The 230686-nt window shown below is 40.7% G+C and carries 195 protein-coding genes and 8 pseudogenes (1 of these 203 running past the window's edge); 81 read left to right on the top strand and 122 right to left on the bottom strand.

What is annotated here, in order from left to right; translation table 11 throughout:
• The 5 genes in view from MTF68_RS04770 to MTF68_RS04750 are tightly spaced (at most 14 nt apart) and all read left to right on the top strand, a layout consistent with a single transcriptional unit that may run on beyond the window.
• Positions 1 to 446, top strand: the 3' portion of a protein-coding gene (locus MTF68_RS04770) for an amidase family protein (RefSeq protein WP_154944856.1). The gene continues 763 nt to the left of window position 1, outside the view; 446 of the gene's 1209 nt are visible here — the last part of the coding sequence; its start codon lies off the left edge, out of view; it ends in the stop codon at positions 444 to 446.
• Positions 443 to 2017 carry a gamma-glutamyltransferase gene (locus MTF68_RS04765; RefSeq protein ID WP_248461828.1) on the top strand — a complete coding sequence of 525 codons (1575 nt, stop codon included), beginning with the start codon at positions 443 to 445 and terminating at the stop codon, positions 2015 to 2017. Before MTF68_RS04770 ends, MTF68_RS04765 begins: the two co-directional genes overlap by 4 nt.
• Complete coding sequence (locus MTF68_RS04760; RefSeq protein ID WP_004587085.1) at positions 2014 to 2838, top strand: sulfite exporter TauE/SafE family protein; 825 nt, start codon at positions 2014 to 2016, stop codon at positions 2836 to 2838. Before MTF68_RS04765 ends, MTF68_RS04760 begins: the two co-directional genes overlap by 4 nt.
• A 3-nt stretch (positions 2839 to 2841) precedes the next feature.
• The gene (locus tag MTF68_RS04755) at positions 2842 to 4071 is read left to right on the top strand and encodes an alanine--glyoxylate aminotransferase family protein (protein ID WP_248461827.1); all 1230 of its coding nucleotides are present in this window, start codon (positions 2842 to 2844) and stop codon (positions 4069 to 4071) included.
• A 14-nt stretch (positions 4072 to 4085) separates the two neighbouring features.
• A complete protein-coding gene (locus MTF68_RS04750; RefSeq protein WP_248461826.1) occupies positions 4086 to 5372 on the top strand; it encodes an allantoate amidohydrolase in 1287 nt (428 codons plus the stop codon).
• Between the two features lie 111 nt (positions 5373 to 5483).
• On the opposite strand, the gene MTF68_RS04745 is transcribed toward MTF68_RS04750, so the two are convergent.
• Entirely contained in the window at positions 5484 to 6044 is a 561-nt protein-coding gene (locus MTF68_RS04745; protein WP_164834669.1) for a YrbL family protein, read from the bottom strand.
• Positions 6045 to 6461: 417 nt separating this feature from the next.
• The gene (locus MTF68_RS04740) at positions 6462 to 6773 is read right to left on the bottom strand and encodes a hypothetical protein (protein WP_004587081.1); all 312 of its coding nucleotides are present in this window, start codon (positions 6771 to 6773) and stop codon (positions 6462 to 6464) included.
• A 288-nt stretch (positions 6774 to 7061) separates the two neighbouring features.
• Here MTF68_RS04740 and MTF68_RS04735 point away from each other — a divergent pair, with 288 nt between their 5' ends.
• On the top strand, positions 7062 to 7799 hold the full coding sequence (locus MTF68_RS04735; protein ID WP_248461825.1) for an endonuclease: 738 nt from the start codon (positions 7062 to 7064) through the stop codon (positions 7797 to 7799).
• Positions 7800 to 7993: 194 nt separating this feature from the next.
• Here MTF68_RS04735 and MTF68_RS04730 read toward each other — a convergent pair whose 3' ends face one another.
• The 9 genes from MTF68_RS04730 to MTF68_RS04690 all read right to left on the bottom strand — a co-directional run bounded on the left by MTF68_RS04730 (position 7994) and on the right by MTF68_RS04690 (position 18272).
• Positions 7994 to 8914 carry a hypothetical protein gene (locus tag MTF68_RS04730; protein ID WP_248461824.1) on the bottom strand — a complete coding sequence of 307 codons (921 nt, stop codon included), beginning with the start codon at positions 8912 to 8914 and terminating at the stop codon, positions 7994 to 7996.
• Positions 8915 to 9021: 107 nt separating this feature from the next.
• Positions 9022 to 9588, bottom strand: coding sequence for a recombinase family protein (locus tag MTF68_RS04725; protein WP_197181573.1), 567 nt, complete (start codon positions 9586 to 9588; stop codon positions 9022 to 9024).
• Between the two features lie 484 nt (positions 9589 to 10072).
• Positions 10073 to 10714 (bottom strand): hypothetical protein, encoded by a 642-nt coding sequence (locus MTF68_RS04720; protein WP_248461823.1) that lies wholly within the window; start codon positions 10712 to 10714, stop codon positions 10073 to 10075.
• A 259-nt stretch (positions 10715 to 10973) separates the two neighbouring features.
• Positions 10974 to 12506 carry a recombinase family protein gene (locus MTF68_RS04715; protein WP_248461822.1) on the bottom strand — a complete coding sequence of 511 codons (1533 nt, stop codon included), beginning with the start codon at positions 12504 to 12506 and terminating at the stop codon, positions 10974 to 10976.
• A 100-nt stretch (positions 12507 to 12606) separates the two neighbouring features.
• The gene (locus MTF68_RS04710; protein WP_248461821.1) at positions 12607 to 14145 is read right to left on the bottom strand and encodes a glucan biosynthesis protein; all 1539 of its coding nucleotides are present in this window, start codon (positions 14143 to 14145) and stop codon (positions 12607 to 12609) included.
• Positions 14146 to 14581: 436 nt separating this feature from the next.
• Positions 14582 to 15334 carry an SDR family oxidoreductase gene (locus tag MTF68_RS04705; RefSeq protein WP_248461820.1) on the bottom strand — a complete coding sequence of 251 codons (753 nt, stop codon included), beginning with the start codon at positions 15332 to 15334 and terminating at the stop codon, positions 14582 to 14584.
• Positions 15335 to 16211: 877 nt separating this feature from the next.
• Positions 16212 to 16859, bottom strand: coding sequence for a hypothetical protein (locus MTF68_RS04700; protein WP_029774362.1), 648 nt, complete (start codon positions 16857 to 16859; stop codon positions 16212 to 16214).
• 304 nt (positions 16860 to 17163) lie between these two features.
• Positions 17164 to 17415 (bottom strand): Rho-binding antiterminator, encoded by a 252-nt coding sequence (locus MTF68_RS04695; protein ID WP_248461819.1) that lies wholly within the window; start codon positions 17413 to 17415, stop codon positions 17164 to 17166.
• Positions 17416 to 17432: 17 nt separating this feature from the next.
• A complete protein-coding gene (locus MTF68_RS04690; RefSeq protein WP_248461818.1) occupies positions 17433 to 18272 on the bottom strand; it encodes a DUF417 family protein in 840 nt (279 codons plus the stop codon).
• A 358-nt stretch (positions 18273 to 18630) separates the two neighbouring features.
• Between MTF68_RS04690 and MTF68_RS04685 the strand changes: the two genes are divergently transcribed.
• Positions 18631 to 19011, top strand: coding sequence for a GNAT family N-acetyltransferase (locus MTF68_RS04685; protein ID WP_248461817.1), 381 nt, complete (start codon positions 18631 to 18633; stop codon positions 19009 to 19011).
• On the opposite strand, the gene MTF68_RS04680 is transcribed toward MTF68_RS04685, so the two are convergent.
• From MTF68_RS04680 to MTF68_RS04665, 4 genes are all read right to left on the bottom strand, one after another.
• Positions 19008 to 19643: a trimeric intracellular cation channel family protein gene (locus tag MTF68_RS04680; protein WP_055255484.1), complete on the bottom strand. Its 636-nt coding sequence runs from the start codon at positions 19641 to 19643 to the stop codon at positions 19008 to 19010. The genes MTF68_RS04685 and MTF68_RS04680 overlap by 4 nt on opposite strands.
• A 363-nt stretch (positions 19644 to 20006) precedes the next feature.
• Entirely contained in the window at positions 20007 to 20270 is a 264-nt protein-coding gene (locus tag MTF68_RS04675; protein ID WP_248461816.1) for a hypothetical protein, read from the bottom strand.
• Positions 20271 to 20312: 42 nt separating this feature from the next.
• Positions 20313 to 20906, bottom strand: coding sequence for an RDD family protein (locus MTF68_RS04670; RefSeq protein WP_248461815.1), 594 nt, complete (start codon positions 20904 to 20906; stop codon positions 20313 to 20315).
• Positions 20907 to 21193: 287 nt separating this feature from the next.
• Positions 21194 to 22348 carry an iron-containing alcohol dehydrogenase gene (locus MTF68_RS04665; RefSeq protein ID WP_004587069.1) on the bottom strand — a complete coding sequence of 385 codons (1155 nt, stop codon included), beginning with the start codon at positions 22346 to 22348 and terminating at the stop codon, positions 21194 to 21196.
• Between the two features lie 221 nt (positions 22349 to 22569).
• Here MTF68_RS04665 and MTF68_RS04660 point away from each other — a divergent pair, with 221 nt between their 5' ends.
• Entirely contained in the window at positions 22570 to 23469 is a 900-nt protein-coding gene (locus tag MTF68_RS04660; RefSeq protein ID WP_248461814.1) for a LysR family transcriptional regulator, read from the top strand.
• Between the two features lie 183 nt (positions 23470 to 23652).
• On the opposite strand, the gene MTF68_RS04655 is transcribed toward MTF68_RS04660, so the two are convergent.
• From MTF68_RS04655 to MTF68_RS04615, 9 genes and pseudogenes are all read right to left on the bottom strand, one after another.
• The gene (locus tag MTF68_RS04655; protein ID WP_248443452.1) at positions 23653 to 24048 is read right to left on the bottom strand and encodes a DUF4019 domain-containing protein; all 396 of its coding nucleotides are present in this window, start codon (positions 24046 to 24048) and stop codon (positions 23653 to 23655) included.
• 105 nt (positions 24049 to 24153) lie between these two features.
• Positions 24154 to 25167, bottom strand: coding sequence for an MBL fold metallo-hydrolase (locus MTF68_RS04650; protein WP_248461813.1), 1014 nt, complete (start codon positions 25165 to 25167; stop codon positions 24154 to 24156).
• 9 nt (positions 25168 to 25176) lie between these two features.
• Positions 25177 to 27075: a TonB-dependent receptor gene (locus MTF68_RS04645; protein ID WP_248461812.1), complete on the bottom strand. Its 1899-nt coding sequence runs from the start codon at positions 27073 to 27075 to the stop codon at positions 25177 to 25179.
• Between the two features lie 211 nt (positions 27076 to 27286).
• Positions 27287 to 28021 (bottom strand): DUF5020 family protein, encoded by a 735-nt coding sequence (locus MTF68_RS04640; RefSeq protein ID WP_248461811.1) that lies wholly within the window; start codon positions 28019 to 28021, stop codon positions 27287 to 27289.
• A gap of 30 nt (positions 28022 to 28051) precedes the next feature.
• Entirely contained in the window at positions 28052 to 29428 is a 1377-nt protein-coding gene (locus MTF68_RS04635; RefSeq protein ID WP_248461810.1) for a nucleobase:cation symporter-2 family protein, read from the bottom strand.
• A gap of 78 nt (positions 29429 to 29506) precedes the next feature.
• Positions 29507 to 30514, bottom strand: a pseudogene (locus MTF68_RS04630) (BMP family ABC transporter substrate-binding protein).
• A gap of 127 nt (positions 30515 to 30641) precedes the next feature.
• Entirely contained in the window at positions 30642 to 31568 is a 927-nt protein-coding gene (locus tag MTF68_RS04625; RefSeq protein ID WP_248461809.1) for an ABC transporter permease, read from the bottom strand.
• 11 nt (positions 31569 to 31579) lie between these two features.
• On the bottom strand, positions 31580 to 32674 hold the full coding sequence (locus MTF68_RS04620; RefSeq protein WP_248461808.1) for an ABC transporter permease: 1095 nt from the start codon (positions 32672 to 32674) through the stop codon (positions 31580 to 31582).
• Positions 32671 to 34230: an ABC transporter ATP-binding protein gene (locus MTF68_RS04615; RefSeq protein ID WP_248461807.1), complete on the bottom strand. Its 1560-nt coding sequence runs from the start codon at positions 34228 to 34230 to the stop codon at positions 32671 to 32673. Before MTF68_RS04615 ends, MTF68_RS04620 begins: the two co-directional genes overlap by 4 nt.
• Positions 34231 to 34430: 200 nt before the next feature.
• Here MTF68_RS04615 and xdhA point away from each other — a divergent pair, with 200 nt between their 5' ends.
• The 8 genes from xdhA to puuE are packed head-to-tail and all read left to right on the top strand — an operon-like array spanning position 34431 to position 43488.
• Positions 34431 to 35930, top strand: coding sequence for a xanthine dehydrogenase small subunit (xdhA, locus tag MTF68_RS04610; RefSeq protein ID WP_248461806.1), 1500 nt, complete (start codon positions 34431 to 34433; stop codon positions 35928 to 35930).
• Positions 35917 to 38256, top strand: a complete 2340-nt coding sequence (gene xdhB, locus MTF68_RS04605) for a xanthine dehydrogenase molybdopterin binding subunit (RefSeq protein ID WP_248461805.1) — start codon at positions 35917 to 35919, stop codon at positions 38254 to 38256. The genes xdhA and xdhB overlap by 14 nt, the downstream gene beginning before the upstream one ends.
• A complete protein-coding gene (gene xdhC / locus MTF68_RS04600; RefSeq protein ID WP_248461804.1) occupies positions 38249 to 39139 on the top strand; it encodes a xanthine dehydrogenase accessory protein XdhC in 891 nt (296 codons plus the stop codon). The genes xdhB and xdhC overlap by 8 nt, the downstream gene beginning before the upstream one ends.
• Positions 39136 to 39636 (top strand): 2-oxo-4-hydroxy-4-carboxy-5-ureidoimidazoline decarboxylase, encoded by a 501-nt coding sequence (uraD, locus tag MTF68_RS04595; RefSeq protein WP_024032836.1) that lies wholly within the window; start codon positions 39136 to 39138, stop codon positions 39634 to 39636. Before xdhC ends, uraD begins: the two co-directional genes overlap by 4 nt.
• Positions 39633 to 39971 (top strand): hydroxyisourate hydrolase, encoded by a 339-nt coding sequence (gene uraH, locus MTF68_RS04590; RefSeq protein ID WP_248461803.1) that lies wholly within the window; start codon positions 39633 to 39635, stop codon positions 39969 to 39971. Before uraD ends, uraH begins: the two co-directional genes overlap by 4 nt.
• A 2-nt stretch (positions 39972 to 39973) precedes the next feature.
• A complete protein-coding gene (guaD, locus tag MTF68_RS04585) occupies positions 39974 to 41338 on the top strand; it encodes a guanine deaminase (protein WP_248461802.1) in 1365 nt (454 codons plus the stop codon).
• A 4-nt stretch (positions 41339 to 41342) separates the two neighbouring features.
• Positions 41343 to 42548, top strand: a complete 1206-nt coding sequence (locus MTF68_RS04580; protein ID WP_248461801.1) for a urate hydroxylase PuuD — start codon at positions 41343 to 41345, stop codon at positions 42546 to 42548.
• Between the two features lies 1 nt (position 42549).
• Complete coding sequence (gene puuE / locus MTF68_RS04575; protein WP_248461800.1) at positions 42550 to 43488, top strand: allantoinase PuuE; 939 nt, start codon at positions 42550 to 42552, stop codon at positions 43486 to 43488.
• Between the two features lie 144 nt (positions 43489 to 43632).
• Here the strand turns inward: puuE and MTF68_RS04570 are convergent, their stop codons facing one another.
• From MTF68_RS04570 to MTF68_RS04555, 4 genes and pseudogenes are all read right to left on the bottom strand, one after another.
• A complete protein-coding gene (locus tag MTF68_RS04570; RefSeq protein ID WP_248461799.1) occupies positions 43633 to 44322 on the bottom strand; it encodes a response regulator transcription factor in 690 nt (229 codons plus the stop codon).
• A gap of 237 nt (positions 44323 to 44559) precedes the next feature.
• The gene (locus MTF68_RS04565; RefSeq protein WP_248461798.1) at positions 44560 to 46062 is read right to left on the bottom strand and encodes a trehalase family glycosidase; all 1503 of its coding nucleotides are present in this window, start codon (positions 46060 to 46062) and stop codon (positions 44560 to 44562) included.
• A 16-nt stretch (positions 46063 to 46078) separates the two neighbouring features.
• A complete protein-coding gene (locus MTF68_RS04560; protein ID WP_138576559.1) occupies positions 46079 to 47317 on the bottom strand; it encodes an MFS transporter in 1239 nt (412 codons plus the stop codon).
• Between the two features lie 164 nt (positions 47318 to 47481).
• A pseudogene (locus tag MTF68_RS04555) lies at positions 47482 to 48492 on the bottom strand (LacI family DNA-binding transcriptional regulator); the annotation flags it as partial.
• A 279-nt stretch (positions 48493 to 48771) separates the two neighbouring features.
• Between MTF68_RS04555 and MTF68_RS04550 the strand changes: the two are divergent.
• Entirely contained in the window at positions 48772 to 51021 is a 2250-nt protein-coding gene (locus tag MTF68_RS04550; protein WP_248451942.1) for a TonB-dependent receptor, read from the top strand.
• A gap of 33 nt (positions 51022 to 51054) precedes the next feature.
• On the opposite strand, the gene MTF68_RS04545 is transcribed toward MTF68_RS04550, so the two are convergent.
• From MTF68_RS04545 to MTF68_RS04525, 5 genes are all read right to left on the bottom strand, one after another.
• Positions 51055 to 51576, bottom strand: coding sequence for a hypothetical protein (locus MTF68_RS04545; protein WP_248451941.1), 522 nt, complete (start codon positions 51574 to 51576; stop codon positions 51055 to 51057).
• Positions 51577 to 51634: 58 nt separating this feature from the next.
• The gene (locus MTF68_RS04540; RefSeq protein ID WP_248451940.1) at positions 51635 to 53185 is read right to left on the bottom strand and encodes an EAL domain-containing protein; all 1551 of its coding nucleotides are present in this window, start codon (positions 53183 to 53185) and stop codon (positions 51635 to 51637) included.
• A 126-nt stretch (positions 53186 to 53311) separates the two neighbouring features.
• Positions 53312 to 53935: a GDSL-type esterase/lipase family protein gene (locus MTF68_RS04535; RefSeq protein ID WP_248451939.1), complete on the bottom strand. Its 624-nt coding sequence runs from the start codon at positions 53933 to 53935 to the stop codon at positions 53312 to 53314.
• A complete protein-coding gene (locus MTF68_RS04530; protein ID WP_248461797.1) occupies positions 53935 to 54447 on the bottom strand; it encodes a DsrE family protein in 513 nt (170 codons plus the stop codon). Before MTF68_RS04530 ends, MTF68_RS04535 begins: the two co-directional genes overlap by 1 nt.
• 64 nt (positions 54448 to 54511) lie before the next feature.
• Positions 54512 to 54985: a flavodoxin family protein gene (locus MTF68_RS04525; protein ID WP_138576565.1), complete on the bottom strand. Its 474-nt coding sequence runs from the start codon at positions 54983 to 54985 to the stop codon at positions 54512 to 54514.
• Positions 54986 to 55062: 77 nt separating this feature from the next.
• On the opposite strand from MTF68_RS04525, the gene soxR reads away from it, so the two are divergent.
• On the top strand, positions 55063 to 55524 hold the full coding sequence (gene soxR / locus MTF68_RS04520) for a redox-sensitive transcriptional activator SoxR (RefSeq protein WP_248461796.1): 462 nt from the start codon (positions 55063 to 55065) through the stop codon (positions 55522 to 55524).
• 14 nt (positions 55525 to 55538) lie between these two features.
• Here soxR and MTF68_RS04515 read toward each other — a convergent pair whose 3' ends face one another.
• The 12 genes and pseudogenes from MTF68_RS04515 to MTF68_RS19755 all read right to left on the bottom strand — a co-directional run.
• Complete coding sequence (locus MTF68_RS04515; RefSeq protein ID WP_248461795.1) at positions 55539 to 56705, bottom strand: lipase family protein; 1167 nt, start codon at positions 56703 to 56705, stop codon at positions 55539 to 55541.
• A 23-nt stretch (positions 56706 to 56728) separates the two neighbouring features.
• On the bottom strand, positions 56729 to 57247 hold the full coding sequence (locus tag MTF68_RS04510; RefSeq protein WP_024032856.1) for a DUF6795 domain-containing protein: 519 nt from the start codon (positions 57245 to 57247) through the stop codon (positions 56729 to 56731).
• A 145-nt stretch (positions 57248 to 57392) separates the two neighbouring features.
• Positions 57393 to 58172, bottom strand: a complete 780-nt coding sequence (locus tag MTF68_RS04505; protein ID WP_248461794.1) for a hypothetical protein — start codon at positions 58170 to 58172, stop codon at positions 57393 to 57395.
• Between the two features lie 88 nt (positions 58173 to 58260).
• On the bottom strand, positions 58261 to 58527 hold the full coding sequence (locus MTF68_RS04500) for a hypothetical protein (RefSeq protein ID WP_096042758.1): 267 nt from the start codon (positions 58525 to 58527) through the stop codon (positions 58261 to 58263).
• 95 nt (positions 58528 to 58622) lie between these two features.
• Positions 58623 to 59102, bottom strand: coding sequence for a hypothetical protein (locus tag MTF68_RS04495; RefSeq protein ID WP_248461793.1), 480 nt, complete (start codon positions 59100 to 59102; stop codon positions 58623 to 58625).
• Between the two features lie 229 nt (positions 59103 to 59331).
• A pseudogene (locus MTF68_RS04490) lies at positions 59332 to 59629 on the bottom strand (hypothetical protein); the annotation flags it as partial.
• A 111-nt stretch (positions 59630 to 59740) separates the two neighbouring features.
• Positions 59741 to 60175, bottom strand: coding sequence for a hypothetical protein (locus tag MTF68_RS04485; RefSeq protein WP_096042756.1), 435 nt, complete (start codon positions 60173 to 60175; stop codon positions 59741 to 59743).
• On the bottom strand, positions 60162 to 61052 hold the full coding sequence (locus tag MTF68_RS04480; protein ID WP_096042755.1) for an N-acetylmuramidase domain-containing protein: 891 nt from the start codon (positions 61050 to 61052) through the stop codon (positions 60162 to 60164). Before MTF68_RS04480 ends, MTF68_RS04485 begins: the two co-directional genes overlap by 14 nt.
• An 82-nt stretch (positions 61053 to 61134) precedes the next feature.
• Positions 61135 to 61281: a hypothetical protein gene (locus MTF68_RS04475; protein WP_248461792.1), complete on the bottom strand. Its 147-nt coding sequence runs from the start codon at positions 61279 to 61281 to the stop codon at positions 61135 to 61137.
• Between the two features lie 32 nt (positions 61282 to 61313).
• The gene (locus tag MTF68_RS04470; RefSeq protein WP_248461791.1) at positions 61314 to 62027 is read right to left on the bottom strand and encodes an immunity 49 family protein; all 714 of its coding nucleotides are present in this window, start codon (positions 62025 to 62027) and stop codon (positions 61314 to 61316) included.
• Positions 62028 to 62186: 159 nt separating this feature from the next.
• Complete coding sequence (locus tag MTF68_RS19685; RefSeq protein WP_348983609.1) at positions 62187 to 63419, bottom strand: RHS repeat-associated core domain-containing protein; 1233 nt, start codon at positions 63417 to 63419, stop codon at positions 62187 to 62189.
• Between the two features lie 198 nt (positions 63420 to 63617).
• A pseudogene (locus MTF68_RS19755) lies at positions 63618 to 63749 on the bottom strand (hypothetical protein); the annotation flags it as partial.
• A gap of 64 nt (positions 63750 to 63813) precedes the next feature.
• Here MTF68_RS19755 and MTF68_RS19675 point away from each other — a divergent pair.
• Complete coding sequence (locus tag MTF68_RS19675; RefSeq protein WP_282448192.1) at positions 63814 to 64047, top strand: hypothetical protein; 234 nt, start codon at positions 63814 to 63816, stop codon at positions 64045 to 64047.
• Positions 64048 to 64436: 389 nt separating this feature from the next.
• Here the strand turns inward: MTF68_RS19675 and MTF68_RS04460 are convergent, their stop codons facing one another.
• From MTF68_RS04460 to tagH, 24 genes are all read right to left on the bottom strand, one after another.
• Positions 64437 to 65099 (bottom strand): GAD-like domain-containing protein, encoded by a 663-nt coding sequence (locus tag MTF68_RS04460; RefSeq protein WP_248461790.1) that lies wholly within the window; start codon positions 65097 to 65099, stop codon positions 64437 to 64439.
• 9 nt (positions 65100 to 65108) lie between these two features.
• A complete protein-coding gene (locus tag MTF68_RS04455; RefSeq protein ID WP_248461789.1) occupies positions 65109 to 69803 on the bottom strand; it encodes an RHS repeat-associated core domain-containing protein in 4695 nt (1564 codons plus the stop codon).
• Positions 69803 to 70654 (bottom strand): hypothetical protein, encoded by an 852-nt coding sequence (locus tag MTF68_RS04450; RefSeq protein ID WP_248461788.1) that lies wholly within the window; start codon positions 70652 to 70654, stop codon positions 69803 to 69805. The genes MTF68_RS04455 and MTF68_RS04450 overlap by 1 nt, the downstream gene beginning before the upstream one ends.
• The gene (locus MTF68_RS04445; protein ID WP_248461787.1) at positions 70641 to 71675 is read right to left on the bottom strand and encodes a hypothetical protein; all 1035 of its coding nucleotides are present in this window, start codon (positions 71673 to 71675) and stop codon (positions 70641 to 70643) included. The genes MTF68_RS04450 and MTF68_RS04445 overlap by 14 nt, the downstream gene beginning before the upstream one ends.
• 2 nt (positions 71676 to 71677) lie before the next feature.
• On the bottom strand, positions 71678 to 71968 hold the full coding sequence (locus tag MTF68_RS04440) for a PAAR domain-containing protein (RefSeq protein ID WP_024032867.1): 291 nt from the start codon (positions 71966 to 71968) through the stop codon (positions 71678 to 71680).
• A 37-nt stretch (positions 71969 to 72005) separates the two neighbouring features.
• Positions 72006 to 72362: a hypothetical protein gene (locus MTF68_RS04435; protein WP_024032868.1), complete on the bottom strand. Its 357-nt coding sequence runs from the start codon at positions 72360 to 72362 to the stop codon at positions 72006 to 72008.
• A 7-nt stretch (positions 72363 to 72369) separates the two neighbouring features.
• Positions 72370 to 74247: a type VI secretion system tip protein TssI/VgrG gene (tssI, locus tag MTF68_RS04430; protein WP_248461786.1), complete on the bottom strand. Its 1878-nt coding sequence runs from the start codon at positions 74245 to 74247 to the stop codon at positions 72370 to 72372.
• A 72-nt stretch (positions 74248 to 74319) separates the two neighbouring features.
• A complete protein-coding gene (locus tag MTF68_RS04425; RefSeq protein WP_248461785.1) occupies positions 74320 to 74799 on the bottom strand; it encodes a type VI secretion system tube protein Hcp in 480 nt (159 codons plus the stop codon).
• Positions 74800 to 75049: 250 nt separating this feature from the next.
• Positions 75050 to 77653, bottom strand: coding sequence for a type VI secretion system ATPase TssH (tssH, locus tag MTF68_RS04420; protein WP_248461784.1), 2604 nt, complete (start codon positions 77651 to 77653; stop codon positions 75050 to 75052).
• Between the two features lie 22 nt (positions 77654 to 77675).
• Positions 77676 to 78665, bottom strand: coding sequence for a type VI secretion system baseplate subunit TssG (tssG, locus tag MTF68_RS04415; RefSeq protein ID WP_248461783.1), 990 nt, complete (start codon positions 78663 to 78665; stop codon positions 77676 to 77678).
• Positions 78662 to 80488, bottom strand: coding sequence for a type VI secretion system baseplate subunit TssF (tssF, locus tag MTF68_RS04410; RefSeq protein ID WP_248461782.1), 1827 nt, complete (start codon positions 80486 to 80488; stop codon positions 78662 to 78664). The genes tssG and tssF overlap by 4 nt, the downstream gene beginning before the upstream one ends.
• Positions 80485 to 80970: a type VI secretion system baseplate subunit TssE gene (gene tssE / locus MTF68_RS04405; RefSeq protein WP_248461781.1), complete on the bottom strand. Its 486-nt coding sequence runs from the start codon at positions 80968 to 80970 to the stop codon at positions 80485 to 80487. The genes tssF and tssE overlap by 4 nt, the downstream gene beginning before the upstream one ends.
• 17 nt (positions 80971 to 80987) lie before the next feature.
• Positions 80988 to 81755, bottom strand: a complete 768-nt coding sequence (locus MTF68_RS04400) for a type VI secretion system accessory protein TagJ (RefSeq protein WP_248461780.1) — start codon at positions 81753 to 81755, stop codon at positions 80988 to 80990.
• Positions 81756 to 81760: 5 nt separating this feature from the next.
• Complete coding sequence (gene tssC / locus MTF68_RS04395) at positions 81761 to 83287, bottom strand: type VI secretion system contractile sheath large subunit (protein ID WP_248461779.1); 1527 nt, start codon at positions 83285 to 83287, stop codon at positions 81761 to 81763.
• A 36-nt stretch (positions 83288 to 83323) separates the two neighbouring features.
• A complete protein-coding gene (tssC, locus tag MTF68_RS04390) occupies positions 83324 to 84814 on the bottom strand; it encodes a type VI secretion system contractile sheath large subunit (RefSeq protein ID WP_248461778.1) in 1491 nt (496 codons plus the stop codon).
• Positions 84811 to 85314, bottom strand: coding sequence for a type VI secretion system contractile sheath small subunit (tssB, locus tag MTF68_RS04385; protein WP_248461777.1), 504 nt, complete (start codon positions 85312 to 85314; stop codon positions 84811 to 84813). The genes tssC (MTF68_RS04390) and tssB overlap by 4 nt, the downstream gene beginning before the upstream one ends.
• 16 nt (positions 85315 to 85330) lie before the next feature.
• A complete protein-coding gene (tssA, locus tag MTF68_RS04380; protein WP_248461776.1) occupies positions 85331 to 86461 on the bottom strand; it encodes a type VI secretion system protein TssA in 1131 nt (376 codons plus the stop codon).
• 220 nt (positions 86462 to 86681) lie between these two features.
• The gene (locus tag MTF68_RS04375; protein ID WP_024032880.1) at positions 86682 to 87479 is read right to left on the bottom strand and encodes a protein phosphatase 2C domain-containing protein; all 798 of its coding nucleotides are present in this window, start codon (positions 87477 to 87479) and stop codon (positions 86682 to 86684) included.
• Positions 87472 to 88200, bottom strand: a complete 729-nt coding sequence (gene tagF, locus MTF68_RS04370) for a type VI secretion system-associated protein TagF (RefSeq protein ID WP_248461775.1) — start codon at positions 88198 to 88200, stop codon at positions 87472 to 87474. Before tagF ends, MTF68_RS04375 begins: the two co-directional genes overlap by 8 nt.
• Positions 88182 to 91691, bottom strand: a complete 3510-nt coding sequence (gene tssM, locus MTF68_RS04365; RefSeq protein ID WP_248461774.1) for a type VI secretion system membrane subunit TssM — start codon at positions 91689 to 91691, stop codon at positions 88182 to 88184. Before tssM ends, tagF begins: the two co-directional genes overlap by 19 nt.
• Positions 91692 to 91701: 10 nt before the next feature.
• Positions 91702 to 92982 carry a type VI secretion system protein TssL, long form gene (tssL, locus tag MTF68_RS04360; protein ID WP_138576602.1) on the bottom strand — a complete coding sequence of 427 codons (1281 nt, stop codon included), beginning with the start codon at positions 92980 to 92982 and terminating at the stop codon, positions 91702 to 91704.
• 20 nt (positions 92983 to 93002) lie between these two features.
• Entirely contained in the window at positions 93003 to 94331 is a 1329-nt protein-coding gene (gene tssK, locus MTF68_RS04355) for a type VI secretion system baseplate subunit TssK (protein WP_248443407.1), read from the bottom strand.
• 14 nt (positions 94332 to 94345) lie between these two features.
• Positions 94346 to 94810, bottom strand: a complete 465-nt coding sequence (tssJ, locus tag MTF68_RS04350) for a type VI secretion system lipoprotein TssJ (RefSeq protein ID WP_024032885.1) — start codon at positions 94808 to 94810, stop codon at positions 94346 to 94348.
• A gap of 15 nt (positions 94811 to 94825) precedes the next feature.
• A complete protein-coding gene (gene tagH, locus MTF68_RS04345) occupies positions 94826 to 96100 on the bottom strand; it encodes a type VI secretion system-associated FHA domain protein TagH (RefSeq protein ID WP_248443405.1) in 1275 nt (424 codons plus the stop codon).
• 484 nt (positions 96101 to 96584) lie between these two features.
• On the opposite strand from tagH, the gene MTF68_RS04340 reads away from it, so the two are divergent.
• Both MTF68_RS04340 and MTF68_RS04335 read left to right on the top strand, forming a co-directional pair.
• Positions 96585 to 98558: a serine/threonine-protein kinase gene (locus MTF68_RS04340; RefSeq protein WP_248461773.1), complete on the top strand. Its 1974-nt coding sequence runs from the start codon at positions 96585 to 96587 to the stop codon at positions 98556 to 98558.
• 134 nt (positions 98559 to 98692) lie between these two features.
• On the top strand, positions 98693 to 99049 hold the full coding sequence (locus MTF68_RS04335; protein ID WP_024032889.1) for a PEGA domain-containing protein: 357 nt from the start codon (positions 98693 to 98695) through the stop codon (positions 99047 to 99049).
• A 38-nt stretch (positions 99050 to 99087) separates the two neighbouring features.
• On the opposite strand, the gene MTF68_RS04330 is transcribed toward MTF68_RS04335, so the two are convergent.
• Positions 99088 to 99471, bottom strand: coding sequence for a DUF1294 domain-containing protein (locus MTF68_RS04330; protein WP_024032890.1), 384 nt, complete (start codon positions 99469 to 99471; stop codon positions 99088 to 99090).
• Between the two features lie 53 nt (positions 99472 to 99524).
• On the opposite strand from MTF68_RS04330, the gene MTF68_RS04325 reads away from it, so the two are divergent.
• Entirely contained in the window at positions 99525 to 100055 is a 531-nt protein-coding gene (locus MTF68_RS04325; RefSeq protein WP_024032891.1) for a hypothetical protein, read from the top strand.
• A gap of 63 nt (positions 100056 to 100118) precedes the next feature.
• Here MTF68_RS04325 and MTF68_RS04320 read toward each other — a convergent pair whose 3' ends face one another.
• Complete coding sequence (locus MTF68_RS04320; RefSeq protein ID WP_024032892.1) at positions 100119 to 100661, bottom strand: carboxymuconolactone decarboxylase family protein; 543 nt, start codon at positions 100659 to 100661, stop codon at positions 100119 to 100121.
• Between the two features lie 132 nt (positions 100662 to 100793).
• Here MTF68_RS04320 and MTF68_RS04315 point away from each other — a divergent pair, with 132 nt between their 5' ends.
• Complete coding sequence (locus tag MTF68_RS04315) at positions 100794 to 101381, top strand: TetR/AcrR family transcriptional regulator (RefSeq protein ID WP_024032893.1); 588 nt, start codon at positions 100794 to 100796, stop codon at positions 101379 to 101381.
• Positions 101382 to 101478: 97 nt separating this feature from the next.
• Here MTF68_RS04315 and MTF68_RS04310 read toward each other — a convergent pair whose 3' ends face one another.
• The 5 genes from MTF68_RS04310 to MTF68_RS04290 all read right to left on the bottom strand — a co-directional run bounded on the left by MTF68_RS04310 (position 101479) and on the right by MTF68_RS04290 (position 107597).
• The gene (locus MTF68_RS04310) at positions 101479 to 103599 is read right to left on the bottom strand and encodes a methyl-accepting chemotaxis protein (RefSeq protein ID WP_248461772.1); all 2121 of its coding nucleotides are present in this window, start codon (positions 103597 to 103599) and stop codon (positions 101479 to 101481) included.
• Between the two features lie 93 nt (positions 103600 to 103692).
• Complete coding sequence (arsJ, locus tag MTF68_RS04305; protein WP_248461771.1) at positions 103693 to 104916, bottom strand: organoarsenical effux MFS transporter ArsJ; 1224 nt, start codon at positions 104914 to 104916, stop codon at positions 103693 to 103695.
• A gap of 31 nt (positions 104917 to 104947) precedes the next feature.
• Entirely contained in the window at positions 104948 to 105958 is a 1011-nt protein-coding gene (locus MTF68_RS04300; RefSeq protein ID WP_054981676.1) for an ArsJ-associated glyceraldehyde-3-phosphate dehydrogenase, read from the bottom strand.
• Between the two features lie 38 nt (positions 105959 to 105996).
• A complete protein-coding gene (locus MTF68_RS04295; RefSeq protein WP_004587025.1) occupies positions 105997 to 106350 on the bottom strand; it encodes a metalloregulator ArsR/SmtB family transcription factor in 354 nt (117 codons plus the stop codon).
• Between the two features lie 362 nt (positions 106351 to 106712).
• Complete coding sequence (locus MTF68_RS04290) at positions 106713 to 107597, bottom strand: LysR family transcriptional regulator (protein ID WP_248461770.1); 885 nt, start codon at positions 107595 to 107597, stop codon at positions 106713 to 106715.
• 181 nt (positions 107598 to 107778) lie between these two features.
• On the opposite strand from MTF68_RS04290, the gene MTF68_RS04285 reads away from it, so the two are divergent.
• The 3 genes from MTF68_RS04285 (at position 107779) to MTF68_RS04275 (ending at position 111211) form a co-directional block, all read left to right on the top strand.
• Positions 107779 to 108399 (top strand): glutathione S-transferase, encoded by a 621-nt coding sequence (locus MTF68_RS04285; RefSeq protein ID WP_248461769.1) that lies wholly within the window; start codon positions 107779 to 107781, stop codon positions 108397 to 108399.
• A 119-nt stretch (positions 108400 to 108518) separates the two neighbouring features.
• Positions 108519 to 110654: a pyridoxamine 5'-phosphate oxidase family protein gene (locus MTF68_RS04280; protein ID WP_248461768.1), complete on the top strand. Its 2136-nt coding sequence runs from the start codon at positions 108519 to 108521 to the stop codon at positions 110652 to 110654.
• An 89-nt stretch (positions 110655 to 110743) separates the two neighbouring features.
• A complete protein-coding gene (locus tag MTF68_RS04275) occupies positions 110744 to 111211 on the top strand; it encodes a nuclear transport factor 2 family protein (protein ID WP_248461767.1) in 468 nt (155 codons plus the stop codon).
• A 278-nt stretch (positions 111212 to 111489) separates the two neighbouring features.
• Here the strand turns inward: MTF68_RS04275 and MTF68_RS04270 are convergent, their stop codons facing one another.
• Complete coding sequence (locus MTF68_RS04270; protein WP_004587024.1) at positions 111490 to 111918, bottom strand: organic hydroperoxide resistance protein; 429 nt, start codon at positions 111916 to 111918, stop codon at positions 111490 to 111492.
• 135 nt (positions 111919 to 112053) lie between these two features.
• Between MTF68_RS04270 and MTF68_RS04265 the strand changes: the two genes are divergently transcribed.
• A complete protein-coding gene (locus MTF68_RS04265; RefSeq protein ID WP_248461766.1) occupies positions 112054 to 112512 on the top strand; it encodes a MarR family transcriptional regulator in 459 nt (152 codons plus the stop codon).
• On the opposite strand, the gene MTF68_RS04260 is transcribed toward MTF68_RS04265, so the two are convergent.
• Positions 112501 to 113400: a LysR family transcriptional regulator gene (locus MTF68_RS04260; protein ID WP_248461765.1), complete on the bottom strand. Its 900-nt coding sequence runs from the start codon at positions 113398 to 113400 to the stop codon at positions 112501 to 112503. The two genes, MTF68_RS04265 and MTF68_RS04260, sit on opposite strands and share 12 nt — an antisense overlap.
• Before the next feature lie 113 nt (positions 113401 to 113513).
• On the opposite strand from MTF68_RS04260, the gene MTF68_RS04255 reads away from it, so the two are divergent.
• From MTF68_RS04255 to astB, 3 genes are all read left to right on the top strand, one after another.
• The gene (locus MTF68_RS04255) at positions 113514 to 114530 is read left to right on the top strand and encodes a zinc-binding alcohol dehydrogenase family protein (protein WP_248461764.1); all 1017 of its coding nucleotides are present in this window, start codon (positions 113514 to 113516) and stop codon (positions 114528 to 114530) included.
• A complete protein-coding gene (locus MTF68_RS04250; RefSeq protein WP_248461763.1) occupies positions 114527 to 115630 on the top strand; it encodes a major royal jelly family protein in 1104 nt (367 codons plus the stop codon). The genes MTF68_RS04255 and MTF68_RS04250 overlap by 4 nt, the downstream gene beginning before the upstream one ends.
• A 412-nt stretch (positions 115631 to 116042) precedes the next feature.
• Positions 116043 to 117389, top strand: coding sequence for an N-succinylarginine dihydrolase (astB, locus tag MTF68_RS04245; protein ID WP_029773659.1), 1347 nt, complete (start codon positions 116043 to 116045; stop codon positions 117387 to 117389).
• 86 nt (positions 117390 to 117475) lie between these two features.
• Here the strand turns inward: astB and MTF68_RS04240 are convergent, their stop codons facing one another.
• Positions 117476 to 118330, bottom strand: coding sequence for a mechanosensitive ion channel domain-containing protein (locus MTF68_RS04240; protein WP_248461762.1), 855 nt, complete (start codon positions 118328 to 118330; stop codon positions 117476 to 117478).
• A gap of 346 nt (positions 118331 to 118676) precedes the next feature.
• On the opposite strand from MTF68_RS04240, the gene MTF68_RS04235 reads away from it, so the two are divergent.
• Positions 118677 to 119675: a DUF4382 domain-containing protein gene (locus tag MTF68_RS04235; protein WP_248461761.1), complete on the top strand. Its 999-nt coding sequence runs from the start codon at positions 118677 to 118679 to the stop codon at positions 119673 to 119675.
• A gap of 229 nt (positions 119676 to 119904) precedes the next feature.
• Complete coding sequence (locus MTF68_RS04230) at positions 119905 to 120585, top strand: SDR family oxidoreductase (protein WP_248461760.1); 681 nt, start codon at positions 119905 to 119907, stop codon at positions 120583 to 120585.
• Between the two features lie 129 nt (positions 120586 to 120714).
• Here the strand turns inward: MTF68_RS04230 and MTF68_RS04225 are convergent, their stop codons facing one another.
• Together MTF68_RS04225 and MTF68_RS04220 are read right to left on the bottom strand one after the other, a co-directional pair.
• On the bottom strand, positions 120715 to 120978 hold the full coding sequence (locus MTF68_RS04225) for a Txe/YoeB family addiction module toxin (RefSeq protein ID WP_248461759.1): 264 nt from the start codon (positions 120976 to 120978) through the stop codon (positions 120715 to 120717).
• On the bottom strand, positions 120971 to 121225 hold the full coding sequence (locus tag MTF68_RS04220) for a type II toxin-antitoxin system prevent-host-death family antitoxin (protein WP_055016076.1): 255 nt from the start codon (positions 121223 to 121225) through the stop codon (positions 120971 to 120973). The genes MTF68_RS04225 and MTF68_RS04220 overlap by 8 nt, the downstream gene beginning before the upstream one ends.
• A 132-nt stretch (positions 121226 to 121357) precedes the next feature.
• Between MTF68_RS04220 and MTF68_RS04215 the strand changes: the two are divergent.
• Positions 121358 to 121577 (top strand): annotated as a pseudogene (locus tag MTF68_RS04215) (short-chain dehydrogenase); the annotation flags it as partial.
• 123 nt (positions 121578 to 121700) lie between these two features.
• Here MTF68_RS04215 and MTF68_RS04210 read toward each other — a convergent pair.
• The 4 genes from MTF68_RS04210 to MTF68_RS04195 all read right to left on the bottom strand — a co-directional run bounded on the left by MTF68_RS04210 (position 121701) and on the right by MTF68_RS04195 (position 126054).
• Positions 121701 to 122081 carry a VOC family protein gene (locus MTF68_RS04210; protein ID WP_248461758.1) on the bottom strand — a complete coding sequence of 127 codons (381 nt, stop codon included), beginning with the start codon at positions 122079 to 122081 and terminating at the stop codon, positions 121701 to 121703.
• A gap of 231 nt (positions 122082 to 122312) precedes the next feature.
• The gene (locus tag MTF68_RS04205; protein ID WP_126009457.1) at positions 122313 to 122843 is read right to left on the bottom strand and encodes a GNAT family N-acetyltransferase; all 531 of its coding nucleotides are present in this window, start codon (positions 122841 to 122843) and stop codon (positions 122313 to 122315) included.
• Between the two features lie 553 nt (positions 122844 to 123396).
• Complete coding sequence (locus MTF68_RS04200; RefSeq protein ID WP_248461757.1) at positions 123397 to 124599, bottom strand: MFS transporter; 1203 nt, start codon at positions 124597 to 124599, stop codon at positions 123397 to 123399.
• Positions 124600 to 124734: 135 nt separating this feature from the next.
• Positions 124735 to 126054: an alpha-amylase family glycosyl hydrolase gene (locus MTF68_RS04195; RefSeq protein ID WP_248461756.1), complete on the bottom strand. Its 1320-nt coding sequence runs from the start codon at positions 126052 to 126054 to the stop codon at positions 124735 to 124737.
• A gap of 190 nt (positions 126055 to 126244) precedes the next feature.
• On the opposite strand from MTF68_RS04195, the gene MTF68_RS04190 reads away from it, so the two are divergent.
• On the top strand, positions 126245 to 127153 hold the full coding sequence (locus tag MTF68_RS04190; protein WP_248461755.1) for a LysR family transcriptional regulator: 909 nt from the start codon (positions 126245 to 126247) through the stop codon (positions 127151 to 127153).
• Between the two features lie 365 nt (positions 127154 to 127518).
• Positions 127519 to 128199 (top strand): annotated as a pseudogene (locus MTF68_RS04185) (SDR family oxidoreductase).
• A gap of 95 nt (positions 128200 to 128294) precedes the next feature.
• On the opposite strand, the gene MTF68_RS04180 reads toward MTF68_RS04185, so the two are convergent.
• Complete coding sequence (locus tag MTF68_RS04180; protein ID WP_248461754.1) at positions 128295 to 129437, bottom strand: hypothetical protein; 1143 nt, start codon at positions 129435 to 129437, stop codon at positions 128295 to 128297.
• A 94-nt stretch (positions 129438 to 129531) separates the two neighbouring features.
• On the opposite strand from MTF68_RS04180, the gene MTF68_RS04175 reads away from it, so the two are divergent.
• On the top strand, positions 129532 to 130845 hold the full coding sequence (locus tag MTF68_RS04175) for a M20/M25/M40 family metallo-hydrolase (RefSeq protein ID WP_248461753.1): 1314 nt from the start codon (positions 129532 to 129534) through the stop codon (positions 130843 to 130845).
• A gap of 15 nt (positions 130846 to 130860) precedes the next feature.
• Here MTF68_RS04175 and MTF68_RS04170 read toward each other — a convergent pair whose 3' ends face one another.
• Positions 130861 to 131793 carry a LysR family transcriptional regulator ArgP gene (locus MTF68_RS04170; protein ID WP_248461752.1) on the bottom strand — a complete coding sequence of 311 codons (933 nt, stop codon included), beginning with the start codon at positions 131791 to 131793 and terminating at the stop codon, positions 130861 to 130863.
• 72 nt (positions 131794 to 131865) lie between these two features.
• On the opposite strand from MTF68_RS04170, the gene MTF68_RS04165 reads away from it, so the two are divergent.
• Positions 131866 to 132468 (top strand): LysE family transporter, encoded by a 603-nt coding sequence (locus MTF68_RS04165; RefSeq protein WP_024032917.1) that lies wholly within the window; start codon positions 131866 to 131868, stop codon positions 132466 to 132468.
• Positions 132469 to 132527: 59 nt separating this feature from the next.
• Here the strand turns inward: MTF68_RS04165 and MTF68_RS04160 are convergent, their stop codons facing one another.
• The 3 genes from MTF68_RS04160 to MTF68_RS04150 form a co-directional block, all read right to left on the bottom strand.
• A complete protein-coding gene (locus MTF68_RS04160) occupies positions 132528 to 133325 on the bottom strand; it encodes a response regulator (protein ID WP_004587007.1) in 798 nt (265 codons plus the stop codon).
• 121 nt (positions 133326 to 133446) lie between these two features.
• The gene (locus tag MTF68_RS04155; RefSeq protein ID WP_248461751.1) at positions 133447 to 134163 is read right to left on the bottom strand and encodes a Sir2 family NAD-dependent protein deacetylase; all 717 of its coding nucleotides are present in this window, start codon (positions 134161 to 134163) and stop codon (positions 133447 to 133449) included.
• Positions 134160 to 135176, bottom strand: coding sequence for a kelch repeat-containing protein (locus MTF68_RS04150; protein WP_248461750.1), 1017 nt, complete (start codon positions 135174 to 135176; stop codon positions 134160 to 134162). Before MTF68_RS04150 ends, MTF68_RS04155 begins: the two co-directional genes overlap by 4 nt.
• A gap of 426 nt (positions 135177 to 135602) precedes the next feature.
• On the opposite strand from MTF68_RS04150, the gene MTF68_RS04145 reads away from it, so the two are divergent.
• From MTF68_RS04145 to MTF68_RS04135, 3 genes are read left to right on the top strand one after another with little or no spacing between them, the layout of a single operon-like run.
• Positions 135603 to 137663, top strand: coding sequence for a TonB-dependent receptor (locus tag MTF68_RS04145; protein WP_248461749.1), 2061 nt, complete (start codon positions 135603 to 135605; stop codon positions 137661 to 137663).
• Positions 137664 to 137671: 8 nt separating this feature from the next.
• Complete coding sequence (locus tag MTF68_RS04140) at positions 137672 to 138205, top strand: YfiR family protein (protein WP_248461748.1); 534 nt, start codon at positions 137672 to 137674, stop codon at positions 138203 to 138205.
• A 3-nt stretch (positions 138206 to 138208) separates the two neighbouring features.
• Complete coding sequence (locus MTF68_RS04135) at positions 138209 to 140242, top strand: EAL domain-containing protein (RefSeq protein ID WP_248461747.1); 2034 nt, start codon at positions 138209 to 138211, stop codon at positions 140240 to 140242.
• A gap of 1 nt (position 140243) precedes the next feature.
• Here MTF68_RS04135 and MTF68_RS04130 read toward each other — a convergent pair whose 3' ends face one another.
• From MTF68_RS04130 to yegQ, 5 genes are all read right to left on the bottom strand, one after another.
• Positions 140244 to 140879 (bottom strand): isoprenylcysteine carboxylmethyltransferase family protein, encoded by a 636-nt coding sequence (locus tag MTF68_RS04130; protein ID WP_055255594.1) that lies wholly within the window; start codon positions 140877 to 140879, stop codon positions 140244 to 140246.
• 98 nt (positions 140880 to 140977) lie between these two features.
• Positions 140978 to 143905, bottom strand: coding sequence for a TonB-dependent receptor (locus MTF68_RS04125; protein WP_248461746.1), 2928 nt, complete (start codon positions 143903 to 143905; stop codon positions 140978 to 140980).
• Positions 143906 to 144375: 470 nt separating this feature from the next.
• A complete protein-coding gene (locus MTF68_RS04120) occupies positions 144376 to 145701 on the bottom strand; it encodes a PAS domain-containing methyl-accepting chemotaxis protein (protein WP_248461745.1) in 1326 nt (441 codons plus the stop codon).
• Positions 145702 to 145833: 132 nt separating this feature from the next.
• Positions 145834 to 146088 (bottom strand): YfhL family 4Fe-4S dicluster ferredoxin, encoded by a 255-nt coding sequence (locus MTF68_RS04115; RefSeq protein ID WP_055255597.1) that lies wholly within the window; start codon positions 146086 to 146088, stop codon positions 145834 to 145836.
• A gap of 8 nt (positions 146089 to 146096) precedes the next feature.
• Entirely contained in the window at positions 146097 to 147488 is a 1392-nt protein-coding gene (gene yegQ, locus MTF68_RS04110; protein WP_248461744.1) for a tRNA 5-hydroxyuridine modification protein YegQ, read from the bottom strand.
• A 217-nt stretch (positions 147489 to 147705) separates the two neighbouring features.
• Between yegQ and ndk the strand changes: the two genes are divergently transcribed.
• From ndk to der, 9 genes are all read left to right on the top strand, one after another.
• Positions 147706 to 148137 carry a nucleoside-diphosphate kinase gene (gene ndk, locus MTF68_RS04105; protein ID WP_004586996.1) on the top strand — a complete coding sequence of 144 codons (432 nt, stop codon included), beginning with the start codon at positions 147706 to 147708 and terminating at the stop codon, positions 148135 to 148137.
• Positions 148138 to 148321: 184 nt separating this feature from the next.
• Complete coding sequence (locus tag MTF68_RS04100; protein ID WP_248461743.1) at positions 148322 to 149452, top strand: bifunctional tRNA (adenosine(37)-C2)-methyltransferase TrmG/ribosomal RNA large subunit methyltransferase RlmN; 1131 nt, start codon at positions 148322 to 148324, stop codon at positions 149450 to 149452.
• Between the two features lie 126 nt (positions 149453 to 149578).
• Positions 149579 to 151444: a type IV pilus biogenesis/stability protein PilW gene (gene pilW, locus MTF68_RS04095; protein ID WP_248461742.1), complete on the top strand. Its 1866-nt coding sequence runs from the start codon at positions 149579 to 149581 to the stop codon at positions 151442 to 151444.
• Entirely contained in the window at positions 151441 to 152337 is an 897-nt protein-coding gene (locus tag MTF68_RS04090) for a RodZ domain-containing protein (protein ID WP_248461741.1), read from the top strand. Before pilW ends, MTF68_RS04090 begins: the two co-directional genes overlap by 4 nt.
• 5 nt (positions 152338 to 152342) lie before the next feature.
• Positions 152343 to 153461, top strand: a complete 1119-nt coding sequence (gene ispG, locus MTF68_RS04085; RefSeq protein WP_004586992.1) for a flavodoxin-dependent (E)-4-hydroxy-3-methylbut-2-enyl-diphosphate synthase — start codon at positions 152343 to 152345, stop codon at positions 153459 to 153461.
• 280 nt (positions 153462 to 153741) lie between these two features.
• Positions 153742 to 155022 (top strand): histidine--tRNA ligase, encoded by a 1281-nt coding sequence (gene hisS / locus MTF68_RS04080; protein ID WP_004586991.1) that lies wholly within the window; start codon positions 153742 to 153744, stop codon positions 155020 to 155022.
• A 19-nt stretch (positions 155023 to 155041) separates the two neighbouring features.
• Positions 155042 to 155662: a tetratricopeptide repeat protein gene (locus tag MTF68_RS04075; protein WP_004586990.1), complete on the top strand. Its 621-nt coding sequence runs from the start codon at positions 155042 to 155044 to the stop codon at positions 155660 to 155662.
• A gap of 10 nt (positions 155663 to 155672) precedes the next feature.
• A complete protein-coding gene (gene bamB, locus MTF68_RS04070) occupies positions 155673 to 156851 on the top strand; it encodes an outer membrane protein assembly factor BamB (protein WP_004586989.1) in 1179 nt (392 codons plus the stop codon).
• Between the two features lie 74 nt (positions 156852 to 156925).
• A complete protein-coding gene (der, locus tag MTF68_RS04065; RefSeq protein ID WP_004586988.1) occupies positions 156926 to 158392 on the top strand; it encodes a ribosome biogenesis GTPase Der in 1467 nt (488 codons plus the stop codon).
• Between the two features lie 109 nt (positions 158393 to 158501).
• Here der and MTF68_RS04060 read toward each other — a convergent pair whose 3' ends face one another.
• Positions 158502 to 159002, bottom strand: coding sequence for a zf-TFIIB domain-containing protein (locus tag MTF68_RS04060; RefSeq protein WP_248461740.1), 501 nt, complete (start codon positions 159000 to 159002; stop codon positions 158502 to 158504).
• 31 nt (positions 159003 to 159033) lie between these two features.
• Complete coding sequence (locus MTF68_RS04055; protein WP_248461739.1) at positions 159034 to 159621, bottom strand: DUF4202 domain-containing protein; 588 nt, start codon at positions 159619 to 159621, stop codon at positions 159034 to 159036.
• A 218-nt stretch (positions 159622 to 159839) separates the two neighbouring features.
• Between MTF68_RS04055 and MTF68_RS04050 the strand changes: the two genes are divergently transcribed.
• From MTF68_RS04050 to MTF68_RS04035, 4 genes are all read left to right on the top strand, one after another.
• Complete coding sequence (locus MTF68_RS04050; RefSeq protein ID WP_248461738.1) at positions 159840 to 161567, top strand: DUF885 domain-containing protein; 1728 nt, start codon at positions 159840 to 159842, stop codon at positions 161565 to 161567.
• 50 nt (positions 161568 to 161617) lie between these two features.
• Positions 161618 to 162325: a winged helix-turn-helix domain-containing protein gene (locus tag MTF68_RS04045; protein WP_248461737.1), complete on the top strand. Its 708-nt coding sequence runs from the start codon at positions 161618 to 161620 to the stop codon at positions 162323 to 162325.
• Positions 162326 to 162480: 155 nt separating this feature from the next.
• Positions 162481 to 162819, top strand: coding sequence for a hypothetical protein (locus tag MTF68_RS04040; RefSeq protein ID WP_054981643.1), 339 nt, complete (start codon positions 162481 to 162483; stop codon positions 162817 to 162819).
• Between the two features lie 115 nt (positions 162820 to 162934).
• Complete coding sequence (locus tag MTF68_RS04035; protein ID WP_248461736.1) at positions 162935 to 164242, top strand: DASH family cryptochrome; 1308 nt, start codon at positions 162935 to 162937, stop codon at positions 164240 to 164242.
• A gap of 26 nt (positions 164243 to 164268) precedes the next feature.
• Here MTF68_RS04035 and MTF68_RS04030 read toward each other — a convergent pair whose 3' ends face one another.
• Positions 164269 to 165345: a YeiH family protein gene (locus MTF68_RS04030; RefSeq protein WP_248461735.1), complete on the bottom strand. Its 1077-nt coding sequence runs from the start codon at positions 165343 to 165345 to the stop codon at positions 164269 to 164271.
• A gap of 137 nt (positions 165346 to 165482) precedes the next feature.
• Between MTF68_RS04030 and MTF68_RS04025 the strand changes: the two genes are divergently transcribed.
• The gene (locus MTF68_RS04025; protein WP_248461734.1) at positions 165483 to 166361 is read left to right on the top strand and encodes a LysR substrate-binding domain-containing protein; all 879 of its coding nucleotides are present in this window, start codon (positions 165483 to 165485) and stop codon (positions 166359 to 166361) included.
• Positions 166362 to 166508: 147 nt separating this feature from the next.
• Here the strand turns inward: MTF68_RS04025 and MTF68_RS04020 are convergent, their stop codons facing one another.
• Both MTF68_RS04020 and MTF68_RS04015 read right to left on the bottom strand, forming a co-directional pair.
• On the bottom strand, positions 166509 to 167639 hold the full coding sequence (locus tag MTF68_RS04020) for a DUF2971 domain-containing protein (RefSeq protein ID WP_248461733.1): 1131 nt from the start codon (positions 167637 to 167639) through the stop codon (positions 166509 to 166511).
• Between the two features lie 182 nt (positions 167640 to 167821).
• The gene (locus MTF68_RS04015; RefSeq protein ID WP_348983615.1) at positions 167822 to 168280 is read right to left on the bottom strand and encodes a thioredoxin family protein; all 459 of its coding nucleotides are present in this window, start codon (positions 168278 to 168280) and stop codon (positions 167822 to 167824) included.
• 128 nt (positions 168281 to 168408) lie between these two features.
• Between MTF68_RS04015 and MTF68_RS04010 the strand changes: the two genes are divergently transcribed.
• The 4 genes from MTF68_RS04010 (at position 168409) to MTF68_RS03995 (ending at position 173640) form a co-directional block, all read left to right on the top strand.
• Positions 168409 to 170964 carry a CotH kinase family protein gene (locus MTF68_RS04010; protein ID WP_248461731.1) on the top strand — a complete coding sequence of 852 codons (2556 nt, stop codon included), beginning with the start codon at positions 168409 to 168411 and terminating at the stop codon, positions 170962 to 170964.
• 77 nt (positions 170965 to 171041) lie between these two features.
• On the top strand, positions 171042 to 171959 hold the full coding sequence (locus MTF68_RS04005) for a polyphosphate polymerase domain-containing protein (protein WP_248461730.1): 918 nt from the start codon (positions 171042 to 171044) through the stop codon (positions 171957 to 171959).
• Complete coding sequence (locus tag MTF68_RS04000) at positions 171960 to 172547, top strand: DUF4956 domain-containing protein (protein WP_096042696.1); 588 nt, start codon at positions 171960 to 171962, stop codon at positions 172545 to 172547.
• 1 nt (position 172548) lies between these two features.
• Positions 172549 to 173640, top strand: a complete 1092-nt coding sequence (locus MTF68_RS03995) for a porin (protein ID WP_248461729.1) — start codon at positions 172549 to 172551, stop codon at positions 173638 to 173640.
• A gap of 113 nt (positions 173641 to 173753) precedes the next feature.
• Here MTF68_RS03995 and MTF68_RS03990 read toward each other — a convergent pair whose 3' ends face one another.
• Together MTF68_RS03990 and MTF68_RS03985 are read right to left on the bottom strand one after the other, a co-directional pair.
• Positions 173754 to 174239, bottom strand: a complete 486-nt coding sequence (locus MTF68_RS03990; protein ID WP_248461728.1) for a hypothetical protein — start codon at positions 174237 to 174239, stop codon at positions 173754 to 173756.
• Positions 174229 to 174960 carry a hypothetical protein gene (locus tag MTF68_RS03985; RefSeq protein ID WP_064385789.1) on the bottom strand — a complete coding sequence of 244 codons (732 nt, stop codon included), beginning with the start codon at positions 174958 to 174960 and terminating at the stop codon, positions 174229 to 174231. The genes MTF68_RS03990 and MTF68_RS03985 overlap by 11 nt, the downstream gene beginning before the upstream one ends.
• 358 nt (positions 174961 to 175318) lie before the next feature.
• Between MTF68_RS03985 and MTF68_RS03980 the strand changes: the two genes are divergently transcribed.
• On the top strand, positions 175319 to 175804 hold the full coding sequence (locus MTF68_RS03980; RefSeq protein WP_024032946.1) for a hypothetical protein: 486 nt from the start codon (positions 175319 to 175321) through the stop codon (positions 175802 to 175804).
• Positions 175805 to 175831: 27 nt separating this feature from the next.
• Here MTF68_RS03980 and MTF68_RS03975 read toward each other — a convergent pair whose 3' ends face one another.
• Complete coding sequence (locus tag MTF68_RS03975) at positions 175832 to 177037, bottom strand: anhydro-N-acetylmuramic acid kinase (RefSeq protein ID WP_248461727.1); 1206 nt, start codon at positions 177035 to 177037, stop codon at positions 175832 to 175834.
• Between the two features lie 147 nt (positions 177038 to 177184).
• Here MTF68_RS03975 and MTF68_RS03970 point away from each other — a divergent pair, with 147 nt between their 5' ends.
• From MTF68_RS03970 to MTF68_RS03960, 3 genes are all read left to right on the top strand, one after another.
• A complete protein-coding gene (locus tag MTF68_RS03970; RefSeq protein WP_248461726.1) occupies positions 177185 to 177673 on the top strand; it encodes a GNAT family protein in 489 nt (162 codons plus the stop codon).
• A gap of 177 nt (positions 177674 to 177850) precedes the next feature.
• On the top strand, positions 177851 to 178879 hold the full coding sequence (locus MTF68_RS03965; RefSeq protein ID WP_004586964.1) for an NADP-dependent oxidoreductase: 1029 nt from the start codon (positions 177851 to 177853) through the stop codon (positions 178877 to 178879).
• A gap of 48 nt (positions 178880 to 178927) precedes the next feature.
• Positions 178928 to 179545, top strand: a complete 618-nt coding sequence (locus MTF68_RS03960) for a glutathione S-transferase (RefSeq protein ID WP_004586963.1) — start codon at positions 178928 to 178930, stop codon at positions 179543 to 179545.
• 67 nt (positions 179546 to 179612) lie between these two features.
• Here the strand turns inward: MTF68_RS03960 and MTF68_RS03955 are convergent, their stop codons facing one another.
• Positions 179613 to 179921 carry a YkgJ family cysteine cluster protein gene (locus MTF68_RS03955; RefSeq protein ID WP_052242878.1) on the bottom strand — a complete coding sequence of 103 codons (309 nt, stop codon included), beginning with the start codon at positions 179919 to 179921 and terminating at the stop codon, positions 179613 to 179615.
• Positions 179922 to 179981: 60 nt separating this feature from the next.
• Complete coding sequence (locus tag MTF68_RS03950; RefSeq protein ID WP_248461725.1) at positions 179982 to 181910, bottom strand: RecQ family ATP-dependent DNA helicase; 1929 nt, start codon at positions 181908 to 181910, stop codon at positions 179982 to 179984.
• Between the two features lie 503 nt (positions 181911 to 182413).
• Here MTF68_RS03950 and MTF68_RS03945 point away from each other — a divergent pair.
• The 3 genes from MTF68_RS03945 to MTF68_RS03935 all read left to right on the top strand — a co-directional run bounded on the left by MTF68_RS03945 (position 182414) and on the right by MTF68_RS03935 (position 187555).
• The gene (locus tag MTF68_RS03945) at positions 182414 to 183718 is read left to right on the top strand and encodes an NAD(P)/FAD-dependent oxidoreductase (RefSeq protein WP_054981625.1); all 1305 of its coding nucleotides are present in this window, start codon (positions 182414 to 182416) and stop codon (positions 183716 to 183718) included.
• A 135-nt stretch (positions 183719 to 183853) separates the two neighbouring features.
• On the top strand, positions 183854 to 185944 hold the full coding sequence (locus MTF68_RS03940; protein ID WP_248461724.1) for a cupric reductase: 2091 nt from the start codon (positions 183854 to 183856) through the stop codon (positions 185942 to 185944).
• A 111-nt stretch (positions 185945 to 186055) separates the two neighbouring features.
• On the top strand, positions 186056 to 187555 hold the full coding sequence (locus tag MTF68_RS03935) for a DUF2235 domain-containing protein (protein ID WP_248461723.1): 1500 nt from the start codon (positions 186056 to 186058) through the stop codon (positions 187553 to 187555).
• 138 nt (positions 187556 to 187693) lie between these two features.
• On the opposite strand, the gene eat is transcribed toward MTF68_RS03935, so the two are convergent.
• Genes eat through MTF68_RS03920 form a run of 3 tightly spaced genes read right to left on the bottom strand, consistent with a single transcriptional unit; the run spans position 187694 to position 191399 of the window.
• Positions 187694 to 189097, bottom strand: a complete 1404-nt coding sequence (gene eat / locus MTF68_RS03930) for an ethanolamine permease (RefSeq protein ID WP_096042685.1) — start codon at positions 189095 to 189097, stop codon at positions 187694 to 187696.
• 20 nt (positions 189098 to 189117) lie between these two features.
• Positions 189118 to 189996, bottom strand: a complete 879-nt coding sequence (gene eutC, locus MTF68_RS03925; protein WP_248461722.1) for an ethanolamine ammonia-lyase subunit EutC — start codon at positions 189994 to 189996, stop codon at positions 189118 to 189120.
• A complete protein-coding gene (locus tag MTF68_RS03920; protein WP_248461721.1) occupies positions 189996 to 191399 on the bottom strand; it encodes an ethanolamine ammonia-lyase subunit EutB in 1404 nt (467 codons plus the stop codon). Before MTF68_RS03920 ends, eutC begins: the two co-directional genes overlap by 1 nt.
• Before the next feature lie 219 nt (positions 191400 to 191618).
• Here MTF68_RS03920 and MTF68_RS03915 point away from each other — a divergent pair, with 219 nt between their 5' ends.
• Together MTF68_RS03915 and MTF68_RS03910 are read left to right on the top strand one after the other, a co-directional pair.
• Positions 191619 to 192587, top strand: coding sequence for a helix-turn-helix domain-containing protein (locus MTF68_RS03915; protein ID WP_055255626.1), 969 nt, complete (start codon positions 191619 to 191621; stop codon positions 192585 to 192587).
• 902 nt (positions 192588 to 193489) lie between these two features.
• On the top strand, positions 193490 to 194053 hold the full coding sequence (locus MTF68_RS03910) for a cytochrome b (RefSeq protein WP_054982087.1): 564 nt from the start codon (positions 193490 to 193492) through the stop codon (positions 194051 to 194053).
• A 31-nt stretch (positions 194054 to 194084) separates the two neighbouring features.
• Here MTF68_RS03910 and arfA read toward each other — a convergent pair whose 3' ends face one another.
• The 3 genes from arfA to MTF68_RS03895 form a co-directional block, all read right to left on the bottom strand.
• The gene (gene arfA, locus MTF68_RS03905) at positions 194085 to 194285 is read right to left on the bottom strand and encodes an alternative ribosome rescue factor ArfA (protein ID WP_248461720.1); all 201 of its coding nucleotides are present in this window, start codon (positions 194283 to 194285) and stop codon (positions 194085 to 194087) included.
• 217 nt (positions 194286 to 194502) lie between these two features.
• A complete protein-coding gene (locus tag MTF68_RS03900) occupies positions 194503 to 197043 on the bottom strand; it encodes a TonB-dependent receptor (protein WP_248461719.1) in 2541 nt (846 codons plus the stop codon).
• A 227-nt stretch (positions 197044 to 197270) separates the two neighbouring features.
• A complete protein-coding gene (locus MTF68_RS03895; RefSeq protein WP_248461718.1) occupies positions 197271 to 198248 on the bottom strand; it encodes an ATP-binding protein in 978 nt (325 codons plus the stop codon).
• Positions 198249 to 198359: 111 nt separating this feature from the next.
• Here MTF68_RS03895 and MTF68_RS03890 point away from each other — a divergent pair, with 111 nt between their 5' ends.
• Positions 198360 to 199691: an HD domain-containing phosphohydrolase gene (locus tag MTF68_RS03890; protein WP_054982127.1), complete on the top strand. Its 1332-nt coding sequence runs from the start codon at positions 198360 to 198362 to the stop codon at positions 199689 to 199691.
• A gap of 285 nt (positions 199692 to 199976) precedes the next feature.
• Positions 199977 to 200996 carry a ferrochelatase gene (hemH, locus tag MTF68_RS03885; protein ID WP_004589664.1) on the top strand — a complete coding sequence of 340 codons (1020 nt, stop codon included), beginning with the start codon at positions 199977 to 199979 and terminating at the stop codon, positions 200994 to 200996.
• A gap of 227 nt (positions 200997 to 201223) precedes the next feature.
• Here the strand turns inward: hemH and MTF68_RS03880 are convergent, their stop codons facing one another.
• Positions 201224 to 202381: a benzoate/H(+) symporter BenE family transporter gene (locus MTF68_RS03880; protein ID WP_248461717.1), complete on the bottom strand. Its 1158-nt coding sequence runs from the start codon at positions 202379 to 202381 to the stop codon at positions 201224 to 201226.
• Positions 202382 to 202758: 377 nt separating this feature from the next.
• Between MTF68_RS03880 and MTF68_RS03875 the strand changes: the two genes are divergently transcribed.
• Together MTF68_RS03875 and MTF68_RS03870 are read left to right on the top strand one after the other, a co-directional pair.
• Complete coding sequence (locus MTF68_RS03875) at positions 202759 to 203475, top strand: hypothetical protein (protein ID WP_248461716.1); 717 nt, start codon at positions 202759 to 202761, stop codon at positions 203473 to 203475.
• A 60-nt stretch (positions 203476 to 203535) separates the two neighbouring features.
• Entirely contained in the window at positions 203536 to 204279 is a 744-nt protein-coding gene (locus tag MTF68_RS03870) for a zinc-dependent metalloprotease family protein (RefSeq protein ID WP_004589607.1), read from the top strand.
• A gap of 136 nt (positions 204280 to 204415) precedes the next feature.
• Here MTF68_RS03870 and MTF68_RS03865 read toward each other — a convergent pair whose 3' ends face one another.
• Positions 204416 to 205639: an ectonucleotide pyrophosphatase/phosphodiesterase gene (locus MTF68_RS03865; RefSeq protein ID WP_248461715.1), complete on the bottom strand. Its 1224-nt coding sequence runs from the start codon at positions 205637 to 205639 to the stop codon at positions 204416 to 204418.
• 191 nt (positions 205640 to 205830) lie between these two features.
• On the opposite strand from MTF68_RS03865, the gene dgt reads away from it, so the two are divergent.
• Positions 205831 to 207297 carry a dGTPase gene (gene dgt, locus MTF68_RS03860; RefSeq protein WP_248461714.1) on the top strand — a complete coding sequence of 489 codons (1467 nt, stop codon included), beginning with the start codon at positions 205831 to 205833 and terminating at the stop codon, positions 207295 to 207297.
• Positions 207298 to 207460: 163 nt separating this feature from the next.
• Positions 207461 to 209146, top strand: coding sequence for a cell surface protein (locus MTF68_RS03855; protein ID WP_248461713.1), 1686 nt, complete (start codon positions 207461 to 207463; stop codon positions 209144 to 209146).
• Positions 209147 to 209493: 347 nt separating this feature from the next.
• Here the strand turns inward: MTF68_RS03855 and MTF68_RS03850 are convergent, their stop codons facing one another.
• The 5 genes and pseudogenes from MTF68_RS03850 to MTF68_RS03830 all read right to left on the bottom strand — a co-directional run bounded on the left by MTF68_RS03850 (position 209494) and on the right by MTF68_RS03830 (position 213125).
• Entirely contained in the window at positions 209494 to 210057 is a 564-nt protein-coding gene (locus MTF68_RS03850; protein ID WP_248461712.1) for a hypothetical protein, read from the bottom strand.
• Between the two features lie 569 nt (positions 210058 to 210626).
• A pseudogene (locus MTF68_RS19750) lies at positions 210627 to 210767 on the bottom strand (type II toxin-antitoxin system HipA family toxin); the annotation flags it as partial.
• Positions 210757 to 211056, bottom strand: a complete 300-nt coding sequence (locus MTF68_RS03840) for a helix-turn-helix transcriptional regulator (protein WP_004589614.1) — start codon at positions 211054 to 211056, stop codon at positions 210757 to 210759. The pseudogene MTF68_RS19750 and the gene MTF68_RS03840, both read right to left, overlap by 11 nt.
• Positions 211057 to 211701: 645 nt before the next feature.
• Positions 211702 to 211911 carry a hypothetical protein gene (locus tag MTF68_RS03835; RefSeq protein ID WP_154945711.1) on the bottom strand — a complete coding sequence of 70 codons (210 nt, stop codon included), beginning with the start codon at positions 211909 to 211911 and terminating at the stop codon, positions 211702 to 211704.
• A 194-nt stretch (positions 211912 to 212105) separates the two neighbouring features.
• Positions 212106 to 213125, bottom strand: a complete 1020-nt coding sequence (locus tag MTF68_RS03830; RefSeq protein ID WP_248461711.1) for a WYL domain-containing protein — start codon at positions 213123 to 213125, stop codon at positions 212106 to 212108.
• Between the two features lie 252 nt (positions 213126 to 213377).
• On the opposite strand from MTF68_RS03830, the gene MTF68_RS03825 reads away from it, so the two are divergent.
• The 4 genes and pseudogenes from MTF68_RS03825 to MTF68_RS03810 all read left to right on the top strand — a co-directional run bounded on the left by MTF68_RS03825 (position 213378) and on the right by MTF68_RS03810 (position 218725).
• A complete protein-coding gene (locus MTF68_RS03825; protein WP_154945709.1) occupies positions 213378 to 213770 on the top strand; it encodes a DNA recombination/repair protein RecA in 393 nt (130 codons plus the stop codon).
• Positions 213771 to 213969: 199 nt separating this feature from the next.
• Positions 213970 to 214290, top strand: coding sequence for a hypothetical protein (locus MTF68_RS03820; protein WP_248461710.1), 321 nt, complete (start codon positions 213970 to 213972; stop codon positions 214288 to 214290).
• Positions 214291 to 214440: 150 nt separating this feature from the next.
• Positions 214441 to 214953, top strand: coding sequence for an HD domain-containing protein (locus tag MTF68_RS03815; RefSeq protein WP_248461709.1), 513 nt, complete (start codon positions 214441 to 214443; stop codon positions 214951 to 214953).
• A 605-nt stretch (positions 214954 to 215558) separates the two neighbouring features.
• A pseudogene (locus MTF68_RS03810) lies at positions 215559 to 218725 on the top strand (DUF3427 domain-containing protein).
• Here the strand turns inward: MTF68_RS03810 and MTF68_RS03805 are convergent.
• The 4 genes from MTF68_RS03805 to MTF68_RS03790 form a co-directional block, all read right to left on the bottom strand.
• Positions 218716 to 220362, bottom strand: a complete 1647-nt coding sequence (locus MTF68_RS03805; protein ID WP_248461708.1) for a hypothetical protein — start codon at positions 220360 to 220362, stop codon at positions 218716 to 218718. The pseudogene MTF68_RS03810 and the gene MTF68_RS03805 overlap by 10 nt on opposite strands.
• A 623-nt stretch (positions 220363 to 220985) precedes the next feature.
• Positions 220986 to 222830 (bottom strand): hypothetical protein, encoded by a 1845-nt coding sequence (locus MTF68_RS03800; RefSeq protein ID WP_055254370.1) that lies wholly within the window; start codon positions 222828 to 222830, stop codon positions 220986 to 220988.
• Positions 222831 to 223326: 496 nt separating this feature from the next.
• Positions 223327 to 224862, bottom strand: coding sequence for an HNH endonuclease (locus MTF68_RS03795; RefSeq protein WP_248461707.1), 1536 nt, complete (start codon positions 224860 to 224862; stop codon positions 223327 to 223329).
• Positions 224859 to 225458: a class I SAM-dependent methyltransferase gene (locus tag MTF68_RS03790; protein WP_248461706.1), complete on the bottom strand. Its 600-nt coding sequence runs from the start codon at positions 225456 to 225458 to the stop codon at positions 224859 to 224861. The genes MTF68_RS03795 and MTF68_RS03790 overlap by 4 nt, the downstream gene beginning before the upstream one ends.
• Positions 225459 to 225743: 285 nt before the next feature.
• Here MTF68_RS03790 and MTF68_RS03785 point away from each other — a divergent pair, with 285 nt between their 5' ends.
• The 4 genes from MTF68_RS03785 (at position 225744) to MTF68_RS03770 (ending at position 229930) form a co-directional block, all read left to right on the top strand.
• Complete coding sequence (locus tag MTF68_RS03785; protein WP_248461705.1) at positions 225744 to 226481, top strand: transporter substrate-binding domain-containing protein; 738 nt, start codon at positions 225744 to 225746, stop codon at positions 226479 to 226481.
• A complete protein-coding gene (locus tag MTF68_RS03780) occupies positions 226478 to 227230 on the top strand; it encodes a transporter substrate-binding domain-containing protein (RefSeq protein WP_248461704.1) in 753 nt (250 codons plus the stop codon). The genes MTF68_RS03785 and MTF68_RS03780 overlap by 4 nt, the downstream gene beginning before the upstream one ends.
• A 177-nt stretch (positions 227231 to 227407) precedes the next feature.
• Complete coding sequence (locus tag MTF68_RS03775; protein ID WP_248461703.1) at positions 227408 to 228142, top strand: transporter substrate-binding domain-containing protein; 735 nt, start codon at positions 227408 to 227410, stop codon at positions 228140 to 228142.
• 186 nt (positions 228143 to 228328) lie between these two features.
• A complete protein-coding gene (locus MTF68_RS03770) occupies positions 228329 to 229930 on the top strand; it encodes an ABC-F family ATPase (protein WP_282448191.1) in 1602 nt (533 codons plus the stop codon).
• The last annotated feature ends 756 nt before the right edge of the window (positions 229931 to 230686 follow it).

Here is a 230686-nt window from a genome sequence, read left to right as displayed (position 1 = left end):
TGCAAGGGCGAGCAATCGCAAAAACGCATAAAGATTGGCTTCAATTGCCTGGGCAACTACCCCAGTTTGCTCCGGCAATTGCGGCACGTTTTAACATGGCGCTTGCTCTAACCGCCCAAGAAGAACAAGAAGCACTAAATGTACAAACCCAATGGCAAACACTAATCGCTAAAAACCTAAACACAAACAGTTGTTTATTTTTGCCAACCACACCCACAACTGCACCTAAATTGGGCGCCGACACAAGCGCCTTACGCATGCAAATAATCACCTTATCGGCCATTGCGGGCTTGAGCCGCTCGGCGCAAGTACACTTACCATTGGCTAATTTAGAAAATGGCCACCCGTATGGGTTTTCATTAATGATGAGCCACGGCAACGATAAAAGCCTACTTGCCTGCGTACAACAATTAGCTGCCCACTTTAAACAGGACACACTTGCATGAGCACACACAACATTGCCTTTACTGCCCCGCATTTTGCAGCAACCGAGGCAGGCACCTTAATACTAAAACAAGGCGGTACAGCCACCGAAGCCATGGTAGCGGCAGCGGCTGCGATTAGCGTGGTATATCCGCATATGAACTCAATTGGCGGCGACAGTTTTTGGCTTATTGATAACCCAAACCAAAGTATACCCACTGCCATTGATGCCTGCGGGCGCGCACCAAACGATATAAGCGCCTATAGCAATGAGCCACACATACCAGAGCGCGGCGGTTTAAGCGCGCTTACTCAGGCTGCAACACTTCGCGGCTGGCAAAAAGCCCTTGCGGTAGATGAGCACGCTGCTCTTTCGCTAAGTACTATTTTAGCCCCAGCCATAAAGCTCGCGCGCGATGGCTTTACAGTATCTAAAAGCTTGCAAGCAGGCTGCGAAAAGCTTGCCACCGCTTCAAACACTAACGCTGCCTTTAAAGAACTTTACATACCTAATGGTAAACCGTTGCAAGCGGGCCAACATTTTAAAAACCCAAAACTTGCCAGTACCTTTGAGCACTTAGCCGAGCATGGCTTAAACGCCTTTTACCAAGGCCCTTTAGCAGAGTCGTTTGCAAACGATTTAGCTGCCGCAGGCAGTGCAATTACACGCGCTGATATTGCCAATACGCAGGCCGATTTAGTAACGCCGCTCAGTGCTAATTTATCGGGCATACAGTGTTATAACTTACCCGCCCCCACGCAAGGCGTGCATTCTCTGCAAATAATTGGCGCTGTTAATAAACTAAAACATTTAGCCAAAACAGAGGCCGATTGGATGCACTTAATTGTTGAGGCAACCAAACAAAGCTTTACGCACCGCCCTACACTTTGGGCCGACCCAGACGCGCTTGGCGATGATTATAAAAACGCACTAACTGATGAGTGCTTAAATGCGCTTGCCGGCAATATAGATATGAGCCAAGCCAAGCAATGGCCATTTAATGCAGAGCCAGGCGATACCGTTTGGATGGCCGCACGGGATAAAAACGGCCAACTAGTAAGCTTTATTCAAAGTGTTTACTGGGAATTTGGCAGCGGCATTTTGATGAGCGAAGGCGGCTTTGTGTGGAATAACCGCGGTTTAAGTTTTAGTTTAAATAGCAACGATGCCAATGCCTTAAAAGCGCATAAAAAACCGGCTCATACACTCAACCCTGCTTTAGCAAAATTTGACGATGGTAGGCGCCTTGCCTACGGCACCATGGGCGGCGAAGGCCAGCCACAAACACAAGCTGCTGTATTTAGTGGTTACGCATGGCGTAATAAATCAATTACCCAAGCAGTAAGCGATCCGCGTTGGTTATTAGGGCGCACCTGGGGCGATACAAGCACAAATTTAAAGGTAGAGCAAAGCTTAGTAATTCAAGTTAAACATGAATTAAATCAACGTGACCACGACTGGGTAAGCGTTGATAATAACAATGAAATGATGGGTCATGCAGGTGCCATTTTAGATACGCCTACCAGCCTTGAAGCAGCCACCGATCCTCGTTCAGATGGTCGCGCAACAGTAACTACAGCAGGAACACAATGACAGAAATAATAAATCAATGGCCGATTATAGCGGCCTTAATAGCAACCGGTATTTTTGCAGGTATTTTAGCAGGCCTATTTGGTGTAGGCGGCGGCATAGTAATTGTGCCTGTGCTGTACTTTTTACTGCAAGGCTTTGGCGTAAGCCCTGAGTCGGCCATGATGATAGCCACAGCGACATCGCTTGCCACCATAGTGCCTACTTCTATTTCGTCTATTCGCTCGCACCATGCCAAGGGCAATATCGACCTTGCTTTAATTAAATACTGGGCCCCGTTTATTTTGGTAATGGCCGTGATATGTAGCTACCTAGCTCATTCTATACGCGGTAATGCATTGGTACTTATGTTTGCCTGTATTGCCATTTTAGTAAGTTTAAACATGTTATTTAGAGCCGGCGCGCCTGCCCTTGTTAGTAAATTACCAGGTAAATTTGGCCAAGGCATTATGGCAAGTATTGTCGGTGGTTTATCGGTAATGATTGGCATAGGTGGCGGCACTATTGGCGTACCCATGCTAAACGCGTTTAACGTACGTGCTCATGTTGCCGTTGGCACCGCTGCTGTATTTGGCTTATTAATCGCGTTACCGGGTGTTATTACTTTATTAAGTATTGGTACTACACCCACCGATGCGCCGCTTGGCACGTGGGGCCTTGTAAACCTACCTGCTTTTATACTTATTATTCCGCTTACTATTTTGTTTGCCCCTATTGGCGTAAAAATTGGTAGCAAGCTAGATCAAAAACAATTAAAACGCGCCTTTGCCGTTGTATTAATGATAACGGGCATTCGTATGCTTATTCAGACTCTGGGAGCCTAAAACATGTTTAGCGACACGCAAATTCAAACTTTAAATCCGCCACAGCGATTACTCATGGGCCCAGGCCCAATAAATGCAGATCCACGCGTGCTACGTGCTATGTCGGCGCAGCTAATTGGCCAATACGACCCAGTAATGACCGCTTTTATGAACGAAACCATGGGCCGCTATCGCGAAATTTTTAAAACCAAAAACGAATGGACCATGTTAGTTGATGGCACATCACGCGCAGGCATAGAAGCCGTTTTATGCTCTATTTTACGCCCAGGCGATAAAGTACTGGTGCCCATTATGGGGCGCTTTGGCCACTTGCTTGCTGAAATAGCCGAGCGCGTAGGCGCAAAAGTACACACCATAGAAGTCCCGTGGGGCGAGGTATTTACCCCCGAACAAATAGAAAAAGCCATTGTTGATGTAAAACCCCATGTACTTGCTATGGTACAGGGCGATACCTCAACAACCATGAACCAACCCCTTGAACACATTGGCGATATTTGCCAAAAGCACGACGTATTATTTTACTGCGATGCCACCGCTTCGATTGTAGGTAACGATTTACCCGCCGATGAGTGGAAACTCGATGCGCTTTCGGTTGGTTTGCAAAAATGTTTAGGTGGCCCGTCTGGCTCTGCCCCTTTAACACTGAGCGATAAATGCGCCGATTGGATCCAAAAACGCAAAAAAGTAGAAGCGGGTATTCGTACCGCGCAGCATACCGACGGCACCGAGCCATTTGTACGCTCAAACTATTTTGATTTAGGCATGATCATGAATTACTGGGGCGAAGAGCGCCTTAACCACCACACCGAAGCCACCAGCATGCTGTATTGCGCATCAGAATGTGCTCGCATTGTTATTGAAGAAGGCGTAGATAACTGCGTTGCCCGCCACAAGTTACACGGCGATGCCATGCTAACGGGTATTCAAGCGCTGGGCTTAAACGTATTTGGCGACTTAAACCATAAAATGAACAACGTAGTGGGTGTTTATATACCCGAGGGCATTAATGCTGACCACGTACGCGGACAAATGCTAACCGACTTTGGTATTGAAATTGGCACCTCGTTTGGGCCGCTGCATGGCAAAATTTGGCGTATTGGCACCATGGGTTACAACGCCCGTAAAGATGCCGTATTACAAACATTGGCAAGCCTAGATGCCTGCTTACACGCCAACGGCTATAAAGGCCCTAAAGGCGAAGCCGCTATTGCCGCCCTTGCCCATTATAAATAAAAAAAGGATTTAGCATGACGATTGCAAGCCCCCTCCATGAGCCATTATTAAACAGTGAGCTGGCTAATAAATTTGCCGCGCGCGCGTTATTACGCTGTAAAACGCTAAGTGGCCTATCGCAAATGCAAGGTGGCATTCACCGTGTGTATTTATCTAAAGAGCACAAAGAGTGTAACCGTGTAACTGCCGCGTGGATGGCTGAGGCGGGCATGCAATCGTGGCAAGACGAAGTCGGCAATTTATGGGGGCGCTTAGCATCATCTAATCCAAACGCTAAACGTTTAATTATTGGCTCACACCTAGACACCGTACCAAACGCCGGTGCATTTGATGGTATTTTAGGTGTGCTACTCGGTATTGAAATAGCCGCCCTTGCACACACGCTTAGGCTTGATTTACCATTTCATTTAGATGTAGTGGGCTTTTGTGATGAAGAAGGCACTCGCTTTGCCACCACATTAATTGGCTCAAAAGCACTGGCGAACGAGTTTGACCCCCAGTGGTTAAATATACAAGATACAAACGGCATTAGTATGCGCCAAGCCATGCTTGATTTTGGCCTAACCCCTGATGATTACGCTAAAGCCGCCCTTAACAAAAACGAATTACTCGGTTATTGGGAAACCCACATAGAGCAAGGCCCAGTGCTTGAATCGGTAAACCAGGCGCTAGGGGTAGTAACCGCTATTGCTGGCGCCAAACGCGCTATGATCACCCTAAAAGGCCAAAGCGGCCATGCAGGCACTACACCAATGAACTTACGCCAAGATTCGTTAGTTGGCTGCGCCGAGCTTACCCTTGCCATAGAGCAGCTAGCAAAAAACGCGAGTAATGGTGAAGTAGCCACCGTAGGGCAAATTCATGCTCGCCCAGGCGCTACAAATGTTATTGCCGGTAAAACGACTATAAGCCTAGATGCACGCGCACAAAATGATGCCGACCTAGCAGTATTACTTAATGCAATACATACCCGCGCCAATCAAATTGCTACATCGCGTAATTTAACGCTTGATTGGCAATGGACACATGCGGCCGACGCCGTAGCGTGCGACACTCAAATTCAACAATTGTTTAGCAGTGCCTGTAAATTGAATAACCAAGCCTCGCCTTCACTTGCCTCTGGCGCTGGGCACGATGCCATGGCTATTGCCCCTATTTGCCCTGTGGGCATGCTATTTATACGCAGCCCTGGCGGGATAAGCCATCACCCCGCAGAAGCTGTTATTGATGAGGATGTAACAAAAGCCCTTAGCGTAATGTACAGCGCACTCATGCTGTATGTAAAAGAGTTAGAAAAGTAACTAACGGTTGTGTATCCGCAGGGTAGGCTATGTGCTGTTAGCTTAGCCCTGCGTATTAAACGGGGCTGTGGTTATTAATTAAAGCCAGTATTTAAAGTCGGTGTTTAAAACTTAATTAAGGCTTAAGCCAAGCTCATTTAAACTCGCTTCAAAGCGCTGCCATTTTCTATTTATTTTACGCTTAGCCGATGAGCTTACGTAATTACTAATAGGAAAAAACTCAGTATTACCAATATCATCAACAACAACACACCGCTCAATGGTGCCGTTATTATTAACACACGCTATATTGCGTGGTTTTATTTCTTTGGTGATCACTAAATTGTGCAATAAATAATCTTTTAAATTTAATAGTGGCTCGGCTAATGCTTCACTATTTGGCTGATTTAAATAATATTCTAGCGTTTTAGCCGGCTGATTATTTGCATCAATCACTAAGTCAAACACGTACCCTGTGCCAATATTGGTGTGTACCGTACCATGGTATCGCGCTAACAACTGCCACTGAATATTTCGGTTACTAAGTCGCTTATAATAAGCCAGCTCTTGGTCTTGCTCCTGCGAAAACCCTTCATGGCTTACTTTTATACATAAATTATGTGCCTCAGGGTGCCTGTAACACGTTCTATGCGCCCCTTTACCCACAATTAAATCGTCATTCAATGAGATCAAACCAATTTTCGTCCTAACGTAAATTTACAAATACCAATTCGCTTAATTAAGTAACCTGTTTTGAGGATTGGTATAAAACGAGGTAAATAACACGCCATAATATTGCACGCTTAGTATTTACATCAATTAATGCAGCTTTTAATACTATGTCAGTAATAAAGTAGGTACATTCGTTAAATAAGCCGGCCATTTTAACTATAAATCAGGGTTTATCAAGGTAAATTAGCTACAGTTTGGATGTATTAAAGGCTAAGGTAGATTTGCTTTTGTATTATTATTAAAACGAATACCAGGCTATTGAGATAAGGAAGAAGAACAAAAAATTTAGATTTATTCGCGGTAGCTAACCTAGTCTTACAAATAAATATTTAGATAGTAGAAGCCCCGTTTTTACTTTCTAAATACTCTGGTATATAGCTAAACCGACTTTGTATATTTGTATTCGCATGATACAACAGCTGCACATAAGCCACTAAAAGCTAAAATACAAACTGCAGAAACGGCACCCCAAATTGACATTATCATCACAGGTAAACCGGCATTTGGTGCAGACATAACTATTCCATTCCCTAAATCTTTAGGTGCGCCAAGGTTAGAAAAAACACCAAATAAACCAATGCAAATAGCTATAAAAAACAGTATATAACTCAAAAACCCAAGCACTCTAGAGGCGATAAGCAGGCCCTTAAGGTTTTCTGTTTTAATTGTTGAGTATGGGTAAAGTTTCATATATATCCTTAATTTAATTACTTTTATTATTTTTCCTGATCGAATGTTTATTATTCACACAAGCAAACATAAAAACAAGTAGGGGCAACTTAAAATAGCTAAATTCACCAAGTAGTTAGCCAAGCATATTAAATTTATAACTAAGTATTAGATGTATATTGAAATAAGAGAATTGCTTTAGCTAACCTTCGCTAAAAACATTTATTTTGCAGTTATTCGGGTGGCTACATAAAACTGCTTAAATGTCCTAATGGACCCGTAATTAATTTCATCCCTTAAAGGTCAGCAATGAAGTCTTTTTGTCTTTTATTCTTTACGTTAGCCACCAGCTTAGCCCATGGCGCGTATATTCCTACGTCTTGGTCTAAAGCTAAGGAAGTCGCTAGGGATGAGGTTTATTCTGGATATACGGTTACAAAATATTGTGGTTGTTCGTATAAGCCCAAGGGTGATAGTGGGGGTGTCATAGATACAGCTTCATGTGGTTATGATGGTTCTAAAGCAAAGTATAAAAACGCAATAACAGTGTTAGATTGGGAGCATGTTGTACCAGCTTCTTTAACACCAGCAAGGCACATGAATTGTTGGGTTAATGGTAGCCGTCACGAGTGTGAGAGAACTTCCAAAGAGGCTCAAGCCATTATATTTGATTTGCATAATCTTGTTCCCTCAGTAGGGCAGGCTAACCGTATAAGGTCTGACTCTAGGTATGGGATTATCGAAGGGGAAGCCAGAGAACTTGGGCAATGTGATTTTGAGTGGACTAAAGATATCGTAGAGCCTTCTGAGCGGATTCGAGGTGAATTGGCTAGGATATGGCTTTATATGAGTTATAAACATGGTGTGAATCTGTCTGAGGAAGAACGCTTAATGTTCCTTAGGTGGTCTCTTAACGATCCTCCTGATGACTGGGAGTTCATTAGGAATGCTAGGATAAAGGAGCTTCAGGGTAACTCTAACGCCTATGTCGATATGTTTATCAAAGCACCAATAGAAGTACATAATGAACCTAAAGGTGAGCATTAGGTACTTAATGTTTATTCTTATTAATGGTTTCCACCCAAAGAGCTTTCGTATAACTCACTATACGGGCTCATGACGTTAAACTTATAGTATACAACATGAGGTATATAGTGGTTTACTGCATGGTGCTAATTCCCCTGTAGGCCTTATATATAAAGACTCTCAAGGGAATTACATAGGATAACTATAGGATAGGCTTAAAAGCCAATATCTTCCCACAGGTCCCTTTGTTTTTTCTTTTCTTTCGACAACCTTATTTTCTCTGAAGGTAATGTGTAGTCATATTTAATTTTATCCATGATATCGCTACTTGAAAGTTCATCTTCTGGGTTTTCTTCTTTGTATTGTTTTAAGTGTGCTAAAGCAAGGGTCCCACCAACTTTAAAAAACGTATCAAAGACATCAATCGCAAGGGCTTTAGTCGTTTCGTTATATCCATCAAAAAAGCTTTCATCAATAAAATGCTCTACAGGGAAGCCAAGGCGTTTTAATTCTTTAGATAAAGTAGTTGGTATATCTACACCTCTTGACTCAAAAACTGGCAATGCTTTGTCTTTTTTCTGAGGTATTAAACAGAACTCTGCTGCTAGCAATGGTAGATTGTACCTTTCTCGACATACCTGCTTAAAGTTGTCATCAGTTATCTCATCGCCTCTTTGAACTGACTGTTGAGCATTGTAAGGGAAGGGGATGTTTGAATGCTCTCTATTAAGTGTCGCAGGTGCAATCATAAGGTTAGAGGGGGTAAGCTTACCTACGAGGTCTCCTTTTCCCTTAAGTGGGTCTATGTGACACAAGTGGTATTCATAAGTTTTGGTAACTGTTTCACCATCGCTTTGAAATCCACACGCTTTACGATAGAACTTCCACAGGTGAATTAGACCTCTTAACTCATTGGTATCAGCAGGTATTGAGTTTGTACACTGACGTTGGAAGGCCCTACGTAACCATTGACCAAATGAGCTACTAAAGAACTTATAGTCAATGGTCTTAGTGTGGCAGTCTTGGCATATGCTTATCGTAGAGCGGCGCTGCTTACCTGTAATTGGATTAGTTGTTAATGCTTTTACTCTACGCTTACCGCACTCTCTACAGGTTACAGGGCGTTGTTTTGCCATTGAGGGGCTCCTTAATTCTCTCTATATTTTATGCACTAATATAATTAGCGAACGAATCTAAGTGCCGTGTCGCTCGTGCGGGGATTCTGGTGTTTTGGGAAGGTATATTACTTTTCTTGCTTCGATTCTTTCACTATGCGGCTTACTGAACTTACAGCAATATTATGTTTAGCTGATGTTTTACGTACAGAGAGACCACTATTTATATCTTTCATGACTTCTTCTCTGTTTATGGTAGCGCTACGACCTTTATAAAGCCCTTTCTTCTTTGCTGCTTCAATGCCTTCACGTTGACGCTCTAATATGAGTTCACGTTCAAATTGAGCCACTGCACCAAGCATTGTAAGCATTAGGTTGTTCATTGAGTTTTCACCACCAGCGGTAAAGGTTAAATTTTCTTTTATAAACCTTATTGTGACTCCTTTGGCTTTTAGGCTTTCAACTATCTCTAGCAAGTCTTTGGTGTTGCGGGCTAGCCTATCCATAGAGTGAACCACTACTTCATCACCTTCACGAACATGGTTCATCATAGCGTTTAGCTGTGGGCGTTCAGTGCTTTTAGCTGAGGCCTTTTCAATGAACTTCTTATCGTAAGCCACATCAACCAATTGTCTATCAGTGGACTGTTGAGAGGATGAAACTCGAATATATGCGATAGTTTGATGGTTACTCATCTATGAAGTGTTCCTTTATAAATCTAAGACCCATAAATATTACTGTGCCGTTAATTTAAAATCAACCCTAATGAGAACGGTTTTAAGCACTTTTGTAGTGTTCTCATTTAGCATACTTAATTGAGAGTATTAAATGGAATTTATACTTTGGATTAGAGCAAGGAATTGAGTGAGTTTTGTTGTTGCTAGCCTCTCGCTAGGTAACTACCAAGTATGGATGAAAAGGCTTCTTAAGATAGTACCTAACAGAAAAATGAAACTTCCATCCACCCATCTTTTTGAGACGTAAGGGTACGACGCAATCGCTAAGCCTATCTAGTACCCCAAACTCCCCCCCCTCTATGGGTATTAATTATTGGAATAAATTTCAATTTGAACTATCAAGCTTGATGAATTTGACTCAGCTAAACCTGATAGGCAGTGTCATATTAGTTTCGAGTATTGAATACCCCAAAAGAGGGAGCGATTAATGATATCCAGTTTCTTATGTCGTTAGCATTTTTGCCATGCGCTCTAAATCACTAGCCACATCATTAAATCCAAAATAGTTTGTTGGATGCTCATACATCATATCGAGATGCCTCTCTGAAGGCTCATAATTAGGTAATCTTGAGCGTAGTTCATCGCGAAGCAACATAGTATCGACTCTAAATCTGCGGTCATACTCAGCGTTTCTTTCACTACTTAAGCGCATCATGTTATTTGTCTCCTCATGCCAATCAGCTTGTCGTTGCTTCTCTGACTGTGACGAACTAGCAGGAGAACGCCTCCTCATCATGTTTAGATCATCTTCCCGCTTATACCTTTCTATAAACTCTCTAAGATTTTTTACAACTTCGAGGGTTTTATCTTTTAGTGCAAGCTCGTCAGAGTCGACCACAGACTGTACCTTCTCATCATATTTAAGAGCCCTATCTTTATAAGATTCTGCTTGCTCAGTTTTTAATAATAAACGCTCTTTTAAAGTATCATTTGCAGATTTTATCTGCTCTATTACTGCTGTGTATCGCCACTTTACACAAAAGTAAGCTAACCCAACCATAAGGGCAGCAATTATTAAGAAGGAGAACGGGGCTTCAGAAACAACATCCCATTCCTTTGCAATGTATTCTAATAATTTATCCACTCAGGTTCCTTAGGGAGTTGATGATTTAATTGTGCGTAAATATCTTACTTCTCACTATTAGCACGTCCATATGTAGTTTTAACAGATTACTTAACGTATTGCTATTATTAAGCTTTATATTGCTTGATGGCTAATAATAGGCGAACTGATGGTGTTTCGAGTTCTCTGAGTTCTGTTTAACTAATAATTTTGTCGCTAGGTTTGTTATAGTAGCGTTTGCTTTTTTAATAAGTAGGTGTAGGGCTAAGCTTGCTAATTATTAAGCATCCACCTTGAAGCTCATCCCATCACCTGAGGTCCATACCTCAGTATCCTCATCATAGCTTAAATGTATATCGTCACCTTCATTCACTAAGATATCAATAGATTTCTTGCTAGGGTAAAGCACGATAGTCTTCAGTTGCCGCTTAAGGTGCTGGTGGAGTTTAAGTCGCTCAGATTGCTTATTGATATTCGCTGTGAGTTCCGTAATGTCTATAGACTCATTGTTAACAGCCTTGGCTGCTTGTATGTCAGCTAGCTCTCTATTTATCTCGTTGATGCGACTCTCTTTGTCACGGATAGCCTTACTGATGTATGTACTGAAGCCATTCTCATCAATGTCTTTAATAAGCTTATCTATTTGCTTCTGTATTGTGACCAACTCACCTTCAAGACTCAGTGTCTTAGCGGTATCTTCAGGCTTTTTAGCATAGGTTTTTAGCAGCTTTTGTAGAGCTATTAAGATAACCCATTGGGTATAGTAGTAACGGTGACTCACATACTTACAACCACCACCATATCTAGCTAAGCTGCACACTAAATAATACCCACCTTTTGGTGAGCTCCCCTTATTAACGAATTGCACTGAGGAGCCACATTCGCATGATATAAAACCAGAGAATATGTTCTTAGTGGAACCCTTCTTGATGGAGCCTGTACTCCCAACGCGTCTGCTTTTTATGGCTGCCTGTGATTTGTACCATAAATCTTCTTCTATTACTTGTGGGTAATAGTCTTTAATGACCACACCTGTAGCCTCACGTTTACCTTTTGAATTGGTGACGTGCGGGTGATATTCACCAAGGACCATTCTCCCATTTAGAAGCTTAGTGATAGTAGATGTATGCCACTGAGTTGCCCTTGAGCTAATAGGGGGGATGCCCTCATTGTTTAATCTTCTAATAATAGCTGCTCTACCATAGCCCTCAGCAGAAAGTAGAAATATGTATCTAACTATAATGGCTTTTACTTCTGAGACTAATATCTCTTTTTTATCGTCACTGTAGTGTAACCATGATGGTAGAGGGGATCCCATGGGCTCTGAAGCAGCTCTGCTCTGTTTTTTATGCCATGCATCGCCTACACGTTTGCTCTTTGTTGCAGACTCCTCATGAGCTCGACTCATAGACACTAAGGAAAGCATTAGGGCGTTCATATTCATTTCACCCTTTTTATAAACCTGTCTATCCATGAGGGTGACGACTGTTATCCCTAGGTCTACGATATTCATCAGGAGCATGAGGGAAGTCTCAACGGGCTGTCTACTCATGCGGTCAAAGCTCTCAATGAGTAAGTAGCTACCTTCCTCTATGACACCTTCTTTAACTGCTTCTATAAACTTACCAAGCTCACCATCAGTGGAGTTTTTACCCTTATAGCCACTAACCCCTAGGTCTCTAAATGATAAGCTCTGAAGCTCTAATCCGTTGCTATTTGCGTATTCTTGAGCGCTTTCTAATTGACGTTTGAGGCTTCTGCCTTCGATTTGACCTTTTGTACTGAAGCGGATGTAACTGTATGCCTTGTTCATAACTCTTATGTAAAACTCGATATAAATGTAGTGAAAAATATATAGGGTCCATTAGGGTATTATAAACTAATTATAGGGCCACCCGTTTTAATTTTTATAGTTACTCAATCGTTACCTTTGCATCACTTACCCATGTTTCGGTTATCGCCTCTTCGTTTTTATCAACCAAATACGCGCGTATGCTTACGGGGTCGTTATTGCTCTGTTTGTAGTCAAATGCTAATCGCCATTGGTTGGTACCCACTATTGGGTAAGCACCAATTGGCTCAAGTATTTCGCCGTTACTGGCTTCAACAATAGGCTTTATGCCACTTTCTCTATCTAGGCCTTTAAATACTGGGCCTTCAAAATCAATCACCATTTTGTTTACGCCCTCAGGAATAGGCTGGCCAGGAATTCCGCCCTGCCCTTGGCGAGTATTAACAACACTTGCTAGTTTTTTTGATTTTGGATCGAGTGGACGCCACTCAATATCATAAGAAAAGGTAAACTCATCGCCTTTACGTACCTCTTTTTCAGGCACCCAATAAGCAACAATGTTATCAAACGTTTCATCTTTAGTTGGGATTTCGATTAGCTGCACAGCGCCTCTCCCCCAATCGCCCGTAGGCTTGATCCACGCTGATGAGCGCTTATTGTAAAACACGCCGTCGTCTTGGTAGTTATTAAAGTCACGATCTCTTTGGATTAAACCAAAGCCTTTAGGGTTCTCATCAATAAAGCTATTGGTCGACACCGACTGCGGATTATTTAACGGTCGCCAAATATACTGGCCCGACCCAGTATGAATCGCTAAGCCATCGCTGTCGTGAATTTCTGGGCGCCAGTCTTTCGCTACCGTTTTATCTTTTTCTGAGTACCAGTACATGCTGGTTAGCGGCGCTATACCTAAGCGCTCTACATCGGCGCGCATATACAAATTAGCACTTACAGAGGTAACATGCCCTTTGGCCTCTTTGTTGTCTTTACTTAAACCAAACCGATAAGCACCTGTAACAGAGGGCCCCTCAAGCAATGCCCACACAGACATGCTCTCACCTTTATTTTCTGCAGGACCTAACCAAAATGCCGAAAAGCGTGGAAATTCTTCTGGCTCACTCATACCGGTATTAATTGCAATACCGCGAGCCGACAACCCATATTGTCCCTGAGGGCCATCAGTTCTAAAATAAGACGCCCCTAAAAACGATATCCAATCTGGTTTTATATCAGGGCGCATAATTCTAAAGCCTGCAAACCCAAATCCTTCTGGCAGATCGTGGGCAGGGCTATCTTCAGGCATATCAAAAAGCGCATTACTAAAAGGCAGTTCTTTAACGTTGTTTTTATCATCTCTGATGAAAATACTTACCGGCTCAGGAAAATATCGCCCAGGGTAAAATAATTGTACCGGTGCCTTTTTGCCATTTGGGTAGAGGGTTTCATCTTCTTTAAAGCGTATTTTCCAATGTTCGTCATAGGTAATTTTATCAATAAGCTCAGGTGCTGGCACTTCCACAGGCGTATAAGGCTTTTTGGCAGAGGCTTTTGCCATTGCTTTTAAATCTTCAAAAGTAAACTTAGCACTTGCTTGTGCTTGCGCCGCGTGTAACGACACAGAGGAGGCAATAATAGCGGCAATAAATAACTTTAACTTCATAAAAAGTATCTCTAATAAAGGGAGTCTAAAAATAAGCGCCCATTACGAACGCCTAACTTAAAATGCTTGTAAAGATATTACACACCGCAATATGAACTCGCGTTTACTAAAATAACGTTATTTGGCGAAGCTTTTATGCTTAGCTGTGTTTAGGGGAGATTGTATTTGAGTAGTTGCGTTTGAATAGTTGCGTTTGAATAGCTGTATTAAATAAATGCGGCTGATATAACTTTTACTTAGTTAAAGCCAGTTAGTACTTTAAAATCGAAATACTGATCTGTGCGTCGCTGCTACGCTTAGTATAAATACCTGATTAATGCAGGCTTGTGAACAAGAACTGAGAAGTCGAGTAGCATATTCAATCCTTTTTTAGCTTATAACACCCACTTAAAAGTGTTAAGCGTGAGGAATTGCCATTACATTGGTTTGCTATGTATTAAAGGCCACCACATAAGTCTAAAAAATTCCCTGTCGAAAACGATGACTTTGCTGATGAAAGCCAATAAATAGCTTCAGCTACCTCCTCAGGTTCACCTCCACGCTTAAGAGGAATAAGCTCCTTTAACCTTTCTACTCTTTCAGGTTCACCACCATCAGCGTGCATTTGCGTATTAATTAGCCCAGGACGCACACAATTAACTCTAATTCCTTCACAGGCAACCTCTAGTGATAAACCTTTAGTGAGTGTATCTATAGCCCCTTTTGAGGCAGCATAATCAATATATTCATTCGGTGAACCTGAACGAGATGCCCCCGATGAAACATTTACAATAACACCACCTTTTCCGCCATGGCGTGTAGACATACGCTTTATGGCCTCTCGACAGCACAAGAAGTAACTAGTCACGTTGTTTGCTAAAATAGTATTAATTCTTTCAGCCGTTAAATCCTCCAAACGCGACTGCTTACGTAAAATACCAGCGTTATTAACAAGTACTGATAAAGGACCTAGCTCGGCATCAATTTTTTTAAACAGTCTTAGCACATCTTTCTCAACCGAAACATCTGCTTGGACTGTAATACAACGATTACCCGCAGCCCTAATATCGCTTGCGACAGCTTCGGCCGAAGCTAGATTAGACTTGTAATTGATACAAACGGCATACCCTTTTGATGCAAATAATTTAGATGTAGCAGCACCAATACCTCGACCTCCGCCCGTTATTAAAACCACTTTTGTGTTATTCATAAGTCATCCTTAAATAATGATGATGGAGGAATATGGAATGCATTACTAAACAATAAGTAGTTGGCATAAATTAGCAATACTTAGCAAGAAGCTGCATTTTGTGCACAAGTTTTCTTTATCCCTAACTCTTCGTGAAAATTCATTGTGACATTAAAAGTCAGTACAAAAATAATAAAACCTAACAACCAGAAATTAAGCTCTTTTAATTTAAACCTTCCACGCCAAAACGCTGTTACAAAAATGAAAAAATATCTTATAGTGAAAAGAAACGTGATAAAGAGAAACACAAAAATAATAATTCCAGCTGTACTCATAAGTCTCCAGAGCAACTAACGAGCTTGTAAATTAACTCGTTTTAAATTTATTTTTATTAATGAATCAACCATAGCCGAGTTCCTATTTTGGTTCAATCAGTTATAGATATTGCACATAAAATATAAGAAGAGAATTTGCGGCTGTTTTAATGGACGTTTTAGAGGGAATTATAGGTGCTTGATTGGCGTATTTTGGTATAAAGGGCTCCCCCTTTTTTTAATGCATCATGTTTTTCAGCTTTCTCATTTATGAACAAGGCAATACAGTTGTGGCAGCAGAAAATAAAGGCGTTCATATTCGTTTTATCCTGTAAGGCCAACTTTTTCATGTCTCTCTGACCGTATTATTCCGCTTTTTATTTAAATGAAAACAGACTTAATAAACCCGAGCCGTTTACTTTTTTATAAAGTTTTTTGTCGCCTATCGGGCTATCTATTATTACTTTTATATCGTCAGTTTAGTTCAGCTTTTTACGTGATTCATTTTCATGAATTTAACCTAACTTAATGTTATAAATAATAATTTACGTAAAAGTTAGAATGGGTATCATCCTAACTCTTCTTTATATTTCATTGATACTCATTAATGTTTCTCTGAAATCTTTGGTACTTTCCCAACCAAGTATACCAATAAAGCTCGTTGTTAAGTTTCTAGGTAATTCATTATATGTGTCAAAGTCGAATACAATATTTGGTTTATATTGTTGGGAATTTACGTTGAGTAAATTAATTATTTCTTTCGTCGGCTTTCTAAGTCTTTCTCCATCCTCTAGATGGTTATAGTGATTTCTGCCTGCATAAATAATTAAGCCCGCAGGTATTTCTCTAATTATTTCACCAACAGAAAATTTACACGCCTTCTCTGAAAGGTTAGGAAGTGGCGAGGTGTTTTGGTTGTTTTCTGAATACAGCTCAATTCCTTTACAAGCTATCTGCAAAAGAGAACCATCAATAATTGATAAAGCGAATTGTTCATTAGTTAGGTTTTCAATTGCAGCATCCGATTTTTCTTTCTTTAGTTTTATTTGTTTTTGTTCAAGCCATGCTGCGTGGTCTCGAGCGATTACTTCTTTCGGATTGTTTCGGTTATGGACAAAAATTGGAGGCATAGAGTCTTTAAACAGATCGTTTATAATTACATGATAATCAGCTCTCGCTTCAAACAACCTTTTAACTACACTTTCGACCGCTTCTAAATAATTGTGAATCAAACTCTATCCTTGATTTGAAATATAACAACTTATTGAACACCACTCAGGGGATTTATAACACCCCAAAACGGCGTATATTACAGTATTCAATAATTCCACTTAATAACTTTAATGTAAACAAGTAATTAGCCCTATTATAAAAGTGATATGTGATAAGGAACTAAAACCGTGTTAATTAAGGTTATTTGTATCAGTAAGTGTTGAGAATGAGGGTTAACACCACGGGGCAAGTACATAGAGCATTTTAAAAGGAGTTTACAGCGCTGTCTTTGCACCATAGTAAATAAAGCTATTGCGAGGGTGTTTACTTAGCCTCAAAATTTACATTATTAAAATACGGGTTTTGTGTGAGGGCTTTAATTACGCTAATGCTGGTAAGTTCTATAAGCTTTAGCTCGCCGCTTACATTAATGGCAATGCACTCTTGTTTGAGTGCATTGCGTTTTGTATCAGTTGCTACACCACATACACTATCACCATTTTTTAAAATAAGCTCAACGCTTAAATGGTGCATACAGGCAATTTCGATGTAATCGTAATGGTGGCAACTGATCATAACGTCCTCTTTATATATTATTTAGCAGGTTTAAGTAGCATTAAAGTGGCAATAACAATTAAGTTACCTACATACCATAAATCTTTAATTACAAATTGCCCTAAACGCTCTAATAACGTGCTTGAGCTAAACGCGCCGTTTGCGGTAATTAAAAATGTTTGGGTCATTAAAAATACGCTTAAACACGCTAAGCCACTAACAATAATAAGCTTTTTATTATTAAGTAAAATGCCTATGCCAAGTAACACTGCAAATAATACATCAAACCCACCAATGATATTTGATGCGCCTTGTACGCTAAATACCGTGTATAACCACGACATAAACGGTGAGGTTTCTATAAGTCCTACAATGGCTTTGGCTTCAAACTCATAAAATTTCATGCCGCCAATCCACAGTAAAACCATAGCAACCGGTATAAAGTTTAAAAGTACGTGTTGTTTGTCTGTTAGTTTATTTTTATAAAACAAAAATAAATACAAAGGGATGATAGCAAAGTATTTAATTATGCCTTGCCCACTGCCAATAATTGGAAAGCCGCCTAACTGTGCCATCCAGCGGTTACTAGCAAATAAGGTAAGTAAAGGCACTATGCTAACAACTAACACGAGTATAAGTGCAGGCATCGGCTTTATTAATTTTAAATGCGCAGCTAAGGTGGTGACTGCCAACGCAATCATAGCGGTGCCTGTGAGCAAACCTAATGTATTGTTACTTAGTAAGGTATCAAGTTCATAAAAACTAAAGGTAGCTGAGAGTGTGTTTGGGTTTGCACCTAAAGCAAACGATACACCAAGTAATGCAAAGCTGAGTGTAAGTAAAAAGGTGAGTGCGTTATTTGTGTGTGTTAAGTTCATTGTGTGCCCATTAAATCTGTAATGGCTAATAAAGACCTAATTTTTACAAAAAGTGATTCAACTAAAATTAAATTTTTAAATACAAGGAAGGACATTTTGGTTTTTACGTTTACAAAAGCCACGCCCGAAAAGAGGTTTAACCTGAGCTTTGGTTAAGAGATTTAGATATAGTTGGTTAGTAATGTTACTGGGTCTGTTTTCTCTAGCTAGAAATTTTAAGTGAAAACAAGGCGTATTTGCGCGTCAATAGCTAGCCTATTGCAAGTAAATTCAACGCAGTTAGCGCTAAAAAATAGCTGCTTGAGATAGATTTATTAGCCAAGGCTCAGGTTATTAATTATGTCTTAGAAAACTTACTATGGTAGAGCACCTTGAGGTGGCCGGCTTATTTTTAACTGAGCAACAGCATAATGAAAGGGTTGACGAGCAATACGATTGCTCTCATCTCATACAGTTTAATGGTGATACTATAGGTACGCTAAAGTACAAAATATGGGGTAGCCACATTGAAATAATGCAATTGCAAATACACCCCAACCATCAAAATAAAGGCTACGGCAGAGGCGTTATTGAGCAAGTAATTAAAACTGCAAAGTTAAAGCCTATCAAACTAACAGTACTTAAAAACAACCCTGCTAAAGCACTTTATACTCGACTAGGCTTTAAGATCACTGGGGAAGATAACTATGAGTACCATATGCAAACTCAGCCAATTAATAACTCCCGCCTTAAAACCTAATCACTTTGATTTTTAAAATCTTTTTTTCTGAAAATGGTTAGGTGCCAGCCCCATTTAAGCGAGCCTAGCCTTAAAAATACCGTAGAAAACAATGAGCCTAAAATACACCAAATATAATCAATACTTAAAGTAAACAACGCTGCATATACAAGTCCGCCAATTAAACAGGCAGAGGCATAAGGTTCGTTTCGCATAACCGAGGGCAACTCACGACAAATTACATCGCGTATAAGCCCACCAAAAATACCGGTTGTTACACCCATAGTAATGGCGATTAACATACCTGTGCCGCTAATCAGCGCTTTTTCGATCCCCATAATATTAAACAGACCCATGCCTATGGCATCGACGAATAAAAAATAAGAGTTATTTACATGAGGCAAGTAACGTACAAATAATATTGTGGCCACAATGGCGGCGTAAGTTGAGTATAAATATTCGGGCGTAGCAATCCAAAATACAGGCTTATTTAGCAAAATGTCTCTGAGAGTACCGCCGCCAAGCGCTGTGACAGTAGCCACCACTACCACCCCAAAACCACTTATGTTTTTTTCGTAGCCTAGCAGTGCTCCTGCAACCGAAAAAAAAGCCACTCCAAGCAGCCCCAGCACCATAAAGTATTCAGCAGTCATGTGCATTCCCTTTTAAATTTTATACATTGGTGTATCAATTTATATGCCAGATGTAATTAGCAAAAGCCAAAAGCGAGGATTAAAAGTACATTTAAAAACAATGGGTTAATAAATTTTTGATAAAATTAATGATGGGTTATTGTGATATGCGATATTTAAAAAGGTAATTATTTTAAAAGTGAGTAGTTTTTACACATTTTTTATTTTTAGCTGAGTCGCCTTTTTTAGTGCCCACCAGCACTAGGGTCTGTTGACCTTTCGAGGTTAAATTTGCAGCTGCCCTTCGGGTTCTGCCTAGGGACAATTTACTCTTTGTTGCTCAGTTTTTACTTAGCCCACTAGGTTACAAACCTCGCGCCGCGATTAAATTGCCCCTAGTTTGAACAAATTTAATCGGCAAAGGTCAACAATTTCAACCGCATGGCATTGTTCTTTTTTCATATAATGCCATTGTAAAAATACCCTCAATAGGACAAATGCAAATAAGTATAAAAATTGATGCAGCAAAGGCTGTTCAATAAATACCTCTACCCAAAATAAAACTATAACTGCGATAAATGTGTTGAAACCAAGCGTCCAAAGTAGTTTTGCGCTGGGTGTTTTTTTGTACCTTGTTAGTTTTTTCATAAATCCCTTTAAAGTATTATCCTTCGCTGAGTATTACTATTGCTAAATATTACTCACTTTTGTTCCCGCTAAATGATCATGTAAACAGCGTTTATCTTTTCCAAATATAAATGATGGATTAACAAAACCAGCAATGAACTGACCTACCGAAGGGACCAGTGATAACAGCTGCATAGGTAACATGCGTTTAAAGTAAATAGTTATAAAACTTGCTTTTGTGCCGTCTAGGTTTTCTATACGAATAGACATACAGTATTTACCAATAGTTTGTCCGCATTGATACATAAGGTAGGCATGAAGCACTAACGTAGAAAACACACCGTAAACAAATAAAAATGCAGATAAACCCAGATTTGGTTGGCTTAAGTTATCAAAACCGATATACATTATTACAGGTATAAAAAATGCTATACCTAATAGGCCGTCAATAATAGCAGCAACAAGCCTGTCCCCGCGTGATGCTTTTTCTCCCACTATTTTTAGGTCGGCATTGTGTGCGGGATCTTGCGCTTCTCGGGTTTTTATAAGCTCGTCTATTTCTTTTGCGCGCTCAGGAAAACGTTCTCGGTCAATGACTTTTGCGCTGGAGTAAAGTTCATCTAATGTGTAGGTAGAAAAGTCTATTGGGGTGTCCATGCTTGGGGTATTCCTTTACGTAATTTATCTCAAAGTAGCATAGCTTTAGTAATTTATTCAATATCTTAAATTAAAGACTGGCGTAGCTTTTAGCCTTTAGTTTTTAGCCTTTAGTTTTTAACTTTTAACTTTTAGCTTTTAGCTTTTAGCTTTTAGCTTTTAACTTTTAGCTTTAGCTTTAGCTTTAGCTTTAGCTTTAGCTTTAGCTTTTAGCTTTTAGCTTTTAGCTTTTAGCTTTTTGAGCATAAAAAATGGCGCTAAAAAGCGCCATTCAAAAAACAATTAAATTAAAGCGCTAGGCTTAAAATTTTCTTCGCTTTAGCTATGTCAATATCGCCATGTTCGCCAAGGGCTGTCATTCCGTTACGCTCAAGGTTGTTGGCAACGGCTTCAACCGCGTCTTCACCTAGGTCGTAATCGCCAAGTTTTGTTTTAATGCCCATTTGCTCAAAAAAGTCTTGAGTATGTTTAATGGTTGCATCAATCAGCTCGTTTTTGTCTTGCATATCAAGGCCAAATACACGCTCGCCTAACTGAATAATTTTAGCGCGTTTTTGCTCTTGCTGAACAAACATTAGCGGCGGTAATACAATCGCAAGTGTTACAGCGTGATCTAAGCTATAAAGCGCTGTTAGCTCGTGGCCAATCATATGCGTAGACCAATCTTGCGGTACGCCTTGGCCAATTAAGCCATTTAGTGCCATCGTTGCCGACCACATTACGTTTGCACGAACATCGTAATCTTCTGGGTTTTCAAGGGCTTTAGGGCCTTGCTCAATTAGCGTAGATAAAATTCCTTCTGCAAAACGGTCTTGCAGTGGCGCATTAACTGGATACGTTAAGTATTGCTCAATAACATGTACAAACGCATCAACTACACCGTTAGAAATTTGGCGAGTTGGCAGTGAGAATGTATACGTAGGATCAAGCACAGCAAATTGCGGTTGCACTATTGGCGTACCAAAGGCACGTTTTTGCTGGGTTTCTTTACGGGTAACAACCGAGTTACCGTTGCTTTCTGAGCCAGTAGCCGGAAGCGTTAATACCGCGCCAATAGGTAATGCACTTTTTACTTCTGCGCCATTAACTAAAATATCCCAGCCGTCGCCTTCGTATTTTGCTGCTGCCGCTACGTATTTAGCGCCGTCGATAACACTACCGCCGCCTACAGCTAATATAAAGCTAACGTTTTGCTCTTTCACAATTTCTACAGCTTTTGAAAGTGTTTCGTAAGTTGGGTTTGGCTCAACTCCCGAAAACTCCACAAAGTCCACACCTTCAAGTGCATTTACTACATCGTCATATACGCCGTTCTTTTTGATCGAACCGCCACCGTATAAAAACATGACCTTGCCTTGGCTTGGTACGCGGCTTGCGATCTCATTAATTTGATCTTTGCCGAATAAAATCTCGGTGCGGTTTTTAAATGCAAAATTTAACATATTTGTACTCTACTTGGTTACGGGGCTCAGCCCCTGGTGCTCATTGCTTTATAAAATGGGAATTAATAGTTAACTTTCAAGTAATTAATTACCTATTTTATAAATTAAATATGAAAACGGTTAATGTCTAACTGAACGAGCGCAAGTGTACGCGCACTTTACAATAACTAGAATTCAGTTAATCTTGCTTTACCCATCGGATTTCTGATACCTAATGTTTTATGTCTTATTTTGTACAATTACGCACCTTTGTTGAGGTATATCGTTGTAAAAACATCTCTCGGGCTGCTAAAAATTTGGGGCTGTCGCAACCAGCTGCAACCGCGCATATACAAACAATGGAGTCGGTGGTAGGTAAATCGTTATTTGAGCGGCGTCACCGAGGCGTAGAACCAAGTAATGCCGCCCACGATTTAGCAGGCCAAGTGGCAAATCACCTTGATGCTATAGAGCAAAAAGTCGCCTCTGTACGCACCCGTTCAAACGATGTGAGCGGAACGATTACACTAGCCGGGCCCGCCGAATATATTAGTTATGTTGCCTCTGCACAGCTGGCAAATTTGTTACAAGCAGGCAATGTTGATGTGGTCGTGCTGCCTGGTAATCGTGAGCAAATTTATTCAGCGCTCGACACCGGCGTTGCCGATATGGCTATTACAGCCTCCCTGCCCGATAACAAAATTTACGACTTTGAAGTGCTCGACAGCGAAGAGCTAGTACTGGTGGCGCACCGTTTATTAGCGCAAAGCTTAGAGGGGAAAACCATTACGCCAGCACTTTTAAATACGCTGCCGGTGGTCAGTTACGACAGTCAATTACCGCTTATACGCCAGTATTTTGATACTGTATTTAAACAAAGCTGTACGTCAAAAATAATTGCTCGCTGCCCCGACATACGCGCGCTCGCCGGCATAGTAAGAACCGGTGTAGGCTATACCGTGCTGCCTGATTATATATGTCATGACGATATTCAATCGGGTAGATTAATTAAACTTGGTCCGCAAGGGCCGGAAAACAATTTGTACTTAGCGTGGCGTAAAGGGGCGCTTGCTCACCCGCGGCTTAATTATGCCCGCGATGTGTTAATGGCTTTTTCTAATATTAATAAATACGCAAAATAGTTTTTTGACTTATACCAATCCGCATAATTAAGTGATCTATTTTGAGGATGGGTAAACGTGATGATAGCAAGGCAAAAAATTCGCTATTTAGTTGTTCTAAATGAGAATTTTTTAACGCAGATAGCGACACGTTTAGCCCCTGAAAATGATTATGTATTATTACGGATTGGTATTGAACGCTGGTTATTTAATAAAATAGCCAACCGCGCGCCATTGCCCACTGCTTTTACTTAATGTAAGGGTTTCAACCGCAAGCCTTGCTGAAAATTGCGTTTTAAATTGCACAATAAGGTATTTACCTTGCGGGGCACCAGGTAAAGATGAGTAAGCATTAGCACTTATTTGTTCTCGCGTAGCCACTTTACCTAGTGGCGCACGCACTGTGTTTAGGGCGCTTTTCCAGTTTGCTTTACTTAATTGCGATTTAAATAACGCATCGGCTTGTTGCCAACTTTTTGTGTATTCACCCGCATCAATTAACTGTAACCAGTTTATTGCTACGGGCATATTTTTAGTGGTTTCGGCCCACACTGAGCAGCTTATAAACAAGCATAAAATTAAAATGAGGGGTTTCATCATTCTTCCTTTTAATCTGGCGTTAAAAGTAAATATAGATACTCCAAATTACAACACATTGGTTAAATGGTTAACCCCTAATATTAAAAACTTTTGCAAATAAGTGCCTTACTCTCCTTTAATTTTTAAAACCTGCGCGTAAGTGCAATCGCTTAACATAGAAAAACCATGCGAGGCTTGCTCTTGGCCTATTACAAATGGATGCGCTGCCTCGGGGGCTCTATTTTTAAGTTGCTTTATGCGCTCAAACGAACCATCGCGTTTAGGGTGATTTGATATAAACACATCTACACCGGCTTGCATTGCCAGATTGCCAAAACGTTTAGCGGCGACACTGTAAGCGCTAATTCGCTCAATATCAGGCCCATAGTTTAGCCCAGTCCCTCCCCACAGGCTTAGCATATGTTTTTTGCCGTTATCGTATACTGGGAACAACAACGAAATAGTGCCAGGGGTGTGTCCAGGCGTTAAATGAACGCCAATGCTAGTATCGCCAAGCGTAATTGTATCAGCCACTTTTGTGCTTATATCTCTTGTTGGCCGTTTGCCCCAACGTGGGCTTTCAAAATCAAGCTTTGGTTGTTCTAAGCGTCGCCACTCAACCTCACTCATAACAACACGCGGTTTGTATTTATTAACTAAGTACTCTTGCCCACCGTAATGATCACCATGCCCATGGCTAATAATTAAATACTTAATATCTTCGGGGTTTAAGCCTAGTGTGAGCAAACCTTTTTCAATGTAATTTTTAGCTTGTTCGTTGTTATTTAGCGCATCAATAACAATAAGCCCTTGTGATGTTTTAACTACCCAACTTGCCACTCCACCAGTACCTACATAATAAAGGTTGTCAAACACTTGTGTAGGTTCAATCGTTGATGAGCGCCGTTTACTACCTAACTTTTTACTGCGCTTTTTACCTTCATTATTAGTGCGAACACGCTTTGTTAAATCACGTAACGGGTTTTGTATATCGCATAAGCTTGTTAACCCCGGAAACTCATCAGCGTACTGCATGCCTTTTTCGACATAATCTTGCGCTGTTAATTGTGTATTTTGCGCAATAGCTGGGTGCGTAGCTAAAAAGCTGAGTACCACAGCAGAGAATATAAATTTTGGCATAAACACCCCTTATAGTTTTGTATCTATAGCTAGCCAGTAGCGTCGGCCATCTTCTACATAGCCGTATTCATCGTAGCTGGTTGCTTTATCAAATATATTGTAAATACCAAACATAACTTTAACGTGACCGTTTACTTGCCACGCACTGCCTATATCTGCTGTTGCAATAGAAGGGGCTGAGGTTAAACGGCTAGTTATAGAGGCTGCTTCGGTTTCTTTACCGCGGTAATTAGCACGTGCCCACGTATTAATATTATCGCTTACATCCCAGTTAATATTTAGCGTTGCTAAATGTTTAGGTATTTGCGTAAGTGGCTGGCCTTTATTGTCGCCACTGCGTTGCTCAGAAAACGTATAGCTGTAGCTAGTTGCAAGGGTAATATCTGCACTTAACATTGTTTCTATATTTAGCTCAGCCCCATAAGTCACCGCTTTATCAATATTGATGTTATAGCGGTCAGTTTCATCACCACACACTGTGATAGGACATAAAACGGTGTTAATTTTGTCTTCAAAGCTATTATGAAAAACCGTGATATTAGTTTGAAAATCACTGTTAGCATAATACACAGCCGCTTCTTTACTGACGGATGTTTCGGGCTCTAGGTCAGCATTTCCATATAAATCGCCACCGCGGCTGCTTTGGATCCAATTAGGGCTAAGCTCGCGTAAATCTGGCGCTCTGTAACCGGTAGCTACGCCCGATTTAAAGGTCCATGCCTCATTAATATTCCAAACTCCGTACAGGCGTGGACTCAAGTGCGAATCAAACTGCTCGTTATCATCAACTCGTAAACCCGTGGTAAGGGTAAAATCGGGGTGTAAGCTCCACTCATCTTCAGCAAATAGCGACCATTGTTTGTTATCTATTTTAGTAATAGTGGCTGCGTTTGTTGTTTTGTCATCAAGCTTTTCTTGTTCAAATGCGCCGCCTAATGTTACATGGTGGTTTTCAAGTGCAATTGACCACTGCGTATTTGCTAAGGTATTTTCGATGGTTATTTCACGGCCTTCGTTTTCAACCGACTCTTGTTGAATATACGAATGCGCAGCGCCCCAACTATAGCTACCTTTATGTGCTAACGACCACGTGCTGCGGTTATTGTTCGTTTCGCTAGAGCTATTTCGACTAGGTAACGATAGCCCCGAGGTAGAAATACGTTTTTGATCGTGTTCGCTGTATTCAAGCGATATCACATCGTGCTGGGTGGCTGTTAAATGCAGTGTACCACTGTAACTTGTCAGCTCTTTTTCACCGTAACCGCGCTCAATTTCATCTTCTTCACGCTCTTGGTAAAGAGCCGAAAGGTTAACGCTTAATAAATCTTTTATTAATGGCCCCGCTGCATATATTTGCCCTTGGTATTCATCACCCGAATTACTGTTTTCTTGCTGTGTGGTTTCTAGGCGAACATTAGCATGCCAATTGTCGTAATTTTTACGGGTTATAACATTAATAACGCCGCCAATTGCATCCGACCCATACAACGTAGACATAGGCCCACGCACAACTTCAATACGTTCAATAGCATCTAGTGGTGGCAGCCAATCTTGCTCAAAGCCACCGCTGCCGCTTGGTTGTGATTCACGCCCTGACTGCTTTTTACCGTCTACCAAAATAGCAGTGTACTGCGCTGGCATGCCACGCACGCTTATATCTTGTCGCGAGCCACCACCGGTAACCGTAACCCCTGCAACATCGTTAAGTGCATCGGTTAAGTCTTTATAAGCGCGGTTTTCTAGCTGCTTTTTGCTAATTAAAGTAATAGAAGCTGGCGCTTGCGCTAAGGTTTGTTCAAAGCCAGAGGCGGTCACTACTATTGTTTCTATATCATTGTTAGCGTTAGCCAAAGTGTAAAATGGCGCGACAGCAATTAGAGGCAGAGCTAAAGTGTTTTTCAGAGTCATTACGTGGTATTTAATTAGTCATTTTACGTAATGATAACAATTATCAATAACCTCAGCAATTAACATTTCATTAATTTACAATAAAACTTAATCAATTAAGCTGCAGTTACTCCAGTGCCATTATTAACAATAAGCCAATTTTATTGCGTTTATTGTACAAAAAAGGCTGCATTAACTAGCAGCCTTTTTGTATTCTGTATCGCTTAAGGTTTTAAAAATGCCATTTAACCATTAGGTTTGGGTTGTGCTCTGTTTGACCATCTACACCAAACTTATTTTTCCAATATACGTATTCTATGCCTACATCAAGGCGACCTGTGTCTAGGCCAAGCATAGGAGCAATGTTGTATTTAAGTTGTGAGGTAAAGTTAAAACCGCCTTCGCTTTTACCAAACATAGTGTCGGTACTGTCAACAATATCTAAAAAGCCATCGTATCTAAAGTTACCCTTGTTAAAGCCCCACGTTACGGTTATTTGGTTGTTATCTTCGCGCTCTATGCCAATATCGTCCTGAAAACGACGGTAATAAGCCACATTAAAATATTGAAACCCTGGTACATCTAACGATACGCCGCCACCTAATAAGTAGTTATTTTGATCGGTATCGCCCGAGCCATATTCTGTTTGTAGGCCTAAAAACACCTCTTTAACAAAGCTGTTTTGTGGCTTGTACAGCGTTGGGTTTATGTTTAGCTCTCCGTATACTTCATCGGGGTTACTTAATCTATCCATAAAAAAGAAGGTACCGCCCCATGTATGCCCCGATGCATGCTCAATGGTTACTACGCTTCTGTCGTCTTCCTCCCCCGAGAACGGCTCGAGGTAATCGGCGCCGGTCATGGCGGTTATACTAAAATCTGACCACAGCTCTTTTGCCGACACACTACTTGAACACACCGCGATAGCACTTACTAAGGCTAATTTTTTAATTGTTGTAATTTTCATTGTTAATCCCTTTGTTATAATTTTATTAGTCTAGTTAAGATGATCTGTACTTGCTGAATAATTTTCTGGTAAAAGAAGCGTCATAACGATGGCGGTTAAACCCGATACCGTTACAGCGCTGCCAAAAATAGCGGTTACCAGCTTAGGCGCATTTATAAACATTTCGGGCACAAAGCTAACCCCTAGCCCCATACCTAAGCTCACCGCAATAATAAGTAAGCTACGACGATTTATTTTTTCGCTTGCAAGAATTTTTACCCCTGCGGCTGCCACTGTGCCAAACATAACAAGCGTTGCACCGCCTAGCACTGGTTTAGGAATATTTTGTAGCACAGCACCAATCACCGGAAATAACCCTAAAATAATCAAAATTACACCAATCCACAGGCCAATGTATCTACTTGCTACACCGGTTAATTGAATAACGCCGTTATTTTGGCTAAAAGTGGTATTAGGAAACGTATTAAATGCGGCAGCAATCATTGAGTTAACCCCATCGCCTAAAATACCTCCGCGTATACGCGCTAAATAGCTTGCGCCTTTTACCGGTAATTTAGACACCGCGCAATTTGCGGTTATATCGCCTGTGGATTCAATGGCGGTAATTAGGTATAAAAAGCTAAAGGCAATCATGGCGCCAAAATCAATATTAAAACCATATTTGAATGGTAATGGCATGGCGATTAAATCAAATTCGCCCATTTGAAATTTGGCTATACCTAAAATAAGAGCAAGTAACCACCCTACTAACATGGCAACTACTACAGCGGTAAGCCTTACCCACTGATTTTTGCTAGCATTTAGTAATACCACCAGCGCCACCACCGAAAAACCCACAATTAAGTTGCTTGGTGAGGCAAACTTTTCAGGCATATTAGTTAACAACCATTGCCCGCCGCCTATGTCGGTCATACCTACTTTAATGAGGTAAACCCCAATGGTGGTGATCACCACACCAGTCACTACAGGCTTAATTACTTTGCCAAGCTTTTCTATAAAAAAGCTAATAAATATCTCTACAAAGGCTGCTAAAAAACACACAGCAAAAATGGTGGCAAGTACTTCATCGATTCCGCCTCCAGTGGCTTTTACGGTAAAACCTGTTGCCAAAATAGTGCCTAAAAACGCAAAGCTGGTGCCTTGTACGCATATAAGCCCTGAGCCAATTGGCCCCAAACGGCGAGCCTGAATAAATGTACCAACCCCCGATACAAACAACGCCATACTAATTAAATACGGTATTTCGCTACCAAGCCCCAACACGCCACCAATAATAAGCGTGGGCGTAATAATACCTACAAAACTTGCCAGTACATGTTGCAGGGCAGCGAAAAAGGATTCGGTCAGCCCTGGTTTATCATCTACTGCGTAAATTATGTCTTCTGAGATTGCTTCTTGGTTTGACATAGTCAACATCCTTTTAGCGCTTTAATATGGGCAAGGTATAAATGCCTTGCCCAGGTTTTAATTTAAATACAGTGGCGCTTATTTAAGCTGCCCTTCAACACCCTCTACATAAAAGTCCATACCCAGTAAGGTTTTATCATCAATTGTTTGCCCCGCTTTAGTTACCAGCTCACCTTGCTGATTGTTAATTGGGCCACTAAATGGATGAAACTCGCCGTTGGCAATTTTAGTTTTAATCGCCTCTACCTCGGCAACAACATTGGCTGGAATGTCTTTACTCAGCGGCGCTAAGCGGGTCATACCGGCATCTATGCCTTTCCATACATTTTGCGATTGCCATTTATCGTCAAGCACTTGCTGCACACGCTCGGCGTAAAACTCATCCCAATGATGCACTGGCGCCGTAAGGTGCGCTTTTTTACCATAGCCGCTCATATCTGAGTGGTAACCAATGGCGTATATTCCAGCGGCTTCTGCGGCTTAAAGTGGGGCGGGTGAGTCGGTGTGCTGGGTAATAATATCAACACCTTGGTCGATTAAACTGTCGGCAGCTTCGCGCTCTTTACCAGGATCAAACCAGCTATTAACCCACACTACTTTTACTTTTGCGTTAGGTTTTACTGAGCGCAGGCCTAAAGTAAACGCGTTAATACCGCGTATTACCTCAGGAATAGGAAACGCGGCAATATAACCAATACTGTCAGATTTACTCATGTGCCCAGCAATAACACCGGTTAAGTAGCGCCCTTCGTAAATACGATCAAAATAAGTGCCCACATTTTTAGCGCGTTTATAACCTGTTGCATGCTCAAACTTTACGTTAGGAAAACGTTTAGCCACTTTAATGGTCGGGTTCATGTAGCCAAACGAGGTGGTAAATATTAAATCGTGCCCGCTTTTGGCTAGTTGTGTAATAACTCGCTCTGCATCGGCGCCCTCTGGCACGCTTTCTACAAAGGTGGTTTTTATTTTTTCGCCAAATTTATCCTCTAGGTAGCGGCGGCTTACATCGTGGGTGTAAGTCCAACCAGCTTCGCCAATCGGGCTTACATATACAAACCCTACTTTTACGCTGTCTTTTGCCATTGCACTCGCGCTTAACCCTAAGCTAAGTGCTACGCCAAGCGCTGTTATTAGTTTTTTCATTGTTATTCTCCGTGTTGTATTTTTAATATCCTGTTGAAGGCTTATTGTTACTCTTTGTATAAAATTTTTAATGGCCCTTATGCCAAGGCTTACCTAGCCACATGGGTTCGTACATTTTTAGTTTTTGTTTATTTTTACTTAGCATAATCAGTACTATAAGCGTTGCACCATAAGGCAGCATGGCCAGTAAATTAGAATCCACCGCTAAGCCAAGCGCCTGTGCCACTAAGTGCATAATGCTGGCAAAACCAAATAAATAAGCGCCTAGCATTACCCGCTCAATTCGCCAACTTGCAAATACCACTAAAGCCAGTGCTATCCAGCCACGTCCCGAGGTCATGTTTTGTGTCCAAAGGGGTGTGTAAGCAAGCGACAAGTACGCCCCTGCAATACCCGCCATTGCGCCGCCAAACATCACCGCTAAATAGCGAGTACGCATTACAGGCAAGCCTAAGTTATTACCAACGCCTGGGTTTTCACCAATAGCGCGTACCGCAAGCCCTGCCCTGTGGTATTTAAAAAATAAATAAGCGCCAAGTACTAATGCCCAACTTAAATACACAATGGCATCTTGCGAAAACAGCGCTTTGCCCAGTAGCGGAATATGCTCAAATCCTGCAATTGCTAAAGTAGGTAAGGCATTAATGGTTTTACCCTCGTAATCAACGCCTAAAAATGCCGACAAGCCCGTGCCAAAAATAGTTAGCGCTAACCCAGCAGCCACTTGGCTTGCATTTAAATGAAGTGCTACAAACGCAAATACTAACGACGCCATAACCCCCACAAGCGCAGCCACGCTAAAGCCTATAAATAGGTTGTCGCATTGGTACATGGTTATAAACCCTGCCACCGCGCCTAATAACATCATGCCCTCTTGCCCAAGGTTAAGTGTGCCGCTTTTCTCGCATACCAATTCACCTAGAGCCACCAGCAATAAAGGCGTGCCGGTGCGAATAGTGGCGTATAAAATATTTGTGAATACCTCTAAATCCATGTTTAAGATTCCTATGCGATGGGTGTTAGCTGCGTTTTTTGTTGTTTAAATGGCAGTAACAATTTAATGCGATAACCAATAAGCACATCGCACGAGAGTAAATAAAACAGCATTAAGCCCTGAAAAATGCCGGTAATGGCATTGGGTAGGCCAATTTCTATTTGCGCCATTTCGCCGCCCATATAAATAAGCCCCATTAACAGCCCTGCTAAGGTGATCCCAAGCGGATGTAAGCGCCCTAAAAAGGCCACAATAATTGCGGCGTAACCATAACCGGGGGATATTTGCGGCACTAATTGCCCTATAGGCCCAGCCACCTCGCCAGCCCCTACAAGCCCAGCTAACCCGCCACTTATTACCAATACACCAGCAATTAAAAGCGCACGTTTATAGCCCGCCATTTTGGCAGCCGATGCATCAAGCCCAAGTACTTGTATTTGAAAACCCACAAAGGTTTTACTAATAAATACCCATGTGGCACACAGCGCTAATAGCGCAAATGCAAGCCCTAAATGAAGGCGAGTACCCTCAAATAAAACTGGTAGTAAAGTGCTATCGCCAAATAAGGCGCTTTCAGGAAAGTTATAACCGTATGGGTCTTTTAATGGCCCGTGTACTGACCACAGCAACACATTAACGGCAATGTAATTGAGCATAATGGTGACTAAAATTTCGTTGGTGTTTAAACGTAATTTCATAAAGGCGGCTAAGCCTGCCCACAGCATGCCGCCTGCAATACCTGCAAGTAATGTAAGCCCTAATGCAAAAGAACTTGTAGAGTCAACAAAGTTAACAGCTACGGCACTGGCGCATACGCCGCCAATCAGTAGCTGCCCTTCAGCACCTATATTCCACACCGCCGCCCTGTAACACAGCGCTAAACCATAGGCACATAATAAAATTGGAATGGTCATTACTAATAGCTCGGTAACGCCGTACCAGTCAGAAATAGGCGCTATGAGTAAGGTATATAAGGCATTAATCGGGTCGTGCCCTAGTAAGGCAAACACCACATAACCTGTTATTAAAGTGAGTAAAATGGCTAAAACAGGAGAGAGATAACTCCATTTGTTTGAGCGCTCTACGCGGGGTTCAAGCTTTATCATGCCGGCGCTCCTTGCGGTGTTATTTTTGCTGTGTTGTTTTTAAGGTCGTGATTAAAATCGCCCGCCATCCACTGTCCTAATTGCACAAGTGGTACACAGTCGGTATTTAAAATAGGCGAGAGTTTGCCATCGCAAATTGCGCCAGTACGGTCACAAATTTTATAGAGCTCGTCTAAATCTTCTGAAATAACCAGTACTGCACAGCCTTCGTCGCGCAGCGTTAAAATTGCCTCGTGAATGGCAACTTGCGCGCCAATATCTACCCCCCACGTTGGGTGTGACATAACCAGTAATTGTGGGTTTTGCTCAACCTCTCGGCCAATAATAAACTTTTGCAAATTACCGCCCGAAAGGCTTGCTGCGTGAGTACGGTTGCTGGGGGTTTTTACGTTGTATTTATTAATGATTTTGTCGGCGAGTTGGCTAATTTTTTGTTTTACTAAAAAGCCTTTTTTAACTAAACCACTATCAAAACTGGTAAGGAGTGCATTGTGCGCTAAATCCATATTGGGTACTGCGCCGCGCCCTAGCCTGTCCTCGGGTACGCATGCAAGCCCAAGCCTGCGTCTTTTTAGAGGGCATAACGCATCAACAGCGGTATTTTTAAATTTTATTGCGTTGCTATTTTTTTGCGGCTCCTCTCCCGAAAGCGCTTTTAATAGCTCCTCTTGCCCATTACCGGCAACCCCTGCAATACCGACTATTTCGCCTTGTTGTACGGCAAAGTTAATATTTTTAAGCGCAATATCAAATAACGCCTGCGCACTGGTTGATAAGTTATCGACTGTTAAAAAATCACCTGTGCCAGTCGCTCTGCGCGTTTGGTTACTTATTGGTGTGCTGTCGCCTACCATTAAGCGAGCTATTGATTCGCTGGTTTCGTTTTTAGGAATGCAATGCCCACTTACTTTGCCGGCGCGCAAAATAGTGGCGCTGTCGCAAAGCGCAATAACTTCATGCAACTTATGGCTAATAAACAACACCGAGCAGCCTTCTTTTTTAAGCGAATGCAGGGTTCTAAACAGTGCATCTACTTCTTGCGGAGTGAGTACCGAGGTGGGTTCATCTAAAATAAGCAGTTGAATATCTAATAATAAACACCTGACTATTTCTACTCGTTGGCGCTCGCCCGTTGAAAGCGTAGAGACCAACCTATGCGGGTCCAGCGGCATGCCGTACCTAGCCGATGTTTTACTAATTCTGCTGGCAAGTGTGCTGCTATGCCCTGCTAAATCGCCCAGCGCTAACGCGATATTTTGAGCAACTGTTAGGGTTTCAAATAACGAAAAATGCTGAAACACCATACCTATGCCTAATTCGCGGGCATCGGCGGGTTCTTTTATGTCCATTTTACGACCATTAAAAAACATGTCCCCTTGGTCAGGTTTAACTACACCGTAAAGCATTTTCATTAACGTGCTTTTACCCGCGCCGTTTTCACCTAGCAGGGCATGTACCTCACCATGTTTTATTTTTATTGTTACGCCGTCGTTGGCTATACATCCGGGGTAGTGCTTTGTCATTCCCTGCATAGTAAGGCGGTATTTATTGTCCATTATTTAAACCTTTCTTTGTGCTTGTTGGTTAAATAAGCTAGCCTAGAAACTTAACTGACCAAGCGGTCAACAATGGCATGGTATCTGCAATTAACTTACCAAGATGAAAAAGTTTTTTTCTTACCTGCTTAAAAACAACAAGAAAAAATATACGCCAAGCCTTTACATATCAGGGCTTTATAAAAGTTAAGGGAGTCTGTGTGATTACGTTTTTATTAAATGACACGCCAATAGAAGTAGAAGAATGCGCGCCAAATCTCACCATTTTGGACTGGCTTCGCACCAAAAAAGGGAAAATGGGCACCAAAGAAGGGTGTGCAACAGGCGATTGTGGCGCATGCACAATTTTAGTTGGCGAAGAAAAACTAAATTCAAACGGTGAGCCAGTTTGGCACTATAAAACCATGAATAGCTGCCTGCTTTTATTAGGTAATGCACACGCAAAACACATAGTAACCGTAGAGGCTGTAACAACAGGGCTTTACCCTACACTTAACGATTTACATCCGGTGCAACGCGCATTGGTTGAGTGCCATGGTTCGCAATGTGGTTTTTGTACCCCTGGCATAATAATGAGCATGTTGGCGCTTTATATTAATAACCCGAGTTACCCAGGTAAAAAAGCCGCTATTCATGCGCTAGGGGGTAATTTATGTCGTTGTACGGGTTACAGCCCTATTTTACTTGCAGTTGAAAAAGCTTATAGCTACGAGCGTAAAAATGAGCCTTACTCTGCCATGGCGGCACAATTTAAGGCATCACTAAATATAGGTGATGACATTCCTTGTTTAAAAAATGGCCCTCGTACGTTTTATTTACCACAAAGTGCAGCGCAACTTGTTGAGCTTAAAGCGCGTTACCCGCAGGCACACTTGGTTGCTGGTGGCACCGACTTTGCCATTGAGCTTAGCCAAAACATGCTATTGCCCGATATTATTATATCGCTTAGCCAAACCAGTGAACTGTGCACTTTAACCGATAACAGCGGCGAGCTACATATTGGTGCAGCACTACCTTACAGCCAATTTGTTGAAGCGTTTTACACTTACTACCCTGAGTCTAAAGAGCTGTTTGAACGCCTTGGCTCTAACCAAGTACGTAACAGTGGCACCTTAGGTGGCAGCATAGGAAATGCCTCTCCAATTGGCGACCCAGCCCCTTTACTCATTGCACTTAATGCCACCTTAGATTTATTAAGCACTGCAGGCACACGCACAATAAACGTGGCCGACTACTTTGTTGATTACAAAAAAACAGTCATTAAAAGCGATGAAGTCATTAGCAAAATTACCGTACCTAAACGCCTAGACTCGTTAAAGCTTGCGTGTCATAAAATTTCAAAACGCTTTGAAGATGATATATCTACTGTGTGTTTAGTGCTGGCTATAGAGCAAACACAAGGCGTAATTAACAATGCCCGCTGCGCCATGGGCGGTATGGCTGCCATACCAAAACGCGCCACGCATATAGAGCAAAAACTTAATGCTCAGCCTTTGCAAGTAAGCACGTTTATAGATGCCGCTAGTGCTATAAATGATGACTTTGCTCCCATGAGCGATGTACGCAGCAGCGCGCATTACCGCACTACGGTAAGCAAAAACTTGCTACAGCGTATTGGTATTGAGTTTTGCGGTGCACAACCAAGTAGTAAAAATAATAACAACATTGCCATTACGAGGATTTCACATGCGTCACTTTGAAATGGATAAACTAAAAGCCCAAGGCGGAAGTGTTGGCCAATCTAAGTATCACGAAAGCGCAATAAAACAAGTATGTGGCAATGCAAACTACGCCGACGATAACCCAGAGCCTCATGGCTGCTTACACGCCTACCCTGTACTTGCGCCCATTACCAGCGGCTTTATTAAATCAATTGATACAAGTAAAGCGCTTGAAGTGGCAGGCGTTAAACGTATTTTATCGGCTGATGATGTACCCGGTAAGCTTGATATTGGCCCAGTATTTCCTGGGGATGTGCTATTAACCAATCACGAAATTCAATATCACGGGCAACCTGTGCTGGTAGTGGTTGCCAAAAGCTACGAAATTGCGCGCCGCGCTGCTCGCTTGGTGGTTATAGAATGCGAGCAAACCACCCCCATACTTGATATTAAAGAAGCGATTAAAAAAGAGCACTGGGTAAGGCCGCCACATTCACTTAACCGCGGTAATAGCGAGCAAACCATTAATAATGCAGCCCACCAGCTTACAGGCGAAATAAACATAGGCGGGCAAGAACACTTTTACCTTGAGGGGCAAATAGCACTTGCTCAGCCCGACAACGATGGCGGGATCCATGTTCAATGTTCTACACAGCACCCAACAGAGGTGCAGCACTTAGTTGCTAAAATTTTAAAAAAGCCATTTAGCTTTGTAAACGTAGAAACCCGCCGCATGGGCGGAGCCTTTGGTGGTAAAGAAACCCAAGGCGCGCCGTGGGCTTGCCTTGCAGCACTTGCAGTTTACTACCTTGGCTGCGCCGTTAAAATGCGCCTAGCCCGCAGCGACGACTTTAAACTTACCGGTAAACGCCATCCATTTTATAATCAATACCATGTAGGGTTTGACGAAAATGGCCTAATTGAAGGCGCTGATGTAACCGTAAATGGGTTTTGTGGTTATTCACCTGATTTATCTGATGCTATTGTCGACCGCGCAATGTTTCATGCCGATAACGCTTATTACTACCCAGCTGCCACCATTAAAGGGAATCGCTGCAAAGTAAACACCGTAAGCCATACCGCCTTTAGAGGATTTGGTGGCCCGCAAGGCATGATCATGGGCGAGCTGATAATGGACGATATAGCCGCTAAATTAGGTAAAGATCCGCTTGAGATCCGAAAGCTTAATTTATACAAAAAAGGCCGCGACACTACGCCGTACCATCAAACAGTAGAGCAGCATATTTTAAAAGATATGATAAGCCAGCTTGAGGAGTCAGGTGATTACTGGGCGCGAAAAAAGGCAATTAAAGCCTTTAACGCATCATCCCCTATTATCAAAAAAGGCCTTGCGATGACGCCGGTTAAATACGGTATATCGTTTACCGTACAGCACTTAAACCAAGCGGGTGCATTAGTGCATGTATATAGTGATGGATCAATTCATTTAAACCATGGCGGCACCGAAATGGGCCAAGGGCTTAATACAAAAATAGCGCAAATAGTAGCCCATGGCTTTGGCGTTGATTTTGACGCAGTAAGCATAAGCGCTACTCGTACCGACAAAGTACCCAACACCTCGCCAACTGCTGCATCAAGCGGGACTGACCTAAACGGCATGGCGGCGCTAAACGCGGTAAACACCATAAAAGAGCGTTTAATAAACTTTATAAGTGAGCACTTTGAAGTAGACAGCCAAAGTATTGTATTTAAAGATAACCTCATTACCTTTAGTAACGGCGAAATTAGCTTTAGCGAACTTGCAAACCTTGCTTATATGAATCGTATATCGCTTTCATCAACCGGTTATTACGCAACGCCTAAAATTCATTACGATAGAGCGAAAGGCGAAGGCCGGCCATTTTTTTACTACGCTCACGGCGTAGCACTCAGTGAAGTAGAAGTAGATACGCTGACAGGTGAAAACACCGTAACGCGTGTTGATATACTGCACGATGTGGGCAGCTCAATTAACCCTGCACTTGATATAGGCCAAATTGAAGGGGCTTTTGTGCAAGGTATGGGCTGGCTTACCACCGAAGACTTACAATGGAATGATAAAGGCCAGCTTGCAAGCTTTGGCCCAGCTAACTATAAAATTCCTGCAATTGGCGATACCCCAGCCGAATTTAATGTAAATTTATATAACTCGGCCAATCCAGAAACCACCGTATTTAGATCAAAAGCAGTGGGCGAGCCACCGTTTATGTTGGCCTTTAGTGTGTGGAGCGCTATTCGAAATGCCATAAGCAGTGTGGCCGATTACAAATACACCGCCCCACTTGATACACCTGCCACACCTGAGCGTGTATTAAATGCAATTGAGCAAACCGCTAGCTGGTTTAAGGAGCAGCAACATGGCTAATTTAAATGAGTCGTTTCAGGGTTTTCATACGCAAAATTGGGCACAAGCTATCAACGAGCACGAACAAAGCGGCATTAATTATGTTATTGCCACTGTACTTGGCACCAATGGCTCAACCCCACGCGGCACAGGCTCTAAAATGGTAATAAGCGGCGAGCACATTTACGACACCCTTGGCGGTGGACACCTTGAATACGTAGTAATAGAAAAAGCCCGCGAGCTACTTGCCAAAGGCGAGGCAGCGCAAGTGATAGAGCAATTTAACCTAGGCGCAAATTTAGGCCAATGTTGCGGGGGAGCTGCCACCGTTATGCTTGAGTGCATGCAATGCGAACGCTTTACCCTCGACATATACGGCGCAGGCCATGTAGCACAGGCGCTTATTGGTATATTGGCGCAATTACCTATGCGTATACGCTGGATAGATAGCCGCGCCGATGTATTCCCGCAAGTTATTCCTAATAACGTAATAAAAGTGGTTGATGAAGAGCCAACAGAGCAAGTAAAACGTGCGCCAAAGGATAATAATTACTTAATATTAACCCATAACCACCAGCTCGACTTTGCACTTACACAAGCCATTATTAAACGCGCTGATGCTAATTGGCTTGGTGTAATTGGCTCAGATACTAAAGCAAAACGCTTTAAACAGCGCTTAGCCCATCGCGATTTTACCACCGAGCAAATAAAGCAAATGACCTGCCCTGTAGGGCTTGAAAATGTAACGGGCAAGCTCCCTATGGAAGTAGCAATATCAATTAGCGGGCAGTTAATTGGCCTTTATCAGGCTATGCAAACCCATGCGCCCAAACGCCAAGGCTTGCAATGGCGTGCACTTAAAAATGCCTTAATTAGCACCACGCACGAGGAAGAAAACGCATGAGTAGCTTAAAAATTAACGACCTAAATGCAGCGCAAGCGCATCAAGCATTAGAGCATTGCTGCGCAGCTCCTAACTGGGTAAGCGGTATGCTAAATATCATGCCATTTGAAAATAAAGAGCACTTATTTAACAGCGCACAAAGCGTATGGGATAGCCTGGGTGAGAGCGATTATTTAGCCGCTTTTGAAGGCCACCCGCAAATAGGCGATTTATCAACATTAAGTAAAAAGTACGCCGCTACAGCACAAAAAGCGGGGCACGAACAATCAGGAATGAGTAAAGCAAACGAGCAAACCCTTAAAAAAATGATTGCGCTAAATAAAGAATACCTCAGTAAATTTGGCTTTATATTTATTGTGTGTGCCAGTGGTAAAAGTGCTGAGCAAATGCTTGAACTTATTGAGCAGCGCATACACAACACCCGCAGCACAGAACTTAATATAGCCGCGGGCGAACAAGCCAAAATAACAAAAATAAGATTGGAGTCATTGCTATGAATAAAAGCCCTATCACTACCCATATTCTCGATACAAGCACAGGTAAACCGGCTGAAAATGTAGCTGTACAATTATTTTTACTCACTAATAACGAGTGGCAATTAATTGCTCAAGGTAAAACAAATAGCGACGGGCGAATTACCGACTGGCTCAACACAGACGTAGAATTTGCCACCTATAAACTGGTTTTTGACTTAGACAGCTATTATGAAAACCAAGAAACACCTGCGTTTTACCCAGAGGCGCAAATTACCTTTAGATTACAAGATGAAAAACACCATCATATTCCGTTATTGCTTAGCCCATTTGGCTACTCAACGTACAGAGGCAGCTAATTATGAGCACCCACAACAATAATAAAATGACCGTAATGTGTGCCAACATACTCGATTTTGTTGATGACCCAGCTATAGCCGGCGAAAGCGCCCATCGCTATTTTGAAAAAGGCGCGTTAGTTATTCAAAACGGCAAAGTGGTTAACCTTGGTTACGAGCAAGACATACTGCCAAGCATTGATAAGTCAGCCACTATTATTCGCCACGATGGCAAACTGGTAATGCCCGGCATGATAGACACGCACATACATTTACCACAAACCGAAATGGTTGGTGCGTATGGCGAGCAGCTTTTAAGCTGGCTTACCGAATACGCCTTCCCCACTGAAAAAAAGTTTACCTGTGAGCATTATTCAAAAGACATATCTAATCGCTTTTTAGATGAGCTACTGCGTAATGGCACCACTACCGCATTGGTATTTGGTACTGTGCACCCGCAATCGGTAGATGCGTTTTTTAACGAATCTCAAAAACGTAATTTACGTATGATTGCCGGTAAGGTAATGATGGACAGAAACTGCCCAGATGATTTATCAGATTGCGCGCAAACCAGTTACGATCAATCAAAAGCACTGATAGAAAAATGGCATAATGTGGATAGATTAAGCTATGCAGTAACGCCACGTTTTGCACCCACATCTACCCCTGAGCAACTACAAAAATGTACTCAATTATTAGAAGAATACCCCGACACCTACCTGCATACCCACTTATCTGAAAACAAAGACGAGTGCGAATGGGTAAAAGGGTTATTCCCAGAGGCTGATGATTACCTAGGCGTGTACGAGCAAGCTAAAATGGTGCGTAAACGCTCGGTATTTGCCCATAGTATTCATTTATCTGAGCGCGAGCTGTGCTGCCTTGCCGATAACAACGCGGCTATATCGCACTGCCCTACCTCTAACTTATTTTTAGGCTCGGGCCTTTTAAATTTAAAGAGATGTGAAGAGCATGGAATAAATGTGGGTATGGGTACCGATGTTGGCGCAGGCACAAGTTTTTCTATGCTACAAACAGGTAACGAAGCGTACAAAATTCAGCAGCTACAGGGTCAAAAATTCTCAGCATTTAAAGGGTTTTATTTAGCCACCCTAGGCGGCGCGCGTGCCCTTGATTTAGAAGGCACCATAGGTAACTTTAATGAAGGCTGCGAGGCCGACTTTATTGTAATGGATTACGCGGCCACCTCGTTTTTAAAGTTCAGAATTGGCCATGCCAAAACCCTTCACGAACAGCTTTTTGCCATGATGATGCTAGGCGACGACCGCTGTATTGAACAAACCTACATTATGGGTAAAAGCGTGTATAAACGCGACGAACAAACCCAGTTTGCAGCCACACCTACACCCGATTTAGAAGAGGCATAACCCGATGGAAAACTATTTATTTGAGCTTGCTCATTTGGTGTTTAGATACTTTCACGTGGTAGCAGGTATAGCGTGGATAGGCGCCTCATTTTATTTTGTGTGGCTTGATAATAACTTACAAACACCGCCACAATGGAAACAAGATAAAGGCATAAAAGGCGATTTATGGGCTATTCATGGCGGCGGCTTTTACGAAGTGGCTAAGTATCAAAATGGCCCAGAACAAATGCCCTCTACCCTACATTGGTTTAAATGGGAGGCCTACACAACCTGGATCAGCGGCGCGCTGTTATTTACGCTGTTATATTATGTGGGCGCAGATGTGTATTTACTTGATGCCAGTAAAAGTGAGCTCAGTAAGTTTGCAGCTATTGGTGCATCACTTGGTTTTATAGGCTTAGGCTATGGTGTTTATCGGTTATTGTGTAAAAGCCCGCTTGTTGAAAACGGCAAAGCATTTATTGCCCTAGGGGTAGGCTTTTTAGCGTTATGGACGTATGGGGTTGATCAGCTATTTAGTGACCGCGCGGTATATATTCATGTTGGTGCATTAATTGGTACCTGTATGGCCGGTAATGTATATCACATTATTATGCCTGCACAGCGCTACATGGTAAGCGAAGTAGAAGCTGGGCGCATTCCTGATTCAGCGCCGGGCTTAAAAGCAAAGCAGTGTTCGGTCCATAATAACTACGCCACCCTACCAGTTATTTTTATTATGCTAAGTAACCATTTTTCGTATACCTATAGCCATGAGTTTGGTTGGTTAGTGCTTATTGGCTTTTTTATTATTGGTATGTGGATACGCCACTTTTTTAACTTAAAGCACCAAGGTGTTAATAAGCCTTCAGTACTAATAAGCGGTATTGCCGCGTTTTTTGCGTTAATGCTAGCCATAGCACCGTGGCCAAGTAGTTCTGTAAACGCGAATGATGAGCTACAAGCAAGCATAAGTGATGCGCAAGCGTGGGATATTATTAATAAACACTGTACACAGTGCCACAGTGAAACCCCTACATCGAAGCTTTTTCAAACCGCGCCGCTCGGCTTTAAGCTCGACTCACTTGCTGATGTAAGAAAAGCCAGTGCACTTATTCATACTCGCGCCGTTATTACCAAAGATATGCCATTGGCAAATATGACCAAAATGACTGATGCAGAGCGCGAATTGCTTGGCACTTGGCTTAGCGCAGTAAAAAAGGAGCAGTAATATGAGCGAGCAATTTAAACATTACCCGCGCGATTTAATTGGTTATGGTGCACACACTCCGCATGCCAATTGGCCTAATAAAGCCCGTATAGCCGTGCAAGTAGTGTTAAATTACGAAGAAGGCGGTGAAAACTGTGTACTGCATGGTGATGCAGCGGCCGAAACATTTTTATCTGAAATAGTCAGCGCCCCGCATGTAGAAGACCGCCACATAAGCATGGAGTCTATTTACGAATATGGCTCGCGAGCGGGTGTGTGGCGCTTACTTAAACTCTTTAAAAAATACGATATACCGGTCACCATTTTTGCTGTGGCAATGGCCCTTGAGCGCCACCCCGATATAGCTAAAGCCTTTGTTGAGGCTGGGCACGAAATTGCAAGCCACGGCCTGCGCTGGATTAATTATCAACATATAGATAAACAAACCGAGCGCGAGCACATGCAAAAAGCCATTGAAATTATTCAAACGCTTACTGGTAAAAAGCCCACAGGCTGGTACACCGGGCGCACAAGCCCTAACACAGCAGCCCTTGTGGTAGAAAATGGCTCGTTTTTATATGATGCCGACGATTACAGCGACGACTTACCCTTTTACAGTATTAAAGAAGGTAAGCCACAGCTAATAGTGCCCTACACGCTTGATGTAAACGACATGCGCTTTGCCGCTGTGCAAGGCTTTAATGCCGGCGATCAGTTTTATAATTATTTAAAAGATGCGTTTGATACGCTTTATGAAGAAGGCGACCCACAAGGTGAAAACGCCCCTAAAATGATGTCGATAGGGCTGCATTGTCGCTTAATTGGCCGCCCTGGCCGCATTAAAGCCCTTGCACGGTTTTTAGAATATGCTAAATCGCATCAGCAAGTGTGGTTTGCCACGCGCGAGCAAATCGCCGAGCACTGGCTTAAAACTCATCCGTATAATACCAATCCGCAATAGTACTTAATCATTTAGTTATGCGCATTGGTATTATAAAGCCTAGATGTGAGCCGTTAAAACTAAACTCTAAGAGCTTATTAGATTTATCGTAAAACAAAAAAAGCCCAGCAGTGCTGGGCTTAAGGTCACTTTAGGAGTAGTGGTTTACTTAGCCATAGGTAATAACACCGATATGTAACGCTGAGCCCAATTTGCTAATTCAACACGGTTACGAGAATTGGTTTTTTTAAAGGCACTGTACAAATGCGTTTTAACGGTGTGGTCACTTATATTAAGTTTATCGGCAATGGCGTTATTGCTCGCCCCTTGAGCAATTAAGTGAATAACCGATTTTTCACGTTTAGTAAGGTGCGCATAATCCCCTTTTTTAAGGGTGATATCTTCTTGTAGGCTATTAAACGAAGAGGCAACCGAGAGAATATCTGAAAACGCTTTTGATATAACCTCTCGCGTAAACCATAACTCGCCTGAGGTTATTCTAACTAGCCCTTTAAAAATAGTTTCTGGTGCATCTGATTTATAAAACACACCATTGAAATGATTTAACAGTAGATTTTTTTCGCACACGGCATTGGGCTCTACATTAAATAAGACAACTTTGTACTTTTTAGCGAGGCAAATTAAGTCGGCAGGCAGCAAATCTAACCAGTTATTTTTATCGCCATCAATTAAAAATAAATCAAACTTATCCCTTTTCTCGTTTTTAGGGATCACGTCGTCCATTTTAATATCGCCAAAAATGGCTTGCATGGTTTTTAATATAGTTGTGTAGCTTTCACTGTGAAAAGAAGATTGAAACATGGTTTTTACAAAAACGGCGTGTGGTTGTAGCATAGATTTCTTCCTTGAAATGTTTACACCACACTACCGAATTTATTAATCACTTACAATGCACCTGGGCATTATTCATACACGGCATAAAACAATCACCAATAATATTTAGTTAATAGTTACAATGCACCTGGGCATTATTCATACACGGCATAAAACAATCACCAATTATATTTAGTTAATAGTTACAATAACTTAATGAAAATTAGTGAATTATTTTCATATAAAACACTGCTCTGATCAGTCCTCACACAAGGCATAAAAGCGTGAGGTAACCCCATTAGTCCAGCCAAAACCTTGCTGTACTACGTATTCTCCGCCCCCTGCTTTTAATTGAGGCACGCACACATTGTATTTTTCTAGTAGGCACTGATTAGCAGAAAAGTCGTTTTCTACCATTGTTAGCCAGTTTTGCATTATACGTTTACTAAGATCACTAAAACCGTAATTATCAAGCCCTTTAACAGCAAACCACTGCAGCGGAGCCCACCCATTAGGGCTATCCCATTGCTGTGATGTAGAGGTAACGGTAGTAACTATGCCACCAGCCTTTAAAAAGTCGCGGCTTAGTCGCTCGGCAATATGTTGAGCTTGTTGCTCAGACGCTAAGTTAAAAAATAATGCAGTACTTGCGGCAGCGCTTAACACCTTAGATTGACTCGCTTTGTGATGATTATAATCAACAAAAAAGTGTTGTTGCTCACTCCACATGTATTTATTAATCAGTGTGCGGCGAGCTGCTGCGTAGTCGCTAAATAAATCGGCTTGTTGGTTATTACCTAGCAGCTTATTAAACTTACTAAGCTGTTTTTCTAGGTTATAAAGCAAACAATTAAGATCAATGGGTAATATATCGGTCGTTTGTATAGAGCTAAGTGAATTAGGCTCAGCTAGCCAGCGAGAACTAAAGTCCCAGCCAGATTCACATGCAGCACGTATATGTCGATAAAAGTCGGGCTTTTTATGCTCAGCTAAGCCCTCTGCGAGTGCCAGATCTTCTCTCAGGGATTCTGCCCTAGGGGCTGCTTCATCGTCCCAATAACGATTTAACTTGCCACCGCATGGCATTTTTACAACTCGCCTTAGTGCCGTTTTCTCGTTCGTAAGCTCTTCTGCGCCTTGCATCCAAAACGCATACTCTTTTTCAAGCGCATTAACACATTTTTCAAGCCATGCTACATTATTGGTTTTACTGTGCTCGTGCTGCCATAGCAATTCAACCATAAGCGCTAAAATAGGTGGCTGTGAACGCGATAAGTAGTAACTGCGATTGCCATTTGGAATACACCCATAATCGTTTATAAGGTCGATAAAGTTTTGCAGCATATCTTCAACAATTTCAGGTTTATTAGCATCCATTAAGCCGAGCGCTGTAAAGTAGCTATCCCAGTAGTATATTTCCTGAAAACGCCCACCAGGCACAATGTAGCTTTGCTTTAATGCTAATAAAGAATCGGCTTTAGGTGTATCAGCCGCCCGTCTCAAACCATGCCACAAAGAGTTAATATAGTGCTTAACGCTTGCGGTATCTGGCTCACTTTGCATACGGAGTAAGGGGGTCGTAATAAAGTGAGCATTTACAAACTCTTTTAATTTGGCTTGATTAAGTGGTGCTACTTGCTCGTAGTGTTTACACGCACTTTGCCAGCTGGTTCGTGCAGTTGCATCTGCAAATGTTTTACAGTCATCAAAAATATGTTGGGTCTGTACATCTTTAAATAACTGGCTCTCAAAAAAATTCATAACAATCCTAAATCAATTATATGCTGGCAGCGTGCTGAGAAATGGCGCGGGTGCGCTGTTTAAAAATAATCACGCTTATAAAAATTAAGCTAATGGGAATTAACGACAGGTAAAATGCGTGCTGACCACTAAAATGCTCAAATACGTAGCCTGTGATCATTGAACCAGTTGTGCCTCCAAGTGCTGAAAACACAACGATTAACCCTGTCATGGCTGCATGCTGGTGCTTTTCTAATGCGCTGAGCATTACCGAATTTAACACTGGATAAATTGGCGCCATAAAAAAGCCAATGAGGGGCAAAACAAATGCAGCTAGTGGTGCATCAAATAGGCTAGTGATTGCTGTATTAGGTAGGTTTTCAGTTAGGGGTAACGTTATAATAATAAGTAATGCCATGGCGACTAAGCATCCGCACAGAACAAAAAACCAATTAATGTGCTTAAGCACCTGCCCCGCAACTAAACGGCCAAACGCTAACGCCGCTGCAAAAATACTCGCTAACTGAATACTTATAGCCACAGGCAATTGCAAAACTTGGTTATTAAAGGTTGGCAGCCAAGTGCCTACGCCTTGTTCAATAAGAACATATAAAAATGCACTTATAATAAAAATAAGCACCAAGGGCTGATACGTTAATTTAAGCATGGCTATAAAGTCACTCAAACTAGAGTCAGTTTTATTTTTATCAATTGCAGGCGCAATCGGTGCAATAACAACACTTAGCAATACAATTAAAGTAAGCGCGGCCAACGCGTAATAAACATTGAGCCACGCATTGCTTTGGCTTGGGTCTATAAAGGCGGTAAAAATCCAATAACCACTTAATACACCCACCATAAAAATGCCTTCAATGGTGTTTAAAAGTGACGAGTGACTATTCGCATCTTCGGTTACTTGGCCAATAATCGAATAAACAGAAACTTTGACTACCGCAAAGCCACAGCCTATCACTGCAAATAGCACTTTAAACATATAAAATTCGCTGATCAATGCGGTGCTTAAGCACGCTAATGCAACGACCGCTAAAGCCCCTAACATTGCGAGCTTATACCCTAATCTAGGAATGAACGAGGCAACAACAAAAGACATTATCGCAATTGATAAGTCTTTAAAGCCTTCCAAAACAGACGCCTCAGTTTTGCTAACGCCCAGTGTGTTTATTGCCTGCAAAATGACTGTTCCTACGCTATTTAATAATATTGCGAAAATAAAATAGCTTGCAGCAATTGCTAGTGTGATTTTTGTTTTACTCATAGCTTGCCTTACTTATAACGCAGTGCGCCATAACGATTAAAGCTAACACCTTTGGGTAATTAGCGTGTGTGTTTGTGTCAGTGAACGTTGAGTTTAGTGTAGAATAAAAATCAATGCAATCGTTTGCATTTTAAGTTTTAAAATTTGTATCTACCATTCATAAATCAGCGTTTACTCGATTGGCGAGTTATTAATTCTATATCAATAACTTGAGATTCAACTTTTTGACCCATAAATTGTTGCATAAGCTTTTTAACTAAAAGTTCAGCCGCTAATTGAGTATTTTGTTTAATTGTTGAAAGCGACGGATGGCTAATATCTGCCATTGCTATATCGTCAAAGCCCACCAATGCAACATCGTTAGGGATACTGACATAGCGCTCTTTTAACGCCTTCATTGCACCTAAGGCAACCATGTCGCTACAAGCCATTATTGCATCAAAGTAGAGCCCTTTTTCGCGTAATAGACTATTAATTTCTTGATACGCCGAACTACTCGTAATATCAATAGAAACAACGTGCTGCTCTAGTTTATGCGTAGATAGCGCAGCCGCATAACCACGGTGTCTTTCGCTAATTTCACCGTGCTCTGGGTCGCCTAAAAATAAAATATTTTTTGCACCATGTTCGATTAAGTGCGCAGTGGCTTGCATTCCACCTAGGTAGTTATCACTGCCTACAATAGGGTAATTACTGGGTGTTTTAGGGTCTCCCCACACAACCAAAGGGATCCCCGCTTTAGCAGCCGCCTCTATATTGCGCTGATCTTTACCCTGCCCAACCACAATAATACCATCGGCTCTTCGGCCATTAATAAAATAATTGGCCCAATCGTGCTGTGCCATTATTGAATTAGACAATAAAAGCTCTAGCCCTTGTTGATTAAGTGCAAGATTAATTTCGCTAACCACTTTAAGTAAAAATGGATCGCTAATCGATTGTTCGGTTTGTTCATCTAAGTTAATGATAACAGCAACAACATTTGTTTTTTGCGTTCGTAAGCGGCTTGCAGCGGTGTTTAAACTAAAATTATGCTCTTTAGCGAGTTGTTTTAATTTATCGCGTGTTTCTTGTTTTATTAACGGGTTGTCATTTAAAGCACGCGAAACCGTAGAGGTAGACACCCCTGCCAGCTTTGCTAAATCAGCTAATTTTATTTTTTTGTTATCCATGAAAACCCTGAGCCGCGTTGTATTAACTAATGTTTAATGTAACTAGCTGACAATATAGCATTATTAATTTTTTCTGGCTTGCCTCACAGGCTAAAAAAGCCATACCTAGGCTTTTACGCTCAATATTTCTACAAATATAATTCATAAATAATTTACAAATAAATATTGCAAACGTTTGCATTAATCTTTAAGGTTTCATCATATACAGCCTGTTTACATAAAAAATTTGTATACAGCGCAGTAAAAAACACACTGTTTAACACACTAAAAACGGGATCACACATGACATTCAATAAAGCAAAAAGTACATTAGCGTGCGCTATAACTTTAGCCTTGAGCTCACACGCCACCTTTGCACAAGAGCAAGCACAAGAAACCAAGGTAGAGCGAATTGTTGTTTCGGGCACACCTACTGGGGTCGGCATCAGAAAAATAGATGCAGGCTACGCTGTTACAAATATTGATAGCCAGCAAATTATTAAACTTTCACCTAAAAGCACTGCCGATCTGTTTAAAGCCGTACCTGGGGTTTGGGTAGAAAGCTCAGGGGGTGAATCTGGTGCCAATGTATTTGTACGTGGTTTTCCTGGCGGCGGTGACGCCCCATTTTTAACCCTGAGTATTGAAGGGTCACCCGTTTACCCAGCCCCTACATTATCGTTTTTAGAAAACTCTTCACTTTTTAGAATTGATGAAACGATTGAGACCATGGAGGCTTTACGCGGTGGGCCAAACCCTGTTTTATCAAACGGCCAACCAGGTTTAACAACTAACTTTAGGCTAAAGCGCGGTGGAGAAGACACCGAAGGCTTATTTAAATACACAACATCTGATTACGACCTACAACGAGTAGATGCTGTTATTAGTGGTGAAATTACTGACGATTTATACTTTATGGTTGGCGGCTATGTAAAAAGCTCTCCGGGTATTCGTGATGCAGGTTTTACCTCTGAGAAAGGCAGCCAATTTACCATTAATATCACTAAAGATTTAGATAACGGCGAGCTTAATTTTTATACCCGTCAAACAGATGACCATGGTGCATGGTACTTACCTACCCCACTTAATATTGAAGGGATTGACGCAGAATATACCCAACTTGGCACGTTAAACCGCCAAGCAACCATTTTTACTGGCCCCGATGCACAAGCACACGATATTGACTTAGGGGATGGCCGAGGTTGGGACGGCCACGTAACAGGCGGTAGCATTAAACTAGATCTTGATAATGGTTGGCAATTTTCTGACCGCTTTAATATAACTAAAGGGGATGCTAATACATACGGGTTGGTGCCAAGTGGCTCAGCAACCACGGTTGGTGCAGTTGCCGATAATGGGCAAACCGCATTTGGTGCAGTAACCAATACAGAATACGCAAGCGACACCCCAATACAACAACTTGGCCGCTGGGTTGTTTTAAAAGAAATTAGCTCATTTACAAACGATTTAGCGTTTTCAAAGCAATTTGATGATTTATCAGCCACGTTTGGTTACTACACAGCCAGTACATCGGCAAACGATTGGTGGAGTTTAGGTAATACGGCTTACCACGTACTAGAAGCAGGCGGCGAGTCGCTAACTGGCATTGAGTGTAATCAAAGCACTGATGGCTGCGATTTTAACCACGATATTAGCTCAACAGGTGATGCGCGCACCAATGCGTTTTATGTAACAGCTCAATACAAATTTGCCGAGGACTTTACCTTAGATGCAGGCGTGCGCCACGAAAGTCATGAAGTAGAATACAGTGTTGATGAAGGCCTTGATGGAATTATTACCAAAACAGTTAACTATGATGAAAGTAAAACATCGTGGACCACGGGGATTAACTATTCAATAAACGATGACATGGGTGTATTTGCACGCGTAAACCGTGGTTATAAAATGCCTTACTTTGACGACTTTAGAGATAACTTTAGCGCTTATGAAGGCGGCGAAAAGCTAATTAAAGAAGTAACCCAAGGCGAATTTGGCTACAAGCTAATTTCTGACTCTACAGACTTTTACGCTACCTTGTTTGTTAACGAAGTAAAGGGCGATACATTTGTACGCCGCCCAGGTGTACCTGCAGAAATTTTAACAAACGAAGCGTACGGTGTTGAGCTTGATTATAACTTTAATCATCAGTCGGGTTTTTCGGTTAATTTAAATACCACACTACAAGAAACCGAAATAACGCAAAGCCCAACCAATGAAGGAAATGAATCTCAGCGTCAGCCAAAGTGGCAAGTGCGTATCACACCTAGCTACGACTTTGAGCTACAAGGTATGTATGCCACGTTATATGGCACACTGTCGGCTGTTGATGACCGCTTTGGTAACAACGAAAACACGGTGACTCTTGATGGCTACGAAAAAGTAGACTTAGGTTTAATTTTAGAACCTATGGAAGGCATAAAACTACAACTGGCCATTGATAACTTAACGGATGAGCAAGGTATAACAGAGGGCGACCCACGTAATGCCGATGCCCCAAATGGCCGCTATATTATGCCACGCACTACGCGCTTTAGTGTAAGTTATGCGTTTTAAACACACTTAATACTAAAGGGAGCTTGGCTCCCTTTATTTTATTTTTTCTTTAAGTGTATTAAGCGCCTCTACCGAAAAGCCCCTATCGTAAAAATGTAAAATTTTACCTTTGCTATCTATTAAAACAACGCGAGTATTGTTTGGGTTTTTATTACCTGTAAATTTTTGCACAGCTTCACCATCTTCATAAATAGTGATTACCCCGCCCCACAGCTCTTTTGGAATGCCCTTGCGCATACCGCTGTCTATAAATGTACTAAACATACGCGGGGCCATACCTGCTATGGTAGGCAGTTCGTAAGTGGGTAATGTAACCCCTGTCATGTCTAAGCCAATTAACCAACGGTCTATGTCAAATTGGCTATCTTGTTTATAGCCAATGAGTAACAAGGTTTTATCGGCTTTAAAATCACTCGGTATGGTTACGCTTTTCTCATCTAGGCTTTGGCCGCTAATGGTTGGAAACTGCTTACCGGTAATTTGCTGATTTGGGTATTGAGCTGAGCACGCACTAAGCATTAACACCATAAATGCGCTGGCTATTATTTTAATCATTTTAAAACCTTACACTGTTATAAATATCATACTCATACGTGTATGAGGTAAAACACGTTTAAACCGTTTGCAATTTTAAATACGCTTTAAACTCTCGAAGTGCCATGGGCTTGGCATATTTCCAGCCTTGGCCATAATGTACGCCAGCTTGTTTTAGTATGGCTTCTTGCTCATTTGTTTCTATGCCTTCTGCTACACAGGTGTAGTTAAACTTACGTACCAACGCCATAATATTGGGGATCATTGAGGCCTTTAAGCCTTGTGTTGTTATGTCTTGTACAAAGGTGCGGTCAATTTTAAGTTGATGAAAGCTCAAGTTTTGTAGATTTTTTAAGTTAGAGTAACCCGTACCAAAATCATCTATCGATAAATTAAAGCCCGCCTCAACCAGCCTTTTAAAGTGGGCATGGGCAACTGTTGAGTCTAAGTATTCGTCTTCTGTTATTTCTAAACAAATAATAAAGCGCGAATCGGTGAGTGCCGGTATGTCTTTTAAAAGCGCAATATTGCCTGTTTCTACATCGTAGGGAAAAATATTAATAGAAATTTTAAAATTGCGCGGTAATGCCTCAACGGTGGTTAGCTCATGTAGTACTTTTTCAATCATGGCTTGGGTAAAGCGCCACGTTAAATTGGTTTTTCTGATAATAGGAATAAATTGATCAGGAAATAAAACCCCGTATTTATCTTCAAAACGGGCCAATGCCTCACAGCCAACCACTTTACCCGTTTGCAAACAAATAATGGGTTGGTAGGTCCAATAAAATGAGCCCTTTTTAAGGCCTTTGCGCACACGCGTGATAGTTGAGCGCCTAGCCGCTAAGCTATAGTCAATTAACAGTCCACTTGATACACCCGCTAACGAAATTAAAATAAGCGAAATAATCAATAAAAATTGATTATCAGCAAAAAATTGGCTCCACGGAAGTTGTGCGGCTGCGCAGTACCCGGGGTTATTAGTACTGCATTTAATAATTGATTCATAAGATAAAAATGAGTGATTTTTTACCTGCTCATAAACCCCTTTAGCCCCCGCTAAATGAAACGTCTCGCGCGTATTTTTATAAAGTACTTCCCACTGAGGAGAAACAATTACTTTATCATTAAAAGCGCGCGTATCGACTATTAAATTGTAATTACCTTGCCTTACAATTATCACTTCCATTGCACGGCCACTAAACAAAAGTAAATACAATTGTGGTTCGTACCTTACGCGCACAGGTTTATTATCGTATTTATCAATTCGAATGTAGTCGGGAGGATTATCGGTAATTGTAGCTGCCAGCTTTCCTGCCCCGGTGGTGCAAACCAGCTCATTATTTGTAAAAAAGCCAATATCTATCACGTATTGTGCATCAAACAACGCGCGGCGCATTTCTATCAATGTATTGTTATTACATTGTTTAGCGTTTGCGTTATTTAGGCGGGTTAAAATTTTTCTACGTTCTGTTGCGGCAGCATCTATGTGTTGAACAATATAATTTGAATCTCGCGCTAACTGCCTACTTAGCTTTTGTGCAGCAAAGTACATCAGTGTGCTAGCACATATAATAAAAACCACGACACCGCTTAATACTGCAATTAAAGACCTACGTTGATATTGTTTCATAACACCTTTTTAAAGAAGCTGTGTGTGAGTCAGGTGCAATAATAATTGCATATCTGGGCATAAAAGCAATCAAGCTTGTAAAATAATTAAAGCAAATTACGTTTTTAATTTATTGATTTGTTTGCATTATAATTGCAAAACCAGGTGGCTGAGTATACCGCTAAGCTGCTTATGGCCTTGGCTATTTAAATGTATACCATCGCTCCCTAGGGGGGCGTTAAGGTGTGATATATCAACGTAATTAAGCGCGTGCTCGTGTGCTACACGTTTAAAGAGAGTGTTTAAGGATTGTAACTTTTGATCACAGTTTAAATAAATATGGCTTAATCCATGCTGAGGGTTAATAAATAAAGGACCAATAACAATTATGTTTGGTAAGTTAGCAGGCGAGTAAAATTGTTTAATAGAGCCAATAAAATGCGTAAGGCCGGTGGCTATATCTGTTGGGGCTAAGTTAAAACGCTTTTTTAAATCGTTAGTGCCAAGTGCAATAATGAGCGTGTGTAAAGCGTGTTGCTGCAAATCGGGTTTTAAATAGCGAATACCATTAAGCTCCCCCGCAAAAGGCGGGTTATTCACAAGCGTACGGTTTGGCTGCCCCGACTCTATTACGCTAAAGCCGCTGCCTAGCTGTTGCTGTAACCGCGCGGTCCAACGGGTCTTTTCATCATAGCGCTTACCTGTTTCGGGATTTAAACCCCACGTATTAGAGTCGCCAAAGCAGAGTATATTTTTTGTTATTTGCGTCATTAAAATGGATTGAGCGTATAGCCTTGTTGTTGAAGTTGTGCGTGCGCGGTCATCGCAGAAAGCGACATTTTCACGCCATCAATGAGCAATTCAGGCGTTACTTTAAAGTGAGTTGCCGATTGCCCGCACACATACACCTGAGTGTTATTAGCAAGTAGCTGCTCAATTAACGCTTGGTTTTTATTGTCATCACTAAAGCGTTTTTTATATTCGCTGTTAGCTAACACATCAACGCTTGCGCTGCCGTGCACAACTAATGCAAGTTGAATGTTTTCAGGCTTTACACCATGCGCTACATGCATGTTAATAAAACGCGCTAACGAATTTATTGAATTATTTTGCTCGCCTTTTTTAGCACCATCGGCAACATCAAATGCTATTTTAAATACCGTAGCGTCATTAATTTTGTCATGCTTTGGTATATTATAATAATTACCAAACCCGTTAATTGATTGCTCATTAGCATTAATAAACGGGCTAAAAAGCAGCACTAACCCTAGTAAATATTTCATAAAACAATCCTGTGTTTTTAAGCGTATTACTAAACTACCAGAGACAACCAAAAAAGGCTGCAATTTAAGCAACCTTTTGGGTACTTTTATGGTGATGATTAATAAACTGCATACCTAAATAACTAAACGTATTTTTAAATTGCTCTACAAAACACGCCGGCGCTTCAGTTGATGACGCATTAGAAAGCACTGAAAAATGCTTACTACGCAGCGTTCGTAACTTTGGTTTTAATGCTTCATCGTCCATGTAGTCGGTTATTCTATCAATAAATAACTTCATTTGTACCGTGGTGCTGTACCAATAAACGGGTGAGGCAAACACCCAGTGGTCATACTTTAATAGTGCTTCAAATACAGCGTAAAAGTCATCGCTTTTATAGTTTTTGTTATAACAGTACGGCGCTATTTTATAATCATCTAAACATATTATCCTTACATCGTTTTGCTCAGCAAAGCTGTTAACGTGTGCCTGCGTATTACCATTTTTACGTGCGCTTGAGTAAATAATAACAGTGCTGCGTTTAAGTTTTTGTTGCATTTAGTTAGCTCCTTTTTTAATGTTGAAAGAAGCTTAAAACCTCAACTTATATTGAGGTCAACCGGAAATTTAAAACAATGCCAATAGATCAAAAAAAACTAACCGAGGCTAACCTAACCGTAGGTTATGTCGCTAAGCGCAGCGGCGTAAAAGTATCAACCCTACACTTTTACGAAACAAAAGGACTCATACGTAGTTGGCGAAATAGCGGCAACCAACGCCGCTATAAAAAAGATGTGCTGCGCCGTATAGCGGTAATAAAAGCCGCACAAGCCATGGGAATAACGCTTGATGAAATTAAACACACCCTGGCCACATTACCAGAGCAGCGCACTCCCACACAAAAAGACTGGTCAGCCCTTTCAAAGCAATGGCAAGCACAGCTTGATGAGCGCATAGCGTATATGCAGCGCCTACGCGACCGCGTAGATGGCTGTATTGGTTGTGGATGTTTATCTATGAGTAAGTGCCCTATTTATAACAAAAACGACCACTTAGGCGAAAACCAAAGTGGTGCTATTTTGTTAGAGCGAGATTAAGATTTAAATTAAGGTTAGTCTAGGCCGCTAAGCCCTTCTCTTGCAGCTCTGTATAAAGCGCCTAGGGTTGAGTCGAATACAGATTTTATAAAGCTATAAGTCAGCTCCACCGCTTTACTAATTACTTTGCCTGCAAACACTAACATATGCCCTAGTAAACCTAAGGTTTGTGTTGCAAACGAGGTTGACGCTTTAGCTATTTTATCAAGCGTTCGCGCCAACATATCGTAAAAAGTGAGCCCGGTTCCAATGGCTGCTTGGGCAGCAACTGCGCTGTAATAGCCCGCATCTTTTAAAAGGGTAATTAATGCAGCACCTAGTTTATCTGCCCAATGTGAGGTAAATGATGCTTGATTTCTGTCTTCAAATTTTAAACGCACAGGCATGTTTAAAAAGTGATTAGCTTGTATAGTTAAGTTGTTCCAATTATTGCTATTGGCAGTGTTTAAGTAGCCAGGCGTACCAGCAAGAGTATGAGCTGCACCCTTTAAACCTTGTCCACTATCTAAACGTATTTCTTGGCCATTGTGCGGAGCATGCGAAAAAGGCCATAAAGGCACTTTAGCCACTGGGTCAGCCCCATGTGTACAGCGATAAATTTTATCGATTCTGGATGTTGCTGCGCGAGAAAAGCTTTCAAGCCCAACACGTGGCGAACCAAACGTATATAATTTTACAGGAAGTGAATACTCAGCTTTGATCCAATCAGCAGAAAGCGTCGCTAACGCACCACCCAAGCTGTGGCCAACTAAATGAACGCAACCCGTTACTTTATCTTGAATATTCGCTGCTATAAACTCTTGCAGCGCAGGCTTCATACTATAAAAAGTCTTATTAAAACCAGCATGCACCATACTGCCATTTGACCCACCACTCACACCAAAGTGCCCATCGGTTAATCCATCTCTTAGCGAGTTAGTCCCCCGAATAGTTATAACCGAATCGCCCTCATACGCGCCAAGCCCATGCCCTACTAAAGCAAAGCCCGTGCTTAAATTAAATAAATGAGAAAAAAAGCTGCCCGTTACGCCTTGTACTGCGCCAGGGTTAACAGAAAAGTTAAAATTGTCGCGCAAAGAGGCATGAAGTGTGCGATTAAGTAAATTAGTGGTTTTAATACTTTTTGCTTTATAAGCAAGGTTTGCTAATTGTACGGCTTGAGTGGGTGTCAAAGTATTCATATAAGTTCCCTTTAAATAAATAGTTAAAGTTTACATGATGTGTATATCGCAAAAGTGTGGCTTGTATCTTCTTTAATTGGAATATCGTATGTTTGTGGCTCTTGGCCAATATCACACTCTAAGTGTGCAAGAAGCGCTTTGAGTGTATCGCTATCTTCATGAATTGAAACAAGTGTGTACCACAAAACAATCCCTTCTGGCGTGCCGTTTTCTAAATAAATATGTTGAACCAACGAGTCGTTATCAAACATATTAGAAGGTTTACCTGTTTTTATTGTTTTTTCTGTGAAGGTAAAATAACCCTGTTCATCTGTTGTGGTTTCATCAACGTATTCATCGCCATAGGTAAGTGAGCGCATCACTTTAGTGTTTGCAACTGGCTGCCCATTATCTAATAACTGCCCTTTTACTGGAGCCGATAAATAAAATTCTTGTTTATTAAAAAAGCCAAACATATCTGCACAAGCCTGTGATGTAGTAAAAAAAACAACGGCAATAGAGACTATTACCAATACAAAAATTTTTAAGCGCGATAAAAACAAAGCAAACTCTCTCCCAAGGCCTAGCTATAAACTACTTAATATATATGGCTAATTAATTACACCAGCCATATTTATGCTGAAAAAGTAGGGGTCTAATTAGGTACAATTATACTGCATGTTTTTTAATCAAGAAACAATCACTAATCTAATTATAAAATAGTGTATAAATTAATTTACCAATGCCACTAAACATGATGCCGCTCATAAGCAAAAAAGCATACATAATACTAATAGCACCGGCTGAAGGGTCGCTCTTTTTATCAATTTCTATGCATGCCGTACACACAACAAAAAATATAAAAAAGTTAGCTATCACACCTAAAATAAAAGCATTGCCAAATAACGGTGATACGCCAGCTAAAACTGCACCCAAAATTAACAGCGAGCCTGAAATTGAATGTTTATCAAACCGGCTTTCAATTATTTTTATAGCTAAAGTGATTAACATAGATAGTAAAAAGTATAGCGTTGGCCAAAACTGATAATATAAATACCCCCAGTTTAAAAGCTCACCTGAAGTTGATGAATAAGCTTGCTGGCCTATGTCGGCCGCGGAACCATTCGCGGCATTTTCGCTAAAAAGATACCCTATCCCACCAATAATTAATTTTATAAGCCAAAAAAATAAAAAACTGGCAATAGTAAACCCGATAGCGTCATCCCTTGTTAATCGTTTTTTAGCTTTGCTTTTTACAATAATGGCGAGCATTAAACCTAGTAGGCATACACTTCCTAAATAAAGTATCGCCTGCCAAAAGTCCTCAGAATAAAATACAGCCAACCCTGGTGCTATAAATAGATACATAGCATCTTCGTTATCTAGTGAACGATTTCGGGCACTTTGCTCAGACTCTTTAAAAAGAGCTAAATATACAAATAAAGGCTGCAAAAACAGCATTAAAATACTCGTAGTAATAAGGCTCATACATCATCCTTAATGAGAAAAACAAATGCAGCACACGTGCTGCATTAAAATTAAAAATGTGGTGCTCAATAAAAAAGAGAGGTAGGTATTAAAGGTTTATTTTTTGAAAGTATGTTTTAAGTTTTAAAAGCCCTGACTCAAGTTCAAATTTTTGTATTTTAGGATTTTTGAATTTAAACCCATTAGAAATATGGGTATTAATCATCGTCGCCATGCCCTCAAAGCCAGCTGGTGCTGTGGCAACTAAATCGCTCAACAAGGGCATGATAAGCACTTGATGCTCTTCTATTAAAGTTGGGTTTTCGTATATATCGTAAACAAGGTTAGTTAATGTTTGTTGGTTTTGTTGTTCCATAGCATTTCTATAGCGCCTTAGCTTAGGCGTTCATAGCTCCCTAGAGTTCTAAATTGAATAAAGGTAAAAAAAATTATTACTTTTTGTTCCTTCGGTTACTTTTTGTTCCTTCGGTTACTTTTTGCCATTTCTTTTTCGACAGCAGCACGAGCGTCTTTTATATCTTTAAAAAAATCATACTGATATTTAATAAGACCTTGGTATTTTTCTCCTTTAATTAAATAAAAAGAGAGCAACATAAAGGCTACATTGATAGCTGTTGCAATATAATACCCATTACCTTCTAAAATTATAAAAGTCGGTAAGCAAATCACAGCTAAAAATAAAGCATAGAATTTTAATATATTTGCGCAAAAAAAAGAGCCTTGGCTTACTTTAAAATTTATAAGGCAAAATGCTACCCCTGTAGAAAATAAAATGCCTAACAGCCACTCAGGTTCTGTATCAAAGTATTGCGTTAACACAGTCATTCCGGAGTATACAGTACCCAAAAGTAAGAGCACTGTTACTAATAGAAACCTTCGTAAAAGCTTCCATGGTGGAAATAATAGAAATACCTCATCGTTTTTAGACACTACTTACTCAACTCCTCATATACTTCAGTTGCAAGTAAAAGCTAAACTGTGCCATAAAAATTTTTAGATTAAGAACCTATCTTTCCTAATAAATTTATTTTATTTAACCCATAAAATAGAATTTTACTGCTGTTAAATTTAAATTAAACGCATAAAAATCGCTGCATGATGCAGTTGTGATTTATTACTAAAATTTCACTATAATTGATTTAGTTTTATGCGAGTAGCTTTCGCCCTGTATATATTTCTGTGTAAGTACAGTACCTCTACACAGTTTATGCCAACGAATAATGGTCACTTTATCATTCAGCTTTTTTGTCATCTACATACAGAACCAAGTGAGTATTGTTACTAATAACAGCATAAGGACACACATCAATACAAAATATCTCGGCTAACTCAAGCAGCTTATCTTCAACCCAGCCTCGTCGATATTCATAAGATTGACCTGTAAAATGCTCTTCACCGCACAAAAAAGCACGCCGAACACAACGCGAGATACAGTGGTAATATTTTGTATAAGCCAAACTTCAAAATTAAGATGAGTGTCTAGTTTATTCTGCCAATTAACACCCACTATTTAAAGTGGGTATCATGTTATTTATTCTAAAGGTGGGGCTGAATAGTTACGATGCACTTTAAAAATCATCAATAGCAGATAGCTTGCTAAAACTTGAATCATCACAAGTCCAATATTCTTTTTTGCCATTTTTTTGTATGGTGACTGATTTTTCCTCTGTAACCGTATCAAACTCTTCACTGTAGTAATCACTTACTACGACGTCACCATTAGCTTGCGTAAAAGTCATACTATGCTCTGTAACTAAAGAGCGGTGATAACTGGACTTACTTATATCACTGAGTGAAATGGAATTGATGAGGTTGCTTCCATCAACATTAAACGCCTCCAATTTAAATGTTCCATTCACTTCACTAACAACAATTTCGACTGGCTTAGGTGCATCAGCTTGACACTTAAATATAATCTCAGCCTCACTTTGAGTCGCATTACATGATGCAACAAAAAATAGCGGAAGAATAAATAAAGCCTGAAAACGGTTATTTTTTATCATATTTTTCAAATGCCTTTTGCAGTTTAATATCGTATTGGTTCTCCGCATATTTTGACCCATTATAGCCTTTGGCAAATGCAGCCCAATTTAGCGTGAGCAGGTGTTTCTCTAGGCCTTTATGTTTAACAAAATTAACAAACGCATCAAGTTGCTTTCTTTCAGAGCTAAACATTGTTCGTACAAACTCCTCAACATTAGAAAACCCTGATGCACGATAGTTAAAGCCCATAATTTGAAAACGCCCCCAAGAAGCTGATTTTAATGCCTCTGTTGAATTTAGAGTCATAGCCTCTTCTAGTCTTGTGTATTCTCTTGTACCACCTATGTATAAACTACGATTCCAGTGTCTGCTAGATATAGATGGATGACTCTGATCATATATATGATTTGTATAGCGAGAAAATATATGTGCTTCATATAAGATCTTTGGTTTACCATTGGAAAAAAATGCATCACCAGATGATTCAACATCGGCGACAGCTTTAATAGCTGCAACTTTACATCCTAGTTCCTTTGCAATATCTTGATAATCCGATTCTGATAGCTTTTTAACATCTGTAGAGGCAACTGGTAGCTTAAAGTTATTTTTAACTACAAGGGTTATAAGCTTTTCGTTAATTTTTCTATGGGTGCGTCCATTTGGATCTATTTTTCCATCTGGGCGTACCATGTTTACCACTTTGCTTTGAAACAACTTAATAGCCGCTACTGTTTTAGAGTTTTCAGGGCGTGAGCCTAAACGACCGTCTACGGTAAGTTTTCTAGTGGGCGCTATGAGGGAAAGAAGTGAATTTAAAGCGGTTTGTACGGTTTTTACATCGTTTAAATTGTTAGCGCCGCCCAATCCAACAGATTGAGTTATTCTGATTACTGCCATCGAAGCATCCTTTTCTTTAATGTTATATTTTTAATTACAATGTATTAGTAGTAAATTAACACCCACTATTTAAAGTGGGTGTCTAGTTTATTCCCGCTTTTTCAATTTTATGTGCAAATTTAAGGCTGCGATTAATTAAAACACCTTCAACAGGGTTGCCGTTTAAAGTAATAATCCCTTTAACTTCAGAGCACATGTGTACGTCATATTTTTTTATTAAACCAAACATAGTGGTTTGAGCCTCCTTACCTATATTTCTAATTATTTAAAATAAGTTCCATTAATTAAAAAACGAGGAAGTGAATCACTTTCAACCGTTACCTCATTACCCATATCGTGCCACATGCATGCCATACCTAGTAACTGTATGGGTAAGAATGATTCAACCGGAACAGTGTCTGGTTCACTTGCATTCATCCAGTATTTCTCTTGCAACTGCACATTTTTTGCAAGGGTTTCATTAAAATCAAAGCCAATATCTGTAGAAAGTGCGGCAAAGGTTTCTAAATACCCCATCGCTATACCTAATGCCCAGTCATTACCTTGCTCTACCGCCATTTTCATGCCCTCATTAAGTAGCGATGGATAATTCTCTTGTCTGTGATGATAAGCTTGAAACACCTCTACTAATTTATAAGAGACAGGGCCAGACTTAGTGGCACTTTGTTTCATAACTTCAACAGGGAAGCTCGCCAAGCTATTCATACTTTCAGAATCGCGAGTGACCATAGCTAAAAAATAGGCGTCAACCCACTCTGCAGGATTTGCATAACCTGCCTCTAACATTCCCTTACCATTCCAAGTTACTTCAGGTAAATCGAATATTTTAAAGGTAAGGTCTTGCTCTGGATGCTCTGTAAGCTTCAAAAATGCAGCATACATTTTTGACGCATAACGTAAACCCATTGCAGATTCACTTTCGATTTCGGGTGTTTGAACTTCCCAAGTAAGCCAGCGAGAAAAATCAATATACAAACTTGAAAACCTTAATAGACTATCTCTTTTTTTTGATATATTAACAGGAATTTTCTTTATTCTTCTCTTTGGAGACTCTAGCCACTCATCCAACGACACATTTTCAAATTTAGGTTTATATATTCTTTCAACTTTCATTTGCTATCCTACAACTATTGATTAATCGATATCAAATTCTGAAATATTGACTTCACTAATAGTAGAGCCAGTACTTGTATTAATAATTGGGGTTTCAATATGTAAATATTTAACTTCATTCCCATCGTCCATAGCTTCCATGATGGCTGATGCTGCTTCCCTATCTGTTTTGCCATTTACCTTACCATTTTTCTTCATATTCTCGGTAATAGCTTGCGCATACTTCTTCGTGCCTTGCTGGTAATCCTGATCACCAATTTGCTTTTTACCCAGTGGGCTCTTACCGCCTTTGGCTTCAACAATTATCACATCACCATCAGAGTTTTGATAAACCATATCAAAGTTACCTGATACCGATGTCGAATGATCTAAACTATCTGGATGTATTCTCTTATAATCTGGGTAATTGGCTTTTACAGCCATATCGGCCGCCTTTTCTCCAATTTTAGCCGATTGCTCATTCACTTTAGGAATTTGGTTGTTGTATCCATCTGTTTGCCGTGCAAATTCATCACGATTTTTCATTGCCTTGTCACGTGCGACGCAATGAACTTGTAGTTCTTCTTTTTCTTCAGGCTTCAATATATATATATTTTCTGAATTATCTTTCTTTTTAGCCGTAACCAATGTTCTCGCTGTATTTTCTTTAATCCGCCCTTTGGTAGCCCATTCTTCATTAACTGCTTTACCATCAAATTCATGCATACCTGCAAATTCCTCAATAGTAAGCTCCATTTCTTTAGTTTCTCCCCCAATATGACGATGAATAATTATGGTATTGTCCACCTCATTCATACTCTCTAATGTATAGGCATAATTTAACTTATTCACACCCTCTGGTTTTTGAACCTTTAACTTACCTTCTGGATCTGTGATTGTGGCACTATCTATCGCACTTTTTAATATTTTATCCTTCGCTGCTTGATCAATACCATTACCAACTAATGTACCTAGCATTGCAGATAATTTTTCTTGCCCCTCTTTACACAATAACCCAAACGGATCAACCCAATTAACCGGATTTGGCGCATATTGATAATGGTTTATTCCACCCACTAAACCAATCGGATCTTGGTTTATAAAGCGCTGTTGTTTGGGGCTGTAGTAGCGATAACGGTTGTAATGTAGGCCGCTTTCCTCGTCTAAATATTGTCCTTGAAAACGAATTGGCTGAGTGAAGGTGTTTTCTTTATTAGTGTCAGGCTCGGCTTCTGGCTCTTCATAGCCATACACATCGGCTTGGTTTTCCCACACCACTTCTGCTTTGTTGTTTGTTACAAAACGTGGGGTATTCAGTTGGTCTAGGTGGTAGTAGTACACCTCACCTTGTTTAATTAGTGCTACTGGATGAAATTGATTTGGCAGGTTGATATACCAGGTATATTCACCGTGTTGGCATTCGCCGATTAACTGGTCGTTATCCCAAATGTAGTCAATTTTACCGTGCTCGGTGTGCTTGGCGATACGACGACCTAATGGGTCGTAGTCGTATTGCGTGAGCGTGCCGTTGTTGTTAAAACAGCTTAACTGGTTAAACGCGTTGTATTCACGGCGGGTTTTTACGCCTTTGCCGGTTTCGCGTATTTGGTTACCAAACTCGTCGTAGTAAAAGTCGCTGTCGCCAAAGTGTGTTAGGCGGTCTGCGTCGGTGGCACTGTTTATTATGGTGTTGTTAGTACTTTCATTGTTTGCTACTGAGTCAGCGTTGCTACTATTTTTACTACTACTTTCATTACTGTTTGGTGCTAACTCATTGTATTCACTATGGGTGGCGTGTGTTAAATCAATAGAAGAGCTGGCTGTATGCTCGTTACTGGCTGCATCATGTTCTATACCCTGCTCGCCTGTATCTCTAAGGTCTGCATCGCTTGAGTTTGATTGAACAGTCTGACTTTGCGGGTTACCAAAGCTATCCCACTGGTAGTGTGTGGTTGTATCAGCACGCGAGCTTGCCAGTGTTTGTTGTATTAACTGCCCTAGGCTGTTGTATTCAAAATTGATGTTTTGGCTGCTTACGCCTTCGTTTTTACGGGCTATAAGCTGATTTACACTGTCGTAATTGTACGTACAGGTATCGAATATTGCTTGCGCTGGATGGGTTAACTGCTGCTTTAAGATGTATTGTGCATTATGCGCACGGGTAATTTTACCTTGCAGATTATAGCTGTAGTAATTGGCGTTATAAGCGATAACAGGTAAGGACTTAGGCTAAAAACCTAAGCCCTTACAACATCCATGTTGTTAAAGAGCAAATTTAAATGGTAGTTATAATTATGAAAAAGCTTTTCGGATCAGCGCATCATGGTCAAGCACTTCGATTTGTCCAAATTGTGCCAAAATGGAAAGGTGAACAAAAATATTAACTTTGTTAATATTTTCAAAAATAGTTTCCCCACCGATAATTAAGCTAGGCTCAAAACCAAACATTTCGTCTGCTTCTAATTCGCCAAGTTTTTTGATACAAGATTCAAATAAAACATTACCCGCTTCATCCTTAAAGTCATGTGATTTTGTATCTAGAAAACCAAAAAAGTACTCAATCGCATTATTATGGCCTTTTTTTACTTTACCTTTTTTTTCTATCACCCAACCACTTGCTGTTATTATCTTATATTTATAACCAGTTTCCTCGCCCCAAATAAATAAATCACCAAATGCACTTCTAGCAAAAACATGATAGACATCATTATCGGGAATATCCGTATGCTCTAACCATTCATCTAAAATATCTTCATAATCATCGGGATTAACAATCCAAAATAACCCACTTTTAAAACCACAAAACCCATACTCTTGCCAATATTCTAATAAACGATCTGGGAGCTTATTTTTAAATTTCTCTAACGTCTCTACAGTGCAACTTTCTTGTTTTTCTGGCTTCCCAAATTTCTCTAAAAAATATTCAAAACCTTCATCCAACTTAAACTCACTCATGTGTTCCCCTTATTTACAACGTGATAATTCGACATTCATTTTTGCATCTGGCCCGTGCAAGTCCATTGCTTCTTTAGCTGCTTTATCCATTCCCGCAACACGATCCGCTTTAGCCCACTGTGAGCCGAGGGATGAATTAACATTAGAGTTTCCTAGCCGTGATATTTTATCATGCCCACCCGCAATCATATCAGGATCATGAAGGGCTGCCAGCTCTTCCAAAGTACTACTTGCTTTTTGTATCGCTAATTCATCAGCTTTTTTAAAAGAAATGTTACCTTGCTTCATAAAACTCTCTGCTGCCGACTCTTTAATTTCATCAAATAACTCATCTCGAGCTTTTTGTTGCGCAGCACCATTATTCGTCAATATTTTTCTAGCTTTTGCATGCCCATGCTCTTTAACTAAATCAGTCAGTGTTTCTCTATTTTTTAAATAGTCACCCACCGACATTTTATTAATACCCTCTTGTTGAGCTTTTAATTGTTTATAAAACTCTTTCTCTAGTTTCTCTTTATTACCACCAAAAGTTTTAGCTTTAAGTAATGTATTACTTGGTTTAAAACACGGAGGGTTATATTTTTTCATAATTGGTGCTTTCAATACTTTTTTCTTAGCATTTTCAAGCGGCTTGGTAGCTGAATCGGGTACTTTATCTAAAACCTTATCAATCACTTTAAATGGCTTCACAACAGTAAGTGCAATACTTGCTAATGCGGCTGTGTAGTCACCTGAAATTACTTGATTTGTTGCATTTATACTATCTTCAGCAAGTAAACTCCAAACCTCGGCTTCCCAGCCTCCCTCTTCACTTATTTGTTTATTTGCATCATTTAAAAGCCAAACCCCAAAGCTTTTATCACTACTCTCCTTACAACTCAACCCAAACGGATCAACCCAATTAACCGGATTTGGCGCATATTGATAATGGTTTATTCCACCCACTAAACCAATCGGATCTTGGTTTATAAAGCGCTGTTGTTTGGGGCTGTAGTAGCGGTAGCGATTGTAATGTAGGCCGCTTTCTTCATCTAAATATTGCCCTTGAAAACGGATTGGCTGAGTGAAACTGCTTTTTGTATTAAAGTCGGCTTCTGGCTCTTCATAGCCATACACATCGGCTTGATTTTCCCATACGACTTCTGCTTTGTTGCTGGTAACAAAACGTGGGGTGTTAAGTTGGTCTAGGTGGTAGAAGTACACTTCACCTTTTTTAATCAACGCGACAGGGTGAAATTGATTTGGCAGGTTAATATACCAAGTATATTCACCGTGTTGGCACTCGCCAATTAACTGGTCATTATCCCAAATGTAGTCAATTTTACCGTGCTCGGTGTGCTTGGCGATACGACGACCTAATGGGTCGTAGTCGTATTGCGTGAGCGTGCCGTTGTTGTTAAAACAGCTTAACTGGTTAAACGCGTTGTATTCACGGCGGGTTTTTATGCCTTTGCCGGTTTCACGTATTTGGTTACCAAACTCGTCGTAGTAAAAGTCGCTGTCGCCAAATTGTGTTAGGCGGTCGGCGTCGGTGGCACTGTTTATTGTGGTGTTGTTAATGCCTTTATTGTTTATTACTGAGTCAGCGTTGATACTACTTTCACTACTATTTGGTACTAACTCATTGTATTCGCTATGCGTGGCGCGTGTTAAATCAATAGAAGAGCTGGCTATATGCTCGTTATTGGCAACCTTATGTTTTGCACCTTGCTCGCCTTTAGCTGTATTACTAGTGTCTGTTCCGCTATTGTCTGCATCGCTTGTGTTTGATTTAACTGTTTGGCTTTGCGGGTTACCAAAGCTATCCCACTGGTAGTGTGTGGTTGTATCAGTACGTGAGCCTGCCAATGTTTGTTTTATTAACTGGCCGAGGCTGTTGTATTCAAAATTGATGTTTTGGCTGCTTACGCCTTCGTTTTTACGGGCAATCAGCTGGTTTACGCTGTCGTAGTTGTACGTACAGGTATCGAATAATGCTTGCGCTGGATGTGTAAGCTGTTGCTGCGTTAAACGGTTGAATACATCAAACTGTTGGGTAAGGGTTATGCTGTTACCAAACTGCTGGGCTTTAATATTACCTTGGCTGTCGTAACTTAATGTTACAAGCGGCTTTGCAAGTTCTACCTCTTTGCTGTTGGTTTGCTGTAAGTGAATATTACTTAGCTGGCCAAACTGGTTGTAGCTGTATTTAAGCGTGGTTGAATCTGGCAGGGTAAGAGTTTGTCTTCTGCCGTATTCATCGTAGCTGTACTCTAGGGTATGCGCTTGTTGCTGGTTATTAACTTGCTCGGCGCACAATAGCCTGCCGCCTTTATCAAACTGCTGCTTAAGTGTTGATTGCGCATTATGTGCACGAGTAATTTTACCTTGCAGGTTATAGCTGTAGTAATTGGCGTTATTAATGATATGTGAGTCGCTTGCAAGGCTTGCATGCTGCGCAGTTACACGGCCAAGGCTGTCGCGCTCTATTTTTACATGGCGTTTGTTGCTTTGTGTTACTGAGGCTAAGCGGTTACAGGCATCGTATTTATATTGCTGTAGCGTGCCATCAAACCCGGTTATTTGTGTTGGGTTTTCGTTCGCGTCGTAACTTATGCGGTATACGTAGCCGTCGCTTCGCTCTATGGCTGTTAAGTTTCGCTCTTTGTCGTACGTTAAATGCAGTGCGCTGCCATCGGGCTGAATAACACAGTGCGGTTGGCTTAGCCCTTCAAAGTGTTGTTCGGTGGTGTCGCCTTTGCTGTTTTGCGAGCTAATTAACCGCCCTGCTTCGTCGTAGCTAAAGTATTGATGCTGCTTATTTTCAGGCTCGTTTTCATCAAAGGCAATTGTTTGTGTAAGCTGGCCATGCTCATTGTATTTATATTGGGTGAGTAAGCCTGCGTTATTAAGTGTGGCATTTACGCGGCCTAGGCTGTCGTAGCTGTAACGTATTAACTCATCGTTATGGTGTTTTGCTAAAAGCTCGCCTTGCTCGTTCCAAATAAATTTAGTGATTTGACCATTTTTATTAATATGCTGGGTTAACTGGCCGAGCTTATCGTAGCTGTATAACGTGGTACGGCCATCGCCAAAGGTTTCGCTTTGTAATAAGCCAGCCACACTGTATTTACGCGTAATGGTTTGGCCATCAGGTAAGGTAGTTAATACACGTTGCCCAAGTTGGTTGTAAGCAAAATGGGTTTGGCTACCATCTGGCTGCGTTATTGTTTCTAATTGGCCGAAAGGTGTGTAGCTATAGCGCGTTGTGCTGCTATCGGGCTTTATTTCACTGAGTTTTTGGCCTTGTGCATTGTATGTATATTGCCAAACATTGCCGTTAGGGTCGGTATGTTTTACCAATTTACCTTGTGCGTTATGTACAAAGTGTTCTTTGTGGCCGCGAGAGTCTACACTGGTTGTTTCACCGCGCTCAAGGTTGTATTCAAACTGGTAAGTATAGGTATTGTTATCGCCCCACTGCTTTATACATTTAGCGCTGGGTGAGTAGCTATCCCACTCAAAATGATGGCTAAAGCCACTGGCTCGGGTACGCTTTGTTAATAAATTAGCGGCGTTATACGCGTAGCGCTCAGTTTCGTTTTGCTGATTAGTAGACTGAACAAGGTTTTTGTTTTCGTCGTACTCGTAGCTTGCTAGTAATGGCGATAGCAATTGTTGTTTGTTGTTTTTATCGGTGTAGTACGCTGCTATTTTGCTTAACAAACCTTGCGCGTTGTAGCTAATAATACAGCCGCGCACTTTGTTTACTTCTATACGGTGTAGGCGCTCTTTAGCATCGTAATAAAACGCGATGCTTTGGCCTTTTTCGTTAATTATTTTTTCAAGCAGCCACGCGCTTTCGCCTGGTTTAAACGTAAGGTGTTGGTCATCTGGTGTTACAAGTACTTGCTTACCATTTGTTTGGTAATGTAGCGCAAGGTTACTACTTAACTGATAGCTTGATTGGCCAGGTTTCACCTTTTCAAATTTATGTTTAGCGCCGTGCTCGTCTTGGTACTCTAGCCAGTAAGTGCCTTTTTGCTTAGGGCCCACTTTTGGCGGCGGCAAATAATGCTCGGTAAGGCTTGCCATAAAGTCGTGGCGCCAACCATTACCCATTGTTGTGCACACATCAGCATGAGATGAGCGATACAAACGTCGCCACACTAATTGGCGGCTGCCTGCTAGGGTAAAGTCGATAAGCGGGAGAATTTCTTCGCCAGAGAGCATTGAAACTGGATCTGATCGGCACTCTTGATTTGTAATGGGCTCTTCACTTGCGGTGTTATTACTTGCACCACCCGTATTTTTAGCGGGTGCTTGCGATGCGCTTTTACCTGATGCGGTTGAGCTTGATTTTTTGTTCGACTTTTTGCCCGCTGAGCTACTATTAGTATTATCGCTTACTTGAATGGCCGACTTTGCTTTTTGGTGGAAACACGTTACTGCGTCACTTACTAAGGCCTGGGTAAGTACGCTTGCGGTTTCGCGAGCTGATGCGCTGCGTGGGCAGTTAACGCCAGCACTATTTAATAAATTAATTACATCAAGACGTTTTGCAGCGTCACCTGTTAACGCACCACCAATTTGAGCTATTTGTTGTTTAGCCGTTTCAGGGGTGTTTGCCACAGTTGGCGCATAACCTGACGGCGTTTGGCCTTTGCCAGCAACTAGGCAAATGGGGTAACTCGTTCCTTGTAAAACAACCGTATTACTTTGCATTAGTTGTGTACTTCCTCACTTATCCATAAGTATGATGCTGCGGCCTGATATTTTGATTGTTCTTGAGAAATCACTAAAGCGTGTTTAAAGTGATTTACAATAGCCGGGCTTGAGGTCAATTGATATAAATTGACGAGTCCTTCAAGCGCACCAATTTTACCTAATTTGTAATTAGGTAATTCATAATGTGTATGCTCATTAATTAAATTACTGAGCAATTGTAAATTAGTCAGCCAAACATCACTTTGCTGATGTATGCCGTTGCCAGGTGCAAATATAAGATCTATATGGTCTTTATTATCCTGTGCAATTTTTGAAAATATACCGCCTAGTTGGTCGTGCTTTATAAAATCTATTGAAGGAGCAAATTCATGACTAGTTTGCATCCAGCCAATTTGAACCGTTTCAATAGTCGCGAGTGCACCACCTACTCCTAAGTATACCCACTCATTGTTTTTATCGGCTTTATAGGTAGCATCAATGGCAATCACGTTTGCCTTATCCCATTTTTTTTGCACCGCCAACTGCACTAACGTATTAGCACCAACAGCGCCATAAAATAATAAGTGCTCTACATGCTCAGGGAACAACTGTTTAAAACTTTTTGCTAAAAGCTGCTTTAGCTCATCTTGGTACGCAAGTGCTGGCAATAACCATACAAGTGGCAAGTTTGAGTCTTCTACTTTAGCAAAAAGCTCTTTCGCTTTTACTATGCAATCATAAATACAGGCATTCCATGATTGCCAAGTAATACCGTTAGGTGGAGTTGGGGTATCTGCATATAGCAGTGTATCTATGTCTTGCGACAAAGGCGTAGAAAAACAGCTTACGTTTACATTAAACGCCTTCATGCTGCGCCTCTGCTTTTACATTTTTAGCCATCGATTTGTAGTAGGTATACAAATTAAATATTGCTTGGCTATAACAGTCCATTGCCGACATTTCTATTGCGTTTAACCTTTTATTAAGAGATTTGCCAGCTACAAACCTCTGCAAGCAAAGCTCCTCCTCGTATTTAGGCCAGTTTTGATGTAACTGCTGTTTAAAAGCCACTAGTGCTTGTTGTTCAGCATTAAACGCACTTACTTGAATGTCATAGCTTACGAGTAAATCGAGCTTATCACCGAGCATTCGCCTTATTAAGGCAATAATAGCTGATGGGTTTTCTACTTGGTTTAACGACATACACGCTAAGGGCACTAGCTTTACATAGCCACTTTGTAATAGCACATGTAACGTGTCATCTACTGTTAAAACATTGCTTGCGTAATTACTTAATGCGTTTACTTGTTCCCAACTTAGTGACAATAAAAAAAGCGACATTAACGGTGAATTAACAAGCTTACTTTTACATAGCTCATCAAACACATGTTTTAGCACTTGTATGTTTGCACTAGGGTTGAATGCGCTGATGAGCGCCACTGTTTCGGCTGATGTTGCCTCTTGTTCGGTGCTATTAGCCAATGCAAAATAAATAGTGTTTAAGTCAATTAATGCAATTAAATTAAAGCTGTGTTGCTGTAATAAAACTTTATAAATAACAGCCTTTGCTAAGTTATGCAGGGATGGGCTGTTGAGCAACGAGTTTATAAAAGCCAGGTTAATTGTTTGCGGTAAATTAGCCATAACCTCTATACATGCCTGCGCAGTCACATCAAGGCTTTGCTCACTCGTTACTAACGTATTAATTAAAGTTAAATCGGGTTGTGTAAAGTGTTGAGGAGTATTATTTTTTTTAGCGGTTAGCCACGTTGTTTCTAACAGCTTTTTTTTAAGTGTTTTTACATAACCTACAGAAGTAAACGGGCAGCACTGCGCCTTACTAATACTGAGCAATTGTGCTTGATGATTACTTATGTAAGTAGACAGCAAGGTTAGCCACCTATTAATACAGTAGGGTTACCAACAACAATTTTTCCGCCGTGGGAGCTATCATCACCCATTCGAGCTGCGGGTTTACCGTTAATTTTTACGCTACCAGAGCCTGACTTTATGCTGTCGGGTGGGCCAACACACACTAACATATCGCCTTTACGTGCTGCAGGCATGCTACCTATTAATACATTAGTTGAGCCTACCACAACAGGGCCGCCAACATGCGGGACTGTACCTGTAGTTTTAGGGCATACATGCATATGACCAATTGTAGCTGCGGGCTTACCCATAAAGACTCCTTGTCTTATTTACTTTTTGACAATAAAACTAATCAAATAAAGGAATAATTAATAATTTACTTTGAGAAACTAAACCCGATAAGGTATCAACTAATTCTGCCTTACTATAATCCGAAATTGATACCGGGCTTTGTAATGCGTACTGATACAAAGCGGCTATGGTATCTTCACTATTTAAAGCATTATGTAAATTACTTAAAAACTGATTAGCATAATAACCATCCATAGCTTTTAAATGCGTTAATGCAGGATTTAGCAATGGATCATCTGGCCTATTTATTGGCAAACAAATTAAATACGGCAAACCGTAACGGCAATATACAACGTAACCATTATTATTAATGCCATTTCTATGCCCTGTATAAAAGCTATTTATTATTTCCATAACTGCACTAATTTAATTTAATCATGCCGGCAGATAAAGTAATGGCGCTACCATCAACTTTAACGTTACTGCCTTTAATGTCTATATTAGTGCCTTCTATAGTTATATTACCGCTGCTGCTCATTTTAATTTGTGCAGAGCCTGTTTTAATTACTATTTCGTCACCGGCTTCAATATTAAGTGTTTTACCCACTTTTAACGTGTCGTTTTCACCTATATCGTCACTGCGATTTTTAGCCACTTTTAGTGTTTCATTATTGCCAATATCAACTTTTCGATCGTTGCCAATTTCAATATTATGGTCGTGATCTGTTTTGTCGTTTTGGTCATTTTTTACGTAAAGCTGCTTATCTTTTTCTGCTTGAATATAAACCAGCTCGCTGCCTTTTTTATCTTCAAACCTTAGCTCATTAAAGTTATCGGCTCCGCCTTCTTTAGTAGAGCGTGTTTTAATACCACTTTGTGTTTTTTCGCCAGGTAATGCATACGGAGGCATTAAATCTGCGTTGTACACTGCTCCGCTAATAATTGGTTGGTCTGGGTCGCCATTTATAAAGTCTACAAGTACTTCTTGGCCTACCCGAGGGAAGAAAAATGCCCCCCACTTTTTACCTGCCCAATTTTGCGCAACACGGATCCAACATGAACTTTTTGAATCTTTTTTACCTTCTCGGTCCCAGTCAAATTGCACTTTTACGCGACCATATTGGTCAATCATTATTTCATCGGCGCTGTCGCCAGTTACGATTGCCGTTTGCACACCGTTTATAACTGGTTTTTTCTTATTTATTTGCGCTCTGTAGGGTATATCTTTGGGTACGCATTCAAAATGGTTCGAGTACACTTCTTCAGCACTTGATTGCAATGCACCCGATTGATTAGGTATTGTTATTGACGTCATCATAGAGGTAATAACAAATGTTTTACCTTCAAGACGTGGGTCTTCGTGCTTTTTAAAGCTAAAGAGTTTACCCACTGTAAATGAACGGCAATCACTACGACCACTAGAAAGCTTCATGTCTCGCTGTAATGACTCAAGCTGCACAGATGCTAAATTAGCTGCGCGCGGGTGGCATTCTTGCTCGCCCGTGTATTCAAAAATTTCTGATACTGATTGAGTCGGTAACTCTGGATTAGCTTGCTCACCATCTGGGTAGCGTGATGGCTGTTTAAAATCGTAACCAACGCGTTTAAAGCTGCCTGGCGCAATACTTAAACCGCCCTGCCAACGTGATACGTGTGATTCGCTTAAATGGCCAGTTGAATAAACAACCTTTGCTTCGTCACACACTTCGTAAGCAGTTATATCATCTGCAAGTACGAGTGTATGGTTGCTATTAGTATGTTCAAAAAAGTAAAAAATACCTTCTTGTTGAAGTAATCGTTGAATAAAGTCAAAGTCTGACTCTTGGTACTGAACACAGTACTCGTATTTAGGGTATGTCTTGCTGGTTTTATCGCTAAAGGCAACATTGTGTTGGCCAAATAGGTCAGTAAATATTTCTTTAATTGTTTTCTTTTGGAATATTCGGCTGTTTTTACGATTGCGCATAGATGCTGCAAACGGGACTATCGTTGCTTGGTAATCTATATAGTTTTTTTGTTCTTCTACATCAGCTGTACGGCTGCCGTTTGAAACTAAATGGCTCACTATACCGTGATAGTACCGCTCGCCGCCCCCATCCGCATTTTTTACTTTTATAGATACAGGCTTACCTACTAAATCTTCGTGCGCTATTTGCTTCCCAATAGTATACATATTGGCAGACATAACAAATAAGTCAGACATAGCCTCTTGGGCAACAAAACGAGTTAAATAGAGGGCATCTTTACCAGCAGGGGTGCTAATCTGAATTACGTTATTGTCTTGTGTTTCTTTTTGCATTCCTTGCTATTCCCTTCCTAAAGATCTAAAAAGCTCTGAGCAAAGCTCAGAGCTATTAAAAGGTAAAATATATTACATTCTTTTACCAGTAACGCCGCTGTAACCATAGCGAAGAGTTGGTTTAGTCATGTTTGTGTCATCTGTCGGAGTAACAGCCATTAACATTTCTGTATAGCTAATAGTAATAGTTTCAATTGGACGATCACCTTGTACTGAAAGAGAGTAGCTAGAAATCATAGCGTCTGTAAGTGTGATATTTACAATTTCTTCAATCACATCACCTTGCTTAGTGATTTGAAATACAGCTGGCTGACCTTTTCCGATTGTCGCTTCTTCAAGCAAATACGAAGATGCATTATCCTGAAGTTTAGTAATTGTAAGGTCGCCAAGACGTGCTGAACTAGACTCACGGTCCATAGCTGTTCCTGTATATGAACTGATTTCGCGACTTACGTTAAAATCAAGAGATAAAACAGTGATTGTACCCTCAAAGCCAGCAGCTGTAGTTTCACCTTCGATTTTACCGTATTTTAAATATGTATTTGCTTGCATTTGATAATGCTCCTTTTAATTAAACTTATGTTATCCATTTGTATTGGATTATTTACTTTGGTTGACCCAAAATTCCTTCGAAATCATTATCTTTAATACAGCAATGAAAAGGCCTTCTGATTCCTTTCCTTAGATGAAGACAATGTCTCAAAAATTCCATGTAGTGATATCAGGCACCAAAATTATAATGCCCTAAAACTAAAGAAACAACCTTAATAACAAGTTATTTTAATTTAATTTTAAACTAAATTTAATTCAGTTCTAATTCAAATTCATCATTTTTAACAAACAGGGATATACTCTTGATTTCTTTATCGCAGATCATGCTAGATAATAAAACTTCCGAAAGTAATGGCAGCACTCTATTTTGTAAAATAGTATGTATATTACGTGCGCCTGAGCCAGCATTTTGACAATTTGCGATAATATATTCAATCACACTGTCATTATAAACCAATTCAGCATTGTAATGTTTTTTAACGCGTTTGATTATTTTATTTATTTGAATAGCGGCAATTTCAGTAAGAATATCGTCACTTAATGGAATGTAAGGTATTACATTAATACGCCCTAAAAAAGCAGGTTTAAATGATGCGAGTAAATCATCTTGTAATGCTTTTAATAAACCTTTGATACTAGGTTTACTTTCTTCGTCTTCAAATAAACTCATGGTGGTATCAGTTCCCACATTAGAGGTCATAATAATGATTGTATTTTTGAAGTCGATATCACGGCCTTCACCGTCTTTAATTGTACCTTTATCAAACACTTGATAGAAAATATCTTGTACACCAGGGTGAGCTTTTTCCATTTCATCGAGCAATACTACGCTGTACGGTTTTCTTCTTACGGCTTCGGTTAATATGCCACCTTCGCCATAACCTACATACCCAGGAGGTGAACCAAGCAGTAGTGATACTTTGTGCTCTTCTTTGAACTCAGACATATTAATAATGGTGACATTTTCTTCACTGCCATACACTTCTTGTGCAAGCGAAAGTGCAGTCTCGGTTTTACCTACACCACTTGGACCTGCCAACATAAAAATGCCGTTAGGTCGGCTTTCATCTGCTAGTTGGGCGCGAGATGTTTGCACTACCTTAGCGATTAAATCTAACCCATGGTCTTGCCCTACAACACGTTTTTTCATTTGCTGTGCAAGGTTTAAAATGCCATGTATTTCATCTTCGTGCATTTTACCTACAGGTATGCCAGTCCAATCTGATATAACCTGTGCAATAAGCTCTTCATCTACTTGCCAATGAACCATATTATGTTCAAAAGCAGTTAACTTTTCTTTACTCTGCTTAAGATTGGCTAAAATTTCATCTGATGAATTTTCTTGTTCTGAGTTAATAGACTCGAGTGCCTGATTAAGCTCAGCTACAATTTCTTTTTCTACTTTAAACTGCTCAGTTAACGGCGCTAACTGCTCTTCAATAGTTACAAGTTCAGTTTTAAGTGTATCTAGTTGCACTGAATGATCTAAACCTGTTTTTTGTTCACGGTGTAGCATCTGCACTTGTGTTTCTATTTCGCTTAATCGATTTACAAGTTGCTCTATAGTGTTTGGTGTAGATGCTTGGCTCATTGCCACCCGCGCACAGGCAGTATCTAATAATGCCACCGCTTTATCGGGTAGTTGCCTTGCCGTAATATAGCGATGAGATAAGTGCACTGCACTTTCGAGTGCTTGTTCAGAAATAAATACTTTGTGGTGTTTTTCCATAACGGGCACTAAACCGCGTAACATAGCCACTGCTTTTTCTGGCGTTGGCTCTTCTACTTTTACCACTTGGAATCGACGTGTTAGAGCAGCATCTTTTTCAAAAAACTTTTTATATTCAGCCCACGTTGTAGCAGCAATGGTTCTAAGCTCGCCACGGGCAAGTGCTGGTTTTAATAAGTTAGCAGCATCGTTTTGGCCTGCGGCTCCACCGCTACCAATCATCGTATGGGCTTCATCAATAAATAAAATAACCGGGTTAACTGCATTTTTTACTTCATTGATTAATGATTTAAGACGATTTTCAAACTCGCCTTTCATGCCTGCGCCAGCTTGTAATAGTGCTAAATCTAAGCTGTGGATTTTCACGTTCTGCAGCACGGCTGGAACATCTTTTTGTGCAATTCTTAAAGCTAAGCCTTCAACTACGGCGGTTTTACCTACACCCGCTTCACCGGTTAAAATTGGGTTGTTTTGACGGCGCCTTGTTAAAATATCTACCATTTGGCGAATTTCGAAATCGCGTCCTAAAATAGGGTCTATTTTCCCGGCTTTTGCTTGAGCAGTTAAATCAACAGTAAATTGGTCAAGGCTCGGGGTTTTAGAGTTTGTAGCCGATTGGCTAGCCGTGTTTTGTAATGAGTGATTACGTTCTTGCGATTGAGCAACAATTTCCGGCCAAGCATGAAGTAACTGCCCCGGCTCTATTTTATTAAATAACTTACTGCAACGGGTTACTAAGCTCGATAAGGTATCGTCTTTTACAAGCGTATAAATAACGTAGGCACTGCGAATTTGATTATCTGTAAATTCAATACTGGTACTTAACCAAGATTGCTTTAATAAGCTAGTAACATGTACAGATAAGCTAGGAGATGACTCACTACCGGTTTTAAACGCTTCTAAAGATTGATTTAAGTCTTGCTTTACTTTTTCAATATCAATGTCAAAAGAGCCAAAAATAAGCCTAACATCATCTAGTTGCTGCTCGATCATGGCAAGTAACCAGTGTTCAAGCTCCACTGTAAAGTGGCTTCTACTATTACAAATTGCAACTGCGCCTTCTAGACTTTTTTTACAATCAGGGCTTAGCTTTTCAACTAGTTTATTCAGTGTCATCGAAGACATACTTTGTTCCTTTTAATTTTAATTATCCTTTAAACGATAACTGAGTGGGGGAAAACGTAGATGGATCTTTATTGGATACTAAAAAGCTGCTATTGCCAAGTTGGTAGTCATTTCCTCCAAGCTGTATGGCTTTGAGCTTATGAAAATTAGACTTAACTTCTAAACGGAACTGCACTGCTCGGCCTAGATAATCCTTAGTAATATTTTTTGCTAATATAAATAAAGTACCATTTGGTAATAATGCCCTAGCTTTATCAACATTTTCAGTGAAAATGTGGACTTCTACTAAAGAAGAGATATCCCAAACTTGCTTACCTAGGACAGTATCAACACCTAGCCTGGCATGACGCCCTTCAAATTCTAACCGGCTGGGCAGACTAGTCTGTTCTTGTATTTTTAGAGTTTTCCATTGGCCTATCATTTGCTGTATTTTTACATCACAATCTAAGTAATAAGTTAATATGCTTTGAAGATCACTGGCGTTACGTACTTTTCTGCTATACATACCTGAAAAATGGAGTTGACTTTCTCTATAACCTCCACTCAACAAACCTAATATTTTTGTATATGGATCTTTAGATTTATTGTTATTGATATGATTAAGCGAAGGTTTATACTTTTTCCAAGCTCGATAATATAATGATACTAATCTATGATTAAACATGTCATAAAAATCCCTCATGGTGGTATCTTTAAACCTTAATCGCTGTAAAACTAGTTCACTATAGAATTGAGGTAGTGCTCCTGCACAACCTGTTAAACCCATAAACGAAACTTCTATATTTACTTTCGCTAAATTGTCTTCATATCCGATATTTTCTATTTTACTTATGGCATTTCCTGGGAAACCCAATTTCTGAGTTGCTGTAAATTTAATGAGCTCTAGTTTAGGGCTGCTGTCATAACCGACATGTCTATATTCTAAGCCATTCTTTTTTAACTGACTTTCTATTATGAAGACAGCTTTATAAAAATCGACTTGTGAGGTCTGAGATATTAAAGTTTCAATCATAGCAATGGGGTTTCCCCAACTCTTGCTGGCCATTGATAATAAATTTCATCTTGCTCTTTTAATTTCAAAGTTAAACGAGTGTAGCTATTGACAGCTGTAAATTGAGCAAAAAAATGGTCGAGTATAGAAGAAAAGAAAAACATGCCACTACCGGAAAAGTCATCATTGGCAAAAGTTAATTCAATTTCACTCCCAGATGCAAAGCTTACACGCCCTTTCTGTAGAACTCTAACAGTTGACGGTTCAACTTTTACTCTATAGATATTATCTATCATCGCTTTGGTTTGAGGTGATGCCTTAAAGTCGTATAAACGAAGCACTTCTTTTAATTTATGGCATGCATTCTCACCACTAAACGTATCTAGGGTAAGATGATTGATTAATTGCCACCTTGTCGAGTCTGCAATTACAGGCCTAACAGCGTGAGTAAAAGGCACAAGACAACGAATTTTTTTAATTACATCACCTCGTTCAGGCATTAATAAACCAAGCTCTTCATCGCCAAAAGGCATACTTACGGGTAAGTTTCTATTACTACATGTCCCTCTTACCGTTAGTACTGTATTACCACTACTATATTCCATAGCGGAGTTTTCAAAAGCTGCATCAACCAATGATAAATATGTTTCCGTACCAGATTCTACATAACCGCCTGCCCATGCGGCAGCTTCTCTTCTGAGGTGCCAAAATAAGTCATCATGGCCATAATATCGGGGATGAGTTTGTCCGTAAAAAGGAGTAACTACTTGTTTATTCCCTTTTTGATCAAAGGCTAAAACCTCTTTAATTTCTATAACCTCAGAAATTTCTGCATCCATGTACCTAGGTGATAGCTTATATTCGTACTCACTTAATTCTGGGCGTATAGGCTCTAGTTCTTGCTCAAATAAATTAATAATTGGTGTACAACCTAATAGAAATACACTTTTGTCAATTTGCTTCTCAAGTTCTGAGGACTCTGTATCAAAGTAAAAATAAATTTCGCAAGAGTTGGAGTTTTTAGGCAATGAGCTTAAAATATTTTGTAATTCAAAAAAGCGAAATTTTTCTGGAAAAGTGAAATTTTCTACAAGTAATCTATATCCGCTAGATGAACGCTGTGAATAAGGAATAACAGCTTCTTTATTTTTAAACCCTACCGGCTGTAGCTGAGTTTTAGATATGTACTTAACTCCCTCCTCACCGTTGTCAATCGCGACCCCTATGCAGTGTTTAAAAAGAAGCTCGTACACTTTTAAAGTGTGGTGCCACTGCCCATTGATGTATATTCTTAAAGTATCTAAGCCTGTTTCATGTAATGAGACACCCTTATATTCGCCTGCTAACTCTATTTTAAATATTGACTTAGCTTTTTTGTTCCATTTAGGTGTTGGTGCTACAAAAGGACTGTTATCAAATTGGGCCGAGGTAATTTCTACCGGCCACAAGTAAGTCTCATAACATGTTTGAAATTTACATTGCTTCATTTCATCTACATTTGTTTCTACTTCACTATCTCTAGGAATAACGACTCCAGTTGTTGATAGATTTTCAGCTTCAAGTTTAACAACTGACATAGATGGTATAGGAGCTTGGTAATCAGGAAACAATTGACCTAATAAAGCATCTGTTAGCTCAGGAAAACTATCATCAAGCTTTTGTCTGATATTAGCTGTTAAAAAAGCAAAAGACTCTATAAGTCTGGATACATGTGGGTCTTCTATATTATCTTCACTAAGCTTTAATCTACCTGCAACTTTTGGATATTTTTCAGCGAAATCTTTTCCTAAATGACGCACGTACGCTAATTCACGATTGTAATATTTCAATAGTTCATCGTTCATAATGAAGCCTCGATTATTCTCATGCCTAAATTAACAGGCTCTACCTCTGAGTCAAAGCTAATAAACTCAGGCTCAGGATCTGCGTATAGCAATGCATTAATTCTTAAGTTAAGTACTCTATTTAAAGGAGCTTCTTCATCTGTAAAAACCTCAACTTCTAAAAAGCGCGGTTCGAACCTTTGTATTGTACTTTTAACTATTTCACATAATAATGCGCGCCCTTCATGAGATCCTACCGACATACTTGAAAAATCAGGCAACCCATATGAAAGGCATGAAGTTTTAAGCTCACTATATTGACTCGGCCATGTATGCCATTGAATTCGAGCATTTAACAAAGCTTCTATATCTCTGCGCACGTTTTTTCTAAGCTCACTAATAATGATCCCCTCGGTGCGTGAAGGCGCATCCCGAAGTTCTGGTTCATCATCTATAAGCTTATCGAGAATAGACGATTGTAGCTGTTGCTTGAGTTCTATCATTTCTAGCTAAACTTGAGTTATACAGATTCAAGCGTATTAATCTTTAAGTTTGAAATTGTGATTGCTTCATCATCAACAAAAAGCATTTTCATCCCTTTACCTGTAATAAATTCACCTTTAAGCTCAATCCAATCAGATACTTGACCTAGCTTTTCAAGTTCAGATTCAGAATTAATATAAACAAGTGGTAAGTGAGCTGTACCTGATGGACCATCCTTGATAGAAATTTCTACACGTAACCAAATACTCTCTAGTAAGGATTCAGCAGGCTCTATTTTCAATGATTCAATTTCGTTAAAATTTGCTAAATAAAACTCACCATTAGTACCTAAAACCTCTAGGTATGGATTTAAGCAATCATCAAGATCTCTTGGTGATGTTTCGTTTGTTGTAACTCTTATAGATTCCATCTCTCGAGCTAACTGCGAGGCTTCATCGGTAGCACCTTCTAAAAGAGCAACGTGCATTTTCAAAAATAGTGTGTCTAACTCACTCGCATCATGAAATAACTTAGGAATTCCCTTACCTTGATAAAAGTCAACTCGCGATTGTTGTGCACGAATTAAGTGCCTTAAATTTACAGCACCAACTGCAAACTCCGGATTCTTTTGAACCATAAAGTCGAGTTGTTTATCAGCTTTTTCAAGCTCACCATTTATGCAAAGTAGCTCAGCGTAAATACTTCTGATATCAAAATTTAATGGCTCATCTTGAAGTTCTTCCGCACAGTTAGCTAATGCTTCTATAAGTTTTCCTTCACGAATTAAAGCGTGTATTTTTCTCATATATATTATTCCTTTATTTGATGGTGAGGGCTTAGCTCAGTAATTAGTTTAATGCTGGACACCATTTGGTCTAGCTGAAAATGGGGTTGAAGCTGAAGTACCGAAAAGTAATGTCCTGGGTTAGCTTTATTTTCACTTACTTTTATTTTAGCGTTACTAAGAGGGTATTTACTTCTCATGTACTCAGATGAAGAGTCTGGGGCAGCAGTATAGTTGTTTATCCATTTTTGCAAGTCTTGCTCGCACTCTCTAGAGTTATAATAAGAGCCGACCTTATCTCTTGCCATTAACTTCAAATAATGTGCAAAACGTGAAACGCACAATATATATTGCAGCATAGCTGACAGACGGGCATTTATAGTCGCTGCACTAGAATCATAATATTTCGCTTTTTGAGCGCTTGCATTACTATAAAAAACAATGTGCTCAGTATTAGTAACTGAAGAAGCTGGAATAAAACCTAATTCAGAAAATTGCTTCTCTAGCTTACTTGTTACTAATAAATCTAAAGGTGGTTTCGCTTCTTTTTGGTAGGTATCGTTTGCAAAGCTATCTTTTGCAAGCCCTGTAACAAGTCCTTTAGATACTTTGCCAGGTTCTATTCCTCGGATTTGTCCAAACCATCCACTATCACAGTAAGCCCTAATTATTGTTGATACAAACTGGAATGCTGCATTACCCCATAACATATCTGTTTCGGGGTCTTTAATGTGCTCTTTGAAATAAAAATCTTCATGGCGTTTACCATCATTACTATATGGCGGCCTGACTAATACATGAGGGAGTGTTAAACCAATAAAACGAGACTCTTCCATCTCTCTAAAGCTTTGCCATTTTACATATTCTTTTTGCTCAAATTGATTAAATAAATCAGAATAATAGCCTAAATCTGAGAAGCTATCAGCACCAAAAAAGCTCGCTGATACAGAACAAATAAAAGGTGAAAAAGCTGCAGCTGCTGTACGCGAGATTTCCTTTATAGTATCAATATCATTATAAAATGCCCCACCAGAGGCTGAGTTACTTACTTCATAATCTCCAATTATTACACCAAAAGGCTCTCCACCCGCACGATCGAATTCACTTTGGTAAATTAACTGAAAAAAACTACTTTGATCAAAGTCAATTGCCTTATTAACATCCTTAGAAAGGGTGCCCCAATCACAATTCAATACCTTTATTTTGACTTTATTTTCTTTATCTTGCTGTTCTGTTTGTACAAGTAGCCACTTTAAATTGCGCCAGCTAGCTTCTAACTTTTGAAAGTCTGTGTTATGAATAATAGTATTTATTTGCTCAGTGATCAGTCGATCAAGTTCTACTACTACTCTTTGAAAGTATGGAGCCAATGACTCTTTGGCCCACGAGATTGGAGAATCAGAAGAGCCTTCAAGCCAGAGTAATAAAGCTTTATTTAGATTTTTTTCATTTAAAAATCGATCTAGTAAAGCCTCATTATCACTTATTCTAGAGTGTCCTTCATTATGAAAAGCAGCTCCTTGACTTATAAATGAAAACTCTTCGTGATTCATTCTAATGCATTATCCTTAACGCCAGAGACTAATAAATTAACCAATCTCTGGAATTTTAGCTACAAGACGTAATGAAGACGTTAATTCTTCCATTTGTAACCAAGGTTTTAACCATGCAATTGCATTGTAAGCACCTGGTTGACCAGGGATCTCTTTAACAGACACTTTTGCATCAGCTAGAGGATAACGAGCCCTAACATCTTGCCCACCACCTTCAGCAGCATTTACGAAAGTTAAAATCCAGCGATTTAGCCAAGTTTCGACGTCTTCTGCTTCCATAAAGCTACCAATTTTATCGCGTGCCATCACTTTTAAATAATGTGCAAAGCGAGAGGTAGCCATCAAATATGGTAATCGAGCTGAAATCGCTGCATTAGCAGTTGCATCAGGTGTAGTATATATTTGTGGTTTTTGACAACTTTGACCACCAAAGAAAACAGCGTAATCGGTATTTTTGTAATGGCACAGAGGTAAGAAGCCTAGTTTACTTAGCTCAGCTTCTCTACGGTCTGTAATGCCTATTTCAGTAGGACACTGTAAGTCAGGGTCACCGTCATCACTTGTGAAAATATGAGTTGGTAGACCTTCTACTTTACCCCCGCCTTCAGCACCTCGTATTGCTGTACAAAAGCCATACTCCGCAAAAGCCTTACTCATATTTGTTGCCATTGCGTAAGCTGCATTACTCCAACAGTAATCTTCATTTGAAGCACTCAGCGCTCTTCCATCCTTTTCTCCTATTTCAAACTCTTCGAAGTTAAACTCTTCAACAGGTTTTGACGCAGCACCGTATGGTAAACGCGATAAGAATCTAGGCATAGTTAAAGACACAAATCGAGAATCATCACTTTCCCTAAATGAGCGCCATTTTGTGTATTCTATTGATTCAAATACTTTTTCAAGATCTCGTGGTTTTGTTAACTCTTCCCAGTCATCAAATCCAAAAAGTGAAGGTGCTGAGGCTGATATAAATGGGCAAAAACCTGCAGCAGATACATTTGACATTAAACTCAATGTTTCAATATCTTCAGGGTGATTTGTAAACTCAAAATCACCTACAATTGTACCGTATGGTTCGCCACCTGGAGTACCAAACTCAGACTCATAAATTTTCTTAAAAGTTTGGCTTTGGTCAAACTCAACTGCTTTACTTAAATCTTTATGTAGTTCTTTTTTCTTCATGTTTAAAACACGAATTTTTAGTGTTGAGCTTGTTTCAGTATTAGAAACCATATGATGCAGGCCACGCCAAGAGCCTTCTAACTTTTGAAAAGCGTCAGTATGTATAACAGCATTTAACTGCTTTGATATTTTTTCATCGATTAATTTAATAGCTTCGTTAAACGTAACAGTTAGGTTCTTGTTCCACTGAACTGTGCCATTTAATGCTTCTTCAGTAAGCGTTTTAAGAAGCTCTTCTGCGCGGTTAGCATCTGTTTGCTTAGTAGCACCAATTGCTTGCTCAAGTAAAGACGTACTAGTTTCTGTATTGGACTCTAATTCTGTACTTAATTGTTCAGTACTCATTTTTCAGTCTCCTCTATCTTTAATTCTTTTGCCATAGAATCTAAGCTTTCAGTATTACTTAATACTTCTTCAAGTACATTTTCTAATTCTTCTGAACGGTCAATTTTAGTCATTAAGTCACGTAATTTATTACGCGTTTCCATTAATTTTCTTAATGGTTCAACTTGATTCACAACAGCTGCAGGCTCAAAGTCATCCATAGACTTAAAGTTAAGCTCTACATTAAATTGTGAGCCATCATCGTTAAGCGTATTGTCTACAACTAAATTTAAAGAGGGGCTCATACGTTTTAGAACGTCATTGAAGTTATCGCGATCAATTTGTATAAAGCGCCTATCTTTAAGTGGCTTAATATTTTCAGTACTATCACCGGAAAAATCGCCCATTACGCCAATAACAAAAGGTAACTCTTTTTTTACTGCTGCGCCTTCTGTTTCAACATCATATGTTATGTGAACGCGAGGTTTACGTACTCGTTTTAATTTATCATGGATACTCATAGAGAACTCCTTTTACTTATGTTTCAGTTTCGCTGATCTTAATGCCAGACAACTTAAAGTACCCGGTCCTAGCATCACTATCTGTTATTAATTCATTTAATAATTCAGGCAGCGATAATTCGCTCCATCGAATCACTTGTTCTATTGTGTATGACATTGGAGAATGTGGTTCAGTTTTTCTAAAAAAAGCGGCTATTTCTTTAAGTTTATTTATCGCACTCTCACGAGAGTCTATTTCTAAGCTACCTTGCTTTTTAGCTGCTATTGTAGTACCTAATTCACCATCACTCTTTATCAATTCAGCTTCAAGTAATACTTCAGCTTCAGCTTCAGCTTCAAGTTTAGCTTGCTCCAATGCAGCAAATTTATCAGCTGCAATATGATTAACTGCAGATAGACTTACTTCCAGAGCCTTTTTAATATTGGACGTAGGTTGGGGTTGCCCAGTGACTTGATCAAGCACTTCACTTAAAAGCGAAAATTGCTGCATGGCCTCTTCAATATCTTGCTTTAAGGTTACAAAAAACTCAGTGCTTGTTTCAGCTGCACTTCTTTCAATGAGTTCATAGTCAACAGCACCTGAGCTGAGTTTTTTCTCTCTTTTTTCATCATTTAGACGCGAAATATCATAGCCTTGCTGATATTCCCAAAAAGAATATGACTCCATGCTGGCACTATCCGTAAGGTAGATACTTTTAATTGGAATTATTAATGTGCCTTCGCCTGCGGAACCATTGAGACCAACCAATGCAGATACTTTATCTGATACTTCATCATCGTCATCAAGTGACGGGTATAATTCATTAAAATATTTATTGAGTAAGTTGTGAGCAATTTTAAAACCAAAAGCTAAACCTTTAAAGCTATAAACTCGGCACAGCCCTTCAATAAACCACGCTAAATACTCTATATCTTTGCTTTCAGTCTTTATTGCATTACTACATTGTTCTAATAGAGGAAGCCAGTCTCTTGATAATGAAGAAATACCTTCTTCATCAACTAATGCATTTCTCTCTGCGGCACGCAGCTGATTTCTTAAATCTTTTAAAGCATAATAAGTAGACGTTGGGGAGACATCAGACCGAGGGTCTAAACCTGCGATCTCAGTTTCAGAAATAGGGGAAATATACTCTTCAAATACAAACATTCCATCGTCCTAAAATTATCCATAAAACTCCAATAAAGCGGAGCGGATTTCATATTACATTCTTTATAATAAATTACAAGCTTAGTTACAATTGAGTTTAAATCTTAATTGTTGTTTTTATATAAATAATTAAAATTTAATATATTTGCTTAATCCATGCCAAAAATTAAAGTAAAAACTCTAAAATAAAAAAGATAACATTCTTTATATTTAAGAATAACTACTTGGTAAAAAGTGGAATTGTAGCTTCATCTTGAATTTTGTATGTTTCCGATTTGCTACTAAAATTTTCATGGCCATATTTAATTATAATACAGGTAACATTATCGCGTGCACCTCTTACTAAAGAAGAATGCATTAGCGCCATACCTGAATCAATAATACTATTAGGTTCTAATGACAAACATATTTCTTCATCAGACAATTCGCCTGTTAAGCCATCTGAACAAAGTAAGAAAATATCATTAGTATTTACTTCACCTTGTACTACATCTACTTTAACTTCGTCTGTAACGCCCACTGCACGGGTAATCACATTCGAAAGAGGGTGCGTTTTTGCTTCCTCGACTGAAATTACGCCCTCATCGATAAGGTCATTTACTTGGCTATGGTCCCGCGATACTTGCTGTAATTGGCCATTTCGCAACATGTATGCCCGGCTGTCACCTACCCACAAAACGTAATATTGATTATCTTTTATAAATAAGGCGGTTACTGTGCTGCCCGCCGTTTTACTTCCTAAGTACTGAGCGCTGTAATCATTTAATTGGCGATTAGCATCTTCAATAGCTGAAACAATATGAGCAACGCTAAGCGTAGCTAGTGTCTTTTCTTCAACTTTTGCTCTAATAACATCTACGACTAGTTGGCTTGCAACTTCACCCGCTTCATGTCCACCCATTCCATCAGCTACTACCCATAAGTTATGGCTATTAATTTCAACATGAGAGTCTTCATTTAATTGCCTAACTGCACCGCGATGAGTTATTGCGTAACTTGTACTTAAATTGCTAATCACTATTTTTTACCTGTGTGTAATTCCATTCCCAATGTTTCCATCGGCCATCTAACATAGCAGCAACTTGGTTAACAGGCGGTAGTCCTGAAGTAACAAGCATCATAGGCTTTATATTGCATGAACCGTGTGTCCACCAAACACTATAATCACCATGCTTTTTATATAAAAGTGCATGTAGGGCGTCTTTTAAAACATCACTTGATAGCTCATCACCTGAGAACTCAAATGCTTCACCTTCTTTATTTTTGTCGCTAGAGGGAGAAATACTAAGCTGCTTTTTAGGCGCTATAAGGGTGCTTATCGATTTAGCAACGTCTTTTCGCCAAGTAAAAAGGTCAACAGAGTTATCGAGCACTTTAAGTACTGTGTCTTCGTACTCTAAGGAGAAAACGCCCGAATTTAATACTTCTATCGGCGCAACTTCTAATGTACTGGCCACTGTAAATGGGTAATGGCGCCCTACTGCATCCATACTCGGTAATAGGGTTCCCATTACGCCTTTATCGCCAACAATATTTGGCGATAAAGCAAAATGCCATACAGGACCTGTTAGGTAGTTATCTTGCCAATTGTCGCCTAACTGTTCCTTGCTTACAGCAATAGCTGCTTGCAGCCATTGCTCCCAGTGCTCTGAAAATTCTTTCGAAACGCTGTCTTGAACAAAGTCTCCCAAGCTAGGGACTTTGCCGAGGTAGCCTATATTTATAATCGGGTCGGACATGAAAACTTCTCTACACTTTTATTCCAAAATGGATGCCTAATTGATTTTGGCAATAGCTCAACTTTTGCGTTGTTACCCATGAGAGAAAAATGTAACTCTAAATCCTCACGTGTTTTAGCTCTTTTAGCGCTAAGCTCATCTAGCATGCGATAAAGCGACCATTCACCTTGGTAAGTCGTATTTACTGAGCGGCCTCCATTAGGTGGAGTGAATACAACTCGCGTTTTACTTTGTCCACTTGCGCCTGGCCAAACAAAGTTAGTAACTCTTAAAGGGCCATGTCGGTAAATCATTGATTGACCGTCAATTTCAATCATTAAGCTCGATGTAGTTTTATCCAACGATAGCGGACGTAAGCCAAACTCAATTCTAGGTGTTGCACTTCCACCATCGAAGAACACCGTTTGAATTTGATGGGCTAGTTCAAACATGGCTAGAGTATCAGCGCTTATGCCAATGTCTTTTTCAAACTTCCACGGACTCGAACTCATATCCACACTTGGTGCTACATAGTTAGTGAAGAAGCTATCAATAGTGCCATCTGGTCCAAAGAAGCGTGTAAAGTCTTTCATATTCACTTCTTTTTGTGCATAAGGAGAGAAAGGGTATCGGCCCACAATAGCTGCGTTGTACTCACGTAAAACTTGGCTTTTCCAAATCTCATTTAAGTGTCTGTTAGCGCTATTTTTAGTGATATTACTGGTATCTCTGCTTATATCTAATAACCAGCTATTAAATGGGTAAGGTAGATCACGGCTTTGGAACTCAAGTTGGCGAATGAAACTTGGTTTACTTTTTCCACTGATTTGATCTTTTATTGATGACTTTAACTGATCACCTCTATCAAGCTTAGTTAGATATACGTTAAGCTCTCTGAGGTTTTTCTGAATGTTATCTAATTGCTGAGCATCAATATTTATAACATCTTCAAACGCTTCTTCAACCTGATAACCTGGCAGTTTAATGTCAAACTTAGGCGCTTCGTCAGGTAAAAAACGTTTAATTCTGTTAGCTTTAGTTTGCATTGCAATTTCAGCGGCATTAGCGGCAACTTTACCCGCTGCTTTTTGATTCTCTGACACCGGCAATTTGGTTAGTTGCACATTTTTTTGCACAGCCATAATAATGTTTTTAATCGGTGCTTCTGAGCCAGCAAGTACATCAGTAATATTCACACCCTCAGCAGGTGAGCTGTACTGATTCAGGCTTAAATCGTCGATAAATGATTGCCAAAAGAAGACATAATCTTGGAAATAACGCTGCTCTAATTTCTTTTCAATCTCTTCTTTAGAAATATCATAAGTGCCCGATGCTTCCTCGCCATATACCCAGCTGCTTGCCATCAAATTTCCAAGCATTTTACTTTTTTCAACATTAAAAATGCCGTGAAAACCGTTAAAGGTATATAAACCAGGGATACTTCGAGTCAGCTCGCCATTGTTTCTGAATGTGAATTTTTGCGCACTTTCAAAACTAATAATGTCTGTTAATCTAAACGGCGGAATGCTGCTATCAAGAAAATCAGCTTGTAGGCGTTGGTATGCTCTTTCGGCTATTGGTAACTTAGTTAATTCAGCTCTAGCTATACGCACTGCTTGATTATCTATTTTGGTTTGACTAACACCAAGCTCTAGTAAGGCAGCAATGTGGTTCATTAACTGGCCGCGAGTTAGCGCATTTTTATCACCCGGTAGATTTCTTTCTAGATATGCATTAAACCAAGCCGAAATATCTTCACTTTCAAAGTACTCAGGTTGGAATAGCATTAAATAGCACTTTAGCGTCTCGTATAAATAGCTAAGGTGCTCTGGGTGCGCTTCCATTTCTTTAATTAACGTATTTGCGATATAGGGTTCTAAATACGTTTGTAGAGACCTGTTATAGGCTTGTGTAGATGACTGTTTAATTTCATTAAGCTTATTAAAACCTATTGACTGAGATTCATCGTCATCAACTAACGCAGGGTTGTTAGCTGGTAAGTTTCTTAGCGCATTGAGCCTGTCGTTTAATACTAATAAGTTGCTTCTATCAAACGAGGCGGCATCTAGCTCCTGATAAGTTTCAATGGCTTCATCTGTAGCAGCCATTAAATTATTATTCCATGCAAAGCTAAAGTACCACGAAATAGAAAAACCAATTACCGCAATACTGGCTAAAGAAATACTACCTACTCTGAGCCATTTGTTTTGCTTATCGTGATGTTTGTTAGTGCTGGCTAGGTTTTGCTCAGGGAAAATTACACCTTCTAAAACATTTTTAATAAAGAAGCTTTTCGATTGATTTATATAACTAGAATCTGCTGAGTTTACGTCATTTAAAAAGCTAGCTGGCTTCCCTTCTTGAGTTGCACTGGTCAAATACACGCCCCTAAACATAGGGAGTTCTTCATAAGCGTTAGGGGTAAAAATTTCTTTTAAAAACGCATCGCCCACACCTTGCAGCACACGAAGCTGTCTCGGAAATTCAAAAATTTTGGCTCGTATTTCTTCATTACGCTCGTTAATCAGCCTACGATTAAGCATTTCTGTCAGTTTTGAAATTAATGCGTGAAACTCTTTGTTAAATGCTTCAACTTGAGTGTCTTTATCTAGGTCTAACTCAAAAGTAACACCCCAAACTTGCTCGCATTCCTCTTCTGTAAGCTCGCCAAAAAACTCTCTAAAACCTTCAATTAAATCAACTTTAGAAAGAATGACGTACACCGGAAAAGTCATACCCAACTGATTTTGTAACTCTTGTAAGCGCTGTTTAATTGCGCGGGCATGTAGGTTACGCTCTGTTTTAGTTTGACTCATGAGCTCAGAAATACCCATGCTGATCATTACACCGTTAATGGGGCGTAGAGGGCGGTACTTGCGTAAAAGCCCTAAAAAGCCCTCCCATGCGCGTGAGTCATGTTTTGCGTGGCTACTTTGTGTAGTGTATCGTCCTGCGGTATCGATAAGTACAGCTTTATTAGTGAACCACCAATCACAGTTTCGTGTACCACCAACACCGTGGACTAAATCCACACCTAACTTATCTTTTAACGGATAGTCTAAGCCGGAGTTATTAATAACCGTTGTTTTACCGGCCCCAGGCGGGCCAATCATAATATACCAAGGTAATTGATATATATTTTTACCTTTAAATAGCTTTACATCTTTGAGTAAGTTGATGGCTTCATTCATGCGATTTTTTAACGTAGTGATCTCTTCATTCACCTCGTTACTGTTCGACTCATCGCTTTCAATTAGTTCATCGGCCATTTTCTCATCGCGTTTGCTTTGTTGCGTTAAGCTATAAATTTTGGTGATAGCAAACACTAAAATAACAAACAAAATAGTTAATAGCCGTGCTGCTACGCTCTCTAAAGGTATATAGTCGGCAATCGCGATAAGCGGACCACCAAACCAAATTAATAAAGATAACGCCAAAAAGCCGATAATTAACATGGCTGTTTTAGAAGTGAGTACGTAAGTAATTTTTTTTATTTTGTGTGAAAAACTCATGTCAGCCTCATTAAAATAATAAATCGATTTCAATTCGTCGGTTTAGTGACCGAGAAGCTGAATCTGAATTGCTGGCGATAGGCTCTGCTGCACCTTTACCCTCAGGCCATAAACGGCCACTTAGGTTTGTACTTTTAGCCATAGAATTGGCAACTTGCGTTGCACGCGCTAATGATAGATGCCAATTTGATGGATATTTATCGGTACGGATAGGCGTATCATCGGTATGTCCAGTAATTAAAATACGGCCTTTTGTCCCTTCTAAACTACGTGCTAGCTTTTCTAAAATAGGTTGAATGGACGGTAATAATTTCGCATCGCCTTGATTAAATAGACTTTCATTATTTATTGAAATTCGTATACGGTCTAGATTTTTCTTTACTGTAACTATCCCCATCTGAATTTCTGTTTGCAGTAACTGCTCAAGTACTAATAACTGCTTATCTTTTTTATCTACACTTTCGTTTTGCGCTATAGGATGAATAACAGCCAGCTTATCGTTAAGTGAAGTAACGCCATCGTTGAGTTTCATGTTGATAAATAAGTAAACCATTAACAGCACTAAGCCCAGCACTGAAAAAATCACCCAAAGCGGAACTTGATTTCTAAGCTCTACGCCAGCGGCAACACGCTGCTTCCAATTAGGTGAAAGTTTATTGTTCAATGGGCCATCTAATTGATTTAAAAGGTGATACATTTGAGAGCGATATTCTTCTATTTTGGTATCGCCACCGTTGTCTAGCCTGTATTTACCTTTAAAGCCTAAGTTTAAGCAATGGTACTGCAACTCAATAAATTGTTTGTGCTGTTCAGGTTGAGCCAGTGCATTATCAAGCAGGGTGTAAAAGTATTCACCGCCAAACGTTTCTTTATGAAACGTCGATAGTAAACTCTCATCAGCCCACTCCATTGAGCTCCATTTAGAATTTAAAACTGATTCATCTAAAATCGCACACAAGCAGTAACGCGAGTTAGTGATTACATCTTTAGAAAGCCCCTGGTTGCGCACTTCAACTTCAAAGCGCTTTACAGCCTCAACACAGCGATGCTTTAAAGCAGCAATATTTGTCATCTCTTTAGCTTGGCTAATCGAAATTACTATTGAAAAACAATCTGTAGCCGCTTCTAAAAGTGGGTTTTTAAAAATTGAAACTTTAGACGTATTAGCAACACTGCTGGCAACTGGCTCAACAGACATCACTGTTTTATCAGCATCGTTATCAACATTCGGAGTGTTTGAAGTGTCACGCCCTAGTCTACCAGGGCGAGGTTTTATAATGGTTTCATCCATTGAAACTCTTCCTTTAAAAGTTAGGTTCTAATTGCCCAAAGGCTTATTTGTAGCTCTGGGTAATTGCCCGATAAGTGGATAGCGATACCACCACTTGAACGAAGTTTTTCCCAATGTTCCCCCTGCTTGTTTAACTCAAAGTAATGAAAACCCGCATGGTATGGGATTTGGCGCGGTGCCGTTGGTAAGTTACTAATGGTAATACCAGGAATTTGGTTATTAACTAAGTCACGTATGGTTTCTACACTACCAATCTTAATTTGTGAGGGCAGTATTTTGCGCAGCTCTTCGTGCGGTACACTTGCTTTGATCGCTAAAACAAATTGTGCCGAGTTAAGTACAGATTTATCTTTTAGTGCGCCAAACGAAATACCAAACTTGCTTTGTTCTAATTTAATTTCTGTCGCAGTTTGTTCAATAACATGACTTAAAGATTGATATAAAAAATTAACTACTTCAGAAAATACTTTGCCCAAATTTTCATGATCGTACTTAGGCAGCTTTGGTACTCTTTTATTCGCAGTACTAAAAGTAGATAGCTCGCCAGCAAGCTCAATAAGGCGGGTATAAAATACATTTGGGTGGAGGTTATTCACGCTAAGTAGATTGTCAAAAACAGCATCGTATTTATTAAGGGTTTGCAGCATGATAAAGTCGGCAACAGAGGTACTCCCTGCATAACCTTGGCATAAACGCACAGAAATACTCTCTGCACGCTGTTTTATCATAGAGCCTATTTCTCTTACTAAACCGAGTAACGGCTTGCATTGACCTACTTTTAAAGAGGCAGGTATGTATTTAGTGTCAAGCTTAATGCTTCCTTCATTGCTTACTTCAATAATGCGCGCCACAGGTAGCAAAATATACCCAGCGAGATCATCAGATGAAAGTACAAGCTTGCTATAAATTTTAGCAACCTGAATTACCTCTTGAGATTGAGCTCCCAAAGAGTCGTCACTAACCGCTAAGTCATTTAGTTTATAGCGCGTAACAATATTCTCATCCAGCGCTGAAATATTAATACCACTGTTTTTGATTGCCGGGATAGCAAGGTATACCACCTCATCATACACGTCTTTACTAACCACTAATGGCTCAGGTAAAGGAGTAGACTGTGGCATTTCAATTGGCAGTAAATCAGGCGTAATAGCACTTAAAGACTCAAGGGCAAACTGTCCTGAGTTCAATAATTGTGTGTCTATACTTATATCAATTATGCCCCATGGATCAGATAAATTCCCATTGCATAATTGATTTATTAAGTTAGAAAAATGCTTATCTGATTGTTGAAAATGTTGCGGCCTTAAGAACATCCCTTCAGTCCACGCAACACGAGTGTTATCACCCATTTTACAAATCCTTTTTATCGCTCTCTCATGTATGTTGCAATTGCTTCAACATTCACATCTATATCGTCATAGCCTGTTGGGTCAACCTCTATAACGGCCCTCCACCTTGCTTGGTCGATATCTCTATAGGCCACAACAACACCCACATAACGGGTATTTCTGTTAAGGCTCATTTTGTATTTTTGTACTGAGTTTGGTTGTAGCTCTAACTCATCTTTTTTAAGTAAATCTGGACCCAGTAGCTTTTCAGGCGTTTCGTATAAGCTAAAAAAGTCCTGCGTATCAAAAATTGTTCGTGAACTAAGTTCAAATATTTTCATAACAACTGGCGACGGTCTCTCTGATGTGTCTGGATTTACATCTTTAGAAACATTAATAATTAAATCAGTTGAAGGCGGCACTATTTTATTTACGGTGGTACACCCAACCGTCAAAAAGAGTAGGCTAATGCTCATAAAAAAGAGCTTAAGTTTAGACATTATTTACTTTCCTTCCTAAAACGTTTCTTGAGTTTTATCATTGTAAGCCTTTAAAAAATCGTCAGATAACGCCATAGCGCCTTTAGCATTAACATCATGCGCTAGCTCTTCATGAAGGCTTTGGTATATCTTCCAACATTTTGCTTCTGACTGGCCTGGAATAATCTTTAATACATTAGAGTTTTCATTTACTTGCTGGGTGATTAGCTGGGGAGAAACCTGCTCTAAAATCCCTTTAAGTACACCATCAGCTCCTGCTAATAAAGCATGTTCATGTCTTCGTGTATCAGTAAAACTTTCTTTAATCGATTCACGAGACGACAGGAAGCTTGCACTATTTCTTATGAATAAATTCTGAATAACATCATCAATATCAGCAGAAAATTTTATAGGGTTATTTTGCTTTGTTTGAAACATGGTTTGATTCAAACGTAATTGATTTTTTACCAATGCTCGTTGTCTTAATGACTCCATCAGCTCGTTTAATAATAAATTTAAACTTTGCCCCATTTCAAACCACAACTCTGGTGTATTGAGGGCATTTTGAAGCTCAGTTTTAACACCTAAACCTTTTAAAAACGCCTCCGATAAAGCGGAATTAGCGCTTGCGGTACTAGCGTGTGTTTGCGCTTGTTTTACTGGCTGCTTAACGGGTTCTGGTGTTTTTTGTGGCTCAACTTTAACGGGTTGTTCTGCCACTGCAACATCATCAAAATGGTTTTGCGGTGAGACTGACACATCAGGGTTCATTAAATGTGATAACTCATCCCAATTTTCAGGAATTTGATTATCAGGCTGTGCCATGTTTTCTTCTTTCATTGAAACAGCAGGCATTGACTCATCTAAAATAGATTCATTTAAAAATAAGTCACTTGAAGAAAAATTATCTATTGCAGGTGCCGGGGCACTATTTCTTAGTGCAAAGTCATCCGTATTTGGGCGTGCTTCATTGTATGCTGTCGTAGATTGAGAATCAGCTAACTCGACCTCAATTTGAAAGTCCCCCACTGTAATCACATCACTGTGTGCTAAACGGTGTTTATTACCTTGACCAAGCGCAGACACGCCAAAATTAACAAACGTTCCGTTAGTAGAGGTATCGTATAAGTAAAACGAATCCCCTTCTTTTTCAATACGGCCGTGTTGGCTAGAAATTATTTTTTCAGGATCAGGCAAGTGCCAATCGCACGCTTCCGAGCGGCCAAAAATAAGAGAGTGTTTAGTTGTTTTAGAAGCTTCAATTTCAGGCGAGAGTCTATGATAACTAGTTATATTTAGTATCAGTTCCATTTGATAAGTTAGTCCCATAAATCTACATTTTTATTAGGATAAAGTAGAAGCGAAACTATTGTCAACATTGAAATTAATATATAAAAATATACACATATATTTAAATTTGAAGACAATGATAAAGCTAATAAACCTAAAAACATGAAATCCAATAATTAAATCACCGTTTGAATGTTCCTTTTCCAGCACACTGTAACAAATTTAATCCCAAACAAAATAAAGTGATAAATTACCGATGAATGTACCTTTTACGCCTTTTACAGCGCTTTTAAGCACGTTATTTTTTAAGTTTAAAAATAAAAACAAATTTTAAGTTAGTTAAAACAGGCGACATAATTAATTTTGTATGAAACTTCTACGCTAGAAAGATTGCTAAAGTAATCTTTTTTTGTAAAAATACTGCCGTTATCAAAGGGAGAATTGATAAAAACGATAAAAATTCACCTTTGCAATTATTTATATATACACAATAAAAGGATTTATAATGAGCGGTATCAATAATTCTAACGATAAAACTCAGATAGCGTCGCTTGATTCAAATCTCAAAAAACCCCAAGCTAAAAATAAGCTCAATCTAATTGGCAAAAAAATATCTGCTCGTTACTTGGTTGAAGAATTAATTGGCCAAGGCGGTATGTGTTATATCTATCGCGCAAGGGATTTATTTTTAGAAAGCCCAAGCCGCCCTGAAGTGTTTGTTGCGATAAAGGTGTTACTCGAAGAGTTTTCACACTCAGAAGAGGCCATCACTCTCCTAAAAGATGAAACCACTAAAACACAACAGTTAGCTCACCCTAATATAGTTAAAGTCTATTCAGCAGGTTCAGATGGCGATCTTCACTATGTAACAATGGAGCTTGTTGAAGGCGAAACACTTGAGCAAATAATAAAAAGAAATAAACCCACTGGCATGGTGTTTAAAAAAGCCAAAGTAATTTTAGAGCAGTTAGCTGATGCACTGATTTACGCGCATGCACGCGGTGTTATCCACAATGATTTAAAGCCATCGAATATTATTTTTGATTCTAACGGCAACTTAAAAGTACTTGATTTTGGGATTGCAAAACATAAAACCATTGAAGATGCCTATGCTGTTCAAAACCAACAAAATGCCGCAGTTGTAGGTGGTTACACCCCCACCTATGCAAGCCCGGAGCAACTTAAAGGTGCAGAAGCATCAGTTAAAGATGATGTATTTTCTTACGCATGTATAGCCCTTGAACTATTAAGCAGCAAACATCCATTTAACCGCGTAGCAGCTGATAAGCTAGCAAAAGAGACATCGGCAAAACGCCCTAGTAACTGCCCATTATGGTTGTGGGGTAGCTTAAATAAAGCAATTGCATTAAACGCTTCTGATAGATTAAGTTCACTCGACCCCATTACTGCTAAATTAAACCATAATTACAAACCAGCTATCGCACTAGTAGCAAGCTTAGTGGTTGCTACAGTATTAGCAGGGCAATATTACTTATCTAACGATAACAATGTAAAACAGCTCGAAGCAAAATTAGATAATGCTCAGGCTATAAATCAGCAAGTAAAAACGTGGATGTCGTGGAGTGGCCCAAGCATACTCGATAAGCTTTCTGAAATACCGCCGCAATACGAAGTTTTAAAGCAAGGCTTATTGCGTGTAAATCAAGAGAGTGTTTTGCAAAGCTTTGATGGTATGGCTAATCAGCTAAATAATAGTGGAGATAAGTTTAAGAACTTCGACGAAACAATAGATGTATACACTCAAGCGCTTGAATACTACCCAGATTCAGAAAAGCTTTCTGTGCAACTGGAAAGCATTTTAAGAGAAAGACAATCTATTATTTTTGATATTACATCGCGAATTAATTTACTTTTAGAGCAATCTCGTTATAACGAAGTTGATAACAATAGTATTCCTCAGTTAATTCTTGATTTACATGAGGTAGATAAAACTTATGTTTATCAAGTATCTCCTACCCACTTCGAAAACTACAAAAAAGCGTTAGAAAACGCAATCGCTAAAGATGATGTAGTCACTCAAAGTTCTTTAATATCCGTTGGTAAAGCCATTTTGGATAAAAAACAGAAATCTGAAGTTAGCTTTGAAAGTTTACTACAAAGAGAGTCTGCAATAATCGCGTTAACTGATTATCAAGATAAACTTAATCAAGGTAAGGAGGTAGTCTTCCCTTCAAATGCTGCTTTAGTGTTTTATGAACAACGCTTCGAACGCTATTCTAAGCAACTAACTGTTATAGATAAATATAAAGATTTAATTGCACTAGAGGAGTTAATTGACTCAGAGTCGACTATTTTGCCCAATGATTTTCCTTTATTAGTATCTATCAGGCAAGAATTGTCAAAGCGCTATATCACAATGGCCAATAGCTTAATGAAAAAAAGAATGTATCGAACAGCTGAAACATTAGTTGAGCGAAGTGAAGCTATAACAAAGTCCTTAGATAGTATTATGCTGTAGCACCATTAGTGTATTTGAAAGTTTTTAAATAATAAATATACAAGCTATGAATTTAGGAAAGACAAATATTATCTACTTTATTACTTCCTTACTTTCATGGCCCTATTTTAAAATAATAATTTTACGGAGCTCACATGAAAAAAATAACCGCACTTGCAGCATTACTCATCTTAAGTGGCTGTGCAAACACTTCAAATATGAATGAAACTGAACAAAAAGTTGAAGACAATGTTGCCGATGTTCAGGCTGAAGTAGCCGAAGTGGTTGCTCCAATCTCACTTACCGTAATTACTAACCCTAATGACGCTCGCGTACGTATTATGAATATCAAACCGGTATACCAAGACGCGATCGAACTAAAAGAAGGTGAATATGATATTGAGGTAAGCAAACCAGGTTACCAAACTTATCGTAAGTGGGTTGTGGTTGATAAAAAAACCATACTTACAGTAGAGTTAGATGAAGTAGCCAAAACTGAAGCTGCAAACTAAACACCGTGTAAAATTGTATTTATGCCTTTAAATATACATTAATTTAAAGGCATAACTCTCACGTTTTCTGCAAAAAATGTAATAGCCCCTATTACACTCACATTCCCAAAAATACACAGCCATAACACCACTATAAAACGACGTTTTTGCGATTTATGCCTAAGCCATTGCTGTGCAATGAGTGCGCCGGGCCAACCGCCTAGTAACGACAGTAACTGAAGCGTGCGCTCGGGTGTGCGGTTTACTTTTTTATGCGCTGATTGTTTAGCTTGTCGTTTATCCCATGCGTACATTATAAAAGTAAAAAAGCTTAAACCTGTAAAGTAGCTTGGTATATAAATGCTCATATTATAAAGCCAATGAGCTTGCCATACTGCGACCAAAAAAAGCAGTGAGAAGGTGATTAATGTTTTCTTTATCAATTCATGATCGCCTATACTAAAAAGAGTTAAACCAAAATAATAAGAGCCAAATTATGACATACTTTAAAGCCCTATTTTTAGTATTATGCTTATACGCCTTTAATAGTTACGCCACTGATACCCCAAGCAACCTTGATAAAGAACTCGCTGTATTTAAACCTTATTTAGGTACTTGGCAGGCCGATTTTGACGTACCTAAAGGCGCAAAACCTGTACAAGACGTTGGCCTCTGGGAGCGCGCATTAAATGGTAAAGCTATACATACCAAGCACTCTATTAATGAAGGTGAGTATGGTGGGGAATCAATGATTTTTTACGACAGTAAAAAAGAGTCATTGGTGTTTTACTATTTTACTACCGCAGGTTTTTACACAAAAGGCACCATGAAAGTGCTCAGCCCTACCCAATTTGTAGCGTATGAAGAGGTAACAGGCAGTAAAGAAGGTATTACTAAAGTGCGCTCGATCAGCGAACTAAAAAACGATACGTTTGTAGTTTCAACTTCTTATTTAAAAAAGGGTGAGTGGACTAAGCCCGAGCAGCGTACTTATACACGCAGCACTAAAGCCGTTAAATTTAAATAATGGCCATTCGCTTAAAACACAAAAAGGCAGCCTAAGCTGCCTTTGTTATTTATAAAACCGCTATTATTTAGCAAACTTTTTAAATGGTTCGTCAACTGGTGTATCAGCAAGGTGGTTAGTGTAGTTGCTCATTACTTTTTGCGATAAGCCTACAACAATTTCTAGTAGTTGCTGTTTACCGTAACCTGCTGCAAAAAACTTCTCAATTTGCTCATCGCTAATTACGCCGCGATCGCGTGTCATTGCAAGCGTTGTTTCACGCAGTGTTTCAAGTTTTGCATCTGCAAGTGGTGTTTTGTTTACTAGGGCATCAACAATATCTTGGTCTACATTCATTGAAGCGGCAATTGCACTGTGTGCTGGTACACAGTAATGACACTCGTGCTCAACATTAATTGTTTGCCATACCACAGTTAGCTCTTCTGCGTTAAACGAGGTGTTTTGAAATAACTCATGCAGTACTTGGTAACCTTTAAGTAGCGTAGGCGCTTCGGCCATTACGGCATGAAGGTTAGGTAACATGCCAAATGCTGCTACTGAATCAGCCATAAGCGATTTTGACTCTTCTGGTGCGTTGTCTTGAGTATATAACGTAAATTCTGCCATGTTCTGCTCCAATAAATTAATGTGTTTGAGTAACCTGGTGTCAGGTTAAGTAACTTCGAGACACATACTATTTGATTTTGAGCGACTGTTCAAGTTAAAATTGAGCATACGTTCAAAATAGTTGAGAATAAAATGGCAAACAAAGTTAAATTTGAGCGCGATAATGTAATTCGCGTTGCAAGCCAATTGTTTTGGGAAAAGGGGTTTAACGCCACCTCAACCCGCGATTTACAAGAAGCCATTAACATGCGCCCAGGCAGTATATATGCGGCGTTTGGCTCTAAAGAAGGCCTATACAGCGAGTCTTTAAAAGACTACACAGTACAAATGAAAAGCCAAATTGACGGGTTTTTAGCAAGTTCTGACTCTGTTTTAGGTGGTTTGCGTGCGTTTGTAGAAAACGTAATTATTAAAACCAAAGACTGTAGCCCAAGTGCTATTTGTATGTTGGTAAAAGCAAACAGCGAATTTGCAGAAAAAGACGCCTCGTTATACGAGCTAAGCCTAGATCTATCAGCAAAGTTTGAAGCCTACTTAACCACCTTGTTTGCTCAAGCTATTAAAAATAATGAGCTAAGCAGCAACCTTACCGCGCTTGAATACGCGCAGTTTTTTCAGGTGCAATTTACTGGGCTGCGTGGCTATTTTAACCGCCCAGGGGTTGAGCAATTAGCGCAGCCGATGATCAACCAAATGTTTGCCTTGATCAAAAAGCTATAACGTTTCGTTTTACTAACTTCTTAAAAGTCTCAACTAAAAAAAGCGGCTAATTCGTGTGAATTAGCCGCTTTTTATATTTGCTAGGGTTGCGCTTTACTTACGTTTTAAGTTTATTAAGCTCGCTATCTTGCTGCGCTACCAGTGCATTAAGCGCTTCACTGCTATCGCCCGCTTTGGTAGATAAATCAGCAAGTTGCGATGCCGCATCAGAAATAAGCGTAAGGTTACGATTTATCTCTTCAGTTACTAAGCTTTGCTCCTCGGCTGCGGTGGCAATGTGGGTAATTTGATTAGTAATTTCATCTACTTTTACTACCACACTGTGCAGCGCGTCAAACGCCACTGAGGTTTCGTCTACTGCGCTTTGCGCGCGTACTACGCCTTTTTCAATTACGGTTGATGCATTACCTACTTCTAACAATAAGCTATCTATAAGTTGGCTAATATCATCGGTAGATGAGCGTGTTTTAGACGCCAGTGCACGTACTTCATCGGCAACTACGGCAAAGCCTCTGCCGTGCTCGCCAGCGCGTGCTGCTTCAATGGCGGCATTAAGTGCAAGTAAGTTGGTTTGCTCTGAAATGGTTCTGATCACATCTAAAATTTGCGTAATATCTTTACTACGCGAAGCCACTTTTTCAACCGCTTGGTTGGCTTCTTTTATTTCTTCAGACATGGTTTTCACTTGGCTCATAGCCGATGACAAGCTCGACTCACTGCTAACCACTAAACCATTTATTTCATCCGCTTGTTGAGCAGATTGCTCAGAGGCTCTGGCAACTTCAAGTGCGGTGGCGCTCATTTCGTTCATAGCGGTTACCACACTTTCAATTTCTTGAAACTGCGATTGCACATTATGTTTTGTATCAATAGCAATATGCTGTGCTATTTCGCCTTGCTGTTTTGTTTGCGACGATACATCTTTAAGCTCAGCAATTAAGCCACGTAGCTTAGCTAAAAAGGCATTAAAACCACCCGCAAGCGCAATCAGCTCTGCGTGGGTATCTACATGGAGTGTATGAGTTAAGTCACCTTCTGAGCTGGCAAGGTTATCTACACGCTGTTGAATTTGCTCAAGGGGTGCAACCACAGTGCCCACTACCACTTTCATAATAATAAAAGCAATTAAAGCAATAACAGCACCGGTTATTAAAATAACAACACCGAGCTGATTGGCCGAGTCACTCATGTTTTTAGCTAAGGCATTAGGCCCCTCTAAGGCTAAATTACTTGGCACTTCAATAAGTAGGCTCCACTGAGTGTTAGCCAGCTTAATATTAATTGGGTAGTTAACTAAATACTCGCTAGGTGTTTTAAAAAGGCCATGTTGCCCTTTAAATTTAACCAGCTCACTGTAAGTATTGCTACTAACTGCCTCTTTAAAGGGGCGGCCTAATTTAGATTTGTAGTGGCTGCTGCCTACAATTAAACCTATATCACTTAAAAGTGTTACTTTTGCTTGGCCGTTATAAAGTTCGCTCGAAAGTTTTTCGGTTAAGCCCTGAAACGTAGGGAGCGTTAAATCAACGCCTGCTAAACCAATAAAGCGGCCCGATTTAGTAATAGGTACGGTTAAAGAGGTAAGCATAACCGAATCGCCAGAAGGTATTTCGTAAAGATAAGGTTCCATAATACAGGGCTTAAGTGTATCTTTTGCGCATAAATACCAATGCGCTTCACGAATACCAAATTCGTTTAACGAGGTCAGGTATTTATCGGCAGCGTTAGCTACTTTTTGCTGCTCAATAATGCCGTTTTGGTCACGCGTTATATATACTTCTAACGTGCCATCGCCATTAACTGAGTGTTTATATCCTTGCTTAAATTGCGCGTCTTGCCCATCAAAGGCATTGGCTTCAAACTGCGAATAAATTGACGATAAAAACCGATTTTTTTCAAGTATAGAGCGGTTAATGCTCACTACCGTGTCGCGGTTTAATGTTTGAGTATTAGCCGCATCACCAAGTAATGCAGCTAATGAATTTGGAATTCGGTAAGCTTCGTTGATAAATCCGGCAATTTTTTCGCCGTAAGCAGCCGCGTTTGCGTTAAGCTTTTGCTCAACTTCGGCCACGATATAATCTTCAGATTCTTTAGCGAGCGCCTCGCTGTTTGATGACATTTGCCACCATAAAACCCCAGAAAGTACTAATACTGTTAAAAATGTACTCCCTACAGTTATCCATAATAACTTTTTTGCTAACGTGATTTCTCGCACTTAAATTACCTTTTGTTAAAACACCCCTACAGTTTAATATACAAACTGTATCAAGCCATCAATAACATAAAATAATTTAAGTTTTTTGAACAATTAGGCCGAACGCTTGGCCAAAATAGCAGTGGTTATCGTGGCACCTATCAGTAAAGCAACGCTCACCCACAAACACGCTACAAAGCCATAAACCTGAAACACCCACCCCGAAAGCACCGTGCCCAGTAAACGCCCCATGGCATTGGCCATATAATAAAAGCCAACATCAAGCGATACACCATCGCTTTTAGCAAAGCTGACAATTAGGTAACTATGCACAGATGAATTAACGGCAAATACACCGCCAAAAATAAGCAAACCTATAATCAGCGTGGCATGCACGGCCACATCAAGTTGCATAAAAAGTGCTAATAGTGCTGTTACACCACTTAGCAGCAACACCCATAAATAGGCATGTTTAACGGTATCAACGTTTGAGTTACTGGTGCCGGTAATACGCGGCGCTTGCGATTGCACACCACCGTAGCCAATTACCCAAAGTGCCATAAAGCCACTTACCCACCAAAAATTCCAGTTAAACTGCTGGGCTAAATAAATAGGTAAAGCCACTACAAACCATACATCACGCGCGGCAAACAAACATAACCGTGCTGCGCTTAATAAATTTATTGCACGGGATTTAGAAAATAGCTCTTTAAACTTAGGCTTATTTTTAGCCTTGCCCATGTCGCCTTTTAAAAATACAACGCTAATAATCCACGCAATAGTGAGTAATAAAATAAGGGCTTTTAAAGCACCTACAAAACCCAGTACCGTAAGGAGTAAACCACCTAAAAAGAAGCCGACCCCTTTTAACGCATTTTTTGAGCCCGTTAAAATAGCCACCCATTTATAGAGCTGGCCTTGGCCGCTTTCTCCCTCGGGCACTAAGTGTTTAATGGCGCTTTTGGCGCTCATTTTATTTAAATCTTTTGCTATGCCGCTAAGCGCTTGCGCCGCCATAACATAAGCCACTGTAAGCCATTCACTTGGCGCACATAACATGGCAAGCGCCATTATTTGCAGCGCCAAGCCAAAGTTCATGGTTTTATTAAGGCCTAAATGAGCCCCTAGCCAACCGCCCACTAAATTGGTGATCACACCAAAAATTTCGTAAAACAAAAACAGCATGGCAATGGCCAGCGCACCATACCCTAACTGATGAAAATGCAGCACCACCAGCATACGTAGTGCGCCATCGGTTAAGGTAAATGCCCAGTAATTACCGGTAATTATTAAATACTGTTTTATTGCTGTAGGTAAGTTAGCGAGTTGCTCAAACATGGTTAACGCCCTTAAAACCTTTAATTAATGGTTAAACCAAGTCACTTTTAGCAACTTTAAGCATAAGCTCGGCAGTACGATTAGCGTAGCCCCATTCGTTATCGTACCAAGCGTATAATTTAAGCTGGGTATTATTAATAACCATGGTAGAAAGCGCATCAATAATGCTACTGCGTGGATCGGTTTTGTAATCAATCGATACAAGTGGTTTTTCTTCGTAACCTAATACGCCAGCAAGCTCGTTTTCAGACGCTTGAGCAAACCATTCATTCACCTCAGCGGCAGTTACACCACGCTCAAGCTCAAATACACAGTCAGTAATAGATGCGTTAGTTAAAGGTACGCGCACGGCATGGCCATTTAACTTACCTTTTAGCTCAGGGAATATATGCGTAATGGCTGTTGCACTACCGGTTGTGGTAGGTATTAGACTTGTCCCGCATGAACGAGCACGACGTAAGTCTTTATGTGGCGCATCAATAATAGTTTGGGTATTGGTAATATCGTGAATAGTGGTCATTGAGCCGTGCTTAATGCCTACTTTTTCTTGCAGTACTTTTACAATAGGCGCTAAACAGTTAGTCGTACACGAAGCCGCAGTCACAATTTTGTGCTCATCTGGGTTATATAAATTATCGTTAACGCCCATAACCACATTTAAAATGCCGTCTTCTTTTACCGGAGCGGTTACCACAACGCGCTTAACACCTTGTGCTAAATATTGATTTAACAGCTCAGTGGTTTTCATTTTACCGCTGGCTTCTATCACTACATCGCAATCAGACCAATCAGTATCGCTAATGGTTTTATTATTGGTAACTGCAATAGTGTGTTTGCCTACACTAAAGCTATTCTCGTTTGCTGTGACGCTGTGCGCTAAACGCCCGTGCACTGAGTCAAACTCTAATAAATGGGCATGTGTTTTAGCATCGCCCGCTACATCGTTTACTTTAATAAATTCTACTTCTGGCCACTCTAGTGCTGCGCGCAGTGTTAAACGTCCCATACGGCCAAAGCCGTTAATACCTACTTTAATTGTCATAATAAATACCTTTAGTAAAGTTATATCAATTTACTTAATTAACAGCAGCTTGCTGCACGCTCAGGGCGATTACCCATTGCATTGAGTCGATTTAAATCATCGTTATAAAACGCAGAATTTTCGTTTCGTGTTTGCGTTAGTACGCTAAGAGCCCATTGTGGCAGGGCTTTATTAATACTGTAATACACCCATTGATTTTGCTTACGGTCGCTCAATAGGCCACATTGCCTAAGTTGCGCTAAATGGCGCGACACTTTAGGTTGGCTCAGTTCAAGCGCAGCAACAAGCTCACACACACACAGCTCTTGCTCATGGCTAATTAATAACATGGCTTTTAAGCGCGTATCGTCGGCTAAGCATTTGTAAAATTGAAGTGGGTTGAGTTGTTCCATAGCATCCTCGTTTAGTTAGTGTGCATACAATAAAACAAAATGATAATATATGAAATAGTGAATATACGATTTTTCGTATATTTATTTAAAAGCCCACTTCAATTAATGTGATCTCTAGTAAATTGCAGCGCACAAAAAAGCCCAGTGGCAAACCTCTGGGCTTTTGTAGCGTTTTAGTATGGGCATACTTGGTGTGCTTTATCGCTACTGCCATTTAAAGCCTTATGCTAACAAGGTATTTACGCAGGTCTGTGCGATAAAAAGATGCCCTACGCTTTGCTCTACTTCACGAGCAAATTCTAAATCAATAAGCAGATACGTTATACATTGTGCCTGCACAGTAGCTATTGAGGTAATTACCACTAAGTTGCAAAAGAAAGCGCGAGATGATCAAGTAATGCTCGTATTCTTGCCGGTAAGTGGCGGTTTGAAGCATACACTGCATTTAGCTCCAATATGCTTGCTTCATAGGGTTCGAACAGCAACTGCAATGAGCCGTCTTTTACGTAAGGCTCAGTCACGTATTGTGGGCCCATGCCTATTCCCAGCCCTTGTGAAGCCATGTGGGTTACTGCTCTGGGGGAGTTAGAAGCAAAATCACCGCTAACATTGACGGTGAACGTATTGCCATCTTCCTTGAACTTCCAGTTTTCAGGGTCGTTTTGAGAAGTTTGCAATAAACAATTGTGTGTCGCCAGCGCACGGGGATGGCTTGGTTTGCCATTGCGCTTTAAATACTCAGGAGAGGCAAAGAAAACAATACGCATATCCATCAATTTTTTTGCGATCAGCGTTGAATCCTTCAACGGCCCAAACCTCACAGCAACATCCACACCTTCATCGATAATAGCCACATACTGATCAGACAGGTTCAACTCAACATTAATTTTCGGATGCTTGGCTAAAAATGGGGCCAGTGCATCAACTAATTTAGTACTGCCAAATGCGGTAGGTGCGGTTAAGCGAACTGTGCCAGACAGATCAGACTGCCGATGCTGAATGACATCTTCTAGCTCTTCAAATTGTTCCAGCAAAGGAACGCATCGCACAAAATACGCCAGCCCAGTTTCGGTCAACGTAACACTGCGCGTAGTTCGGTGGAACAACAAAGCACCGTGTTTTTGCTCCAGCTGAGCAATGTATTTACTCGCCAGTTTAGTGCTTATGCCTAGTTGCTTAGCACCACCTGTGAAAGATTTTTGCTTTGCCACCGCAATAAACGTGCGCATGCCGTCAAGTGTATCCATAAGAGCTCCTTATATTGCTTCGTGTAATGCTTCGCCCAATTTATGAACATTCTGTACATAGTGATTCCATAAATCAACATATTGTTCATAAGAAACGCAACGCCTAATATTTACCCATGTCATGACAGGTCAGTGGCTAACAGCAAAAGTCATCAGTTAACGATTAAATAAGGTAAATATCATGTCAAACGCCATTAAAATTCACGGTTTTCCATTATCCGGCCATGCCCACCGAGTAGAGTTATTTGCAAGTGTTGCAGGCATAGCCCATGAAGTTATTTATGTAGACTTACCCGCTGGGGAGCATAAACAAGCCCCCTTTTTGGCTCTCAATCCATTGGGTTTAGTACCAGTAATAGAGGATTCAGACGTGGTAATTCACGATTCAATATCAATCTTGATTTACTTGGCACGCAAATATGCCCCTTCATATATTCCGCAAGATCTTGCCAACGAAGCTGAGATGCATCGTTTCCTTGCCATGTCTGCAGGAGAGATATCCTATGGTCCTGGTGCAGCGAGGTTAATTAATGTTTTCAACTCGCCGGTTGACCCTGTTTTCGCTAAAGAAACAGCAGCAAAAGCCCTAACAAAACTGGAACAGCAACTCGATGGCAATGACTTCTTAGTGGCTAATAAAGTGAGCTTGGCTGACTTTGCGATATACAGCTATGTCGCCCACGCTCCCGAGGGGGATGTATCTCTTGACCCATATCCAAATATACGTCGCTGGTTATCTAACGTAGAAGGGTTAAGCGGTTTCGTTCCTATGCAGGCTACAAAAGCGGGACTGGTAAAGTAAGTGTTTGTTTTAGCGGCTCTGCCTTTCAATGAATAGGTTTGAGCCCGACATTCTTTTGCATCACCAGTTTAATATTTTTGGCAAGTGCTTTTCCGGCGCACTGCGCTAATGGAGTCATTATGAACACACACATTACTTCAAGTGCTTTTCACGAAGGTGAACAGCAAATGCAAAGAAGTGCCGGAAGTTACCAAAAAATGCGTACTATTGGCCGCCGCGCGATACGCGAATTTATGCCTGATCAACACAGGCAGTTTTTCCAGCAACTGCCTTTCATGGTGTTGGGTAGTACAGCAGATAAGGGGCAACTTTGGGCGTCAATTTTACCTGGAAAGCCGGGCTTCGTGCAGTCCCCTTCCCCGACTCAGCTCACAGTAAACACCCCAATTTTATCAGGTGATCCATTAGCAGCAGCAATCACACAAGGTGCTCGATTGGGTTTATTGGGGTTAGAAATGTCGACCCGGCGTAGAAACCGCGTCAACGCTTGTGTTACTAGCGCAGCGAACAACCAATTTGCTTTAGAAGTTGAGCAATCTTTTGGGAATTGTCCGCAGTATATTCAAACTCGCAACCTTCACTTTATCCGTTCGCCAGATGCGCCATACAAGGCCCCGCGCGCTGAAACGTTTTTTGAACTAAGTGATAGCCTAAAGACCTTTATCCGCCAAGCGGATACGTTTTTTGTTGCCAGTTCTGCGGGTCACGAACCTGCAAACGAAGTAAACCGTCAGCTATCTGCCCATAATGCTATGGGGGTTGATGTGTCACACCGTGGCGGCATGCCAGGTTTTATAAAGGTTGACGAAAACACCCTCACCATTCCTGATTATGCAGGGAATAACTTCTTCAATACGCTGGGCAACTTCTTAGTCAACCCCAAAGCGGGTTTACTGTTTGTTGATTTTACCAGCGGCGATGTTTTTATGTTAACCGGCACGGTTACCTTGCTGGAGAGTGACTCACCGATAATTAAAGGGTTTCAAGGTGCGCAGCGCGGCTGGCAATTTACCCTAACCCAAGGGGTGACATTAAAAGCGGCACTTCCATTTCGCGCTCAATTCGATAGCTATTCTCCCAATTCTGAAGCAACGGGTACTTGGTCACAGGCAGAAGCAATCGTTAAAGCACAAGCTAAACGCAACCAGTGGCGCGCATTTACCGTCAGTAAAATCGAAGACGAGAGCAGTACAATCCGCTCATTTTACTTGCAGCCAAAAGATGACTCTCCCGTACTGCCATTTTCCCCTGGGCAACATTTAACCCTGCGTATTAAACAGCAAAACTCTGACAGTTGGATTGTGCGCAATTACACTGTATCCAGTGCCCCATCGCAAAGTGGTTATCGTATTTCAGTAAAACGTGAAGAGTATGGTCTGGTATCAAGTACCTTGCATTCTCGAATATTGATTGGCAGTGAAATACAGATTAAAGCACCAAGCGGCCATTTTTTTATCGATAACACACATCAGCGCCCAGCCATTTTAATAGGTGCGGGTGTGGGCATAACGCCAATGGTAGCCATGGCAAATGATGCAGTTAATGAAGGTACACGCACTCGCTATATCCGCCCGATGGCAGTTATTCAAGCCGCAAAAAATAGTGAGCAACGCGCTTTTTATGCAGAGCTGAGCAACATTGCAAAGCGCAGCGCTGGGCGTATTCAGTATTATTCTGTATTAAGTGATATTCACTACGCTCAGACAGAGAGTTCTGCGGCGTCGAACAATTACACTTCCCAAGGACGAATTAGCCAAAGCTTGGTAATGGACGTACTCAATGCAATGGCCACAGAGCATAGCGTCGATTTCCCATCGCTGCTCGACAAAGACTTTTATCTGTGTGGTCCTCAGGGTTTTATGCAAAGTATGTATGACTTACTAATTGGCATTGGGGTAAAAGATGAAGATATTCATGCCGAAGCGTTTGGGCCGTCGTCTTTAGCACGCCAATCAACAGATACCAGCAAGCACGCTGAGCTAGAGGCTGAATCCGCTGTGATAAAGTTTGCCCAATCTGGTATTGAACAAAGCTGGAATAAAGGTGATAGCCCCTTGCTAGAAGTAGCCGAAAGCAAAGGGCTTACGCCACCATACAGTTGCCGCAACGGCCAATGTGGCTCGTGTGCGGTTAAACTAAAAAGTGGTGCTGTAACGTATCGCACCAAGCCAAGTGCCCATATTGACCCATCAGACGTATTGTTATGCTGCGCTGTGCCAGCGAAAGATTCCGAGATTGTTATATTAGACTTGTAGCTCAATTAATCAGGCTAATATTCAAAGTCACTTATTGATGAAACCTATACAAGTTATTCAACGTTACTTTACCCAAAGAGGATTTAAACATGAGTACACGCCCACCAATGCCCCCTTTTACCCGCGAAAGCGCCATCGAAAAAGTGCGCCTAGCAGAAGATGGCTGGAACAGCCGTAACGCTGAAAAGGTATCACTTGCTTATACAGTGGATACCAAATGGCGTAATCGCAGCTCTTTCGTGAACAGCCGCGAAGAAGCCGCTGCATTTTTAAAAGGTAAATGGGAAAAAGAATTGGAATATAGGCTGATAAAAGAGTTATGGGCTTTCACTGAAAACCGTATTGCCGTGCGTTACGCGTATGAGTGGCACGACGACAGCGGCAACTGGTTTCGCTCCTACGGCAACGAAAACTGGGAATTCGATGAAAACGGCTTAATGCAAAATCGCTTCGCTTGCATCAACGACTTACCCATCAAAGAATCAGAGCGTAAATTCCACTGGCCTCAAGGACGCCGCCCCGACGATCACCCAGGGTTATCGGAGTTAGGGTTGTAAGCACACCCAATACACCCGATACAAACGATAAAGTTTGCCCTCTATCGGCGTTCTTGCAGAACGCCTTAACCCTTTTCATCCTCCCAACATTTTTCAGCATTAAAGAGCTGCTTACTTAATCACTGCAAGACAAATACAGCTGTGTCAGTTGCTGGTATATGGGTTAATTTAATCATGCTGTTTTCATATATTTATAACGTTATTTTTTAATAAACTTTGCATACAAAAAAGCCCAGTGGCAAACCACTGGGCTATTACAATGCTAAGTGATCAGTTAATTAAATAACCGAAAGCTCAACTTCAATATTACCGCGTGTAGCGTTTGAGTATGGGCATACTTGGTGTGCTTTATTTACCAGCTCTTGCGCTGCTGTTTTATCCATATCACCGAGTGATACAGCTAATTTTACTGCAATGCCAAAACCGCCTTCAATCGCGCCAATAGATACTTCAGAGTTAATGTGTGTATCACTTGGTAGCGCAATTTTTTCGCTACCGGCTACAAATTTTAGTGCACCAATAAAGCACGCTGCATAACCAGCTGCAAATAATTGCTCTGGGTTTGTGCCTTGTCCGTCGTCGCCACCTAGCCCTTTTGGGGTTGATAAGTTTACATTTAAACGGCCATCGTCTGATTTAGCTACACCTTCACGACCACCGGTTGCAGTTGCTTTTGCTGTGTAAGCAACGTTTTGTAATACATTCATAGTGAACTCCAAAGTTTATCAATTAATTTAGTTTGCATGCAAAATAATAGAGCAAGTAATTAGAGATTGCAAATACTTTGTATGCAAATTAAAATGTTTTGTGAGTTGAAGGTATTAACGCACTAGGAGTTGGGTATGTCATTTGAGCAATTAAAATTAAAAAATCAGCTGTGTCATAGGTTATATATGGCATCAAATAGCATTGCACGTGCTTACCGTGAGCCTTTAGCTGCACTTAATTTAACGTATCCGCAGTATGTAGTAATGATGGCGCTGTGGGAGCAAGACAAAATAACCATAGCGCAGCTAATAGATAAAACCGCTATTGATGGTGGCGCTATGACCCAAATACTCAAAAAAATGACCGAAAAGTCTCTGCTGGCTGTTATTAAAGATGAGCACGATAAGCGTAAGCGCCTAATTCAGCTTAGCCAAAGTGGGCAAGCCCTTAAAAACGAAGCTGCTGATATTCCAAAAAATATATTATGTAAGTTTGAAAGTGTAGACCCCACACAAGCCAAACAGCTAATGCAGCTGCTTGATTTAGTAATAAGCGATTTAACAACTAAAAACGATGATGAGTTAGCCAACTAACGCGGTTATTTTTTGTTGAATAAACGCCCTAAATGCGCTGATCACCGGGGTCATTTGGCGCCGATCGGCGTACATCATATAAAGCGGTAGCGGATCACTTTGCCACTCGGGGCATAAATGAACGAGCTGCCCGCTTGCTAAATCATCAATAACATCTAAGTACGACTTATACGCAATACCTTTGCCTTCTAGCGCCCAGCGCCTAACCATTTCGCCATCGTTAACTATGTGTTGGCAATTTAGCTGCACTTTTTGCACTGCGCCATTTTTATAAAATCGCCACTCTTTAAACACTTCGCCAAAGCGCATAAAGGTAATGGTGGTGTGCTGCGTTAAATTAAGTGGATGTGTAAGCAATCCATTTTTAGCAATATACTCAGCAGAGGCCACTAAAATACGCGCATTATTTAAAAAAAGTGGCGCTGCAATTAACTGTGAATCTTTTGGTACACCAAAGCGCAGTGCAATATCAATTGATTGGCTGTAAATGTCGCTTACTTCGTCACTTAAGTGCAGTTTAAGTTTTACATTCGGGTAGTGTGCTAAAAACTCATTAAGCCATTCACTTAGTTTATTGCGCCCTAAGTCGCACGGGGCCGATACCTGTAGCGTTCCCGTTACTTCGCCCACTGCGGTTTGTACTGCAGCTACCCCTTGTTGAATAAGCGAAAGGGAGTCTTTGGCGTAACTTAAAAACTGCTCCCCTGCCACACTTAAGCGTAAGCTGCGAGTAGAGCGAATAAACAGCACGTTTCCTAAATCTTTTTCTAGGCGCTTAATAGCTGCACTTACCGCCGCTGGAGTTTGCGCGTTTTGCCGTGCGGCTTCCGAAATACTGGCGCAACTTGCTACATCTATAAAAGTTTGAATATCGTTAAATGATCGCATATTTTCAATTAAAATTTGAAAGTGCTTTAGTTTTTCATGTCTTTTTCTATTTTTCAACTGAGCTATAGTGCTTATAAGTTAAAAACACTTGGTTAAAATCATCAGGAACGTACATGAAAGCATTTGGCTACACCAAAAACACTAAAACGCTTACAGCAAGCTCTATACAAGCAATTGAGCTTGATACCCCAACAGCCAGCGGGCACGACCTACTTATTGAAGTAAAGGCTATTTCGGTAAACCCTGTAGATACAAAAATACGTGCAAATGTAGCGCCAGAGCAAGGCTACAAAGTATTAGGCTGGGACGGCGTAGGCGTTGTAAAAGCCGTTGGCGAGTCGGTATCGTTATTTAATGTGGGAGATCGTGTATTTTACGCTGGCGATTTATCGCGCCAAGGCAGTAATGCGCAATTTCAATTGGTTGATGAACGTATTGTAGGGCGTGCGCCTAAAACATTAACCGACGCACAAGCCGCAGCGCTGCCGCTAACCGGTATTACCGCCTACGAAATGCTATTTGATCGCCTGCAAGTGCCTAAAAATAAGCAAAATACTCAGCAATCTATTTTAGTTATTGGCGCCGCAGGTGGCGTTGGATCTATTTTAGTACAGCTTGCCAAGCAACTTACTGGGCTAAAGGTGGTAGGTACTGCATCGCGCGAGCAAAGCGTAACTTGGCTTAAAGAGTTAGGAGCGGATCATGTACTCAATCATACTAAAAACTTAAACGAGCAGCGCCTAGAGCTTGGTTTAGCTGAGTTTGATTACGTTATTAGCTTAACCCACACCGACCAATACCAAGACCAAATAGTTGAGTGTATTAAACCCCAAGGTAAATTTGCGCTAATAGATGACCCTACATCGTTCGATATTTTAAAGTTTAAGCGTAAATGTATTTCAGTGCATTGGGAGTTTATGTTTACCCGCTCGCTATTTACTACCGCCGATATAACAGCGCAGCACACCTTACTTAATGAAATTAGTGAGCTTATAGATGCAGGTACACTTAAAACCACGCTTGGGCAAAATTTAGGCCCAATAAACGCTGCTAATTTATATAAAGCGCATCAAATTTTAGAATCGCACACCTCACGCGGTAAACTTGTTTTAGAAGGCTTTGAAGCATGAACCAGATTAAAAAAATACTTTTAGTTGCAGCCTGTAGCACTGCGTTTTTAACCAGCAGTGCGTTTGCTAATACCGCTAATCAAAATGCTGATTTAAAAACAGTAGCTACATTCGACGCGCAGCACCCACCAGGTAATATTGCTATTACGCCCTCGGGTCGTAAGTTTTTATCGGTACATGGTTTTTACGGCCAAAAACAAAAAATTATGGAGCTATTAAACGATGGCACCACCAAACCCTACCCTAATAAAGAATGGGCATACGCGTACAAAAACGGCAAAGGGTTTTACGACGTACTTGGCATAAATGTATCTGCCGATGGCGTGTTATGGATGCTTGATACATCAGGCCCTGATCATGCTGGGCGTTTAGTCGGTTGGGATACCAACAAAGAGCAGCTGCATAAAATAATTTATTTAGCTAAACCCACCATTACCGACACCTCGTTTTTAAACGATTTAGTTATCGATAATAAACACGGCGTTGTATACATTGCCGACACCGCACAAGGCAGCCAAGCCGCTATTATTACCGTAAATTTAAAAACAGGTGAGGCGCGCAGAGTCTTACAAAATAGCCCATACACCACAGCCGAAAACATCGACATGGTCATTGAAGGGCGCACCATGAAACTAGGCGGCCAACCAGCACGTTTAGGCGTAAACCCAATCACACTCGACCCAAGCGAACAGTGGCTTTACTTTGGCTCTATGTCTGGCACATCGGTTTACCGTATTGCCACAAGCGATATTAACAATAAAAGCCTGAGCGCAAGCGCCCTTGAAAGTAAAGTAACGCGTTACGGCACTAAACCAATTTCAGATGGCATTATTGTTGATGGCGGCGGTAATGTGTATGTTACCGACATAACCAACGGCGCAATTGGTGTAGTAAAACCAAGCGGTAAATACCACGTATTATATAAAGACGAGCGCTTAAGCTGGCCTGATGGCTTTAGTTATGGCGCCGATCATAAAATATATTTTACCGTAGATGAGTTACACCGCTCGCCAGTATTAAATAACGGTAAAAATGCCAGCCAAGGAAAATTTAGTGTGCTGTCGTTCGACCCACTAGTAAAGGGTAAAGTAGGGCGCTAAATACAGCGTATAAACCATACGCCACGCACCCGCTGCGTGGCTTTTTGGTGCAACTTTTAAGCCTTTTAGCCCCAAAGTGGTGCTAAGCGCTCAAAAGTTATTTTTAGTGTTTTAATAAATATCTGATTTGTATTCATAAAATATTCAATTAACAGTTGGCATAATTCTTCCACAGTAGAGATGTGTTCAGTGAAACTTTCAAGGAAAATACCATGGCTAACCTATACCACACCCTTTACCTACTATGGCGTTTAGACATTAGCGTATGGCAGGTAAACGATCCGAGTAATACCCATACTACGTGCGACAAAGAGCGAGTTTACAGCCGATAAATTTCGTATTTATAGGCTTTGCAAGCGCGGCCATTGCGTTGTATTGTTAAGTAACTAAAAACAATATGATTGGAACGTGTATGCACGCCTTAGAAGTAAATTTTGATGGCTTAGTTGGCCCTACTCACAACTATGCGGGTTTATCGTATGGTAACGTTGCCTCGTTAAATAATGCGGCAAGTTTTTCAAACCCTCAAGAAGCTGTGTTACAGGGCCTTGAAAAAATGAAAGCCATGCACGACAAAGGCCTAACACAAGGTGTGTTTGCGCCCCACGCACGCCCCGATTTAAACGTACTACGTCGCCTAGGTTTTACCGGCAACGACTCGCAAGTTATTCATAAAGCATTTAAAGCCGACCCTATTTTATTGCGCGCGTGTTACTCGGCCTCTGCAATGTGGACTGCCAATGCCGCTACTGTTTCTCCATCGCCAGACACCCTCGATGGCAAAGTGCACTTTACCTCAGCTAATTTAAACAATAAGTTTCATCGCTCGCTAGAGCCTGCTACAACTACCCGCTTACTAAAAGCCATGTTTAATAACGATAGCTACTTTGCACACCACACGCATTTACCCGATCAGGGCTTTTTTGGCGACGAAGGCGCGGCTAACCACACCCGACTTTGCGACAGCCACGGCGAGCAAGGCCTAGAAATGTTCGTATTTGGCGCAAGTGCCTTTAACAGCCAGTTACCAAAACCGGCTAAGTTTCCTGCAAGGCAAACACTAGAAGCCTCAGAAGCCATTTGCCGATTACATAATTTAAAAGAATCGAGCCAAATTTTACTGCAGCAAAATCCAGATGTTATAGACCAAGGCGTGTTTCATAACGATGTAATTGCAGTAGGTAACGCAAACGTATTGCTTTGCCACCAGCAAGCATTTTTAAACCAACACGATGCCCTGCAAGAAATTCGCGATGCCTACACCGGCAGCAAACAGCTATACATAATTGAAGTACCTACCGATAAAGTAAGCATTAGCGATGCAGTAAGCAGTTACTTATTTAATAGCCAATTAGTAAGCCTAGATGATGGCTCAATGCTATTAGTAGCGCCACAAGAGTGCCAACGTAATAGCGCAGTAAACGCCTACATTGAAGAAATGATTTTAGCCGATAACCCAGTAAACCAAGTGCAGTTTTTTGACCTGCGCCAAAGTATGCAAAATGGCGGCGGACCTGCCTGCCTGCGTTTACGTGTAGCCCTTAACCAACAAGAGCTAAGCGCAGTAAACCCTGAGGTTATTTTAACCGATACTAAATACACTCAGCTTTGTGACTGGGCAAAGCGTAACTACCGCGATAAGCTAGGTGCAAGCGACTTTGCCGATTCAGCCCTACTTACCGAAAGCTACCAAGCACTGGATGAACTCACCCAGCTCCTTAATTTAGGCTCAGTATACGACTTTCAATTAGAAGGGTAATACTCGTCAGCAAAAAGCTAATACAAAAATAGCGAGCCAAGGCTCGCTATTTTTATTTGTGCTTATGCTAATAGTGTTTAAAGGTTTTATTTACCGTTATTTACCGTTACCGCCGATGCCATCGACTCAGATATATGCAGCGTACGCTGCGGAAACGGAATACTCAGCCCCGCGCCTTCTATGGCCTCTTTAACGCGTTTATTTAAATCCCAAACGGTTTGCCAGTAATCGCCATTTACAGCCCATGCACGTAATTGAATATTTACTGCGCTTTCGCCTATTGAGGTAACCATTACTTTAGGCGCGGGCTCTGCGAGTAATCGGCTTTCTGATTCGGCAACTTCTTTAAGTACATTTAAGCCTACATCAATAGAGTCGGCGAACGAAATTCCCACCACTATATCCATACGCCTTTTACCGTTACGGGTAAAGTTTTTAATGTTGCCGCCCCACACTTTACCGTTAGGCGATGCGATATACAGGCCGTCGGTGGTTTTAAAAATGGTCGTAAATAAGTTTATTTCGTTTACTGTGCCAAGCGTGCCGCTCGCATCTACAAAGTCGCCTATTTTAAATGGCCTAAGTATGAGTAGCATAATGCCAGCGGCAATATTACTTAAGGTGTTTTTAAGCGCCAAACCAATCGCTAAACCCGCCGCGCCCATTAGCGCTATTAAGCTTGCCGTATTAACGCCAAAAATATCTAAAATAAACAGCCCAGCAATTATGTAAACTAAATACCCGGCAATGCTCGATAAAAGCGGCAGTAGCGTTTCGTCTACTTTTTTTAATGGCGACTTAGAATTTTTAATCGCTTTTTTTACTGAACGCGCAATAAGCGCACTCGCAACTAAAATAGCCAAAGCTAATACCACTTTGTAACCTAAAGTGATGATTGTTTCTGAATGGCTTTGCCAAAACGCAATAAGTTTATCTTTCATACATATTCCAACTATGGGCTGATTATCAGCAAGAATTAAATCTATACACTTCAAAAGAAGTGGCGGGAGTATATAGTAAAAATTTTAAAGCGATAGCATTAAAATAAGTGGAAGGTGTGCCTATATCAGCAAATTAATTGGGCAAAGTTTTTCTTTTTTTCGCTTAAATTTTCACACTTAAAACCTTAGTGCTCACAAACTAGTTAACCTATGGCGTACATACTTTTGTTCAAAAATGCGCAAAGTAAAATAAAGATTAATTTCAAGTAACTATTCTAAAAACCAGTTCAATCTAAATTCAGCTTAGCCCTTCTACAATCCGCTTTATAAACTAAAGGAGTAAATCATGAATTTTAAATCAACATTAGTCAGCAGCGCCGTTCTTTTTGCATTAGCCGGGTGTGGCTCTTCAAGTGATGACAATGACACAACACCGCCACAATCTAGCGACAAATCAACCTTTAGCCTTGGTGTGTCAGATGCGCCGGTTAGTGGTTTAAAAGCGGTTAACGTCGTATTTGATTCAATCACTATTAAAACACAAGGCGATGAAGAATTTAGTTTTGAAACCCGAAGTGAAGCTGACGCATCTCAACCACAAATGGTTAATTTACTCGATTACACCGGGGACGATGTTTTTGAGCTGCTTGACGATCAAGAAGTGCCAGCAGGCGAATACTCGTGGATCCGCGCTCAGGTTATAAATGGCGATACTAATAACCTTAGTTTTACATCTCACGTAGTATACGAAGACGACAGCATTGCTCCGCTCGTGGTTAAAAGAAAAGGGAATGATGGTGTAGGCGAAATACAACTCGATGGCTTTACACTTAACCAAACTGATAACGACTTTGTTTTAGAATTTGACCTAAAAAAATCGCTGGTCGATCCCCAAAATAATGAGGAGATCTTTTTAAAACCTAGAGGCGTACGATTACAAAATCTTTCTGAGTCACAAGAAATTGAAGGCACAGTAAGCCAAGCGCTTATTAATAACTGTGAAACAGATAATATCGCCACTGCTGCTGCAGATTCAACGTTTGGACACGCCGTATATTTATATTCATCAGATGCTCAAGTACCTAAAGATATATACGAAATAGATGAGCAAACCCCAGAAGATGCTCCACTTGCGACCGCAAATGTTGTATTTGATCAAGACGATAACCAATATGAGTTTGAGCTTGCTTTCATTACACCGGGAGACTACCAACTTGGCTATACGTGCACCGCACATATAGACGATGCAGAGCTAGAAGATACTGATTTCACTGTTTATCAACTTAAGCAAATTAGTGTACCGCAAACTGAGGACCTTTCAGTTAGCTTTGACGTAACACAATAAACGTATAGCGCACTTTAAGGTGCGCTTTTTTTTATAAAAAGTATAACAAAAACGAACACTCCACCTTTGCAAAAACCCATTAAAGCCACTCATCTAAGATCATCCAAATAATTCATTCGAAAAGTGACCTGCATTCAAGCCCCGTTAACCCAGAACTGGTACAGTCAATAGCACGTATTAGTTAAACCGTTCTTATCATTTTGAATATGTAAACATAGGAGAAATAATCATGGCGAAAGAAAAAGTAGTTCTAATTACAGGTGCCTCTAGTGGCATAGGTGAAGCGAGTGCAAAAACATTGGTTAATAACGGCCATAAAGTCATTCTTACCGCCAGAAGTGAAGATAAATTAGCTGAACTAGTTGAGTCATTAGGTGAAGATAACGCACTGAGTGTACCCGCAGATGCCACCGACTTTACCGAACTTGAAAACGTAGTAACAGAAGGGCTTAAAAAATTTGGCCGACTAGATGCCGCATTTGCCAACGCAGGTATGGGCGTTTCAACCGCAGGCACTGAAAAAGGCGACCCCGATGAATGGTCAACCATGATAGACATAAACATTAAAGCCCTGCTGTGGACGGCAAAAGCAACCCTGCCTCATTTACGCCAAAACAAAGGCCACTTTATATTAACCAGCTCAGCCGCTGGCCGTAAGCCAATAAAAGGCTCTATTTATGGCGCAACTAAATGGTTTGCTTACGGGTTTGGCCAAAACTTAGCTGAAGAAATGAGCGAGTGGAATGGCCGCTGTACCACCATAGCCCCAGGCATGGTAAACACCCCATTTTTTGATGAAGCTAAGCCCGACAAACTCGACCCGCAAGATGTAGCCGACGCCGTATTGTTTGCCATTGAAGCAAACCAGCGCAACAACGTGCGCGAGATTTATTTAATGCCGACTAATTAACGTTGATTGGTTGAATTTGAGCTTTCAGGTTTAATGCCAATGGCGTTAAACCTGATGGTTTTTTTAATAAATACTGGCTGGATAGAATGAATAATTTCAGAGGGTGTCTTGTTTATTTATCTTGTTTATTTAGTAATTGTAACGGCACGAGATAACTGTAATTGCTGTATCATCCACGGCATATACCAAACGATTTGTATCATCAATTCTACGAGACCAAAAGCCTGAAAGATTTTCTTTGAGGGGTTCCGGTTTTCCAATCCCATCAAAAGGAGAGCGCTTAACATCGACAATTAGCTTATTTATACGTTTCATGGTTTTCTTATTTTGAGTCTGCCAGTAGACGTAACTATTCCAAGCTTCATCAGTCCATGATAATAACCTGCTACTCATCAATAAGTTCTCGTGGAGTCGTTTTGCCCGCTTTATACTGCGCAATTGAACGGTTTAAATGCTCAGCGTTCGCTGGAGAGCGAAGTAAATGAACAGTTTCCATAAGGCTGTTGTAGTAATCTAATGACATTACAACCGCATCTTCAGTGTCACGACGAGTGATTACTGTCGTATCTGCATCATTAATTACATTATCCAAAACGGTTTTTAGACTATTTCGGGCTTCGGTAAAAGACACTATTCTCATTTTGCACCTCACTTGTACATTATATAAGACAAGTTTAGCTGGAAAATTATTACATGTACAGGATACTGTGCATTACTTTGTCGTGGTAGCAAATTTCTAAATAAAGCGCACGGACATGTGGGCTAAAACAAAGGCCACTTTATATTAACCAGCTCAGCCGCTGGCCGTAAGCCAATAAAAGGCTCTATTTACGGTGCAACTAAATGGTTTGTTACGGGTTTGGGCAAAACTTAGCTGAGGAAATGAATGAGTGTAATGGCCGCTGCACCACCATAGCCCCTACACCCCATTTTTTGATGAAGCAAACCAGCGCAACAACGTGCGCGAGATATATTTAATGCCGACTAATTAACGCTGATTGGTTAAATTTGAGCTGCCAGGTTTAATGCCAATAGCGTTAAACCTGATGGTTGTTTGTATTTTGAGGTTAGATTTTAATAGCGTAAGGTTGAACACTGCATAATTAAAGGTCTGATTAGCTGCGTACTTCTACACGCCAAGGTGGATTAATCCTATTTTCACCAGCCCAATATAGCTTAATTTTATGACCTGACGGATCATGCAGTACGGCCTCTCGCCATAAATAACTCTGGTCTGTAGGTTCTTGTATAAATACAAAACCTTTAACTTTTAAAGCCTCAACCAGTTCATCTAATTGTTCATGTTCAAAATATATTACCGTGCCACAATCAAACTCACCTCGATCTAAAGACAATGAGAAAGTTGAATCCCCATCTAGGCATTCAAAGCGAGCATAATGTGGGGTATCTACAATTTGGGTAAAACCTAAGTCGCGATAAAATTTAGTCGAAATTTCCATATCCGTAACGGGTAATGTAATTTGATTTAAGTTCATTTAACTTCCCTGTAAAAATTAAAAGTGACAAGTAAGCCTGTTGTTTAGGCACTGCCATGTAATATTTTGCTTTTTATACAAACAAAAGCCTGAAGCTTAGCCTATCAAAGTGAACACTATAAGTGGTTAATAGTTTAATGGGTTTTATTATGGATCACTCACTACAATGTACTCTCCATTGGGATATGACGGCTGCCTACCTGACACGATGAGCCTGCAGTAGTAAAGCGTCTAATCCAATGAGTTACTAAAGCATCGCCACTGTTTAATGGTTAGGGTGTACTGTTTAACTGCCTTTTTGTGATATTGGCCAAGCTCGAACACACCAAACCCAAGCTTCTCGATGACACTAATTGATCCCGTATTTTCAGGCTCCACTATCGCAATTATTTCTGAAATATTTAAATTAGTGAAAGCATACTCTATAACTGCACAAACAGCTTCAGTAGCATAGCCTTTATTCCAATGTTCTCTGCCAAGTCTATATCCTAAATTTACGACTAGCTTATCATTATATGTTTCTTTATTTAGGCCTGAAAAACCAAGCAACTTGTTATTATTTTTATCAATTATTGCCCAAGGCCCGAAGTCATATTCTTCATAGCTTTTTTGACACCATTGGACAAAATTTGATGTTGCTATTTCATCCATAACACCATTTAAAGAATAAAGCATAACCTCAGGATCAGATAAAATTAGTGATAAAGGTTTAATATCGTCACTAGTTAATGGACGAAGCAAAAGTCTTTTAGTTTCTAGCAAATTTACTCAACTCCTTTTAATTAAGATGACACCCACTTTATTTAATCTGTTCAAATTTTGCCATCGAATTAAATTTTGAAACTAAATTTACGCGCTTATCATCCTAAAAATCGAAGTTAACGGCTAAAATAATTAAGATGGCACCCACTTTATTTAATCTGGCGGCTCACTTAATGCAAAACTTAGGGTGGGTGTCTATTTAATTTTCTTTCTGGATGAACTCACCCAGCTGCTTAACTTAGGCTCAGTGTACGACTTTCAATTAGAAGGTTAATACTCGTCAGCAAAAAGCTGATACAAAAATAGCGAGCCAAGGCTCGCTATTTTTATTTGTGTTTGTGCTAATAGAGTTTAAATACCTTTATTAACCGTTACTGCCGATGCCATCGACTCAGCCCCGCGCCTTCTATGGCCTCTTTAACGCGTTTATTTAAATCCCACATGGTTTGCCAGTAATCGCCATTTACAGCCCATGCACTTAAACGTTTTTAATGTTGTCGCCCCACACTTTACCGTTAAGCAGTAGGGTAAGTTCGTCAATACAAGAGTATATTCAACACGTTTGTGCTGTTGCTTGCTGCCGGTTTAATTGCAGGTAGCTTAAAAACCACATTACTAAGCCACCTAAAAACAACGCCGCTGCGACATAGCCTGTTTGGTTAGGCGCTGCACCTTGTGCAATAACAGCCCCGCCAACCCAAGGGCCGATAGCATTTGCGGTGTTAAATGCGCATTGTACTAAAGCACCAATCATTGCATGGCCCTCTGGGGCTACATCCATTAATAGAGATTGAATAAGTGTTGCTATACCGATACTACAGCCAATTAAAAATATAACCGTATAAAGCAGCCAAATATTGTAACTTGCGCTAACGTAGGCAATTGCAAATACAATGGTACACACAAGTGCAAGCCCTGTGGTTTTAATGGCAGATTTATCGGCCGCTTTACCTAATATGTAATTACCTAACGTACAACCAATACCAAACATCACCATAGCGATAGAAATAGTGTAAGGGGCTGTTTTAGTTACATCTAAAATTGTATCGGCAATGTACGTATAAATACAAAACACGCCGCCAAAGCCAATAACAACAATACCTAAAATAGACCACACCAGTTTATTTTTAAGTACGCCAAACTCATTAAGTAAGTTAGATGGCTTAGCGTTATCAATATTTGGCACTACTTTGTATACAAATATAAACGCAATAAACGCTAAAACCGCAGCGCCACCTAAGCAATAACGCCAGCTTAGATTTTGCCCCACCAAGGTAACAATAGGCACGCCAACGATGGTCACAATGGTTAAGCCCATAAATACTTTTGACATAAAGCTTGCGCGTTTACCCGAAGGGGCAATATCGGAGGCAAGCAAAATAGCGGCACCAAAGTAAGCGCCGTGAGGTAAGCCACTTAAAAAGCGAAAAATAACGAGCTGCTCTAATGAGGTTGCTAATGCACTCAAACCATTAGAAATACACATTAGGCTTAAAAAAATCAGCAAAGCTTTGCGTTTTCGCATATTGGCCGTTGTAAGCATTAATACCGGCGCGCCTACCACAACACCAATAGCATAGGCGCTAATTGCATAGCCACTTTGCGAAGGGGTTGAGCCAAACGTTTCACTGATCAGCGGCAGCATAGGCATCATTGAAAATTCTGATAATCCTAAAATAAACGTACCTAGTGCTAACACCAATAAAATAGCAGCTTTATTTAACTGATTAGATGCCGACGCAACATCTGCACTCATAGAAGATCCTTTAACTTTGATTTTAAAAATAGCGAATAGCCAAACACTAACCATGTCGAATTGCGGTAGTAGTATGGCTATTTAAAGTGGAAAACGTGTGGCGTCAGTTATAAAAAACATTTTTAAACTGCACACTTATTTTACGAATACCTTATAGCCATACGCAGGTACAGATAGCTGAGTATCTGCATTGATAACTGTGGCCTTATTTGAAAAATATTCGGTGTATTCACCTAATTGAATTGTTTCATTAAAAGAGACACTTTGCGCTTTATCTGAAAAATTAATAACTACAAATACTTTATCTTCAGCTTTTTGCCGAGCAAAAGAAAAAATAGCCTTACTGTTGTTATTAGGCACAGGAATCATTTTACCACCCCAATTACCGTTCCAAAGTGCCTGATTTTTATGCTTTAGTTTAAATAATTGTTTGTATAAATCACCCACAGGGTGAGCCTTCCAAGTGATCTCATCTTTTTCAAAAAATGCCAGTGGCCTGTCCAACCCAGCTTCTTGCCCACTGTAAATGAGTGGCATTCCCTCTGCAGTCACTGTTAATACAATACCCGCATTTAGGTATTTACCATGGCGCGCAAACATAGACTTTTCCCACGAATTTTTATCGTGATTATCAACAAAATTCATTTTGATTGCATTGTCAGGCCAAGCACTCAACGCATGCGCAAAATGAGAATAAACTGTTGATGCATCGCCATGCCCTTTATTAACATCAACTAGCGTATCGTGTAGCTCCCATGCATAGGTCATATCAAACGCTTTTTTATGCAAATCTCTTGCATCCCATTCTGCAAGCATAAAAACAGGCTTTATTTTATCAAGCTCAATGCGAACAGTGTCCCAAAAGTTGGTAGGAATAAACCCAGCCACATCTGCACGATAGCCATCAATATTTGCTTCTTCAACCCAATAAATTAATGAGTCAGTCATGTATTTACGCAGCTGTGGGTTTTCGTAATCAAAATCAATAATATCGGTCCAATCCCACCATGGGGTAGGCTGAAAACTACCGTTATGATCTTTTGTGTACCATTCGGGGTTACTTATTGTGAGTGGGTTATCCCATGCAGAATGATTAGCCACCCAATCAAGTATTACGTACATGCCAAGTTCATGCGCTTGATCAACTAGCGACTTAAACTCATCCATAGTGCCGAACTCAGGGTTAACAGCTTGGTAATCCTTTACTGCGTAATAACTTCCTCGTTTACCTTTACGATTTTTTTCACCTATGGGTTGGATTGGCATTAACCACAGTATATCTACGCCTAAGTCCTTTAATCGAGGTAAGTGCGAGGCAAACGCATTAAAAGTACCTTCGGGCGTATATTGACGAATATTAACCTCATAAATAGTGGCATTTTTACTCCACTGAGGATGTGTTAATTCTACATACGGTTGGGGTTCAAAAGCATGCAATTTATCTTGTGGTTGCACGGTATTGCATCCACTTAAAAATAACAACGAAACAAAAAGAGTAAAAGCATGCGCTTTATTTAATATTATATTTTTAAGTACCATTAATGATCTCTGTTGAGTAAAAGTGGCACTATTGTCGAGTATTTAAAAACAAGAACAACCGGCTAAAAACAAAATCACTGTTTACATATAGAAACAATGCTTGATAATGTTTTTATACAAACCACACCAAGCCACCATTATGAAACTAGATGATGTACGATTATTTGCAGAAGTTGTTAAGCAAGGAAGTTACTCGAAAGCTGCACTTAGCTTAGGTGTTTCAAAAGGGTATTTATCAAAGCAAATAAAACAACTGGAAGCCCAGCTAGAAAAACAGCTATTAGTAAGAAATACGCGTACTATGCGCCTTACATCAGCTGGCGAGGTTCTTTTTGAACAGTCGAGAAAATTAACCCGATTTTGGTCAGATACCAAAACATTATTAAATAACAACGAAGATTCAATTGCAGGTGAAGTAAAATGCACAGCACCCGTAGGCCTTGCTCAATATAGCTTGTGGCCTATTTTATCTGACGTTATGAATAAGCATAAAGGCCTTTCTATCTGCCTCGATACCGGAAACCCTACTCATAACCTAATAGCTGATGATTACGATTTTGCAGTCAGAATATGTAACGCCCCACCAGAGGATATGGTTGCCAAAAAAATCGGCCAAGTGAAATACGTATGCTGTGCTTCACCAGAGTTTATTGCACTAAATAACTCCCCTGTTACACCTGAGCAGTTAATAGACTTTCCATGCTTAGTGCTCTCGCATTGGAGAGAGTGGACATTTCATCAAGAGCAATTAGCTTTAAATATCCAGTTACAAGGTAAATTAATGTCTTCAGACAACGAGGTTTTGAAAAAAGCGTGCTTAGCACACAAAGGTATAGCGCGCTTACCACGCTATATGGTGCAAAAAGAGCTAGAAAGAGGGGCTTTAATAAGTTTGTTTGATAACTACCAAATAGAGACAAAAGATGTATATATTTTATACCCTCAAATAAGCAGCCGGCCTAAGCGTATAAAGTATGTTATTGACGCTATTATTGATGCAAGCGATTTAATTTAACCTAATATTTATATTAAGTCGCTAGGTAATCTTTTATACCACACAACGTAAAAAACGATTAAAATTAGTTGAAGTAAAAAATGTCATCATTTTAAATTGAGTGACTTTATACTAAAGCACCTTAAAAGTTAGCGCTGAAAATTGTGCAGGCTTAGCATTTTTATCATATTGCCTATTTATGGGTAGCACCCACACTACCTAGTCTAAGCCTTATCTAAATACTATACACAGCTGAAAATTCAACCTCAAATGATAAACAGGCCTCTCCATTCAAGCCCCGTTAACCCAGAACTGGTACAGTTAATAGCACGTATTAGTTAAACCGTCCTTATCATTTCGAATATGTAAACATAGGAGAAATAATCATGGCGAAAGAAAAAGTAGTTCTAATTACAGGTGCCTCTAGTGGCATAGGTGAAGCGAGTGCAAAAACATTGGTTAATAACGGCCATAAAGTCATTCTTACCGCCAGAAGTGAAGATAAATTAGCTGAACTAGTTGAGTCGTTAGGTGAAGATAACGCACTGAGTGTACCCGCAGATGCCACCGACTTTACCGAACTTGAAAACGTAGTAACAAAAGGGCTTAAAAAATTTGGCCGACTAGATGCCGCATTCGCCAACGCGGGTATGGGCGTTTCAACCGCAGGCACCGAAAAAGGCGACCCCGATGAATGGTCAACCATGATAGACATAAACATTAAAGCCCTGCTGTGGACGGCAAAAGCAACCCTGCCTCATTTACGCCAAAACAAAGGCCACTTTATATTAACCAGCTCAGCCGCTGGCCGTAAGCCAATAAAAGGCTCTATTTACGGTGCAACTAAATGGTTTGCTTACGGGTTTGGCCAAAACTTAGCTGAGGAAATGAGCGAGTGGAACGGCCGCTGTACCACCATAGCCCCTGGCATGGTAAACACCCCATTTTTTGATGAAGCTAAACCCGACAAACTCGACCCATAAGATGTGGCCGACGCCGTACTATTTGCCATTGAAGCAAACCAGCGCAACAACGTGCGCGAGATATATTTAATGCCGACTAATTAACGATGATTGGTTGAGTTTGAGCCATCAGGTTTAATGCCAATGGCGTTAAACCTGATGGCTCGGATTTTTAATTTGAAGCTAAATTTTTTGTATATTCAAAATCTATAACTGTTCTCCAACCAATAGTTACCCTGCTTAATAAAGCCATCTAACTTTTTATTTTGTGAATTGCATGTATCCAATGTAGATATCCAATACTCCAATTCGGTCTCATTATGCTGCATTGGATAAAAATCTTTTAGAGTAAAACACATAAAGTTCAACTGCCATTGAAAGTCAATTTCTTTAAATACAACAATTTCAGCAATATTAAAATAAAATTTATCTAAGCTAAAAAAATCATCAAAAATAATGCTTAATATAGCAGGTACTTCATGCCTAACCACTTCAACATTTTTCACACCTAGGTGACTGGAGAGTGAATCTATATGGAGCTTATTACCAACCTCAACCTTTTTATGTAAGCTATCAAAATAAGGAGATGATTTGATTATGGGTAGAACAAGCTCTTCAAACCAACCTAAGATATCCATTCTCAAATTATTGTCATTGGGTAATGTCTTATAAGACGTTATCTCACCCTGATTTATGCTAAAGCCTTCTTCGCTAAAAGCTCTGTCTCTCAACGTTTCAAACTCTCTGACAAATGAGGGTAAAAGTAGTTGTGGAGCAATTTTTTCGACAATTAAACTGCACAATAATTTCAGAGTATTATTTTTAGTTTTAGATAACTCTAATAAACTATTAAATTCCTCCTTCAACTTAGCTATTTGATCAACTTCATCCTTTGTCAGGCTATTAGTTGATAATTGCTCTTCAATATCAACCTTCAACAGCTGTTTAAAAAGTGATTTAACAAGAAGTACATACTCATCTAGGTGGCTACGATTTATAGTAAGACCATTCCCTTGATGATAAAGTTTATTCCTCAACCCGTGGAAAAACTCAACCCTAGCAAGCTCTTTGACATTAATACCTTGCCTACTATTTTTCACCCCTTCAATAACATGATGAAAACCTTTACGAAGAATATTATACCGTTCATCTTCAGGGGTAGTTGAGCCTGTAATATGTTTTGGCAACCCTAGATAAGTTTTAAATAACATCTCAGCACCAACATCCAGTAATAGGAATGCTATTAGATTATCTTCTTCATTCCGCTTTGCTGCATGATATATTGCCTCACTAACTATTTTTACAGGGGCTTTTTGCCAAGCATCTAATTTTTTTCTATCCATAAATCTTAAATCAGCCTCTCAGCAATATTTCATATTGAATATAAGCTAATACTACTTCATATTAAATACTCTTTTCTTCAATTATTAGGCTGTTATGTCACTTTTAAAATTTAGCCAAGCACTTATTCTTATCCTTGCAAGTACCCTGTCGCTTACAAGCTATGCGGCGCTTAATAAAAACGAGCGTGAAATAGTAAAACAAGTTGAGCAAAACATGCCGCAAGCGCTTAAAGAAATAGAACAAGCGGTAAACATTAATAGCGGCTCACTAAATATTGAAGGCGTAAAAAAGGTAGGCGCGCTGGCAAGCGAGCAACTAAAAGCCATTGGTTTTAAGGTTGAGTGGTTAGATGGCAGTGCGTTTAACCGCGCAGGGCATGTATTAGCAACCCATGAGAGTAATGATCCCGATGCAATAAAAATACTGATGATCGGCCATCTTGATACCGTGTTTGCTAAACACGATAACTTTACTACCTATAAACAAATTGATGAACACACCGCCAGAGGCCCAGGTGTAGCCGACATGAAAGGTGGTAACACTATTATAATTACCGCACTTAAAAGCCTGCAAGCGCTCAATTTACTTGAAAACGTAAGCGTAAAAGTGCTGCTTACCGGCGATGAAGAAAGCAGCGGCCGCCCACTTAGTTTATCTAAAAAGGCGATTGTTGATGGCGCAATTTGGGCTGACGTAGCGCTAGGTTTTGAGAACGGCGATAACAATATTAAAACCGCGATGGCGGCGCGCCGTGGCTATACCGGCTGGACGTTAAATGTAACGGCCAATGCTGCACATTCATCGCAAATATTTAGTGACAATGTGGGCTATGGCGCTATTTACGAGGCGTCGCGTATTTTAAATGACTTTAGAGAGCAACTAGCTACACAACCTAATTTAACCTTTAACCCCGGGCTTATTGTAGGCGGTACAAATGCCGATTACGATAGTGCTAACTCGTCAGCCACGGCGTTTGGTAAAAGTAACGTAATTGCGCAAACCGTCCATGTAGCGGGTGATTTACGGGCGCTTTCGCCAAAGCAGGTAGAAGGCGCTAAAAAAGTGATGCAGCAAATAGTGGCTAAAAGCTTAAATGGTAGCCACGCTGAGCTTATTTTTGAAGACGGCTACCCACCAATGGGGCTCACCAAGGGTAATAAAAAGCTGCTCGCACTGTATAGCCAAGCAAGCCAAGACTTAGGCTATAACAAAGTGGAGGCTGCAAACCCACGTAATGCCGGTGCTGCTGATATTTCGTTTGCTGCAAACCATGTTGATATGGCGCTTGATGGCCTAGGCCTAATGGGCAGTGGCGCACACACTAAAAACGAAACCGCCGATTTAACCTCGTTTAATAAAAACACCACTAAAACAGCACTGCTTATTTACAGATTAGGGCAGTTATAGACGCAGGCTTAGCCTTTATGGGTTAATAGGCTCTAACCGTTTGCCTGCTACTTGTAATGCAAACTTACGCAACGTTTTAAGCTGCGGGCTTTCGGTTTGCCAATAGTGCCAGTATAAAGGTGTATCAATATAATATTCTGGGAATAAATCGACTAACTCGCCTTTTATCAGCGAATCTCCTAGCTGTAATGTAGGTAATAGCCCATAACCTAGGCCTGCTATCATGGCTTGTTTAAATCCCTCTGACGAAGGGTAAATATGGGTAAACAGTGGGGCTGAGCCATTAATATCTTCTAAAAACTGGTGTTGTAGCTTGTCATACTCACTAAATACCAAGCACGGTAAATGCGCTAATTGCGAAAGCTCAGTAAGCTTATGTTGTTTTATAAAATCGGGGCTTGCAATGGCTTTGTAGCGTATGGCGCCAAGCGGGCTAACTAGTCCGCCATTAACGGGCTCGGGGGATGAGCTAATACACACCATAACCTCGCCGTCTTTCATTCTTTTATGGGCAATGGATTGATCTTCACTAATGACTTCAAAGCGTAATTTGCACGCAAGCTCTGTATCTAATACGGCGAGTGCTTCGGGCAGCCAGGTGGCAAGCGAATCCGCATTAGCAGCAAGCTTTACGCTAAGCGGGGTGTTTAAATCTGTGTGCTCGTTAAGTGCCTCTACATTAAGGGCCACTTCTAGCTGTAATACTTGCTGTAAATGATTAAGTAAGCGCTTGCCTAATGCTGTTGGCGATGGCGGCTGGGTTCTTATTAATACGGGTTCGCCTAGTTTGGCCTCAAGCTGATGAATACGCCTACTCACCGCCGATTGGGTAATAAATAATTTTTTTGAGGCCTTTTCAAATCCGCCTTCACTTATAACGGCACTAAGCGCATTGAGTAACTGGTAATCAATCATGAGTTTTACGCATATAACAATAAATATATTCATTGGATTTGTAACAGAATACCCCCTACCCTGCAAGGCATTGGGTAACTGGTTTTATTTGAGTGGATTAGAAGTATGTCGTTTTTGTCGGGTGTGATGTTAGGGCTAAGTTTAATTATTGCCATTGGGGCGCAAAATATTTGGATTTTAAGCCAATGTATGGCGGGCGCTAACCGTTTTGTTTTAGCTGCGGTTTGTATACTTTGCGACGCCACATTAATTATTGTAGGTGTATTTGCCGCTAATGAGTTAAAGCTATGGCTGCCGGGGTTATTACCGTGGTTAACGTGGGGCGGTATAGCTATGTTACTTTACTTAGCATTTGGCTCTGCGCGCAGCGCAATTAAAGGCACATCGGGGTTAAAAGTAACTCAGGTAATAAAAGTGAGCTGGTGGAAAACGGCCCTTGCGGCCTTTGCTATAAGCTTACTAAATCCACATGTTTATTTAGACACCGTATTACTACTTGGCAGCATTGGCGCATTACAACCCGCGCCTATGCACTTTGCTATTGGTGCTTGTGTGGCCTCTGTTATTTGGTTTAGTAGCTTAGTGTTGTTTGCGCCAAAATTAAAAAAGGTTTTAAGCTCCCCGTTTAGGTGGCGCGTATTTGATAGCTGTATTGCGGTTATTTTATGTTTTGTGGCGTTTCAGTTATATAACGTGCCAAGCCAATAAGCCAAAACAGCGGTAGTTATGTATTTAACTACCGGTGTTGTTAGCCATTTTTTAAAAGACTAAGACATTATTTTATAAAGTAATTCTCGCACTGTGGCCGGTTCAAACGGTTTATCACAAATGGCATCAACTCCTGCTTGCGCAATATTAGCTAGGTGAGTGTCGTTTGCCTCTGAGCTCACCATTAAAATAGGAATATGCGAGTAAGCATTTGAGCCACGTACTGTTTCGGTTAGCTCGCGGCCATCCATTTCTGGCATGTTGTAATCGGTAACGATTAAGTCGAACGACTGTTCACTAAGGTGCGCTATGGCTTCTTTTCCGTTTTCGGCTTCTACCGGTTCGGGGATCCCCATGCCAGCAAGTACGCGTATTATGTGTTTACGAGCAAAGCGGCTGTCGTCTACTACAAGTACGCGAAGTAGCGTTACATCAAAATGATCAAGATCTACCTCTTCTTCGCTTATTATATCGAGAGTTGCTTTGAGTGCGCGAGTAATGGCTTTTGCGCTAAAAGGTTTAGGTAAAATAGCCAACACACCCGACTGGCGTAGTTGCTCAAGGTACTTTTTATTACGCTCGCTCGATATAAGCATAAAGGGTTGATGTTCAGTGGCGGGGTTAAGTCTTATTTTTTGCAATAATGAGTCGGCGGTGCCGTCTGATAAGTACATCGAGCTTATTACTAGGTCTGGGTGGTAACTTTCAAGTAACGATAAAACCTGCGCTTGGGTAGCCGCAGTTTCTACTTGTTTAACACCACTTTCTGCAAGCGATTTTATTATTATTTTTTGCTGAACTTCTGAAGGCTCTACAAGTAAAATGGACAAGTTTGCTATTGCAGTTAGGTCGCTCATTCAAGTCTCTTTAGTATTGTTATAATAAGGATAATAATAACATTGTTGTCTCGTTAATATTATATAAAGAGATTGTAATATTTAAGAAAACATTAGCAATCTCTTTAAAATATAGCACTTTCTAATTAGATTGGATGTATTCTAATGCATTCATTTTTTTGTACGTTACGTTGCTGTGCATTATGTGAACAGGGTTAGGGTCTACCACTTCTACAGGTATGTCGTAATTACGGGCTATTTCTAATGCCATTTGGGTAATATTTACACTAAACGAGGTGCCCATAAATACAATTTTATCGGCGTTGAGCATACGCTGCTGTGCTTCGGTTATTCTGTAAAGCTCAGTGTAAAATTCATCGAACAACAACACAAAAGGCTTAAACGAATGATTAAGCTCAGGTGTTTGGTTTTGAATATTAAATAGCTCAAAAAGAGACTCATGCAGGCGGCTTTCATCTACACTATCCCACGGGGTCATAAGCGGTTTAACGGCTTCGCCTTGCTCATGAAATAACGTCATTTGATCGAGCCTGCCGTGTATAGCAATGTAATTTTTGTTACCGGCTTTGCCATCAAGACCATCTATATTTTGGGTTATTAAATTTTTATCGCTCAGCCAATGGTGTACTTCATTAGAGCCATGGTTACGATAGGCAGCAAAACGGTTGTAATACCAGGCTAAAAACTCGCGCGGATTGTTTTGATACATAGCGCGCGTGGCCATTTCCATGGGCGTATAATTTTTACTGCCTATAGTCCAAAAGCCATCTTCGCCTCTAAATGTAGGTATGCCACTGGCTGCGCTTACCCCTGCACCGGTAATATAAAGTGTATTCACTGTGTTACCTCGTACCCTAATACATCGCTTATTACTTGCTGTTGATTATTCATGCCGCCAATACGATATAAAGCCCCATTGTGCTCAAGTAGGCCACGGTGATCCATACTGCCAACAGCTACATTAGGTAATACCTGCCACGTGTTTTGCTTTATATTAAAACGCCATACATGGTTGCTCGCCGGAGCTGGCTGTTTATTGTAACCAATACCGTTGTAGTTATAGGGGTTATTAGAGCCGCCAATCATGTAAATATTGTTATTGTAGCTAGTAGCAGCCATACGGTAATGCGATTCACCTGTAGGATGAGGTAACGTGCGCCAATCTATTTTTAGCGGATTGTTGGCATTTATTGTGCCTTTTAAACACTGAGCAACACCTGCAAACGAGCGGCGAGAATCTGGATTTGCTTGGGTTTTAACGCCATCGCAAATAACAATAGTATTACCACTAATAGCAGCCGCTTGGCCAAATACTGGCTCACCTAAAAAAGGCGACGCCTGCTGCCATGTATTGTTTTTAGTATCGTAAACTTGTACTAAATTTACGTTGCCATCGTTATGCCAGCCGCTAATAAGGTATATGTAACGCTCTTTGTAGCTTAGCGCTACGCTGTCATCAACTGGTACTGGCATGCTTGCAAGGTGTTTATACGTATTGTTTTTTATATCGAAACGGTACACATCGGGGCTTGAAATTTCAGTATGATCGCTATCTACCGTATAACCACCAAAAATATAAGCGTATTCACCTAAGCCAACAGCAGTACTGGCTAAGCGCCCCTTTAATGGCAAACTTGAAGGCACACTCGCTTGTTGCTGCCAAGCGCTGTCGCCTAGTTTTAGTGAAAATACCTTATTGTGTACATCGCTATGTTGTTTGTTTTTACCAAGCCCCATAAAACTCAAAAAATAGCGTTGGTTTTCAACAGTTACCTTAGCTACGGCATTGTTTGCAACGGGTTCGGGTAAAGCAGGAAGGCTTGCTAACGCAATAGAAAAAAGAAGGCTCATAAAAACAAATAATATAAAAGTGACTAATACACTTAGGGTAAATTATTTTGCCTGTATGAACCAGCTAACTATAAGTAATTTACCTTATTAATGCGTGTGTTTAGGTGTGCTGCGTTTTACAAACCATCTAATAATTAATGATATAGCCAGCGAGCTAAATGAGATAAGCGAATTTACAAGCAGCGCCTAATTTACACGCCTTATCACTTGATTTTGAGGCTTTATTTATTAATTTTATTTAAAAACTACAAAACTTTAATAATTTAGCGCTAAGTTTTAAAACATCCTTGCTACTTAGTAATTTATGCTAGTTAGCCTAATAAAGTGTACTTTTAGCAATATAAAGTATGCTAATATTTTGTGGTAACAAATGTTTTACAAAAATATATCCTGTTTTTGATTTTTGATCCCTGTGGAGAAACCTAGGTGAAAATACCTAAAAAGTTATTGTGCTCACTAATTATTGCCTCACCAATACTTGCTGCAGAACCATTAAACGACGATGACTTAGACCTTGACGCGTTAATGGGAATGGATGTTCAAGCAACTTCTGCAATGAAACGAGCACAATCGGCCTTTAACACCGCCTCTTCTATTTATGTGCTAAGCAAAGAGCAAATTACCAGCTCGGGCGCTACCTCTATTCCTGAGGCATTAAAAATGGTGCCAGGCCTTACCGTAAGACAACTTGATAACAATCAGTGGGCTATTTCTGCACGCGGTGTTGCTTCACGGTATTCCAGCAAATTATTAGTAATGATAGATGGGCAAAGCCTATATACCCCCAAATTTGCGGCTGTGTATTGGGAGTCGTTGCATGTGCCTTTATACGATATTGAACGCATTGAGGTTATTCGTGGTCAGGGCGGGTTGTTATGGGGTAATAACGCAAATAACGGTGTTATCAATATCATTACTAAAAATAGCTTAGATACACGCAACACTTACGCTAAAGCAATTACAGGTAATCAAATAAATGCCGACATAAGCCTTCGCCATGGTGGTGATATTTCTGATATTGGTAGTTACAGGGGCTACTATAATACTAAAAATACCGCACCTTCTAAAAAAGGCAGCCGCATTAAACCTAATGACTTTACTAAACAGCACGCTGGCGGCTTTAGAGCTGATTTTACGCCAAGCGATGAGTGGTCAATCCTCCTGCAAGGGGATCATACCCACACAGAGCACGGCCAAAACCTTACTGGGGTAGTAGATGCGTCTAACCGCAGTCAGCAATTTCCAACTATTGCAGATAGGCGCGATACGCGATTAATGACCCGTGTTGAGCATCGCCTTTCAGATAATGCAAACCAAATGCTGCAAATGTCGTGGCTTAAACAACATGGTGAACAACCCTATATAAATGAAGATTTTGAATCGATTGACGTTGATTATCAAATGAACTTTATTACCGGAGCACTCCAAGTAGATTGGGGGCTTAATTATCGATTTAATGATATTTCTTTTCAAGACAGCATTTTTATTAATAGCGATAAAGACCTAGAAGACCTTCATCAATACGGTGCCATGCTGCAAGCGCAATACAGTGTTATTCCAGATACGTTAAACCTCATTGTAGGCACAAAAATAGAGCATAACGATTTAACCGGTTGGGAAAACCAATCCCTTGCCCGCTTTACCTATCAGCCAAATAGCGAGCACCTAGCATGGGGCTCAATTTCACGAAGCGTGCGTATTCCTACACTAATTGAATTTAACGATAACTTTAGAGTAAATGGCCAAAAAATCTCAGACGTTATTGGCATGCAGTCGGGTATTGCTGAAATTGATCAATACCATATAGCTACATTTTTAAATGGTAACGATAACGTAAAAGCCGAAAATTATATCTCGTACGAGCTAGGCTACCGTATATCAAAGGCGGAGTGGTCTTTAGATGTTTCTGCATTTAATACGCAAGCGGATGATGTGGCCGTAATTAGTTTAAACCCTCATGTAGAACAATTTATACCTGCATTAAACTTTTACTTAGCCGGGGAAGTGTCACAAGCATTTGCGGCGCTTCAAACAACAAGCTTAGATTACGACTTTGTTTCGGTAGGTGAAACCACCACAACCGGCGGTGATTTATTGTTCTCGATGCAATTAATTGACGACTTAAGCAGCGAAGTTGGTTACAGCTATACAAAAATAGATTACGACTTACCTAATGCAACGCGCCCTACTATTGGCTACGACTCAGTAAACAGACAATTATTTACTAAACTGAATTACCAATTAACTGAGCAGCATTCTATTTTTGCCACGCTAAGAGCCGAAAACTCAAGTACTTACAATACAGATAACTACACCGCTGTAGACCTTACATGGAACTGGAAAATAAACAATAGCTGGGCCACAGCAGTATCAGGCAAAAATTTATTTGCAGGCTCACACATAGAATACGCCAATACTCGCGAAACATTTACAGTTCCTAATTATATAGACGAGTGCGTTACGTTTTCTGTTAGTGCAACATTTTAAGAGAGCCAATGCTTAAGCCTTTAAATCGATTGCTTTACCTATTTTTTTGCCTTGCGCTTTGTACAAGCTCAAGCGCGTTTGCGGTGCAAAAAGAATATGTGCTTAAAGCAGGCTTTTTATATAACTTTGCCCGCTTAGGGCAATGGCATTCTGCACCCGAAAACGGCTCCGACTTTTTAATTTGTAGCCCCGACAGCCAATTTATAGCAATAGCAAATGCCGCCCTAGAAAACAGAAAAGTACATAATCGCCACTTACGAAATAAACTAACTCCCCTGGAGACAACTGCACTTGAGGGCTGTGATATAGTATTTATTACCGATAATACCTATAACATGTGGTTAGATGCCCACCCCGCGCTTAATTTAAAAAATACAATGATAGTTGGCGAAACCGATGGCTTTATAGCCGCACAAGGACATATTCGATTTTTCCTTTCAAGTAGTAAGGTGCGCTTTGAAGTTGCCCCAAGCAAGCTTAAAAAGGCAGGCATTACTATGAGCTCAAAAGTGCTGCGCCTCGCACGTGTTGTTGAGGGATAAACAATGAAAAACTACTTCTCACTCAACTCAATGAGTAAAAAGCTGCTGTTTATTTTAATGAGCGTTGCGCTTATTTCTACCGCTACCGTTACTGCTGTTTTTAGCGCGTATGAGCTAAAAACCGCAAAACAAGAACAAACACAAAGCCTAAAATCACTCTCGCAAATATTAGCCCCCAATATTAGTACTGCTTTAATATTTTACGACACCGCCGCAATAAAAGAGCTGATTGAGCCGTTATTAATGCGCTCCGATATTGTATCGGTAGAAGTGATAAACAATTTTAGCCAACAACTTGCAAGCGTAACATCGCCTAAATACAGCCAAGAAAGCTCAGCCCCGCATACAATAGAAGTAAAAACACCATTAACAATTGACGCTCAACGCTACGGTACGCTGATTGTGCGCGCCGACGACAGTGACCTAAACGACAGAGCCGCTTTTTATGGCCGGTTTATTATTGTTTTAATGATTTTTAGCTTTATTTTAAGTTTGCTTGTATCGCTAATGCTCAGAAAGCGTTTTTTAAACCCCATTTTATATTTAGCACAAACAGCAGAGCAAATTACCTCATCTAACGACTATAGCTTACGTGCAAAAGAGCTTTCAAAGGACGAAGTGGGTAAGCTAACAAGCTGTTTTAATACCATGCTGCAAACTATAGAACAACGCGATAACCTGCTAGAAAACCAAGTAAAACGAAGAACAAAAGAGCTCGAAAATGCCAATGTTCAGCTGCATCAATATGCCTATCAAGATGGCTTAACCGACCTACCTAACCGCCGTTTTTTTTATGAGCACCTGCAACAGCTTGTAAGCAATCCTGAACAACCATTTTCTTTGGTATTTATTGATTTAGATGGCTTTAAAGAAGTAAACGATAGCTTAGGCCACGACTTTGGTGATTTATTACTTCACGAAGTGGCTAAGCGACTTCGCCGCTGCTTAAAACAGCAAGACATAGTGGCGCGCTTAGGCGGTGATGAGTTTACCCTAATACTAAAAGGAATAAGCGATACAACAGCGGTTTCGCACATTGCACACGATGTAATGAAAAGCCTGACCCGAACGATAACCATAAAAAACGAACATGTGCAGGTAACCGCGAGTATAGGCGTGGCGTTTTTTCCGCATGACGGCATATCGGTCGAAACCTTAGTAAAACGAGCCGACCAAGCGATGTATTTGTCAAAAAGTAAGGGGCGAAATAGGTTTGAGTTTTTCTCATACGAAATGGAAGAACTGGCGATTGAAAAGCGCCGCCTTATAGAAGAAATACGCATTGGCTTAAATAACAATCAATTTGAGCTTTACTATCAGCCAATATGGGACCCCCATTCACGTACGTTAAAAAAAGCTGAAGCGCTGATCCGTTGGAACCACCCAGAGCGAGGCGTTATTGGCCCTGTTGAGTTTATCGATATAGCAGAGCAAAATGGCTTGATAAAAGAGCTAGGCGAATGGGTTAAATCGCAAGCTGTTCGCGATGCGGTGCAGTTTAATAAACTAAGCTATACACCGGTGCAAATTAGTGTAAATACCTCACCTTTAGAAATTGATCGCGACGGTATTTGGGCTACCCAATGGGTAGAGGCGTGCAAACTTTATAATTTGCCACCTCATACAATATTAATTGAGATAACTGAAAACAGCTTAATGGACCCAGATAACGCGATTCAGCATCATTTAAAACGCCTTAATGCGCTTGATATAGACATTGCCATTGATGATTTTGGTGTTGGGTACTCATCGCTTGCGTACTTGCAGCAGTTAGACATTGATATACTTAAAATAGATCAATCGTTTATACAAAATATTGAAGCCAACAGCAGCAGTATAGCGCTAATTAAAGCCATAATTACTATGGCGCATAACTTAGGGGTAGAAGTGGTCGCCGAAGGGGTAGAAACACCAACCCAACAAGCACAATTAATCGCGTTGGGCTGTGATTACATTCAAGGCTACTTATATTCTAAACCGCTTTCAAAGCAAGATTTTATAAATAGCCATCTGCAAATAAAAGCAACCGTTGAATAACCTACAACCAGCGCGGTACGGTTTGCTTATATTTTAGGTAGTCATTATTAAAACGCGTTACTAAATGCGCTTCTTCAACCGCTATTTGTTTATAAAGCGCATATAAGCCCACAGCAAGGCAAATTAAGCTAAATAAGCTTGGTAATGCTAAAAAGAACCCCAACTGAGCAGTTGCCACACCAACATACATAGGGTTACGCGAAAAACTATATAACCCGGTAGTTTTAAGTGTTTGAGGCCCATTTGGGTCTATACCCGAGCGCCAAAGTGACGCCATATGAAAATGAACAACCATACTGAGCACAAAGCCCGCCGTGAGCATAATATTGCCAAACATAACCCCCGGCCACCCATTTAAGGTATAAAACATACCTAAGTAGTTATCGGTGGCAGGCACAAACACACGCAGCACACACACAAACCATATAGCAGCTCTAAAAAACTTAAACGCCATATGATTCCACCAGCTAGTACAAAACTTAGCGCCAGGAAAAATAACACCCGCAGGCGTTGAACGGTTTTTATAAATAATTCTAACGGTGTAAAACCCCGCCACAAACGTATAAAAAAGCGCTAAATACACACGCGTAAATTCGATTAGCGAAGCAGAATCATCTATAAACGGTTGGTAACTCATTAATTTATTTTCTTCATCCTTTTATAATAATTTCATCATAATGGTCATGCTATTCATTAACAAGGTTAGTGTGCTAAAAACGTATAGTGGGCTTTTATTTAAAAACTATAATTTATACCCGCGTAGTAGCGTCTACCTGAGTAACTTGAACTTAATAAACGCGCATCGCTGTCATCACCTAAACGCGTAACAGTTTCCGATTTAGTTAAGTTAATAACAGAGGCTGTTAAACTTAAGCCATCAGATATATTAATGGCGGCATTTACATCAACTTGCTCGTAAGGGTCTTGGTATACATTTAAACCGCTATTTAAGCCAAGTACTGTTTCGCCGCGTTTATTATACGACGCGCGAAGAGTAAAGTACTCGCCTTCGTAATAAGCAGAGGTGTTGTACTGGTATTTAGCGCTTCCAATTAATGGCGATTGGCCAAATTCTTCGCCATTTACACTTACATCGGCTTTATTGGTTTTGTTATAGGTGTAATTAGCATAAAAACCAAAGCCACCTGCAAATGCATGTTGAATAAATACTTCAGCCCCTTTTGATACCGCATCGGTGCCGTTACCCACTGTGCTGTATGGCGCAACGCTAATTACACCGCTCTCTACTATATTTTCTTTACCTGCAAACTCTTGCTGCATATCGATTACCAGCGGCACAACAAAGTTATCAACCTTTTTATGAAACAACGCTAACCCCAATGCAGAGCCCTCGGCGTAATAATATTCAATAGATAAATCGGCCTGCACTGATTCAAAAGGTTTTAAATTTTTATTACCGCCACTGCCACTAAAACCTGCAAGTTCGTTGAATGCGGCTCTGTCTTCTGCCCATTCATTTGATACAAACGTAATACGCTGCTGCGAGCCTAAATCACTGTAATCTGGTCGTGCCATCACTTTAGCAATAGCGCCTCTAATCACTAAATCGTCGGTGGCATCCCACGCTATGTTAAAGCTTGGTAGAATTTGTGTGTCGGTATTTTTTTGTGTAACCAACTGATAATCTTCTACAAAACGCGCATCGCCAGTTACCGGCTCGCCTGTTTCATCATTGGTGTGATCAAGTTGATAAGTATATAAATCGGTAGAAGAGGTTAATGTTTTAGTTTGTACTACGCGCACACCTAAATTACCTCTTACTTCACTAAATTCAAAATCGCCTTGAATGTAAAACGCTGATATTTTTTCTTCAATATCGTATACAAAGTTATCTTCTATGCGGGTATAAGGCGTGTAGTTGTCGGTTACTAAATCTCGGTATTTATCCCAATCTATGCTGGGCATTTGGTTTATATTAAACCCGCCAACTATATTGGTTTGATTAATAAACACATCCTCGGCAAGTGGCATACCGCCATTCCATTGGTAGCTATCAAATTGCGTTATACCTTGCTCACTCGCTTCACCTGCAGCAATATCAAAGTTAGGATCTAAAAAAAACGTATTGCCGGTCTCGCGGTGTAAGTTAGCATGGCGGTATTTAGCCCCGGTTCTAATCGTTTTTAAAAATCCCCAATCAACATAAAAGTCGATGTCGGCTTGATAATAATCCTCTTCGAGTTCGCTGCGCACAAAGCTTGAATTTGACGAACCCGCATCACGCCCGCCGCCTAAGCCACTTTGCAAGTTAGCTAATGTGTTGGAATCAATACTCAGCGATACATTATTTTCATTTAAAGACCACGCTGCGCTTTGCGATGCGTTTTGAATAACGGTTTCGTTTTCACCGGCGTTTGAGCTTTTATATGCGGCTTCCCAACTTTCTTCAGGACCGCCCTCAGATTGAGTGTTACCAATAACAAAGCGGGCTTTAAAGCTATCGCCTTCGTAGGTTAAATTAAAAACGATAGTATCGGAGGTAGACTCTTCTCGTACATAACTGCCACGCATCCACGGAAATTGCATATCGTTTTCAACACCGCTAGCACTGGCATTGTATTGCATACCCGTTGCAATGGTGCCTGTTTCATCCAGGTTTACTGCGCTTAAAAAGTCAGGATTGAGTGACCACTCGGGAATATCAATGACTGATTCGGTTCGGTCTTGCCCAAGTGTAAAACCAAAGTAGTTAAACCCTAGCTCTAAGCGATTAGTTGGGCGCCATTGTGTACTAAATTGAATACCTTCACGCTCACGTTTTTCATTAAGCACAGAGCCACGTACAACTTGCGGAAACCACACGCCATCATAACGATTACCGCTGGCATCACTTATCGTATCCCACCCGTTATTGTTATCAACGGCATTACCATTAATATCAGTCGGTTGACCGCCACCCGTGTAACGCCATACATTTGCATCGGTACTGCCTGTTAAAGTGCGATTAGTACGCTCTTGATAGGTATAACCCACTAATACGCCAAAGGTGTCTTCGTCATTTTTCCACGAATATAAGCCACTAAATTGCGGCTCGTACTCTTTTGTCACATCGGCGTAAGTAGATTCAACGTTAAATACACCTGAGTTTGCCTCCATGCTTAAAGGCTTGCGGCTATGCATTAATACTGTGCCGCCCACGCCGCCTTCATCTAAACGCGCTTCGGGCGATTTATACACTTCTACGCTTTCTATCATGGCAGAGGGCAGTAAAGTGTAATCGAACGAGCGTGAAGGCTCTCCAGGTGATGAGGCTATAAAATTGCCATTAAGCTGAGTGAATGTAAGCTCAGATGATAAACCACGAATACTCACCGATGCCCCTTCTCCGCCATCGCGTTCAATAACAACGCCGGGGACACGCTGCAACGAATCCGCTACATTTTTATCAGGAAATTTGCCAATATCTTCGGCAGTAATTGCATCCACCACAGAGCCAGACATACGCTTAACATCTAAGTTCTCAGCCATGCTTGAGCGTATACCCCGTACCTCAATTACTTCCATATTTTTTTTAAGCAGTGTTTTAGCGTTTTGTGAGGCAGCATCATCAGCTAAGCTAAATGGGCTTGAGGTAATAAGTGATGCACAAAATAAAGATTTATATACTTTAGATAAAGGATAATGACGTAGGCAATTAATCATTTTTTACAGCTATTCCATTTACATTGCTTAGGCTAAGCAAATCAGTGATCCATTAGCGTATTGCAGTACGTAATGGCAAATTGCTGCAAAGTTTACATGGCGAAACTTAATGTATTGTTAACGCTTGGCTTAATTTAGTCTCAACTGTGGTTAAAAAATAACTCACACCTCACTATTTATTCTTATTAGGGTTTATGCGCCCGTTTTTAAGCTATTTAATGCTACCTAAAGTGGAAATAACCCCTTGTTATAAAAATATTACCCGCCGCTTTACTTCACCTGAACTCCGATTAAGAGATTTACTAACAAATTGAATTCCAGTGATAGTTAAATTTATTTTCTCTAGCCAGAGATAGGTTTATTACCCACAGTTCAAATTATTTAATATGTGCCGGTACGCATTCTTGTTAAAGCAAAAAACCGCTTTCGCGGTTTTATTTTATGCTTGTTGTTTTAACGTATTTACTCAATCAGTTATTAGAGTTTAATTGGCTGGTAAATTGGCCCACCGCATTAACCACTTTTTGGGCTCCATCTTGAATTTCTGCCATAACCTCACCCGACTCTTTAGAAAGCGCTAAACCTTGCTCTGCTTTTTCTTTGCCTTGCTCAATAACCGCTACCGTACTTTGAGTTTGTGACTGATTACGCTGCACCACTTCCACAATTTCTTCTGTTGCTTTTGATGTTCTTGACGCTAAATGCCTTACTTCATCAGCAACCACGGCAAACCCGCGCCCTTGCTCTCCTGCACGCGCAGCCTCTATTGCAGCATTGAGTGCAAGTAAGTTGGTTTGCTCGGCAATACTACTTATGCTTTGCACTATGCTGGCTATTTGTTGTGATTGTTGATCCAGCGCCGAAATTTCGTTAGCTGCTTGCTCCATATTTACAGCCAGCTCGTTCATAACAGATACGGTTTCTTGTAATACGCAGCTGCCACGCTCTGCGGTTTTATCTGTTTCTGTAGAGGTGCCATAGGCTATTTCGGCTGCTTGCGAAATAGCAATTTCACGGTTTACTTGCTCAGTAATTACGGTGGCAAATTTCATTACCTTATAAAGCTGATCCGCATCATTCGAAATAGGGTTGTAGGTGGCTTCTAACCAAATTACATTGCCATATTTATCTATACGTTTAAACCTGTCGGCAATAAATTGGCCTTGCCTAAGCTTGCTCCAAAACTGTTGGTATTCAGCCGAATTAGCTTCTTCGGTTTGACAGAATACCCGGTGATGCTGGCCAATTATTTCTGATTCATTGTACCCCATGGCTGACAAAAACTGATCGTTTGCCGTTAATACATGCCCCTGTAAATCAAACTCAATCACAGCCATAGAACGATAAATCGCTTTTATTGTGTCGCTTTGTTCACGAGAGGTTGTAATGGTTTTAGTAAGTACGGTGCCAAACACCGAAAAATACAATAACTGATTTTGCTCACCCACCACTGGGTGCACAATTAATCTTAGCCATTCTGCATCACCATCTTGGCGAACAAATTCAATAGCCCCACTCCAGTGGCCTTCTTTTTGGAATGCTTTTTCAAGTTCTGCGTATTCAGGTGATAACCGCGACTGATCAGCAATAAAATCGCCTAGCTGATTATTTGTTAAATTATCTTCGTTATACCCTAATGCGTTTAAAAAGTTATCGTTAGCATGCGAAATTCGCCCATCATAAAGTACATTAAGTACCAGCATTTCTTTGTAAAGCCCTTCCCACACTTGCTCTAAAGGGTACAACTGAGCTTTTAAAGCGGCTATTTCGTTTTGCTTACCTTTTGAAAAAAACATTAATTTCCCTACCAAAAAACACTAAATCAAGTTACTTCCAGTATAGGAGGTATTAATGATAACGCGATAATTAATAAGTAGTTTAAGCTAATTTATTGCTAAATTTGTAAGCATATGTTCCTTTTTATGTGTTCAGCCTTCACTTTCAACTAGGTTTACATACTTTTGTGCTAGCTGCTCAAGTGACTCCCTATTTAAAGGATCGCTTTTAATGCAATTAATGGGGCACACTATGACACACGTTGGTTTATCGTAATGCCCTACACATTCGGTGCACTTATCAGGGTCTATTTGATAAGTTTTTGACCCCATGAAAATCGCGCTGTTGGGGCACTCATCTACACATACATCGCAGTTAATGCATTTATTATTTATAAATAGTGCCATGCTAGCGCTTACTCACTTGCTACTTTTTTATAGGGGTTGCGGGTATCTTGGTGCTCATCTAAATTGCGCATTAATATTGCGTGCTCTAAATTAATGCGTGTATCTAATCGAATTTTAACGTGATGCCCAGAGCCTTTTGCATCACTAATACTTTCGCCCTTTTTGTTTTGCATGTATTCAAGTTCAAAAATAATGTTCCCTTGTGGTGTCATCAGTTCAAGTGAGTGGCCTGTGCAAAATTTATTTTTTACGTCTATGTTTACTAATCCATTTTCGTCACGCCCTAGCACTTCACCTACAAATTGCTGCTTAGTTGATACAGAGTGACCGTATTCATAGTTTTGATAATCTTGGTGGGCATGGCGCTTTAAAAAGCCTTCGGTGTAGCCTCTATGCGCTAAGTTCTCAAGTGTTTTAAATAAGTGAGTATCGAATGGTTTACCCGATGCCGCATCGTCTATTGCTTGTCGATACACTTGCGCGGTGCGCGCTACGTAATAAAACGATTTTGTCCGCCCTTCTATTTTTAAACTATGTACACCCATTTTTGTTAACTGCTCTACGTATTGCACAGCGCGCAAATCTTTTGAATTCATAATATACGTGCCGTGTTCATCCTCAAATGCAGGCATATACTCACCTGGGCGACCTTGCTCTTCAAGCATGTAAATATTATTTGTTGGCGCACCTTCACCCAGACTTGGTGTAACTTGATTAGGGTCAATTTTATGCACCATGTCGCCCGTTTCGTTTTCAACGCCCGGTTTTACATCGTAATTCCAGCGGCAGGCATTCGTGCAGGTGCCTTGGTTTGGGTCGCGCTTGTTAATATAACCCGAGAGCAAACAGCGCCCAGAATACGCCATACATAACGCCCCATGTACAAACACCTCAAGCTCAGTATTTGGGCAAAGCGTACGTATTTCTTTTATTTCTTCAAGCGAGAGCTCGCGCGATAAAATAACTCGCTCAATACCTTGTTTTGCCCAAAACTGAACACTTGCATAATTAACTGCATTTGCTTGCACCGATAGGTGAATAGGCATGGCTGGCCACTTTTCTCGTACCAGCATAATTAACCCAGGATCTGACATAATAAGCGCATCGGGTCCCATAGCAATCACTGGTTCTATATCACGTAAATACGATTTAACCTTTGCGTTATGCGGAGCAATATTTGAAACCACATAAAACTTTTTATTTTGCGCATGGGCTTCATTAATCCCTATTTGTAATGTCTCTAAATCAAACTCATTATTACGTACCCGCAAACTGTAGCGAGGCTGGCCGGCGTAAACGGCATCGGCTCCATATGCAAAGGCGTAGCGCATATTTTTTAAACTCCCCGCAGGGCATAACAGTTCAGGAATAAAAGAGGTTACAGAAGAAACAGCTGGCATATGCGCTCCATACAGCTAACCGAGTACACGTCGGTTACATGATTAATTAATTTACAAGCGCGGCATTATAAATGCGACAAACATTGTGCTTTTGATCAAGATCATAAAACTGCAACCAAACTGGTTTTTAATAAAATTAGGTTTTTTCAATTAAAACGCGTATAATTCGCGCCCGTAAATATTCACACTTTTATTTAAAAATTATTGGAGCATAAAGATGGCTTTAGAGCGTACTTTCTCAATCGTAAAACCTGATGCAGTAGCAAAAAACCACATCGGCGCAATCTACAACCGTTTCGAAACTGCGGGTCTTAAAATCGTTGCAGCTAAAATGGTTCACCTTTCAAAAGAGAAAGCTGAAGGTTTCTACGCAGAGCACAGCGAGCGTCCTTTCTTCGGTGCTTTAGTATCTTTCATGACATCTGGTCCAGTAATGGTTACCGTTCTTGAAGGCGAAAACGCTGTTCTTAAAAACCGTGAAATCATGGGTGCTACTAACCCTGCTGAAGCACTAGCTGGTACTTTACGTGCAGACTACGCTGATAGCATCGACGAAAACGCTGTTCACGGTTCTGACGCTGTTGAATCTGCTGCTCGCGAAATCGCGTACTTCTTCGCTGACGAAGAGCTTTGCCCACGTACTCGTTAATTCGAGTTTTACAGTTAACGCTGTAATGCAAAGTAAGAAAAGGGCTTTCGAGCCCTTTTTTAGTCATTACGTAAAGTATCCTTAAGTGCATTTTTGATATTTTACTTAATGATTAAAGTGGGTGAATTGTGTACAATTCGCCCTTGTAAATTTTATCTCCACCGTCACCGATTGAGGTTGTTTCATGACCGAGCAAAAAAAGATTAACTTATTAGATTTAAACCGAGATGCAATGCGCGAGCTATTTGTATCATTCGGTGAAAAGCCATTTCGTGGCGACCAGGTGATGAAATGGATTTATCATTTTGGCGTTGATAACTTTGACGACATGAGCAACGTTAATAAAAAGCTTAAAGAAAAGCTTAAAAACGAATGTGAAATTGTTGCGCCAGAAATCTCTGTTCGCCAGCAAGCAAGCGACGGCACAATTAAGTACGCATTAGTGCTTGATGGCGGCCAAGAAGTTGAAGCTGTATGGATCCCAGAAAAAGACCGCGCCACCTTGTGTGTATCTTCGCAAGTCGGTTGTGCCCTTGAGTGTACGTTTTGTTCAACTGCGCAACAAGGCTTTAACCGTAACCTTAAAGTGTCTGAAATTATTGGCCAAGTTTGGCGTGTAGCTAAAGACATAGGCCTTGATGGCAACAGCGAAAAACGCCCAGTTACCAACGTAGTAATGATGGGTATGGGCGAGCCCCTACTTAATATTAAAAACATAGTGCCGGCAATGGAACTAATGATGGACGACTGGGGCTTTGGCTTATCTAAGCGCCGCGTAACATTAAGTACCTCAGGGGTTGTACCTGCCCTAGATTTATTAAAAGAAAAAATAGACGTAGCACTTGCTATTTCTCTTCACGCTCCCGATAACGCTCTGCGTGACGTACTTGTACCAATCAATAAAAAGTACCCAATTGAAGAATTTTTAGCCGCGTGTCGTCGTTATATCGATGGCTCTAAAGCAAATAAAGACGTGACTATTGAATACGTTATGCTAAATGGCGTTAACGACAGCACCGACCAAGCACATGAGCTGGTTAAAACGCTTAAAGGTACACCTTCTAAAGTTAACCTTATTCCGTTTAACCCGTTCCCGGGTAACGAATACACGCGCTCTAGCAACAGCCGTATTGACCGTTTTTCTAAGGTTTTACAAGCTGCGGGTATTACGTGTATTGTTCGTCGTACTCGTGGTGATGATATTGACGCCGCCTGTGGGCAATTAGCCGGCGATGTTGTTGACCGTACTAAACGTATGGCGAAAAAGAAAATGCGCGACGATAACGCAATTAGCGTAAATATCCAGCAAGCATAAGCCTGTAACCACCCTGCGTATATTCCCTGTGCAGGGTGGTTAAGTTGTTTATTTTTAAATAAATGATGCAACACTAAGGGTTTTAGGTAAGATAGGCGCTATGGATAGAAAAACAGAGACAAGGTAATGCGATCTTTACTTGCTTTAACACTTTCAACACTTGCCCTTACAGGGTGCGTAAGTGAAAGTAGTTATAACGGCAGTGACAAACCCGTCGTCGAAAACAAAATCAATAATGCAGGCGCAGCACGCACTCGTATCGCCCTCGCTTTACAATACTTAGAAACTGGCAACAACTCGCAAGCAAAGTATAACCTTGAGCGAGCTATAGAATTTGCCCCAAATCTACCTGAAGTACATTACTCTCTTGCTTATTATTACCAACAAGTAGGCGAAAAAGAGCGTGCCGATAAAGCCTATCAAAAAGCATTAGCAATTAAGCCTGACGATCCGAACACGCTTAATAACTACGGTGTGTTTTTATGTAGTATTGAAGAGTATGACCGCGCGACCGATCAATTTTTAAAAGCAATTGATATTCCAAGCTATATTCGCGTTGCCGAAAGCTACGAAAACCTTGCATTATGTGCCATAGAATTTAACGACTTTGAAAATGCAGAGAGTTACTTTAAACAAGCACTTAATCACAGCTCGCAACGTACATCGACCCTAATAAGCTTAGCCGCCCTTTTTTATGCTAAAAGCGATTTACATAAAGCCAGCGAAGTATTAAAGCGCCATGACGACACCGGCCGAGTGTCTGCACGTGCTTTATTGCTTGGTTATTTAATTAAGCAGCGCATGGGCAGAATAGAAGAAGCAGAAAAAATTGCCGCCACCATAATGCAAACTTACCCAACAAGTAAGCAAGCCTATGCTATTCGCGATAATCGAACTAAACAAACTGAGTTTGAAATACTGCGCGAAAAATACCGTAAAGCGCAGCTCGAAGAGCTTCAAGAGCAGTATGGCGAAGAGCAAATCAGTGTTGAGCAACCAAAAATTAAAATTATCCGAAAAAAGCGCCCAACTACCGATAATTCGACCAGCTTAATTTCTCCAGGGGTTGAGCCTTCAAGCCCAGTATTAAATGAGACGGCAAAAGCACAGGCAACCATTGCCGCAGCAAACAAACAAAAAACCGTAGCTGAGCAAAATGATGACGCTAGCACTTTCACGCCAGCGGCTCAACCAACGCAGGCTGAAGTAGTTACAACAACAAAAGCAGTAGTGCCAGCTGCGGCAGCGGCTCCAACCGTAACAAATACTGCCCAAGTAGCAACTACAACATATGTGCCTGCAGAGTCTAAAACAGATACCGCAGCGGTGCTTTTGGCTTTAACAACGGATCACCAAGCGCAACAAACGTCTACTCCCACAGCTGAGCCACCAAAAGCCGTCGCTAAACAAACACCCAAAGATGATGACGAAGTAAAAATAATTTCATTTGGTGCGCCCAAACAAGCTAACTTTAACACCCCACAAAATACACGCCCTGCTGCAAATGGCCCACAGAATACGGGCTTAAATAATTCGGTAGTATTTTATGAGGCTAAAAAAGACAGTGCGGTATTTAGTAATAACCCATACAGCGACAGTAACGACATTACACTAAAAAACTACCAACCAAGTGTAAAACAAGAGCCTCCCATGCTTAATCCAAAAGTACCCCCTTTAAAGGTGCCTTTTCATATTATTGAGTTTGGTGAAAACCTATTTAGCATTTCAGTGCGATACAATGTTAAACTACAAAAACTCCTGCAGTGGAATGGTCTAAAGGAGTCGGATCGTGTTATCAACGGAAGTAAAATTTATTTAAACGATCCTAATATTTATTACGAGATTAAAGCTGGCGATACCCTTTACGACATAGCTACCCAGCGGCATGTATTAATTGATGAATTAATGCGATGGAATAAATTAAGTCCAGATATAGAACTTACACCTGGGCACAGACTATTACTAGTGGATCCAAATTCGTACCTATTATGACAGAAGAAACTACGCAACAAAGCGATGAGCCAAGTGTTGGGCAACTATTAAAAGCGCACAGAGAGCAGGCTAATGTAAGCTTAGAGTCACTTACTGGCCCACTTAAGCTTTCTATTTCGCAGCTGCAACGCTTAGAAAGCGATCAGTACCAAACGTTAGGCCCTATTACCTTTGTAAAAGGCTACATTAAAAACTATTGCCGTGAACTACACGTCAATAGCGCCCCTATATTAGCTAAATTGCCAGCACCGCCCGAGCCTACAAAGCCGGCTAACATGCAAAGCTTTTCGCGCCGCACAGAAAAAGAAGCCCACGACAGCCGCCTAATGCTGGTGAGCTACATTATTTTAGCCATTGTTATTGGCTCATCTGCCTTATGGTTTTGGCAAAATGCTACGCCTATCGATGAGCAAACAAGCACAATCAATATTGAAAATTCAATTTTAGATAACCAGCAAAATAACAACGCGCTAAATAACGAAAGCGAGAACACCTCGCAAATGCAAGCAACACAGGCAGTTGAGCGCACACCGGCTGTAATGCCTATAAGCGCTGAACAAGTCCCCTTAAATGAAGCCGTTAATGCCACGGCGCCTATTGCCGCTAGCACCCAAACAGCCACTAACGAGCCCGACACGCAAAGTAACACCAGTACAATTAACATGGTGTTTAACGATGAGAGCTGGGTAGAAATACACGATGGCGAAGGTGAGCGCATAGCATTTGGCGTAAAAAAAGCAGGCTATAAAATGGCTGTAAGCGGTACCCCGCCTTTTTCAGTTGTGCTAGGTAAGCACGACGTAGTTAGTGTTTCTCTAAACGGCGAGCCAGTTGATATTTCTGGTTATCCTAAAAATCGTTTAGCCAAATTTAAATTACCATTAGCAGAGTAGTCGCTATGTTTTCAGAATCTCCAATTAAACGCAGAAAATCAACCCGCATCAATGTAGGCAACGTACCTATTGGTGACGGTGCCCCTATTGCCGTGCAGTCGATGACCAATACCGACACCATGGATATAGATGCCACGGTAGCGCAAATCCAAGCAATACAAGATGCCGGCGCCGATATAGTGCGTGTATCTGTACCAACTATGGATGCAGCAGAAGCGTTTAAAAGTATAAAAGAGCAAGTTAGTATACCGCTTGTAGCCGATATTCACTTTGATTACCGCATAGCGTTAAAAGTGGCAAAATACGGCGTAGATTGCCTACGTATAAACCCAGGAAATATAGGCAGTGAAGAGCGTATTAGAGCCGTTGTAGACTCAGCACGTGAGCATAATATTCCTATTCGTATTGGTGTAAATGGCGGCTCATTAGAGCGCGACCTACAAGAAAAATACGGCGAGCCAACTCCCGAAGCATTACTTGAATCAGCAATGCGCCATGTAGATATATTACGCCGCCTTGATTTTGACCAATTTAAAATATCGGTAAAAGCATCAGACGTATTTTTAGCTGTAGGCGCTTATCGTTTACTTGCTAAAGAAATAGATCAACCCCTGCATTTAGGGATCACCGAAGCCGGCGGCATGCGCTCAGGCTCGGTTAAATCGGCTGTAGGCTTAGGCATGTTACTTGCCGAAGGTATTGGCGATACGCTACGTGTATCACTTGCTGCCGACCCAGTTCAAGAAATCAAAGTAGGTTTTGATATTTTAAAATCGCTGCGTATACGCTCTCGCGGTATTAACTTTATTGCCTGCCCTAGCTGCTCACGTCAAGAGTTTGATGTAGTAAGCACCATGAACCAGCTTGAAGAGCGCCTAGAAGATGTTGTTGAGCCAATGTCTGTTTCGGTAATTGGCTGTGTCGTTAACGGCCCAGGCGAAGCCCTAGTTAGTGATATTGGCCTTGCCGGTGCAAACCGCCGCTCAGGTTTATACATTAATGGCGAGCGTCAAAAAGCGCGTATTGATAACAACAATATTGTTGACCAGCTTGAAGGCTACGTGCGCGACTTTATTGCTCAAAAAGAGCAGCAAACACCTATCGACATTAAAATAGTCGAATAAATACCGTATAAAGCGCCAAACCACGGTGTTTGGCGTTTAGCTTTATAGCTAGAGGATACCCAAACGACCCCAAGATACAGAATTCAGCGATTTATACTGCGTTATTGATTTTAACAATAGAACCACTATTACTTTCAATCAATGCCTTGCCTAAATCGCTTTTAATTCCAACGACGCTCGCATCATGGGGTCATTTGGGTATATAATGACGGGTCAATTTTTAGCATTCTTGTTGTGTAAGCATTTTTTATTACACATAAACAGTAATTAGGATTTATCAGTGGCAAAACAAATTCAGGCAGTTCGCGGTATGAACGATTGTCTGCCGGGCGACACGCAAGTTTGGCAGAAAGTAGAAAACATTTTACGCGAGACAGTAGCATCGTTCGGTTATCAAGAAATTCGTTTTCCTATTGTAGAATCAACCGACTTATTTAAACGCTCTATTGGTGAAGTAACCGATATAGTAGAAAAAGAAATGTACACCTTTGCCGATCGTAACGGCGACATGCTAACCCTTCGCCCAGAAGGCACCGCAGTGTGTGTACGTGCAGGTAACCAAAATGGCTTGCTTTATAACCAAGAGCAGCGCCTGTGGTACATGGGCCCGATGTTTCGTCATGAGCGCCCTCAAAAAGGCCGCTACCGTCAGTTTCACCAATTTGGTTTAGAAACATTTGGTATTGCCACAGCCGACATAGACGCAGAAGTTATTTTACTTACCGCGCAATTATGGAAAGCATTTGGCATTAACGAACACGTACGTTTAGAGCTTAACTCGTTAGGCTCTAACGAAGCACGTGCTGATTACCGCGATGCACTCGTTGCCTACCTTGAACAGCATACCGACGTGCTTGATGAAGATTCAAAGCGCCGTATGTACTCAAACCCATTACGTGTACTTGATAGCAAAAACCCAGACGTGCAAGCAATCTTAGTGGATGCGCCTAAATTGTCTGAGCATTTAGATGCTGAATCAAAAGAACATTTTGCAAATTTATGTGAACGTTTAGACGCAGCTGGCGTCATATACACGGTTAATGAAAAGTTAGTACGTGGTTTAGACTACTACAACCGCACCGTATTTGAATGGGTAACAGATAGCCTAGGTGCACAAGGTACAGTGTGTGCTGGCGGACGCTACGATGGCTTAGTTGAGCAACTTGGCGGCAAAGCAACGCCCGCAGTTGGTTTCGCTATGGGTCTAGAGCGCTTAGTACTGTTACTCCAAGCACTTGAGTGTGTAGGTGACATTCGCCGTAATGCTGATGTATATTTAGCGGCAATGGGCGACAAAGCCAGCGTACAAGCCCCTGCCATTGCAGCGCAACTGCGTAGCGACGTACCCGGTTTACGCGTTATGGTGCATGCCGGCGGCGGTAACTTTAAAAAACAACTAAAACGAGCTGATAAAAGCGATGCACTAGTGGCCGTTATAATTGGCGAAGATGAATTAGAAAAAGGCGTTGTGACCATCAAATATTTACGTGAGCGTAAAGAGCAAGTCACACTAGAATTAGAACAAGCTAAAGCGCTATTAGCTGAGCTTATCAATAGCTAAGCTAACTTAAGAGGTAATAATGGACATTTATTCAACAGAAGAACAACAAGCAGAAGCCATTAAGCGCTTTTTTCGCGAAAACGGTATTTCACTTGCGCTAGGTGTAATTGTAGGTTTAGGCGGCTTATACGGTTGGAAAGCATACAACCAAAACCAAATTACAACTGCTGAGCAAGCGTCTGACGAATATACAACACTTGTACAAAGTGACGATGTACTTGGCGCAGCCGATACATTCATTAAAAACAACCAAGACACAAGCTATGCAACTTTAGCCGCTTTTGTTGCGGCAAAAGACGCTGTTGATGCAAAAAAATTAGACCTTGCTAGCGAAAAACTTAGCTGGATCGTTACAAACGCCCAAAGCGAAGAGCTTAAAGCCATTGCCATTACGCGTTTAGCACGTATTCAACTTGCGCAAAGTAAATTTGACGAAGCCCTAAGTACATTAAACTCGCCACTACCAGAGGCATATAACGCCAATGTAGCTGAGCTAAAAGGCGATATTTACATTGCACAAGGTAATAAAGACCAAGCTCGCACTGCGTATCAAGCAGCTGCCGATGCAGGCGGTTTAACTACAAACCCTTTATTACAAATTAAATTAGACGACCTAGCAGTAACTAGCCCAGCGGCATAAGGTTTTAGGTATGAAAAAAATAACAACAGCAACTCTCGCACTGTGCATGGCAACGCTAATGGGTTGTTCATCAAGTGATGACGAAGACGAGTTAGTACTTCCTGAAATTGTTAATCAATTTGAAACAGACGTAGTGTGGCAAGAGTCGGTTGGCAGTGGTGTAGAACATTATTTTTCTCGCTTATCGCCTGCTGTATACAAAGACACTATTTATGTAGCTAGCCGCGAAGGCCAAATTGAAGCGCTTTCGCTTACCAATGGCGACACGTTATGGGAAACCGACGTACGTGAAGACTTATCGTTTTGGCCATGGTCAGATAACGGCACAGCAAAATTATCAGGCGGTATATTACAAGCTTATGGTAAAATTTACGTAGGCTCTGAGCACGGGTTTATTATTGCCCTTGACCGCGAAACGGGTGAAGAAGTATGGCGTAAAAATGTGCCAGGCGAAGCGTTATCAAAACCAGCTGCGGGCGATGGCCTAATTTTTGTTAATTTAGGCTCGGGGAAACTATTAGCACTGCACCCAGATACAGGCGAAGAACGCTGGAACTTCGAACAAGAAGTACCCCCGCTTACATTGCGTGGCCAAAGCTCGCCAACAGTTGCAAACGGTGGTGTGTTAGTAGGCTTAGAAACAGGTAAATTAAGTGTACTCATTTCTGAGAGCGGTTATTCAGCATGGAGTGCAGAAATTGCCGTTGCTAAAGGCGCATCAGAATTTGAGCGTTTGGTTGATGTAGACACACAACCAATTATTAGCGGCCCTTACGCTTATGCTATTGCATACAACGGTAACCTAGCAGCAGTAGATATTCGCTCAGGCAATGTTGTCTGGAAACGTGAATATAGCAGCTACCGCGAAATAGCGATGGATGCACAAACTATTTACCTAGTAGATAGCGAAGGCGTAATTTACGCATTAGATAAAAATTCAGGTATTGAACGTTGGAGCCAACCCGCTCTACGTGGATGGTACCTAACAGGCCCTGCAGTTGCAGGTAGCCACTTAGCTTTAGGTGACCAAGAAGGTAACCTACATTGGCTAAACAAAGACACTGGCGAGTTAGTATCTCGTGAAGAATTTGACAGCTCAGGCTTTTTTGTTGAGCCGGTTGTAGCCGACGACAAGCTAATTTTATACACCCGTGATGGTGAAGTTAGTGTGGTAAACACCCCTAACTAACTAGCTAACACTTAAAGGTTTTTTGTAAGGCTTCGCACTGCGAAGCCTTTTGTTGTTTTTTAAAGAGGTAGTTTATGCTTCCCGTGATCGCCCTAGTTGGGCGACCCAATGTGGGCAAATCCACATTATTTAACCGTTTAACACGTACTCGTGATGCACTCGTAGCCGATTTTCCAGGTTTAACACGAGATAGAAAATATGGCCAAGCTAATTACGATGGCTATGAATTTATCGTGGTAGACACGGGTGGTATTGATGGCTCTGAAGAAGGCATCGAAACCGAAATGGCCGACCAGTCGTTACTTGCCATTGAAGAAGCCGATATTGTGTTGTTTTTGGTTGATGCCCGCGTAGGCATGACCGTTGCTGACCAAGCAATTGCTAATCACTTGCGCAAGCAAGAGAAAAAAAGCTTTGTGGTTGCCAACAAAACAGATGGCATTGACGCCGACTCAAACTGTGCAGAATTTTATCAATTATCATTAGGTAATATTCACCATATTGCAGCAGCACATGGGCGTGGTATTACACAGCTTTTAGAGCACACTTTACAACCTGTAATTGCAGAGCTTGCAGCACTAGATGAAGACGTTGCTGATGACGATGAAGAGTTAATCGACCTTTATCAAGAAGCTGAAGGCGACGATACAGACCATCAAGCGTTTGCCGATAAACCAGTAAAACTGGCTATTATTGGCCGCCCTAACGTAGGTAAGTCTACACTTACAAACCGTATACTCGGTGAAGAACGTGTAATTGTATACGATATGCCAGGCACCACCCGCGACTCTATTTATATTCCGATGACCCGTAACGACAAAGAATATATTTTAATAGATACCGCAGGTGTTCGTAAGCGTAAAAAAGTAAGCGACGTAGTTGAAAAGTTCTCAGTAATTAAAACGCTTCAAGCCATTGAAGATGCCAACGTAGTATTACTGGTTGTTGATGCTCGCGATGGTATTTCTGATCAAGACTTAAGCTTATTAGGTTTTGCGCTTAACTCAGGTCGTTCATTGGTTATTGCCGTGAACAAATGGGATGGGCTTGATGATTACGTTAAAGATCGCATTAAAACAGAGCTTGATCGCCGTTTAGGTTTTATTGATTTTGCACGCTTGCACTTTATATCTGCACTTCACGGTACAGGTGTTGGCCATTTATTTGAATCGGTTGACGAAGCGTACGAGTCAGCAACTAAACGTATTAGCACCGCAATGCTACGCCGTATTATGGACATGGCACAGGCCGATCATCAGCCGCCACTTGTTCGTGGTCGTCGTGTTAAGCTTAAATATGCGCATGCCGGTGGTTATAACCCGCCACGTATTGTAATTCACGGTAACCAAGTTCACGATTTACCCGATAGCTACAAACGCTACCTGATGAACTACTACCGTAAAGCACTTAAAATTATGGGCACCCCAATCAAAATTGAATTTAGAGAAGGTGATAACCCATTTGCAGGGCGTACTAACAAAGTAACGCTTTCGCAAAAACGTAAAATACGTGCCTTTGCAAAAGAAAACCGTAATAAATAAACGGCATAAGCGTTAATTTATTACAAAAAACGGCGTACTTTTTAGTACGCCGTTTTTTTATGCTTTATACCAATTAGTTTAATTAAGTGATCTATTTTGAGGCTTGGTATTAAAGATTAAGTAATGCCAATTGCACCAACCGCTCAACGGTGGTGTCTTGGCTATTTTTAGGCGCTTTGGGGGAGTACTTAGATTTTGGCGGCTTAATAGATATAAACCCATGATTGGTGGCCATTTCGTGAACTAACAGTTTTCGCTCTTTGGGTGTTAAATGGTTTTCGTGTATTTTTGCAAGCTCGCCGCTATCAAGCCATATGCCAGCGCAACCTGGGCACTCGTCTATTTCAACCACTTTGAGCGGCGAAAAAAACCGGCGCATCATTACTATGCTTGGGCACTTTGGGCAATTTACTCGCGATGATACATCGCCCTCACCTTCAATGTAATTACTCAAATACTTAATTAGAACCTGACCATGCTTTAACTCAGGCGAGCTAAACTTAAAAATTTGGCTGTTATCAAAAAATACGCCGCCTTGCGCTGACGTAAAAACAGTAATGCCGCCAACAAGTAAAGGTTCAAGTGGCGTATTACTACGAGGACAATACATTTAAAATTCCTTTTTATTTATTTATGTTCTTTTACTCAAGCGCTTTATGAATAAGCCCAACAAGCGGCGCTGGCAATGTAATATTACCTGCAAGTACAAACTCATGCGCGTCGTCTGACATTTTTTGCCATGTACGGCGAATAATACCTATCCATTTTTGCTCATCGTAATCAGGCTTACTATTAGCAAACCCGAGCATGTAATGCTCAATAAATACCAGGCTTGCTACGTCTTCTACTAATTGGCTGTCTGGGTTACGTTTAATATTTTTTTTAGCAACTGCATCGTACACTCTGTTTTGCTCAGCATCGCTGTACCCAGCTTGCTGCATAAGCGCAACAACACTACTTGCATGAAATATATAAAGCGCACTACGCCACTGATGATAGCCTTGCTTGTTCATTGCAAAGTCGCTACGCGGCGACTTCCAACGTTGTATATGCTGCCCACGCACTGCAATTTGCATGAGTTCATCGGCATCGGGGTTAAATCGGCTAAGCATATCGCTCATACGCTGTGAGTATAAATACTCTTTAGGAACACTCTCCCCATTAAATTGCTCACTGTTTGGGTCTTGGTTGTTTGCTTCATCAATTAAGGCGATTACTTTATTAAACATGACGGTCATTTTTTTATAATAAGTTTTAATCATTCTAAACGCTGATAAAACAATAAACTAGTGCGCCACTCAGTTACGCAGTGAAATTTGTTCAATCAAAAAGTAAAGCCTAGAGGTACAAGTTATAAAAGTAAGCGCATTGATTAAGTTAACTTGGTACTATATTGAGCACAAATTAAAATAAAAAAGCGCGACTAACTCGCCAATAACGGATCACTATGTTTAAAAAACGTATTTTAGCTATTTGCTTAGCAGCCACCTCGCTACCAAGCCTTGCCGACAGTAACAGCGATTTAAAAACCATTATTGATAACCACTGGCAAAATGCCAAAGCTGAAAAAATATTTTTTCGAACCGATCCAGACGGTTGGAAACCAAACGGCACATTACCAAATTGGAGCGAGCAAGCCATTGCAAAGCGCCAAGCGTATAACAGCAGCGTACTAAAAAGCTTAGCCAACATTGATCCAAAAACGCTCAACAAGGATCAGCTAATGAACTACCGCTTATTTAAATATGAGCGAGAAACCGAGCAGCAAAGCTACCTTTATCAAGATAAGTATTTTCCGGTAAACTTTTTAAGTGGCTGGCATACCTACTTTGCAGAAGCACCCGCTAATATGGCTTTTTTAACAGCTGATGATTACAACGCATTTTTAATCAGCCTTGCCGACTACCCGCGCTTTAATCAGCAAAATATTGATTTAATGAAAGAAGGAATAAAAACAGGATTTACCCATTACTGTAAAACCTTTGAAAATTACAGCCAAAGCATTAGCGCGCACATAGTTAAAAACCCCGAAAACAGCACCCTTTACGAGCCCTTTACGCGTATACCTAATACCTTTAGTGCAGTGCAAAAATCAAACTTAAAACAAAAAGCACAAGCCGTAATTAAAGATAAAGTAATTCCTGCGTATCAGCATTTTTACGACTTTTTTGAAAATGACTATATGCCACACTGTAGAGCGCAGCCGGGCATAGCAAGCGTGAAAGGCGGGCTTGACTACTACAAGTACACGGTTAATTACTACACCACAACAAACGCCACACCTAAACAAATACACCAACTAGGCCTTAAAGAAGTCGCGCGTATTAAGGCGCAAATGCAAAATATTATTGATGAAGTAGGCTTTGATGGCACCTATAGTGAGTTTTTAGAATTTTTAGCAACCGATGAGCAATTTTACGCAAAAGACGCGCAAGACTTGCTAGAAAAAACCGCGTTCATTACGCAAAAAATGTATGGCAAATTGCCCACTTACTTTGGCCACTTACCGCGTAACACCTTTACTATTAAGGGCTCAGCAAGTCGTGGTGCGTTTTATATGCCACCACCAGATAACCGCTCACCAGGTACTTACTTTTTAGCCTCAACACCTAAACTGCAGCCTTTATATAATTTAGAAGCACTTAGTCTGCACGAAGCCATACCCGGGCACCATTTACAAAACGCCATTGCTATGGAGCTAAATGTACCCGAATTTAGACGCACACTTAGCCACTCTGCATTTGGCGAAGGTTGGGCACTATACACAGAACGCTTAGGTAAAGAAGCTGGTTTTTATCAAAGCCCGTACAGCGACTTTGGTCGTTTAGGTTACGAAATGTGGCGTGCAGTGCGCTTAGTGGTTGATACCGGTATTCATGCCTTTGGTTGGAGCCGCCAAAAAGCAATTGATTACTTAGCCAGTCACACCGCTTTACCACAAAGCGCAGTGGAAGATCAGATAGATCGTTATATTTCATGGCCAGGCCAAGCGCTCTCGTACAAAATGGGCGAAATAAAAATACGAGAGCTTCGCGCAAAAGCCGAAAAAGAGCTTGGCACACAATTTGATATACGCAGCTTTCACGACACTGTTATTGGCCAAGGCTCATTGCCTATGGCAGTGCTTGAAGACGTTATAAACGATTGGATAGCAAAACAAAAATTGGCTATTTAACATTAATGAAGGCGGTATTATTTTCCGCCTCTTTCTAAACGGGCTTTTTAATGAAACACCTACTTATTTTTATATCATTCATTTTATTTAGCAACCAAGCTAATGCGTTTTGTTTAGAAGCATCAAACTACATAGAGGGCGTAAAATATGGCGTTTGTGGGGAGCAAACAGATTCAATTTCCCTTACGCCTTATTTTATTATATGGATGCTTTTAAATGTGTTATTTGGGCAAATGCTTAATAAACCAAATGTACACGTGGGGTTTAAGTATTTACTTTTCCTTTGTGCATTTCCACTCAGCCCGCTAGTGCTTTTAATGAATTTAACTGGAATGATGGTATCTCGCGTTTATAAAAAGTATTCAAACCCAGCAGCAAATAAAACCCAAGCTAACCATGTTTGCGCAGAACCTGTTATTGAAAAGCCGAGTGTTAATCAGCTAACAATTGGCGAGTACACTTTTGACAGCCTGCAGCAGTCTTTAATAAAAGAAGATAACCTCTACACATTAGAGCCTAAATGCATGCAGGTGCTTAGCTACTTAATAGAACAACAGCCAAGAATAGTTAGCCTTGAAGAGTTACACAATAATGTATGGGAGAATCAAATTGTAACCGACACCGCAGTTAGGCGAGTTATTAGCAAACTACGTGTGACCCTTAACGATAACGACACAAAAAACCCCACATATATAAAATCTGTAATGAAACGAGGTTATCAGCTTATAGCTGAAGTAAAAACACAACCTATTGAATAGTAATGACTTATAAAAGTTATAACCAAGGTAATACCATGGTTATAACTTTATAATAACTAGTTAATGGCTTTGTTATCGTTATTTTTTGCCAATCGTTTTAATTTGTTTAGGCGCTATAGAGCGACCCATAAAATTAAATAATTAAGGAAGAAAATATGAAACACTTATTACCTCTATTACTAGTATTAATCATAACAGTAATTACATTAAGCCTTATTAACAGCAACGAGTGTATAGAAATAGGTAACGCATCTATTGCCAGTATTTCATTTGGCACTTGTGATTTATCTAACCCTCAATCAAACATATCACCACTTTTAGCTTTATTTTGGTTAGCCATGAGCGTTTGCTTTGCAATTACATTACCTAAATCAACTGTTGCTAATAAGTACAAAATTGCCTTATTTATATTTGGTTTACCACTCACTGTTTTTGTTTATTTAATTGCCTATATATCTGAAAATATACGCCAAGCCACTCAATCTCTTAAGTAAACTTATATGAGCAAGTCACACTTGCTCATCCTTTCTTAATTAAATACAAGTGAAAATCAATCCCTACCCGCTTTTGCTTCGTAAACTTAATGATTACAAAAACCAGAGCATAAGTATGAGCAAACGCATTTTATATTGGCTACAAAACGATTTACGCCTAACCGATAACCCAGTTTTTAGTGACCTTGCTACTAGGCAGTGCGCGCTTGATGTTGTATTTGTTATAAACCCGCACTGGTTTAAAAATAATAATTACCAACAAAAACCTTACGGCATACACAAACAGCAATTTTTAATGCAAAGCTTGTACGAACTACAACAAGCACTTATTGAGCGCGGGCAAACCCTGAATGTGCTTGAGGGCGAACCCGTATCGCTTTTAAAAGCGCGTATTAATGAGCAAAATATTGATGAAGTGGTATACAGCGAACAATTTGGCGTGTACGAGCAACGCCAAATAAACTTACTCAAAGCACATTGCCCCAATACACAATTTACAGGGTCGCAGCAAGACACGCTATTTAAGCAAAGTGATCTCCCCTTTGATTTAAGCGAATTACCTAAGCACTTTACCCCGTTTCGTAAAAAGGTAGAGGCAGCTAATAGCCCTATTACACCAACAACTTTGCCAAACGGCTTGCTGCCTAAGCCAATAACTTTATGCGCAAAAAAACCTATAGAACGTATAACAAATAAAGGCGTAATGCATGGCGGGCTTAACAGTGCGCAAGCTCATTTAAAGCAATACTTTGCAGGCGCAATGCCAAGTACTTATAAAACGACTCGCAACGAGCTTGATGGCTTTAACAACACCACCAAATTTAGTACTTGGCTTGCCTTTGGCTGTATAAGTGCAAAACAAGTTTACAAAGCCGTAGAAAATTACGAGCAATGCAATACAGCAAACGAGTCTACTTACTGGATTAAATTTGAATTGCTATGGCGAGAGTATTTTAAATGGCACGCACTTAAAGCAGGTAACAGCCTGTTTAGCTTTAAAGGGCAAAAAAAAACTAAACCGCTTACTACTTTTACACCTACACGCTTTGCTGCTTGGTGTAACGGCACAACGCCTTACCCGCTTGTAAATGCCATTATGGAAGAACTAAACACTACGGGTTACATTTCAAACCGAGCAAGGCAAATTGCAGCAAGCTGTTTAGTAAACGAGCTTGGCCTTGATTGGCGATACGGCGCAGCCTATTTTGAGCAACAATTGATTGATTACGATGTAGCAGCAAACTGGGGCAACTGGCAGTACATAGCCGGTGTGGGGGTTGACCCACGTGGCGGCCGCCACTTTAATATACAAAAGCAAACGGCGCAGTTTGATCCAAATGGTAATTACACCAATAAATGGCACGGGCACAGTAATAAAACGCAGCAGCTCGATCACTTAAACGAAGTAGACTGGCCTATTTAAGCCAATCTCCCTCCACCAGGTTATATTTAAAACAGCTGCGCAATACCTATATTAATGGCAAAGCCAGCTAAGGTTAAAAACAAAAATAAACAACCTGCTAATAACAGTGGCTTTATACCCGCTTGGCGAATAGCGCCAACGTGGGTACGCAGCCCAAGTGCGACCATGGCAATGGTAAGTAGTATATTATCAAACCATATAATAGCGCTTGTAGTACCTTGTGGAATAACCGATAACGAATGCACGCCACTTGCCACTATAAATAACACTGCAAACCAAGGGATTGTAATTCCTGATTTTTGCTCGCCGCCATGTGCGTTTATGTTTGCATGCTTTTTACTTTGCCAAAACGATAAGCCTACTAAAAATGGCGCAAGCATCATTACACGGAGCATTTTTTCAATCACGGCGGTGTCGGCCGCATTGGCACTTACCGCAGTCCCTGCTGCTACCACTTGTGCAACTTCATGAATGGTTGAACCAACAAAAATACCGTACGCATGCTCACTCACACCCATATATTCAAACATAATGGGGTAGGCAAACATACTTAACGTGCCAAACACCACAACCGTTGCCACCGCTACAGATACTTTATGCGCTTGTGCTTTTATAACTGGCTCAGTTGCCATTACCGCTGCGGCGCCACAAATAGAGCTACCCGCACCTATTAGTATGGTTGTTTGTTCATCAAGCTTAAAAGCTCGCTTACCTAGCTGTACTGCTAATATAAACGTACCAAGCAGCATTACCACATCGGTTAATAGGCCATGCCAGCCCACACCCGCTACTTGCGCAAAAGTAATTCTAAACCCAAATAAAATAACGCCCGCTTTGAGTAATATACTTTTAGCGTAATCAACGCCTACATCTGTACGCGTAGCTATACGCGAAAACACACTGTTACCCACAATAATGCCAAGCACAATACCAATTGTTAAGGAGCTAAATTGCGCACTTTGCATTATAGGTAACTTACTTAATGCAACAGATGCCCCCGCTAACACAACCACCAGCAGTATACCTAACCACCAGCGCGTATCGCCGTACTGCTTAGTATTAATACCCAAAGGCTGAAAACTACTTTTAATAGCGCTAAGCATAATATTCCCTCACTTAAACCATATTGATGTGTTGACTTAATTGTAAGAAAGCTCAAAATATAACTCCAATATATTAAAATCATGATTTGATAACTTAAAGTTATACAATTTAGAGTTATGCAATTTAAGGTTGTTCAATGAACTTACATGCACTTAGGGTGTTTTATACAGTGGCTAAATTGGGTAGTTTTTCAGGCGCAGCCGAAGCGCTTTTTATAAGCCAGCCCGCTGTTTCTAAAGCGCTAAAAGAGCTAGAGCATCAGTTAAATATGCAACTTATTGAACGTGCATCTAAGGGTAAAAAGCTCACCTTAAGCGAAGGCGGTCAAGCCCTATATGATCACGCCCGCAGTATTTTTGCTATCGAAAAAGCCGCCATTGAAGATATTAAATCGCGCACAGGGCTTAAGCGCGGTACATTAGTTATAGGCACCAGCACCACCATTGCCAGTTATTGGCTACCGCCTTATTTAGCCAAATTTGGTGCGCAGTACCCGCATATAAAAGTAGAAGTACAAGTGGCTAATACCGCGCAAATTGAGCACGCATTGCTAGAATGCACTATCGATTTAGCACTGGTTGAAGGCACACCTACCGAGCCGCACATTATTAGTAAGCACTGGCAAAATGATTTAATGAGTGTGGTTATACCGAGCAACTTTAAGCCCACTAAAGACTTAAAAGCGTGGTTAAACGAGCAGTTTTGGTTATTACGCGAGCCAGGCTCTGGCACGTTAGAAATGTCGGTAAAGTTATTAGCACAACATGACGTACAAGCAGAGCAAAGTATGCAATTAGGCAGCAACGAAGCAATAGCAAGAGCTGTTGCTCAAGGTATGGGGGTCGCTTTATTGCCAAACGTAGTCACAGAGGATTTAGTGCAGCTAGGTAAATTAACGCGCCTGAGCCAAAAAAATAACGAGCAACTCTCTCGCCCACTATACCAACTGCATTATAAAGACAGACCGTCTTCGCATGCTGCACAAGCGTTCGAAAAAAGCTTGTTTAGTGAATAGTGATTATGTGAGTAAAATTAGAATTGAGCTGTAAGTTGCGAATGTTTGGTTTAAAGACACTGGTTATACCCACATTCGAGTTTGCTTTAGAGCGCACCGGAAAGCCAATTCGAAAACATGCGCTTGTTACTGCGTTTATCTAATGTATTAATTCATGTTAGAGGAAGTTACACTAATCGCATTTAAATCACTAAGTGAATTCGGGAATTCTCGACCATCTCCTACGATTGAAGTGACTAAGTCAAAAAACCAAGGGTCAGAGTGTGGAGATGTTACGACTGATTCAATGAGAGTATTTAAATCCAGCTTGACAGTATATCCTGATCTGTAGGAATCTAAGTTAGCTCTAATCTCTTCTGGATCTACTGAGTACGGGGCGTCTGCCCCTATGACATCATTAACAAAACCAAAGTCTCTTAAACATAAACGAAATTCATTCTCGAAAGAATATGGCATGCTTTTGCAATAAATGTGTGTTAAGAGATTGTCGCCTCTAGCTGGCATTTGGTTTTTAAAGTCTAAATATTCAATCAGTCCACCTAGTACAGTATAGTTTTTGTTTTTTCCTAATGATGATTTAAGTCGACCTATAGTAGACTTAATTGCAATTCCGTTGTGATGATTACAGTATAACTTCCACATATGATAAGACTCATGAGTGCTGATATTCCAGCAAGTCACATAAGAATTGTAGATGGCAGCCTCATACATATTTCTTTGTAAATCGATCTCCCTCGATTTTTGTTCGGATTGCGGAACTTGTGCCATTCCTACTTCTGGCATTCCACCAAACTGTACTTTACTGTTACCAAAAAACTGAGGAGCAAATTTGGTATTTAGAATTCTTTCTACAAGTGATTCCCAATGTGCAGTTGGAACTTTCCCCTCAAACGGGTCAACTTCCCAATTTTTATCTAATCTTGCAAACCAAAGGGATTGACTTGAAAGTAAAGAAATAAACTTGCTTAAATCCATATACTTCCAAATCACAGTATCATCATCTAGGGTTTCGCCATTCGTAAATGGCTGAAAAACATTTTTGGAAATCTCTTCAAATCGCTCTGTTCGCACCAAGCTCACTTCATCAGCCCACCGCTCAACATATAAAACGGTATCAGTAGCATCCGCAAGTATATTGAAATTTGTTACAGAATCACCTAACCGCACTGAGACGTTGTAATGGGTATTTAGCCCCGTAATATTTCGTTCACAGTCAATCAACTCAAATTTCTCGAGAGAGTGAGTTTTCCTAAGCTGTTTGATTTTTTTTAAGTTCACCTTTACCACTCATTCTAGAAGAAACAATTTATAGTGCGCCCATAATGCAAAAAACAAAGATAGCCAAATGGATCAAACCCGACTTCACGCATTGTAATTTTAAGAGCTCACTCATAGCAGTTCACCAGCTACCCATAAATCTATTAGCTAAATCCGTAAGCTCTTATACCCCCAAGCTCTACTCACAAACCCTGCGTTAAATCTTGTGCCAATGTACCCGTTGGTTTTTCAATTACGCGTACTAACTCTTTACCCTCGTCTTTTACTATAAACGTAGGGGTGTATTGCAAGTCGTGCGCTAGTGCTATTCCAGCGTCGTCTTGCTTGTTATAACCCACGGCCACATATTTAACGCTTGCAAGTTTTACCTTTGATTCATCAAGTAACTTAATAAGCTTTGGGACTTCGCGTTGGCTGTCGTGACACCAAGTGCCAAATAATACAACTAATGCCTTGCCTTCTAGCTTTTGCATTAAGGCTATATCTTGCTCGGTTGGCGTAAATGCGTTGTACTGCTTATTAAACTTATCGTAATCGCTTAATAGTACATCAGTTGTAATATCGCCCGAAAATGGCGCAGTAGCGGCATTACTTACAAGCGGCATGCTTAACGCGCACAATAAAATTAATTGTTTAAACATAAGGTTAAAGTAACTTTTAAAGTGAGTAATTAAGCTCACTATACTGAATATTACTGAATGTTTACACATTGTTTGCACCTTCTATTTTTATAGTTTGCCCACTTTAATAAAATAATAAGCGTGCATACATGAATATAAAACCTTTTATATTTTATTCAGTTATCGCCTCTACTACATTTTTATATGGCTGTGGCGGTACTGAGCAAACAACCGATAGCAGCACAGAGCAAACTGACTCATCATCAACAACCACCTCCACGGGCTTAGTTATTAACGAAATTGTCGCAAGCCCAAGCGATACCACCTACGATTGGATTGAGCTATACGCCACTGAAGATATTGCCGACTTATCGGTATTTTCGCTTGTTGATGATAACGCCGATAGAGTGCCTCAAGCTTTACCCGCAGTAGCGCTTTCGCAAGGTGAGTTTATTGTTATTCAAGCCATTGATGAAACCGACACGCCGCCCGATAGCGGTTATTACGTTACCTTTAAACTAGGGAGTGACGATGCGGTTACATTATATGAGGACGGCACTGCGGTGTCTGTACTTGATTGGGAAGAAGGCGAAGCCGCAGAAGGCTTTAGTTACGGCTTATACACCGATGGCACCGGCACCGCGCAAACACTAACACCCACAGAGGGCGCAGCTAACCAAACAGCCGATACCTCTACGCTTGTTACAACGCTAATTGCTGAAGATGCCCCACTGCGTATAAACGAAGTAGTAGCAAAAGACAGCAGCGGCGGCGAGGACTGGATAGAGCTTTATGTAACAAGCAGTAGCGATGTTTATTTAGCCGACTACACACTAAGTGATGACAATAACGAGCAATTTGCTCTACCTGATATTACGTTATCGCCTGGTGAGTTTTACCGCATTTACGCAAGCACCGATGATTTAGGCGACCTGCCAAGCGTAGCGTTTAAATTAGGCGCAAGCGATACCGTCAGCCTTTACAGTAACAATGTAATTATAGAGCAGTTATCGTGGAATAAAGGCCAAGCGCTAAGTGGTTACAGCTATGGCCGCTATCCAGATGGCAGCGATGCAACTGCGGTACTCACTCCAACAGAGCTTAGCTCAAACAGCCAAGCAACCCACGGGCCACTCGTTATTAACGAAATAGTGGCAAGCGCCGCAGACGATGGCAACGACTGGTTTGAGCTATACAACAACAGCGAAAATACAATAAACTTAGCCAACTACCACGTTATTGATGAAAGCGACGACATAGACCCCGTAACCCTTCCCGACATAGATTTATACGCAGGTGAATACATTACTATTTATGCCACCGATGAAGACCCAGGCACTTACTACGTCCCTTTTAAACTAGGCAAAGAAGACGAGCTAAACTTAATACTCAACGATGAAGTAATTGACTACATTGACTGGGACGAAAGTGATGTAGCCACAGGCTTTAGTTACGGCCTAAGTAGCAGTACAGGCTTTACTCATGCGTTTTTAACACCCACCCCAAGTAGTGAAAATACAGTTGCAACCGCCTTTACACCCACAGCGGTTAATACTCTTTCTATTACAATTACCGACGAAAACTGGCAAGACATTCTAGATAACCCACTTGATGAGCAGTACCACGAAACCGCTATTACCTTTAACGGGGTAACACTCGATAGCGTGGCTATTCGCACTAAAGGCGGCTCAAGTTTAAGCAGCGTTGCCAACTCTAGCAGCGACCGTTACAGCTTTAAGGTTGATATTAACGAATATGTGTCGGGGCAAAAGTTTTTTGGGCTAAAAAAATTCACACTACAAAACTCGTTTAACGACCCGTCGTACATGCGTGAAGTAATCGCCTACGAGCTAATGGATGAAATGGGCGTGCCAACGCCTGAGCATGCTTACGTTAACTTTTATGTAAACGGCGAACTATTTGGTTTGTATTTAATGGTAGAAGCCGTAGATGGCGAATTTGTTGAAAAACACTTTGCCAACAGTAATGGCGATTTATACAAGCCAGATGGCACAGGCAGCGATTTATTATGGCTAGGTGACGACATACAAAGCTATACCGATATAAACCTGCAAACCAACGAAGACACCACCGATAACGGCGCCTTTATTAACTTTGTAGAATCGCTCGATAAAGGCGAAACCACCGCCATAGAAGTAGACACACTTTTACGTTATATGTCGGTAAGTACTTCACTGTCTAATTTAGATAGCTACCACGGCCCGCTTGCACATAACTATTATATTTACGATGACGATGGCGTATTTAGCATTTTGCCGTGGGATTTTAACGAGTCATTCGGCACATTTAACATGGATTGTAATAGCGTAGATGTAAGAGAGCTCTACATTGATGAGCCTGTAAGCGGGGCATTAAGCGAGCGCCCATTAATTGCTAATGTATTTGCCGAGCAAAGCCACCTCGATACGTACCACAGTTACTTAACACAGCTTATTAATGGCTCACTTTCAAGCGACACATTTAACGCACGCGTAAATGAAATAGCCGATTTAATTCGTGAGCACGTACAAAACGACCCAACTAGCTTTTATGGCTCAACCTACTTTGAGCAAAACCTAACCTCTACCACGGGGCAGTTTTACGGCTTAACCTCGTTTATGGAGTACCGCGTAGCAAATATGGCCGCGCAGCTTGATGGCACATTGCCCTCAGCGGGTGATGGCAGCGGATTTTGCGCTAGATAAACAACCCATCCTTGATGCGGTGTCAGCACGCTGGCACTGCACTCTATTACTTTGCAATTTAATAATCTGAGAAAATTATGACAATTCAAGCACGTTTTAAGGATGAACTTTTTGAAAAGGATACTTCAATCTCACCAGTAGCAATTACTGCTATAAACACTAAAAATAAGCAGGCTCAGCCTCAAGAGTCAAACGCGCATGGCTCATTAACAAGCTTAATTAACGAGTTACTTATTCCGTTTGAAGGTTACGGATTAAACGATCTTAATAACGCTAATTTAATGAACCGTGTAGACAGCAAGTTTATGCTGCCACTATCGTTTTTACCTGAGCTACTTACTCATATACAAGGCCAGTATCGGGTACTTGATATACAAGGTAAGCGTTTATTCTCTTATTATAATCAGTACTTTGATACGCCCGAACTTGATTTATATAAAGCCCACCATAACGGTAAGCTTAATCGCTACAAAGTACGCCAAAGGCGCTACGTTGATACCGCCACCCAATACCTAGAAGTAAAACTAAAAAACAACCAAAGCCGCACCGTAAAAACACGTATAAAGCTCGCACAAACTAACAACGAGCAAGCTAACAGCACGGCGTTTATTAAAGAGCAAATGAAAAACAGCTTTGCACATTTAAACGTAACCCAGCAAAGCGGCTATAACCGCATAGCCCTAGCTAACGAAGAAAAAGCCGAGCGTTTAACGCTTGATTTTAACCTGTGGTACAACACCCCAAAAGGCGATAACAAAATAACCTTACCGGGCTTTTTTATTGCCGAGCTTAAACAAAGTAAAAAAACAAAACGCTCGCCATTTTATAAACTTATGAGCAAACACCACATATTCCCAGCCTCGTTTAGTAAATACTGCATTGGCTGTGCTTTGCTTTACCCCGAGCGATTAAAAGTAAACCGCTTTAAACCTGTTTTAGCCCGTTTAAAACACCTTAACCGCACTAACCCGCTTTTACCTTTAGAGAATAATTAAATGACCAAATTAGATCTTATTTTTCTTTCCCGCTTTTTAGTAAACATCCTATCGCTGGCTGTACTTTGCTATGGCTGTTATTTTCGCGTAAGTAAAAATGCAGTGGTGGCAGGCTCGTTTATTTTATTTGGCGTAGGCGTCTTTATTATTACCTTTTTGCTGCACGGCGTTGATATGTCGATGGAATTTGCATTTGGCCTATTTGCCGTATTTACCATGCTAAGGTACCGCACTGAGTCTATTTCGATTAAAGAAATGACCTACTTATTCCTTGTTACTGCCATTGCTTTACTGACCTCTGTAGGGCAAATGAGCTTAATTGAGCTAGGTATTCTTAATGGCATTATTTGCTTAATTGCCTTTTTGATTGACTCAAGCGTATTTGTAAAACGCTACGAAGTACAAAGCGTTTGCTACGAGCGCATAGAAAACATAACCCCACAAAACCAAGCCATTCTCATCAATGATTTAAAACAGCGCACAGGCCTAAACGTCGTTGCCGTAGATATAGAGCACATCGACTTTTTAAGAGACGTAGCGCAACTAAAAGTAAGTTACTTAGCCGAGAAACAAACAAAGGCAGCCTAACATGATCTCTAAACAAACGATTACTTATGCGGCACTTTCAGCGCTTTGCCTTGTTAGTAACGCAAGCTTTGCCAAAATTAACGACGACATAGACCTAAGCGGCTATATCATGCTCGACTACAACAAGTTTGATACCTCATTGTTAGAGGGGCAATACGACAGCAGCAGCTCAGAAAGTACCTCTGAAATACGCCGCGCACGCCTAAGTTTTAAATCAGACATAAGTAAAGATTGGAAAAGTAAATTTCAGCTTGGCTTTGCCGATGGCGAAACCGAAATAAAAGACGCCTACCTAGAATACTCTGGCTGGAAATATGCCGATTTAACCATAGGCCAGCAAAAAGAAAGTTTTGGCCTAGAAAAACTAACCAGCTCGCGTAAATTGCTAATGCTCGAACGCAGCATGATAAGCGAAGCGTTTTCACCAGGACGCAGCTTAGGTATTAGCCTTTCCGGCGACATAGCATCAGTAAATTGGCAACTAGGTTATTACGAGCCCGATGAAGACGAAGCAACGTCTGCTATTACAGGGCGCGTAGCCTGGGTGCCATGGCAGCAAAACACCAACCTTTTACACCTAGGCGTCGCATTTAGTGAGAGGCAGTACGACGGTAACGAATTTAGAGTGAATGAACCTCTTGAAGTTTATACCGCCGACTCATTAATAGAAGGCGATAAAATTAATGCCGATAGCCTTTCGCAACAAGGCGTAGAGCTACTATGGCTAAAAGACAGATTTACCATGATGGCCGAGTGGCAACAAGCACAAGTAACCAGTATTGAAAATACAACCAATGATTACGAAGGCGGCTATTTGCAATTTGGTTATCAGCTATCAGGCGGATACCGTAAGTATAAAAACACAAAACTAGGCGCAAGCTCAGAGCCAGGTTGGGAAATTACAGGCCGCTACAGCCTACTTAAGCTCAAGCAAGAAAACCAAGACGCAAAAACCTACGCCCTTGGTGTTAACTACACCGTAAACAAAAGCATAAAGTTTATGGCCGACTACATTAAAGCCGACTACTTTGAAGCAGGCGGTACTATCACATCGGGCAATGCAATCTCATTAAGGCTACAGTATTCGTTTTAATGCGTTTGGTGTTTAGTAGGTTAGCAAAACTATAAAGCCCTGTGTTAAACGTTGCGTTTAGCACAGGGCTTTGTAGTTACTTAGTAAATAATATTTAAGTTAGTTTATAAATACTAATTACCAGCGCCTGCAAATTGTATTGGGTAATCCATATCGCCGCTGCGGTTAATACTGTTACACAGGTTTTTATTAAAACTGGCCAGTGATGGGTCGATGGTGTGCTCATTAACTACAATACCGTCACTTCGCCTTTTAACCTTAATAGATCCGATTGTTTTAATCGCTGATAAATTATCGCCTACGTTTTTAAATATAAAATACTCTATGTGTTCAGCAATAGATTCCGCGTTTTCGATATCTCCCTTAACGGCAGGCACTTGGTAGTTAATACCATTACACGTTAAATCATGAACCCTTACTAATTCTAGCTCGTCAGCTCCTTGCATATCAGCAATAACTTTAATAGTTGGCTGCGTTGTTGTTTCAAGCAAGTATTGTGTTTCATTCATTTCACTTAAAGAAAATGTATCAACGCTTTTAGCTATAGAACAGCCCGATAATAAAGTAAAAACTAAAAACACGGATCTATTAAAAAACATCTTTAAACACCTTATTTCTAACTAATTCAGCTAATATTTTATGACGACTGTCGTAACTATTAGTATATTTGTTAACCTTTTTTGTAATCGAATCCGTAACGTTCTTTGATGAGCCTTTATCAGCTAATTTATGCAATTCATTAATTCGCCAAAATGCTAATGCAGATCTAACAGCGTACTTTGGTGTGGATAATAATTGAGGTGAAGATATGAAGTTTTTAGTTTCATTCCAATATGAATTATGTGATGCCTGTACTGAGGTATAGTTTGCTTTACCAGTCAGCTGTATTATACCTCTCCCTCTAAAATTCCAGCCATCCCCTGATACTGCATCACCATTACCTATTCTATTTGCATAAGCATTGTTAGCTATTGCTTTTGTATCTGCTCGTTGATTATTTACAGGATCATAGCCATGTTTATCAGCTTCTGCTGGATTATTTCGATAATAAGAAAAAGTAGCTTTTAATATTGCAGGCCTATAATTTAAATTTTCCTCTAAAGAAAACTTCGCCCCGACCTCCTTTCTTGCTTGTGCCAAAAAATGACAAAGCCTTAATTCACTATTTATTAGTCCAATAACAAGACTATCATTTAGTTCCCTTGCAACTTCATCTAATAATAAATCTGGTACGCTTTGGCTGCTCCAGATTTTTCTTAAATGGCCTTTACTTATATTTTTTTTAACATTTCTATTATTTAAAATAATTGAAGAACTCAATTCAAACTCCTTTTTTGAGATAACATTTTTTATACAACCATCTATATATTAATATTACTTATATGATCATACTTCGAATTAAGCTGTATATCCATTATTTCAACGATTTAAAAAATAATTAATACATATGTAAAAATGCGGAGCATTCTGTTTATAGTTATTAATTAGTACTAGTATGTATATTGCATACTTTTTGGTTATCAAGCAATTAGATAATAGCAATCTTACTTTTGCAATTATACCCCTTCAACTCATCTACCCTTTTATACTTATTTTTACATCAGTCATAATTCTGTAACCTTAATAGGTGATAATTTAAACTCGAACTGTATTTTTTATAATCTAGAAGTTGAAGTAAATGAGCACACCAATGACGCAACTCACATTTGCGTTACAATCGTTTGAAGATCCTCTCTCTGCGGCTATGGGCCACACAATGGAATACGAGCAGTTAACCTTGCAAGCCAGTGCTATGCATGAAATAACGCTGCAATGCGTATTGCCTGACGACGCCCACGAAAACGATATTATTTCGCTGAGCGCAACGTATCCCAGTGCCCGTGATGCGCAATACTTTACTGAAAAAGTACTCACTAACGCCGACTTAGAGCGTGGTTATGTGTATTTAACATTAAGTAAAATTACCCAAAGCCACTGCTTAGTAATGCAATTGATGCTGCATGGCTTAAATGCCACTTTAAAAAATAGTTTACAGTTTGATATGCAAGTAAATGCGTTTGAGGCTGGTTATAAAAATCAGCAAGCCCTTAAAAGCCAAACTAAGCCACACGGCGTTAAAAAATACTTTCGGAATATGAGCTCAAGTTTATTTTCGTTTTTTTAATCTGTTGGTATACAAATTTATAAAAACTTAATCAGCAAAACTCACTTTACCCATAGTGACCCCTGCAATACCCTGCGCAGTATTATTTAGGTGCTGCTGCTCACCTGCTAGGCATTCGTTGGCTAAAATGGCAAATAGTACGGCTTCTTTGGCATCGGGGTTTATGCCTAAATCGTCGGTATTTTTAAACGCTTTAATAGTCGGGCACAGCGCATTAAGGTGCGCCATTAATAATGGGTTATGAATACCGCCACCACTTGCGTATACCACACACTCTTTAGCACTTTGCCCGCATTCGTTTAACGCATTTGCAATTACCCTCGCGCTAAACATATTTAAAGTTGCCATAACATCTTCATGGCTTAAGTGCTGTGTATTTGTTTGCAGCTGAGCGGCATATAAATAGCCTAAATTAAATACCTCAGGCCCTGTTGTTTTAGGCAGCGCAAGCTCAAAAAAAGTGTTGCTACACATTGCATTTAATAAGGCTGTATTTACCTTGCCCGCTTTTGCTATTTTTGCGCCATCATCAAAGTGCATGCCTTTAAAATGCTGCTGTACGTACGCATCCATAATGGTGTTACCTGGGCCTATGTCGCTACTAAATACGCTATTTGTATCACCGCTTTTAGGTAAAAACGTTAAATTAGCAATACCACCCATGTTTAATAAAATGCGGTTCTCATTGGGGTTTGCAAAAAATAAGTAATCGCCATATACCGCAAGCGGTGCACCTTCCCCTCCTGCGGCTATGTGTTTTTGCCTAAAGTCGCCAATCGTTGTAATACCGGTAGTAACGGCTATTTGGTCGCTGTCGCCAATTTGTAATGTGCCATTAGTAAAGCTTTTATGATTATGCTGCGACTGTGGGCAGTGGTAAATTGTTTGCCCGTGACTGGCTATTACATCAATACTTGCTGGATTTACCTGCCAAGTATGTAAGCACTGATTAACCATATCGCCATGGAGTTTACCAACCCATGGATGCAGTAAGGTAACAAGTTCTAAATCACACTCTCGTTTGGCAAATACCTGCTTTATTTTACTTTTATACTCGTTGTTATAGTCAACGGTGGTAAAGTTCAGCACTTCAATTTGCGTATTTATACCTGCGCCCGTTACCTTACACAGTGCTACATCGAGCCCATCTAAGGAGGTACCACTCATTAAACCTATAATTAAACGGCTTGGTTTTTGGGCACTATTATAAAGGGCGGCTATGTGTGGGTGCATAAAAGTATCTTAAACAGGTATCATATTTTGCTTATATTAGAGTACTTTAAAACAAAGTTATAGGCGTAAACGGTTAATCTTTGTGATTGTGCAATCTCTAATTGCTTGCTAAGTTGACCCGTATGCAACAGACACTTAATTAAAACAATGATCACCCTAAGAGACTTTAAACCAAAAGACGCGCCACACATTATTAATACCTTAAACGATGAACAGGTTACGCGCTTTTTATCCTCTAAAATTCCATTTCCGTATACTCAAGCCGACGCCGACTGGTGGATAAACCAAGGCTCTAAAAGTGGAATAGTTAAGGCCATTGTTGTAGATGAGCAATTTGCGGGGTGTATTGGTATAACGCCGGGAGAATTTGAATATAGCCGCAGTGGCGAAATAGGCTATTGGCTTAATAGCCACTTTTGGGGGCAAGGAGTAATGACTCATGCTATTTCGCAAATTTGCGATGACGCATTTAAAAGCTCAAACCTAAACCGTATTTTTGGCGCTGTATTTGCTGGCAATACTGGCTCTATAAAGGCACTTACTAAATGCGGTTTTAAGGCCGAGGCTGTGCTCAAACAAGCCTTTTATAAAAATGGTGTGTTTTACGATAGCCATATTTTTAGCAAGCTAAGATAAACCGTTTAGAATAAATACTCTGCAAAGCTTGAATTACCAGCCTCGCGCCCAAAGCTCGTGTATTAAGGTACAAATTTTTATTTTCGTATAACTTAGCGCGCATTATTGTTTAGGCTCAACTTGGTTTTAAACGCGTAAACATTCGCTAAGTAAATTCACTCTTAAGAGGAGATTTTTATGTCTGCAACTAGTCGTCAACTTACTTTAGCATCACGCCCGCACGGTGCCCCTACCGATGAAAACTTTGAACTTAAAACAGTAGATTTACCAGCGCTTAAAGATGGCGAGGTGCTGCTGCGCACTATTTACCTATCGCTTGACCCATACATGCGTGGCCGCATGAGCGATGCAAAGTCGTACGCCGATCCAGTTAATGTGGGCGATGTAATGGTAGGCGCTACCGTATGCCAAGTAGAAGAGTCTAAAAACGATAAATTCAGCGAAGGCGAATGGGTACTTGCCTACACCGGTTGGCAAGATTACGCCATTACTAACGGCGAAGGCCTTATGCAATTAGGTAAAGAGCCAGAAAACCCATCGTACGCACTCGGTATTATGGGTATGCCAGGCTTTACAGCCTACATGGGCTTACTTGATATTGGCGCACCTAAAGAAGGCGAAACCGTTGTAGTAGCCGCAGCAACAGGGCCGGTTGGCGCAACCGTTGGCCAAATAGCTAAAATTAAAGGCTGTAAAGTGGTAGGCGTTGCTGGTGGCAGCGAAAAATGTACACATGCCGTTGAAAAGCTGGGCTTTGATGCCTGCATTGATCACAAAGCGGATGACTTTGCAGAGCAGCTAGAAAAAGCCTGTGATAACGGCATAGATGTTTATTACGAAAATGTGGGCGGTAAAGTGTTTGATGCCGTATTACCTCTACTTAATACCGCAGCCCGTGTGCCTCTGTGTGGTTTAGTGTCGCAATATAATTCTACCAGCCTTCCAGATGGGCCTGATCGTATGGGAATGCTAATGGGGCAATTGCTTACTAAACGTATTAAAATGCAAGGCTTTATAATTTTTGACGACTACGGCCACCGCTACGACGAATTTGCACAAGACATGCAAAAATGGCTACAAGATGGCAAAGTACAATACCGCGAACACATGGTAGAAGGTATTGAAAACACCATTAGCGCATTTAACGATATGCTAAATGGTAAAAACTTTGGTAAAACCGTTGTTAAAATTAACGAGCCACTTTAAATTTTACAAAGCGTTACTGCACATGCAGTAACGCCAACAAGGACTGACATGATTAAACTACACCATTTAAATAAATCGCGCTCAAAACGTATTATTTGGCTTTTAGAAGAGCTGGATGTTGATTACGAAATTGTTGCCTACCAGCGCAACACAGAGACCTTTTTAGCGCCTGACGAACTTAAAAAAGTACACCAATTAGGTAAGTCACCAGTGATTGAAGACGATGGCTTAATTGTTACCGAATCTGGCGCGATCACCGATTATTTAATTACTAAATACGGTAACGGTAAATTTGCACCAAAAGCCGGCACTGCCGAATATGTTGAGTATCAACAATGGCTACACTTTGCGGAAAGCTCAGCTATTTTACCGCTACTGCTTAAAATGTTTGTTTTAAAAGATGGCGCTAAAACAGAGTTTTTAGAAAATTACGCCGATGCAGAAACCGTAAAAGTAATTAGCTACTTTAACGACCGACTCCAAGGTAAACGTTATTTAGTCGGCGACACGTTAACCGGTGCCGATATTATGATGTCGTTTATTGTAGAAATAGTTAAAAACTCAGGCCAACTTGCCCACTTTAAACACCTTGTAAAGTACGATGAGCAATTACAAAGCCACGAGAAGTTTCATACAGCTAATGAGTTAGAAGCTAAATACGATTAATTAAAGTACAAACCACAGATAAACCAAAGGGGCTTTTTAAGCCCCTTTTTTAGTGCATATGTTTTTATTAAATACCCGCTATTTCGCGCTCAGTAATACACTCATTTGAGGCCATTTCGAACTCGCGACACGTAAGTGGGCGGTTTTCGTAAATAGTACACATTAGCGTGTTACGGTCGAGTGCTTGGCACCAGCCGTCGTCTGCGCGTTTCATTACTTCGCTGCCCCATTTGTCGTAATCAATGTACTGAAAAGGCACGCCCGTGTCGGTCACTATGCGCACTTCTAATTGGCAGCAACATGCCTGGCAATTAGCGCAGGTTACGGACTCAGGTGTAGAGGAAATAGTTTTACTTGGAATAACAGTATTAGGCATAGTGACTTACTTTTTTTAATAAGCCACTAGGATACAGGAACTCATACCAATTGCTATAAATTAGCGCGCTAGTAGTTTTGCTTTTATATCGCTGTAACGCATCTGCTCACAAAGCGCAAAACCACTCAGTTGGCGCACTTTATTACGTGCAAATAATGGCACGCTCATGCCCGCTAAAAAGCGGCACTGAGTTTCAATACCTACACTGTGAATACCTTTTGTTGCCATGTGCGCTAAAAACTCATCCACTTTTTGATAAACAACGTCATCGGCAATGTGAGCAGGCTCTATTGAATACTCAAGTTTTACAGCATTACCACGGCATACACTGCAATGCCCGCATTGCGCTGGCGCATTTTGGTCGTCAAAATAACGTGCCAAGTTATAGCTTAAGCAGCTTTGTAATTCAAAAAAGCGTACCAATGCAGCTATACGTTTAATCTCAGCTTGTTCTTTTTCGATAAAATAACTGTGTAATTGTTTTGCAAGTTCAGGGTTATTTATAACCTCACTATGCACTTTGTAAACTTGGGTAATACGTTTGGTTTCAAGGGTTATTAGTTTTTTTTCGGCTAGGTAGTCAAGCGCTGCCACTACGCGTTTACGGTCAACTTGGGCGGCTTGGGTAAGGGTGTCGAAATTAAGCGTGCCCCATATTTTTTTAAAATCGGTGTGGCTAAATATTTGCGTTAAAAAGGCTTGGCGCTGCTCGTCAAACTGGCTCAGTAGTTCGTTTTTATCAACCAAAAACTTGTATTTAAAATCGGCGTAATAGGCGTACTGCGGCGTTATTGCACCTTGCATTTCTAGTTGTACCAGCAAGGTTTTAAGCGCTAATTGGCGAATGTTACTTTCGCTTGAAAGACTGTATTCTTGCATTTCCCATTGCTGCGGCTGGGCTTTAATATCGTTAATTACGTATTCAATGCCGCTCAGCTCAGGGGTGTCGCCATACACAAAGTTTTCTACTGTGTTTAGGCCATCTAAATTAGCCAAGGTGTAACAGTTTGATGGGTTGCCATCGCGCCCTGCGCGGCCAATTTCTTGGCTGTAGTTTTCAATTGATTTTGGTAAATCGTAATGAATAACAAAGCGAATATCTGATTTATCAACGCCCATACCAAAGGCTATTGTTGCCACAACAACGTTAATTTTACCCGCCATAAAATCATCTTGAATTTGCCAGCGTAGTGTATCTTCAAGCCCTGCATGATACGCAACCGCCTGAATACCTTGCGCACTTAGCGTATTAGCCACTTGCTCGGCACTTTGCTGAAGCGTTACATACACAATACCTGGGCCATTTTGCGCACGCACTATGTTTGTAAGCTCAGTGTTTTTGTCAGCCGTTTTTACACTTAGCACACTTAAATCGAGGTTAGCGCGGTAAAAGCCGGTTTGTACAATACACTCTGGGGCAATATTAAAACGCTCGCTCATGTCGCGTTTTACTTTTTTAGTGGCTGTGGCGGTGAGTAATAGTACCAGTGGAATATTTAGCTCTTCGCGGTATCGCGGTAGTTTAAGGTAGTCGGGTCTAAAGTTATGGCCCCATTCAGATATACAGTGCGCTTCGTCTACCACCAGCATAGACAGCGCAACTTGGCTTATAAACTCTCTAAAACGCTCGTTTTTAAAACGCTCAACCGACACCATTAATACTTTAATTTTACCATTTCGCACATCGTTCATTACGGTGCTGCTTTGCATTTGGTCTTGGCTCGAATCAAGGCTTGCCGCGTAAATGCCTTTGCTATTTAAAAAGCTAATTTGATCTTTCATCAATGCAAGTAAAGGCGACACCACTAATGTTAAGTTTGGTAAATGCATAGCTGTTAGCTGATAACACAACGACTTACCCGACCCCGTAGGAAATATAGCCAATGACGACTGACCATTTAAAAGCTGTTCAATGGTTTGCTGTTGCCCTGCTCTAAATTGGCTAAAACCAAAATGCTGCTCAAGTGATTTAATTAATGGCGTGGTCATAAATATCCTTTTTGGCTAGGGAATAGGCTTTAACAGCAAAAGTGCAACGTAAATGAAATATTTGCATATACCCCAAAGCATCTCAATATAAGAGTGTCTGTTGGCATTAAAAGCAATTTAGATAAAGCATAGATTGTAAGTATTAGCGGCTTTATTGCAATAATCAAAAAAGTATTAAAACCTGCTTTAAATCAATAGATTAAAATAATTAAAAGCATTTAGTGACAGCGTTATACCCTATTAAAAGCAAGCTGCCTTTTATGTAAAGTAGCGCCTTTATATTAGGCCCCTGTAAAGCGCTAAATTTTTCATATTGAGGCAATTTAGACCTTAGTATACAACAAATAAGCTTATCAATTGCTGACATATGTTTTATTTAGGCGCAAAATACGCAGCAGATGCTCAATGGTGCTAACAGCCAAGCTAATTTTGTATACCCAAGTGATTTTTTATAAGCGTTATAAGCAGATTATTTGGGTATATTATTTTTTAAGGGCATTGCTATGAATATAACTAAACCTAAAATCGTCGTTATTGGCGGTGGCGCAGGCGGACTAGAGCTGGCAACACAATTAGGGCATAAATTAGGGAAGAAAAAACAAGCAGAAATTCTTTTAATCGATAAAAACCGCACCCACATATGGAAGCCGTTACTACACGAAGTAGCGACAGGCTCTATTGACCCCGATTTAGATGGCGTTGTGTATTCAGCCCATGCTGCAAAACATCATTATAATTTTCAGCTTGGTACATTTTGCGATATAGACCAAAGCAATAAAACCATTACCCTTGCACCGCACCTAGATGAGCTAGGCCATACTATTTTGCCACAGCGCAGCGTACGCTACGACCACCTTGTTATTGCCATTGGCAGCGTAAGCAACGACTTTAATACCCCAGGCATAAAAGATCATTGCTACTTTTTAGACTCAAATCAGCAAGCTGAGCGTTTTCAGCATTCTCTACTCGACAGCTTTACTCGCCTTCACCAAGACGACAACCAACAGCAATCATTAAATATTGCCATTGTGGGCGGCGGCGCAACCGGCGTTGAGCTCTCGGCAGAGCTTTACCATGTATCTGAATTATTAAAGCTTTACGGCCTTACAAATATGTCGTCTAAGCGTTTACATATTCATTTAATAGAAGCAGGGCCCCGTATTTTGCCCGCCCTACCCGAGCGCATTGCCGATAGCGCAAAACGCGAGTTATTAAAACTCGGCGTAAACGTACGAGAGCAAACACTGGTAAAAGAAGCCACCGAACAAGGGTTTATAACAAAAGACGAAGAACACATAGACGCCGATATAATGGTATGGGCTGCAGGTGTAAAAGCGCCAGATTTTATTAAAGATTTAGGTGTTTTTGAGCTTACTCGTAGCAACCAAATTCAAGTAAACGAGTTTTTACAAAGCACCGTAGATGAAAGCATTTTTGTTATTGGTGATTGCTGCGCCTTTACCCAAGAAGACGGAAAGCTTGTTCCACCGCGTGCGCAATCGGCGCATCAAATGGCGCTATGTGTAGAAAAAAACCTCATTGCCACGTTAAAACAACAGCCATTGTGCGGCTTTAAATATAGCGACCATGGCTCGCTCGTTAACTTATCGCGCTACAGTACGGTAGGAAATTTAATGGGCAACCTAACTAGCAATACCTTTTTTATAGAAGGTAAAATTGCTCGCTTTATGTATATATCACTGTATCGCATGCACCAGCGCGCCATACACGGCAGCGCAAAAACCTTTGCATTATGGATAAGCGAAAAAGTACTGCGCGTAGTGCGCCCTAAAATGAAACTGCACTAGAACATAAACAGCAGCTAAATAGTCAAAAAGCTTTAATAGGTAATGTAAATTATCTTTTAAAGCTTTTTTGCTTTATGCGTATCTAAAATAGTACCATGCAGTTAGATGTAATTGTAATTCAAGGGATTGACGCTAATGAAAAAAGTACTTTTTGGGATTGTAATAATCACTGCTTTAGCTGTTTATTTTTTTCAAACTCAACCGCACTCTGTAGCTGTAGAGCAAGCAGAACAAGTTAAACCAACCACCTCTCAGACCAGCGTAGTTAATAAAAAGCAGCCAAATGAGGACTCACCGCTACAGGTAGTTAATAAACTAAAAAAACAGATTAGCCTGTGTAGAGATCAGTCACAACAACAAAGCAATAAAGTACAAACATTGAATCAATCGCTTGTTTCATTTTTTGTAAGTGAGCTTAAAAAAGGGACATCGGTATCCACGCTTTTAAAGTATACAGATTTATCAAAAATCAATCAGCGTACATACATTGCCCTTTTAAAAGATGCCATTATTGCAGAGCAAAAGCAGCAACTTAACATTACTAGCTCTTTAAACGAGTTAGCTAATTGGCAAGGTATTGAGGCAATTAAGGGCTTCACCAATGATAAAGTAAAAGAAATGATACAACAGCTTGGAGATAATAAGCATAACCCTCCAGGACTTACTCTGAGTGTACCCCTTGATGAAAATGTACAAAAAGAAACGCTTTACGCTTTATTAAGCAACACCGATACATTTACCACTTACTCTAAAACGTTTATTAAACTTGAAGGCAGTGAGGTAATTTCTCCGGCTACATTGTTTGTGCTTAATGCAAATAAATTTACGCCAAAAGAGTTTGAACAGGCAATTTCATCTAACCAATTTACAGTGAATGAAGTGGCTACCGCTATAAAAAACGATATTCCAAATGAGTATATTATTGCGCTTTTACAGCAAGTTCCCGTGCTAGATGCCATGCCGTTATACGAAAAAAACACTGTTTTATATAACTTAGCCGATATTGCGGTCAGTAAATTTAATTTACCTCTTGTAAAAGCACTGCAAACAAAAGGCGTTACGCCAACCAACGAGCCAGGCCTATTTACAGGTTTAGACGTGGCTATTGTAAACCTGCCTAAAAGCGGTAACTTAACCCTAGCCCCATTAGATACTAAGCACACCCTGCTTTTAGATTATCTTAAAAAGCGTGGTTACAAAGCACATAGCGGCAATGCGAATGAAGACCTAAATAGCAAAGGGGTATTTTTTGTAAATGACTTTATTTACCAGCAAGGGGCCTATATTAATAAGCAGGACAACCCAGCGCAATACGCTTACTTTAGCTCTATAGGTAAAATTAACAATAACGCGTTACCCGAAATAACTGAGCCTGATAATTCTGATGTTGCCCTTTTTTTAGTAGATTTAAAGCAGCAAAAAGCGCAGCTAAACAATAAAAGGCAAAACTGTGAGCTGTTACAACAACAGTTAAAAGATACAGAGCAGCTGCACACAGTAATGCAAGCTTATGACAAAGTTCAACAGGTTAAAAATAAGCACGGATCTAACTTTGTACGTGTTTTGCACGATATAGACCCTGTTTTAGTCAATTATTGGTGGAGTAGTCTGAGTAACCAGCTTTCAAACGATAGAAGCCAAAGCACATTTAACGAATATTTATCTAAGAAAGAATATCAAAAAGCTTATGAATACAGCCTCAGTACGGTATTAACTCAAGTCGAAACCGATACGCTTTTTTCTTTATTACTCTTAAACCCTGATGATTTAATCACTACTTGGCAAAACCGCATAAACCCTAAGCCACCGCGTGAGTTAACACGATTAAGCCGCTTTTCGCTAAATCATTGGCAAGCACTCGCACAGGCGGGTTTTGATTTTTCGATTACCGATATACATGGGCGCGACGTTTATACACAAGCTGCATCGTCTTCTGTTGAGGCAGTACAGTTTTTAATTGATAATAAAATCCCGACTGTTCCCAGTAAGCTTGGCGTAGATATACTCGACTTAGCACTAGAGCAAAGTTATACAAAAGGTGAGTTAACCCCAATGATTCCTTTAGCTTTGCAGCTTGTGGAAAAATTTGAGCCAAACCACTTAGCCCGCGTAGCACGATTAAAAATGTTTTACCCTGCGATTTATCAGCAGTTAATTCAGCTAAACCCAGCGCTTAAGCCTGCCCAGGGCACAGAGCTAAATCATTATATGTTTGATAATCACTAAATAACCCGCTAAGCACGCTAACGCCTCTTAGCGTGCTATTTGAAAAATTAATGTCTTTAATATTTAACATTGCCTGTGTAGAGTATTTAAAACAATTAAAGGATTAGGGCTATGACGGGTAAAACGCTAATTTTTAATTTTGATGGTACTGGTGGCGAGCCTCGCGATGCAGAGCAATTTAGCTCAGACCATTTTAAAGAAGACAGCAGTATTTCTAATATTCTTAAGCTGCATTTATTATTAGGCGGCAAACTCGATGACTCCCCCACCACCCCATTTACAAACCAGCTTAGTTTTTATTATCAAGGTATTGGCACTAAAGGTAGCCGCTTAAAACGTATTTTAAACCAAACTATAGCGCCACGTGGTGACGATGTTGCCAGTATTTTAAATCAAGCCATGAGTGATTTTAAAGCGCATTACCAACTAGGCGACACCCTTTTACTTACCGGTTTTAGCCGAGGCGGCGCACTCGCTAGGCGTTTTGCAAAAATCCTAGAGCCTTTAATTAGCGATAATGTTTACGTCTGTGTATTTGATACCGTGGCCTCAATAGGTTTATCAAAAGTCAGTAAAGCAACGCGCGGTGCCGAGCATGTAATATTTGAAAACCACACCATTGCTAATAATATTTCGCAGGCACTGCACTGTGTAGCACTTGATGAAAAACGCCGTGCGTTTGAACCCACCCTAATGAACCATCAAAATAATATTACCGAGCTTTGGTTTGCAGGGACGCATTCAGATATTGGCGGCGGTTATTACCGCGATGGCCTAGCTGATATTTGCCTGCGCTATGCGCTTGAATGGTTAATTGATCAACCACTTAATATTAGTTTATTAACCAGTCACGATATTGACTACGAAACCTTATTGCCTGGTAGTAAATTAGTTGACCAAGACGATGTAACCGTAACGCCCGATCCTTTAGCTTTAAGCCATCAGCAAAATTACTTTTGGTTTAATCCCTTTTTTAAATTGGTGGATAGGGAGTGCTATGTACTTATTGATAACGAAGCCAGCAACCTAGAACCACATATACATCAAAGCGTAGCTACACGAATTAATAAACTAACTAGCTATCGCCCAGAGTCGCTTAAAAACCTGCATTACAAAATTAGGTATAACGATAACAGCACATTAAGCTTTACAGGTTTAAGCCAACACATTGCCCTTGAAAACCAAAACATGAGCGTATTACAAGTTTCGCAAAGCCAAGATGTAATGGTGTTTGCCAGCGAGGCACATAACAATACAGGGCTTATGTTAGTTGAAGGCGCAACTTATAAGTTTGAACCCTATCCCAATCAATTTTGGTATGACGACGGTATAAAATGCACCGCAAGCGGCTGGCACCGCGATAATGTGCAATTAGGGGTTAAAGAAATCCCCATGGCATTGCTTGAACCATTTAGACGACTTCCAAGAGCGCAGTGGTTCTCTTTGGTTGGCGCAATTAACAATAACGACGAATATTTATTTGAAATAGCCAATGGCGCTACAGTAACGATTACTAAATCAGGTGAATTTAGCCCCTTTGCCAATGACTTAAGCCGATTTTACGGCGCCAATGCAGGGAAAATAAAAGTAAAAGTAACCCGCATAAGTTAAATGGGCTGTAATCGCGCAGCTTGCTGGCGTGACGAGCGATAGCTCATAAATATAACCAATGCATTCACAAAGATGTTAGTTGCTTCGTTTTTAGAGAAGCAACTAGCATTTTGCGCTTTTACCCTAGTGTTAACCTCCTTAATTTGAGGCGGCTAAGTCCGCTTCAGCATCGGCAAGCATGGCAAACTCTTCATCTGCACTTTTAGCGACTAAATGCTTAGCGCTATAACCAAAGTAATAAGCTGCACCAATCACAAATAGCACTACGGTGTATAAAAATGCACGAGGGTCAAACGCATACACACCCGTTAATGCAATAAGCGATAACACTAACGCAATACCCGATGTAACCACGCCACCTGGCGTTTTATACGGGCGAGCTAGATTAGGTTGCTTAATACGTAACATTATATGGCTCAGCGCCATTAACGCATACGATACCGTTGCACCTACCACCGCCATGGCTAGCATTAAATCGCCCTCACCACTCAGTGAGGCAATAAAACCAAAAATAGCGGGTACAATTAACGCACGCGCGGGTACTTTGCGCTCTGTAGTAATTGATAACGAACGCGGTAAATAGCCCGCACGCGAAAGCGCAAACACTAAACGGCTATAACCATAAATAATCGAAAAGAACGACGCGACCAAACCAGCTAATCCTAAAATATTTACCACAGTGGCTAAGCTTGTATTGCCCGTGGCGTTAAGCGCATCAACTAAAGGAACTGCACTGGCCCCCATTGCGTTTGCACCACCGGCAGCGGGAACTAATACCACAACAAGTAAGGCGGTAAACAGTAAAAATAACATAGCGCCAATAATGCCTTTAGGTACATCTTTAGCTGGGTTTTTAGCTTCTTCGGCAGCAAGCGGCACGCCTTCTACTGCTAAAAATAACCACATAGCAAAAGGCAATGCAGCCCACACACCATACCAACCAAGTGGTAAAAATTCATTTGCACCTGCAGCATTAGTTACCGCAACATCAAATAAATTAGCCGCGTCAAAATTAGCAATTAACGCCACGGCGGTGGCAATAATAGCCAATACTGCTAAACCACTTATCACCATCATTACTTTTAGCGCTTCACCCACACCCGCTAAATGAATACCTACAAACGTTAAATAAAACAGTGCATATACCCACGGGCCATTAAAACCCGTTAACGCCTCAACCGCCGAGCCAATAAATATAACAATGGCGGCGGGGGCTAATGCATATTCAATTAATACCGCAAGCCCAGTTAAATAACCCCCAGCTGGGCCCATAGCTTGGCGTGCAAAACTGTAACCGCCACCCGCCGCAGGAATTGCTGCCGACATTTCAGCAAGCGATAACACCAGCGTTAAATACATTATTGCCATTAACACTGCAGCAATGGCAAATCCGCCCCAGCCGGCTTCGGCTATGCCAAAGTTCCAGCCTGCAAAGTCGCCCGAAATTACATACGACACCCCTAGCCCTGCAAGCAATAACCAGCCCGCAGTGCCACTTTTTAACTGCCTTTGTGCAAGATACTCTTTATTGTTATTAGACATATTGACCTCTTTTTATGGTTTTATTCCGCGATTAAAAAATTTGTGGTTTGAACCTGATGCTCTATTACATCGTCTTGTGTTCTGTCTTTTAAGTTAACCCCAGTAAGCCCGCACTTTTTGGCCTCTTGCAGTAAATATACGGCTCTTCGGGCAGCCTCAAAGTAACTAAGCCCTGCAGGGCGAATGTTAGAAATACAATTACGGCAGGCATCGTTAAGCCCTGTTTTAGGCTCCCACGTTAAATAAAGGCCAAGGCTGTCAGGGGAGCTAAGCCCTGGGCGCTCACCAATTAATACCATTACAACTTGTGCGTTTAGCAGCTCGCCAATATCATCACCAATCGCTACGCGGCCTTGCTCTACCAGGGTAATTGGCGCAATTTTGTAAGGTGAGGGCTCAGTAGGAAGCTGCTTTAAAAGCTCGCTTATAAATGGCGCTGCGTTTTTTTGTACCGCCAACGACGAAAGCCCATCAACTACCACAATGGCTAAATCGTATTGCGCCTGTGTACTGCTTTGCCTACTTTGCATAGTATTTAAAAGCGTTGTACGCCCTGCTTGGTTTAGCTTTCGGCCTAAATCGGGGCGCTGTAAATAGGTAACACGATCAACAGCCTCACTTTGTACACTTAGCGGTTTTTCAACCTCGCTAAGCGCATCAATAGCACTGAGAGTTTTTGTCATTTCGCTAATATCTAACGGAAAGTTAACCGCATCGCGCGCCTGAGCATGCGATAGCTGAAACGCTAACATTTCAGATGTAGGTAAACTAATGCCTGCCCGGCCAAGGCCTATACGGGCATCGGTAAAACGACGTAAATCGCTCCATGGGTTTTCAACCACTTTGCCATTATTGTGATCGTTGCTGCTTTGCGTGTTTATGCTTTTAACCGCTTTCATTATATCCCTCCTTGTACTGCTTTTAATGGCTTAGCAAAGGCTGTTGGTAAGGTGTTCGATAAAATAGTCTCGGCGGTATTTTCCATAATTTTCATTTTGCTAAGCCACGCTTCAAACTCGGGCGCTGGGCGCGAGCCTAAAACTCGGCGCACATATAAGGCATCATGAAATGAGGTAGTTTGGTAATTAAGCATAATATCGTCCGAGCCTGGAATCCCCATTACAAACGAGCAACCCGCCACGCCTAATAAGGTGAGTAAGTTATCCATATCGTTTTGGTCGGCCTCGGCGTGGTTGGTGTAACACACATCGCACCCCATAGGTATGCCTAAAAGCTTGGCACAAAAGTGATCTTCAAGCCCTGCGCGGGTAATTTCTTTACCATCAAATAAATACTCGGGGCCAATAAAGCCTACAACGGTATTAACTAATAGAGGGTTAAACTTGCGTGCTACAGCATAGGCACGCGCCTCACAGGTTTGTTGGTCAAGCCCATGGTGTGCATTAGCCGAAAGCGAGCTGCCTTGTCCGGTTTCAAAATACATTACATTATTGCCAACCGTGCCACGCTTTAAGCTCAGCGCAGCATCTTGCGCCTCAGCTAGTGTATTTAAATTAAAACCAAAGCTTGAGTTAGTAGCTTCTGTACCGCCTATAGACTGAAAAACTAAATCAACCGGCGCACCTGCTTCTATGCATTCTATGGTGTTAGTTACATGGGTAAGCACACAGCTTTGTGTTGGAATTTCGTATTTTTGAATTACATCATCCATCAGTGTCATTAACTTAATGGCTTGCGCTACGTTGTCGGTGGCGGGATTAATGCCAATTACCGCATCGCCATTGCCGTATAAAAGGCCATCGAGCATGCAGGCAGCTATACCATTTATGTCATCGGTTGGGTGGTTAGGTTGCAAGCGGGTTGATAAATGCCCAGGCAAACCTATGGTGTTTCTAAACGCGCCTTTTACGTGGCACTTTTTAGCAACAAGTATGAGATCTTGATTACGCATTATTTTACTTACCGCAGCCGCCATTTCAGGGGTAATAGCTTGCCTAACACTTGCAAGTACCGCAGGCGTTGCAAAATCACTTAATAACCAGTTTCTAAAATCTCCCACGGTTAAGTGCGATATAAGCTTAAAAGCGTTTGCATCGTGCTCATCAATAATAAGGCGTGTAATTTCGTCTTGCTCGTAGGGAATAAGTACATCGTTTAAAAATGTTTTTAGCGGTACTTCGGCCAATGTCATCTGCGCTACAGCGCGCTCTTGTGCCGATTGTGCAATAACTCCCGCTAACCTATCACCCGAGCGCTGCGGCGTAGCTTTAGCCATTAACTGCGCTAAGCTCTTGAATTGATAAGTATGTGTTCCTAAAGTATAACTGTACATATGCCCCATGATTTACTCCGCATAACTAATATTACAAACCTTGGTATAGGTCTTGCCTCATATAAGCTATAAATCAATTTTGAATAGTCACAAGAAGGCTTAATTTGTACCAAGTGGCTATCGAGTTTTGGCAAATCACGTTTTATTATTTTATTTCAGTAAGTTAATGCCTTTATTTGGCATTCACTTAAACTAAAAATATGTTTACTTTAAAAGAGCATCACCTATATGGCGCAGCAAGGCAGCAACAACGCACCACAAAAGAGCAAGGTATACACGCACGATATTGACGAGCAAGCCCATAACCTCACTCAATGGCAGCAAAAGTACGACCAAGTAAGCGATGGCCGCTTTTATGGCTGTATAGAAGGCGTAAATTACAACGATATTCATGCTTTTAAAGAGTACACCGAGCGTGCGCTGCGCCAGCAATGCAACATAGCGCCTAACTCTATTTGGCTTGGCATACCGAGTCAGTCGCAACAAAGCAAAATTAATGGTCTTGATGTAGCGAGCAATCAATTTATGTGCCGTACCAGCAGCAGCGACTTTGAGCTAATTACCCCTGAACAATTTGATATTTACGGTTTGGTTATTGATTGGCATTCCATTGAGTACATGGCGCAGTTACAAGGCGTAACAATTAAAAACCTATCATCTGCACAATCTGCTCGTTTAACAGTAAGTGACTCATCGCTGCAAACAGCAAGGCAAATTATTAATAGTATGGTTGCCTGTAAGGGCTTTGGGCTTAAACCAGAGTCTCAGCAAGATATGCTTAGTATGTTAGCACTACACTTATTGCAAGCCGATAACCCGCAGCAAAACATAGCCCCAAGCTACAAACACCGTAAAGCGGTGGTCGATAAAGTAAAAGAGTACGTGGCAGCCAACCCACAAAAAACAATAACCATAACCGAACTTTGCGAGCTTACTTTTGTTAGTAGGCGCACGTTGCAGTACAGTTTCGAAAGCATTTTAGGTATTAACCCGCTTAGGTTTTTACGTTTAACCCGACTTAACAATGTAAGGCGCGAGCTTAAAGTGGTTGGTCTAACTAAACCTATATCTATCATAGCGGCCAATTGGGGGTTTTGGCACGCAGGGCAATTTACTAAAGATTACACGCAGTTATTTGGCGAAAACCCATCTCAAACCATCGCCAATAATTTAAAAGAAGGTTCCTTAGATTGTTAGATGCGCCATAGCTCGTAAATAAAACCAATGCATTCACAAAGAGGTTTAGAGGCGCTTCGCTTTTAGAGAAGTAATTAGCACTTTGCGCAAGCAAGCTTCGCGCCTACAACTTTCACTTCTCATTTACTCCTCATTCCCTTCTCTTTGTGCATTTTTGTATTAAAGATCAATTAATCACAAAGAGGCTTAGAGGCGCTTCGCTTTTAGAGAAGTAACTAACATCTTGCGCGAGCAAGCTTCGCGCCTACCAACAAAATTAACACCGAAGTAAATTACCTTGTAGACGCGCAGCTTGCTGGCGTTTAAAAGCAACGCTTTAACCGAGGTATAAAGCGATTGTTTCACCACAGAGAAGCGAAGGAGAATACCTGGAAAAGTGACTAATCGTTACGGGTGTTTTCTCTATGTAGCGCGAAGCGCCTCGGTGTACTCGGTGGTGATATACAGATAACTTATACCAATTTACTTTGGCTGCTCATTGACTTCTCTATCCCTTCTCTTTGTGCATTTTTGTATTAAAGCTCAATTAATCACAAAGAGGTTTAGAGGCGCTTCGCTTTTAGAGAAGTAACGAGCATCTTGCGTAAGCAAGCTTCGCGCCTACAACTTTCACTTCTCATTTACTTCTCTATCCCTTCTCTTTGTGTATTTTTGTATTAAAGATCAATAAATCATTAAGAGGTTCAGAGCCGCGTCGCTTTTAGAGAAGCAACTTACATCTTGCGCGAGCAAGCTTCGCGCCTACAACTTTCACTTCACGTTGCGGTTTTATCCTTTTAAATGTAAAAATAAGTTTCGTTAACCCTACTTTAACCCTCTATAGTTTAAGCTAGCTGCATTAATGTAGATTATTCAATTGTACACGCAACTAAGCGCCACTTTTTAAGTTAGGAATAACCACAATGAAACTTACAAAAGATACAACAAGTACGTTAAGCAACACCACCATAAGCCTGCATTGGATTGTAGCTATTTTAATTATTGGGTTATTAGGCTCAGGCCTATATATGGAAAACTTTAAAGCGTTTTTTCTAATGAGTTGGCACAAGTCATTTGGCGTAATGCTGCTTGCTTTTGCGTTATTAAGAGTAACATGGCGCATTGTAAATGGCTGGCCAAAGCACGATGTTAAACACCCAAATTATGAGCAAGTGTTAGCTAAAATTGTGCATTACGTTCTTATAATAAGCATGTTACTTATGCCTATTTCGGGGCTGATTATGTCGGGCTTTGGTGGGCATGGCGTAGAGATGTTCGGGCTAGAGCTTATTCCGCACAACCCCAACCCAGAAAACCCACAAAAAAGCCTCGCTTTTAACCAAGGCTTAGCAGAGATAGGAAAAACCGTTCACGGTATTACAGCAAATGCGCTTCTTATCGCGTTAGGTTTACATATTGTGGGCGCTTTAAAGCACCATATTATTGATAAAGACAACACCCTTACGCGTATGCTTGGCAAAAAGTAGGTAGTTAAAAGTCTTATTTGATCGGTGCTATTTAAGCCGCGATTAAATAAGACTCTCGTCCTACGTGTTTGTTATTGCGCTTAAACGAGCCTTTCCCTTTTTTAGCTTTAACCACTTGAGGTTTAAACACTTTAGAGGTTACTAGCGCCGCCAGCGCATTATGATTAATAACACCTCGGCCGGTGTCTACCGCACTATTATTTGCGGCTTTGGTTTTCGATTTTTTAGTCATTTTATTTCCTAACTATTTATAACAATAAGAACCTTAAGAAGTGGCGATTGTATGCCTAATTTTCAACCTTGCAAGTGTTTTAACGCTCTTTTTCATAATAACTAAACATAAAAAAGCGCAGTAAATAACTGCGCTGAGTAACCTGAACGCTGGATAATAAAATATGTTGGTATATCTCTTAACCAGAATTCAGGTTAAATAGGTTTAGCTCAATTAATTAAAATTCAAAGCTTACTTTTGCATAATAAGTACGCCCGTCAAAGCCGTAAGGCAATGCACGTACAGGGTATTTAAACGCGCCGTTGGTAATAAAGTTAAGCACTTCGTCATCACCTAGCTCATCTGGGGTTTCATCAAAAATATTATCAGCCCCTACCGATACGTTAAATATTTCGTTAATTTGGTAGCTAACGTTTAAATCCACTAGTACTGCTGATTCAACTGTACTAGTTGGTTTAAACGACCCCGTAGGCGAAAGCTCACCTGGTAAAGGGATGTGGTCATTACCAAAGTATTTAACGTCTGTTTCGCCAAAGTAATTAAAGCGAAGCGTTGTTTCATACGCATCACGCTCATAGTCAAACGTTAAAGTTGCGCGCTCACCTGGCTGGCCGTCGGTAAAAAAGCTACGTTGTAAATCATCAAACGCCACCGACTCAGGAATACCTTCTTCTGCGTTCACGTTATCAATTTTAGTGTCGTTTAAGTTACCCGCAAAGGTTACTCCAAAATTACCGCCCTCTACATCAGTACGGTAAGAGGCAATAATATCAACACCTTGTGTAGTTGAATCTACAGAGTTTGAAAAGTAGTTAGCTTGCACTGCGCCGGTTGCTTGAAGCGCGGCTACGGCTTCATCGCTAAAGGCAACATCCTCTGCAGACAGTAAACTACCAAGCGTAATACGGTCTTTAATTTCTACGCGGTAAAAATCAACCGTTAACGAAAGCTCACTTGTTACATCGTAAACAAAACCAGCACTGTAGTTAGTTGAGGTTTCAAGCTCTAGGCTATCTACACCTAACGCACTTGGAAAAGCAATCCCCGTATTTGCAGTGAACGACTGCGTAAGTGTGCCATCTGAGCCCAGGTTAGTTGTAAATGCGGTATAACCACTTTGCTGAAGCGATGGCGCTCTAAAACCAGTAGAAACCGCACCACGTACTGCAAAGTCATCGTTAAATTCATAACGTGTTGCTAATTTACCAATTAAGTCATCGCCCGCATCTGAAAAGTCTTCATAGCGCAGCGCACCACTTACGTTCCATGCATCAGTAACCATGGTTTCTACATCTACATAAAACGCGTAGTTGTGGCGATCGCTCTTGTTTGTTGCCTCTGGGCGCAAACCGTTATAAGCCTGAAAACCACATTCAGCAAATTGTTCAGGATCGTTTACTGAAGGGTACGAAGCATCGGTATTTGCTAAACCACATGCGTAAGAGGCTTCATCGCCAGGGACTATTTCGTAGTTTTCTTTACGGTATTCTGCACCAATAGTTACATATAAAGGCTCATTGCGGCCAATATCAACGATGCCGTTAAAATCAGCATTAACTGTTGTTTGATCAAATCTAAAACCACCAGAGTAACCGCCGCTTGGGCCTGCATTTGCTGCTATATCGGCATCGCTTGCATCTGGGTTATTAAATACGTACTCCGCCGCATAAGAGGCATTTATAGTATTACGTGAGGTAAAGTCGTATTTGTTTTCGCCATACACTGCCGATACATCGTATCCCCAATCTGGGTTTATATCGCCTCTAAAACCAACCGCTACTGAAATATCTTCAGCTTCGTTATAAATGCGGGGTAAAAAGCCATCACTGTATACTTGCGTTACATTTTTAGATGCTTCGTTAAAGTTACGGTAAAAACCATTACCCAGTGCGGTACGCTCAGAGTAGCCACCAAATGAGTACAATTCGCTGTCGCCCATTGGCAAAGCCATGTTGTAAAACAATGAGGTAAATTCACTTTCTGAGTTACCTTGGCCCCAACGTACATCTTCACTTAGCGTGCCTGGCTCAACATTTAACGACCCACCGGTATCGCGCTCTGCACGGTTAGTGCCATCGGCATCACGATACTCAAGCGATAAATTAATAAAGCCGCCTTCGTTACCTAAGTCAAAACCACGGTTTAAACCTGCAGAAAGCGTATCGCCGTCGCCTTCACTGGTGCCGCCGTACTGTACGTAACCCGTTGTTACGCCAGTTGAATTATTAAGCGATAAATTAATTACGCCAGCTATCGCGTCAGAGCCATACTTAGCTGCTGCGCCATCGCGTAGTACTTCTACACCTTTAAGCGCAGTTAGCGGAATGGCGTTCATGTCGGTGCCGGCAGCGCCTGCACCTACAGTGCCGTTAAGGCCAAAAATAGATTGATTATGGCGGCGCTTACCGTTAACCAACACTAACGTTTGATCTGGCTGTAAGCCGCGCAGCGTTGCTGGTCTAAATAAATCTGAGCCATCAGATACTTGCGTACGAGAAAAGTTAAACGACGGGGCAGTAGCTTGGAGACTCTGCCCTAGTTCTGTAAAGCCGCCTTTGTTTAAATCATCAGCATCTATTAAATCAATAGGTGACGAAGACTCAGTAGAGGTGCGGTTAGAAACGCGCGATCCTAATACAGAAATTTGTTCGATATTTTGTGCAGCCTCAACAGGTGCTTCTTGAGCGCTTACAATGCTTGGTGCGCTTACGGCAAACGCAACAGCGGCAGCTAATGTATTTAAACGGTATGTTGACATGGTGACGACCCTGTTTAGTGTGTTCTTTAATATTTGTTATTGCGATGTAACGCATCGCACTGGGGAACATCCTAGCAACATATGCAAATAAAAAGAAATGAAAAAAACTAAATAATAGGTCTAACTATGCAAAAAAATGTAAATACTAAAAAATAACACTTAAACTTGTTTAAAACACATACAATTAAGGATTTTAATTTCAACCTTAAATTAAATTAACACTTTATTTACAATGGGTTTATCACGCTTTCTTGTGCTTTTACGGGTAACCAACAACAAATGGTAGTACCTGTTCCTAAAGTACTGCTAACTTCTATTTTTCCGCCGTGATCTTGCAAAATAAAGTTAACAACGGTCATTCCTATTCCTAATGAGTGGGCTGTTTTATGTGTAGTAAAAAAAGGCTTAAACAGGTGCGCTTGGGTATTTTCATCCATTCCACAACCGTTATCTTTCACTTTTATACATACCCCCTCATTTTGCTGCGTTACGCTTAGTTCAATAATGGTGCCTTTTTCTAATTCATGTTCGCACGCTTGTTGAGCATTTAATAACAGCTCAACAAAAATTTGGTGAATAGACGACAGCTCCCCCCAAATAAGCGGCACTTGCTCAAAATTGGTTTTTATTTCGCAGTATTTAAGCTGCCCTTGCAACACGCCTAAAGCAGAGCCTGCAACCTCGCTTACATCTAAATATTGCTTGTTATGGGTACTTGTAAATTGGCTAAGGTTTAATAAATTATGCACGGTTTGCTTTATGCGCTTTAAACCATCTAGGCTTTCGCTCAACTGCGAGTAAATTTCGTGTCCATTCCATGCCAGTTCGTATTGTTTTTTTAGATCAACCAACACGTTTTTAAATTGCCCTGCATTTAATTGGCCGGTTAAAAACTGCTCGTTATAGTGAAGAGATTTTGATAAAAGAGGGCTAACATATTGCAAGCTTTCTATATTACTAATTACATACGAAAGCGGGTTATTTATTTCATGCGCAATACTGCAAGACAAAACACCCACACTTGCCATTTTGTCGGCCTGAACAAACATTTGCTGATACAAAGACAGCTCAGCAACGTTTTTGGTTAGTTCGCCATTTAACACAACTAACAATTGGCTTTTATCGGCAAGCAGTTGCTCTGCGGCTATACGCTTTTGCTGCTCATCTAAAAAAGCTTGTTTGTAGTCGTCGGTTAAAGTGCTCATCCTATTCGCTCCATAAATACGCATCCATGTATAACGTTTAGTTTGCCATACGTAATTATGCAAACTAGGGGCAATTTTTAGGCTATGCTTATTATTTTAAAAGGTAGCACTATGACCAAACCAGCAGACGCTGCACATTCAATCACTGCCGTAGATGTACTTTGTGTTGATGACGACGAAATTGTTCTGCGCTCACTAACCTCCTTATTAAAAAATAATAACTTTAGTTTTATGACCTGCAAAAGCCCAGTGCAAGCGCTTGAGCTTTTAAACAGCCACGAATTTAGCTTAATTATTAGCGACATGAAAATGCCCACCATGAATGGTGCGCAATTTTTAGAGCAAGCCCGTAACAAAGCCCCCGAAACACAACGTATTTTATTAACCGGCTACGCTGAAATAGAAACCACCCTAGCCGCTGTAAACCTAGCGCAAATTAACGGCTACATTCAAAAACCATGGCAAAACGATATGCTTTTGCGCAGCATAAACGACAGCATCGAAAAATTTCAGCTAAAAAAACAAAACAAGCAACTCGAGCAGCAAGTAAAACAGCAAAACAAAGAACTTCTCGAATTAAATAACTCATTAGAGCAACGAGTAGAAAAGCGTACAAAGCAAATTAAGCAGGTACTTAAACAGCTAGAAGATGCCAACGAGCGCGAAAAACACGAACACAAAGCCACCGTAGAGCTACTTTATAATTTTATAAACGCCAACCCATACTTAGATGGCAACAAAGCGCAAAAAATTGCCGACACCTGCACCCAAATAGCACTGTACTTAAACCTCTCGCAAAAAAGTATAGATTTAGCCCCCATGGCGGGTTACTTAGCGCAAATAGGTTTGCTTGCTATGGACCCAGAGCTCTATAAAAAGCCAGTGAGCCGGCTAAGCGAGCAACAGCGCAAAGCCTTTTATACACACCCAAGCACAGCACAATTAATGCTGATGCCTGCAATACATTTACATGATGTATCTGATGCAATTTATCATCAATATGAGCGCTTTAACGGTAACGGTTTACCAAAAGGATTAGCAGCAAACGACATTCCTATTGGCGCTATGGTGCTTAGTGTTGCTCGCGATTATTGGAACGCATTTGAACAAAGCCAAAGCCCCACAGACAAAGAGCGCCACAGCGATGCACTCGAAAGCGTAAAAATGTACAGTGGCACTTTTTACCACCCTAAAATTGTGCGCGCACTAGAGGCAAGCCATAGCAAATTAAATGAGCAACTTAATAATGCGGGCTCTATCATTATATGCAGCGCTCAAGAGCTAAAAGCCAATATGATTTTAGGCCATACGTTACACAGCCACAGCGGTATTATGTTGTTACCTAAAGGCCATGTGTTTGGTAAAAAATCCATCGAAAAACTACAGCAACTAGAAGCCAAAAAACCGACCCCGTTTAGAATAATGGTAAAAAGCGCTAAATGAGTGATCTAAACTGTGGCTTTTTTCGTTACAATTACCGTAAATAAGCTAAACTAATTCAAACAGGTACCTGTTAATCTGGGTATAAATTTTAAACTGTTTAATACCAATCCGCTTAATTAAGTAATTTATTTTGAGGGTGGAAAAGCGTGTTGATAGCTAGGCAAAAAATTCGCTATTTAGTTGTTCTAAATGAGAATTGCTTAACGCTGATAGCGACACGTTTAGCCCCGCAAAATGATTAAGTATTATTGCGAATAGGTATCACATTGCTTTAAGGAGCACAGCGTGTCGCGATTTTCTGCAGTCACTGACAATCCCCACGACGGACGTTTTAATCAAAAAACGGGCATTTTACTTACCAACTTAGGCAGTCCAGACGCGCCCACCCCTGCGGCACTGCGTACCTACTTACGTGAATTTTTATCCGATCCGCGCATTGTAGAAATTCCACGTTTAGTGTGGATGATAATACTACACGGTATAATTTTGCGTATTCGCCCTAAGCGCTCAGCAAAACTATACGAAAGCATTTGGACCGAAAACGGTTCGCCGCTAACACATATTACCCGCCTGCAACGCGACAAACTAAACGCGCTACTCCAAGAGCAAGGTTACACCAATACCGAAGTTGTTATGGCCATGCGTTACGGCAACCCTTCAATAGAGGCGGGCCTTGAAGAGCTGCGCGATAAAGGCCTAACGCGCATAATTGTACTACCGCTTTACCCGCAATATTCAAGCCCTACCACCGGCTCAACATTTGATGCCGTATCAAGAGTATTGCAAAAATGGCGCTGGGTGCCAGAGCTACACTTTGTAAATGGTTATCACAAAAACACCGCTTACATTGATTCATTAGCTAGCAGCATTAGTGAAGATTTAGAAAAAAACGGCATGCCACAAAAATTAGTTTTTTCATACCACGGTATGCCAAAGCTATTTTTAGATAGAGGCGACCCTTACCACTGCCTATGTTTGCAAACCACGCGTTTAGTGGTTGAAAAACTAGGCCTTGATAAAGATAAAGTAATTAGCACTTTTCAAAGCCGTTTTGGTAAAGCCGAATGGTTAAAGCCATACACCGACGCCACGCTTGCATCGTTACCTGATGAAAACATTACCGACGTAGCAATTTTAAGCCCTGCTTTTAGCGCCGATTGCTTAGAAACACTCGAAGAGCTTGAAGAAGAAAACCGCGAAATTTTTGAAAATGCAGGCGGCGAAAAGTACCGTTACATAGCCGCTTTAAACGACAGAGACGATCACATTAACGCTTTATATGATGTGCTAAAACCAATGCTTTAAACACATCTTTATTGCCTTAAAGTAAAAAAGCGGTGTTAAATTTCAACACCGCTTTTTTAATTGTAAGATAAGCATTTATTAAATGTCATAGCCACTATTTACGCGAGCAAGCTTCGCACCTACTGACAAAATTAACACCGAGGTAAATTCCCCTTTAGACGCGCAGCTTGCTGGCGTTTTAAAAGCAACGCTTTTACCTGTTTTAACCTATTCATAGGCACTTTTATTTAACTTTTACGGGTGATCATCAACGTACAAACGCCGGCAATTATTCCCCAAAACGCAGAGCCTACCGAGAGCATGGTTAAATCAGATGCGGTTACCAAAAACGTAACTATTGCAGCCTCTGTGTATTGGGCTGAGCTTAAAGCTTGCTGCAAGCTATTAGCAATGGTGCCAAACAACGCAATACCCGCTAAGGCTAAAATTAATGCCTGCGGTAAACTTGCCACTAAACCAACAAGCGTTGCCGCGCAAAGTGCCATAACAATATAAAATACGCCTGCTGCAATACTTGCCCAATAGCGTTTATCGGGGCTTTTATCGGCCTCATCGCTCATACAAATAGCAGCGGTAATAGCGGCTAAATTAATAGAGTACGTACCAAACGGCGCAGTTAAAATATTAATAAAACCAGTTACGTTAAGCGTAGCCGAGATAGGCGCTTTATAATTATGAGCCTTTAGTACAGCAATACCCGGTAAGTTTTGTGAGGTCATGGTCACTATATAAAGCGGTAGGCCAATACTTATACACGCTTGCAAGTTAAACACCGGTGCTATGTATGCAAACTCACTTATTTTCCAATGAATAGCGCCAGTATCAATATGCCCCATTTGCCACGCCAGTAGCACGCCTGCAACTAAAACGCTAAGCATGGCAAAACGCGCAAAAAATCGTTTTCCTAAAAAATACATAAGCACCATTAGACCTATAACCAGTGGTAGCTCATTCATAAAATTAAATACATCTATACCAAAGGTGACCAATACGCCTGCCAGCATGGCACAGGCAAGTTCGCTCGGTATACGGTTCATTATTTTTTCAAACCAACCGGTAACCCCAGACACAAAAACCAATGTAGCGGCAAACATAAATGCACCAATGGCTTCGCCTAAATGGTAGCCCTGCGCGCTGGAAATAAGTAAAGCCGCCCCAGTGGTAGACCATGCAATTAAAACGGGCACTTTATAATAATACGACAACCCAATAGTGGTTATACCCATTACCAGCCCTAGCATTAAAAGCCAGCTTGCGACTAAATCGGGCGTGCCGCCAAGGGTTATAACAACTTGATAAATAAGCGCAATAGAACTTGAAAAACCAATAATAACAGCCACCAACCCTGCGGTTGATCGATTAAGCAGCTGATCGGAAAACGTCATAAAATCCCTCTTAATTTTAGATTTTTAAGCCAACAACATACGTTGCCTATTTACGCTTTGCAATTAGCGTTTACGCTATTAAGCGTGAAAAATATTCATTATTTTAAAATTTTTTTTACCTATAAAGATCACACCTTTCATTGCCAAATTAAAAACAAAAACAATTATTCGCTTACGCTTACACCCCGCTAAAACTCTATAAAAACCCATCCTTTTTAGCTCAACAAACCAAACCCATTATAGGTAAATTGTTTATTTACAATCATTTACAATGCAAATAATTAGCACTTTTATACTACCACTACTAACTTGATCTAATCCTATAGATGATATAAAACGTAACAATTAGTTAACTAAAAACCCCGTAAGAGAAACAAATGAAACGCGCTATTTTAATAATTGTTGCCCTTGGTCTATCTGCATTTGCTATTTATCAGCTGCTATTTAATACCGAAAAACCTCAGCAGGTAACGGCGCCTGTTGCAGTGGATATAGTGCCCGTTGACTCTCAATTTGCAGCAAATAAAAAAGCACCACAGCCCATAGATATGAGTAAAGATCCCGTTAACGTAAAACCTAAAACCATTGAGGCACCAGCGAAAAGCAACCAGTTTGAGGCTATAAACAAGGTATCTGAAAAAGCTAAAGAGGTACTTACCAACGCCAACGTACTACCAAGCGATTTAAACAACGAAGCCTACATAGAGTTCGACCTAAATACGTTACAAACCCTTGAAACTGGCGACTCGTTTGATATTTCAATTCCGCAAACCGTTGAAACCTACAGCGCCGAAATCACATCGTTATCGGAGGCGAGTAATGGCGATAAAAGTATATTTGGCCAAGTTATTGGTGCCAATGGGCAACTGCACACCACGGTTATGACCGTAGGAAACGATGCAATTTATGGGCAATTTACCGCACCTAGCGGCAATTACGTTTTTGAAAGTAAAGGTAAATATGGCTGGATTGCAGCAAAACGCGATTTATACCAAAACCACATAGAGCATCACGTAGATGCGCCCACACCAAAAACAGTTAAAACCATAGATATGTTTGCCCCAAAAAAAACTGAACAACCCAACACGCAGTAACCCAACTAAATCAATCAGCAGTAAAACTTCCAACCACTACATAAGTAAGGAAATATAAAAATGAAAAAACTAATCACTACGGCAGCCATTGCCAGCGCGCTATTTGCAACCAGTGCAGCACAGGCAGTAACGATTGATATTGGTATTTTATATACCGACCAATCGGCCGCAGCTACGAGTAACATAAATACTAAAATAAACCAGCTGATCGCCTTTAGTAACCAGGTTTATAGCCAAAATGGGGTAGACATTACACTGCGTTTAGCCGGCACAGAAAACCTAGGCGATTACGCAATTACACCGTCTGAAGATTGGTTAGATGCAGTAACTAACAGCAGCTACGTAGATGGTTTACGCACTAGCTGGAAAGCCGACATGGTTGCCGTACTTGGTACCGGCCAAAGTGCGGGTAATGGTTTAATCTCGTGTGGTTTAGCTTGGGTTGGCCAAGGCACTAACGGTAATTTATACAGCTCGATGAGCGACCGTATGTACTCTATTACTGCTATTGATTGTGGCGCCACTACGTTTGTACACGAACTTGGTCATAACCAAGGCCTGGCGCACTCACGTAAACAAGGCGATACATCGGGCGGTGTGTATGTTGATGGTATGGGCCACGGCGTACAAAATGAATTTGCCAGCATTATGGCTTACCCGCACGTTTACGGTAGCGCAACGCAGTACGATTACTTCTCTAACCCTAATTGGAGCGTAAATGGCTTAGCCTTTGGTGTAACTAACCAAGCGTATGCTATTCGTACGGTTACCGACACTAAAACAAGCATTGCTAACTTTAAGTAAGTGATTTAAAGCAGGCTGTATTTAGCCCACTTATAATTATTTCCCTTTAGAGCGCATTTGCGCTCTTTTTTATTTAGCTTAAGGTTTGTTGATCTTTCAAGGTTAAGTCACTAAAAGCCTAAAAGTGCGCAGCTAATTAATGCACTACTATTTTTTGTTTAATAGCAGGCATTAACGTTTTACCGTCACCATCTACTTTACTTAAAAGCTTAAGCCCCATTACTTTGGCAAGTACCGGGTAAATATCAAGATTATTTACCTTTTCAAGGCTTAGCCCTTGCTTAAAAGCAGGCCCTACTGCAATTAACGTAGCCGCCATATCATCGGTATAGGCATAGCCATGAGTACCTAAATACATTGCTTTGCCTTCATTAGTAAATACCGCAGGCGCATTAGTTTGCACAACAATATCGCCCACACGAGTGCCTTTATTGTAGTGATATGCCGCTAATTGCTCGTCGTTTAATACCGTATAACGCCCGTTTGCTACTTGTTGCAAACGTTGTTTGTAAGTTGCAATTTGCTCGCTTGTTACAGCAGGCTTTGCATAAATAAGTAAACGCGGGCCGGTATTTTTAACTATAAAATTATCGTTTTTAGGCAATGTAGAAACATCAATACTTTGCTCTGGGTTTACATGCGCCATACCGTGATCGGATACAATAACAAGGTTAATCTCTTGCTCTAGCTTGCTTAAACGGGTTTGTAATTGGCCCATTAGTTCATCTAATTGTTTTACCGCATCGCGAGTTTGCGGTGCGTCTGGCCCAAACTCGTGGCCCATGCTATCAACAAGCGAAAAATAACTTGCCACAAAACGTGGGCGCTGCGCTTTAGGTAAGCTTAGCCACTGTATTATTTGATCAACACGGCCTTGGTACTCACTGTATTTAGAATAATGAAAGTAATAGTCGGGCGTCATACCGTTAAAGCGCGCATCCGACTCTGGCCAAAAATAAGTAGCCGACTTTAGCCCCTGCATTTTTGCTAAATTCCAAAGTGGAATGCCGTTTACCCACGTGCTATCGCGCATGCCTTTACCCATGCTGTAGCACTCGTTTTTACGGGCTTTATCACAAAAGTTATTATCTACAATGCCATGATTTACCGGCAGCAACCCTGTAATAATAGAAATATGATTAGGAAACGTTTTTGTTGGGTAAACAGGCATTAGTTTTTGCGCGCGTACACCTTTAGCAGCCATTGCTTTTAAATTAGGCGCGCCGTGTTTTTCTATATAATCCCAACGCATGCCATCTATTGATATAAGTACAACGGTTTGCTCTTTTGCCGCATATGTCGCTTGGCTGGTTAACACTAAAAGAGCCAACATCATGGCCTTTAAAAATACATACTTCATTACAAATACTCGCCTACATTAAAATGCGTTAAATACTGAAAAATATAGCTTTATAATACAATTGCCAGGCCTTAAATGATACAAGCACCTGTACCTAACTCGTCTAGATGTATATATTAACAAGTAAGTATTTAAAACGAATGACAACGCGCATTTACTTTGCCAGTCGTCACCACTAAGCAAGGACTCCGATGACTATCGACTTTAGTAAAAAAATAACCCCAGCGCGCATGTATCGCACGACTGCCAATTTACAAATGGCGATGGAAAGCGATCGCGGTCGTATAATTAACAGTGCTGCTATTCGTAGGTTGCAGCAAAAAACCCAGGTTTTTCCGCTAGAGCGAAACGCTGCGGTGCGCTCGCGCTTAACTCACTCACTAGAAGTACAGCAAGTTGGCCGTTTTATAGTACAGCGTATTTTTGCAAATTTAAGCTTTGAGCAACAAACCGAGTTTGGCTTAAAAGGGCTAGAGCGCCCACTAGAAAGCCTAGTAGAAATGGCCTGCCTAATGCACGATATAGGCAACCCACCTTTTGGACATTTTGGCGAAGCTGCCATAAACCACTGGTTTAATAATAATTTAGCAAGTGTTACACCAGCGCGCTGCCAAGAGCAAAATACCGGTATAGGTGTTATTTTTAAGCACCTAGCGCACGATATTTGTAATTTTGAAGGCAACGCCCAAGGCATACGCATAATACATTCGCTACTGGGGTTAAATTTAACTTATTGCCAAAGCGCGGGCATTTTAAAGTACACCCGCCCCGCGGGGTTAAACGCAAAAGACATACCGCAAAATAAAAACTACTTAATGAAAAAAGTAGGTTACTACTACAGCGAAAAAACCTTTGTAGAGGCACTGCAAAACGAGCTGGTTATAGAGCCATACTGCCGCCATCCGGCAAGTTACATAATGGAAGCCGCCGACGATATTTCGTATTGCTTAGCCGACATAGAAGACGCCGTAGAAAAAGACATAATAACCACCGAGCTACTTTGTCAGCAGCTAAAAAGTGAATATAAAAAAGCCCTTATAAACCTAACCATTGACGACACCGAACACCTAAATTTTGTAGATAAAGCGGTAGATTACGCACTAGAGCGCGCCAACGCGCAACCTTACAACTTTAATAGCGAATTTTTTATTTACCTGCGCGTGGCCTTGCTTCACCCACTTGTAAACCACGCCGCCAAGCGTTTTATAGAGCACATTGAGCCTATTTACCACGGCGACTTTAACCAAGCACTATTAGAAGATAACAGCCACTTACATGCCGTTACTAAAACCCTTAAACAGGTGGCGCTTAAGCATGTGTTTTCTCACAAAGAGGTAGAAAAACTCGAGCTACAAGGCTATCGCATAATTAACGGTCTGCTCGATTGTTATAAACCACTGCTACAACTTAACAGCGACGATTTTAAACGCGCATTAAGTGGCGACTCACGATTATTAATCGAATCGCGTTTGGTTAAAAAGCTCTCTAAAAAGCACTTAAATAGTTATCAGCACGCCATAGATGCCATGCAAGAAGAGCCCGACCACTTTGCCGCTTACGAGTTTTACTATCGTTGTAGGCTAATTCAAGATTACATAAGTGGCATGACCGACCAATTTGCCTATGACGAGTACCGCAGCCTAATGGTGATTGACTAACGAGGGCGTGCTGTTGGATGGTTTTTACAAACCTAACGCCGCGATTTAACCCCCTTAGATTGAACAAATTTTCAATCCACAAAGGCCAACACGCCTTTAGTGCCTAGATATATTTTAATTTTGCGCTTAAAATCAGACTATTGATACTTAAGCGCCGTGTTTTATGATTATTAGACTCTCTCAACTTATTTTTTGCTTTGCTTTATTTTACAGCAGCCAAAGTGCTGCCTATAACGAAGCCATGTGTATTTTAATTAAGCAAGAAATGCAGCAGTACAGTAATAATAAAGCCAGTGCCAAATACCGCAGCGCCGCACGCGATTTTAAAAGAAACTGTAATAAACCCAAGCAAGTACAAACAAAACCAAAACCTGTAGAGCCGCCAGTAGTTGAACAAGAGCCACAACCACTTGCCCTTACCCCCGAGCAAGAACAACAACTGCTTGAGCAAATAACTGCGGTCGAAAAAGCTATAAAACAAAGCGCAAGCAAAGCAACTACAAGCTCTCAGCCTACAAATCAAATAAGCCAGCAAAGCTCAGAAACTAACGAGCCAGAGACTGCGCCAATTAATACAGTAAAGGATGCGCCAAGCACACCTAAGGGTGAACTTGAGTCTAATAACAGCGAGTTAATACCTACCACTAGCCAAGCGCAGCCGGTGGCCACTGAAACAGCCCCAAAAGCAGCGCCTAAAATAGAGCCTAAAAAAGAGCAGCCAACGGTTAATACAACGCCCAAACCCGCACCTGTACTTATACCTGCGCCAGTTGCAGAGCCACCAAGTTCATTATTGTTACCAAGTTTGCTACTGCTTATTGTGGTATTAATTGGCGCCATGGTGGTTATACGTTTACGCCGCGCTAAACAAAATAAGCCCGAGCCGCCTGTTGCTCCACCGGCTACAGCCCCAACTAAAGCGATGACTAAAAACAACAAAAGCGAAGAGCAAGCAGCACCACCCAAAACGGCTCCAGCCCCAAGTGATGAGCTTTCAAAACCAGTTATACCAACGGTTTCGGCCCCGAGCGAGCCAGAGCCTGCAAGCTCTAATGCACCAAAAAACGAGGCAATTAACGAGCCGCTGCCTGCCGATACGCAAGCCACAGAGGCTGAGCCAGAACAAGCTAAACCAGAAGAAGATGCACCAGCACCTGAACCTAAAAAAGTAGCGCCAGAGCCAAACACCGCAGAGTTTGAAGCTGCCGCAAAAAATACATTAGCGCGTATTCAAAATGCAAAAGGCTTTGCAGAGCCCGAAGTAAGAGAGTTTAACCCAGACGCACCTTCGGTTAAGCGCACGCGTAAGCACAAAGCCGCCGCAGTAGAACAGCCAAAAGCAGAGCCCGTTGAAGAAGTAAAACCACAAGAGTCTACTCTTATAAACGAACCGGCTGCGCCTAGTAACCCTATCAATGAGCCTAATACCAACGCGCATCTGCATACAGCCGATAAAAACAGTGAGCTTGATCAAACCACGTTAAATAGCGAACACGACTTTAAAGAGCCCGAAATTCGTACCTACAATCCAGATGCGCCTTTAAAACCAAGTAAAGAGTCTGCACAAGCTACAGTTTCAGCAAAACCAAATAACGAACCCACGTTAGATGCGCCAATATCAACAACTCACCAACCACAACCAGCCCAAGAAAAGCCAGCGCAACCAGAGCCTAAAAGTACGCCCAAGCAAAGTAATTCTAGCAACCCATTTGCAAACCTTTCGCTAGATGAAAGCTGGGACCCAAATTCAGATAAAAAGCCCGTGATTGAGGAAAAAAAGAAAGCGCCTAAATCACAAGCCTTAATAGAGGCAGAAGAACGCGCTAAAAACATGCAAACAAAAGAATAGCCGAGCAAATAAGCTTGATTTTATTGCTCTAAACAAATAATTTTTAACGCAGCAAGTGCGCTATTTAAAGATAAAATTGCTATTACTCAATTACCAGCACAAAAAAGCGGCCACAAGGCCGCTTTGTCGTTAAAAAATATAGAGTTGTATTAATGCGCTAAATTAAGCGAGCTATTTTAAGTATGGATTTAAAACTGAGAAAACGTTTTATTGCTACAAAAAATGCCTTGTTTAGTTGTTATAACTAACTAGTTGTACATTGCTGTACTTTTAGCATTTTTGTATTTGTAACTCAGCTAGCGCCAAGTTTAACGGCTCAAAATAATTAACTATTATTACACTTAGTATTATTCGGGGGGCATGTTTTTAATATTTAAATCGTATTGTAAAATACCATCGTTATTAACCGCCACACCCGCTAATTGCACAGAGTGATTGGCAAACTCTTCAGACGCCGATAAATGCGCTAACACGCCAGCTATATCCTCGTGTTTAGGTTGCCCGTCGGTTGCCACAATACCTGCATTACAGTCGTTTTGCTTACACTCAAAGCTGTATAAAAATAGCGACTTTTCAGCAAAGCTGCTTTGCACTTTATCTAAAAACACTTGCTCTGACTGCGCTAAATCAAGCGTACTTTCAATTTGAGCAGCGCTTTCTAGCTCAGAGTATTCACCCACCTCTTGAGGAGTAATCACTATTTTCTCGGTAAGTGCAGTGCCTTCTTTATTAGTTACATCGTGGCTACTTTGCATTGCTTGTATATCTACCACTAGAGGTTGAGCAGGCTGCACAGCCGTGGTGTTAGTTATTGAGTTGGGTAGATTATTTTGAGCCAAGGCGGTCAAATCGTTTTTAAACACGTACAAAGTTGCAGCAGTGATAGCGCATGCAATGAGTAATTTGTTCATAATACTTCCCTCCTTCAACCAATTTACGCAATACAATTAAGTGAAATGCTTTTTAAGTGTAGCCAATGTTAATATTATGTTTTGTTTGGGTGTGTACTGTCAATCTTTAATACTAGACAGTGCAAATTAAAAGAACAATTTTATCAATGTTAATATTTAATGAACCACTGGTAAGCTCAGCGCGCCACATTATAATGCTAGCAATAGCTACACGCTCATTTTGCAACTAGGCAGCACGTTATTTATTTGTAACAAGCTGTAAAAAAAACTCTTTTTATGACCACACCTCAACCAAAAAGTTTGCGTTTATTGTTACTAAAACTTAAATAAAATTACCCAAAGTAAATAACCGCATAATCAAAACCACACACAGCAGTTTTAATTTGCTAAAAGATGCAAAGATTACATAAAGAAAGGCACTAACATGTAGGCGCGATTTTATATCGCGCTTGTAGACGTGAGCTTGCTCGCGCTCTGTATTTTTAGTTCCCTATGTCGCGTTGGTGATGGCGTTGGCGTTGGTGATGGCGTTGGCGTTGGCGTTGGCGTTGGCGTTGGCAACCAAGGGGCGCAAACGCATCAGAGCGCGCAAGGTAACTTTTACCATAATTAAACTCACCTCGGCCAGTTTGTGGATTTAACTTAAAAAAACCACAAATTATGGGGCTGTCTTCTAAACCATCAATAAACACATAAGCTTCAGAAGTCATCGTTAATCACCTGAGTTTTATTGCTTTTACGCTGTCTTGCATTATAACCGCCCACATCTGCGGCTAGCTCGTTAATTTCATCCAGCAATGAGCCTTGCAATTGAAGAACAACAAGGGCTTCAAACAATATATCGCTTTTTACTACCTCTCCTTGTTCAAGCTTTTGTACCGTGGAGCGAGATACACCAATCATCTTAGCGAACGTGCTCTGGGTATAAAGTAAAGTACGATGCTGACGAATTAAATCACCCAATCGACGCGCCAACTTTAATGCTTGTTCCGATCTCATAAATGACTACCTAATCGGTCATTAATAAACTAATGATTAGTTTAGCGGTATTTATTATGATTGCAATATTATTTAAATAGAGACGTAATGAGTTTTGGGTAGCGGCGTTCAAGTTTACCGTAGGGGCGAAGCTTGCTCGCGCTCTGTGTTTTTAGTTCCTTATATCGCGTTGGCGATAGCAACCAAGGGGCGCATAGCGCCGAACGCCCCTTGGAACCCGACGGCGCCCCGCAACTTCACTTATCTTTAAACAAACAATTAATATGAACGTAAACGTGATGAAAGCACAACTTTCACATCCATGTACGCTCTCCAGTTTGGGGGGAGCACGGGGATATTGTTTTAGTCCTGGCCTTTAAACTTTACCATAGGCGTTAAACCTGCTGACGCTTAAAGCGCAGCTTTAAATAGCTGAAACCCACTCCCCGCAACTCGGTGCTCGTCACCTTTACTTATACTTGCCGCTTTGGCGACCGCAACCAAAGAACAGATAAGTTTTCAAAGTTGACTCTGTTGCAAGTAATCTCTCCTTGAAAGCAACAAGTAAACTATCCTATCTAAATAAAAATAATGTGGAGTCTACATACAATTACTTAAATAATTTCTTAGCTGTAAATACCATCTTCTGTTGTACTTACTACAACCTTATTTTGAAGAGAAACTATTTTTACTTTTGATAGTTTGAACTGAGTTATCTAACTTTTGTATTGCAGCTTCTAGTTCTTCAATTTTTTTGTCTTTGGCATAATTTGAACCCCAGCCGCCAAAAATTATTAAAAATATTAAAAAGAACAATCTTCTATATTTTACTTTAAAGGCTGTTTCTAAATTTTTAACTTCACAAGAACAAGACATTACTTTCTCCACTTTCCTTAATCATTCCATATGAATAGCTTATTTCATAACTACGACAAAATGAGTCGCGTATTATATTTAATCGTAGAAGCTTAAATTTGCAGTTAAGGATTTTCAAAGTATCGAGCGGCAAATATAGCTAAGTAATTCAAATTAGCTAGGGTAGTTGAGATGCCTATATTTATATAAGATCTTTATTCAGTCTTAATACCATAGTGCCCCAATGATTTTATCATTCGCCTTATAACTCTGGCTTTTAGCTGCTCTGGTGCCTTTACAATAATGTGATCTGACAAACCCATGAGCCAATTCTCCAACTCCAAAGTATGAGCTAATTTAATAGAAACACTGACCCAATCATTTTGAGTAGTCGATTTAGACAAAGCATTTTCGTCACTAACTTTTTGGCTTTCATTAATGGCTGATTCTTGGAATAGATCTTTGACATAGCCTTTTACTTCGAGTTTTACATCAATTACCTCAGCATTTACTAATACACCCACAGCACCTGTTTGAGCATATTTTAAAGTGTCAAAGTCTGTATCGAATGTTTCAGTTAATAACTTGGCGCTATTAACTCGATGAAAAAGAATATGCCTCGGTTCTTTATAATCATAAAAGTAGCAAATAAGAACCAATTTAGTGTCTCTTATCAACATACCTAATGGTGAAATAAGATGAACAGAATCGGAACCACCGTAAGTTATCTCCAATTTTCTTTGTTCTAAAATCCCTTGGGTAATTAGCGATTTAATTCCAGCATCAATGTTTAATGGTTTAAAAGCTAAAACATGTGGCAAACTCGCAATTTTCGATGGCCATGAGTGTAATAACTCGGATCTCACCAATGTATCTTTTGATTTTTTAAAGATCGCATCAAGCTGAGAAAATACCTCTTTAGGAAAGTAATCTTCAAGGTGATGCTCAACTAGCTGAAGTGATAAAGCTTCCTCTGCAGAAATTGAAGGTAAGTAAATATCAGAACGCTTTCTTGAATAAGACCATTTGTACCCATCAGGTGAGTCTGAGCTTACTAACCCAAATAAATCAGCCACTTCAACTAAATCTCGCTCTACAGTTCGTTTTGTCACTGCAAAGCCTCTATCTTCAAGGCTTGACTGTAAAATTTTGGCCGTTGTCCATCTAGGAGTAATGGGGATGAGTTGCATCATATTAATAATGCGAGGGAGAGTCTTTCCTTTAGCCGTTGGCATCAACTTTGGGGCCTATCATAACTTAAACTTACCGACACATTATCATAAATCAAACAATAACAGCAGGTTAGCCTTCAGGTTAAAATAGTGTAATTGCACTATTTTATATATGAAAGCACTTTTATAGTAGAGTGCTTTGGGTTAATCTGCATGTAATTACGATGATAAGGAAGTTGTTTAAAAGCCTAGCAATCATGTTTTTAAGCCCTCAAGCTTCTCTAGCATCACATAAACATTCAGCAAGGAAACTTAATGAAATACGACCTTGAACAAGATCTATTAAAGAATAAAGCAATTAAAAATGACCATGGCTGGCAGGTTAACATCAATGACTATCAAATCGACTTTCTCTTAAAAGAGTTAGGTGAAGATGAACACCCCAAAGACATTAAAGAACTGCGAGCGCAATATAAAGATGAGTCAATCGCTTACTTGAATTTAGACCGTCGAGACTTTGATAGTAAGTTAGGTGTGTATACACCTTTAGATGACGACACGCTTGTTTCTGAGCCTCAAAACATTGAACAGTTAGTAGAAATTACTAATATGCTCATTAATGGACGTTCCGTAGAGTTATTAGTTTTCACTCTCAGAATGCCCGACTCAAATAATGCATGGGTGGGCTGCTTAAACTTGCTGCGTTGAGTAACTAAATGATCGATATTTAATAAAAACAACGATATTGCGACTTATTCTGTCGCAAGTATTTTATATTATTAGCATGTGTTGCTTCCGTGATGGGGCAGAAGAAAAAGTGTGAGAAACTTTTTCGTCATGGCCTACTTAATGTAGGCCTTTTTTAGAAAAACCATTAAGTTATAAAAAAGGAGCGCAAAGAAATCACGTGACCAATTATAACTTTATAAAGCGCAGCAAAAGGATTCCTCCAAAAGATTTAAAGCTAGTAAAACGACCCGATGGTGGCTTTCGAAAACACCCTTCAAACTTTTTTAAGCGAAATTGCTTAGATAAATTTGAATCTAAGGGCATTCAATATCTTGCTGATAAGTCAAACATAAAAATTGAGACCCTTAAGCAATTTATGGCAGGAAACTTATCTCTTGACTCTACACTTGCCAAAAAACTAGAAAAAGCCACAAAAGTTGGCGCTGCAACTTGGTTAGAACTACTACGTCAATATGATGGGTACATAAAAACATGCTAATTTAGGGTGTTATGCAAGGATAACCTGTTTCTAAAATTTAGAGGCTACGTTCAAAGTGCTATTTCAGTACAACCTAAAAAGTTGTACTTTGCAGTTTTAACTTTGGCTTTTTAACTATAGCTTTTATAAATATTACTCTAAGGTTGCAATATGAGCTCAAACCAGCTTTTAATTAAATCACTAGCTCTGGCTTCAAAATATCATGTGCAGCAAAAGCGAAAATCAGACGGCTCGCCCTATATTAATCATTTGATAGAAGTTGCAGCCCTGCTTACTGATATAGCAGGAGTTGATGACGACGACGAACTATGCGCCGCAATACTTCATGATATTTTAGAAGACACAGGCGTTACTACAGAAGAGGTTTATAAAACCTGTGGCCATCGTGTTCTGGAATTAGTAGAAGCTCTCTCAGACGACAAATCACTACGTTTAAAGGAACGAAGAGAAGAAACGCTCAGATTACTTCCAACTAAATCAAACTCGGTAAAGCGTATCAAATTAGCAGACTTGTGCTCTAATGCAGCTGCAATACCATCTAACTGGTCACTAGAGCGACAGTCAGAGTACTTTTTTTGGTTAGATCAGGTTGCTGATATATGTAAAGCATCTAGCCTTTCATTACATAATGAATACTTAAGAAGAAGGTCTAATTCTGTGTAGTGATAAGTCGTTTAAGATCACTAAAGCATTATATAAATTTTAATCGAAAATATTTATCTAAGAATAGTTTTCTTAACCGCCTCGTGACCGAAGGCGTTAAGCTTGCTGACGCTCTGTATTTTTAGTTCCTTATATCGCGTTGGCGATGGCAACCAAGGGGCGCATAGCGCCGAACGGCCCTTGGAACCCTTCGACGCCCCGCAACTTCACTTGTCTTCAAATACAAAATTAATATGAACGTAAACGCGATGTACGCACAACTTTCACATCCATGTACGCTCTCCAGTTCGGGTTCCCTACCCTCTCGTTCAAAACTACGTTATTCACCCATTTGCAAACATCGCTTTACTCGCATTGCCTAAAGGGGTTTAGGTACTTGGAATTTGTCGGGAACAAAATTCCGCCATGCGAGGTGATTACTCATTAATTATGTATTTTCAGGTGAGGTTGAAGGGGATAATTTCTTAGCATCGTCATTTTATTGCCCTACCGGCTAATACTTAACTCAAGCGTTTGTACTTAAATACTAGTAACTTAGTCGATTAATACTTGTAGCTGTACCGCATTTTAGTAAACTAACTGCACGCAAACAGGGAGTGGTTTTAATGCAGCAAATTGGTATTTACGAGCAGTTAATTACACAAGTAATTAAGCAAAACTTAAATCGTGATCAATTTTATGTGGGCGAACGCCAACTAGAATCGGCAGAGGCCGCAACATGGCTTTCACGCTTTTTGGGCAAGCTTGTTGAGCATGCAATAAATGCCATTCCTAACTCTAACGAGCGTTTGCAAGAGCAAATTGGCCTAGCTAATAGCCTTGTGCTATGGCTTAAAGATCATATTCGAGATGACGAGCTGATCAACGAAAACCTTATCGACAGCCAAGGCCGAATACTTACTGCGCTGTTTAATACCCAAAACCCCATTGCTGCAAACCTTAAAGATTACTCAAGCGATATATTCCCACTTACAGGGCTTACCCAAAGCGAATTATTTAGCGGTGCAAATGCAGGTATATCGCTCGAAACCGAGCTAAAGCGCGAGATTAAATCGTCCGACACTATTTACTGGCTTGTCTCATTTATCAAATGGACGGGGCTGCGCATTTTTAAAAATGAGCTTGAATCCTTTACCAAAAGCGGTAATAAACTCAAAGTAATTACTACTTCGTACATGGGTGCAACGGATGCTAAAGCCGTTGAGTTTTTAGCAAATCTACCAAACACCGAGGTAAAGCTAAGTTACAACAATCAGCAAGAGCGCTTACATGCAAAGTCATACTTGTTTATGCGTAATACAGGTTTTCATACCGGTTATATTGGTTCGTCTAACTTATCGCATTCGGCTCTTACCAGCGGCCTAGAGTGGAACTTAAAAATTACAGCGCAAGAAATCCCACACATAATAGCCAAAACCAAAAGTACGTTTGAAACCTACTGGCAATCGCCAGATTTCGAGCTATTTACAGGCAAAGCTGAATGTAAAGAAAAGCTAATAAATTCTCTTAATGAGCAACGCGGTGTTGGGCAATCAAGCAGCCAGTTTTATTTTGATATAACACCAAAAACACACCAGCTAGCTATTTTAGAAAAACTAAGCGTTGAACGTAGCGTACATAATCGTTTTAAAAACCTAGTGGTAGCCGCAACAGGCACGGGTAAAACCATTATATCGGCGTTCGACTTTAAAACCGTTTACGATAAAAACCCAAACGCACACTTTTTGTTTGTAGCCCACCGCGAAGAAATACTTAAACAAGCGCAAAGCGCTTACCGCGGCGTGCTTAAAAATAACGACTTTGGTGAGCTGTGGGTAGGTAACTACAAACCACAGCGCTACAACCAATTATTTGCATCAATCCAAACGCTGAACAGCCAAATTGAATCGCTCAATTTAACTCACGATTACTACGACTACATAGTAATAGACGAAGTACACCACGTAAGCGCAGCGAGTTATCGCGCTATATTAAATCACTTTGCGCCCACTATATTACTTGGCTTAACCGCTACACCAGAGCGACAAGATGGCGCAAATATACTCGATGACTTTTGCGGTGTAATAGCCGCCGAAATTCGCTTGCCAGAGGCAATAAACCAACGCCATTTATGCCCGTTTCAGTACTTTGGATTAGATGACGATACCGACCTAAGCCAAATAACATGGCGCGGCGGCCGTTACGATATAACCGAGCTAAGTAACCTTTATACAGGGGAGAACAGCCGCGCAAACAAAATTATATCCAGTCTTGCTGATATAGTGACTAATGTTCACAACATTAAAGCGTTGGCATTTTGCGTAAGTCAAAAACACGCAGAGTTTATGGCATCTAAGTTTAACTTAGCAGGCATAAACGCCGATGTACTCACCAGCAAAAACACCAATGAGCGCGCGGCCAAACAACAAGCGCTGCGCCAAGGCGAAATACAAATACTTTGCGTGGTTGATATTTTTAACGAAGGGGTCGATATTCCAGAGGTCGATACCTTACTATTTTTACGCCCAACTGAAAGCCTAACGCTGTTTTTGCAGCAACTCGGCCGTGGTTTGCGCCTGCCCGACAACAGCCAAAACAGTGCTGCACCGTACTCGATTTTGTAGGGAATGCTCGCCCAGAATACGATTTTGCTAGTAAATTTCGCGCGCTTATTGGTAAAAGCAACCAACCAGTAAAAACCGAGATTGAAAACAACTTCCCACATTTGCCGCTGGGCTGCCGTATAGAGCTACAAAAGCGCACACAACAAACAATATTAAAAAATATTCAGCAAGCCATAAACACTAAACGACGTTTACAACAGCTTATAAATAGCTACTCGCAACACACTAATGAGGCACTCACGCTAAGTAGCTTTTTACGCATAAACCCGCAAGTCACGCTTGAAGATATATACAAACCAAAAGATAAAAAGCTCGGCGGCTGGCACTGGTTAAAAGGCGATGAAGTACCAGTAGAACAAGCCGATGTTTATGCCGCATATTACCACGCCATAAACACCCAATTACTCGGCTGCGACTCACTCAGTTATCTATGCTTTTTGCGTGATTTATGTAATAACGATTTTAGCTTTACCCCAACACCACAAAACCAACAGTACGCGCTTATGGCGCATTACAACTTTTGGGATACCACAGGCACTAGTTTAGGGTTTAAAACGCTTGAACAAAGCTTACAGGCACTTAAACATAAAGAGCTACAGCAGGAACTTGCACAAGCAATTACGCTATTAATAAACCGCATACACCAGCAAGAAAGCGATTTAGCGTGCTTACCTAATCATGCAATAAAATTACACAGCCGCTACACGCGACAGCAAATACTCGCAGCATTTGGGGCGCACTCGTTTGATAAAAAATCAACCGCACGCGAAGGCGTTTTAGAATTTAAAAACCAAAACTTAGAGCTATTATTTGTAACACTCAACAAGTGTGAAAAAAACTACTCGCCCACCACGCTGTATCACGACTACGCAATCAGCCCTACCCTGTTCCATTGGCAAACGCAAAATAGCGCCCGCCCAGCACACGGCCGCGGCCTAAGCTATATTCAACACCAAAAAACAGGCAAAACCATCCTGTTATTTGTGCGTGAACAAGGCAAAGACGAAAACGGCAGAACCATGGGGTTTGTAAACTACGGCGAGGTTAAATACCAAGGTCACAATGGTAGCCAACCGATGAATATAACGTGGGAGTTAACCAGCCCCATGCCAAGCGAAATGTGGCATGAGGCAGGAAAGTTGGCGGTGGGTGATGGTTATTATGTTTGAAAAATAGGTTGATCATTATGATCCACATCTAAAGATCTGTAGAGCATTTTATGTATTTTCATGTGACTAGCCCTTTTTACTTCTCCTTTAGATATACTGCTCTGATCTATATATGACCACAAGAAAGTGTCAAGTGAACTCACTTTGATACCTATAACACCGACTTTATAGAGGCATTGAAGAATAATATATAAGACATCTTTTTCTTTCATATTCCTTCCCTCAAGGTACTGCCTCGAAGCTTTTACACAAGGATCTATATTATCTTCTTCACTCAATGCTCCAATTATTTCTGTTAACCTTTCAGCTGTTATTGAGCTACGGGTAAAGGTTTTAGGCAAGCCACGAATGATTTCAATCGTGTCCTCAAAAGATGGGTACATTTCCCCCCACTCTTCTTTCAAAGATTTTAACCTTTTTTCAGAATAATTAGCTTCGGCAGCAATTAAGGCTCTCCATGAAACTCTTTCGTTATCTTCGGCTATATTAAATGTTTCATTAACAAACTGAAGTACATCTCGGGGGCGTTTTAATGTCCTTTCTAAAATAAAGTCACTAGCAGTTTGCCCTCCACCTTTTTTTGGTTTAGGAAAAATATCTTCAAAGTTCACCCTTTCACCAGTATATTGGCTTTTAAATACTTCATTTATCCGTAAATTAATCAAATTTAATAACTCTGATTGAGTCCATTTTAATTCAAGGATATATGACTCATATTTCTCTTCTTGAAAACCTGAGTCCCTAGTTTTGTTAAATACCAACTCCAAAAGGTCCTTTCGAAGCGCAATAACAACCTTCACAGTTTCAAGCTTTCTAAAAGATTTTATTTCTTCGATTAATGCACGAATAAAACGACACCGTGTTTCAGTATTTGCCCAATTTTCATCCAGCTGATCAATAATTACATAAAACTTTCTCTGTTTATCCGAGAATGCATATTCAGCAAGTAAATCTAACACTTCATTAAGCTTTTTAATTTGAAGGCCATTTACTACCTGACTTGCTCTTTGTTTTATTTCAATTTTTTCTTGATCAGAGAGTTTTTTTACACCTTCAACATTTAGACCAACGCCTTGAAATTTTCCTCCAATGCTAGCTTTTGTATCTTCTTCTAACTTTAAGGTTATTTCTCTTAGGTGCTCATCTGTATCTAGCCAAAACTTATCTCCCCATTCATTAAAATACTCGAACGATTTTTTTCTTGCTTTATCTCTATGGAACCAAGTAAATATGCCATCTAAAAAATTTCTTCCATCCTGCTCATTTTTAATGTCATACCTTAACTTTAATATTTCTACAACTAATAAGTGTCGCCATAAAAGCTTATAAAATAAATCAAGTTTAATATCTAAAGCATCAAAAAATTGAATAATGTCTGAGTACTCAAGAAAGCGTACCGATACATCATTAGGATCTAACCGTGAACAATGGCTTGCTGTTTTTTCTATTCGATGCATTAAAGCACTCTTACCTGCGCCTGTCCTTCCTAAAACTATAGCCTCAGGCGCTTCAACATCTAATAAACGATCAAGATCGCCTTTGTCTACAAAACACTTATCTAGTAATTGATAATCAGTCTCCGCGTCTAACGCACCAACTTTCATATTTCTTGAGATTTTTAAGCGTTTATTAATCATTAATGATCCTTCTTATTCTGTGATTGATCCAATTATTTAATTATATTTTTTAAGCTCACTAACTCTTGATTAAACTAAAGCCTAAATTCATAAACACCAATCTACCAACACACTCCAATTCCCCGTGAGCACACCCGAAACTTTGTTAATGATGAGTAATTTACAGCATGGATGCTGTACAAAGCGTAGCTTGGCCATGGATAGCCTATCTACGCTGGTTACGTTCACACTATTAACGTAAGTTGAGGATACAGTGTGATCCTCGGGTGCGCCGTGGGTGACGAGTGACCGAAGCGAAGCTTCGCAGCACGAGGAAGTGGAAGCATGGATGCTGACAGGAACCCAGCTTCATGGACGAATTACCTCGTACAATCTCAAATACCGCCCTTTAGTTGCCATCGCCAACGCGATATAACCTCGAATAGAGGTTTTTAATACCCTAAACTCATACGCCAATTTATGAGCGCGAGATAAACTCCCGCCTACGGCACAACCTACAATTAAAAAGCGCGATATAAAATCGCACCTACATATTCAAAAGCTTCGCTTTTCGCGCGAGGTAAACTCACGCCTACAAGTTAAAGCGCGATATAAGATCACTTCTGAGTAATTATAATAATCTGCTAAATATTCTTCGCTATTAACTCAGCTTTCAACAAGCCACCCTTGGTCAGTAGCTTAGGCGCGAAACTTGGGTTACGTTTTGACTTATAAGCATCAAGTATTAACTTAAGGCCATGTGCTTCAAGTAGTGAAATATTTACCTCGGTATCCATCTCTGCTGATTCAATAAAATCATCAGAAAAGCTAGGGGCGATTATCAATACTTGTGCTACACGTTTACCCTGATTTTCAGCGCGGGTTACATAGGCTTTTACTTGGCGTGACGTTGTTGAATATTTTGCAAAATCACCATTTTTACAAGTTTTTGCTTCACCAATAATTATGTCGTTATCACTGAGAGAAATTACGATATCTGCTTTATCTTTGGTCGTATTTAAATCTTTACGTAAGTCTTCATCGATATTAAGTTCTAAAAGCTCAAAAATTGCCTTTGTAACTTCTTCAAACTTAACGCCAATGTCGGCTTCTGTTACATCTGCGCCAACATCTCTCAATGCATTAAAATCGCGTCGCGCTAATGCGTCATAATTCTCTATCAACTTGTCAGTTGCGTTAGCAAAGCTTTCTAAAATGGCGAAACGTGGATTACCTCGCTTAGATAGACCCATGCTATCGCGAACTTCTTTTACTTCATCGTTTGAAAGCAAATATAAAATATCGTGAGGAGTAATGCTCAGCGCACGCAACTTTTCGGTATCAATAACTTCGTTCGCTTCAAGTTCAAACGCTTCTTTAAGAACGGCCTGCATGGTTGGGAAATGTTCTTCTAGAGTTTTTAAAAGCTGTTTGAAGCCGCTTGCGCTTAGCGAATCAAACTCTTTTTCTGTAGCGCCTGATAGCGATGACAGTATTAAACCAATGCGTTCATCTAAAGTAGTTCCTAGTTTTTCTGTATCAATTTCTAAATCTTGTATCAGCTGCTTTAATCTTTCTTTACGTTGATTTTGGTTATCTTCAACGTTATGAATATCGTCTGATAATAATTTAGCTGCGCTAATTCCTGAATGTATAATTGTTTGAATTTTGTCAGTTCGGCTTACGCCTCTAATTTTACGACCGTGGGCTTTTAAGGCATTGGAAAGTTCGGCATCTGTTAGTGTTCTAAGTATTCTTAGCACGTATTTATCAGCTAAATCTTTCCCTTGGATCTCATTCAATAGCGTAACTATTTCATCAGGGATGAATACTTCTTGTCGCTTTTTGCTGATAAATAATAACCCCATATCTCTGAGGCTATTTAAGGCATCTAGCACTCCATTTTTAGGAATAACATCAACTAAATGCTCTACAGCAGCGCATTCATCAGTAGTTAAATTTAGCTCATCAGCTAGAACGTTAAGTACACTACGCTCATCATCAGTAACTTTAGCTTCGCGATTATTTTTTTCATCATTAAAATATGCTTCTTTCATACAAGCATGGTAAATTTTTAAAGCTCGGTTTCGCTCTAGAATACTTACGGCTGCGCCTTCCTGGATACACTCTTTGAGTTCTTTTGAAAGCTTAGATAACTCAACCCACTCTTTTTCATAAAGCGACTCTATCCAACTAATTCTTGCTACACCATTCCCGTCTCTACTTAAAATATTTACCAATAAATTAAGCTGGGCACTGCTCATCAATATTTGCTCTTGAACAGAGGTTTTGAAGAAATCACGAACAGTATTAAAAAGCTGAGTGATTTCACTACCTGAAGCATTTTTTATTTGGCCGTCGATATTATCGATAGTTTTAGCTAGTTTTTTATTATTTTTAGCGGCATCAGAACAAAGGCGATCGAGGCATGAAATGAATTTTGATTTTTCTACTTGATTAACAATTGATAAAACTTGATTGAGTTTCATATTAGAGTCCTTTCTCATTACGTTTCTATTAAAGTAACAGTAAATAAATATTAGAACAAATAATTGTTCATTTATCATTCATCTTGCGTTGGTTTGAAACTTGTAAAGCCTAAATTCGTAAACACCAATCTACCAACACACTCCAACTCCCCATGATCACACCTGGAACTTAGTTAATGATGAGTAATTTACAGCATGGATGCTGTAAAAAGCGTAGCTTGGCCATGGATGGCCTATCTACGCTGGTTACGTTCACATCATTAACGTAAGTTGAAGATACAGTGTGATCTCCGGGGCGCCGTGGGATTCCAAAGGGTGGACGGCGCTTTATCTTGGTAAAGAACACCCTTTGGTTGCCGCCAGTAATCTGGCAAAAACCTCGAATAGAGGTTATTAAATCCCTAAAGCTCTCACGCAAAATAGCTATATAAAAAGCTTCGCCTTTAACGCCAGCAAGCTGCACGTCTACACGTTAAAACGCGATATAAAATCGCGACTACAAAACCACTTGTTTAAAGCGTGCGAAGGTTCGCATACTTTCATCTGCAATCATTACTCCATAATCTGGGTTTTGAGCAATTAGCTCATATTGCCCATTAGGTAATTTATTAACTTTGCGCAGTAAATACTGCCCGTCTCCGCTTATATCGTCTCGCTCTATCGCGACAATTTGGCCGCGTAGCGATCCTGCTTTATCGGAGGTTATAAGCTCGAGTAGCAGTAAATCACCATCAAGTATTGGGTGTTTACCACCATTCATAGAGTTGCCCGATGCGCGTGCTAAAAAATGCACGTTTGGATCAAGCTTGCCTGCGCCAATTGGCGCGTCCATCAATTCCATATCGCTGCTATCGCCAGTTTTGAAATGCCCACAGGCAATTTTAATATTAGGGAAATAAGGTAGCTTTAATGCTTCATCAACTGATTTTAAACTAATGGCAGGTTCAGCGACTTGATTTAGCTCAGGCTGTGGTGCATTTGGAAACGTAAACAATTCTGCGGTGGGTTTTGCTTGTTCGAAATGGTCTTTATTGGCAATCCATAATTTAGCGCTGTTTGCTTGCGCTACTTGGTAAGCCCAATTGCTTACAGCGAGAGATTTATCGGCATCGCAATGAAAATAGGCACTTAGCTCATTACTAATAGTTTGGCTATTAACGACCAAATTTTGGTTTTGCCAGCGTTCACGGTGCTGCTGTGCGGCTAAAAAGTCGCGTTTGTTGTTATTACATGTGCGGTGCGCGGCCACAAAATTATGGCCAAGATCGTTTGCATAGCGGGCAAACGGTATAAAGTGATCAACCTCAACATCGTTTTTCATTGGCTTTTGGCAATAAAAACAGGTGTTTGATTGCAGCTCTACTAAAACAGGCTTTGCCTTGGTAAGTGCATTACGGTCTACCCCAAATAAAAACTCTTGCAGCTGACTTTGCGGGCCAATAAGGGCTTGGTTGTGCTTTATGCTTTGAATTTTTTGAAGCCACGCATTTTTAGCTAAATAAATCACTAGGTCGTAAAAGCGTCTAAAGCAGCTAGCAATGCCTGCATTTAATGTAATAAATTGAGTGCTGTTTGTGTGCGGGTACAAAAAGCATTCTTCTTGTTTGGCGAGAATTTGTAAGCGCCAAAGCGGCCCTGATTTTAGTGTTGCCATAGCAGCATTAAACGTGGGCTTATAAAACGGGCTGTGCTTAAGCTGGCGAAAGTTACGTATGTTGTTTTGCTGGCATTCAAACAATACGCTAATTACTTTTGATTGCGCGCCTGTATTTTGCTTAAGTAAGGCGCTTTCGCCCGTGTGCTCTGACGAAAACGGCATTGCATGATGCCAGTATAAGGTAATGAGTTTATCGGCAAGGGTTGGTAGCTCTATTACTAATTCACTTTGCTCAGATAACAGCGGTTGCTCTACGCATACATCGGCAATAGCGTGTAAAAGTGCAAACTTGTAGGTAGCGCTAAAATCGCCCTCAACCAACATGCGTTGAATATACGCAATAAAGTCGAGTTGTTGCTGCATTGCGCTAATCATAAAATGTGAGCAGCCTTTATTATGGCATTTAGCCACACTTCGCTTTCGCGCCCTGGGCGCTGATCAACACTTTGCCAGTGCTTAATTATGCTTAATTGCGTGTGTTGATTTAGCAAACTACTTAATAACTGCTCGGTTAAATCGGTAAATTCACGGCCATTATGTACACGCTCTTGCGTGCCATATTTAAACGATACATATAAAACGCCATTGGGTTTAAGCGCATTTTGCAGGTTTATAAACACCTGCGGTAACTCGGCCTTTGGCACATGTAACAAACTGGCGCAGCACCAAATACCGTCGTATTTATTAACACACTCAAGCTCTTGAAAGGTTTTAACCTCTACTGGTTGTTGTAAGTAATTACTGGCTAACTTTGCAAGCGCTGGGCTTGAATCAAAAGCCGACACACTAAACCCTTGGCTTTTAAAATAGGCGGCATCGCGAGCTGAGCCACAACCTGCATCTAGCACATGGCCATTTTGGGCAACATAAGGTAAAAACTCACGGTAAAGCGCCGACATATCAACATTAAGTGTTGAGTCGCTAAAGGTTTGTGCATTTTGGTTATAATAATTTAGTGTGGTATTGGGCACTGCTTATACCGCTCCTTGGCTTTTGCGAGTTTGCAACGTTAATGCTGCATTCATGTTTGTTTAATCTACAGGAACAAGCCGATAAATTAAAGAACTTATAAGTAGGTTTTTTTAGCTTAATACGCTGTTTGTATTGAATTTAGCAATAATTATCTCCTTAAAGCCTTAACCCTCACCTTTTTAGATACATTTTTTTACAACTTTAATGATTCCTTCACCATTATATTATTTTGCTAGGTTATACTGTTTTAATAACGTACAAAAAAAGCTTACCTCAGAGACTTAATGAATAAATTAATAACCTTATTATTGTGTGTGTTGTTTAGTACCTCTTGGGGTGTGTTTGCCTGCGAAAGAACGCTTAGCGTTGGCGCGCATGATGCTTTTTGGCCGCCGTATGTAATGGGCATTAGCGGCCAGTTACAGGGTAAAGAGGTGGATGCGTTAACTATTATTTTTAAAGACTCGCCTTTTTGTTTTGAAATAAAAATGCTGCCTAATTCTAAACGGGCTTTTACCGAGCTGCGCCATGGCCGAATAGACATAGGCTGGGCGGCAAGTTACACCAGTGAGCGCGCTAAATATGCTCATTTTACAAAGGCCTACCGCACCGAGGTAATGCGTTTATACGAAAACAAAAACAATCAGCATACGGTTAAAAACTTGGCTGATATTTTTAACCAAGGTTTAACCATAGGCGCTAACTTTGGTAGTTATTATGGCGAAGAGTTTGAGCAGTATAAAAAAAGCCATAAAAAACAAATAGAATACACCAGCGCAACCAGTAAGCGCTTTGAAATGCTTAATAAGCAGCGTATAGATTACGCAATAGAAGACGAGCTAGTAGGCAATTATTTAAGTAAGCGTGGTAACAGCTTAATGAAAGCGCCAACTATACCCGCTATTAATAAAGACCAAATACACTTAATGCTAAGCAAAAGAACAGTTACGCCTGATGAGGTTAAAATTATTAACGTGCATATAGATAAAAATAAAGCGGCCCTTAAGGCGCTGTTTGAATGAATGTTTTGAGCTGTACACGTGTATTTTTATTGGTGTGGGTAACGTGTTTGGGGTTATTTAGCGTTAAAGCCCAAGCATGCGATAAAACAATTAATGTAGGCACCAACGAGCGCTACTGGCCGCCGTATGTGGTACTAAAAAACAATACGTTAACGGGTGTTGAAATAGATATAATTAAAACCATTTTTAAAGACTCCCCTTTTTGTATAAATTTCACGTTATTACCTAACTCCTTACGCGCCTTAGAAGAGCTAAAACACGGCCGTGTAGATTTAATGTTTGCAGCAAGCAAAACCCGTGAGCGCCAAGCTTACGCCCACTTTAGTTTGCCTTATCGCGAAGAAGTAATGTTGTTGTATAAACATGCTGGCTCGGCAAATATTAGTTCGTTAGAGCAGTTATTTAAAAAAGGCTTAACAGCCGGCGTTAATCGCGGCAGCTTTTTAGGGCACACGTTTAAAACGTTAAGCGATAAATATAACAAGCAAATAGTACTTACCAGCGATGCCGATAAACGCTTTGCTTTATTAAATAAAAAGCGGGTAGATTTTGTAGTAGACGATTCGTTAGTGGCGCACCATTTTGCTAATAAATACACGGCTATTTTACCCGTTGAGCAAGTAGCGCCTATTAACGTAAATAATGTGCATTTTATGATGAGCAAAAAAACGATTACTTTAGAAGAAGTTAACACTATTAATGCGCATATTGTAAAAAATAAAGCGGCGCTTAAGGCGTTATTTAAGTAATAATACCAACCCACATTAATACTTAATCATTTTCAGGGGCTAAATGTGTCGCTATCTGCGTTAAAAAATTCTCATTTAGAACAACTAAATAGCGAATTTTTTGCCTTGCTATCAACACGTTTATCCATCCTCAAAATAGATCACTTAATTATGCGGATTGGTATAAAGGGGCGTTTTATGAAAATGTTACTGTTAGCGTTTATATTTTTGGTGGCGCAATTTAATGTACTGGCATGCACTAAAACATTAAAAATGGGCACCAACGAAACCAACTGGGCGCCCTATTTAATTAAACAAGGCAACGCCTTTGTAGGCGCAGAGGTAGATACGGTTAACGCTGTTTTTAACGATTCGCCTTTTTGTATTGAGTGGGTTTATTTTCCGAGCTTATCGCGGGTTCAGCAAGAGCTAAAAACAGGCCATATTGATATTACCTTTGCGGCAAGTTATACAAAAGAGCGCGCCGAGTACTCTTATTTTACTGATGTTTATCGCGATGAAGTTATGCTGCTTTATAAGCATAAAAACGCCAAAGATGTAATTAATTTGACGGCGCTTTTTGAACAAGGCTTTATTGTTGGCGTTAACAGAGGCAGCTTTTTTGGCGCTGAATTTGAAAAAATAAGAAAACACTACCCCAACCAAATAGTACTTACCGCAGATGCAAATACGCGCTTTGGTATGCTTAACAAAAAACGAGTTGATTACGTGATTGACGACTCTGTTGTCGCAAAATATTTTGCTAAGCGCTACAGCACCATTTTGCCGGTAAAAACGGCGCCAGCTATTAATGTTAATGGCGTACATTTTATGATGAGTAAACAGTCGGTCACGCTTGACGAAGTAGCTGTAATTAATGGCCTTATTAAAAATAATAAAGCGGCCATAGAGCGCATTTATAAACCCTATTAACCTACGGCTTTACACTTATATAGATTCATAACCTAACGTGCTGCCATTTTAGGTATGTATCTTTTACCTTTCATTACCATGGGGGGATCTGTATAATTCGCCAGCTAATTTACCCTATTGCTTGGTCTTGTTTGTGGCGTTTTGCTGCAGTTGGCCCCTGTCAGTACTCATTCTAGGACTAACTTTTTGATCTCCACCGCAAATATTACGATGCAGTTTGGCGCAGAGCCGTTATTTGAAAACATTTCAGCTAAATTTGGTAACGGTAACCGTTACGGTTTAATTGGCGCTAACGGCTGTGGTAAGTCGACCTTCATGAAAATTTTAAGCGGTGCGCTTGTGCCAAGTGCGGGTAATGTGTCGATTACGCCAGGGCTTAAAGTAGGTAACCTAAGCCAAGACCAGTTTGCGTTTGAACAATACAGCGTTGTAGATGCCGTAATTATGGGCGACGTAGAGCTTTGGAAAGTAAAGCAAGAGCGCGACCGTATTTACTCATTACCCGAAATGAGCGAAGAAGACGGCATGAAAGTAGCCAACCTTGAAAGCGTTTTTGCCGAAATGGACGGTTACACAGCCGAAAGCCGCGCTGAAGAAATACTATTAGAAGCGGGTATCGATAAAGAGTTTCATTATGGGTTAATGGCAAACGTTGCCCCAGGTTGGAAATTACGTGTGCTTTTAGCGCAGGCGCTGTTTGCAAACCCAGACATACTGCTACTTGATGAGCCAACCAATAACTTGGATATTCATACCATTACGTGGCTAGCTAATGAGCTTAATAAACGTAAATGCACCATGATTATTATTTCGCATGACCGCCACTTTTTAAATTCGGTATGTACTCACATGGCCGACATTGATTACGGTGAGCTGCGTATTTACCCAGGTAACTACGAAAAGTTTTTAGAAGCGGCGGGCTTACAGCGCGAGCAATTATTAGCCGAAAACGCTAAAAAGAGCGCCGAGATTGACGAGCTTCAAGACTTTGTTAACCGTTTTGGTGCTAACGCGTCTAAAGCTAAACAAGCCAGTTCGCGTGCTAAAAAAATGGATAAAATTAAGCTTGATGAAGTAAAAGCGTCAAGCCGTATGAGCCCATCATTAAGTTTTGACGAAGGCAAAAAAATGTACCGCCAAGCGCTTGAAGTTAATAAACTTGGCCACGGTTTTGATGGCGAAACATTATTTAGCGGCGGCGACTTTTTACTAGAAGCTGGCGCGAAGCTTGCGGTTATTGGCGAAAACGGTGTGGGTAAAACCACCTTTTTACGCTGTTTAGTAAACGAGCTTAAAAGTAATGAAGGCGAAATTAAGTGGTCAGAAAACGCTAGCTTTGGCTACTGCCCGCAAGACAGCACAAAAGATTTTGATAACGATTTAACGTTATTTGATTGGATGTCGCAATGGCGAACAGCCAAGCATAACGATTTAATGGTACGCGGCATGTTAGGGCGTTTGTTGTTTACCGCCGACGATTCAAACAAAAAAGCGCGTAACTGTTCTGGTGGTGAAAAAAACCGTTTGTTGTTTGGTAAGCTAATGATGCAAGACGTAAACGTACTTGTAATGGACGAGCCAACCAACCACATGGATATGGAAGCCATTGAAGCGCTAAACAATGCACTTAAAGATTTTGCGGGTACGCTTATTTTTGTAAGCCACGACCGCGAGTTTGTATCGTCTTTAGCAACACGTATTATTGATATTAAGGACAAGCAGGTCATTGATTTTCAAGGTACGTTTGACGAATACCTAGCAAGTATAGAAGAGAAAAAAATCGCTTAAGTTGTAGCAGCGATTTTATATCGCGTCTGTTTTAGGTATAAGTTTTTAGGTTTAAGCTTTTAGGTTTCAAAAACTAAAAATAAAGCCTAAACTATTTTAAAAAGGTGCTGTTTAGCGCCTTTTTTTATGGGTGTATGAATATGCGGGCGCGCATTGTTTTAGCCATAATAAGCTAAACCCTGCTCTGTAGACGCACAGCTTGCTGGCGTTTTAAAAGCAACGCTTTTACCTAAGTGTAACCACCTTTTCCAAAGCCATGAGAAGCTACGTTTCTAACGTGAGCAAGCTCAACGTCTACAAGTCAAACTAACGCCGGAGCTAACCTCTACCTTGTAGACGCACAGCTTGCTGGCGTTTAAAAGCAACGCTTTTACCTAAGTGTTACCACCTTTGCTAAGGCCATGAGAAGCTGCGCTTCTAACGTGAGCAAGCTCAACGACTACAAGTCAAACTAACGCCGGAGCTAAGCCCAATCCTGTAGACGCACAGCTTGCTGGCGTCTTAAAAGCAACGCTTTTACCTAAGTGTAACAACCTTTGCTAAAGCCATGAGAAGCTGCGCTTCTAACGTGAGCAAGCTCAACGTCTACAAGTCAAATTAACGCCGGAGCTAAGCCCAATCCTGTAGACGCACAGCTTGCTGGCGTTTAAAAGCAACGCTTTTACCTAAGTGTTACCATCTTTGCTAAGGCCATGAGAAGCTGCGCTTCTAACGTGAGCAAGCTCAACGACTACAAGTCAAACTAACGCCGGAGCT

It is taken from the genome of Pseudoalteromonas sp. 2CM37A, assembly GCF_023161885.1.
GTDB lineage: Bacteria > Pseudomonadota > Gammaproteobacteria > Enterobacterales > Alteromonadaceae > Pseudoalteromonas > Pseudoalteromonas atlantica.
The sequence above is the reverse complement of the archived record's forward strand: the minus strand, read 5'-3'. Positions and strand labels throughout refer to the sequence as shown.

Excerpts from the sequence above, each read along its gene's own strand:
- MTF68_RS04765 (WP_248461828.1), top strand. The coding sequence starts at position 443 with ATGAGCACACACAACATTGCCTTTACTGCCCCGCATTTTGCAGCAACC.
- MTF68_RS04760 (WP_004587085.1), top strand. The coding sequence starts at position 2,014 with ATGACAGAAATAATAAATCAATGGCCGATTATAGCGGCCTTAATAGCA.
- MTF68_RS04755 (WP_248461827.1), top strand. The coding sequence starts at position 2,842 with ATGTTTAGCGACACGCAAATTCAAACTTTAAATCCGCCACAGCGATTA.
- MTF68_RS04750 (WP_248461826.1), top strand. The coding sequence starts at position 4,086 with ATGACGATTGCAAGCCCCCTCCATGAGCCATTATTAAACAGTGAGCTG.
- MTF68_RS04740 (WP_004587081.1), bottom strand. The coding sequence starts at position 6,773 with ATGAAACTTTACCCATACTCAACAATTAAAACAGAAAACCTTAAGGGC.
- MTF68_RS04735 (WP_248461825.1), top strand. The coding sequence starts at position 7,062 with ATGAAGTCTTTTTGTCTTTTATTCTTTACGTTAGCCACCAGCTTAGCC.
- MTF68_RS04730 (WP_248461824.1), bottom strand. The coding sequence starts at position 8,914 with ATGGCAAAACAACGCCCTGTAACCTGTAGAGAGTGCGGTAAGCGTAGA.
- MTF68_RS04725 (WP_197181573.1), bottom strand. The coding sequence starts at position 9,588 with ATGAGTAACCATCAAACTATCGCATATATTCGAGTTTCATCCTCTCAA.
- MTF68_RS04715 (WP_248461822.1), bottom strand. The coding sequence starts at position 12,506 with ATGAACAAGGCATACAGTTACATCCGCTTCAGTACAAAAGGTCAAATC.
- MTF68_RS04710 (WP_248461821.1), bottom strand. The coding sequence starts at position 14,145 with ATGAAGTTAAAGTTATTTATTGCCGCTATTATTGCCTCCTCTGTGTCG.
- MTF68_RS04705 (WP_248461820.1), bottom strand. The coding sequence starts at position 15,334 with ATGAATAACACAAAAGTGGTTTTAATAACGGGCGGAGGTCGAGGTATT.
- MTF68_RS04695 (WP_248461819.1), bottom strand. The coding sequence starts at position 17,415 with ATGATCAGTTGCCACCATTACGATTACATCGAAATTGCCTGTATGCAC.
- MTF68_RS04690 (WP_248461818.1), bottom strand. The coding sequence starts at position 18,272 with ATGAACTTAACACACACAAATAACGCACTCACCTTTTTACTTACACTC.
- MTF68_RS04685 (WP_248461817.1), top strand. The coding sequence starts at position 18,631 with ATGGTAGAGCACCTTGAGGTGGCCGGCTTATTTTTAACTGAGCAACAG.
- MTF68_RS04680 (WP_055255484.1), bottom strand. The coding sequence starts at position 19,643 with ATGACTGCTGAATACTTTATGGTGCTGGGGCTGCTTGGAGTGGCTTTT.
- MTF68_RS04675 (WP_248461816.1), bottom strand. The coding sequence starts at position 20,270 with ATGAAAAAACTAACAAGGTACAAAAAAACACCCAGCGCAAAACTACTT.
- MTF68_RS04670 (WP_248461815.1), bottom strand. The coding sequence starts at position 20,906 with ATGGACACCCCAATAGACTTTTCTACCTACACATTAGATGAACTTTAC.
- MTF68_RS04665 (WP_004587069.1), bottom strand. The coding sequence starts at position 22,348 with ATGTTAAATTTTGCATTTAAAAACCGCACCGAGATTTTATTCGGCAAA.
- MTF68_RS04660 (WP_248461814.1), top strand. The coding sequence starts at position 22,570 with ATGTCTTATTTTGTACAATTACGCACCTTTGTTGAGGTATATCGTTGT.
- MTF68_RS04655 (WP_248443452.1), bottom strand. The coding sequence starts at position 24,048 with ATGATGAAACCCCTCATTTTAATTTTATGCTTGTTTATAAGCTGCTCA.
- MTF68_RS04650 (WP_248461813.1), bottom strand. The coding sequence starts at position 25,167 with ATGCCAAAATTTATATTCTCTGCTGTGGTACTCAGCTTTTTAGCTACG.
- MTF68_RS04645 (WP_248461812.1), bottom strand. The coding sequence starts at position 27,075 with ATGACTCTGAAAAACACTTTAGCTCTGCCTCTAATTGCTGTCGCGCCA.
- MTF68_RS04640 (WP_248461811.1), bottom strand. The coding sequence starts at position 28,021 with ATGAAAATTACAACAATTAAAAAATTAGCCTTAGTAAGTGCTATCGCG.
- MTF68_RS04635 (WP_248461810.1), bottom strand. The coding sequence starts at position 29,428 with ATGTCAAACCAAGAAGCAATCTCAGAAGACATAATTTACGCAGTAGAT.
- MTF68_RS04625 (WP_248461809.1), bottom strand. The coding sequence starts at position 31,568 with ATGGATTTAGAGGTATTCACAAATATTTTATACGCCACTATTCGCACC.
- MTF68_RS04620 (WP_248461808.1), bottom strand. The coding sequence starts at position 32,674 with ATGATAAAGCTTGAACCCCGCGTAGAGCGCTCAAACAAATGGAGTTAT.
- MTF68_RS04615 (WP_248461807.1), bottom strand. The coding sequence starts at position 34,230 with ATGGACAATAAATACCGCCTTACTATGCAGGGAATGACAAAGCACTAC.
- xdhB (WP_248461805.1), top strand. The coding sequence starts at position 35,917 with ATGCGTCACTTTGAAATGGATAAACTAAAAGCCCAAGGCGGAAGTGTT.
- xdhC (WP_248461804.1), top strand. The coding sequence starts at position 38,249 with ATGGCTAATTTAAATGAGTCGTTTCAGGGTTTTCATACGCAAAATTGG.
- uraD (WP_024032836.1), top strand. The coding sequence starts at position 39,136 with ATGAGTAGCTTAAAAATTAACGACCTAAATGCAGCGCAAGCGCATCAA.
- uraH (WP_248461803.1), top strand. The coding sequence starts at position 39,633 with ATGAATAAAAGCCCTATCACTACCCATATTCTCGATACAAGCACAGGT.
- guaD (WP_248461802.1), top strand. The coding sequence starts at position 39,974 with ATGAGCACCCACAACAATAATAAAATGACCGTAATGTGTGCCAACATA.
- MTF68_RS04580 (WP_248461801.1), top strand. The coding sequence starts at position 41,343 with ATGGAAAACTATTTATTTGAGCTTGCTCATTTGGTGTTTAGATACTTT.
- puuE (WP_248461800.1), top strand. The coding sequence starts at position 42,550 with ATGAGCGAGCAATTTAAACATTACCCGCGCGATTTAATTGGTTATGGT.
- MTF68_RS04570 (WP_248461799.1), bottom strand. The coding sequence starts at position 44,322 with ATGCTACAACCACACGCCGTTTTTGTAAAAACCATGTTTCAATCTTCT.
- MTF68_RS04565 (WP_248461798.1), bottom strand. The coding sequence starts at position 46,062 with ATGAATTTTTTTGAGAGCCAGTTATTTAAAGATGTACAGACCCAACAT.
- MTF68_RS04560 (WP_138576559.1), bottom strand. The coding sequence starts at position 47,317 with ATGAGTAAAACAAAAATCACACTAGCAATTGCTGCAAGCTATTTTATT.
- MTF68_RS04550 (WP_248451942.1), top strand. The coding sequence starts at position 48,772 with ATGACATTCAATAAAGCAAAAAGTACATTAGCGTGCGCTATAACTTTA.
- MTF68_RS04545 (WP_248451941.1), bottom strand. The coding sequence starts at position 51,576 with ATGATTAAAATAATAGCCAGCGCATTTATGGTGTTAATGCTTAGTGCG.
- MTF68_RS04540 (WP_248451940.1), bottom strand. The coding sequence starts at position 53,185 with ATGAAACAATATCAACGTAGGTCTTTAATTGCAGTATTAAGCGGTGTC.
- MTF68_RS04535 (WP_248451939.1), bottom strand. The coding sequence starts at position 53,935 with ATGACGCAAATAACAAAAAATATACTCTGCTTTGGCGACTCTAATACG.
- MTF68_RS04530 (WP_248461797.1), bottom strand. The coding sequence starts at position 54,447 with ATGAAATATTTACTAGGGTTAGTGCTGCTTTTTAGCCCGTTTATTAAT.
- MTF68_RS04525 (WP_138576565.1), bottom strand. The coding sequence starts at position 54,985 with ATGCAACAAAAACTTAAACGCAGCACTGTTATTATTTACTCAAGCGCA.
- soxR (WP_248461796.1), top strand. The coding sequence starts at position 55,063 with ATGCCAATAGATCAAAAAAAACTAACCGAGGCTAACCTAACCGTAGGT.
- MTF68_RS04515 (WP_248461795.1), bottom strand. The coding sequence starts at position 56,705 with ATGAATACTTTGACACCCACTCAAGCCGTACAATTAGCAAACCTTGCT.
- MTF68_RS04505 (WP_248461794.1), bottom strand. The coding sequence starts at position 58,172 with ATGAGCCTTATTACTACGAGTATTTTAATGCTGTTTTTGCAGCCTTTA.
- MTF68_RS04500 (WP_096042758.1), bottom strand. The coding sequence starts at position 58,527 with ATGGAACAACAAAACCAACAAACATTAACTAACCTTGTTTACGATATA.
- MTF68_RS04485 (WP_096042756.1), bottom strand. The coding sequence starts at position 60,175 with ATGATAAAAAATAACCGTTTTCAGGCTTTATTTATTCTTCCGCTATTT.
- MTF68_RS04480 (WP_096042755.1), bottom strand. The coding sequence starts at position 61,052 with ATGGCAGTAATCAGAATAACTCAATCTGTTGGATTGGGCGGCGCTAAC.
- MTF68_RS04475 (WP_248461792.1), bottom strand. The coding sequence starts at position 61,281 with ATGTTTGGTTTAATAAAAAAATATGACGTACACATGTGCTCTGAAGTT.
- MTF68_RS04460 (WP_248461790.1), bottom strand. The coding sequence starts at position 65,099 with ATGAGTGAGTTTAAGTTGGATGAAGGTTTTGAATATTTTTTAGAGAAA.
- MTF68_RS04455 (WP_248461789.1), bottom strand. The coding sequence starts at position 69,803 with ATGCAAAGTAATACGGTTGTTTTACAAGGAACGAGTTACCCCATTTGC.
- MTF68_RS04450 (WP_248461788.1), bottom strand. The coding sequence starts at position 70,654 with ATGAAGGCGTTTAATGTAAACGTAAGCTGTTTTTCTACGCCTTTGTCG.
- MTF68_RS04440 (WP_024032867.1), bottom strand. The coding sequence starts at position 71,968 with ATGGGTAAGCCCGCAGCTACAATTGGTCATATGCATGTATGCCCTAAA.
- MTF68_RS04435 (WP_024032868.1), bottom strand. The coding sequence starts at position 72,362 with ATGGAAATAATAAATAGCTTTTATACAGGGCATAGAAATGGCATTAAT.
- tssI (WP_248461786.1), bottom strand. The coding sequence starts at position 74,247 with ATGCAAAAAGAAACACAAGACAATAACGTAATTCAGATTAGCACCCCT.
- MTF68_RS04425 (WP_248461785.1), bottom strand. The coding sequence starts at position 74,799 with ATGCAAGCAAATACATATTTAAAATACGGTAAAATCGAAGGTGAAACT.
- tssH (WP_248461784.1), bottom strand. The coding sequence starts at position 77,653 with ATGTCTTCGATGACACTGAATAAACTAGTTGAAAAGCTAAGCCCTGAT.
- tssG (WP_248461783.1), bottom strand. The coding sequence starts at position 78,665 with ATGATTGAAACTTTAATATCTCAGACCTCACAAGTCGATTTTTATAAA.
- tssF (WP_248461782.1), bottom strand. The coding sequence starts at position 80,488 with ATGAACGATGAACTATTGAAATATTACAATCGTGAATTAGCGTACGTG.
- tssE (WP_248461781.1), bottom strand. The coding sequence starts at position 80,970 with ATGATAGAACTCAAGCAACAGCTACAATCGTCTATTCTCGATAAGCTT.
- MTF68_RS04400 (WP_248461780.1), bottom strand. The coding sequence starts at position 81,755 with ATGAGAAAAATACACGCTTTAATTCGTGAAGGAAAACTTATAGAAGCA.
- tssC (WP_248461779.1), bottom strand. The coding sequence starts at position 83,287 with ATGAATCACGAAGAGTTTTCATTTATAAGTCAAGGAGCTGCTTTTCAT.
- tssC (WP_248461778.1), bottom strand. The coding sequence starts at position 84,814 with ATGAGTACTGAACAATTAAGTACAGAATTAGAGTCCAATACAGAAACT.
- tssB (WP_248461777.1), bottom strand. The coding sequence starts at position 85,314 with ATGAGTATCCATGATAAATTAAAACGAGTACGTAAACCTCGCGTTCAC.
- tssA (WP_248461776.1), bottom strand. The coding sequence starts at position 86,461 with ATGTTTGTATTTGAAGAGTATATTTCCCCTATTTCTGAAACTGAGATC.
- tagF (WP_248461775.1), bottom strand. The coding sequence starts at position 88,200 with ATGTCCGACCCGATTATAAATATAGGCTACCTCGGCAAAGTCCCTAGC.
- tssM (WP_248461774.1), bottom strand. The coding sequence starts at position 91,691 with ATGAGTTTTTCACACAAAATAAAAAAAATTACTTACGTACTCACTTCT.
- tssL (WP_138576602.1), bottom strand. The coding sequence starts at position 92,982 with ATGGATGAAACCATTATAAAACCTCGCCCTGGTAGACTAGGGCGTGAC.
- tssK (WP_248443407.1), bottom strand. The coding sequence starts at position 94,331 with ATGGGTGATAACACTCGTGTTGCGTGGACTGAAGGGATGTTCTTAAGG.
- tssJ (WP_024032885.1), bottom strand. The coding sequence starts at position 94,810 with ATGTCTAAACTTAAGCTCTTTTTTATGAGCATTAGCCTACTCTTTTTG.
- tagH (WP_248443405.1), bottom strand. The coding sequence starts at position 96,100 with ATGGAACTGATACTAAATATAACTAGTTATCATAGACTCTCGCCTGAA.
- MTF68_RS04340 (WP_248461773.1), top strand. The coding sequence starts at position 96,585 with ATGAGCGGTATCAATAATTCTAACGATAAAACTCAGATAGCGTCGCTT.
- MTF68_RS04335 (WP_024032889.1), top strand. The coding sequence starts at position 98,693 with ATGAAAAAAATAACCGCACTTGCAGCATTACTCATCTTAAGTGGCTGT.
- MTF68_RS04325 (WP_024032891.1), top strand. The coding sequence starts at position 99,525 with ATGACATACTTTAAAGCCCTATTTTTAGTATTATGCTTATACGCCTTT.
- MTF68_RS04320 (WP_024032892.1), bottom strand. The coding sequence starts at position 100,661 with ATGGCAGAATTTACGTTATATACTCAAGACAACGCACCAGAAGAGTCA.
- MTF68_RS04315 (WP_024032893.1), top strand. The coding sequence starts at position 100,794 with ATGGCAAACAAAGTTAAATTTGAGCGCGATAATGTAATTCGCGTTGCA.
- arsJ (WP_248461771.1), bottom strand. The coding sequence starts at position 104,916 with ATGTTTGAGCAACTCGCTAACTTACCTACAGCAATAAAACAGTATTTA.
- MTF68_RS04300 (WP_054981676.1), bottom strand. The coding sequence starts at position 105,958 with ATGACAATTAAAGTAGGTATTAACGGCTTTGGCCGTATGGGACGTTTA.
- MTF68_RS04295 (WP_004587025.1), bottom strand. The coding sequence starts at position 106,350 with ATGGAACAACTCAACCCACTTCAATTTTACAAATGCTTAGCCGACGAT.
- MTF68_RS04290 (WP_248461770.1), bottom strand. The coding sequence starts at position 107,597 with ATGGATACACTTGACGGCATGCGCACGTTTATTGCGGTGGCAAAGCAA.
- MTF68_RS04285 (WP_248461769.1), top strand. The coding sequence starts at position 107,779 with ATGTCAAACGCCATTAAAATTCACGGTTTTCCATTATCCGGCCATGCC.
- MTF68_RS04280 (WP_248461768.1), top strand. The coding sequence starts at position 108,519 with ATGAACACACACATTACTTCAAGTGCTTTTCACGAAGGTGAACAGCAA.
- MTF68_RS04275 (WP_248461767.1), top strand. The coding sequence starts at position 110,744 with ATGAGTACACGCCCACCAATGCCCCCTTTTACCCGCGAAAGCGCCATC.
- MTF68_RS04270 (WP_004587024.1), bottom strand. The coding sequence starts at position 111,918 with ATGAATGTATTACAAAACGTTGCTTACACAGCAAAAGCAACTGCAACC.
- MTF68_RS04265 (WP_248461766.1), top strand. The coding sequence starts at position 112,054 with ATGTCATTTGAGCAATTAAAATTAAAAAATCAGCTGTGTCATAGGTTA.
- MTF68_RS04260 (WP_248461765.1), bottom strand. The coding sequence starts at position 113,400 with ATGCGATCATTTAACGATATTCAAACTTTTATAGATGTAGCAAGTTGC.
- MTF68_RS04255 (WP_248461764.1), top strand. The coding sequence starts at position 113,514 with ATGAAAGCATTTGGCTACACCAAAAACACTAAAACGCTTACAGCAAGC.
- MTF68_RS04250 (WP_248461763.1), top strand. The coding sequence starts at position 114,527 with ATGAACCAGATTAAAAAAATACTTTTAGTTGCAGCCTGTAGCACTGCG.
- astB (WP_029773659.1), top strand. The coding sequence starts at position 116,043 with ATGCACGCCTTAGAAGTAAATTTTGATGGCTTAGTTGGCCCTACTCAC.
- MTF68_RS04240 (WP_248461762.1), bottom strand. The coding sequence starts at position 118,330 with ATGAAAGATAAACTTATTGCGTTTTGGCAAAGCCATTCAGAAACAATC.
- MTF68_RS04235 (WP_248461761.1), top strand. The coding sequence starts at position 118,677 with ATGAATTTTAAATCAACATTAGTCAGCAGCGCCGTTCTTTTTGCATTA.
- MTF68_RS04230 (WP_248461760.1), top strand. The coding sequence starts at position 119,905 with ATGGCGAAAGAAAAAGTAGTTCTAATTACAGGTGCCTCTAGTGGCATA.
- MTF68_RS04225 (WP_248461759.1), bottom strand. The coding sequence starts at position 120,978 with ATGAGTAGCAGGTTATTATCATGGACTGATGAAGCTTGGAATAGTTAC.
- MTF68_RS04220 (WP_055016076.1), bottom strand. The coding sequence starts at position 121,225 with ATGAGAATAGTGTCTTTTACCGAAGCCCGAAATAGTCTAAAAACCGTT.
- MTF68_RS04210 (WP_248461758.1), bottom strand. The coding sequence starts at position 122,081 with ATGAACTTAAATCAAATTACATTACCCGTTACGGATATGGAAATTTCG.
- MTF68_RS04200 (WP_248461757.1), bottom strand. The coding sequence starts at position 124,599 with ATGAGTGCAGATGTTGCGTCGGCATCTAATCAGTTAAATAAAGCTGCT.
- MTF68_RS04190 (WP_248461755.1), top strand. The coding sequence starts at position 126,245 with ATGTTTTTATACAAACCACACCAAGCCACCATTATGAAACTAGATGAT.
- MTF68_RS04180 (WP_248461754.1), bottom strand. The coding sequence starts at position 129,437 with ATGGATAGAAAAAAATTAGATGCTTGGCAAAAAGCCCCTGTAAAAATA.
- MTF68_RS04175 (WP_248461753.1), top strand. The coding sequence starts at position 129,532 with ATGTCACTTTTAAAATTTAGCCAAGCACTTATTCTTATCCTTGCAAGT.
- MTF68_RS04170 (WP_248461752.1), bottom strand. The coding sequence starts at position 131,793 with ATGAATATATTTATTGTTATATGCGTAAAACTCATGATTGATTACCAG.
- MTF68_RS04165 (WP_024032917.1), top strand. The coding sequence starts at position 131,866 with ATGTCGTTTTTGTCGGGTGTGATGTTAGGGCTAAGTTTAATTATTGCC.
- MTF68_RS04160 (WP_004587007.1), bottom strand. The coding sequence starts at position 133,325 with ATGAGCGACCTAACTGCAATAGCAAACTTGTCCATTTTACTTGTAGAG.
- MTF68_RS04150 (WP_248461750.1), bottom strand. The coding sequence starts at position 135,176 with ATGAGCCTTCTTTTTTCTATTGCGTTAGCAAGCCTTCCTGCTTTACCC.
- MTF68_RS04140 (WP_248461748.1), top strand. The coding sequence starts at position 137,672 with ATGCTTAAGCCTTTAAATCGATTGCTTTACCTATTTTTTTGCCTTGCG.
- MTF68_RS04135 (WP_248461747.1), top strand. The coding sequence starts at position 138,209 with ATGAAAAACTACTTCTCACTCAACTCAATGAGTAAAAAGCTGCTGTTT.
- MTF68_RS04130 (WP_055255594.1), bottom strand. The coding sequence starts at position 140,879 with ATGAGTTACCAACCGTTTATAGATGATTCTGCTTCGCTAATCGAATTT.
- MTF68_RS04125 (WP_248461746.1), bottom strand. The coding sequence starts at position 143,905 with ATGATTAATTGCCTACGTCATTATCCTTTATCTAAAGTATATAAATCT.
- MTF68_RS04120 (WP_248461745.1), bottom strand. The coding sequence starts at position 145,701 with ATGTTTTTTTCAAAAGGTAAGCAAAACGAAATAGCCGCTTTAAAAGCT.
- MTF68_RS04115 (WP_055255597.1), bottom strand. The coding sequence starts at position 146,088 with ATGGCACTATTTATAAATAATAAATGCATTAACTGCGATGTATGTGTA.
- yegQ (WP_248461744.1), bottom strand. The coding sequence starts at position 147,488 with ATGCCAGCTGTTTCTTCTGTAACCTCTTTTATTCCTGAACTGTTATGC.
- ndk (WP_004586996.1), top strand. The coding sequence starts at position 147,706 with ATGGCTTTAGAGCGTACTTTCTCAATCGTAAAACCTGATGCAGTAGCA.
- MTF68_RS04100 (WP_248461743.1), top strand. The coding sequence starts at position 148,322 with ATGACCGAGCAAAAAAAGATTAACTTATTAGATTTAAACCGAGATGCA.
- pilW (WP_248461742.1), top strand. The coding sequence starts at position 149,579 with ATGCGATCTTTACTTGCTTTAACACTTTCAACACTTGCCCTTACAGGG.
- MTF68_RS04090 (WP_248461741.1), top strand. The coding sequence starts at position 151,441 with ATGACAGAAGAAACTACGCAACAAAGCGATGAGCCAAGTGTTGGGCAA.
- ispG (WP_004586992.1), top strand. The coding sequence starts at position 152,343 with ATGTTTTCAGAATCTCCAATTAAACGCAGAAAATCAACCCGCATCAAT.
- MTF68_RS04075 (WP_004586990.1), top strand. The coding sequence starts at position 155,042 with ATGGACATTTATTCAACAGAAGAACAACAAGCAGAAGCCATTAAGCGC.
- bamB (WP_004586989.1), top strand. The coding sequence starts at position 155,673 with ATGAAAAAAATAACAACAGCAACTCTCGCACTGTGCATGGCAACGCTA.
- der (WP_004586988.1), top strand. The coding sequence starts at position 156,926 with ATGCTTCCCGTGATCGCCCTAGTTGGGCGACCCAATGTGGGCAAATCC.
- MTF68_RS04060 (WP_248461740.1), bottom strand. The coding sequence starts at position 159,002 with ATGTATTGTCCTCGTAGTAATACGCCACTTGAACCTTTACTTGTTGGC.
- MTF68_RS04055 (WP_248461739.1), bottom strand. The coding sequence starts at position 159,621 with ATGTTTAATAAAGTAATCGCCTTAATTGATGAAGCAAACAACCAAGAC.
- MTF68_RS04050 (WP_248461738.1), top strand. The coding sequence starts at position 159,840 with ATGTTTAAAAAACGTATTTTAGCTATTTGCTTAGCAGCCACCTCGCTA.
- MTF68_RS04045 (WP_248461737.1), top strand. The coding sequence starts at position 161,618 with ATGAAACACCTACTTATTTTTATATCATTCATTTTATTTAGCAACCAA.
- MTF68_RS04040 (WP_054981643.1), top strand. The coding sequence starts at position 162,481 with ATGAAACACTTATTACCTCTATTACTAGTATTAATCATAACAGTAATT.
- MTF68_RS04035 (WP_248461736.1), top strand. The coding sequence starts at position 162,935 with ATGAGCAAACGCATTTTATATTGGCTACAAAACGATTTACGCCTAACC.
- MTF68_RS04030 (WP_248461735.1), bottom strand. The coding sequence starts at position 165,345 with ATGCTTAGCGCTATTAAAAGTAGTTTTCAGCCTTTGGGTATTAATACT.
- MTF68_RS04025 (WP_248461734.1), top strand. The coding sequence starts at position 165,483 with ATGAACTTACATGCACTTAGGGTGTTTTATACAGTGGCTAAATTGGGT.
- MTF68_RS04015 (WP_348983615.1), bottom strand. The coding sequence starts at position 168,280 with ATGTTTAAACAATTAATTTTATTGTGCGCGTTAAGCATGCCGCTTGTA.
- MTF68_RS04010 (WP_248461731.1), top strand. The coding sequence starts at position 168,409 with ATGAATATAAAACCTTTTATATTTTATTCAGTTATCGCCTCTACTACA.
- MTF68_RS04005 (WP_248461730.1), top strand. The coding sequence starts at position 171,042 with ATGACAATTCAAGCACGTTTTAAGGATGAACTTTTTGAAAAGGATACT.
- MTF68_RS04000 (WP_096042696.1), top strand. The coding sequence starts at position 171,960 with ATGACCAAATTAGATCTTATTTTTCTTTCCCGCTTTTTAGTAAACATC.
- MTF68_RS03995 (WP_248461729.1), top strand. The coding sequence starts at position 172,549 with ATGATCTCTAAACAAACGATTACTTATGCGGCACTTTCAGCGCTTTGC.
- MTF68_RS03990 (WP_248461728.1), bottom strand. The coding sequence starts at position 174,239 with ATGTTTTTTAATAGATCCGTGTTTTTAGTTTTTACTTTATTATCGGGC.
- MTF68_RS03980 (WP_024032946.1), top strand. The coding sequence starts at position 175,319 with ATGAGCACACCAATGACGCAACTCACATTTGCGTTACAATCGTTTGAA.
- MTF68_RS03975 (WP_248461727.1), bottom strand. The coding sequence starts at position 177,037 with ATGCACCCACACATAGCCGCCCTTTATAATAGTGCCCAAAAACCAAGC.
- MTF68_RS03970 (WP_248461726.1), top strand. The coding sequence starts at position 177,185 with ATGATCACCCTAAGAGACTTTAAACCAAAAGACGCGCCACACATTATT.
- MTF68_RS03965 (WP_004586964.1), top strand. The coding sequence starts at position 177,851 with ATGTCTGCAACTAGTCGTCAACTTACTTTAGCATCACGCCCGCACGGT.
- MTF68_RS03960 (WP_004586963.1), top strand. The coding sequence starts at position 178,928 with ATGATTAAACTACACCATTTAAATAAATCGCGCTCAAAACGTATTATT.
- MTF68_RS03955 (WP_052242878.1), bottom strand. The coding sequence starts at position 179,921 with ATGCCTAATACTGTTATTCCAAGTAAAACTATTTCCTCTACACCTGAG.
- MTF68_RS03950 (WP_248461725.1), bottom strand. The coding sequence starts at position 181,910 with ATGACCACGCCATTAATTAAATCACTTGAGCAGCATTTTGGTTTTAGC.
- MTF68_RS03945 (WP_054981625.1), top strand. The coding sequence starts at position 182,414 with ATGAATATAACTAAACCTAAAATCGTCGTTATTGGCGGTGGCGCAGGC.
- MTF68_RS03940 (WP_248461724.1), top strand. The coding sequence starts at position 183,854 with ATGAAAAAAGTACTTTTTGGGATTGTAATAATCACTGCTTTAGCTGTT.
- MTF68_RS03935 (WP_248461723.1), top strand. The coding sequence starts at position 186,056 with ATGACGGGTAAAACGCTAATTTTTAATTTTGATGGTACTGGTGGCGAG.
- eat (WP_096042685.1), bottom strand. The coding sequence starts at position 189,097 with ATGTCTAATAACAATAAAGAGTATCTTGCACAAAGGCAGTTAAAAAGT.
- eutC (WP_248461722.1), bottom strand. The coding sequence starts at position 189,996 with ATGAAAGCGGTTAAAAGCATAAACACGCAAAGCAGCAACGATCACAAT.
- MTF68_RS03920 (WP_248461721.1), bottom strand. The coding sequence starts at position 191,399 with ATGGGGCATATGTACAGTTATACTTTAGGAACACATACTTATCAATTC.
- MTF68_RS03915 (WP_055255626.1), top strand. The coding sequence starts at position 191,619 with ATGGCGCAGCAAGGCAGCAACAACGCACCACAAAAGAGCAAGGTATAC.
- MTF68_RS03910 (WP_054982087.1), top strand. The coding sequence starts at position 193,490 with ATGAAACTTACAAAAGATACAACAAGTACGTTAAGCAACACCACCATA.
- arfA (WP_248461720.1), bottom strand. The coding sequence starts at position 194,285 with ATGACTAAAAAATCGAAAACCAAAGCCGCAAATAATAGTGCGGTAGAC.
- MTF68_RS03900 (WP_248461719.1), bottom strand. The coding sequence starts at position 197,043 with ATGTCAACATACCGTTTAAATACATTAGCTGCCGCTGTTGCGTTTGCC.
- MTF68_RS03895 (WP_248461718.1), bottom strand. The coding sequence starts at position 198,248 with ATGAGCACTTTAACCGACGACTACAAACAAGCTTTTTTAGATGAGCAG.
- MTF68_RS03890 (WP_054982127.1), top strand. The coding sequence starts at position 198,360 with ATGACCAAACCAGCAGACGCTGCACATTCAATCACTGCCGTAGATGTA.
- MTF68_RS03880 (WP_248461717.1), bottom strand. The coding sequence starts at position 202,381 with ATGACGTTTTCCGATCAGCTGCTTAATCGATCAACCGCAGGGTTGGTG.
- MTF68_RS03875 (WP_248461716.1), top strand. The coding sequence starts at position 202,759 with ATGAAACGCGCTATTTTAATAATTGTTGCCCTTGGTCTATCTGCATTT.
- MTF68_RS03870 (WP_004589607.1), top strand. The coding sequence starts at position 203,536 with ATGAAAAAACTAATCACTACGGCAGCCATTGCCAGCGCGCTATTTGCA.
- MTF68_RS03865 (WP_248461715.1), bottom strand. The coding sequence starts at position 205,639 with ATGAAGTATGTATTTTTAAAGGCCATGATGTTGGCTCTTTTAGTGTTA.
- dgt (WP_248461714.1), top strand. The coding sequence starts at position 205,831 with ATGACTATCGACTTTAGTAAAAAAATAACCCCAGCGCGCATGTATCGC.
- MTF68_RS03855 (WP_248461713.1), top strand. The coding sequence starts at position 207,461 with ATGATTATTAGACTCTCTCAACTTATTTTTTGCTTTGCTTTATTTTAC.
- MTF68_RS03850 (WP_248461712.1), bottom strand. The coding sequence starts at position 210,057 with ATGAACAAATTACTCATTGCATGCGCTATCACTGCTGCAACTTTGTAC.
- MTF68_RS03840 (WP_004589614.1), bottom strand. The coding sequence starts at position 211,056 with ATGAGATCGGAACAAGCATTAAAGTTGGCGCGTCGATTGGGTGATTTA.
- MTF68_RS03835 (WP_154945711.1), bottom strand. The coding sequence starts at position 211,911 with ATGTCTTGTTCTTGTGAAGTTAAAAATTTAGAAACAGCCTTTAAAGTA.
- MTF68_RS03830 (WP_248461711.1), bottom strand. The coding sequence starts at position 213,125 with ATGCCAACGGCTAAAGGAAAGACTCTCCCTCGCATTATTAATATGATG.
- MTF68_RS03825 (WP_154945709.1), top strand. The coding sequence starts at position 213,378 with ATGAAATACGACCTTGAACAAGATCTATTAAAGAATAAAGCAATTAAA.
- MTF68_RS03815 (WP_248461709.1), top strand. The coding sequence starts at position 214,441 with ATGAGCTCAAACCAGCTTTTAATTAAATCACTAGCTCTGGCTTCAAAA.
- MTF68_RS03805 (WP_248461708.1), bottom strand. The coding sequence starts at position 220,362 with ATGATTAATAAACGCTTAAAAATCTCAAGAAATATGAAAGTTGGTGCG.
- MTF68_RS03800 (WP_055254370.1), bottom strand. The coding sequence starts at position 222,830 with ATGAAACTCAATCAAGTTTTATCAATTGTTAATCAAGTAGAAAAATCA.
- MTF68_RS03795 (WP_248461707.1), bottom strand. The coding sequence starts at position 224,862 with ATGATTAGCGCAATGCAGCAACAACTCGACTTTATTGCGTATATTCAA.
- MTF68_RS03785 (WP_248461705.1), top strand. The coding sequence starts at position 225,744 with ATGAATAAATTAATAACCTTATTATTGTGTGTGTTGTTTAGTACCTCT.
- MTF68_RS03780 (WP_248461704.1), top strand. The coding sequence starts at position 226,478 with ATGAATGTTTTGAGCTGTACACGTGTATTTTTATTGGTGTGGGTAACG.
- MTF68_RS03775 (WP_248461703.1), top strand. The coding sequence starts at position 227,408 with ATGAAAATGTTACTGTTAGCGTTTATATTTTTGGTGGCGCAATTTAAT.